Below are 228,772 nucleotides of genomic sequence, written 5' to 3' on the forward strand. Positions count from 1 at the left end.
TGTGCTGCTCGGGGCCCCCTCGGAGGCCTCCGCCACCGAGCAGCGCACCCCGATCGGCTGGGGCGCCGGCACCACCGGCGGGGCGGGCGGCACCACCTGGACCGTGCACACCCGCGCCGGGTTGAAGGAGGCCCTCGCGGCCACCGGTCCGAAGGTGATCCGGGTCGTCGGCACCGTCAACGGCCATGAGACGGACGACGGTTCGCTGCTCGGCGAGCAGGACTACGCCCCCGGCTACGACCTGACCAAGTACATGTCCTGCTTCGGCGAGGACGGCACCACCTGGTCCGACACCCGTTACGACTACTGCAAGCAGCAACGGCAGTTGCGGCAGACCGGCTCCAACAAGGAGAAGGCGCAGATCCAGCTGACCGTCCCGAGCGACACCACGCTCGTCGGCGTCGGCGACAACGCCCGGCTTCTCGGCGTGTTCCTGACCGTCAACACCGGCACGAACATCATCGTGCGGAACCTCCGGCTGGAGGCCCCGGTCGACCACTTCACCAGCTGGTCGCCGGACGACGGCACCCAGGGCAACTGGAACGCCCGCTTCGACGCGATGACCGTCATCACCGGCAAGAACATCTGGGTCGACCACTGCACCTTCACCGACGGCCGCTTCCCGGACCGCGAGGCCCCGGTCGGCTTCCACGGCGAACACGTCCAACGGCACGACGGACTGCTCGACATCGAGGACGGCTCCGACCACATCACCGTCTCCGACAGCCGCTTCGAGGACCACGACAAGGCGCTCCTCATCGGCTCCGGCGACGGCCGCGGCGACCGCGACCGCGGACACCTCAAGGTCACCTTCGCCCGGAACCTGTTCACCGACATCGTGCAACGCGGACCACGCGTCCGCTTCGGGCAGGTCCACGTCCTCAACAACGTGTACGTGTCCCGCAGTCGCACCCCTCTCTACGCCCTCGGCGTGGGCGTGGAGTCCGCGATCTACTCCGAGCGCAACGTCTTCCGGTACGACGCGACCCTCGCCGCCTACGGAGGCGCGCACTTCCACGACAGCGGCTCCTGGACCGACGGACGCCCGGCCGGACTCGACAAGGTCGCCGCGGGCCTCGGGCTGACCGACGACGTCGGCTGGAACCCGGCGGACGCGTACGACTACCGGCCGCTCAGGTCGGCTGCCGCCGTGGAGCGCCACGTCCTCACGCACGCCGGCGCCGGGAGGTTCCATGGCCACCCCTGACACTCTCTACGAGACGCTGAAGAAGGAGCTCGACTTCCCTCTGGCATGGGGGACTTCATCGATCCGCGACTTCCGGGAGTGGCGGCGGACGGCCCGCGCGATGGTCGAGGAGCACCTCGTCGTGGAGCGGCAGGACGAGACGCCGTACGCACCCGAGTACAGCGACCGTGCCCGGACCGACGCCTACACCCAGGAGCTGGTCACCCTCTCCCTCACCCGCCACGAACGGGTCCGCGGCGCCCTGCTCACCCCGCACGGCCCCGGCCCCTTCCCGGCGGTGCTCCTCCTCCACGACCACGGGGCCAGGTTCGACATCGGCAAGGAGAAGCTCGTCCGGCCCTGGTACGACGACACCCGGCTCGTCGCCGCGCGGACCTGGGCCGACACGTACTTCAGCGGACGCTTCGTGGGCGACGAACTGGCCCGGCGCGGCTACACGGTGCTCTGCCTCGACGCGCCGGGCTGGGGCGACCGTGGTCCGATCGCCTACGAGGACCAGCAGGCCCTCGCCGCCAACTTCTACAACCTCGGTTCCTCCCTCGCCGGACTCATGGCCCGCGAGGACGCCCGTGCCGCCGGCTTTCTGGCGGGCCTGAACCGAGGGCGCGGGGTCGCGGCCCTCGGTTTCTCCATGGGCGCCTTCCGCGCCTGGCAGACCGCCGCGCTCAGCGACGCCGTCTCCGCGACGGCCGCCGTCTGCTGGATGACCGGCCTGAAGGAAATGATGGTGCCCGGCAACAACACGCTGCGCGGGCAGTCGTCGTACTACATGCTCCACCCCGGGCTCGCCCGGCACCTGGACATCCCCGACGTGGCGAGCATCGGCGCCCCCAAGCCGATGTACTTCCTCGACGGCGAGCAGGATCCGCTGTTCCCCGCCGAGGGCGTCCGGACCGCCTACGCCAAGCTGCGCGCCGTCTGGACCTCGCGTCATGCCGGGGAGCGGCTCCGTACCGAGGTCTGGCCGGGGCTCGGCCATGTCTTCACGGAGCCGATGCAGGACGAGGTCTTCCACTGGCTCGACTCCGTCCTGTGACCCACCCCCCTTCCCCCACCGCACGACGAAAGGACCCGCACTCCATGTCTCGTCGTACCGCTCTCATCGCGACGGCCGCCCTCGCCCTCGGCTCCGGCATCGCCGTCCTCCCCACCCAGGCACAGGCCGCGACGGTGGTCGTCAGCAACTCCACCGACCTGTCCAACGCCCTCAAGAACGCCACCGCCGGCACCGTCATCCAGGTCCGCGGCGGCACCTACTACCCGACGGCGACCCTCCAGTCCACCGCCAACGGCAGCTCCTCCGCGCCGATCACGCTCACCGCGTACGGCTCGGAGACCGTGAAGATCGACGGGTCCTCGCTGCCCGCCGGCGACTGGATCTTCAAGCTGACCGCCGACTACTGGAACGTCTCCAACATCACCTTCCAGAACTCCCCGGACAGCGCGGTCGTCTGCCAGTCCTGCACGGGGACGGTCTGGAACAACATCAAGACCATCAACGGCAAGGACTCCGGCTTCACGCTCACCGGCGACGGCACGGTCAACAACACCGTGAAGAACATCGACAGTTACGGCAACTACGACGCCGCGAACCACGGCGAGAACGCCGACGGCATCGCCGTGAAGTTCGGCTCCGGCACCGGCAACCTCATCACCGGCGCCCGCCTCTACAACAACTCGGACGACGGGATCGACTTCTGGTCCTTCTCCTCGCCCGTCACCGTCGAGCACACCTGGTCCATGGGCAACGGCGTCAACCGCTGGTCGGACTCCGCGTTCGCGGGCGACGGCAACGGCTACAAGCTGGGCGGCGACGGCGAGGTCGTCGCGCACGTCATCAACAACTCCGCGGCCTGGGGCAACGCCGGAACCGGCTTCACCGAGAACTCCAACACCGGCGCGATCGTCATCAACCGCACCACCGCCTACGCCAACAGCAAGGTGGGCTACTACTTCGCCACCAGCTCCGCGAAGCTCGGCAAGAACCTCGCCGTGAGCAACGGCGGCGGCTCGGTCAGCAAGGGCTCCAAGGTCACCTCGGCCGGCAACAACTGGGACTCCGGCATCTCCACCCCGTCCTTCGTCTCCACGGACGCGTCGAGCACGTACAACGCCCGCAGTTCGAGCGGCACCCTGCCCGCGACGACGTTCCTCACCACGGGCTCGACGACCATCGGCGCCACGATGAACTGACCACTTGTCGACACACCGGGGCGCTTGACCCGTTTTTTGCCTGTGAAGGAGGTATCGATCAGGCAACGGGTCTCGCGCCCTCCGGGGTGACGCGCGTAGAACTCTGTCATGCATAAGCCACTGCGTATCGCGGCCATCGCCGCCGCGTGTGCCGTCGCCGGCGCCGGCCTCTACGGTGCCGGCGCGGCCACCGCCGGCCAGTCCACGGCGAACAGCACCCACGAGCCCTACAACATCGGGCTCCTGGTCAAGGACATCGACACCTACTACGGCACCACGCTCGACGCCAATGGTGTCTACCAGGCGTCCTCGGACAGCCAGTACGCCAAGGACCTCGCGGCCCTCGACAAGTCCGCCCGGAAGTACATCGACCAGGCGGCCCGCAAGGCCCACCACAAGGGCGAGAAGCCCGCGGTCGTCTTCGACATCGACGACACGCTGCTGCTCAGCCTCGACTACGAGAGGCGTTACAACTACACGTACAACTCGACCACCTGGGCCGACTACGTGAACAAGGCCGACCGGCCGGGTGTCTTCGGCAGCGCCGAGCTGGTCCAGTACGCCGAGTCCAAGGGCGTCGAGGTCTTCTACAACTCCGGTCTCTCCGAGGCGCAGCGCACCGCCGCCGTCGAGAACCTGAAGAAGATCGGCGCCGATGTGAACCTCGACGCCGGCCACATGTTCCTCAAGGACAAGGCGAACCCGCCGGCCTACCTGAGCGCCTGCGCCACGCCGGGCACCTGGACCTGCACGACCGTGCAGTACAAGGGCGGCACGCGCCAGCACATCGAGGACGACCTCGGGTACGAGATCATCGCCAACTTCGGCGACCAGTACTCGGACCTGGACGGCGGCTACGCCGACCGCACCTACAAGCTGCCGAACCCGACGTACTTCGTCAGCTAGCAGCCGGTTGAGCGCCGCGGTGATGAACTGGTGAGCGAAAGTTTCGCTTGTTTTCGCCGCGGCGCGGCAACCTCCTAGGGTCACGGTGACGACTGCTGTGCGTACGAACCCCCTAGGAAAGGAACGCTCCGTGCGTCAGAGCACCGGACGCCACCGCAGGACCCGCACCCTCTCGATCGCCGCGGCCGTCGCCGTCGCCGCGGGGGCGGGCGGTGTGTACCTCGGGCTGTCGAACGGGGGCGCCGAGGCCGCCTCGACGACGGTCACCGTCTCCAGTACCGCACAGCTGGAGTCGGCGGTGAAGAGCGCGACCGCGGGGACCGTCATCCAGGTCCGCGCCGGTACGTACTACCCGACGGCCACCCTGAAGTCGACGGCGAACGGCACCAGTTCGGCGCGGATCACGCTCCAGGCGTACGGCAGCGAGAAGGTGAAGATCGACGGCTCCAAGCTGCCCGCCGGGTCCTGGCTGGCCGGGATCTACGGCGACTACTGGACCGTTTCCAACCTCACCTTCCAGAAATCCCCGGCCCAGGGCTTCGTCGCCACCTCGTCCGTGGGCGGCGTCTTCAAGAACCTCGTCACCGCGAACAACGGCGACTCCGGGTTCACCCTGCGCGGCGACGGCACGACGAACAACCTCGTGCAGAACCTGGACAGTTACGGCAACTACGACCCGGCGGGCCACGGCCAGAACGCGGACGGCATCGCGATCAAGTTCGGCTCGGGGACGGGCAACAAGGTCACGGGCGCCCGTCTCTACAACAACTCCGATGACGGCCTCGACCTCTGGCAGTTCTCCTCGCCGGTCACCATCGAGCACTCGTGGGCCTTCGGCAACGGCAAGAACCGCTGGAACGACTCGGCCTTCGAGGGCAACGGCAACGGGTACAAGCTGGGCGGCGGGGGCGTCACGGTCGCGCATGTCGTCAACAACAACGCGGCCTGGGACAACACGCTGAACGGGTTCACCGAGAACTCCAACCCCGGCGCGATCGTCCTGAACCGCAACACCGCGTACGCCAATGCCGAGGCGGGCTTCTACTTCGCCACCGGCAAGGCGCGCCTGGCACGGAACCTCGCGGTGAGCAACAAGAGCGGGCTGTCGAAGCTGAGCGGTTCCACCGTGTCCGCCGCCAACAACTGGGACAGCGGCGTCTCCACGCCGTCCTTCAGGACGACGGACGCCACGACCGCGTACGGAGCCCGTAAGTCGGACGGCTCGCTTCCGGCCTCCACCTTCCTCACCACCGGCTCCACCACCATCGGTTCGACGATGAACTGACCGCGGAGAGAAGAGAATCGCCCCGCCTGTCGTCACAGGCGGGGCGTTTCCCTGCCGGCCGAGGGGGGCTCTGCCGGCGCTGCTGACCGAGGGGGGCTCAGGTCAGCAGGTCTATGCAGTCGAACGACGTACCGGCGCTGAGAAACGCCGTGCCGCCCGACCCGCTCACTATGGTGAGCTTCAGGACGTTGTACTGATTCGGGTCCGTCTTCCACGCACTGGATGGGACGTTGAAAGCGAACGAATGGTTGTTCCCCCGGTACGAACCCGTGGTGAGTGAGCGCGTCGAGGGCTGAGCGGGAGCCGTGGGGACGGCCGAGACCCAGTCGTTCACGGTCACCCGCGGGCGCCCGTTGGAGAAGGCGTCCGTCACCCCCACGCGCAGCGTGTGCGCGGCCGCCGCCTGGGCCTTGGTCAACTTGAAGTAGACCAGGACGCCGTCATTGACGTCCTTCCACATGTACGCCGGGAAGGACGCCGCCTCGCCGCCCGCGCCGATCGTGACGTTGCCGGTCCACTTCGCCGCGCGGGCGTCGGAGGGATGCGCGTACGTCATCAGCTTGGCGTTCTTGAACTCGCCGGGTGTGCCGTCCCAGTCGCCGAGCCGCCAGACGGTCTTCGCGGTGGACGGGTCACCGCTGATGGTCAGGCTGTTCAGGGACGTCGTACCGCCCGCCGTGACCTTCACCGTGGCGGTGTGCACGCCGAGTTCGCCCTTGTAGACGGTCAGCGTGTACGTCCCCGGCAGCATCCCCCCGCACGAGAACGCGCCCGTGCCGGCCGCCGCCTTCGCCCAGTACTGGGCGTCGGCGTTGGCGAAGCCCACGGTGTACGGGTACGTGGCGTCCATGTTCTTCAGGCCGACGCCCGCCACCTTGCCGCGGCCGGACGCGCCGACCCAGCCCATGATGCCGAGGCCGTCCACCCAGGAGGTGTCCAGCTTCCCGGCGGACAGGGCGGGCGAGGGCGTACCGCCGTCCGTGAAGGACAGCACGAACGGGCCCTGGAGGCCGAAGCGTTCGGGCTCCGTCTGCGCCTGGTTGTAGTGCAGGATCTCGTAGAGCCCGGCGCCCTTGTCGTTGGAGTGGCGCAGCAGCGAGCGGTAGAAGGGGCCGCCCGAGGCCTTCTCGTGGTTCGAGCGCACCAGCCACAGACCGACCGAGCCGGTGGTGAATCCGACGTGGTCGTAGTCGATGACCCGCTTGCCCGAGTAGTGCTTGGAGTGGGTCGTGCCGTCCGCGCGCTTCCAGACGTCACCGGCCTCGATCACCTTGTCGGAGGCCTCGATCCAGCTGTCCGAGCCCTCGTTGGGGAACATGCCCGGCTTGAGGCGGACGATGAACCGGGTCGCCGTGAAGGAGGCGTCCTTCTTGTCCGTCCACAGATAGACGTTGTTCCGGCCGCTGCGGGCCGCGTACCACTGGGTGATCGCGCCGTGCACGACCTTCACCAGGATCGTCGACCCCGACTGCTTGACCGTCACCGTCGAGGCGCCGAGTCCGGACTCGACATGCGAGTGCTTGCCGCCGTACCCCTCGTACTCCTTGTCCCGGTAGACGAGGGACGTGAGGTCGCCCGTCGACTTGGACACCTTGAAGACCAGCGAGGCGCCGGTGTCGACGACGTAGTTCGTGCCGTCGTCCTGGTAGCCGAAGGTCGCGGCGGACGCGGACGACAGGAGTCCGGTGCCGCCCGCGACGGCGGCGCCGGTGGCGGCGACGCCGATCGCGGAGGCTCCGAGCACCCGGCGGCGCGTGAGGTGTTTCCTGTGGGTGCTCAAGGGGTCGGCTCCGTCATGCTTGAAGGTTCACTCACTCGTACGAAATGTCAGAGGAGGTGAACTTGCAGTTGGTTCCGTCCGGACCCGAACCGATCTCGGTCGGCTCCGCGCCCGTGTTGTTGCCCTTGAAGCGGGTGCACGTCTTGATCTTCTTGCCGCTGTCGCCGTGGATCCGGATCTTGCGCAGCGCGGCCGTGTCGCCGTAGTTCGCGTTGATGCCGACGATCGACTTGCCGGGCGCCGTGACGTCCACGTCGTTGATGATGATCGTGCGCTTGTACTGGGTCTTGCAGTTGCCGCAGGAGCGCACCAGCTTGCCGAAGTTCTCCACCTGGAACTTGGAGACGACCAGCTTCCCGGCGCCGTTGAACTGGAGGACCTTGTCGGAGGCGTTCTTCGCGCCGCCGCCGTAGACCGTGTACACGGACGAGGAGGACTTGCCCTTGAAGCTCGCCGCGTCCTCGCCGACGTCCAGCCACCACACGTTCTGAAGGGTGCAGCTGCCCAGGCAGTGCACGCCGTCCGCGGCCGGGGTGCCGATGATGACGTTCTTCAGGGTGGCGCCGTCCGCCAGCTCGAAGATCGGGCCCTGGTCCTCGTCCTGGCTGTCGCTGCCCAGGGCGCCGGAGCCGTAGTACTTCACGTACTTGCCGTCCAGGGTCCCGGACACCTTGACCGTGGAGGACACGGCCTTGCTGCCGGTGGCCGTCGGCCAGGAGGAGGCGGCGCCGGCGGTGGACAGCATCGTCGTCGTGACGATCGCCGCACCGGTGAGGGCGAGGGCGGACGCCCCGGCGATCACCGCCCGCCGCTTGGTGATCCGGCGACGGTGGCGGACGCGCTGTTCAGCTCGTGCAGTCATGCCCGTTCCTTGCGTGGGAGAGGATCCTTGCGTCTCCTGGTCGCCACGGGTGGAGAAAGGGTTGCCGCCGCTTCTCGGATTCTTTACGAGTCGCCCTCGTTGGACGCGTCGTCGCCGCTGTGGGACGCGAAGCCGCCCTTCACGGCGAGCTGTTCGCCGTCCGCCGTACCGGTCGCGGTGTAGCTGTCGTCGGCCGCGTCCCGGCCGCCGCGCTCATGGTCGTACTGCCCCGCGAACACCCACTCGCCCTTGGCGACCTTGCGGCCCTCCTTGAGCGTCCAGGTGTAGACGAGGAAACCGTCCTTCTTCTCGGTGGTGAGGGTGAAGTCGTCCTCCGGCAGCGAGCGCCAGGCGCCCGCCGAGGTCACCCCGCCGGTCTGCGCGATCTTCAACTGCACGGTGAGCGCGGTCAGTTCCTCGGAGGTCTTCAGGGTGATGTTGCTCTGTGCCCAGAAGTCGTTGCTGTGCGGGTCCACCGAACCGTCCGACCACAGCGGACCGTCCTCCTCGCCGGCGGCGGTGACCGGCGGCTGCGCGGTGGCGGTCGCGGAGGGCGCCTTCGAGGTGGGGGTGGCGCGCGGCTTCTCGGTCTTCGGCGTCTCGCCCGGCTCCGGGGCCGACGGATGGATCGGCGCCCGGCTGGTCGCGTCCGGCGACGGCTCGGGCGTCGCCGTGGTGGCGACGGTCTGCTGCGGGGAGTCGTCCTTCACGGCCGACGCGACCGCGTAACCGCCGATGCCGAGCACACACGCGACCGCCGCCGTGGCGGACACCACCCGCACCCAGCCGAACACCGGCGGCCGGGTGGCCCGGTGGTCGGGGCGGTCCTGCTCGGCCATGCCGCGCTCGATCCGCGCCAGGATGCGCGCGCGGTCGGGCTCGTGCTGCCCGGCCGCCTCGTGCAGCCGGGCGCGCAGCTCGTCGTGCACGTCCTGCTGCCTCATCGGTTCCGTCCTACGGTCTCGCCGCCGCGCGCCATCGCCACGTGCACCTTCTGGGGAACGCCCTGGGAGCCGAGCAAACGCTGGAGCTCGGCCATCCCCTTGGACGTCTGGGACTTAACCGTACCCACGGACACACCGAGGGCGAGAGCGGTGTCCTTTTCCGACAGGTCGAACGCGTGCCGAAGCACCACACACGCCCGTTTGCGGAACGGCAGCCGGCGCAGCGCGCCCTGGACGTCCACGACCCCCGCTATGTCCGGGTTCTCCGTCTTCTCCTCGCGTTGCGACCAGAACAGCGCGATCCGCCGACGCTCCCGCACCGCGCTGCGGATGCGCGTCCGGGCCAGATTGGCGACAACACCACGGGCGTACGCGACCGGATGGTCGGCGGCCCGCACCCGGTCCCAGCGGTGCCACAGCGCGAGCAGCGCGTCCGCCGCCAGGTCGTCGGCGGCGTCCGACTCACCTGTCAACAGGTGTGCGAGGCGCGACAGTTCGGCGTAGTGGCGCTCGAAGAAGGCATGGAACTCCACGGAGGCGGCGTCGTCGACGACAGTGCCCACGGACGTCCTCTCTGTGCGTGTCATGTGAATGACATGTGATCATCCGGCGGCGGCCCGGATGAGATCGGGAAGCGTAGCAGTGATCGAACGCTTAGCTCGTACGGGGCTTCGAACGCAGTCTGACGGGTCGACGCCGATTCCGTAACACGTTGAAAACCTGAAACGAGTTCAACACAGGAACAATCCAGCCAGCATCCGCGCACAGATCATTCAGGCAACAAGGAGCACAGCCATGTCCGAGACGAAGACGCCGGCCGACCGGCCAACCGCCCCACCACAGGCGGCTAACAGCCTGGACCGGTACTTCAGGATCTCCGAGCGAGGGTCCACCTTCGGCCGGGAGATACGCGGCGGATTCGCCACGTTCTTCACGATGGCCTACATCCTTGTCCTGAACCCCATCATCCTGGGCAGTGCGAAGGACAAGTTCGGCCACCACCTGGACGCCGTCCAACTCACCACCGCCACCGCCCTGGTGGCCGCAGTGATGACGATCATCATGGGCGTCGGCGGCAATCTGCCCCTCGCGCTCGCCGCCGGCCTCGGTCTCAACGCGGTCGTCGCCTTCCAGATCGCCCCGCTGATGAGCTGGGACGACGCGATGGGCCTGGTCGTCCTGGAGGGCCTGCTCATCTGCGCGTTGGTGGTGACCGGACTGCGTGAGGCGGTGATGCACGCGATCCCGCAGCCGCTGAAGCAGGCGATCAGCGTCGGCATCGGTCTCTTCATCGCGTTCATCGGCTTCGTCGACGCCGGTTTCGTCAGCCGTATCCCGGACGCCGCGAACACCACGGTTCCGGTGCAGTTGGGCGGAACCGGCTCCCTCGCCGGGTGGCCGATTCTCGTCTTCTGTCTCGGCGTCCTGCTGACCATCGGACTCCTCGCCCGCAAGGTGAAGGGCGCGATCCTCATCAGCATCGTGACGATGACGATCCTCGCGATGATCATCAACTCGGTCGCAGACGTGAAGAGTTGGGGGCTGACCACGCCGGCCTGGCCCGACAAGCTGGTCGACACTCCCGACTTCGGCCTGATCGGCCACTTCAGCCTGTTCGGCGCGTTCGACGCGGCGGGCGTCGGCATCATCACCGTCGTCCTGCTGATCTTCACCCTCGTGCTGTCCGACTTCTTCGACACCATGGGCACGGTCGTCGGCATCAGCGCGGAGGCGGGACTGCTGGACGAGGAGGGCAAGGTGCCCAACCTCGGCCGTGTGCTGCTCATCGACGGTGCGGCGGCGGTCGCGGGCGGCGCGGCGTCCTCGTCGTCCGCGACGTCCTACATCGAATCGGCGGCGGGTGTCGGCGAAGGCTCGCGCACCGGCTTCTCGAACCTCATCACCGGTGGGCTGTTCGGGCTCGCGCTGTTCCTGACGCCGCTGCTGACGATCGTGCCGCTCCAGGCCGCCGCGCCGGCGCTGGTGGCGGTCGGGTTCCTGATGATGACGCAGGTCAAGAACATCGACTGGGAGAAGTACGACATCGCGATCCCGGCGTTCCTGACGATCGCGGTGATGCCGTTCACGTACTCGATCACCAACGGGATCGGGGCCGGGTTCCTGGCGTACGTGGTGATCAAGGTGGTGCTCGGGAAGGCGAAGGAGATCCACTGGTTGCTGTGGGGGGTTTCGGCGCTGTTCCTGGTGTACTTCGCGATCGACCCTATTGAGCAGGTCCTCGGGGCCAAGTGACGGGCGCTGCGCGACCAGTGCGGGTGGATCGTGGCTGGTCGCGCCCACGCGGCGGAGCCGCACATTGATACAGCCCCGCGCCCCTAAAGGCCCTTTACTGGACCGCTGCTTTCATCATTGCCCTGGCCACGGGGGCCGCCAGGCCGTTGCCGCTCACCTCCGAGCGAGCCGCGTTCGACTGCTCCACCAGTACCGCCACCGCGACCTCCTTGTCGCCTGCCTTGGCGTAGGACGTGAACCAGGCGTACGGCGTCTCGCTGTTGTTCTCGCCGTGCTGGGCCGTGCCGGTCTTGCCGCCCACCGTCACGCCGTCGATCTGCGCGTTCGTACCCGTGCCGTCCTCGACGACCGTCTGCATCGCCGACTGGAGCTGCTCGGCGGTGTCGGAGCTCATGATCTGGTCGCTCGACGCGTCGTCGTCGTAGTCCTTGAGCACGTCACCGCCGCTGTTGGTGATCTGCGAGACCATGTGCGGCGAGACCAGCTTGCCGTCGTTGGCGATGGCCGCGGAGACCATGGCCATCTGGAGCGGGGTGGCGGTGACGTCGAACTGGCCGATGCCGGTGAGGGCCGTGGACGAGTCGTTCATGTCGGACGGATAGACGCTGGTGTAGGCCCGTACCGGCACGTCCTGCGATGTGTCGTTGAAGCCGAACTTCTCGGCCGTCGCCCGCAGCTTGTCCTCGCCGAGGTTGTACGCCATCTTCGCGAAGACGTTGTTGCAGGAGTACCGCAGCGCGGTCCGGATCGACGCGTCCTCACAGGGGGCGGACTTGTTCTCGTTCTCCAGCGGGGTGACCGTGCCCGGCAGGGTGTACGGGTCCGGGCTGTCGGTCTTCTCGTCCACCGACGAGTACAGACCGTCCTCCAGCGCCGCCGCCGCGACGACCAGCTTGAACGTCGAACCCGGCGCCACCGGCTGTCGCAGCGCGCGGTTGGTCAGCGGCTTGTCGGCGTCCTTGGTCAGCTTCTTCCAGGCCGACCCGGCGGTGTTGGCGTCGGTCAGCGAGGACGGGTCGTACGACGGGGTGGACACGACCGCGAGGATCTTGCCGGTCTTCGGGTCGATCGCGACGGCCGCGCCCTTCTTGTCGCCGAGCGCGTCATAGGCGGCCTTCTGCACATCCGGGTCGATCGTGGTGACCACGTTGCCCGGCTCGGCCCGCTGGTTGGTGACCGTGTCCATGACGCCCTTCAGCCGGCTGTCCGAGCCGTTGAGGAGGTCCTGGTAGATGCCCTCCAGCTGGGTCGGCGCGTACGCCTGCGAGGCATAGCCGGTCACCGCCGCGTACAGCTCGCCGTCCTTGTACGTGCGCTTGTACTTGAGGTCGCTCCCTGTCGTCTTCGCGGAACCGGTGATCGACTCACCGGCCACGATGATGTTCCCCAGCGGAGACGAGTACGTCTCGATCGCGTTCCGCCGGTTGTCGCTGTCGTCCGCCAGCGCCTGGCCCTCGTAGAACTGCACCCAGGTCGCCCGCACCAGCAGAGCGAACACCAGCAGCAGCGCGAAGACCGACGCGCGCCTGATCGTCTTGTTCATCCCGCACTGGTAGACGAGCGAGGACGATCGAATCGTTCCATGCGTCCGCTTTTCTCATCGGACGTTCATGTACGACGATGCGGTGACGACGGTGTCAGGCGTCCAGCCTCAGCACGATCTCGTCGATCTCCTCGCCGCGGGCGTGGGCGTACCCCCGGTCATGGGCCGACACCCGGAACCCGCACTTCTCCAGCACCCGCCGCGAACCGGCGTTGTCCGCCGCCGCGCGGGCGTAGAGCGGGCGCTCGGTGATCTCGGCGAGCAGCGCTCCGAGGGCCGCCGTGGCGATCCCGCGCCCCCAGTAGGCGCGGTCGACCCAGTAGGTGACCTCGCGCTCACCGGGCTCCCCGTACACCGCCGCGCTGCCCACCACGTCGCCGTCGACCAGGATCGTCCGGTTGTCGGCGTCGGAGGCGAGCACCCGTTTCCAGTGCTCGTCGAACGCGTCACGGTCGGCCGGGTCCTTGGGGACGAAAGCGGCCATGTGCAGGGACTCGGGATCGTTCATCTGCCGGAAGAAGACCGGCAGATCACTGTCGTGAACCTCTCGGAGCGCGATCTGCATGCCTCAGAGCCTACGGGTGGCCAGTGTCAGCCGGTCCCGCGCGTCGAACAGCGCGTCCTTCACCATCTGCTCGTGGGCGGGCGTCAGCCGCGCCACCGGCACCGAGCAGCTGATCGCGTCCCGGGCCGGGGTGCGGTAGGGGATCGCCACGCCGAAGCAGCGCAAGCCCAGGGTGTTCTCCTCACGGTCCACGGCGAAGCCCTGCTCACGGACCTGGTGGAGCTCCTCGATGAGCTTCTCCCGGTCGGTGATCGTGTTCTCGGTCAGCGCCGGGAGCGTCTCCGGGAGCATCTTGCGGACCTGTTCGTCCGAGTACGTGCTCAGCAACGCCTTCCCGAGGGACGTGGAGTGCGCGGGAAGCCGGCGGCCGACCCGGGTGAACGGACGCAGATAGTGCTGGGACTGGCGGGTGGCGAGATAGACGACGTTGGTGCCGTCGAGCCGCGCCAGGTGAATGGTCTCCGTGGTGTCGTCCGACAGCCGGTCCAGCGTGGGCCGCGCCGCGGCCACCACCTCGTCGCCGTCGATGTAGGAGGTGCCGACGAGCAGCGCCCGCACCCCGATGCCGTACCGCGTGCCCGTCGCGTCGGTCTCCACCCAGCCGAGCTCGACCAGGGTGCGCAGCAACATGTAGAGGCTGGACTTCGGATATCCGACGGCCTCCTGGACCGCCGCGAGGGAGTGCATACCGGGGCGTCCGGCGAAGTATTCGAGCAGTTCAACCGTCCGTACGGCGGACTTGACCTGCGCGCCGCCCCCCGTCTCGCCAGCCGACATCGCCCTTGACCCCTTCGTTCGACGGGAAATAGTCTCCAACAGCATATTCACCATCAGGGACAGCGTTCAGCATATCGAACGACCCTGGTGGGTGACCCAGTACTGCGGCATTACATGTGTGGAGGGACCCGCGGTGGCAGCAGCACCAGTCTGGAGTGTCGACCCCCGAACCGGGAAGCAGCGTGAACAGGTTGCGGTGGAGGCCACAGCCCAGGAGGTCGACGCCGCCGTCCGCGCCGCGCACGACGCCCGTGCCTCCCTCGCCGACCGCACGGTCCGCGCGGCCTTCCTGAGGACCGCCGCCGACAAGCTGGAGGCGGCCAAGGACCAGCTCGTCGAGGCCGCCGACGCGGAGACCGCGCTCGGCCCGGTCCGCCTCACCGGCGAACTCGCCCGCACCTGCTACCAGCTGCGGACCTTCGCGGGCATCGTCGACGAGGGCGCCTTCCTCGACGTCGTGATCAACCACCCCGACGACACGGCCACCCCGCCGATCCCGGACCTGCGCCGCTACAAGGTGCCGCTGGGCGTCGTCGCCGTCTACTCGGCCTCCAACTTCCCCTTCGCCTTCTCGGTCGCCGGTGGCGACACCGCGAGCGCGCTGGGCGCCGGCTGCCCCGTCGTCGTCAAGGCCCACCCCGACCACCCCGGCCTGTCCGAGCTGGTCGCGGCCGTGCTGCGCGCCGCCGCCGCCGAGCACGACATTCCGGCGGGCGTCGTCGGCCTCGTCCACGGCTTCGAGGCGGGCGTCGAGCTGGTCAAGCACCCGCTGGTCGCGGCGGCCGGCTTCACCGGCTCCATCCGCGGTGGCCGCGCGCTGTTCGACGCGGCGGCGGCTCGCCCGGTCCCGATCCCCTTCCACGGCGAGCTGGGCTCCCTGAACCCCGTCGTCATCACCGAGGCCGCCGCCGCCGAGCGCGCGGAGGCCATCGGCACCGGCCTCGCCGGCTCGATGACCCTGGGCGTCGGCCAGTTCTGCGTCAAGCCGGGCCTCGTCCTGGTGCCGGCCGGCGCCGCGGGCGACGGCCTGGTCAAGTCCCTCACGGACGCCGTCAGCGACACCGCCTCCGGTGTCCTGCTCGACCACCGCATGCGGGACAACTTCATCGCGGGCGTCGCCGAGCGCGTCGAGCTGCCCGACGTCGAGTCCCCGGTGACACCGGGCGCGGGCGGCGAGCACACCGTCAGCGCGGGCTTCCTCACGGTCGCCGCGGAGAAGCTGGCCGAGGAGGGCGCGTACGACCTGCTCCTCGAGGAGTGCTTCGGTCCGGTGACCGTCGTCGCCCGTTACGAGGACGACGCGCAGGCCCATGCGGTGCTGTCGCGGCTGCCGGGCAACCTCACGGCGACGGTTCACCTGTCGGCCGAGGAGGCCGCCGGTGAGGGGCGCGGCGCGGAGATCCTCGCCGAGCTGACGCCGCTGGCCGGGCGGGTGCTGGTCAATGGCTGGCCGACGGGGGTCGCCGTGGCGGCGGCCCAGCATCACGGCGGTCCTTACCCGGCTACGACGTCCACGTCTACTTCCGTGGGCGGTACGGCTATTGAGCGGTGGATGCGGCCGGTCGCGTACCAGGGGGCGCCGGAGGCGTTGCTGCCGAAGGAACTTCGGGACGACAATCCGCTGGGGCTTCCTCGTCGGTTCAACGGGCGTCTGGAGCGGTAGTTCGCCGTAGGGGTGCGGGGCGCGTTGCGGGCTGCGGGTAGTTCGTGGCTGGTCGCGCCCGCGCGGCGGGAGCCGCAGATCAATACAGCCCCGCGCCCCTAGGTAGCTTCCCTCGCCCTGAGAGAATTTGGTCATGGACATCGAACTTCCCGAACTGCCCTTCTCCCTCCGTACTTACGGGCCTGATGGGCACTGGTCGTACGAAGATGGGGTCCTGACCGGGTGGGCCGGGCCCCGGCAGGATCGGTTCGTGCCGCCCACCGCCGAAGGGCTCGACCCCGCCTCCGACGCTCCCCGGTTGCTCGGGGCGCCGGAAGGGGACTTCCAGCTGATAGCCCGGGTCACCGTCGGCTTCGCCGGGGCCTTCGACGCGGGGGTGTTGTACGTCCATGTCGGCGACCGGGCCTGGGCCAAGCTCTGCCTGGAGTACTCCCCGGACGTGCCCACCGTCTGCACGGTGGTCACCCGGGGGCACTCGGACGACGCCAACTCCTTCACCGTGGAGGGCAGTTCGGTCTGGCTCAGAGTGAGCCGCACCGGGCGGGCGTTCGCCTTCCACGCGTCCCGCGACGGCAAGCGGTGGACCTTCGTCCGGCTCTTCACCCTGGGTGAGGAGAAGGAGACCGGTGCCGCCCTCGTCGGCTTCATGACGCAGTCGCCGATGGGGGAGGGGTGCGTGGTGACCTACGACCACCTGGAGTTCCGCCCTAACTGGATGCAGGACCTGCGAGACGGAAGCTGAACAGCCAGGTCACCGCGAACAGGGCCGCGCTGATGGCCAGGCTCAGCCGCATCCCGGCCACGAAGCCGCCGGCCACCAGCGCCCCGAACACCGCGATGCCCAGCCCTCCGGCGACCTGCCGGGCCGCGTTGAGGACGCCCGCCGCGAGACCGGCCCGCTCGGCCGGCACCGCTTCCATCATCACGGTGGTGAGCGGCGGGACCGTCAGTGCGCAGCCGAGGGCGAGCGGCACGAGCAGCGCCGCCACCAGGGCCGGGGGCGTGGTCTCGTCGACGTACAGGAGCAGCAGCAGCCCCGCGAGCGCGAGGCCCTGGCCGACCAGCATGGGCAGCCGTGCCCCGTACCGGCCGGCCAGCTTGCCCGACAGCAGGTTCGTCGCGCCGATCAGCGCAGACATCGGCAGGAACATCAGCCCGGCGTAGAGCGCGGAACGCCCCTGGACCTGCTGGAAGAAGAGCGAGAAGACGAAGACGGCCCCGTAGAACGCCACGCTGCACGCGGCCCCCACCGCGACCGCCACGCAGACGGTGAGATCGCGGAACAGGCCGAACGGGACGACGGGATGGGGATGCCGCCGCTCGATCCGGGCGAAGGCCACAGCGGCCGTGAGCGCGACTCCCCAGGCCACCAGCCCCGTTGACCCGCCCTCGATCACGGCGAACGTCAGCGAGGTCAGCGTCACCACCGCCGCCACCTGGCCCGGCAGATCCAGCGGCGCGGGACGACGCGGTGAGCGCGGGGCGCGCAACAGCAGCGCCAACGCCACCGCCCCCAGAGGCAGGTTGACGAAGAAGATGCCTCGCCAGTCCCAGGCGGCCGTCAACGCGCCGCCCGCGACCGGGCCCAGGGCCACCGCGACGGACCCGCCCGCGGCCCAGACGGCCACCGCACGGGCACGCCGGGCGGGATCGTCGTACGCCTGCCGCACGAGAGCCAGTGACGCGGGCAGGACGACGGCCGCGGCCACCCCCTGGACCACACGCGCGCCGATCAGCGCGGGGAGGGTGGGGGCGAGACCGCAGGCCGCCGAGGCGAGGGTGAAGACGGTGATGCCGATGCCGTACGCCCGGCTGGCCCCGGCCCGGTCGGCGAACGCGCCGGTGGACAGCATCAGCGCGGCGAACGCGAGGGTGTAGGCGTCCACCACCCACTGCAAACCGGACAGGCCGCCACCGAGCGCCGAGCCGATCGAGGGGAGGGCCACGTTCACCACGGACGCGTCGAGGGTGATCAGCGCGAAGCCGAGGAGGGCGGCGGTGAGGGTGAGGGCGGGAGAAGGGGTCAACTTGGCTGAATCGGGGGTCAGTTGCTGATCCATGAGGGTCTCGTCCGTTGGCATGTTCTCATGCTGCGGATCTTCGGGGACGTACAGTAGTGGCCTGAATGTCATGCACCCGGAGGTTCTGGCCATGCCGCAGCAGCGGGGACCGCACCGCATCGCCGTCATCGCGCCGTCGCCGGTCTCGATGTTCAACCTTGCCATTCCGGAGCTGCTGTTCGCGAAGGTGGAGGTCGACGGGGCACCCGGCTACGAGGTGACCGTCTGCACCCCGGACCCCGGCCCGGTGGCCACCACGGGCGGACTGGAGCTGCATGTGAGCCGGGGCCTCGATGCCGTCCGCGCCGCCGACACGGTGCTGCTCGCCGGAACGGGGGAGCGCTACGCGCCGGACCCCCGCACCGTCGCCGCCGTCCGTGAGGCGGCCGGTGCCGGCCGGCGGGTCACCTCCATCTGTAGCGGCGCCTTCGTGCTGGCCGAGGCGGGGCTGCTGGACGGCCGCAGCGCGACGACGTACTGGCAGCTGGCGGACGAGCTGCGGGACCGCTATCCGGCGCTCGACCTCAAGGGCGACGTCCTGTACGTCGAGGACGGCCAGATCCTCACCTCCTCCGGCTACGCGGCCGGTATCGACATGTGCCTGCACATGATCCGCACGGACTACGGGGCGGCCACCGCCAACGAGGTCGCCCGCCTGGCCCTGGTGGCCCCGGTCAGGCCGGGCGGCCAGACCCAGTTCACCCACACGCCCCTGCCGCCCGAACGGGGCACGGCCTGCGCCGACACCCGGGGCTGGGCCATGCGCAACCTCGACAAGCCCCTCACCCTCACCGACCTCGCCCGCCACGCCGGCGTCAGCGTCCGTACCCTCACCCGCCGCTTCCACGCGGAGAGCGGCGTCAGCCCGCTCCAGTGGCTGCTCCACCAGCGCGTGGAACGGGCCAAGGAACTCCTGGAGACCACCGCCCTCCCCATGGACCAGGTGGCCAGATCCTCCGGCCTGGGCACGGCGGACTCCCTCCGCACCCACCTGGTCCGCCGCACAGGCCTGACCCCGACGGCGTACCGGACACAGTTCAGCCGCGTCGGGACGAGGACCGCCGCCTGACAGGGTGCCGCGCACCGGTCGGCCGCCCTCCCGCCGGGGAATGAACCCAGCTGCTTGAACGTTCACTCACCGTCCCCGCCGACCTGGAGAGAGAGCCGAGAACATGCGCGTCGAGATCTGGAGCGACATCGCCTGCCCGTGGTGCTACGTGGGCAAGGCCCGCTTCGAGAAGGCGCTGGAGGCCTTCCCGCACCGCGACGGCGTCGAGGTGGTGCACCGCTCCTTCGAGCTGGACCCCGGCCGCGCCAAGGGCGACGTCCAGCCCGTGATCAAGATGCTCACCAAGAAGTACGGCATGAGCGAGGCCCAGGCCCAGGCCGGCGAGGAGAACCTCGGCGCCCAGGCCGCCGCCGAAGGCCTCGCGTACCGCACCCGTGACCGCGACCACGGCAACACCTTCGACATGCACCGCCTGCTCCACCTCGCCAAGGAACAGGGCAGGCAGAACGAGCTGATCCAGGCCTTCTACCAGGCGAACTTCGCCGAGGAGCGCTCCGTCTTCAGCGAGGGCGACGAGCGCCTCGTGGAACTGGCCGTCGCCGCCGGCCTCGACGCCGACGACGTCCGCAAGGTCCTCGCCGACCCCACCGCCTACGCCGACGACGTCCGCGCCGACGAGCGCGAGGCCGCCGAGCTCGGCGCGAACGGCGTGCCCTTCTTCGTCCTGGACCGCAAGTACGGCGTCTCCGGCGCCCAGCCCGCCGAGGTCTTCGCACAGGCCCTGACCCAGGCCTGGGGCGAGCGCTCCCCGCTCCAGCTGATCGACCAGAGCGGTCAGGGCGACGCGGAGGCCTGCGGCCCCGACGGCTGCGCGGTGCCGCAGCGGTAAGGAACCCTGGAGCCCCAGCTCAGGGCGCATCTATAAGCATCGCTTAGCGAAACCACGTAAAAATCGGCAATGGACGGGGAGTTCTCCGAAGCCCACAGTGGATCCATGGACACCTTCGAGAGCCTCGTCCGTGCCGAGTTCGCCGCGAAGAACACCTACCTCAACACCGCGAGCACCGGCCTGCTCCCGGTGCGCGCCGTGACCGCGATGCGCACCGCCGTGGAGTCGGCCGCCGCCGGCGACCCGACCGACATGTTCGGGGACGTCGAGGCGAGCCGCGCCGCCTTCGCCCGCCTCGTCGGCGTGCCCGCCGGCCGGGTCGCGGCCGGCGCCTCGGTCGCCGTCTACAGCGGCCTGATCGCCGCGTCCCTCCCCGCGGGCGCCGAAGTCCTCACCGCCGAGGGCGACTTCAGCTCGCTGGTGAACCCCTTCCACGTCCGCGCCGACCTCAAGGTCCGCAGCGTCCCGCTGGAGCGGATCGCCGAGTCCGTCCACCCCGGCACCGCCCTGGTCGCGGTGAGCGCCGCCCAGTCCGCCGACGGAAGGATCGCGGACCTCCCGGCGATCCGTGAGGCCGCGCGGATGCACGGCGCGCGCACCTACGTCGACGCCTCCCAGGCCGCCGGTTGGCTGGCCCTGGACGCGGACGCCTACGACTACACCGCCTGCGTCGGTTTCAAGTGGCTCGTCTGCCCGCGGGGCGTGGCGTTCCTCGTCGTCCCGGAGGACCTCGGGGGGCTGCCCGCGCTGTTCGCCGGCTGGGTGGCGGGGGAGCGCCCCTGGGACGCGTGTTACGGCCCCATCGACGAACTTGCCCACTCCGCACGGCGGTTCGACGAGAGCCCGGCCCTCTTCTCCTACGCGGCGGCCCGCCACTCCCTCGAACTCCTTGCGGAACTCGGCGTGGACGCCATCAGGGCCCATGACCTCGCCCTCGCCGACCGCTTCCGCGCCGGCCTGGCCGCGCTCGGCCACACCCCCGTCCCGTCCCCGGGCGCGCCGATCGTCTCGGTGCCCGGACTCGGCCACCGACAGGGCGAGTTGAGCGCGGCGGGGATCGAGGTCTCCGACCGCGCGGGAAACCTGCGGGCCGCCTTCCACCTCTACAACACGGCCGACGACGTCGATCGCCTGCTGGCCGCGCTGTCCTCCTGAACCACCGGCCACGGCACGCCCGCCGGCGTCGGTCGAGGACGAGCCCGTACGGGCCGAACTCGCCCTGGATCCGGTCGACTTCTGCCTTCTCGTGGGCGGCCGGTACACCCCGGACGAGGTGTCATCCCTCGGTGCCCTCGATGTCCTCGGTGTCCTTCGTGCAGAGGTTGTTCTCGACCTTCACCAGCAGGTCGAGGAGCTGATCGCGCTCGGCCGGTGTGAGGCCGGTGAGGGTGTTCTCCTCCAGGGCGCCCCAGGCCTTCTCGACCTCGGTGAGCAGATGGGCGCCGGCGTCGGTGGCCTCGACGAGGACCGCGCGGCGGTCCGCCGGGTCGGGCAGGCGACGGATGTGGCCCGCCTGCTCCAGGCGCTGGAGCATCTTCGTGACCGTGGACGGGTCGAGGCCGAGGAGTCTGATCAGCTCCGACTGGCGGGCCGGGCCGCGCTCCCACAGGTGCATCATCACCAGCTCCTGACCGGCGTGCAGCCCCAGCCCGCGCAGTAGTCTCCCCGCGGCCTTGCGGTGCAGCCGGGCGGCGCGGGAGATCGCGTGGCTGACCGGCCCGCCGCGGGCCGCCGAGGGCAGCCCGGTACAGGCGGGGCGGGTCTCCGCCTCCTTGGTGGCCTCCATGGGGCTCCCCGTTCTCGCCGTTCTCGCAGGTTTCCTGCCTGGAAGGATACGCGCCCGCGAAAATTACTTGGCCGACCAAGGAATGGGCCGGAGTGACTCCCGGTTGAATTGCTTGGCCGACCACATGAACCGGCCACGCGAACCTTCCCGTATCGCGTCCGTCGCCCGAGGAGCCCCCATGACCACCGCGTTCGACCCCGTCGACCTCGCCGGCACCCCGCTCGCCAACCGCATCGCGATGGCGCCGATGACCCGCAGCCGGGCCGGCGTCGGCGGCCTGCCGACCGAACTCACCGCCGAGTACTACGCCCAGCGCGCCTCCGCCGGGCTGATCGTCACCGAGGGCATCCAGCCCTCCCTCGTCGGCCAGGGCTACCCCGACACCCCGGGGCTGCACAGCGCCGAGCAGGTCGCCGCCTGGCGCACGGTGACCGACGCCGTGCACGCCGCCGGCGGCCGGATCTTCGCCCAGCTCATGCACACCGGCCGGATCGGCCACCCCGTCCTGCTGCCCGACGGGCTGACCCCGGTCGGCGCCTCTCCGGTGGCCGCCGGCGGGCAGGTCTTCACCCACGAGGGCCCGAAGGAGTACGTCGTCCCGCGCGAACTGACCGGGGACGAGATCCGCGCCACCGTCGACGACTTCGTCACCGCCGCCCGCAACGCGATCGAGGCCGGCTTCGACGGCGTGGAACTGCACGGCGCCAACGGCTATCTGATCCACCAGTTCCTGGCCCCGGGCTCCAACCACCGCACCGACGAATGGGGCGGCTCCGTCGAGAACCGCATCCGCCTCGCCGTCGAGATCGCCCGGGCCGTCACCGCCGCGATCGGCGCCGACCGCACCGGCCTGCGGCTGTCGCCCGGCAACCCCCTCAACGACATCCACGAGCCCGACCCGGAGCCGACGTACACCGCGCTGGTCGCCGCCCTTGAGCCGCTGGACCTGGCGTATCTGCACATCATGGAGGTCGGTGAGATCCGCGACCTGACCCTCGCCCTGCGCAAGAGGTTCGGCGGCGTCCTCGTCCTCAGCCCGGCCTCCGAGGGCCCGACGGGGCCGGACGCCCTCACCCTCGTCGAGGAGGGCGTCGCCGACCTGGTCGCCTACGGCCAGCTGTTCCTCGCCAACCCGGACCTGCCGTCCCGCCTGCGCATGGGCGGACCCTTCAACGCCCCCGACCGTACGACGTTCTACGGCGGGGGCGCGAAGGGCTACACGGACTACCCGGTGCTCAGCGGACGGGGGTGAAGTCCCGCGCCCCGATGAACTCGGGGCGCCTGACGGGCGCCGCGAACGGCTCCACGGCCGCGTTGTCCACGCTGTTGAACACGATGAAGACGTTGCTGCGCGGGAACGGCGTGATGTTGTCGCCGGACCCGTGCATGCAGTTGCAGTCGAACCAGGTCGCCGAACCGGCCTTGCCGGTGAACAGCTTGATGCCGTAGTCACCGGCCATCGCCGTCAGCGCCTCGTCCGACGGCGTGCCCGCGTCCTGCATCTGGAGCGACTTCTTGTAGTTGTCCGTCGGCGTGGCCCCCGCGCACCCGAGGAAGGTCCGGTGCGAGCCGGGCATGATCATGAGCCCGCCATTGGTGTCATAGTTCTCGGTCAGCGCGATCGAGACGGACACCGTCCGCATGTTCGGCAGCCCGTCCTCGGCGTGCCAGGTCTCGAAGTCCGAATGCCAGTAGAAGCCGCTGGCCCCGAAGCCCGGCTTGACGTTGATCCGGGACTGGTGGACGTAGACGTCCGAGCCGAGGATCTGCCGGGCCCGCCCGACGACCCGCTCGTCCCGCACCAGCGCCGCGAACACCTCGCTGATCCGGTGCACCTCGAAGACCGAGCGGATCTCCTTGGTCTTCGGCTCGACGATCGAGCGTTCGTCGGCGCGGATCGCCGGGTCGGTGACGAGCCGCTCCAACTCCCGGTGATAGACGGCCACTTCGTCCTCGGAGATCAGCTCGTCGAGGGCGAGGAAGCCGTCCCGCTCGTACGACTGGAGGTCGAGGGACGAGATCGGGCCGGGGGTGTCGGGGGAGCCCCAGACGACGGGGTCCTGGCGCGGCACGGTGACCTCGGCGGCGCCCCGGCTCGGGTACAGATCGGTGATGGTGGTCATCGGGCTCAGACCTCCTCGGTCAGCAACGGATAGACACCGTTCTCGTCGTGGTCCTCCCGTCCGGTCACGGGCGGGTTGAACACACAGATGCAGCGGAAGTCCTCCTTGATCCGCATCGTGTGCCGCTCGTGCCCGTCGAGGAGGTACATGGTCCCGGGCGTGATCGTGTACTTCCGCCCGGTCTCGTCGTCGGTCAGCTCTGCCTCACCCTCGACGCAGACGACCGCCTCGATGTGGTTCGCGTACCACATCGACGTCTCCGTACCCGCGTACAGGATCGTCTCGTGCAGCGAGAAGCCGACCCTCTCCTTGGCGAGGACGATGCGTTTGCTCTCCCAGGTCCCCGACGCGGACCTCACGTGCCGGTCGGTGCCTTCGATGTCCTTGAACGAACGGACGATCACGGTGTTGCGATGCCTCCTAGATCGGCATTTCTTCCTGTTCGGACGGTCTCTCGGATCAGACGGTCTCTCGTACGGAGCGGGCGAGGACGCTGAGGCCCTCGTCCAGCTCGTCGGGGGTGATCGTGAGCGCGGGAAGCAGCTTCACGACCTCGCTCTCGGGGCCCGACGTCTCGATGAGCAGCCCGAGTTCGAAGGCCCGCGCGGCGACCCGTCCGGCCCGCGCCTTGTCGTGGAACTCCAGGCCCCACACCAGACCCCGGCCGCGGTACTCCTTCACATCGGCGAGGTTCTCCTCCGTGATCGCGATGAGCCCCTGCTCGATCTGCTCGCCGCGCGCACGGGTCTGCTTCTCCATCGCCGAGCCGTCGGCCCAGTACATCTCCAGGGCCGCGGTCGCGGTCACGAAGGCCGGGTTGTTGCCGCGGAAGGTGCCGTTGTGCTCGCCCGGCTCCCAGACGTCCAGCTCGGGCTTGAACAGGCACAGCGACATCGGCAGGCCGTAGCCGCTGATGGACTTGGAGACGGTGACGATGTCGGGTGTGATGCCGGCCTCCTCGAAGGAGAAGAAGGCACCGGTGCGCCCGCACCCCATCTGGATGTCGTCGACGATGAGCAGCATGTCCTGCCGCTCGCACAACTCCTTGAGCGCGCGCAGCCATTCGGGCCGGGCGACGTTGATGCCGCCCTCGCCCTGCACGGTCTCCACGATCACGGCGGCGGGCTTGTTGAGCCCGGATCCCTGGTCCTCCAGGAGCCGCTCGAACCACAGGAAGTCGGGGACGGTCCCCTCGAAGTAGTTGTCGAACGGCATGGGCGTGCCGTGCACCAGCGGTATCCCGGCCCCAGCCCGCTTGAAGGCGTTGCCGGTGACGGCGAGGGAGCCGAGCGACATGCCGTGGAAGGCGTTGGTGAACGACACGATCGCCTCGCGCCCCTTCACCTTCCGGGCCAGCTTGAGCGCGGCCTCGACGGCGTTGGTGCCGGTCGGGCCCGGGAACATGACCTTGTACGGCAGATCGCGCGGCCGCAGCACCAGGTCCTGGAAGGTTTGCAGGAACGCGCGCTTGGCGGTGGTCGACATGTCGAGCCCGTGCGTGACGCCGTCCCGCTCCAGGTAGTCGATCAACGCCCGTTTCAGGACCGGGTTGTTGTGCCCGTAGTTCAGCGAACCGGCCCCGGCGAAGAAGTCCAGGTACTCGTGGCCGTCCTCGTCGTACATACGGCTGCCGTGCGCGCGGTCGAAGACGGTGGGCCAGCCGCGGCAGTAGCTGCGCACCTCGGACTCGAGGGTCTCGAAGACGCTGAGGTCGGGCTGGGTGATGGTCACGACGAATCGCTCCTCGTTAGGCGTGGGGGGAGTACGGGGGGGCGTCAGCGGTGCGGTCAGGGGGAGAGGGGACCGATGCGGTACAGGACTTCGGGGTCGTGCGGACCGTCGGGGAACAGGCGCGTCGGGAAGAGCACCTCGCGCTCCAGGGAGGCGTCGTGCCGCTCGGCGAAGGAACCGAACAGCCGCTCCGAGGCGGTGTTGCCGGGGGTGATGGTGGTCTCGACGCTCGTCACGCCGTACTCGCCACCGACCCGCTCGACGAGCCCGTCCAGCAGCGCGGCGGCGATGCCGCGCCCGCGGTAGGCGTCGTCCACGGCCACCTGCCAGACGAGGAGGGTGCGCGGACGGTCGGGTCGCACATAGCCGGTGACGAACCCGACCGCTTCCCCGCGCCCGTCCCGGGCGACGGCCGAGGTGGCGGCGAAGTCGCGGCACCACAGCAGATAACTGTAGGACGAGTTCAGGTCGAGGGCCTTCGAGTCCCTCGCTATCCGCCACAATGCGGCACCGTCCGTCACGGACGGGCGGTCGATTTCCAGGTCGTTCTGCGGGTGGGCTTGCAGGTCTGCTGGTGAGGCAGTCATGCGGATTGAATTTACCGAGGGAAATTAAAAAATGCATGGCCGGATGGGGTTACATGACGGACCTTGCTGTGTTATCGCGCGGGCGCGTACGGATGCGCGAGAAGTGCGAGGTATGGCCCATTATGTCACGTGCAAAAGGTGCAAAAGGGCTGCGATGTGTAACGCGTCACACCCATGTAACCCCCACGAGATCTGCCCGAATCACCCCGCTCGGCGTTCGCCAAATCTTTGCGTTTAGGCCGGAGAAAAGCGGGCAGAAGAAAACGGGAAGCTGTGCTGATAAAGAATTCCAGAATTACCGGAGAATTAGGCGCCGGTTACCCCGTCGATTCCCTCCCGCAAGAGGTCCGCATGTCCGTTGTGTCGAGCGTATTCCTCGATCATGTGGATCAGCACCCACCGCAGACTGACTTCGGTCCCGGTGAGGGGGGCGTCCACCATCCGCCCGGTGTCGTCGAGGGACCACCCGGCGTACAGCTCCCGCCCCCGCTCGACCTCGTGACGCCAGATCGCGAGCGCGTCCTCGAGCGTGCGCGCGGGATCGAGGACGTACCCGCTCGGGTCACCGTCGAACACGGGCGGCAGGTCCAGCCCTCCGATCACCCGCTGGAACCAGTTCCGCTCGACCTCGGCGAGGTGCTGCACCAGCCCGAGCAGGGTGAGGGCGGAGGGCTCGACGGCGGCGACCCGCGCCTGCGCGTCGTCGAGCCCCGCGCACTTGAGCGCGAGCGTGGCCCGATGGAACTCCAACCAGCTTTCCAGCATGGGAAGTTCGGGACCGGTCAGGAGCGGGACCGGACGACCGTCGGGAAGGGTGTGGGGCGTGTCGGTGGTCATGCGCGCAGCATTGCACGCCGGTCCGCGTCACCTGGGCGGGACGGGTAGGGGCGGCGGGGGCGAGAAAGGCCCTACCGCCACTCACCCTCCACCGCCCGCAACGCCCCCTCCACATCCACATCCAGCCCACGCTCCGCCAGCGCGGCGCCCAGCGCCGCCAGACTCGCCCGAACCGCCCCCGGCGTGGCGTCCGCCCCGTAGTGGTTGACCCGGATCATCTCCTTGGCCAGCGCACCCCCACCCGCGACCAGCGGCAGCGCCGGATCGGAGGCCAGCGCCCGAGCCACCAGCTCCGACGCCACCACCCCCGACGGCGCCCGCAGCGTCGTCGCGACCGGCGCCGCGTCCCGGGCCTCGTACACGTACGGCTCAAGCCCCCCGCCGAGCGCCACGGCGCCCGCCCGAGTCGCCGCGGCGGCCGAAGCGTGCTGAGCCATCACCGCGGCCGGCCCGACCTCCTCGATCCGCTCGACGCATGCCTCAAGGGCCAGCATCTCCAGCTGCGCCGGCGCGTGGAGCAGCGCACGCCGGCCACCGTCGACCCACCGCTCCTTCCAGTCCAGCAGCGAGAGGTACGACCGGCGCGGCGCCCGCGGGTTCGCCGCCATCCGCGCCCATGCCCGCTCGCTCACCGACACCGCCGACACGCCGGCCGGCCCGCCCATCGCCTTCTGCGCCCCGATCACGCACAGGTCGACCCCCCACGCGTCCGGCAGCACCGGCTCCGCGCCGATCGACGCCACCGCGTCCAGGTAGAACAGCGCCCCGTGCGCCCGCACGACCTCGCCGATCTCCGCGACCGGGTTGGTGTTTCCGGTCGCCGCCTCCGCGTGCACCAGAGACACGAAGTCGATCGACGGGTGCTCCGCGAAGGCCTCCCGGATCTGCTCCGCCGTGACGGCGCTGTGGAAGGGCACGGCGAGGTCGATGACCTTCGCCCCGCAGTCCCGCAGCCAGTCACCGAAGGTCTGCCCGTAGGGGCCGGTGATGACGTTCAGTGCGACGGTCCCCGGTCCCGCCGTCCCCCTGATGGCCCCCTCCAGCGGCAGCAGTGCCTCGCCCTGCATGATCACGACGTCCTGCGAGGTGCTCAGCAGCCGTGCCACACGGTCCTCGATCGACGCGAAGTGCGCGGCGCTCAGCGGGGCCAGGTCAAGGAACGGGTGCGTCACGGCGGTGCTCTCTTCGCTCACTGGGGTAGACGTGATCGAGGGTAACCGCCCCACGACAACCGCCGCCGACCGGTGCTTCGCAGGCTGACGACCGGTGCTTCGCAGGCCGCCGACCGGTGCTTCGCAGGCCGACGGCCGGTGCTTCTCAGGCTGAACGGCCTCGCGACCATCGCTTTGGTTTGAGAGGCTCAAACGTTTCCTTATAATCGGAACCCACAGTTCCCCCACAGGAGGCTCCCCCGTGAAGACGATCCTCGGGCGCCGGACCCGCATCCTGGCCGCCACCACCGCGACGGCCGGGCTCCTGCTCGTGGCCGGCTGCTCCTCGGACGACGGCGGCAGCGGCAGCAAGACCGCCGCCGGTGGCGTCGAGCTCGTCAAGGCGGGCCAGCTCACCACCTGCACCCATCTGCCCTACCCGCCCTTCCAGTCGGAGATCGACGGCAAGGTGCAGGGCTTCGACGTGTCGCTGATCGACCTGGTCGCCAAGAACCTCGGCGTGAAGCAGGAGATCCTCGACACCCCGTTCGAGAACTTCAAGACGGGCGCCTTCCTCAACTCCGGCGAGTGCGACGTCGCCGCGGCCGGCATGACCATCACCGAGGAGCGCAAGAAGAACGTCGACTTCTCCGACCCGTACTTCGACGCCACCCAGGCCCTCCTCGTCGACAAGGACAGCGGGATCACCTCCCTCGCCGACGCCAAGGCCAAGAAGGTCAAGCTCGGCGCCCAGGCCCAGACCACCGGCGAGGACTACGCCAAGAGCCAGGGCTTCGACCCGGTCTCCTTCGAGTCCTCCGACGCCGTCCTCAACGGTCTGCGCTCCGGCCAGGTCAAGGCCGTCGTCATCGACTACCCGGTGGTCCAGGGCTGGCTGAAGGACAAGGCCAACTCCGACGCCTTCTCGGTCGCCGAGCAGATCAACACCGGTGAGCAGTACGGCTTCACGGTGAAGAAGGGCAACACCAAGCTCCTCGCCGCCATCAACAAGGCCCTCGCCGACGCCAAGGCCGACGGCACCTACAAGAAGCTGTACGAGAAGTGGATCGGCCCGTACGACGCGTCCGCGGCCTCCGCCTCTCCGTCCGCGTCGGCTTCCTGACCCCATGGCCGATACCGACGTACAACTCCAGCCCAAGAAGAAGGGCCTGACCCGGCGTCAGAAGCGCGGCCTGTCGCGCGGCGCGCAGTACGTCCTGTTCGTCGGCGCCGTGATCGCCTTCGCGGTGTCGGCGGACTGGGGCCGGCTCAAGAACCAGTTCGCCCAGTGGGACATCGCGAAGGAGATGTTCCCGGACGTCATCACGCTGGCGCTCAAGAACACCGTGCTCTACACGCTGTCCGGCTTCGCCTTCGGACTCGTGCTCGGCATGGTCATCGCGCTGATGCGGCTGTCGTCGGTGGGTCCGTACCGCTGGTTCGCCGGCGTCTACATCGAGATCTTCCGCGGGCTGCCCGCCCTGCTGATCTTCATCTTCATCGGGGTGGCCGTGCCGCTGGCCTTCCCGGGGACCGAGATCCCCGGCGGCACCTACGGCAAGGTCGCGCTCGCGCTCGGCCTGGTCGCGGCGGCGTACATGGCCGAGACGATCCGCGCGGGCATCCAGGCGGTGCCCAAGGGGCAGATGGAGGCGGCCCGTTCGCTGGGCTTCTCACCGGCTCGCGCGATGGTCTCGATCGTCATCCCGCAGGCGTTCCGCATCATCCTGCCGCCGCTCACCAACGAACTCGTCCTGCTCTTCAAGGACTCCTCGCTGGTGCTGTTCCTCGGCGTCACCCTGGAGGAGCGCGAACTGTCCAAGTACGGCCGCGATCTGGCCAGCCAGACCGCCAACTCCACCCCGATCCTCGTCGCGGGCCTGTGCTATCTGCTGGTGACGATCCCGCTCGGCTTCGTCGTCCGCCGTATGGAGGCCAAGGCCCAGGAGGCGGTCAAGTGACCACCACTACAGAGATCCAGGTCCAGGGCCTGCACAAGTCGTTCGGCGACAACGAGGTCCTCAAGGGCATCGACCTGGAGATCCGGCGCGGCGAGGTCGTCTGTGTCATCGGTCCCTCCGGCTCCGGCAAGTCGACACTGCTGCGCTGCGTGAACCTCCTCGAAGAGCCCACCCGGGGCCGGGTCTTCGTCGGCGGCACCGAACTCACCGACCCGAACGTCGACATCGACGCCGTACGCCGCCGTATCGGCATGGTCTTCCAGCAGTTCAACCTCTTCCCACACCTCACCGTGACCGAGAACCTCACGCTCCCGCAGCGCCGGGTCCTCAGGCGGGGCAAGGCGGAGGCGGCGAAGGTGGCCGCCGAGAACCTGGAACGGGTCGGCCTGTCGGAGAAGGCGGACGCCTACCCCGCCTCCCTCTCCGGCGGCCAGCAGCAGCGCGTCGCCATCGCCCGCTCGCTGTCCATGGGCCCCGAGGTGATGCTCTTCGACGAGCCGACCTCCGCGCTCGACCCCGAACTCGTCGGGGACGTCCTCGCGGTGATGCGCATGCTCGCCAACGAGGGGATGACGATGATGGTCGTCACCCACGAGATGACCTTCGCCCGTGAGGTCGCCGACCGGGTCGTCTTCATGGACGGCGGAGTGATCGTCGAGGACGGCACCCCCGCCCAGGTCATCGGCAACCCCGGCCACGAACGCACCCGCCACTTCCTCTCCCGCCTCCTCGACCCGGCGATGGCCGACGTGGAGGAGGAGACGTCCGACCAGGTGGGCGGCGAGAGCGAGTAGGAGAGGACATCCGTTCCTCTGGGAACGCTGTCCGGCCGTGGCGGCCCATCCGGACGACATCGAGTACGGGCCCGCCCTGCGCCGGGAGATCGTCCGGTCGATCCGCCGCCACCGTCCGGAGATCCTGGTGACCGGCGCGTACACGGCCCGCATGGTCGCGGGCGTGGTCAACCAGCCCGACCACCGCGTGGTGGACGTCACCGGGCGAGCCCCCTGGAACGCGGCATCGCCTCCCTCGCCGAGTACACCAAGGGCCTCGGTGCCGGTGCCTTCGAGGGCCCGCCGCCCTGGGAGCAGTGACGCGCGAAGGCTCCTACTAAGGTGCGAGGCATGAGCGATCGCGCGGTGCTGCACGTCAAGGGACGGATCCTGGTCGGACCCGAGGAGGTCCGCGACGACCTGTGGATCGTCGACGGCCGGATCTCCTACGACCGTCCCGCCGGCGCCCGTGACATCCGTACCGTCGTCGGCTGGGCCCTGCCGGGCCTGGTCGACGCGCACTGCCATGTCGGCCTCGGTCCGCACGGGCCGGTCACGGAGGACGTCGCCGAGAAGCAGGCGCTCGCCGACCGCGAGGCCGGCACCCTCCTCATCCGCGACGCCGGTTCCCCCTCCGACACCCGATGGATCGACGACCGCGAAGACCTGCCGAAGATCATCCGGGCCGGCCGGCACATCGCCCGCCCCCGCCGCTACATCCGCGGCTACGCCCACGAGATCGAGCCGGCCGACCTCGCCGCGTACGTCGCCCAGGAGGCCCGGCGTGGCGACGGCTGGGTCAAACTGGTCGGCGACTGGATCGACCGCGAGGTCGGTGACCTGGCGCCGCTGTGGCCGCGGGACGCGCTGGAGGCGGCCATCGCCGAGGCCCACCGCCTCGGCGCCCGGGTCACCGCCCACTGCTTCTCCGCGGACTCCCTCCCGGACCTGGTCGGCGCGGGCATCGACTGCGTCGAGCACGCCACCGGGCTGACCGAGGAGCTGATCCCGCTCTTCGCCGAGCGCGGCGTGGCGATCGTCCCGACGCTGGTCAACATCGCGACCTTCCCGCAGCTCGCGGCGGGCGGCGAGGGCAAGTTCCCGCGATGGTCGGCCCACATCAGGCGGCTGCACGAGCGGCGCTACGACACCGTCCGGTCCGCGTACGACGCCGGCCTCCCGGTGTACGTCGGCACCGACGCCGGCGGCACCCTGCCGCACGGCATGGTCGCGGCCGAGGTCGCGGAACTGGTCACCGCGGGCATCCCGCCGGTCGAGGCCCTCGCGGCGACGACCTGGAAGGCCCGGACCTGGCTCGGCCGCCCCGGCCTGGAGGAGGGCGCCGTCGCCGACCTCGTGGTGTACGCGTCCGATCCGCGCGCCGACGTACGGGTGCTGGCGGACCCGCAGCGTGTCGTCCTCAACGGACGGGTCGCCGCCTAGGCCACGTTGACGGAGCGTGACCAGTAGTCGGCCTGGCTCGTTCTGCACTTCCGCTCACGCGCCGCCCCGTCAACGGGCGCGCTCGCACAGAAGGGGGTACGGGGGTGACTTCGAGGAACACCCGTGCCGTCCGATTCGAAAAGGTTCACGGAAGCACCACGTTGGGGTGAAGTCCCGTCGGACTGCTGACTGTTCACTCTCAGTGCGTAATTCTTGCCGGGTCCCGAGCAAGTCTCCTCTGAGGGGTCCCCACCTTGAACGGCAAGAACTTCCGTATGCCCGCACGTCGTCTCGCGACCGTCGCGACGGCCACCGCCCTGGCCGCAGGTCCCGCGGCCCTGGCCGGCGCGGGCTCCGCACACGCCACCGGCGACGAGGGCCGCGCGAGCGCCGTCGTCCTGCGCACCGGGCTCGACGTGTCCCTGCTCAACAAAACCGTGAACGTCCCGCTCGCGGTCTCCCTGAACGAAGTGCAGGCGCCGCAGAGCGCCGAGAAGACCGCGCTGACCGCCGAGTTGAACGGCGTGAACAACGGCCAGGCCTTCAGTGTGCTCAACGCCGAGGTCGCGTCGGCGAAGGCGAACGTGACCGGCACCAAGGCCGAGGCCTCGACCGACCTCGCCCACGCCAAGCTCCATGTCCCCGGCCTGCCGCTGCTCTCCGTCATCGAACTCGGCGCGGTCAAGTCCGAGGCGAGCTGCGAGGCCGGGAAGACGCCGGTCGCCAAGTCCAATGTGCTCGGTGATGTCACCGTCCTCGGCAAGAAGGTCACGCTGACCGCCGGGGGCCCGACCGAGGTGAAGGTCCCGGGCGTCGGCGAGGTCCGCCTCGACCTGTCCAAGCGCGAGACCACCTCCCGCACGGCCGCCGCCACCGCCCTCGAACTCACCGTCTCCGTCAATCCGTTGAAGCTCAACGTGGCCGAGGTGGAGGGCACCCTGACCCTGGCGAAGGCCACCTGCGAGTCCCCGGCGGCACCGGCCTCCGCCGCTCCCTCCGAGACCCCGGCCGGTGACGTGAAGCCCCAAGGCGCCCCCGCCGAGGCCGGGTTGGCGGAGACCGGCGGCAACTCCCTGACCCCGTACCTCGCGGGCGGCGCGATCGCCCTGCTCCTCGCGGGCGGCGGAGCGGTCGCGGTGGCCCGGCGCGGCCGGAGCTGACCCGCACGCCGACCCGTCCGGCCGGTCCGAAGCCCACACCACCTCCCTCAGGGCAGCCCCCGCACAAGGGGCGGGCCCTCAGGGGGCGACAGAATGGCCGAGGAGTTCGCGCACGGCTACGCGGCCGACGCGGCACGGGCCGCCGGTGGGACAGGAGACGCGGGGGATGGGCAACGACATGGCAGGCAAGGGGCGGGTCACCATCCGCGAGGTCGCCGAGCGGGCGGGCGTGTCCACGGCGACCGCGTCCCGGGCACTGAGCGGCAACCATCCCGTGCCGCCCGCCACCCGGGCCCGCGTCCTGCGCGCCGCCCGCGACCTCGACTACGTCGCCAACGCCCACGCGCGCGCCCTGGTGGGCGGCGGCCGCAAGATGGCCGCGGTCGTCGTCCGCCAGGTCACCAGCCCCTTCTACGCCCAGGTCGCCGAGGGAGTCGAGGCCGAGGCCGCCGACCGGGGCTGGCTGTGCGTCGTCGGCGCGACCGGCGGAGACCCGCAGCGCGAGATGGAGTTCGTGCAGCTCATGCGGGAGGAGGGGGCCCGGCTGGTGATCCTGGTCGGCGGGGTCGTCGAGGACGACGCGTACCGCTCGCGCGTGGCGCACTACGCGCAGGCCCTGGACTCGATCGGCGCGCGGCTCGTCCTGTGCGGGCGGCCGGCTCCCGATCCCGGGATCCCGGCGCTGGTGGTCGAGTTCGACAACGAGGCCGGGGCCCGCGCGATCACCGGGCATCTGCTGTCGGCGGGGCACCGGCGGATCGTCTTCCTGGGGGGTCTGCCGGGGAACACGGCCCTGGACGCCCGGGTCGCCGGGTACCGGGCCGCGCTCGCGGAGCACCGGGTCCCGGCCGCCGACGCCCGGGTCGTCGACTGCGGCCTCGGACGAGCGGCCGGACTCCGGGCCATGACCCAACTGCTGAAGGAGACACGGACGTTCACGGCCGTGGTCGCCGGGGACGACATGGTCGCCGCGGGCGCCCTGCGCGCCATCGCCGACGCGGGGCTACGGGTGCCCGAGGACATCTCCGTCGTCGGCTACAACGACATCCCGCTGGCCGAGGACTTCAACCCGCCCCTGACGACCGTGCGTACGCCCGCGGAGGAGCTGGGGCGGGCGGCGGTACGGATCGCGCTGCGGGACCCTGACGAGGCCGCCGGCAGCCACCATCTGCTGGGCACGCACATCGTCGTGCGCCGCAGCGTGAGTCATCCGCCGTCGTGAGCCCGCCGCGCCGTCGTGGCCGCTCGCGCAGTTCCCCGCGCCCCCTGAGGGCGTTGCCGCTTCCCTCGACGCGCGGGGCACCGCCGGTCAGTGCTGCGACAGGACCATCGCCTGGTCCAGCGCCTGGAGGAACGAGTTGACCGTCGTCCGGTCCCGCACCGCGAGCCGCAGCCACTCCTCGTCCAGGCCCGGGAACGTGTCCCCGCGCCGCACCGCGAAACCGAGGTCGCGCAGATGCCGGCGCACCGCGGCGGCCCGGGGCAGCCGGACGAGGACGAAGGGGCCCTCGGCCGGCTCGGCGACCATCAGTCCGTCCGGGGCGAACTCCCGCAGCCCGGCCACGAGATGGGCCCGGTCGGCGGCGATGCGATGGGCCGCGTGCGCCGCCTCGGCCAACGCCTGCGGCGCCACGCAGGCCCGCGCCGCCGCGAGCGCCGGGGTGGACACCGGCCACAGCGGCTGGGCCCGCTCCAGCTCCTCGACGGTCTCCGGGGCGGCGAGGACGTAACCGATGCGCAGCCCGGCCAGACCCCAGGTCTTGGTCAGACTGCGCAGGACGACCAGCCCGGGGACGTCCGTCCGGCCCGCCAGCGCCTCCCGCTCGCCCGGCACCGCGTCCATGAACGCCTCGTCCACGACCAACGTCCGCCCGGGGCGGGCGAGTCGGGCGATCGTGTCTGCCGGGTGCAGAACCGAGGTCGGGTTCGTCGGGTTGCCGATCACCACCAGGTCCGCGTCCTCGGGAACGGCGTCCGGGTCGAGCCGGAAGCCGTCCTCCTCGCGCAGCAGCAGCCGGTCGACCGTGTGCCCCGCGTCCCGCAGCGCCGCCTCCGGCTCCGTGAACTGCGGGTGCACGACCAGGGGGTGGCGGGTCTCCAGGGCGCGGGCGAGCAGCACGAACGCCTCCGCCGCCCCCGCGGTCAGCAGCACCCGTTCCGCCGGCAGCCCGTGCCGGGCCGCGACCGCCGCCCGTGCCTCGCGGCCGTCCGGGTAGGCGGCCAGCTCGGTCAGCGACTCCGCGATCCGCTCCCGCAGCCACCTCGGGGGCGTGTCCGCGCGGACGTTCACGGCGAGGTCGGTGAGCCGCGCGCCGTCGTCCCGCACCTCGGCGTCACCGTGGTGCCGCAGGTCGTGGCCCTCGGTGCCCTGTCTGTCAGTGCGCATGGGAGGGGGAGCCGTGGTGGTGGTGTCCGTGCCCGTGGTGGTGATGGCCGTCGTCATCGGGGTGGAAGTGCGGCTGCTGCGGCAGCCCCACCTTGTCCTCGAAGCCGGGCAGCGCGATGCGGTACACGCACGAGTCGCAGTTCATCCGCAGATCACCCTTGATCGCCTCCTCGTACCGCTCCATCACCAGGTCGAGCAGCTCCGGCTCCGGCCCGATGACGTCGGCGGAGCGCACCTCGATCTCCGGGTGCGCGGCCGCCCAGCCCTCGGTCTGCTGCCGGACGCGGTCCGGGAGGATACCGGTGAACAGGAAATAGGGCAGCACCACGATCCGCCGCGCGCCCAGCTTCACGCACCGGTCGAGGCCGCTCGGCACGTCCGGCGCCGCCAGCGACACGAACGCCGTCTCGACGCCCGCGTATCCGCGCCCCTCCCACAGCAGCCGCGCCGCCTTGTGGACCTCGGCGTTGGCGTCCGGGTCGGTGGAGCCGCGCCCGACGAGCAGCACGGTGACGTCGGCGAGGTCGCCGGGTGCGCGCCCCTCGGTGCCGAGCGCCTCCTCCAGCCGCCGCTCCAGGACGTTCAGCAGCGACGGATGCGGGCCCAGCGGACGGCCGTAGGTGTACGAGATCCCCGGGTGCCGCTCCTTCTCGCGGGCCAGCGCCGCCGGGATGTCGCCCTTGGCATGACCGGCGGAGACCAGCATCAGCGGCACGGCGGCGAACCGTCGTACGCCCTTCTCCACCAGCTCGGTGACGGCCTCGCCCAGCGGCGGCGGGGACAGCTCGATGAAGCCGCCCGCGACGGGCAGTTCGGGGTGACGGCGCCCCAACTCCCGGACGAAGTCCCGGAACGCCTCGGCCCCGGCCTCGTCCCGGGTGCCGTGGCCGGCGATGAGCAGAGCGGGCTGGGGGGTGGTCACGATTTCTCCTCGGTGGAAACGGGGTGGTACAGCAGGGCGTTGAGTGCGGCCGAGGCGACGGCCGACCCGCCCTTCTCGGACACGTTGCTCACGGCGGGCAGCCCGCTCTCGCGCAACGCGGCCTTGGACTCGACCGCGCCGACGAAGCCGACGGGCAGACCGATGACGAGCGCCGGGGCGGCGTCCAGGGTGAGCAGCTCCTCCAGCGCGGTCGGCGCGTTGCCGATCACCCAGAGGGCGCCGGGGCCGACCTGCTCGTAGGCGAGCCGGATCGCGTGCGCCGACCGGGTCAGCCCCGGCCCGGCCACGGCGTCACGGAGCCGGCAGACGGTCTCACGCCGGGTGATGCCGGCCGCGACCATCTCCACGTCCACGACGACAGGCGCCCCGCCGTGCAGCGCGGCATGCGCCTTCTCCAGTTCGCCCTCGTCCATGACCAGGTCGTCGGCGTAGCCGAGATCGGCGGCCGAGTGGATGACCCGCTCGGCCACCGCCCGGGTCAGCGGCGGGAAGTGCGAGGTGTCCAGGCGGGCCCGCAGCCGCCGGTAGGACTCCTCCTCGATGGGGTGGATCACGCGATTCACTTGGCGTCCTCCAGAGAGCTGCCCTGCCAGCGGTAGCCGCGCGGTGTCACCATGCGGCCCGCGATGTCACGGGTCGCCGTGTTGCCGACGGTCACCACCGTCATCATGTCGACCGTCGCCGGGTCCAGGGACCCCAGTGACGTGAGCCGACTGGACTCGTCCGGCCGCGACGCGTTCCGTACGACACCGACCGGCGTCGTCGGCTCCCGGTGCTCGGCGAGGATCGCCAGAGCCTTCGGGAGCTGCCAGTCACGGCCCCGGGAACGCGGGTTGTAGAAGGTGACGACGATGTCCGCCTCGGCCGCCGCCCGCACCCGCCGCTCGATGACCTCCCACGGAGTGTGCAGGTCGGAGAGGCTGATGGACACATGGTCGTGGCCCAGCGGGGCGCCCAGGATCGCGGCGGCGGCCAGCGCGGCGGTCACCCCGGGCACACCGACGACCTCGATGTCGTCGGAGGCCTCGGCGAGCGCGGGGGAGGCCATGGCGTACACGCCCGCGTCCCCGCTGCCGATCAGCGCGACGGCCTGCCCCTTGCGGGCCTCCGCCACGGCCGTCCGGGCCCGCTCCTCCTCGGCCCCGAGCCCCGACTCCAGGATCACGGTGCCGGGCCGCAGCAGATCGCGGATCTGGTCGACGTACTGGTCGAGACCGACCAGCACGGCGGCGCCCCGCAACTCCGCCTTCGCACGTGGGGTCAGCAGGTCCCGGGCGCCGGGCCCGAGCCCGACCACCGCGAGCCGGCCGCGCCCGGGACGCCGTACGACGGCACAGGTCGCCATCGAGGCGTGACCGTCCGCCCGCGAGGACTTCCGCTTGGGGACGAGGAGTTCACCGCCGCCGACGAGCGCGGCGGCCTCGGCGACCGACGGCGTGCCCACGGCGGCCAGGGGCGCGTCGGAGGGGTTGGGCACCTCGACGGCCGCAAGGTCCGCGGCGGCGTGGGTGACCAGGGGGACGCCCAGTGCGCGGGCGGCCTCGACGATGCCCGGCTCCTCCGCCTTGGCGTCCACGGTGGCGAGTTCGGCGAGGGACGCCTCAGACAGCCCGGCGTCCCGCAGCGCCTCCCGCACCAGCCCGAGCACCTCCTCGACCGGCACGCCCTTCGAGGCGCCGACGCCGACGACGAGGGACGGCGGTCGCAGGACCACCTCGCGCTCGGCGGCGTCCACGAGCCGGTCGGTGACACGGACGGCGTACGCGCCGTCGCCGGTGACCTTCAGGGCGGGCAGCGGCCACGCCAACTCCGCCTTCAGAGCGACCGGTTCACCGTCCAGCAGCGCCCGCGACACGGCGGCGACATCGCCCTCGACGGGGAAGCCGAGCGTGTCGAGGCCCGGCAGACCGACCGCGTCCGTCGCCGTCGTGACCACGGGCTCCGCGCCCAGCGACTCCCCGACCTCGCGGGCGAGTTCATTGGCCCCGCCACCGTGCCCGCCGAGCAGCGACACGGCGAACCGGCCGCCCTCGTCGACGCACACCACACCCGGGTCGGACGTCTTGTCGCCGAGCAGCGGCGCGACCAGCCGCACCACGGCACCCGTGGCGAGGAAGCACACCAGCTGCTCGCACTCAGCGAACGCCGCCCGTACGGCGTCCCCGACGGGACCCTCGTACACGCGCGTCCGCTCCGGCCACGCCGCGGCCAGCCGGTCGCGCGCAGCCGCGCCCGCCGAGGTGGCGGAAATGAGGCCGATCACAGGGCAACTCCCTCATGAGAAACGGGGGTTCGGAACCCCCACAACAGAAAAACAGGGTTGGTGGCCGCGAGCCGGGTCACGTCCCCCGGCAGCGGTGCCAGCCGCGACGACTGCAACAGCACCCCGTCGCAGGAGAGCCCGGCGCCGGTGAGCGCCTCGCGCACGGCCGGCACCCGGTCGAGCGCCGCCATCGCCACGACGACCGTCCGCCGGGCGCGCCGCGCGCACGCGGTGACGATCGCGGGCAGCTCACGCCCGCCGCCGCCGATGAACACGGCGTCGGGATCGTCGAGATCGGACAGCACCGTCGGCGCGGCCCCGTGCACGGCCCGTACGTCGACCCCGTGGGCCGCCGCGTTGGCGCGGACCCGCTCGACGCCGTCCCGGGTCTTCTCGACGGCGGTGACGGCCGCGCCGAACCGCGCGCACTCCACGGCGACCGAACCGGAGCCCGCCCCGATGTCCCAGACATGGTCACCGAGCCGGGGACCCAGCCGGGCCAGCGCGAGCGCCCGTACCTCGAACTTGGTGATCATCGAGTCGCGGTGGGCGAACTCGCCCTCGTCCAGCGCCCATCGAGCGGGCCCGGCACCCGGCCCGGCGACCGTCCGGGCGGTGGCGCCCAGCACCCGCGCCTCGTCCAGGCACAGCACCACGCTCACCGACGTCCCCCAGTCACGGGCGGCGGCCTCGGCCGGTGTCACCCGCTCGACGCGTTCCTCGGCGGAGCCCAGCGCGGAGGCGACGACCAGGACCCGGGCGTCGGCGCGCAGCGCGGCTCCCAGCTCGGCGGGTCCGGCCCCCGGCCCGGTCAGCACGGCGACCTTGGGCCGCGCCCGGCACACGTGGACGGCCGTCCGCAGCTCCCGCCCGTGCGCACTGACGACGACCGCGTCGTCCCACGTCAGCCCGAGCCGCGCGAACGCGGCGGCGACGGAGGAGACTCCCGGCCGTACCTCCAACTGCTCGGACCCGAACCGCTCGGCCAGCGCCCGCACGATCCCGAAGAACCCAGGATCACCGGAGGCGAGCACGACGACCGGGCTCTCCAGCTTCAGATGCCGCTCGATGGTGTCGAGGGCGGGCGCGAGCGGACCGAGGACGACCTGCTCGGCGTCGGCGGGCACCGGCGCGGACGCCAGATGACGCCGCCCGCCCACCACCAGCCGGGCCCCGGCCAGCACGTCGGCGGGAACCGGCGCCCCCGTCCCCGTACCGAAGACCGTGATCACGTACTCGCACCCCGCGCGCGCAGAGCCCGGCGGGCCTCCGGGTCGGCCTTGCGGTACCCGTGGAAGTGACCGGGGTGGTACAGGTGCGAGCGGGTGCCCTCGGCGTCGAGCGCGGGCCCGACCAGGAAGAGGGTGTGCTTCCAGAGCTTGTGCTCCTTGACCGTCTCCTCCAGCGTCTCGATCGTGCACCGCACGACCAGCTCCTCGGGCCAGGTCGCCTGGTAGGCGACGACGACCGGAGTGGAGGTCGGATAACCGCCCTCCAGCAGCTCCCGCACCAGCTGACCGCTCCGCGCGGCCGACAGGAAGATCGCCATGGTGGTGCCGTGCTTGGCGAACTCCCGCACCTCCTCGCCCGGCGGCATCGGCGTCTTGCCCCCGCCGAGGCGGGTGAGCACCACGGACTGCGCGACCTCGGGGATGGTCAGCTCGCGCCGGGCGAGCGCGGCGACGGCGGAGAAGGCGGAGACGCCGGGGACGACCTCGGTCTCGATCCCGATCTCGGCACACCGGTCGAGCTGCTCCTGCGTACCGCCCCACAGCGCGGGGTCACCGGAGTGGATCCGCGCGACGCGAAGGCCTTCGGCGACGGCCCGCTCATAGACGGCGACGACGTCCTCCAGCGACATCGTCGCCGAGTCGAGGATCTCCGCGCCCTCACGGGCATGCTCCAGGACCTCGGCCTGGACCAGGCTGGCCGCCCAGATCACGACGTCAGCCTCGGCGATGGCGCGCGCGGCACGGAACGTCAGCAGGTCGGCGGCGCCGGGGCCGGCACCGACGAAGGTCACCTTGCCGGTGGGGGCGTCGGCCATGGGTTCGGGTCCTCTCGTACGAAGAATCACTGGGGGAGCTGGGAGATCTGGGGGAGTCGGTAAGGCCGGGAGGGCCGGGGAAGTTCGAACAGGGGGTGCTGGATGTGCGCGAACGGGCCTTCATCGGATACGAAGGGCCCATGGCGGTGTTCGTCGCGCTCGGCGCGTTCCTGATGACACTGGCCGGCGGCTGGACGGCACAGCGGGTGACCGACCGCCGTCACCTGGTCCTTGGCCTGGCCGGCGGCCTGATGCTGGGCGTGGTCGGCCTGGATCTGCTGCCGGAGGCGCTGGAGGCGGCGGGCACCGAGGTCTTCGGCGTACCCGCCGCGCTGCTCCTGTTCGTGGCCGGCTTCCTGGTGGCCCATCTGGTGGAACGTCTCCTCGCCGTCCGCCAGGCCGCGCACGGCGGCGAGGAGAACGACGGCCGGGTCCCCGAGGTGGGCCTGACGGCCGCCGCGGCGATGGTCGGCCACAGCGCCATGGACGGCGTGGCGATCGGCGCGGCCTTCCAGGTGGGCGGCGGCATGGGCACGGCGGTGGCCCTCGCGGTGATCGCCCATGACTTCGCGGACGGCTTCAACACGTACACGATCACGAGCCTGTACGGGAACGCCCGCCGCCGGGCGCTGGCGATGCTGGTGGCGGACGCGGCGGCACCGGTCGTGGGCGCGGCCTCCACCCTCTTCTTCACCATCCCGGAGAAGCTGCTCGGCGCGTATCTCGGCTTCTTCGGCGGCGCGCTCCTGTATCTGGCGGCCGCCGAGATCCTCCCCGAGGCCCACCACGAACACCCCGCCCGCTCGACCCTGCTGTGCACGGTCGCGGGGGTGGCGTTCATCTGGCTGGTGGTGGGCATCGCCGACTGACGCCCCCAGGGGCGAGGTCACAGCTTGCCGCCTCGCCCGCCGTCACGCCGGGCGGGCGCGATGAGCGTGGAGAGGTAGGGAAGCGGGCCGCCGTCCAGGTCGGCGGCGGGCCGCACGGACTCCTCCGGCAGCCCGAGCGCCGACCCCCACACGGCGTCGTCGATCCGCCCGGTCTCCCGCAGCGCCTCGGCGACCTCCTGGGCCTGCCGCCCGAACTTGTACGCCACGACCGTCCCCGGCCCGGCCAGGGCGTCCTTCAGCGCCTGGGCGCCGGCGGTGACGGGCACGAGCGTGAGCGGCTCGGTGCCCTCGGTCAGCACGGCCCCGGAGCGGGCGGCGAGATCCTGCATGGCGGTGATGCCGGGCACGGTCTCCACGACGGTTCCCGGCACGGTCTCGGCGATGGTCTGCGCGAGATAGGTGAAGGTGGAGTAGACGTTCGGATCGCCGATGGTGGCGAAGGCGACGGCCGAGTGCGCGGCGAGCAGCGCGGCGACCCGCTCCCCGGCGGCGTCCCAGGCGGCCTCCCGCCGACCCCGGTCGGTCCGCTCGTTCAGCGCGAACACCACCCGGACGACCTTCTCCTCGGGCACGTAGTGCAGCACGGTGGCCTCGGCCCGCCCCCGCTCCCCGCTGTCCATCACCGGCACCACGACCACATCGGCGGCACGCAGCGCGTTGACGCCCTTGACGGTCACCAGCTCCGGATCACCGGGACCCACCCCGACTCCGATCAACCTGCTGCTGCTCATGACGTCCGGCACCTCTCCACGAACCGACGGGCCACACCGGGCTGCGACGCCCAGTGCGTGTGCAGATAACTCGCGTGCACACCTTGTTGTACGAAACCTTCGACGCGCCGCGCAGGGGCGCGCACCCCCCATGCGGGAGCCGCCCCCGCGCCGGGCTCCACGACGGTCCGGTGAAACTCGTGCCCCCGCATCCGCGTCCCGGCGACGGCGAGGGAACTGTCGTTGACGGCCACGGCGTCCCGGTACCCCAGCGTGAGCCGCTCGCTCATCCGCGCGGACGCGTCGAGCACCCCGCACATGGGAAGCCCGTCGAGTTCACGGCACAGGTAGAGCAGCCCGGCACATTCGGCGGCGACAGGAGCGCCGCTGAGGGCGAGCTCACCGACGGCCTTGCGCAGGGGTTCGTTGGCGGACAACTCGGCGGCGTACACCTCGGGGAACCCACCACCGATGACCAACCCGCGGGTGCCGGGGGGCAGTTCCTCATCACGAAGGGGGTCGAAGGTGACGACGTCGGCACCGGCGGCGGCGAGCAGCTCGATGTGCTCGGCATAGGAGAAGGTGAACGCGGGCCCACCGGCGACGGCAACTACGGGGTTGCCCGTATCGCCAGGGGCGGCGACGTCCGTGCCTCGCTTTTCGACCGACCGAGTCGGGTGGTGGGCGGGCGACACGGGGGTCCAGGGGGCGGAGCCCCCTGGTACGGGACCAGCAGCGCGGGCAAGTGCTTCCAACGCGCCCAGATCGCACCCTGCCGCAACCTGCGCCGCCATCGCCGCAACCGCCTCAACCGCAGCCCCCCGCCGCTCGGCGACCGGCACCAACCCCAGATGCCGCGAAGGCGTATCCACCTGAGCCACCCGCCGCAGCACCCCGAGCACCGGCACCCCGGCCGACTCCAACGCCTCCCGCAGCAGCTCCTCATGCCGATCGGACGCGACCTTGTTGAGGATCACACCCCCGACCCGCACCTCCGGATCCCACGAAGCGAACCCGTGCACGAGCGCCGCCACCGACCGAGACTGCGACGACGCGTCGACGACCAGCACCACCGGCGCCCGCAACAGCTTCGCGACATGAGCGGTGGACGCCAGTTCACCTTCCCCCGCGGCCCCGTCGTACAGCCCCATCACACCCTCGACGACGGCGATGTCACACCCCCGCGCCCCGTGCGCGAACAACGGCCCGATCAACTCGGGACCGCACAGGTACGCGTCGAGATTCCGCCCCACCCGCCCGGTGGCGAGCGAGTGATACCCGGGGTCGATGTAGTCCGGCCCGACCTTGTGCGCAGACACGGCAAGCCCCCGCGCGGCGAACGCGGCCATCAACCCCGTGGCGACGGTGGTCTTCCCGCTCCCGGACGAGGGCGCGGCGATGACCAGCCGAGGGACGGAGACGGAGGAGGACATCACCACTCGATACCCCGCTGCCCCTTCTGCCCGGCGTCCATCGGATGCTTCACCTTGGACATGTCGGTCACGAGATCGGCGAAGTCGACCAATTTCTCGGGAGCGTTCCGCCCGGTGATGACGACATGCTGGGTCCCCGGCCGATCCCGCAGCACAGCGATGACCTCATCGGTGTCGACCCACCCCCAGTGCATGGGGTAGGCGAACTCGTCGAGGACATACAGCTGGTACGTCTCGGCGGCGAGGTCCCGCTTGACCTGCTCCCAGCCTTCCCGGGCCTTCTCCTCGTTGTCCATCTGGGCGTCCCGCTGAACCCAGGACCAGCCCTCGCCCATCTTGTGCCAGTCGACGGACCCGCCCTCACCGGACTCCCCGAGCACCCGCAGCGCGTTCTCCTCGCCGACCTTCCACTTCGCCGACTTGACGAACTGGAACACCCCGATGGGCCACCCCTGGTTCCAGGCCCGCAGAGCGAGCCCGAACGCGGCGGTGGACTTCCCCTTCCCGATCCCGGTGTGCACCACCACCAAAGGACGATTACGTCGCTGACGCGTGGTCAGCCCATCGTCCGGCACCACACTCGGCTGTCCCTGAGGCATTACGCGACCCTCCTCTGTACGTCCTTGACCAGGCCGGCGATGGAGTCCGCCCGCAACTCGTCGAGCGTCACCGCCGTACCCCCCAACTCACCCGCGAGCTGCCCGGCGAGCCCCAGCCGCACGGGCCCGGACTCGCAGTCGACGACGACGGAGGCGACCCCGTCGGCGGCGAACAACCGTGCCGCCCGCTGAGACAGCGCGACCGGCTCGGGCCCACCCGTGGCCCGCCCGTCGGTCACCACGACGACCAGCGCCCGACGCGCGGGATCCCGCAGCCGCTCGACCCGCAGCACCTCGTGCGCCTTGAGCAGCCCGGCGGCGAGCGGCGTACGCCCGCCCGTCGGCAACGTCTCCAACCGGGCCGCGGCGGCGTCCACGGACGACGTCGGCGGCAACGCCACCTCACCCGCCGTCCCCCGGAACGTCACCAGCCCCACCTTGTCCCGCCGTTGATACGCATCCAGCAGCAGCGACAGCACGGCGCCCTTCACGGCACCCATCCGCTGCCGAGCGGCCATGGACCCCGAGGCATCGACCACGAACAGCACGAGGTTCCCCTCGCGCCCCTCCCGAGTCGCCTGCCGCAGATCGTCCCGCCGCAGCACAAGCCCGGGACCGGACCGCCCCCGCGCCCGCTGATGCGGCGCGGCGGCCTGCACGGTCGCGGCGAGATGCAGCTTGGTCAGCGCACCCCGAGGGCGGCGCGCCCCCGTGGTCCGCCCGTGCTCGGTCCGCGCCCGCGAACGCCGCCCGGCGGCACCGTCCCCGAGCCCCGGCACGCTGAGCACCTTGGTACGGAACGGCTCGGACGCCCGTACGGCGGACTGCTCGCCGCCACCGGCACCGCCGGCCTGCGGTTCCCCGTCCTCCCCGGCCTCGGGCCGCGCCCCGCCCCCGGAGTCACCCTGCGACCCGTCGTCCGGCGTCGGCTGCCCGCCGCCTCCGCCGGGCCCGTCCGGGTCGGGATCCTCGTCGCCGTCGCCTTCGCCTTCTCCGCTGAACTCCTCCAGCGTCTGGTCGAGCTTGTCCTCGTCAAGTCCCGGCGCGTCAAAGGGATTACGCCGACGCCGATGCGGCAGCGCGAGCAGCGCGGCCTGCCGCACATCCTCCGCGAGCACCTCGGTCCGCCCGGCCCACGCGGCCAGCGCGGTGGCCGTCCGCGCCATCACGATGTCGGCCCGCATGCCGTCCACCTCGAACGCGGCACAGGTCGCCGCGATCTGCCGCAGCGCCCCGTCCCCGAGCCGCACCGACGGCAACAACTCCCGTGCCGCGACGACCCGTTGACGTACGGCGGACTCCTCGTCGGCCCAACGGGCCGCGAAACCCGCCGGATCGTCGTCGTACGCCAGCCGCCGCCGGACCACCTCCACCCGCTGGTCGGGTTCGCGCGAGGCGGCCACCTCGACGGTCAGCCCGAACCGGTCGAGCAACTGCGGTCGCAGCTCGCCCTCTTCGGGGTTCATGGTCCCGACGAGCAGGAACTTCGAGGCATGCCGTACGGAAACACCCTCGCGCTCGACGTACGAGGCGCCCATGGCGGCCGCGTCGAGCAGCAGGTCGACCAAGTGGTCGTGCAGCAGGTTCACTTCGTCGACGTAGAGGATCCCGCGATGCGCGTCGGCGAGCAGCCCCGGCTCGAAGGCCTTCACGCCCTCGGCGAGCGCCCGCTCGATGTCGAGGGCGCCGACCAGCCGGTCCTCGGAGGCGCCGACGGGGAGTTCGACCATACGGGAGGGCCGCGCGACACCGTTCCCGATCTCGTGCGGGCCGTCCGGGCACGCGGGATCGGGGGAGGCCGGATCACACGAGAACCGGCACCCGGCGACGACCGGCACCGCCGGCAGCAACGCCGAAAGCGCGCGCACCGCCGTGGACTTGGCCGTGCCTTTCTCGCCGCGCACCAGCACACCGCCGACCGCCGGTGACACGGCGTTCAGCAGCAGCGCGAGCCGCAGATCGTCCTGGCCGACGACGGCCGTGAAGGGGAAGGGGGTGGTCACTGGTCGTCGCCCTCCAGGTCGCCTTCGAGCTCAAGGTAGGTGGCGCGCAGCCGCTCCAGCGTCTCCGCGTCCGGCTCCGCCCAGAGGCCACGGTCCGCCGCCTCCAGAAGCCGTTCGGTGATGCCGCGCAGCGCCCATGGGTTGGACTTCTTCATGAAGTCCCGGTTCTCCGGGTCGAAGACGTACTCCGCGCTGAGCTTCTCGTACATCCAGTCGTCGACCACGCCCGCCGTGGCGTCGTAGCCGAAGAGGTAGTCGACGGTCGCCGCCATCTCGAAGGCGCCCTTGTAGCCGTGCCGGCGCATGGCCGCCATCCAGCGGGGGTTCACGACACGCGCCCGGAAGACGCGGTGCGTCTCCTCACCCAGCGTGCGGGTCTTCACCTGGTCCGGGGTGGCCGAATCGCCCACGTACGCCTCGGGGTTGGCGCCCGTCAGGTGGCGGACCATGGCGACCATGCCGCCGTGGTACTGGAAGTAGTCGTCGGCGTCGACCAGGTCGTGCTCCCGGGTGTCGACGTTCTTCGCGGCCACGTTGATCCGCTTGAACGCCATCTCCATGTCCCCGCGCGCCGCCCGCCCGTCCAGCCCGCGCCCGTAGGCGTACCCGCCCCACACCGCGTACACCTCGGCGAGGTCCGCGTCGGAGCGCCAGTTGCGGGCGTCGATCAGCGGCAGCAGACCGGCACCGTACGCGCCCGGCTTGGAGCCGAAGACACGGGCCGTCGCGCGCCGCCGGTCACCGTGCTCGGCGGTGTCCTCGTCGGCGTGGGCCTTCACGAAGTTGCGCTCGGCGGGCTCGTCGAGGTCGGCCACCTTGCGCACCGCGTCGTCGATCAGGCTGACGACGTGCGGGAACGCGTCCCGGAAGAACCCGGAGATGCGGACGGTGACGTCGATGCGCGGGCGCCCCAGCTCCTCCAAGCCGATGATCTCGAAGCCGGTCACCCGGCGCGAGGCCTCGTCCCACACCGGGCGGCAGCCCAGCAGTGCCAGGATCTCGGCGATGTCGTCGCCCTGGGTGCGCATCGCGGACGTACCCCACACCGTCAGGCCGACGGACTTCGGATACTCGCCCGTGTCGGCCAGATACCGCTGGACCAGCGAGTCGGCGAGCGACTGCCCGACCTCCCAACTCAGCCTGGACGGAATCGCCTTGGGGTCGACCGAGTAGAAGTTCCGGCCGGTCGGCAGGACGTTGACCAGCCCGCGCGTCGGCGAACCGGACGGGCCGGCCGGGACATAACCACCGTCGAGCGCCTTGAGGATGTGGTCGATCTCGTCGGTGGTACGGGCGAGCCGCGGTACCACCTCATTGCAGGCGAACTCCAGCACGGCGACCCCGTCGGGGAGCTCGACGCCGAGCACACCCCGCAGCACGGCCGGGACGACCGTGACGTCCCAGTCGCGTGCCTCCATGCCCTCCGCGACCCGCCGGCACAGCTGCTCCAGCAGGTCGATCGCGTCGGCGGCGCTCCGGGACGGGCCCTCGACCAGCTCCGTCAGCTCGACCGGCACCTTCACCGGCGCGCCCGGCTCGGCAAGCAACTCCTTCTCCACCAGCCCGAAATGGGCCGCGAAAGCGGCCCTGAGGCCCGGCAGCGCGTTGGCCTGTCCGCCCCACACCTGAGAGGCGCGCAGTACGGCGAGCACGAGGTTGACCCGCGCCTCATCGACCGGCCCGCCGCCGAGGATGTGCAGCCCGTCGCGGATCTGCACGTCCTTGATCTCGCACAGATAGCCGTCGATGTGCATGACGAACTCGTCGAAGTCGTCGTCGTCCGGCTGGTCCTCGACATGCAGGTCGTGGTGGAGTTCGGCCGCCTTGACCAGCGTCCAGATCTGCGCCCGCACGGCCGGCGCCTTCGTCGGGTCCAGGTCGGAGACGAGCGCGTACTCGTCGAGGAGCTGCTCCAGCTTGGCGAGGTCGCCGTAGGTGTCGGCACGCGCCATCGGCGGCACCAGGTGGTCGACGACGGTGGCGTGGCCGCGCCGCTTGGCCTGGGTGCCCTCGCCGGGGTCGTTGACGATGAACGGGTAGATGAGCGGCAGCTCCCCGAGGACGGCGTCCGGGGCACACCCCCCGCTGAGCCCCAGCCCCTTGCCCGGCAGCCACTCCATCGTGCCGTGCTTGCCCATGTGGACGACGGCGTCGGCGCCGAACGAGTTCTCCAGCCACCTGTACGCGGCCATGTAGTGGTGCGACGGCGGCATGTCCGGGTCGTGGTAGATCGCGATCGGGTTCTCCCCGAAGCCGCGCGGCGGCTGGATCATCACGACGACGTTCCCGAACTGGAGGGAGGCCAGCACGATGTCGTCCCCGTCGACGTAGAGGCTGCCCGGCGGCTCGCCCCACGCCTCCAGCATGCCGTCCCGCAGCTGCGGGTCCAGCTTGTCGAACCAGGCCCGGTAATCGGCCAGCGGCACCCGCGCGGGCGCGGCGGCCAGCTGCTCCTCGGTGAGCCACTCGACGTCGTGGCCACCGGCGTTGATGAGCCGGTGGATCAACTCGTCGCCGCCGGACGGGTATTCGGTGAGCGAGTACCCCGCCTGCTTGAGGGCGTCCAGCACTCGCACCGCCGAGGCGGGCGTGTCGAGGCCGACCGCGTTGCCGACCCGCGAGTGCTTGGTCGGGTACGCGGTGAAGACGAGCGCCAGCTTCTTCTCGGCGTTCGGCTTGTGCCCCAACAGGGCGTGCCGTACGGCGATTCCGGCGACGCGCGCGGCCCGCTCGGGGTCGGCGACATAGACGGGGACGTCGTCCGGGCCCTGCTCCTTGAAGGAGAACGGAACGGTGATGAGCCGCCCGTCGAACTCGGGGATCGCGACCTGCATCGCCGCGTCCATGGGGGAGAGCGCGGCGTCGGACGCGTCCCACGCCGCCCTGGACGACGTAAGGCAAAGCCCTTGCAGCACCGGCACATTGAGGTCGGCGAGGGCTCCGATGTCCCAGGCCTCCTCGGCGCCGCCCGCCGACGCCTGTGAGGCGTGCGCGCCACCGGCGGCGAGGACGGTGGCGACGAGAGCGTCCGTCCTGCCGAGGAGCTCGTACAGCCCGGCGTCGGCACCGCGCAGCGAACCGCAGTACACGGGAAGGGCGTTGGCGCCGCGCGCCTCGATGGCGTCGCACAGGGTGTCGACGAAGCCGGTGTTGCCGCTTAGCTCATGGGCCCGGTAGAAGAGCACGCCGACGGTCGGCCGGCCGTCCGTGCGGGCACGGTCGCCATGGATGCCGTACTCCGGCATCTTCTGCGGTTCCAGGAACCCCTCACCGGTCAGCAGCACGGTGTCGGACAGGAACCGGGCCAGCTCGGTGAGGTTGGCGGGGCCGCCCTCGACGAGGTACTTCAGCGCCTCCGCGACCACACCGGCGGGCACGGACGACTCGGCCATCAGCTCGGCGTCCGGCACGGTCTCACCGCCCAGCAGCACGGTCGGGATCCCGGCGGCCTTCAGCGCGGCCAGCCCGTCCTCCCAGGCGCGCTTGCCACCGAGCAGCCGTACGACGGCGATGTCGGAGCCCTGGATCAGCTCCGGCAGCTCCGCGGCCACGTCCACGCGGGTCGGGTTGCCGATCCGGTAGTCGGCCCCGGAGGCGGCCCGGGCCGCCAACAGGTCCGTGTCGGCGGTCGACAACAACAACACAGTGCTCATGCGGGCGCTCCCGGTGGAATGAAAGGCAGTCCTTGCGGCGCGCCCGACTCGATGAGCCGCCAGAGCGCGTCGGTGTCCGCGTGCTGTTCGATCAGGTCGCCGAGCCGGTCGAGCTGCTCCTCGCGCAGCGCGGCGAACGAGGTGTCGGGGGCCGGCACGAACCGGCGGCCCGCGGCGGCCGCCACCTCGCGCAGGAACGCCCGCCGGAAGCCGTCCGACTCCAGCGAGCCGTGCCAGTGGGTGCCCCAGGTCTGACCGACGCGGCAGCCGTCGAGGAAGGGTTCTCCTGAGGTCACGGCGGCGACCCCGTGATGGATCTCGTACCCCTCGACCCGCTCCCCGAGGGCCTCGCCCACGGGCCGGGTGAGGGTCTTCTCGCGGGCGAACCGCACCCGCACGGGCAGCACGCCGAGCCCCTCGACCTCCCCCCGCCGGCTCTCGACCTCGTCCTCGATGTGCTCGCCGAGAACCTGGAAGCCGCCGCAGATGCCGAGGATCGGACGCCCTTCGGCGGCCCTTGTGACCAGGGCGGCGGCCAGCCCGCGCTCGTGCAGCCACTCCAGCGCCCGGACCGTCCCGCGCGTCCCCGGAACGATGACGAGATCGGCGTCGGCGAGTTCCTCCGGCCGGTCCACGAACCGCACGACGACACCCGGTTCGGCGGCGAGGGCGTCGACGTCCGTGAAGTTGGACATCAGCGGGACGGCGCAGACGGCGACCCGCAGCACGTCCTCCCCGAGGGGCGGGGCGGTGTTCGACTCCCGGACGGTTCCCCGCATCGAGACCCGCAGCCCGTCCTCCTCGTCGATCCCGAGCCCGTGCCGGAACGGCAGCACGCCGTAGGTCCGCCGCCCGGTGAGCCCCTGGAGCATGTCGAGCCCGGGTTCGAGGAGGGAGACATCCCCCCGGAACTTGTTCACGAGGAACCCGGCGACCAGCTTCTGGTCCTCTTCCGAGAGCAGTGCGACGGTCCCGAAGAAGGAGGCGAAGACGCCACCCCGGTCGATGTCCCCGACCACCAGCACCGGAAGCCCGGCATTCCTGGCGATGCCCATGTTGACGATGTCGGTCCGCCGCAGATTGATCTCGGCCGGACTGCCGGCCCCCTCACAGATCACCGCGTCATACGTGCCCCGCAGTTCGGCGAGACAGTCGAGCACGGTCCCGAGCAGCTTCTGCTGCCGTCCCCCGTGATACCCGCGCGCACTCATCTCGCCGACGGGCTTGCCCATCAGCACGACCTGGCTGCTCTGCTCGCCACCGGGCTTGAGCAGCACGGGATTCATCAGCGCGGTCGGCTCGACCCGACAGGCCTGTGCCTGCATGGCCTGAGCCCGGCCGATCTCGGCGCCTTCCTTGGTGACGAACGAATTGAGGGACATGTTCTGCGCCTTGAAGGGCGCGACCTTGACCCCCTGCCGCACCAGCCACCGGCAGATCCCGGCGGTGACGACACTCTTGCCGGCGTCGGAGGTGGTCCCGGCGACGAGCAGCCCCCCGCTCATGAGGTACGTCCCTTCTTCGTGACCAGGGCCCGTGCGGCGACACCGACGCCGAGCGCGAGCAGCCCGACGCGCCGCGACAGCCGTACGGCGCGCTCGATGTCGTGCGCGGCGACGGCCCGCCCGGCCTGATGGAGCACGGGCCGGTGCTCCACCCGCCCTCCGTACGACAGGCTCCCGCCGAGCCGCACCCCGAGGGCCCCCGCGAACGAGGCCTCGACGGGCCCGGCGTTGGGGCTCGGATGCTTGGCGGCGTCGGCACGCCAAGCTCGTACGGCCCCCCGGGGATCACTCCCGGCAACCGCGGCGAGTACGGCGGTGAGCCGCGCCCCCGGCCATCCGGCGAGGTCGTCGAGGCGGGCGGAGGCCCAGCCGTAGCGCCGGTACCGCTCGGACCTGTGCCCGACCATGGCGTCGAGGGTGTTGACGGCCCGGAACCCGAGCAGCCCGGGCACTCCGGCGAGCGCCCCCCACACCAGGGCGCCGACCACGGCATCGGAGGTGTTCTCGGCGACGGACTCGACGACGGCCCGGGCTACCCCGTCGGCGTCGAGTGCCTGCGGATCCCGCCCGCACAGGTGCGGCAGCCGGGCGCGAGCGCCCTCGACGTCCCCCGCCTCCAGAGCCCGGCCGATGACCCGGGCCTCGTGTGCGAGCGACGTCCCGCCCACGACGGCCCAGGTGGCGGCGGCGGTCAGCGCGACGGACGCGGTACGGGAGGGTCGTACGGCTCTCTGGGCCACGGCACCGAGCGCCACGGCGCCCCCGGCACACACGGTGGTGTGCAGCGCGCCCCACCCGCGGTGGTCCCGCCACAGAGCCTTTTCCACGGCACCGGCGGCCCGCCCGAACACGGCGACCGGATGCCCCCGGCGTGGATCACCGAGCAGCAGGTCTGCGACGAGTCCGGCGGCGGCGCCGTACGCGAAGACGCGATCGGCACGCATCGGCTCAGCCGGCCGTGGGGTCGGGCAGCGACCTGGTGCTGTACCTCAAACGGCAGGCGAGCATGGCGATATGTCCTCACTCAGGGTGTCCACGCCCTGGTTCGACGAGACCGACGGCGAGAGTTCCTGGCTCCCGGGGCTACCTACCCCGGTGACAGTGGCGGGACCGCGCCGGACTTCCACCGGCTTCCTCTTCTGCCGTCGTACATGGCTCCGGAAGTCCACCACGGGCCCGGAAGGGCCGTCAACTCGCTGTTGACCTGCGAGAGCGGAGTGTGCAGAACCCCACATCGGCGGGCCCGCGGACATGGATCGTGAGGCCCGGAACGCGACAGCGCCCTGCCCGGAATCCCCCTTTCGAGGGGACCGGAACAGGGCGCCGAATCGTCGTGGTGGGTGTCAGGCGACGATCAGATAGATCCCGTACCCCACCGCCGCCGCACACGCGGCGAAGCAGGCGTACGCGCCGGACACGGCGAGGGCTGCCGAGCCGCCCTGGGCCGCGGCCCGCTCCTGGCGGGAGAGGCCCATGATGCCGAGGGTGAAGAGGGCCACGAGGGCCACGGTGACGACGAGGCTGACGCCGAAGACGGAGCCCAGTGCTTGCCAGTCGATCTTCATGTTGCTTGGTTTCCTTCGTCGCTCAGACCGCGGCGGCCGGCGGGGCCGCCGGTTCCGTGGAGGCCGTGGCCGCTGCCGGTGCGGGGATCGTGGCGGTCAGGCCGTCCGCCACGGTGCCCGCCGGAGGCGGGGTGACCGCGGCGATCGCCGTCGTGACCACGCCGGCCGGTTCGCCGTCGGTGTCGTTGACGTTCGACGCGTCCACGACCTCACGGCGCGAGATCTTCCAGATGGCCGCGCTGGAGGCGATCAGGAAGACCGCGACGAGCGCCGTACCCCAGTCGCCGAGGTCGCACACGGACTCGGCCAGCGCGCCCACCAGGGCGGCCGCCGGGAGCGTGAGGCCCCACGCCACGAACATCCGCGTCGCCGTCGACCAGCGGACCACGCCGCCCTTTCGGCCGAGGCCCGCGCCCATCACCGAACCGGAGACGGAGTGCGTGGTGGAGAGGGAGAAACCGAGGTGCGAGGAGGCCAGGATGACCGTCGCCGCGCTGGTCTGGGCGGCGAAGCCCTGCTGCGGCTGGAGGTCGGTCAGACCCTTGCCCATCGTGCGGATGATGCGCCAGCCGCCGAGGTAGGTGCCGAGCGCGATGGCCAGACCCGCGGAGAGGATGACCCAGGTGGGCGGGTCGGAGTCGGGAGCGACGACGCCGCCGGCGACGAGGGCGAGGGTGATGATGCCCATCGTCTTCTGCGCGTCGTTCGTGCCGTGGGCGAGGGAGACCAGGCCGGCCGAGGCGATCTGGCCGGCGCGGAAGCCCTTGGCGGCGGCCTTGCCGTCCGCCTTCTTGCCGAGGGAGTAGGAGAGGCGGGTTGCCAGCATGGCGGCGAGGCCCGCGACGATGGGCGCCGCGATCGCCGGGATCAGGACCTTGGTGACCAGGACGTCACCGTGGACCGCGCCCATGCCCGCCGAAGCGATGGTGGCGCCGATCAGACCGCCCATGAGGGCGTGCGAGGAGCTGGAGGGGAGTCCGACCAGCCAGGTCAGCAGGTTCCAGAGGATCGCGCCCACCAGGGCCGCGAAGATGACCTCAGGACGTATGCCGCTCTCGTCGACGAGGCCCTTGGAGATCGTGTTGGCGACCTCCACGGAGAGAAAGGCGCCCACAAGGTTGAGCACGGCGGACATGGCCACCGCGACCTTGGGCTTGAGCGCACCGGTCGAGATGGTCGTGGCCATCGCGTTGGCGGTGTCGTGAAAACCGTTCGTGAAATCGAACGCAAGTGCGGTTACTACCACAATCGCGAGGATCAGCGAGAAGTTTTCCATTTACCCAGGCAATCGTTCGAGCGTCATTGGCACGTTGAACGTAGGTAACCAGGGTGAACGGAAGATGAACTGAGGCAGGCTGCACGGTGACCGGAACCGAGGGTTTTCCCTCCGATGTCGACGACACCCACCGCGCGGCCCGTGCGCCGCACGGTCACGAGCCCCGGGCGAACTTCCTCAGCTGAGCCGCCGAGCCGTTGAAGAGATTCTGATCACCCGGCAGGCTGCCGCTGTTGTCGTACTGCCAGATCGTCCAGTACGACCAGCCGTTCGGCAGCGAACCGGCGTCCGCCGCGTCGTAACGGGCCACCCACAGCGCGTGGTTCCCGGCGAAGGCGCCGCTGCCGCCGGTGCACACGTTCCACCAGTGAGCGGTCGTGTAGATCACCGGACGCCGGCCGGTGAGCCGCTTGACCTCGTTGCTGAAGGACTTGATCCAGCTGACCATCGCGGCCTTCTTCAGGCCGTAGCACCGGTGCTTGCCGTCGTACGGGTTGTATTCGATGTCGAGCGCCGGCGGCAGCGTCCAGCCGTCCGCGCTCCAGCCGCCGCCGTTGTTCACGAAGTGCCGCGCCTGCGCCTTGCCCGACGACTGGTCCGGCAGCGCGAAGTGGTAGGCCCCACGGATCAGCCCCGCGTCGCGCGAGCCGGTGTACTGCTGCTCGAAGTACGGGTTGCGGTACGTCCCGCCCTCGGTCGCCTTGACGTAGACGAACCGGGCGCCCTTGTCCTTCGCGCCCGGCCAGTCGACGTTCTTCTGATGGGACGAGACGTCGTGCCCCTTGGGCCTGCCCGCCGCCGCGGCCGGTAACTCGGCCAGCGCGGTCCCCGACAGGGCGAGCGCGGCCACGGCGGCCGCCAGCGCGCGGCCACGGTGACGGGACGGTTTGTGATCACGAGCCATGTTTCCCCCCGGAATGGCGACGTGCACGACAAATCAGGCAGCAAGGTTACTGGAAGATCCCGCAACGTTCGGTGATGTCTGGCCAAGCTGCGCAAGAGGGTGATGTATCCGTATATGCGCACTTCCGGACGCCGTGGCTCCGCCCTAAAGTGCCCCGGCCCGGCGGTGCGCCGATGCCGCGACTGGCAGGATCGCCGCATGGCTGAGCAGCGGCAGGAGCAGCGGGACGGGCGGGACGCCGGGGAGGACGCGCGGACGGTGGGCGCACCGCGGGGGCGCGGTGCGCGCGAGGAGGAGGCCCGCGCCTGGGAGCGCCTCGTCGACGCCGCCCGCCGCACCGTCGCCGACGGACTCGTCGTCGGCACCTCCGGCAACGTCTCCGTCCGCGTCGGCGACACGGTGCTGGTCACGCCGTCGGGAGTGCCGTACGACCGGCTGACCCCGGACGACATCACCGGCGTCGGCCTCGACGGCCGGCAGGTCCTCGGCAGCCTGGTCCCGACCAGCGAACTGCCCATGCATCTCGCCGTCTACCGCTCCACCGACGCCCGCGCCGTCGTCCACACCCACGCCGTCCACGCGACGGCCGTCTCCATGCTCGTGCCGGAGCTTCCCGCGGTCCACTACATGTCCGGCGCCCTCGGCGGCGCCGTCCGGGTTGCCCCGTATGCGATGTACGGCACCGAGGAGTTGGCCGAGAACATGCTCCACGCCCTCGCCGACCGCACCGCCTGCCTCCTGCGGAACCACGGCACGATCACCTACGGCGACACCCTCGACCAGGCCTACGACCGCACCGCCCAGCTGGAGTGGATGTGCCGCCTGTGGCTGACCGCGTCCTCGGTGCCGGGCCTCACTCCGAGCCTCCTGTCGGCGGCACAGGTGGCCGAGGCGGGGGAGAAGCTGAGGGGGTACGGGCAGCGCGGTTGACGCGGGCGCCGACTGCCTCCCCGGAGGCCCGGTGTCACCCGCATCTGCCCTCCCACTGGCCTCAACCCCCGTCCACCCGGACACTGGACGGGTGCGCACTGTCAAAGCGACGGCCGCCGCCGTCACCGTGGCCCTGGCCGCCGGAGCCGCGAGCGTCGCCGCCGGGCGCCTCGCCAGCGACGCCGCCCTGAAGGCACCCCCGGGCCGGCCCCTGGCCGGCGAACCCCGGCTCACCGTGCATGCCACGGCCGCCGGACAGATCGCCCTGACCCGGGACCTGGCCGCCCTGCGGCCCGGCACCTACGGCCTCGCCGGCGACGGCAGCCACGCGGTCGTCGGCCCCGTCCTGGGCACCGCGGCCCACTCCGCCGACACCGTCGTACGCCGCCTCGAACGCGTCACGCACGGCACCCTGGAACCCGGCGACAAGGTCTGGCTCACCCCCAACGTCCACGTCGGCGACCCACGCTCCGCCCTGGGTCTCGACCACACCGACGTCCACATCCCCGGCGAACTCGGCACCCTGCCCGCGTGGTTCCTGCCAGGCGTCCGGGACACCTGGGTCATCACCGTCCACGGCCTCGGCGCCACCCGCGAACTCTCCATGAACGTCATGGAGTTCCTCGCCGACCGACGCTTCCCGGTGCTCGCCCTCGGCTACCGCGGCGACCTCGGCGCACCCCGACAGCCCGACGGCCTCAACCACCTCGGCGAGACCGAGTGGCGCGACCTCGACGCCGCGATCCGCCACGCCGTCCGCCACGGCGCCCGCAACGTCGTCCTGCACGGCTGGTCCACCGGCGCCACCATGGCCCTGCGCGCCGCCGGCCACTCGGGCGTCCGTGAGCGGATCAGGGGCCTGATCCTGGACTCCCCGGTGCTCAGCTGGGAGACCACCCTGCGCGCCCTCGCCTCGGCCCGCCGCACCCCCGGCGCCCTGCTGCCCCTCGCCGTCCGCGCCGCCCAGGGCCGCACCGGTCTGCACGGCGACCGGCTCGCCGAAGCCGTCGACCCCGAGCTGCTCAAGGTGCCGACGCTGATCGTGCACGGCCCGGACGACACCGTCGCCCCCTGGGCCCTCTCCCGCCGCCTCGCCGCCGCCCGCCCCGATCTCGTCGCCCTCCACACCGTCCCGCACGCTCCCCACGGAGCCATGTGGAACGCCGACCCCGCGGGCTACGAAGAGGCGCTCCGCCGCTTTCTGACCCCCCTGATGTAACGGCGCCGGCCGACGGTGGCGAAGGTTCCGTTTAAGGCCGTACCACTGGCCTGATCCAGGCGCCCGACCCCCTGCCTCGACCCGTGCGTTGGCCATCCCCGTAGCCCGCCGTTACATTCCGTTTGGGTTTTCGGACCGTCAACCGGAAGACTGCACCCGTGACGTCCCGTATCCCGCGCGACTCCAGGCTTCGACTCGTCCGCACGCGACCCCTGGCCGCCGCCCCCCGAGCGATGAACCAGCGGCGCTCGCGCCGCCCCGCACCCCGCCCCCCGGAGGGCACCCCGGCACAGGCCGAGTTGGCCAGAATGGCTCGCTCCGGCCTCGCCGGCGCGGCCCGCGTCGCCCACTGGGCCGACGCCGCCCTCGGCCCCGGCAGTGACGGCAGAGCCGACGGCAAAGCCACCCTCTCCGAAGCCACCGCCGAACGGGCCGCCGCCGACCTGGGCCTGACCGCCGCTCAGGTCCGCGCCGACTGGGACACCGCCCGCCTCGCCGGCCTCGTCGAGGTGCACGGCGACAACGCCCGCCCCGGCTGGCGGCTGCGCGCCTGGGACCGCGACGACAGCGCCGTGCTCCGCGGCTGGGTCGCCCTCTTCGACGCCTGGTCGCTGGCCCACCCCGAACCCGCGGACCACGAACCCGCCGCCGTCGCCGAGGTCGTCTCGGCCATGCCGCAGGTGCTCTCCTTCCTCCAGCTCTCCGCCGGCCCCGTGCCCGTGGAACAGCTCCTGGACCTCCTGGAGCAGCGCGTCACCGAACTGCGCACCGAACGCTGCGAGATCCCCTACGGCCCCCAGCCCGACCCGGCCACCCAGGCGCGGACCGAGGACGCCCCCCTCGAACCGCTCCTCGACTGGGCTCTGTACGCCCTCGCCTCCGTCGGCGCCCTCACCTACGGCGACGGCCAGGCCACGCTGACCCCGCTCGGCAGCTGGGCGGTGTGGGTCAAGCTGGAGCAGATCTGCGTCGCCGCGCAGAGCCCCGCCGGCAATATCGAGGTCGCCGCCGAGGAGATGCTCCGCGGCTGCTCCCAGCTGCGCCCCAACGCCGCCCGCGCCGAATACCGGGCCTGGCTCGCCGCCCGCCCCGTCGGCAGCGCCGTCACCGAACTCATCGGCGCCGCCCGCGGCGAGGACGCCCTGCTGCGCGGCCTCGCCTTCGAGGCGCTGCGGGTCGTCGGCGCCCCCGCCGAGCCCGACGTCCGCGCCGTGGCCGACGAGCCGACCTTGCGGCCGTACGCCCTGCTCTGGCTCGCCGAGCACGACGGCCACGACCCGGAGGACGCCCACGAGGTCCTCACCCGGGAGGAGGCCACCTGGCTGTGGGTCGACACCGCGGCCGCCGTCGCCGACCACGGCGAGGCCCCGCTGCTGGTGCGGCACCTGGAGTCCGCGGTCCAGCCGACCGTCCCCATGCTCCTCGACGAGGTGCGTGCCGTCGGTCACCCCCGCACCGTGCAGGTCCTGGTCGCCCTCGCCGCCGCGCATCCCGACCCCGCCCTGGCCAAGGCGGTCCGCAGGGCGGCCTTCCAGGTGCACACCGGCCGGAGCTAGGAAGGCGCTAGCCGCCTATCTCCGGCGTATAGGTCCCGAAGCTCCAGATGTTGCCCTCGACGTCCCGGGCCATGTAGTCCCGCGCTCCGTAGTCCTGGTCCGTCGGGGGCATCAGGATCTCCGCGCCCTGCTCCACGGCGTGCCGGTGGTGTGCGTCGACGTCGTCCACGGCGACGTACACCCCGGTGGTGCCCGCGTTCTTCATCGCCGCGTCGAAGACGCCGCCACGGCCCTTGGAGCCGACCATCACCGCGCCGTTGCCCTGCACCAGCTCCGCGTGCAGCACCGAGCCGTCCTCACCCTCGTACACCGACAGCTCGCTGAAACCGAACGCCTCCGTCAGCTGCCGGATCGCCGCCTTGGCGTCCGTGTACAGCAGCGTCGGGTAGATGCTGGGCCGCCCACCGCTCGTGCCTGCCATGCCGATCACTCCCTCGTGATCCGGAACCACCCGGAAATCGATGAACTCGACGTGCGGCCCAGTCTTGCAGCGACCACTGACAATCACCCCTGACCAGCGAAAACCCCCGCACATCGGTCAGCTGAAGGTGTTGCACTTCGCCATGTCGCCGCTCTCGTACCCCGTCCGGAACCACTGCCGGCGCTGCCGCGCCGACCCGTGCGTCCACGACTCCGGCGTCACCCGTCCCTGGAACCGCTCCTGGATCCGGTCGTCGCCCACGGCCGCCGCCGCGTCCAGCCCGTCGGTGATGTCGGCCGGGGTGAGGCTCGTGACGAGCGGGCGCCCGGTCGACTCGTCGTTCGTCGTGGTCGCGTGGTGCGCCCACACCCCGGCGTAGCAGTCCGCCTGGAGCTCGACCCTGACCGCGTTGCTGTTCGCGCCCGTGCGTCCGTCCTGGGACCGGCTCAGCGTGCCCATCAGGTCCTGCACATGGTGCCCGTACTCGTGCGCGACGACATAGGCCTGTGCGAAGGCGCCGCCGCTCGCGCCGAACTGCGACCGCAGCTCGTCGAAGAAGCCGAGGTCCAGATAGACCTTGCGGTCGCCGGGACAGTAGAACGGCCCGACCGCGGAGGTCGCCGCCCCGCACGCCGTGCCGACCCGCTGGCTGAAGAAGACCGTGGGGGAGCGGGTGTACGAGCCGCTGCGCCGCGCGAACTCCTGGTCCCAGTAGTCCTGCACGCTGTTGACCACCGCCACCGTCCGGCAGTCGTCCCGGGTGTTCGCGTCCTGCCCGGTGCGGCAGCTCTGCTGCACCTGCGCGAGACCGGAGGCCGTGGCGGCCGGCTGGTCGGTGCCGCTGTCGGAGAGCCCCAGCTGGTCGGGGCCGACGCCGAGGAAGAGCCCCAGCAGCAGGGCGACCAGTCCGGCGATGCCGCCGCCGACGGTCGCCCTGCCCCCGGGGACGCGGCTGCCGCGCACGTCCTGGACCTCGGAGGTGTCCAGCTGGGCGTCGTCGTCGAACTGCATGCCGTCATCGTGATCCACGGTCCCCGCACCCGCACCCGGGACCAACCGTGGATCCCGAACACCCGCACCCAGAAAAAATGCTTGCACGCCCCCGTTAGACTTGGCCCATGGCCATTCTCCTCGCGCATTAGACGGCGGGAACGTCCTCAGCCGCCCACAACCGTCAAACACACGCCCTGGAGTCTGTCCGTGATCTCCGCCACCGGTATCGAGCTGCGCGCCGGCGCCCGAGTCCTCATCGAGTCCGCCACCTTCCGCGTCGCCAAGGGCGACCGCATCGGCCTGGTGGGCCGCAACGGCGCCGGGAAGACCACCCTCACCAAGTGCCTGGCCGGCGAGGGCATCCCCGCCGCCGGCCAGATCACCCGCTCCGGCGAGGTCGGCTACCTCCCGCAGGACCCCCGCACCGGCGACCTCGACGTCCTCGCCCGCGACCGCATCCTCTCCGCGCGCGGCCTGGACGTACTGATCCGCAAGATGCGCGAGAACGAACAGCGGATCGCCAACGGCAGCGGCGCCACCCGTGAGAAGGCGCTGCGCCAGTACGAGCGCCAGGAGACCGAGTTCCTCACCAAGGGCGGGTACGCCGCCGAGGCCGAGGCCGCCACCATCGCCGCCGCGCTGAACCTGCCCGACCGGGTGCTCGGCCAGCCGCTGCACACCCTCTCCGGTGGTCAGCGCCGCCGTATCGAGCTGGCCCGGATCCTCTTCTCCGACGCCGACACCCTGCTCCTCGACGAGCCGACCAACCACCTCGACGCCGACTCGATCATCTGGCTGCGCGACTACCTCAAGACCTACCGCGGCGGCTTCATCGTGATCTCCCACGACGCCGACCTGGTCGAGACGGTCGTCAACAAGGTGTTCTACCTGGACGCCAACCGCGCCCAGATCGACGTCTACAACATGGGCTGGAAGCTCTACCAGCAGCAGCGCGAGGCCGACGAGAAGCGCCGCAAGCGCGAGCGGCAGAACGCCGAGAAGAAGGCCGCCGCCCTGCACTCGCAGGCCGACAAGATGCGCGCCAAGGCCACCAAGACGGTCGCCGCGCAGAACATGGCCAAGCGCGCCGACAAGCTCCTCGCGGGCCTTGAGGCGGTGCGCCAGCAGGACAAGGTCGCCAAGCTGCGCTTCCCCGAGCCCGCGCCCTGCGGCAAGACCCCGCTGATGGCGGAGGGCCTGTCGAAGTCGTACGGCTCGCTGGAGATCTTCACCGACGTCGACCTGGCCATCGACAAGGGCTCACGCGTGGTCATCCTGGGCCTCAACGGCGCGGGCAAGACCACCCTGCTGCGCCTGCTGGCCGGCACCGAGCAGCCGGACACCGGCGCCGTCGTGCCCGGCCACGGCCTCAAGCTCGGCTACTACGCCCAGGAGCACGAGACCCTCGACCCCGAGCGCACGGTCCTGGAGAACATGCGCTCGGCCGCCCCCGACCTCGACCTTGTCGAGGTGCGCAAGACCCTCGGCTCGTTCCTGTTCTCCGGCGACGACGTCGACAAGCCGGCCGGAGTCCTCTCCGGCGGCGAGAAGACCCGGCTCGCGCTCGCCACCCTGGTCGTCTCCTCGGCGAACGTCCTGCTCCTCGACGAGCCCACCAACAACCTCGACCTGGCCAGCCGCGCGGAGATCCTCGGCGCACTGAGCACCTACAAGGGCGCGGTGATCCTGGTGACCCACGACGAGGGCGCGGTCGAGGCCCTTCAGCCGGAGCGGATCATCCTGCTGCCGGACGGCATCGAGGACCTGTGGGGCGCCGACTACGCGGATCTGGTCTCCTTGGCTTGATCGAAAGCGTGATCCACGGCGTATGGATCATTCGGCTTACCGGTGATCCATCATCTGTGTGAGATCTCCTCGTACCGAGGTGTGTCCTACATCCACTTCGCGGCCGATCCCTTTGTCGACAAGGGGTCGGCCGTCGTACGTCTCTGACCTGCCCATTCACAAATGAACCCGTTCGGCGGTACGAACGGGACGGCGTGGAATCACAGATTCCGTATGTGGGGACGTGCTCCTGTCGTCACAACCTTGTCTTACGGACCTTGCCGAATGGGTGGCCAGGAAGCCCCGGAGGGGTGATCATGAGGGGACCAGAGCGCACTTCCCATGAGGAGGCACGGGTGGCCGAGACTCTGAAGAAGGGCAGCCGGGTAACCGGCGCCGCGCGCGACAAGCTCGCGGCAGACCTGAAGAAGAAGTACGACTCCGGTGCGAGCATCCGGGCGCTGGCCGAGGAGACCGGCCGCTCGTATGGCTTCGTACACCGGATGCTCAGCGAGTCCGGCGTCACGCTCCGTGGGCGTGGCGGCGCGACCCGGGGCAAGAAGGCCGCGTCGTCCTGATTCCGGGCGGCCCCTCGGCTTTCGATGGTGGCCACCCGGTCGGTTGTCCGACCGTCCGGGTGGTTACTGTGCAGTCACTTAGCCGTGCCATGTGGCACGGCGGATGACCGCACTCATCGGAGGCGCCCCATGGGCCAGGAACTCGTTCCCCTGCTCGACAAGGACGGCGTACGGCTCACCGTCGAGGACACCCTCGCCACGGTGACGCTGACCAACCCGGCCAAGCGCAACGCGCAGAGCCCCGCTCTGTGGCGGACGCTTGCCGAGGCGGGTCGGCTGGTGCCGGGCTCCGTCCGGGTCGTGGTGCTGCGCGGTGAGGGCAAGTCCTTCTCCGCGGGGCTCGACCGGCAGATGTTCACGCCCGAGGGGATCGAGGGCGAGCCGTCGTTCATCGACCTCGCCCGCAGTGGTGACGGCGAACTCGACGCTGCCATCGCGGAGTTCCAGGAGGGCTTCACCTGGTGGCGGCGGAGTGACCTCGTGTCCATCGCCGCCGTCCAGGGGCATGCCATCGGGGCGGGCTTCCAGCTCGCGCTCGCCTGCGACCTTCGCGTCGTCGCCGACGACGTGCAGTTCGCCATGCGCGAGACCAGCCTCGGTCTCGTCCCCGACCTGACGGGCACGCATCCGCTCGTCTCGCTGGTCGGCTACGCCCGGGCGCTGGAGATCTGCGCCACCGGGCGCTTCGTGCTGGCCGAGGAAGCCGTCAACACCGGCCTCGCCAACATCGCCGTCCCCGGGGACCAGCTCGACGACGCCGTACGCGACCTCGCCGGCGCCCTGCTGGCCGCGCCGCGGGACGCCGTCATCGAGACCAAGGCGCTGCTGCGCGGTGCCCAGGACCGCACCTACGACGACCAGCGCGCCGCCGAGCGCGCCGCCCAGGCCCGCCGACTGCGTGACCTGGCCGGCATCGGCGAGTAACCCTCACTCAAACCCTCGCCCAACCGAGTGACCGGCACTGGCACCGTCACCCATCTGGAGTGACCGGCACCGTCGGCGTCACTCGGCCGAGGTGACCAGCACGAACACCAGCACGGCCACCGTCACCCGACCGACGTGACCAGTACCGCCACCGTCGGATGATCGGGGAGTGCCTTCCCCACCCGTTCGCGGACCGCCCGGGCCACATCCAGTGCCCGGTGGTCCGCGCCGACCGCCACCTCCACCCGGACGTGGCGTCGCGGCAGGGCCGAGTGGTCCTCGCGCTGCCGCTCCTCGATCTGCACCGCCCGCCCCAGCGCGGCGGTCAGGCCCACCACACCGGGCACCGAGAGGGCCGCGACCGCCGCGGGATCGTCGGCCGGCGCGGCCGACGGCGGCTCGGGCCGTCGTACCGGGGCGGCCTCCGGCTCCTCGTCCAGCAGCGCTGTCACCTTCAGATCCACCTCCGCCACCGTCAGGCCCAGCAGCTCCGTGGCCGCGGTCGCGAGGCCCGACCGCAGCCGGGCCGCCGTCATCGGCAGCGGCTCCTCCGCGGTCGCCGCGAACCGCGCCGAGACCCGCAGGGGACCCGGCGGCAGACCGCTCGGCGGCGGCGGTACGACGGGCTCCTGCCCGGACTCCGGATCGGCGAGCGCGATCCTCAGCGCCTCCAGCCGTGCGCCGCGCAGCCCCCGTACCGCGCGCCGCAGCACCGCCTCGGCCGCCTCCTCCGCGATCCACGCGCCGTCGCGCGCACCCCCCAGCGGCAGCAGTCTGCCGAGGCCCAGCTGATGCCGTACTGACTGTGTCAAGCGGTCGGTCATTACTCCAGCCTGCCGCATCTCAGGCGCGCGCGGACGCAACCCCACTTACGGTGGTTGAAGGACGACGACCGAAAGGGATGTACGGCGATGACAGAGCAGACGCAGACTCCCGACGTGGAAAACGCCCCGCAACCGCGCAAGTCCGTCAAGCGTGGCGGCGGAGACCCGGCGACCCGGGGGCGGACCACCATCGCCGACGGAGTCGTGGAGAAGATCGCCGGGCTGGCCGCCCGGGACGTCCTCGGTGTGCACGCCATGGGCAGCGGGCTCTCCCGCACCTTCGGCGCCGTGCGCGACCGGGTGCCCGGCGGCTCGAAGTCCGTGACACGAGGCGTCAAGGCCGAGGTCGGCGAGGTGCAGACCGCGCTCGATCTGGAGATCGTCGTCGACTACGGCGTCTCGATCTCCGATGTGGCGCACGCCGTGCGGGAGAACGTCATCGCGGCGGTGGAACGCATGACCGGCCTCGAGGTCGTCGAGGTCAACATCGCTGTGAGCGACGTGAAACTTCCGGAAGAAGAGGACGAGGAGCCGGAGCCCCGGATCCAGTGAAGGGTCTCCGGGCGGCTGAGGGGAGTGCGGCATGAGCATGGCCATGGTCGGCATGATCGCCGGCATGGCGCTGGGCTTCGCCGGGTATTTCGGCGGCTTCGGTGCCTTCCTGCTGGTGGCGGCCCTGGGTGCGATCGGGTTCGTCGTCGGCCGTTTCTTGGAGGGGGACCTGGAGATCGGCGACTTCTTCCGCACCCGCAACGACCGCCGCGACCGGCGGTGACCTAGGTGACCACCGAGGCCGCCGAGGCCGGTGAGCTCCGCGGACCCCTGACCGTCGTACCGCCCGCCGAACGCGGTGCGACCCGGATCGCCGACCGCGTCGTGGCGAAGATCGCCTCGCAGGCGGCCCGCGAGGCCATCGGGGAGGTCCCGGACGAGGCCGCGCCCCCGCACGCCGGCGTCGTGGTCCACCACGACGTCGTCCGCGTCCGGGTCCATCTCGAACTCGGCTACCCCACCGACGTCGGCGCCCGCTGCGCGCGTGTGCGTCGGCATGTGGTCGAGCGGGTACGCGCGTTGGTGGGAATGGAGGTGTCGGAGGTCGCGGTCCAGGTCGAGCGGCTGCATGTGACCCCGGCGCACGGCGCGGCACAGGGGAGGACGCGATGAGCGAGCTCCAGGGCTCCGAGGGCACGACCCAGCGACTGCCGGTTCTGGAGAAGCCGACCGAACCGGACCACGCACCACCACCGGTCCTCGAAGGCGAGGGCGGCAACCACCGCTTCTGGTCGCCCCGGCGCATCCCCGCAGCCGTCGTCGCGGTGCTGCTCCTCGCTGGCGCTGGGTTCTTCCTCTACGACATCGCAGCCGTCCGCGCCGAACAGCCGGCCATGCGCTGGCGCCGCGAACTGGCCACGCAGCTCACCGAGCGCCCCCTCGACGACATCTGGGTCCTCCTGGGCGCCGGTGTCGCGGCGGCCCTCGGCCTCTGGCTGATCGTCCTCGCCGCCACCCCCGGTCTGCGTGGCGTCCTGCCCATGCGGCGTGTCCACGCCGACGTACGGGCGGGGCTGCACCGTGAGGCCGCCGCCCTGGTCCTGCGCGACCGCGCCGTCGAGGTCGCGGGGGTGCAGTCGGTCCGGGTCCGGCTGTCCCGCGCCAAGGCCGACGTCAGCGCGGTCTCGCACTTCCGCGAACTGGACGAGGTACGCGCCGACCTGGACGCCGTGCTCGGCGACGCGATCGGGGGACTGGGCCTGGCCCGGCCGCCCGCGCTGTCGGTGCGTGTGCGGCGGCCCGGGAAGAAGGGGTGAGGCCGATGCTCCGGATCGTCAATCGAGTCCTGCTCGCCGTGGTGGGCCTGGTCCTGCTGGTCGTGGGCGGCTCGGTGCTGGCCGTCGGCCTGGGGGTCAACCCGCCCTCATGGTGGATCCACGACAGCCGTCACGACGTACTTCTCGACGACGCCGAGCGCACCCGTTGGGAGGACCACGGCTGGTGGTGGCCGACCGTCCTCGCCGTACTGGCCGTCCTCGTCCTGCTCACCCTCTGGTGGCTGACCGCCAACCTGCGCCGCCACCGCCTCACCGAGGTCCTGGTGGACACCGGAGACGGCGAGGGCGCACTGCTGCGCGGCCGGGCCCTGGAAAACGTACTGGCCAACGAGGCGACGCAGTTGGACGGCGTCTCCCACGCCCACGTCCAGCTCACGGGCAAACGCACCGCCCCGGAGACCCGCGTACGCCTCCTGCTGGAACCGCACGTGGACCCCGGGGCGGCACTGAGCCACCTGACGGCTGGGGCCCTGACGCACGCGCGCACCTCGGCAGGGCTCGAGTCTCTGCCGACGGAGGTCCGTATGAGGGCGGTCAAGCACAAGGCAGAAAGGGTCAGTTGAGGGTTCAGGGGCGCGGGGAACTGCGCGAGCGACCCACCACAACCGGCACTCAAAAGCCGTGCCGCATGCCCCCATCAACAGGAACCATGATCCCGGTCAAGTAGGAAGCGGCGGGGGACAACAGGAAGGCCGCCGTACGCCCGAACTCCTCCGGCGTCCCGTACCGCCGCAAGGGAATCCGCGCCTCGTTGGCGGCTCGAGTGGCCTCCGGGTCGGCGGACAACCCGTCCAGCTCGCGCACGCGATCCGTGTCGATCCGCGACGGCAGCAGGCCCACGACGCGGATCCCGCGCGGTCCCAGCTCGTCCGCGATCGACTTCGCGAACCCGGCGAGCCCCGGCCGCAGCCCGTTGGAGACGGTCAGCCCGGGAATCGGCTCGTGCACCGAGCCCGACAGCACGAAGCCGATGACACCCCCGGCCTCCAGCTCTGCCGCCGCCGCACGCGCGAGCCGTACCGCGCCCAGGAACACCGACTCGAACGCGCTGGTCCACTGCTCGTCCGTGTTGTCGGCGACGAACCCCGGTGCGGGACCGCCCACGCTGATCAGGATGCCGTCGAAGCCGCCGAAGTGCTCCCGCGCGGCCGCGATCAGCCGGGCCGGAGCCTCCGGGTCGGCGTTGTCGACGGCCACCCCGACGGCGTCCGGCCCCAGCTCGGCCGCCGCGTCGGCGACCCGCTTCTCGTCCCGCCCGGTCAGTACCACCTTCGCCCCGTCGGCGACCAGCTCACGCGCGGACGCGTTGCCGAGGCCACGCGTGGCCCCTGTGACGACGTACACCCGGTCCTTCAGTCCAAGATCCATGTTCCCTATCCTGCCTCCTCGTCCCCGAACAGGGCGAGGGCGGTGTTCACCAGTCCGATGTGGCTGAACGCCTGCGGGAAGTTGCCGAGGTGGCACTCGTGCACCGGGTCGTACTCCTCGGACAGCAGCCCCACGTCGTTCGCCAGTCCCACCAGACGCTCGAACAGCTCACGGGCCTCCTTCGTACGGCCCGTCATGTGCAGGGCGTCCGCGAGCCAGAACGAGCACACCAGGAACGTGCCCTCGTCGCCCGGCAGCCCGTCGACCGTCGTGCCGTCGGTGCTGTAGCGGCGCAGGAAACCGCCGTGACCCAGCTCCTCGCGGATCGCGTCGACGGTGCCGATCACGCGCGGGTCGTCCGGCGGCAGGAAGCCGACGCGGGGGATGAGGAGCAGGGAGGCGTCGAGCTCGCGGGAACCGTAGGACTGGGTGAAGGTGTTGCGTTCGGTGTCGAAGCCCTTCTCGCACACCTCCCGATGCACCTCGTCGCGCATCGCGCGCCAGCTCTCCAGGTCGCCGTCGAGCTCGGGGTTGTCCTCCACGGCACGCACGGCACGGTCGACGGCCACCCACACCATCACCTTGGAGTGCACGAACTGCCGACGCCCGCCGCGCACCTCCCACAAGCCCTCGTCGGGCTGCCGCCACGCCTCGCGCAGGAACTCCACCAGCGCGCACTGGATGGACCAGATGTGCGGCTTGGGGGACAGCCCCGAACGCCGGGCCAGCGACAGGGAGTCCATGACCTCGCCGTACACGTCCAACTGGAGCTGCTTGACGGCCTCGTTGCCGATCCGCACCGGCCGGGAGTCGTGAAAGCCGGCGAGCCACGGCAGCTCGAACTCGGGCAGCCGTCGCTCGCCCGCGAGGCCGTACATGATCTGGAGGTCCGCCGGATCGCCCGCGACCGCCCGCAGCAGCCAGTCGCGCCAGGCCTCGGCCTCCTCCAGGTAGCCCGCCGAGAGCAGCGCGCCGAGGGTGAGCGTGGAGTCGCGCAGCCAGCAGTACCGGTAGTCCCAGTTGCGTACGCCGCCCAGTTCCTCCGGCAGCGAGGTGGTGGCCGCGGCGACGATGCCGCCGGTGGGGACGTAGGTGAGGGCCTTGAGCGTGATCAGGGAGCGCAGGACGACGTCCTTGTACGGGCCGTCATAGCGGCAGCGCTCCGACCATGCCTGCCAGTCCTCGACGCTGGCGGCGAGGGCGTCGAGCGGGTCGGTCTGCGGTGGGCGCGGCTGGTGCGAGGGGTGCCAGGTGAGCACGAACGCGACCTTCTCGCCCTCCTTGACGGTGAACTCCGAGTGCGTGCCGAAGTCCTCACCCCAGGTGTGCACTTCCGGCTCGCTGCGCAACCACGCCGAGTCGGGGCCGGCGACGGCCACCCGATGCCCGTCCGTCCTGCGCACCCACGGCATGATCGAGCCGTAGTCGAAGCGCAGCCGGAGCGTGCTGCGCACGGTGACCTCGCCGCTCAGGCCCTCGACGACGCGTACGAGGTCGGGGGCGCGGTCGCGCTGGGGCATCAGGTCGGTGACGCGCACCGAGCCGGTGTCGGTCTCCCAGTCGGTGTCCAGGACGAGGGTGCCGGGCCGGTAGGCGCGGCGGGTGCAGTCGCCTGGGGCGTCGCGGGGCGCGATGCGCCAGTGGCCGTTGTCCTCGTCGCCGAGCAGTCTGGCGAAGCAGGCTGCCGAGTCGAAGCGGGGCAGGCACAGCCAGTCGACGCTGCCGTCCTTGCCGACCAGTGCCGCTGTCTGTTCGTCGCCGATGAGGGCGTAGTCCTCGATACGGGGGTGCACGGGATGCGGGTTCCCGGAGGTGGGGTGGGGCAATCCGGGGTGGAGCCGCCCGAGTGATTCAGATGGCCGGCCTCAGACCGCGGCCGGTTCCGTCTCCGCCTCGGCGCCCGACTCGTTCTCCGCCTTCTCCCGGCGGTCCCGCGTCTCACGCCGGACCAGCACGACCCAGCCGATCGGCACGCCCGCGGCGAACAGCCACCACTGGAAGGCGTACGCGTAGTTCAGCGCGGCGTTCTCCATGCCGGGCTTGCTGCCCATCAGCTCCGGGGTGTCGCCCTTGGGCTCGGGCGCGGTCTGGGCGAGGTAGCCGCCGAGGACCTCGGCGCCGAGCCGCTTCGCCTCCTGCGCGCTGTTGATCAGCATGATCTGGCGGTCGGGCAGGCCCTTGAGGTCCTTGATGCCGCTCGCCTCGGTCGTCTCGTCGGGCATCAGCCGGCCGGTGACGGTGGTCTCGCCCTGCGCGGGAGCGGGGATCTTCGGGAAGGCGGTCTGGCTCGGGCCGTCCGCGGGGATCCAGCCCCGGTTGACCAGGAGTACCTTGCCGTCGTTGAGGACGAACGGGGTCAGGACGTGGTAGCCGACCTCGTCGTCGGAGTTGGTGCGGCGGCGGACGACCACCTCGTGGGCGGTGTCGAAGTGACCCTTGGCGGTCGCCGAGTGGTACCGCTCCTTGCTGGTCACGGTGTGTCCCGGGGACGTCAGCGTCTCCACGGGCACCGGCTTGGCGTCCAGCGCGTCGGAGACCAGCTGGTTGCGGGCGGTGCGCTCGTCGTAGCGGTGCATCTGCCAGATGCCCAGCCTGATCATCGTGGGGATGAGGACGAGGGCGACCAGCGTGAGGATCACCCACTGCCGGGACAACAGGAAGCGGTACACCCCACGACGGTACAACTCGGGTCGTGGGGTGTACGCACAGGGGTGTGCCGGAACCGGCGCCTGTCCTGGTCGTCCGGGTGGTCAGACCCGGTCGACGATGCCCACCTTCCCCTCCGCTCGGGCGCAGTGCGCACCGCAGAACCAGTGGCCCTCGACCTCTACGCCCTGGCCGATGATCTGGACGCGGCAGTGTTCGCAGATCGGGGCCATGCGGTGGATCGCGCAGGAGAAGCAGTCGAAGACGTGGACCGCGCCCTGGGCGTGCACCTCGAAGGTCATGCCGTAGTTGTTGCCGCAAACTTCACAAGTCGCCATGCGCCACAGGGTGAGCCGTCCACCCGGCGCGGGCGAGCGGGCGGCGGGCGAGTCGCGGCGCAATCACCCGTCCGTACGGTCGCCTTCGACGCCGGTGCCACAGGGCGTGTGCCGATGTCTCCGCGCCCTCACGGTCACCCCTCCGCCGCCGGCGCCACGTTTCCCAGGAGCTGTCCGAACGCCGCCTCGTCCACGACCGGCGTGCCGTACTGCCGGGCCTTGACCACCTTCGACGTGCCCGAGTCGGGGTCGTTGGTGACGAGGAGGCTGGTCAGTCGGGAGATGCTCGTGGCGATGTGGAGCCCGGCCTCGATCGCGCGGTCCTCCAGCAGGTCGCGCTCGGTCGAGGTGTCCCCGGAGAACGCGATCCGCATGCCCTGCTTGAGTGGTTTGCCCTCTTCATAGCGCCCTGGGTTGGGATAGGGGCATGCGGGCCTTTTGCGTGCCGGGCGCCAACTGGTCGGCCGATAGCTGCTGTAGCCGCCGTAACCACCGCCACCGCCGGCGCTGCCCTGCTGCCGGGGTACCGCGCGGTCCGTCCACTCGGTCAGCGGCCGGCACTCGTGCAGCGGCAGCCGGATGCTCTGCGAGGCCGCTGCCCTGAGGCTTGGCCGAAACGCCTCCGCGAGCACGCGCGCGTCGTCCAGCGCGTGGTGCGCCCGCTGCTGGACGACGCCGAAGTGGGCGGCCAGCGACTCCAGCTTGTGGTTGGGCAGCGGCAGGGCCAGCTCCTTGGACAGCGCGATGGTGCACAGCCGCTGCCGCACCGGCGCCTCGCGCTCCGCGCGCGCGTACTCCCGGGCGATCATCTGCCAGTCGAAGACCGCGTTGTGCGCGACGAGGACCCGGCCCTCAAGCCTCGTCGAGAACTCCTCGGCGATGTCCTGGAACAGGGGCGCTCCCTCGAGCACGTCACTCGTCAGACCGTGGATCCACACCGGGCCGGGGTCGCGCTCCGGGTTGACCAGGGTGTACCAGTGGTCCTCGACCTCGCCGCGCTCGTCCAGCCGGTAGACGGCGGCGGAGATTATCCGGTCGTCGCGGGCCAGTCCGGTGGTCTCCACGTCAACGACCGCGTATCCCTTCGGATACGCGGCCGGCCACTGGGTGGGGGAGGACGCTTCGGCGGTACGGTCTTCGAGCATGGTCCCTGAGGATACGGGCCCCCACTGACAGCCCCGCGCGCACCCGCCCGCAACCCTGCTCCGGTGCGGGGCACTTCACCGTCACGCTCTCGGGTGTGCGGCGGCTCAGCCGAGCGCCGCCACCAGATCCCCCGCCGCCAGGGCTTCCAGGCCGCAGCCGTCGACCGGGCCGGGCAGCAGACGGTACGCCGACCCGGTGGCGCCCGCCGGTGCCACGCCCCCGTGGAGGAGGGCGAGGAAGACGTGCCGGTGTGACGCGACTTCACCCGCGAGGGCGTCGGCCGCCTCGGAGGGTTGCCGCTTCCAGGGGGGTGTCTCCAGGGCGCGCACCCGCGCGGCGAAGGCGGTGTCGGGCTCCCCTTCCTGCCGCCGGTAGTGCCACAGCTCGTCCACGGCGCGCGGATGTGGTGCGCGCCGTATCACCACCACCTCGTCGCCCCGCGCGGTGGCCCGCCACACCGCCAGGTCCCACAGGGTCGTACGGCCCGAGGCGAAGTACTGGTGCAGGTCCTGGGTGACCCGGCCGAGGTCGGCGCCGTGCCGGTGGAGGCTGTGGAAGCCCTCGGCGGCGGGGAGGTGCAGGTCGGTCCAGAGGAACGTACGGCGGTCGAGGTCGACCAGCATCGGGACGTGGATGCGCGAGTCGCCCACCAGGTCGTACCGCTGACGCACCGTCCGCGGGTCGTACGCCGCGTTCCGGTCCTCCTCGGCGGCGGACGGCAGCGCCATGAACCCGGCGAAGGCGTCCAGGAGCTCCTCGAACGCGACGTCGTTGAAGCTGAAGACGACCGGCAGGGCGAAGCGCACCCCGCGCTCCGCGAGCGCCGCCAGATCGAGGTCCACGTACTCGGTCGCCCCGTCCGGCGCGGGCGCCGACACCAGGTCGCCGGAGTGCACGGCCGAACGGCCCTCGTGGACGAGGTTCGTGTAGTCGCACAGGCCCGTGAAGTTCCACTCCGCGTCGTACAGGGCCACCGACAGGTCGAGGTCCACGCGCTTCTTCGCGGGCTGCGTCCAGTGCAGGAACAGCCGCAGCACCTCGCCCTCGGGCAGCGGCTGGGTGCTGCCGCGCGGGACCGTGACGAGGGCCTTGCTCGCGGCGGTCTCGGCGGCGGGCACCGCGAGTCCGGTGAGCGCCGAGTCGAGCACGGACAGGTCGAGGCGAGGCTCGTCGTGCCGGGTGAGGCGGCGCAGCGCCTCCGCCTCCAGCAGGGCGCACACCGCGTCCGTCACCTTCGGCGACAGCGGCACGCGCGTGTCGTCCGTCGTGTACGAGTGGGTCACCTGGCCGCGCGGGAAGAACACCCGGCGCCCGCCCGGGAGATGGCGGATCCGCATCCGCCCCAGCGCGGCGAGCAACGGCCCGGGGCCGGCCTTGGGCAGGACCCGGCGCAAGGTGTCCCCGAACCCGTCCGGCGGTACGTCGAGTTCACGCAGCCGCAGCAGATGGTCGAGGCGGCGCAGCAGCTCGCCGGGGCGTTCGGCGAGCAGGTCCAGAGCGGCCGCGAAGTCCCTTTCCCGCAGCGCCTGTTCGACGCGTGCCGTCCAGGTGGCCGGCTTGACGCGGGCCCCGTCGACCCGTACCGCGTCCGGGTGCTCCGCGGCCGTCCGCAGGAGCGCCTCGCCGAGTGCGCCCTCGGTCCCGGAGAGGTCCGTCGCGCGCAGGACGGCGAAGGCGAGCGCGGCCTTGGGGTGGCGCGCGTGCTGTTCGTAGGGGTGCAGGACCTCGGCGGCGCGCTTCCAGGCGTCCGGGTGCCGCAGCACGTCCTCGACCAGCAACGGCATCGCCAGCCCGTCGAGCACCCCGAGCAGTCGGCGGCGGAGCGCGCGCGGGAGGGAGCGCGTGCGTCGGGGCTCCAGCAGGTCGGCGGTGCCGCCGGACCACACGCACAGCAGCCGCAGCACGTCCGTCGCGGTCGTCAGGTGTCGGTCGAGCAGCTCGGTCGCCGCCCCGCGCGTGTGCCGGTCGAGCAGCAGGGTGCCGAGGGCCAGCGCCTTGGTCTGGCGCACCGGGATGTCCTCGGGGAACCAGCCCAGGTCGGCCGGCGCGTGCGCCAGCAGGATCTTCACGTCGTCCCGGTCCTGCGGGGGCAGCGGGGTCCGCCGGGCCAGCAGCCGCAGCAGGGCCCGCACGGCGTCCGCCTTCGCGTCCTTGCCGAGCGCGAGCAACTTCAGGGGTCCTACGGCGATCTCGCGGGCGTGGTGCGGCTGTTCGGGCCTCAGGAAGGGGTCGGCGCGGTCGATCCGGCGGTGGCAGATCGGGCAGCCCGCGTAGTCCGCGCCGTCCCAGCACTCCCGGCACACCAGATGCGCGCACGGCGACACGGGGTGCACGCTGCCGACCGTGCCGCACAGCACGCACGGTTGCCGCGGCCACTGGAGCAGCAGGGTGAAGACCCGGTCGACGAACAGCTGGAAGGTGTCGTCGGGCACCGAGGCCGGGAAGCTGCGGAACATCGGCATATGGGTGCGGTCGGCGCCGAGTTCGGCGTCGAGGTGCCGGACGAGCTGATTGCCCGCGTCCGCCAGCCCGGCCGGTCCCAGCCAGGCGAGCGCCGCGTGCAGCTGCGCCGTCGGCGCGCATCCCCGGTCCAGCAGCTCGGCTTCGAGCGCGACGAGCCCTGGCGCCGTCGAAGGGTCGCCCGGACGCGGCCCTGCCTGGTCGACGTAGACGGTACGAAGGCGGCGGAGCAGCACGGACGACAGTACGGACAAGCGGAGGCCCCCTGGGGGAAAGCGGAGAGAAGTCTCAGAGGCGGGGACGGAGAGTGGGCGCGCTGTCGTTGTCGTAGAAAAGAGAGAAGGAAGCACGCGGCGGAGCCGTCCCCGCGATCACGACTGTAGGAGGGCGGTGTTCGAGGACGCCACCCATTTATTTTGGAGCGGCTTCCTTGTCTTCGAGCAGCGACCGCACGAGCGCCCGCACGGACGTCACGAACAGCTTCTCCTCGTCGACGGGGCGGGCGAAGGCGCGGGCGAGCGCCGGGTCGTCGTAGGGGTCCGCTGTGGGCTGCTGCGCGGGCGCCCGTTCGCGATTGCGTTCCACCAGGACGAAGCCGACGACCTGGAACTGCACGGCCCGCACCGCCTCCGCCGCGCGGGCGCCCCGCAGCCCGGCCGCGTGCACCTCGCGGACCAGCGCCTGCTGGGCGGGCAGGAACATCCGCTCGGTCAGGCCGCGTTCGTGGACCATCGCGACGAGGTGCGGATGCGCGCGCAGCCGTCGGCGCAGGATGCGGGCTACGGAGACGACCCGCTCGGCCGGGGTGCGCCCCACGGGCCTGATCCCGCCGAGCTCGGTCACGGTCCGCCGCACGAGGGCGTCCAGCAGGGACTCCCGGTTGCCGACGTGCCAGTAGATGGAGGTGACGGCGGTGCCCAGTTCGGCGGCGAGCTTGCGCATCGTCAGTGCCTCGGGGCCGTGCTGCTTCACCAGGCCGGCGGCGGTGTCCAGGACTTCCTCACGGGTGAGCGACGCTCTCGCCATTGCTGCTCCCAAGTCCGCTTCGTGCACGCGTATTTACCCCGCGCGGGGTCTGCTGTAACAGTGTTACAGGTGACTGACGGCCCATCAGAAGAAGGGCGGTACGGCATGGCACGCGTACGGTACGGCGCGCGGACCGAGGCGGAGATCGCCGCCGCGCGCACCGCGGGCGCGCGGCTTCCCGACATCTGGTCCACCGGGGTGGTGGCCGTCTGGGAGACCGACCCGGACGCGGTCGCGGCGGTCCTGCCACCGCCCCTGAAGCCCACGGACCGGCCGCTGGCCCGGGTCAACATCAGCAAGGTCGACCTGCCCGGATACCCGCTCGGCGCGGGCTCGTTCGCGGTCGCCGCGGCCCATGACGGCGTCGACGGCTGGTACCCCCTGGTCATGCCGATGACCCATGAACGGGCCCTGATCGGCGGCCGCGAGGTGTTCGGCGAGCCGAAGAAGCTCGGCGAGGTCGTCGTCGACCGCGAGGGCCAGAACGTGCGTGCTTCCTTGGCCCGGCACGGCATCGCCTTCGTGGAGGTACGCGGCACGGTCGCAGGCGAGCTGCCGCCGCCGCAGCCTGCCCAGAAGACCGACTTCTACTTCAAGTTCCTTCCCGCGGTGGACGGTTCCGGCTTCGACGGCGACCCGGTCCTCGTGCACTGTCTGCGCAACGAGAAGGTGCGCCGCCTCGAGCGGATCGCCGGCGAGGTAGTGCTGCGCGAGTCGAGGTACGACCCGGTGGCCGACCTGCCGGTGCGCCGGCTGGTGGAGATCACCCTCGGCGAGAAGACCAGCGACCAGCGCGGCAAGGTCGTCGAACGGGTGGACGCGCGGGCGCTGCTGCCGTACGTCCATCAGCGCTACGACGATCCGGCGCAGGTGCTGGACGGGCCGCCCGAGGGGAGTGCCTGATGGAGCTGCTTCCCGGACAAGTGGCCGTCGTCACCGGCGCCGCGAGCGGCATAGGCCTCGCGATGGCCCGCCGGTTCGCCATCGAGGGCCTCAAGGTCGTCCTCGCCGACGTCGAACGACCGGCGCTGGACGCGGCCGTCGCGGCGCTCCGCGCGGACGGCGCCGACGCGCACGCGCGCGTGGTCGACGTCGGCGAGCGCGAACAGGTCCTGGAGCTGGCGGACTTCGTCTACGAGACGTACGGCGCCGTCCATGTCCTGTGCAACAACGCCGGGGTCGGCTCCGGCGCCGAGGGCCGTATGTGGGAGCACGAGCCGAACGACTGGAAGTGGGCGTTCTCCGTCAATGTGTGGGGCGTCTTCCATGGCGTCCAGGCATTCGTCCCCCACATGATCAAGTCGGGTCAACCCGGTCATGTGGTCAACACATCCTCCGGTGACGGCGGTATCGCCCCGCTCCCCACCGCCTCCGTCTACGCCGTCACCAAGGCGGCCGTCGTGACGATGACCGAGTCCCTGTACGCCCATCTGAAGGCCGAGCACGCGCGTGTGGGCGCCTCCGTCCTCTTCCCGGGCCCCCACATGCTCCGCACCGGCCTGTGGGAGTCCCATCGCAACCGCCCCGAGCGCTACGCCAAGGAGCGGCCCCGCAGGACGCCGTACCGCAGCCTCGACCAGTGGGAGACCGCGATGAGGGAAGCGGGCAGGGAGGTGCGCTTCACGCCCGTCGAGGAGGTGGCCGAGACCGTCGTGGACGGCATCCGCGCGGACCGCTTCTGGATGCTGCCTGCGAGCGAGCGCAGCGACGCGCAGATACGCGCGCGTGCCCAGTCGATGCTGGACCGCGCGAACCCGTCGTACCTGGAGAACTTCATCCTGGACTGACCGAGGGGGTCGACGTGACCGACCAGGAGCCCTATCTGATCATCTCCTCCGACTGCCACGCCGGGCTGCCCACCGAGGAGTACCGGCCCTATCTGGACGCCCGTTTCCACCGGGACTTCGACGACTTCCTCGCCGGGCGCGAGCGGCGCCGGGCGGAGATGACCCGGCTCGGCATCCGCAACGAGGCCTTCGCGACCAAGTGGTTCCAGGACAACGAGGAGGGCCTGCGCGGAGGCTGGGACACCGCGCAGCGGCTCAAGGAGCTGGACGGCGACGGGGTGGCCGCCGAGGTCGTCTTCCCGGACGCCGACGCCGTGGACAGCCAGACGGCCGCGCCCTTCGGGGTGGGCCTCGGGCTCTCCGGCGACCACGACCCCGAGCTGGGCATGGCGGGCGCGCAGGCGCACAACCGCTGGCTGGCGGAGTTCGTGGGGCAGAACCCCGAACGGCACTGCGGGGTGGCCCTGTTGCCGATCACGGCCGACGTGCCGAAGGTGGTCGCCGAGGTGCACCGGGCCAAGGAGTCCGGGCTCGGCGCGCTGATGATCCCCGCCCTGTGGGGTGACAAGGAGCCCTACCACGACCGCCGTTACGACCCCGTGTGGGCGGCGGCGGCCGAGTGCGGAATGCCCGTGACCACGCACTCCGGATCGGCGCCGCGGCACGAGTACGGCGACCATCTGGGCATCTTCGTCAGCGAGGTGACCTGGTGGCCCGCCCGGCCCCTGTGGTTCCTGCTCTGGTCCGGCGTCTTCGAACGCCACCCCGGGCTCAGGTTCGGGGTCGCGGAGTCGGGCTGCTGGTGGCTGCCGAACCTGCTGTGGTTCATGGACCGCCTCTACCTCGGCGCGCACGGCGGCAAGAAGCTCTCCCCGTTCCAGGAGCTGAAGCGCCCGCCGCACGAGTACCTCGACCGCCAGATCTTCGTCTGCGCCACCAACACCAAGCGCCGCGAACTCGCCCAGCGCTACGAGATCGGCGTCGACAACATCCTCTGGGGCAGCGACTTCCCGCACCCCGAGGGCACCTGGCCCGACACGCGCGCGTGGCTGAAGCGCACCTTCCACGACATCCCGGTCGCCGAGACCCGCCGCATGCTGGGCCTCGCCGCGGCCGACGTCTTCGGCTTCGACGTCGAGAAACTGACCCCGCTCGCCCGCCGTATCGGCCCCACCCCCGCCGACCTCGGCCAGAGCGCCGACCAGACGGCCGTGGAAGCGTCCTGGGCGCGCTCGCGCGAGGTGGGCCGGCACTGGCTGACCGACCACGACTTCCCTGTGCTGGGGGCATCCTCATGACCGACCGCTACACGGTGATCTCGGCCGACTGCCACGCGGGCGCCGACCTGCTCGACTACCGGCCCTACCTGGAGAAGCGGTACCACGACGAGTTCGACGTCTGGGCGGCGACGTACGTCAACCCGTACGAGGACCTGGTCGCCGACACCGCCGACAAGAACTGGAACTCCGAGCGGCGGCTCGCGGAGCTGGAGGCGGACGGGATCGTCGCCGAGGTGCTGTTCCCGAACACCATCCCGCCGTTCTTCCCGTCGAGCTCCCTCATGGCGCCCGCGCCCACCGCGGAGGACTTCGAGCGGCGCTGGGCCGGACTGCGCGCCCACAACCGCTGGATGGCCGACTTCTGCGCCGCCGCGCCGGGCCGGCGCGCGGGCGTCTTCCAGATCCTCCTCAACGACGTCGAGGAGGCCGTCAAGGAGGCCCGGTGGGCCGCCGAGGCGGGCCTCAAGGGCGGCCTGCTGCTGCCCGGCACCCCACCGGGCTCGGGCCTGCCCGAGCTGTACTCGGCGGCGTACGACCCGCTCTGGGCGGTCTGCGCGGAGCTCGGCGTCCCCGTCAACCACCACGCGGGATCGGCGTCCCCGCCGCTCGGCGACGAACCGGCCGCCCGCGCGGTCTTCATGGTCGAGACGACCTGGTTCTCGCACCGGGCGCTGTGGCACCTGGTCTTCGGCGGCGCCTTCCGCCGCCACCCGGAGCTGAAGCTGGTCCTCACGGAACAGGGGTCGGGCTGGATCCCGGGCGTGCTGGAGATGCTGGACTACTACCACGGGCGCCTGATCGCGGCGGCGACGAAGGCCACCACCGCCGAGTCCAAGTTCGGCGCGGGACTCGCCGCCCGCATGGGCGACGCGCCGTCGAAGGTCTGGCGCGACAACTGCTTCGTCGGCGCCAGCTTCATGCGCCCGCACGAGGTGCCGCTGCGGGACCGGATCGGCGTCGACCGGATCATGTGGGGCAGCGACTACCCGCACGACGAGGGGACGTACCCGTACACGCGCGAGGGCCTGCGGTACGCCTTCGCGCGCGTGCCGCGCGACGAGGTCGCGGCGATGGTCGGCGGCAACGCCGCGCGCGTGTACGGCTTCGACCTCGACCTCCTCGACCCGATCGCGGCGAAGGTGGGGCCGACGGTGGAGGAGATCGCCGAGCCGCTGGCCGAACCACCGGCGGACGCGACGAGCCCGTTGTTCGCCAAGGGGGCGTCGGTACGCGTGTGGTGACACTGACGGTGCCATCCTCGCGTCTGTGACCGAACCCACGCATGACGAGACCCACGGCGGCGCCCTCGGAGCGCGGCTGAACTGGCTGCGGGCCGCCGTCCTGGGCGCCAACGACGGCATCGTGTCCACCGCGGGCCTCGTCGTCGGCGTCGCCGGGGCCACCGACGACCGCTCGGCCCTGCTGACGGCGGGCCTGGCCGGACTGCTCGCCGGGTCGATGTCCATGGCGGCGGGGGAGTACGTGTCCGTCTCCACCCAGCGGGACTCGGAGAGGGCGGCCCTGGCGGTCGAGAAGCGGGAACTGCGGGAGCGGCCGGAGGCCGAGCTGGCGGAGCTCACCGGGTTGCTGGAGGAACGCGGACTGTCCCGGGACGTGGCCCGGGAGGCCGCCGAGCAGCTCACCGCGCGGGACGCGCTGCGCGCCCACGCGCGCGTGGAGCTCGGTATCGACCCCGACCAGCTGACCAACCCCTGGCACGCCGCGTGGGCGAGCTTCCTGGCGTTCACCGCGGGCGCCCTGCTCCCGCTGCTGGCCATGGTCCTGCCGCCGGCCGGCTGGCGCCTCGCGGTCACCGTGGTCTCCGTCCTCGCCGCCCTCGTCCTCACCGGCTGGAGCAGCGCCCGCCTCGGCGCGGCCGACCCGGGCCGGGCGATGCTGCGGAACGTGGCGGGCGGCGCGCTGGCCATGGGGGTCACCTACGCGGCGGGGACGCTGCTCGGGGCGGCCGGAGTCTGAAGACGCCTGTGCAGCCTTTGGCGGAGATCACCAACAAGTAAGCGCGTACCCTCGGTAATACTTGTGAGTAACAACGTCTAGCGGCGGCCGACCAGCGGTTCTACGGTGCCCCCATGCCGAACCTGCCCGATGTCGTGCTGTGGTCGATACCCGCCTTCGTGCTGCTCACCGTGGTCGAGATGATCAGCGTCCGCGTCCACCCCGACGACGACGCCGCCGGATACGAGACGAAGGACGCCGCGACCAGCGTCGGCATGGGGCTGGGGAGCCTCGTCCTCGACTTCCTGTGGAAGATCCCCATCGTCGCGATCTACACGGCGGTCTACGAACTCACCCCCCTGCGCGTCCCCGTGCTGTGGTGGACGGTCCCGCTGATGCTGCTCGCGCAGGACTTCTTCTACTACTGGTCGCACCGCGGTCACCACGTCATCCGCATCCTGTGGGCCTGCCACGTCGTCCACCACTCCAGCGAGAAGTTCAACCTCACCACGGCCCTGCGCCAGCCCTGGACCTCACTGACCGTCTGGCCGTTCTACCTGCCGCTGATCGCCGCCGGTGTGCACCCGGCCGCGCTCGCGTTCTGCTCCTCGGCGAACCTCGTCTACCAGTTCTGGATCCACACCGAGCGCATCGACAAGCTGCCCCGGTGGTTCGAGTTCGTCCTCAACACGCCCTCCCACCACCGCGTCCACCACGCCTCCCAGGGCGGCTACCTGGACCGCAACTTCGGCGGCATCCTCATCGTCTGGGACCGGCTCTTCGGCTCGTTCGTCGCCGAGACCGACCGGCCCGTCTACGGGTTGACCAAGAACATCAAGACGTTCAACCCGATCAAGGTCGCCACCCACGAGTACATGTCGATCGCCAGGGACATCAAGGCGGCCCGAGGATGGCGCAACCGCGTGGGGCATGTCTTCCGGGGGCCGGGATGGCGGCCGGCGCCCGCGGCGGAACCGGCCGAGGAGACCGTGGCCGCGTGAGACGCCCGCTCATCGGGGCCCTCGCCCTCACGACCGCCGTGGACCTCGGCTCCCTGGCGGCCGGCTGGGACGCCGGGCACCTCGTCGCCAAGCCCCTGCTGATGCCGCTCCTGGCCGCGTACGCGGCGGTGCGCGGCGCCCCTCGCCTCCTGATCGCCGCCCTCCTCTGCGGCTGGGGCGGCGACACCCTGCTCCTCCTGGACGCCGAACCGGCCTTCCTCGCGGGGATGGCCTCCTTCGCGGCCGGGCACGTCTGCTACGTCGTCCTGTTCCAGAAGTACGGCGCGGACCGGGCGACGGTCCGCGCGAGGGGCGGCTTCCTCGCCGTCGTCTACACCGTGTTCCTGGCCGGCACCGTCCAGTCCCTGTGGCCCGACCTGCCGGCCGACCTGCGGATCCCCGTCGCCGGCTACAGCGTCCTGCTCACCGTCATGGCCTACCTGGCCGCCGCCCGCATGGGCCGTCTCGCCGGGATCGGCGGTGTGCTGTTCGTGCTCTCCGACACGCTCATCGCGAGCGGTGTCGCCGAGTGGGACCAGTTGCCGCGCCCCGACCTCTGGATCATGGCCACCTATGTCGCCGCGCAGTACCTGCTGGTCACCGGCACACTCGGCGAGCGACGGCTGCCGGGGGCGGCGTACGGTGAAGTGCGCTCGACCACCCCCTGAGCGCGGGTACCACCAGAGACGAGAAGGATCCTCGCCATGCGCGCCACCACCATCCACGCCCCCTTCGACATGCGCGTCGAGGACGTGCCCGACCCGGTCGTGCAGCTGCCGACCGACGCCGTGGTCCGCGTCCTGCGCGCCTGCATCTGCGGCAGCGACCTGTGGGCGTACCGCGGGCAGGCGACCCGGCAGCCGGGGCAGCGGATCGGGCACGAGTTCCTCGGCATCGTCGAGGAGACGGGCTCCGAGGTGGCCACCGTACGGCGCGGAGACCTGGTCGTCGCGCCCTTCATGTGGTCCGACGGGGTCTGCGACTACTGCCGCGAGGGCCTGAACACCTCCTGCGAGCACGGCGGCTTCTGGGGCTCCGTCGGCTACGACGGCGGCCAGGGCGAGGCCGTGCGCGTCCCCTTCGCCGACGGCACCCTCGTCCAGCTGCCCAAGGAGGCGGCCTCCGACGACCACCTGCTGTCCGCCCTGCTGACCCTCTCCGACGTCATGGGCACCGGCCACCACGCCGCTCTCGGCGCCGGCGCCCGCGCGGGTGCCACGGTCGCCGTCGTCGGTGACGGAGCCGTGGGCCTGTGTGCGGTCCTGGCCGCCAAGCGACTGGGCGCCGAGCGGATCATCGCGCTGGGCCGCCACGAGGTCCGCACCGACATCGCGCGCCGCTTCGGCGCCACCGACGTCGTCGCCGAGCGGGGCGACGCGGCCGTCGAGGCCGTCCGTGAACTCACCGGAGGCCAGGGCGCCCACGCCGTCGTCGAGGCCGTCGGCACCGAGCAGTCCATGCGTACGGCGGTCGGCATCGCGCGCGACGGCGGCACCGTCGGCTGGGTCGGCGTCCCGCACGGCAGCGGCACCGGGCTCGACCTCGGCGTCATGTTCGACCGGAACATCGGGCTGCGCGGCGGCGTCGCGCCGGTCCGCGCGTACATCCCCGAGCTGCTGCCCGACATCCTGGACGGCAGCATCGACCCGTCGCCCGTCTTCGACCTGACCGTCGACATGGAGGGCGTACCCGCCGGCTACAAGGCGATGGACGAGCGCACGGCGCTGAAGGTCCTGGTCACAGGCTGAGTTTCACACTTCACGCTTCACGCTTCACCAGCGGATCGGCAACGGCAGCGCCGTCAGCAGCGCCGACACCACGATCACCACGCCCAGTACGGCGATCTCCGCACGCGCGGGGGAGCAGGCGGTCAGCGGGTCGGGCGCCCGGCGCAGCCGGAGCCGCGCCCACAGGGCGAGCCCGGCGACCGCGGCCACCAGCAGCACCTTGGCGAGCAGCACGCGCCCGTACGCGGTCGTCGTCAGCTGGTCGAGGACCGTCTCCGGCGGCATCCGGCGCAGCGTGCTCCACACCCCGGTCGCGGTGATCGCGGCCAGCAGCACGGCGGCCACGCGCGCGTAAAGGCCCAGCAGGGCCGAGCCGGCCTCAGACGCGCCCCACCCCCGGAGTGTCCGCAGCGCGTACAGCAGCCCGCCCGCCCACAGCGCGGCGCAGGTCAGATGGATGAGCGTCAGTCCCGACCCGACCAGCGGACTGTGCTCGGTCGGGGGGTGGGCCCGCAGCGCCTCCGCGACCACGATCGCGGCCAGCGGCCAGACCTGGGAAGCCGGGCGGGCCGAGCGGGCGCACAGACCGGCCACGAGGAACGCGTTGACCTCGACGAGCGCGAGCTTGCCGTCCCGGGAGTCGTACAGGCCGCCGACATCGATCTGCGCCAGGCTGTGCGGCACGAGGTTCCCGGTCGCCACGACCGAGGCCAGCCCCAGCGCGGCGACGAACCCGGCGCCCGCGGCGTACGCGGCCCAACTGCGCGGCATGACCGGGGGAGGGCCGGGCACCGCGCGGGCCAGCCGGTTCACGAACAGCTCGCCCACCGGCACGCACAGCGCAGCCACCAGCACCGCCCGCAGCAACGCGATGCCACCGTCACCGGGGGCCGCGGCCTCCCCGGTGCCGTGCAGCGCGGCGGACGGGCCGAGCAGCGGTATCAGGGCGCCGAGCGCCACCAGGACGAGGACGGCGACGGCACGGCCGGTGCCGAGCCGACGCGGCAGTGGCGCGTCGGCGTCGGTCGCCCGGGTGCCGGGTCTTATCAAGGTCACCTCAAGATCTTCACCAGCTGTCGCAGAACGGGGCAAGTCAAGGAAAACGACCGGCGTTACGCCATTCCGCCCACGGGTACGTTTTCCGGCCGACCGCCGCTCACTCCCACCGCGCGGAGTCGACGCCCCAGGGGCCGGGCGGCCGAGCCCAGTCGACCGGCCCGTCCACGAAGGACACCGGCGACCGGGCGTACCGCAGCCGCCCGATACCGCTGTCGGTCTCGGCGAGCCAGGCCTCGGGGCCGGCGTACGCGCTCTCCCCGACCGCCCCGACCTCCCCAACCTCCCCGACCTCCCCAACCTCCCCGACCGGGATCTCCTCCATCAGCCACCGCGCCGTCCGGGCCAGCGCCAGCCGTACGGACCGGCCGCCGCCGTCGTACGACTGCTCGCGCACCGCCCGCAGCACCTCCGCCGCCAGCAGATACCCCGTTCCGTGGTCCAGCGCCTGCGCAGGCAGCGCGCCGGGTTGCTCCACCGATCCCTCGACCGCCGCGATCCCGGTCGCCACCTGCACCAGGCTGTCGAAGCCCCGCCGCTCGCTCCAGGGCCCGTACGCGCCCCACGCAGACAACTGCGCCACGACCACCCCCGGCCGCCGCTCCGCCAGCGCCTGAGCCGACAGCCCGAACCGGTCGAGGGCGCCCGGCCGGTACCCGGTGACGACCACGTCGGCCCTAGCCAGCAGCTCCTCGAAGGTGCCCCGGTCGGTCGCCAGGTCCAGCGTCGCGGACCGCTTCCCGAAGCCGGTGTCGGCGTGCTGGTCCGGCAGTTCGGGGACGTGAGGCGGATCGATCCGCAGTACGTCGGCGCCCAGCAGGGCGAGCGTGCGGGTCGCGACCGGGCCCGCGATGACCCGGGTCAGATCCAGGACCCGCAGCCCGGCGGCGGGCAGCAGGGGAGTGCCGTCGATCGGCGCGAGCACACGCGCGGGGGCGGAGTCGAGCCGCTCACGCTCCACCAGGGGCCGCTTGGCCAGCTCCGCCGCCTGCTCGTGCGCCGCCCACTCCTCGGGCGTCCGCAACGCGACGGCGAGGCCGCCGGCCGCGTACACGGCCTCCTCGACCTCCAGGGCGGACCGCTCGGCGAACGCCGTCTCCAGGGAGTCGGCCGGGCCCATCACCTTGAGCAGTCGCTCCCGGTGGTGCGGGTAGTTGGCATGTGTGCGCACCCACCCGTCGGCGGTCCGCCAGAACCTGGACAGGGGCGCGAAGTTGACCGGAGCCCGACCATTGATCAACAGATGCCGTTCACTCGTGAACGCGGTGGCGACGGCCCCGTCGTCCACTCGCACATCCGGCACCTCGTCACGCCCGGCCCGCAGCGCCCCCAGCTCAGCGGCGGCCCGCGCACACGCACCCACACAAGCGCGCGCCAACTCCCGTACGGGAAGCCGCGCCTGTAGAACCCCCTCGCGCACCACGTCAGTCATGACTTCACTATGCAGTATTGATTCAATCAACCTGAGATCAACTCATGACGCGGCGGACCACCAGAGACGCACCTCCTTGCGCACGTCCGTGGGCCGCAGCTCCCAGCCCTGGGCGAGGGCGACCTGGGCGACGTACCGGCCGCCGACGCCGCGGTAGTGGCGCATCGGTATCTCGCACTCCACCACCTGCCGGAACTTCTTGGGATCGCGCGGGTTCGCGGCCTTGGCGGTCCACGCGCCGACCACCCTCTCGACCCGGGCCCTGTAGTACGCGGTGTCGCCCTCGTGCCGCAGCTCGGGCCAGGTCACACCCCAGGAGGGCAGCCGCATACGGGCGATGGCCCGGTCCAGCATCTTGAACAGGCCGTTCTCGTACGAGGTGCTCAGCACGACGATCACCTCCGTCACCAGACCCACGGCGATCGTGACGAGAACGACCACCAGCCAGAACACCCAGAGCACCGGCAGGAACAGAACGGTCGCGATGAAGCGCGCGGTCAACAGCCCTTTGGGACGCACCGGTTCGGCCGTCCACGTAGCGGGATCCTCGTACACATCCATGGCCGTAGATCATCCCCCACACGCGAAGGGGCCGGGGACCCGGTCCCCGACCCCTTCACACATGTGCCGTTACTTGGTGACCGCGTCCAGGGCGTCGGCCGTACCCCACCCGTAGAAGCCGTTGTGGTTCTTCGAGCCCTCGCACACCGCGTCGACCTTGCCGTCGCCGTCGATGTCGTACGGGTCGGTGCACGGCGTGGCGTCGGCCTCCGCGTACAGCAGGGCCTTCACCAGGGCCGGGGAGGCCTTGGGGTGCGTCGACTTGATGAGCGCGGCCACGCCCGCGACATGCGGGGAGGCCATCGACGTACCGGCCATGTAGCCCCAGCCGCCGCCCGGCAGCGTGCCCAGGATCAGGCCGCTGGTGGCCGGCGGGGCCGGGGTCTGGAAGCGGGTCGAGTCGCCACCGGGAGCGGCGATGTCGATGACGCCCAGACCGTGGTTGGAGAAGGACGACTTGATGCCCTTCGCACCGGTCGCCGCGACCGTCACGACACCCGGCAGCTGGGTCGGGATGTCGTAGCACTCGGAGGGGTCGATGACCCGGTCCGAGGGGGTCGCGTCATTGGGGGAGACCGGGTCGGTGATCTCGTCGGCCGCGAGGTCGTAGTTCTCGTTGCCGGCCGCCGCGACGTTGACCGTGCCCTTCTTCTCCGCATAGCGCGAGGCCCGGGAGACGGCGTCGACGAGCGCCTTCTGGTCCGGGTCGTTCTTGCAGTTGAAGTACCACGGGTCGGTGTAATAGCTGTTGTTCGTGACGTCGACGCCGTGCTCGGCCGCCCACACGAAGCCGCAGACCACGGCCTCCGTGTAGAAGTAGCCGGCGGTCGTGGACACCTTGATGCCGGACACCTTCACGCCGGGCGCGACGCCCGTCATGCCGACGCCGTTCTTGGCGGCCGCTATCTCACCGGCGACATGCGTGCCGTGCGGGCTCTCGCCCGTGGTCGGCCGCCACGCCCCGTCGGTCGTGTCGGGCTTGCCCGTCACGCAGTTGACCGACGCGGCCCGGTCGAAGTTCGGCGCGATGTCCGGGTGGGTGTCGTCGACGCCGGTGTCGATCACGGCGACGGTCACCTTGCTGCTGCCGAGCGACTTCTCGTGCGCCTTGTCCGCCTTGATGGCGGGCAGGTCCCACTGCAACGGCTCCAGCGGGTCCTGCCCCTCGGCGGCCTCCACGTTCGCGAGGTCGTCGGCGTCGAGCACCTTGGGGGTGCCCACGTCGGTCGTCGACTGGGCGGGCAGCGGCGCGTTGCGCGTGTTGCCGGCCGACTGCACCCCGCGCACGGTGCGCAGGATCTTCGCGAAGTCGGGGTTGGCCGAGTGGACGACGACCACGCCTATCTGGTCGTACGACGTCACGACGGTGCCGCCGGCCTCGGCTATCGCCTTCTTCACGTGCTTCGAAAGCCCGTGCCCCGGGCTGACGTTGACGACATAGCTGAGCGAGGTGGCCTCGGCGGCCGGGGCTTCCTCCGCCGCCGACGCCGAGACGTTCGGCAGGAACGCAAGGGCCGTCGCCATGGCCATCCCGACGGGGACGGCCATCGCGCGGCGGAAGCGCGGGTGAGGCGCTGTCATTCTGGATCTCCAGTTCGTTCGCGGTACGAGTGGTACGAGCGGTACGAGCCGACCGTGCGGGTCTGAGACGAGGACGAGAGCTACTTGACCGCGCGCAGCGCGTTCACGATGCCGAAGCCGTAGAACCCGTTGACCCGCTTGCCGCCCACGCAGGTCGCGTCCTGCGTGCCGTCGCCGTCCTGGTCGTAGGAGGCCGGGCAGCCCGGGTTGTCGGCCTGCGCCTTCATCAGCGCCTGGAGCTGCGCCGGAGTCGCCCACGGATGCGTCGACTTCAGCAGCGCGGCGACGCCCGCGGCGTGCGGGGACGCCATCGAGGTGCCCTGGAGGAAGCCGTACGAATTGTTCGGCATCGTCGACAGGATGCGACCGTTCTTCGACGGGGTGTCCGGGATCTGGTAGAGCCGGTCGCCGCCCGGCGCCGCGATGTCGATGACGCCGTCACCGTACGAGGAGTAGTACGACTTGAGGTTGTTCACGCCCGTCGCGCTGACCGTGACGACACCCGGAAGCATGGTCGGCACGTCGAAGCACTCGTGCGGGTCGACGGTGCGGGTGACCGGGGTGGAGTCGTCGGGGCTGCTGTCGTCGACGAGGGCGTCCGAGTCGAGGTCATCGTTGGAGTTGCCCGCCGAGGCCAGGTTGAGCGTGCCCTTGTGCTGCGCGTACAGGGACGCCCTGTTGACCGAATCAACAATGGCCCGCTGATCGGGGTCGTCCACACAGTTGTACAGCCATGGATCAACGTAGTAGCTGTTGTTCGTGATCTCCACGCCGTGGTCGGCGGCGAACACGAACGCGCAGACGACGCTCTCCGGGTAGAAGAGGCCGTTGCTCGGGTCGGTCACGTTGATGGCCGCGACCTTCACACCCGGCGCGACACCGGCGACACCGATGCCGTTGCGGGCGGCGGCGATCTCACCGGCCACATGGGTGCCGTGGTAGTCGTCCGCGGTGTACGGCCGCCAGGCGCCCTCGGTGGTGTTCGGGACACCACCGTCGCAGTTGGCGGACTGGGAGGCGGAGAAGTTCGGCGCGATGTCCGGGTGGGTGTCGTCCACACCGGTGTCGATGACGGCGACCGTCACCTTCCTGCTGCCCGGGTTGATCTGCGCGGCCTTGTCGGCGCCGATGGCGCGCAGGTCCCACTGGTCGGCCTCGAGGGGCTCGCTCGCCGCTTCGGCGGCCGAGGCCTGCTCGACCTTCTCGGCCTGCTCCTTCGTGAGCAGCTGCGCCGCGCCCTCGTCCGTCGTCCCGGCCGGGGCCAGCGGCGAGGTACGGGTCGCGCCCGCGGACTGCACGCCGCGCACCTTCCGTATCTGGGCGCCGAAGTCGGGGTTGGCCGAGTGGACGACGATCACACCGATCTTGTCGTACGTGATGACGACGGTGCCGCCGGCCGCGGCGATGGCCTTCTTGACGGACGCGATCGTGTGATGGTCCACCTTGGTGTTGACGACGTACGACAGATTCGGTGCGTCCGCGGTTTGCGCGGTGGACTCCGCGTAGGGGGCGGCCGACGCGGCCGCCGGCAGGAAGCCGAGCGAGGCGGTCAGCGAGAGCACGACGGGTACGGCAAGGGCGAGCCGACGTCTGGAACGCAGACGGGACATGGGGTCTCCACATCATCCGGAAACGAAACCGCCCGAGACACAGGTGGTGCTCGGGCAGGTACATGACGGGTGGTGCAGGCCCGAAGCTATCTCCCGCAGTCGCTGGCCAGCAATGACCTTCCCCGGATGACTTCAAGAAGAAGCAAACCCAGTTGAACCGGTCCTCGCGTGCCGCCGTGACCTTGGGCAGGGAGCGCGAGCACGATCGAGCCCCCTGACGAACCGCGAGGAACAGAGCCGTCCATGTCCGTCGTACCGAACCCGTCCCCCACCCCAGACCAGCCCCCGTCCGCAGTGGCAACAGCGCCCGCAACGCGAGGAGACTCCGTGGCTACCGACGCACCGCCCCCCTCGACAGAGCACCGACTCCCCAGCACCGAGGAGTTCACCGAGGTGCAGCAGAGCGCGGAGTTCGGTGAACTGCGCCGCTCCTACCGCAACTTCGCCTTCCCCCTGACCGTCGCCTTCATCGCCTGGTACCTGCTGTACGTCCTGCTGTCGAACTACGCCGGCGACTTCATGGGCACCAAGCTCTTCGGCAACATCAACGTCGCCTTCGTGTTCGGCATCGCCCAGTTCCTCACCACGTTCCTCATCGCCTGGTGGTACTCGCGGCACGCCGCCGCGAAGCTCGACCCCAAGGCCGAAGCGATCAAGTCCCGGATGGAGGGCGGCGCATGAGCCCCGCGATCACCCTGGCGGCCGGCGAGGCCAGCGAGCACCGGCCGCTGATCATCAGCCTGTTCGCCGTCTTCGTCCTCGCGACCCTGGTCATCACCATCTGGGCCGGCCGCCAGACCAAGGACGCCGCCGACTTCTACGCCGGCGGACGCCAGTTCAGCGCCTTCCAGAACGGACTCGCGGTCTCCGGCGACTACATGTCGGCCGCGTCCTTCCTCGGCATCGCCGGCGCCATCGCCCTGTTCGGCTACGACGGCTTCCTGTACTCCATCGGCTTCCTGGTCGCCTGGCTGGTCGCCCTGCTCCTGGTCGCCGAGCCGCTGCGCAACTCCGGCCGCTACACCATGGGCGACGTCCTCGCGTACCGCATGCGTCAGCGCCCGGTCCGTACCGCGGCCGGCACCTCCACGATCGTCGTCTCGATCTTCTACCTGCTGGCGCAGATGGCCGGCGCGGGCGTCCTCGTCTCGCTGCTGCTCGGCATCACCTCCGACGCGGGCAAGATCGGCATCGTCGCCATGGTCGGCGTCCTGATGATCGTGTACGTCTCCATCGGCGGCATGAAGGGCACCACCTGGGTCCAGATGGTCAAGGCCGTGCTGCTCATCAGCGGCACCATCCTGATCACCTTCCTGGTGCTGCTGAAGTTCAACTTCAACATCTCCGACCTGCTGGGCACGGCCGCAGAGAACAGCGGCAAGGGCTCGGCCTTCCTGGAGCCGGGCCTCCAGTACGGCGCCACCGGCACCTCCAAGCTGGACTTCATCTCGCTCGGCATCGCCCTGGTCCTCGGCACCGCGGGCCTGCCGCACATCCTGATCCGCTTCTACACGGTGCCCAACGCCAAGGCCGCCCGTAAGTCCGTGAACTGGGCCATCGGCATCATCGGCGGCTTCTACCTGATGACGATCGCGCTCGGCTTCGGCGCCGCCGCCCTGATCGACCAGAAGGAGATCATCGAGTCCAACCCGTCCGGCAACACGGCGGCCCCGCTGCTCGCCCTGCACCTGGGCGGCGTCGACTCGGCGTGGGGCGCGATCCTGCTGGCCACGATCTCGGCGGTCGCCTTCGCGACGATCCTCGCGGTGGTCGCCGGTCTGACCCTGGCCTCGTCGTCCTCCTTCGCGCACGACATCTACGCCAACGTCATCCGCAAGGGACAGGCGTCCGGCAAGGAGGAGATCCGCGCGGCCCGCTGGGCGACCGTCTTCATCGGCGCCGTCGCGATCTGCCTGGGCGCCCTCGCCCGCGACCTCAACGTGGCCGGCCTGGTCGCGCTGGCCTTCGCGGTCGCCGCGTCCGCGAACCTGCCCACCATCCTCTACAGCCTCTTCTGGAAGCGGTTCACCACCCAGGGAGCCCTCTGGTCGATCTACGGCGGCCTGATCGTCGCCGTGGGCCTGGTGCTGTTCTCCCCGGTGGTCTCCGGCGACCCGAAGGCGATGTTCCCCGACGTCGACTTCGCCTACTTCCCGCTGAAGAACCCGGGCATCATCTCCATCCCGTTCGGTTTCCTCATGGGCTGGCTCGGCACGCTGGTCTCCAAGGAGGAGCCCGACGCCGGCAAGTACGCGGAGCTGGAGGTCCGGTCACTGACCGGCACCGGCGCCCACTAGGACGATGAAACGAGCGGCCGCGTCGTAGACATCTACGACGCGGCCGCTTCGTACCTCGTGGGATCGGGCACTGTCGATGTCAGCGCGGTCACGTAGGCTCGCAAGTGACGGAAAACAGATGATCCGCGATGATCCACAGAGTTCCGCAGTGTTCCGCGACGAGGGAGGGGGCCCACGTGCTCATCGACACCTACGGCCGGCAGGCCACCGACCTGAGGGTCTCGCTGACCGACCGCTGCAATCTGCGCTGCACCTACTGCATGCCCGAGGAGGGCTTGCAGTGGCTGGCCAAGCCCGACCTCCTCACCGACGACGAGATCGTCCGGCTGATCGACATCGCGGTCACCTCCCTCGGTATCGAGGAGGTCCGCTTCACCGGCGGCGAGCCCCTGCTGCGCCCCGGCCTGGTCGGCATCGTGGAGCGCGTCGCGGCCCTGGAGCCCCGCCCCCAGATGTCGCTGACCACCAACGGCATCGGCCTCAAGCGCACCGCGACGGCCCTCAAGGCCGCGGGCCTGGACCGGGTCAACGTCTCCCTCGACACCCTGCGCCCGGACGTCTTCAAGACCCTGACCCGCCGGGACCGCCACAAGGACGTCATCGAGGGCCTGTACGCCGCCCGGGAGGCGGGCCTGACCCCGGTGAAGGTCAACTCGGTCCTGATGCCGGGACTCAACGAGGACGAGGCCCCCGACCTGCTGGCCTGGGCCGTCGAGCACGACTACGAACTGCGTTTCATCGAGCAGATGCCCCTGGACGCCCAGCACGGCTGGAAGCGCGACGGCATGATCACCGCGGGCGACATCCTCACCTCGCTGCGCACCCGCTTCGAGCTGACGGAAGAGGGCTCGGACAAGCGCGGCTCGGCCCCGGCGGAGCGCTGGATCGTCGACGGCGGCCCGCATGTGGTCGGTGTCATCGCCTCGGTCACCCGCCCGTTCTGCGCGGCCTGCGACCGCACCCGCCTGACCGCCGACGGCCAGGTCCGCACCTGCCTGTTCGCCCAGGAAGAGACCGACCTCCGCGCGGCCCTGCGTTCAGGCGCCCCGGACGAGGAGATAGCCCGCATCTGGCGCGAGGCGATGTGGGGCAAGAAGGCGGGCGCGGGCCTGGACGACCCTACGTTCGTGCAGCCGGACCGGCCCATGTCGGCGATCGGTGGCTAGGCGCCTTCGGGGGCTTCCCATTCCTTGAGGAGGACCACGTCCTTGAGGAATCCCCGCACTCCCAGGAACTGGGACAGATGCTCCCGATGCTCCTCGCACGCCAGCCAGGTCTTCCTGCGCTCCGGCGTGTGGAGCTTCGGGTTGTTCCACGCGAGCACCCACACCGCGTCGACCCGGCAGCCCTTCGCCGAACAGATCGGCGCGGTCTCTTCACTCACTGGTCCGTCTCACAAAGTGCGCTGAACAAGGCGACGCCGAGCAGCCACGGGGGGAGCTGCCCGGCGTCGGTCTGTCGCTCCGACGGGGGATGCGGAGCGCGTAGGAAGTATGTCATGGGTAACCCGTCGCCCGGCACTGGAACAACATGATTGATCTGAGCTTTTCTTGAGCTTGGTCCGGAGGTGACGTCCGGTTGCGAGCCCTCCGCCGAGCGTCACATCCGCTCGTGAGGCTCGCTCCGCGCACCCTGTGCCGGACCGTCCGCGGCGTCTTCCGGGAAGGATTCCGCGAAGGGCTCCTGAGCCCGCGGCGGAGAGATCATCGGCCGGACCGGAGTGGCCACGAACGTCGACGGAAGCCCCGGCGCGTTCTCCCGGCCGGCGTTCGCGATCACCACCGCGACGTAGGGGAGCAGTATTCCCAGCACCAGCGCGACGATCGCGACGTGCCGTTCGACGTTCCAGAGGGTGGCCGCGAGGATCACCGACAGTGTGCGCACCGACATGGAGATCACATACCGGCGCTGCCGGCCGCGTACGTCCTCCTGAAGTCCCGTACGGGCGCCGGTGATCCGGAACACCTGGGCGCCGCCGCCTGCATGCTGCTTCCGCATCAGATTCCACCATCCGCCCGCATCGGACTCACCCCGGCCCGTTCCCACTCCGCGCCCGGCACGAGAACCGGAGCCGGACACGTCTTACGTTACGCCGGGCCTGCGCCGCCTACGAGACCGGGGCACCTCCCGACGAGGCGACCGCACTGCGCCTTCGCACGTATGGCCGACTCGACATGCGTCGTACAGCACATGGGCCGACACTGGCCGTAATGCTCACGTAGAGCCGTACGAGGAGGCAGCCATGGGCTGGTTGTGGGCGATCATCGTGGGATTCGTGCTGGGCCTGATCGCGAAGGCGATCATTCCGGGCAAGCAGCACAGTCCGCTCTGGCTGACCACCATCTTCGGCATGCTGGGCGCCATCGTCGGCAACGCGATCGCACGGTGGGCCGGCGTCGACGCCACCTCCGGCATCGACTGGACCCGCCACGCGTTCCAGCTGATCGCCGCGATCATCATCGTGGGCGTCGGCGACATGCTGTACATGGCGACGCTGGGCAAGAGGAAACAACGAGCCTGAGCCTGAACGCCCAAAGGGGCGCGGGGAACTGCGCGACAAGCCACAACGAAGCGGCAGTCGCCAGTCCACCCGCGCCCCTACGGCGTTCTACGCGCCAATGACCTCAACGGCGGCAAGGTTCTTCTTCCCACGCCGCAGCACCAGCCACCGCCCGTGCAGCAGGTCTTCCTTGGCCGGGACGGAGTCCTCCGCCGCGACCTTGACGTTGTTCACGTAGGCCCCGCCCTCCTTCACGGTCCGCCGCGCGGCCGACTTGCTGGCCACGAGACCGACCTCGGCGAACAGATCGACGACCGGACCGAGCTCGGCGACCTGGACATGCGGCACCTCGGACAGGGCCGCCGCCAGCGTCCTCTCGTCGAGGTCCGCCAGCTCGCCCTGGCCGAAGAGGGCCTTGGACGCGGCGATCACGGCCGCCGTCTGATCGGCGCCGTGCACCAGCGTCGTCAGCTCCTCGGCCAGCGCACGCTGGGCGGCACGGGCCTGGGGCCGCTCCTCGGTCTGCTTCTCCAGCTCCTCGAGCTCCTCACGGGTCCTGAAGGACAGGATGCGCAGGTACGTCGAGATGTCCCGGTCGTCCACGTTCAGCCAGAACTGGTAAAAGGCGTACGGCGTCGTCATCTCGGGGTCGAGCCAGATGGCGCCGCCCTCGGTCTTGCCGAACTTGGTGCCGTCCGCTTTCACCATCAGCGGCGTCGCCAGACAGTGCGCCTCCGCGTCGGGCTCCAGCCGGTGGATCAGGTCAAGACCCGCCGTGAGATTGCCCCACTGGTCGCTGCCGCCCTGCTGGAGCGTGCAGCCGTAGCGCCGGTACAGCTCCAGGAAGTCCATGCCCTGGAGCAGCTGGTAGCTGAACTCCGTGTAGCTGATGCCTTCCTGGGACTCCAGTCGGCGGGCGACGGAGTCCTTGGTGAGCATCTTGTTGACGCGGAAGTGCTTGCCGATGTCACGCAGGAACTCGATGGCCGACATCCCGGCCGTCCAGTCCAGGTTGTTGACCATCACCGCGGCGTTCTCGCCCTCGAAGGCCAGGAACGGCTCGATCTGCGAGCGCAGCCGGGTCACCCAGTTCGCGACCGTCTCCGGGTCGTTCAGCGTCCGCTCCGCGGTGGGGCGCGGGTCGCCGATCTGACCGGTGGCGCCGCCGACCAGGGCCAGCGGGCGCAGGCCCGCCTGCTGGAGCCGACGCATGGTGAGGACCTGCACCAGGTGACCGACATGGAGACTGGCCGCGGTCGGGTCGAAGCCGCAATAGAACGTGACCGGACCGTCCGCGAGCGCCTTGCGCAAAGCGTCCTCGTCAGTGGACAGGGCCCACAGCCCACGCCACTTCAGCTCGTCGACGATGTCCGTCACGGTTCTCGCGTCTCCTTGATGATCTTCGGGCAGCCGAGTGACTACCGGCTACGAGGTTATACGCCCCGACTGACAGAGCTCATATTGAAGTCCGGCACCCGCAGGGCCGGCATCGCAGCCCTAGTGAACCAGTCGCTCCATTCCCTCGGCAGCGTCTTTTCGGTGCGCCCGGCCTCAGTGGCCCGGCCCAGCAGATCCACCGGCGACTCGTTGAACCGGAAGTTGTTGACCTCGCCGGTCACCTCGCCGTTCTCGACGAGATAGACGCCGTCCCGGGTCAGACCGGTCAGCAGCAGGGTCGCCGGGTCGACCTCGCGGATGTACCAGAGGCAGGTCAGCAGCAGCCCGCGCGTGGTGTTCGCGACCATCTCCTCCAGGGACCGGTCCGCACCGCCGTCGAGGATCAGGTTGTCGATGCCCGGTGCCACCGGCAGCCCGGTCAGTCCGGCGCTGTGCCGGCTGGTGAGCAGGCTGCTCAGCTCGCCCTCGCGCATCCACTCGGTGGAGGTCAGCGGCAGCCCGTTGTCGAACACCGAGGAGTCGCCGCCGGAGGAGTGCGCGAGTACGAACGGCGCGGACTCAAGGCCCGGCTCGTTCGGGTCGCTGCGCAGCGTCAGCGGCAGCTCGGTGAGCCGGTCGCCGAGACGGGTGCCGCCGCCGGGCTTGGAGAACACGGTCCGGCCCTCCGCCGCGTCCCGGCCCGACGCCGACCACATCTGGTAAATCAGCAGGTCCGCCACGGCGGTCGGCGGCAGCAGCGTCTCGTACCGTCCGGCGGGCAGGTCGTGCTTGCGCTCGGCCCAGCCCAGGCGTACGGCGAGTTCGGCGTCCAGCGCGGCCGGGTCGACGTCCTTGAAGTCCCGGGTGGAGCGGCCCGCCCACGCCGAGCGCGCACGGTCCGGGGACTTGGCGTTCAGCTCAAGGGTCCCGTTGGGCTGGTCGTGCCGCAGCCGCAGACCGGTGGACGTACCGAGATAGCTGGAGACCAGCTCATGGTTGGCGAAGCCGTACAGCTCGCGGCCGCCCGCACGCGCGCGTGCGAAGGACTCGCCGAGCGCCGGAGCGAAGTCCGCGAAGACGGCGGAGGACGTCTCGACGGGCGCGTCCGTGAAGTCGGGGGACGCGGGGACGTCCCTGACCAGCGGCTGCGCGTCCTCGGCGGGCGCGGCCCCGCGCGCGGCGGCCTCGGCGGCCCGGACCAGGGGCTCCAGCTCGTCCACGGTGACGGCGGCCCGGGAGACCACGCCGGAGGCGGTGCCCTCCTTGCCGTCGACGGTCGCGATGACGGTGAGCGTGCGCCCGCGCGTGACGCCGTTGGTGGTGAGCGCGTTGCCGGCCCAGCGCAGGTTCGCCGTGGACTGCTCGTCGGCGATGACGACACAGCCGTCGGCCCGCGACAGCTCCAGGGCGCGCTCGACGATCTCGTGCGGCTTGTTGCTGCGGGCGCTCATCGACCGGCCTCCTGCGTGGTGTTGAGAATGTTGACGCCCTTGAAGAGGGCCGACGGGCAGCCGTGCGACACCGCGGCCACCTGGCCCGGCTGGGCCTTGCCGCAGTTGAAGGCGCCCCCGAGGACGTAGGTCTGCGGACCGCCGACGGCAGCCATCGAGCCCCAGAAGTCGGTGGTGGTCGCCTGGTAGGCGACGTCCCGCAGCTGGCCGGTGATCCGGCCGTTCTCGATCTTGAAGAAGCGCTGGCCGGTGAACTGGAAGTTGTAGCGCTGCATGTCGATGGACCAGGAGCGGTCGCCGACGACGTAGATGCCGCGGTCGACCCCGCCGATCAGGTCCTCGGTCGACATCCCGGCCGGATCGGGCCGCAGGGACACGTTGGCCATGCGCTGCACCGGCACATGGCCGGGGGAGTCGGCGAACGCGCACCCGTTGGAGCGCTCGAAGCCGGTCAGCCTCGCGATCCGCCGGTCCAGCTGGTAGCCGACGAGCGTGCCGTCCTTCACCAGGTCCCAGGACTGGCCCGCGACGCCCTCGTCGTCGTAGCCGATGGTCGCCAGGCCGTGCTCGGCGGTGCGGTCACCGGTGACGTTCATCAGGTCGGAGCCGTAGCGCAACTTGCCGAGCTGGTCGAAGGTGGCGAAGGAGGTGCCGGCGTAGGCGGCCTCGTAGCCGAGGGCGCGGTCCAGCTCGGTGGCGTGGCCGATGGACTCGTGGATGGTCAGCCACAGGTTGGACGGGTCGACGACCAGGTCGTACACCCCGGACTCGACACTCGGCGCCCGCATCTTCTCGGCGAGCAGCTCAGGAATCTGGTCGAGCTCCGCCTCCCAGTCCCAGCCGGTGCCCGTCAGGTACTCCCAGCCGCGCCCGACCGGCGGCGCGATGGTCCGCATGGAGTCGAATTCGCCGCTCGACTCGTCGACCGACACGGCGGTCAGCTGCGGATGCAGCCGCACCCGCTGCTGGGTGGTCACGGTCCCGGCGGTGTCGGCGTAGAACTTGTTCTCGTGGACGGTGAGCAGCGAGGCGTCGACATGGTTGACCCCGTTCGCCCCCAGCAGCCGCGCGCTCCACTCCGCGAGCAGCCCGGCCTTGTCCTCGTCGGGCACGGTGAACGGATCGATCTCGTACGACGAGATCCACGTCTTCTCGGCGTGCACCGGCTCGTCGGCCAGCTCCACCCGCTCCTCGGCACCGGCCGCCTTGATCACCTGGGCGGACAGCTTCGCCATGGCCACGGCCTGCGAGGCCACCCGCGCCGCCGCGTCCATGCTCAGATCCACGCCGGACGCGAATCCCCAGGTCCCACCGTGCACGACCCGCACCGCGTACCCGAGGTCGGTGGTGTCCGACGACCCGGCGGGCTTGGCGTCCCGCAGCCGCCAGGACGCGCTGCGCACCCGCTCGAACCGGAAGTCCGCGTGCTCGGCACCGAGCGCACGCGCGCGTGCCAGCGCGGCGTCGGCGAGGGCGCGTAGCGGAAGCGCTGTGAAGGCTTCGTCGAGGGTATGAGGCACCGAGATATCTCCCTGCTGTCGTGACCTGTGGACCCCGATCATGTCGCGTGGGCGGGTCCAGGGACCATACGTTTCCGTCCGGACCGCGCGTCCTTCTGTAGAGACCCGACAGCGAGTCCCCTTCGCCACTGTCGGTGCCCGATTGTCCGCGGGACGTCGGGGACCGATAGGTTTTCGAGGAAGCCGCCTGTCATCCAGGTGTTCGGGCGGGCATTGAGACCGCTATCGAAAGGGTGATCCGTTGAGCCGCTCGGTTCTCGTCACCGGAGGCAACCGGGGCATCGGCCTCGCCATCGCCCGCGCTTTCGCCGACGCCGGCGACAAGGTCGCGATCACGTACCGCTCGGGTGAGCCACCGGCCGGCTTCCTGGCCGTCAAGTGCGACATCACCGACACCGAGCAGGTGGAGCAGGCCTACAAGGAGATCGAGGCCGAGCACGGTCCCGTCGAGGTCCTGGTCGCCAACGCCGGCATCACCAAGGACACGCTCCTGATGCGGATGTCCGAGGAGGACTTCACGTCCGTCCTCGACACCAACCTCACCGGCACCTTCCGCGTCGTCAAGCGCGCCAACCGCGGCATGCTGCGCGCCAAGAAGGGCCGCGTCGTCCTGATCTCGTCGGTCGTCGGGCTGTACGGCGGTCCCGGGCAGGCGAACTACGCCGCCTCCAAGGCCGCGCTGGTCGGCTTCGCGCGCTCGCTCGCCCGTGAGCTGGGCTCGCGCAACATCACGTTCAACGTCGTCGCCCCCGGTTTCGTCGACACCGACATGACCAAGGTGCTCACCGACGAGCAGCGCGCGAGCATCGTGCAGCAGGTGCCGCTCGGCCGTTACGCGCAGCCGGAGGAAGTCGCCGCGACGGTGCGGTTCCTCGCCTCCGACGACGCCTCGTACATCACTGGAGCCGTCATCCCGGTTGACGGCGGACTGGGAATGGGTCACTGAACACCATGGCTGGAATCCTCGAGGGCAAGAAGATCCTCATCACCGGTGTGCTGATGGAGTCCTCCATCGCCTTCCACACCGCCAAGCTGGCCCAGGAGCAGGGCGCGGAGATCATCCTCACCGCGTGGCCGCGGCCGACCCTCACCGAGCGCATCGCGAAGAAGCTCCCCCGGCCGGAGAAGGTCAAGGTCCTGGAGCTCGACGTCTCCAACGACGAGCACCTGGCCCGCCTGGAGGGCCTGGTCCGTGAGCACCTGGGCGACAAGCTCGACGGTGTCGTGCACTCCATCGGCTTCGCCCCGCAGGACGCGCTCGGCGGCAACTTCCTGAACACGCCGTTCGAGTCCGTGGCCACCGCCATGCATGTCTCCGCCTTCTCCCTGAAGTCGCTGACCATGGCGCTGCTGCCGCTGATGACCGAGGGCGGCTCCGTCGTCGGCCTCACCTTCGACGCGCAGTTCGCCTGGCCGCAGTACGACTGGATGGGCCCGGCCAAGGCCGCCCTGGAGGCCACCAACCGCTACATGGCCCGTGACCTGGGCAAGCACGACATCCGCTGCAACCTGATCTCGGCGGGTCCGATCGGCTCCATGGCCGCGAAGTCCATCCCGGGCTTCGCCGAGCTGGCGGCGGTGTGGGACAGCCGCTCCCCGCTGGAGTGGAAGCTGGAGGACCCGGAGCCGGCCGGCAAGGGCGTCGTCGCCCTGCTGAGCGACTGGTTCCCGAAGACCACCGGCGAGATCGTCCACGTCGACGGCGGTCTACACGCCATCGGCGCCTGACACTCGCACGGTGAGGGCCCGCGTTCCCCGGAACGCGGGCCCTCACCCGTTCGGCCCATCCGGCCGGGCGGGGGAGCGGTACAACTGGGCACTCTGGATTACGCGTTCACCGCTTCCCTCCCCAGCACGGCCGAGGAGGTCCCCTTGTGCGCCTGTCCCGCAGCCTGGCCCCGATAGCCGTCGCAGCCGTTCTGCTGCTGTCCCTGCCGCACGAAGCGTCGCCCCATGTGCGCGAGGACACGGCACCGGACCTGTTCGGCGCCGCGTGCTACAGCAAGGTCATCGGTTCCCGGGTGACCGCCTACTGCCACAACCCCTACCCCGACGTCGACCACGTCCGGCTGCACATCGAGTGCGACCGCTGGTGGGACGTGGACAGCGACGGCGCCCCCGTGGAGGCCGGGCCCGCGCAGACCGTACGGCTCGACGGCCGCTGCTGGAAGGAAGTCCGCACGGTGTGGGTCAGCCACCAGAAGCGGTGACGGTCAGTCCTCGGCGGCGCTGAACAGCCCCGGCCGGCACTGGAACGGATAGCTCGCCGCCTGCGCCGCGGCCGTCTCCGCGTCGCCCGCGCGGATCGCGTCCACCAGCCCCGAGTGGTCCAGATGCGTCTCCGGGGTCATCTCCTCGCCGACGTCGTCGCGCAGCCAGTCCCGCAGCACCTCGCCGAGGTCGGCGTACATCGCCGTCATCACGTCGTTGTGGGACGCGGACACCACCGCGAGGTGGAAGGTCGCGTCCGCCGTGACGAAGGCCTCCTTGTCGCGTGCCTCCCAGGCCTCCTCACGGCGCACCAGGAGCGCGTCGAGCTGCTTGAGGTCCCGCTCGGTACGCCGCTCGGCCGCCAGCTTCGCCGCGGCCGACTCCAGCGTGGAGCGCAGCTCGGCGATGTGCCGGGGATCGGCGTCGGCGAATCTGCGGTGCATCACACCGGCCAGCTCGCTGGTCGCCACGACGTAGGTGCCGGAGCCCTGGCGGATGTCCAGCAGGCCGTTGTGCGCGAGCGCGCGGACGGCCTCGCGGACCGTGTTGCGGGCCACCCCGAGCTGTTCGACCAGTTCCGGCTCCGTCGGGATGCGCGCCCCGACCGGCCACTCACCGGAGGTGATCTGCTGCCGCAGCGCGGCGATGACCTGCTCGGACAGCGCCGAGCGACGGGGGTGGCTCAGAGGCATGGCACACCTTCGCACGGGACGGGCGCCCGGAGGCGGCCGGGGGATGGACAACCAATCATCCCATGATTCTATGATGGGTGTCATGGCAAGCGAGGAAACCCGTACGACCACGTCCCAGCACATACGGAGCACGGGGGCGAGCTCGGTGCCGAGCTCCATGGCGAGCTCCGTGCCGAGCGAGTCCCCGGAACCGGCCACGCGCGCGTGGACGACCCGGCTGCTCGTGCTCGGCATCGTGCTGGCCGCCGTCAACCTCCGCCCCGCCATCACCAGCCTCGGCGCCCTCCTGGAGGAGGTCCGCGACGGACTGGGCATGAGCGGCAGCGTCGCCGGCCTCCTCACCTCCGTGCCCCCGCTCTGCTTCGCCGTCTTCGGCGTCATGGCCCCGCGCCTCGCCCGCCGCTTCGGCTCGGGCGCGGTGGTGTGCGCCGGCATGGCCGCCGTCACCGCCGGACTGCTCATCCGGCCCTACGTGGGCGGCACCGCCGGGTTCCTGGCCGCCAGCGCCCTCGCGCTCATGGGCATCGCCGTCAGCAACGTCCTGATGCCGGTCATCGTCAAGCGCTGGTTCCCCGACCGGGTCGGCTCCATGACCGGCCTGTACTCGATGGCCCTCGCCCTCGGCACCTCGGTGGCCGCCGCGGCGACCGTGCCGGTCACCGACCTGCTGGGCGGCAGCTGGCAGACCGGGCTCGCGGTGTGGGCAGGGCTGGCCGCCGTCGCCGTGGTGCCGTGGCTCGCGTTCGTACGACAGCGGGACGGCGTACGGCAGGATGACGACGTACGACAGGAGCGCGGCGTACGGCGCGAGGGCGCGGCCTCCGCCGGGCAGGCGTCCGCGCGTGGGGAGCGGCCCGCGCTGCGGATCACCCGGAGCCGCACCGCCTGGGCGCTCGCCGTCTTCTTCGGGCTCCAGGCCACCGCCGCCTACATCACGATGGGCTGGATGCCGCAGATTTTCCGGGACGCGGGCGTGCCCGCGAGCACCGCGGGACTGCTACTGGCCGTCACGATGGTGATGGGCGTCCCGCTCGCCTTCGTCATCCCGCGCGTGGCCACCCGGCTGCCGCACCAGGGCCCGATCGTGCTCGTGCTCGGCCTCTGCGGCCTCGTCGGCTACGCGGGCCTCTATCTCGCGCCGGCCGCCGGGGCGTGGGTGTGGGCGCTGCTCCTTGGCGTCTCCAACTGCGCCTTCCCGCTCGCCCTCACCATGGTCGGGATGCGCGCCAGGACCGGCGCGGGCGTGGCTCAGCTGTCCGCCTTCGCGCAGAGCACCGGCTACCTCATCTCCATCCCCGGGCCGCTCCTCGTGGGCGTGCTCTACCAGCACAGCGGCGGCTGGGGGCTGCCGATCGCCCTCATGACCGGCCTGATGGTCCCGCAGATGGTCGTGGGCGTTCTCGCCGGACGCAACCGCACGGTGGAGGACGAGGCGGCCCGCTGACCCCGCCCCCACGGGGCCGGTGACGGGCGGGGGTGCGAGACTTGCCGCATGCCAGTGCTCGACCCGAACCCGCAGAACGGCCAGAAGAAGATGCTGCTCGTCTTCGGCTCGTTCCTCGCCATCTTCGTGATCATCGCCGTCGTCGCAACGATCGCCTCGCCGTGAGCCGGTGAGTGCTTCGCTCCGCGCCGTGAGCCGGTGAGTGCTTCGCCCCAGGGACGATGGTGGGGTTATCCCCCCGTCCCCTAGGGGGCGGGTCTCAGGGTCAACTGGGTGGATCACCGGATGGGTTGGGGACCGCCGAATCCGTACCTTCGAGATGTGGCCGCGACCGAGCGGACCACCGGTCCACTCGGAGAGACGCGGAGGCACCCATGTCGGCCCCAACGCACACCCCGCCCCACCCGGCGACCCGGGGTCGCGCCGACATCCGGCTGCCCTGGTGGGCCCTCGCCCTGCCGACACTCGCCTTCATCACCCTGCTCGCGCTGATACTCAACCCCTCCGACGCGCAGGCCGCCGCGGGCGATCCGGCGATCGCTCATCTTTTCGAGCGCATCCAGCAGCTGGCGGGCCACTGAGCAGCCCGGCGGCACTGATTCCCGGGCCCGGCCGGACCGGTCCGCGGTGATCCGTTCGCAGCCCTGAAGCCGCATGTCAACTCCCTGCGCCCCATGGCCTGTTTCGTGCGAAGCTGGGTCTCATGAGCGTCGCAGAACCCCGAAGGATTGTCCTTTTCCGGCATGCGAAAGCCGACTGGCCACAGGTGTCCGACCATGAGCGACCGCTCGCTGAGCGGGGCCGCATGGACGCGGCCGTGGCAGGGCGGAAGCTGGCCGACACCGGCATCACCCTCGATCTGGCCCTGTGCTCCACCGCGATCCGGACCCGCGAGACATGGAAGCTCGCCGTGCACGAACTCGCGCACCGGCCGAAAACCGTCTATGAGGAGCGGGTCTACGAAGCCTCTCCCGGCGAGCTCATCGCCGTGCTCAACGAGACCCCGGACGACGCGCAGACCGTCGTCCTGATCGGCCACAACCCCGGTGTGCAGGGTCTCGCCGAGATCCTGGCGGGCTCGGCCGAGGGCGACGCCCGCGAGCGGATGAGCCGCCGCGGCTTCCCGGCCGCCTCCTTCGCGGTCCTGTCCTTCACCGGCTCCTGGAAGAGCCTGGAGCCGGGCGCGGCCACCCTCCTCGACTACTGGGCACCCTCCGAATGACCCGCACCGAGGCCTGACGGCAACGGCCCGGCGCCATCATGGTGCCGGGCCGTTGCCCGGATCCTCCGGAGTGCTCTTCCGGATCCTCCGCAGGGCCGTTCCGGATTCTCGGGAGGGCTCAGAGCAGATCTTCGTGGGTGTCCGCCGCCTCGACCTCTTCGCGGGTCACTCCCAGCAGATAGAGGACGGTGTCCAGGAAGGGCACGTTCACCGCGGTGTGCGCGGCCTGCCGCACCACCGGCTTGGCGTTGAAGGCGACCCCGAGACCGGCCGCGTTCAGCATGTCCAGGTCGTTGGCGCCGTCGCCGATCGCCACGGTCTGCGACAGCGGCACCCCCGCCTCGGCGGCGAACCGCCGCAGCAGCCGCGCCTTGCCGGCCCGGTCCACGATCTCGCCGGTGACCCGCCCGGTCAGCTTGCCGTCGACGATCTCCAGGGTGTTGGCCTGGGCGAAGTCCAGCCCCAGCCGCTCCTTCAGATCGTCGGTGACCTGGGTGAACCCGCCGGAGACGACGCCCACTTGGTAGCCGAGACGCTTGAGGGTGCGGATCAGCGTGCGCGCGCCGGGCGTCAGACGCACCTCGCTGCGCACCTTCTCGACCACGGACGCGTCCAGCCCCTCCAGCAGGGCCACACGCGCGTGCAGCGACTGCTCGAAGTCCAGTTCCCCGCGCATCGCGGCCGCCGTCACCTCGGCGACCTTGTCCTCGCAGCCGGCGTGCGCCGCGAAGAGCTCGATGACCTCGTCCTGGATGAGCGTGGAGTCCACGTCCATGACGACGAGACGCTGAGCACGCCGGTGCAGCCCGGCCGCGACGACGGCGACGTCGATGCCGAGCGCCGCGGCATCGGTCACCAGGGCGGTGCGCAGCGGCTCGGTCTCGACACCGGACACCGCGAACTCCACGGCCGTCACCGGGTACTTGGCGAGCCGGAAGATACGGTCGATGTTGCCGCCGGCCTTGGTGATCCGGGCAGCGATCGCGGAGGTCGCCTCCGCGGTGAGCGGATGTCCGAGCACGGTGACCAGGGAACGGCCGAGGCCGCGCGGCCGGTTGTCACCGAGGCCGGAGATGATCTCCGCCTGCATCTTCACCGACTCCGCCCAGCTGTGGACGGTCGACCGCAGTTCACCCTCGAGCCCGCGCGGCGGCTCGGTCACGAGCGCGCACAGCACCATCCGGCCACGGGTGACGACCTGCTCGATGTCGACGACGTCGACGGAGTAGGCGGCGAGGGTGTCGAAGAGACCGGCCGTGATGCCCGGCGTGTCCTTGCCGAAGATCTTGACGAGAAGAGTGGGTACGTCGGAGGTCTGCGAAGCGCTCATGGTGTACCCACCGTATCCGGCACGCAGTGCCTTGCGCCCCTGAGGTCCGCCTGGCGGACAGGGAACACTCCGTGTCCGGCAGATGGAGTGGATCTTAAGCGCGGCGTACGGCCTCCGCTCACCTCCGTCCCTTGGGCCTGCCGGGCGGGGGAGGAGGCGGGGGCGGCGGAGGTGGGGGCGGCGGCCCCCCGTCCGATCCGGACGTCTTCCGGCCACCGGGGCGCCCCCCACGTGACCCGCGAGGCGGCGGCTCGACGGGGCGGACCATGGTGGGCGCGCCGTACACGTCGTCGCCGGTCGGGGGCGGCTCGTCGGGGGGCTCACCAGGCAGTTCATCGGGCGGCTCACCGTCACGGCCGCCCGGCCCGCCGTGCCCCGCGCCGGGCCACCAGGCCCCCTCGGTCGGCTGAGCCTCCTGGCCCGGCCGCCAGGACTCCTCCGCGGAGGACGGTGACTGCCCCCGCGAGGCCTCTTCGGGCGATCGGCCGCGGCCCCACCCGGCCGATGAGCCGTACGCCGGCCGCACGTCTCCAGGAGGAGCGTCCGAGACCCCGGCCCCCGGCCCGTCATCCGGCCGCGCGTCCTCCGGCTCGCGCAACTCCTCCGGCACACGCAGGTACGGATTGGTCGCAGGATTCGGCGGCCGATACGGCGCCCCCGGCACATACGGCCCGGCCTCCCCGGAACCCCCACCCGGCCCAGCACCGGAGGCTCCGTCCCGCCCCGCACCAGAGGCCGACGACCCGCCACGTCCCGCTCCGGAGGCCGAGGCTCCACCCTGGGCGGCACCAGGAGCGGAGGCCCCGCCATGTCCGGCCCCGGAAGCCGAAGGCCCATCCTGCCCGGCCCGCGAAGACCCACCCTGACCCGCATAGGGCGAAGCACCGGAGCCACCGGCATAGGGCCCAGCACCGGCGCCACCGGCATGGCGCCCAGCCCCGCCGTCCCCGGCATACGGATCGCCGACGGCGCCACCGGCGTACGGGTCAGCCCCGTGCCCGCCCGCATACCGGCCGGCCCCGCCCCCATCGGGCCATGACGTGCCGTCGCCGTCGCCGCGGTCTCCGGCACCCGCACTCGAAGCCCCCGCCCCGCTCACCCCCGACCCCGAACCCGACCCCGCCCCCGTGCCGCCACCCGCGTAGGACCCCGCCCCACCCGCATAGGGCCCTGCCCCCGCCCCACCCGGATAGGGCGCAGCCCCGGACCGCCCCGGATACTGCCCGGCTCCAGGCTGCCCCGAATAGGGCGCAGCAGCCCCGGACATCCCCGCGTAAGGCCCTGGTCCACCACCCGGAACCCTCGAACCTCCCACCCCTCCACCCACCCCAGGCCCCCCACCCGGGCCCGCGTCACCCAGTGCCAGCGCCGCCGCCCGCTGCCCCGCCGCCCCCGTCGCCTGGGCCAGCAACGCACCGGTGGCGCCCGCCCCGGCGCCCCACAGGGCGCCGAGGAGGAGGGCCATGCCGAGGTGGCCGTGGAGTTCGATGCCGGCGCCGAACGCGTCGAAGCCCAGCACCGACAGCGAGGCGTTCACGGACACCTCTGTCGACCAGGCGAGCAGCGGCAGCGTCAACGCCGTGGCCAGCCCCAGCCGCAGCGCACAGCGCCCGGCGAAGCCGAGGATGCCTGGATCCCGTACGGATGAGGCACTCGCACCCGCCGCCCCACCGGGCCCTGCTCCTCGTACGAAACCGACACCCCCGGCACCTGCACCCGCACCGGCGTCCGGCCACCGCGACGTCTCCAGGGCTCCCGCACTCGACGCCGTCGCAGCAGCACCCGCCCCCTTGGTCACCGCACCCACCGGCGTCCGCACCGCCGTCAGTACCCCGGCCAGCAGCATCATCGAGGCCGCCGCTACCGCCAACAGCCATACCCGGCCGTCGAGTTCGGCGAGGCGGGAGAGGGAGACGGACTCGTCGCGTTCGGAGCTGAGGAGGTCGTCCAGGGGAGCGGGAAGGAACGTGGCCAGGGGGCCCGTGGCGCGGCCGTCCCACGGGACGAACAGGCCGATCGGGATGCCGAGCCAGGTGCCGTTGGGGGCGCCCAGGAGCGCCGCGCCGGCGATCCGCTTCGGGTGGTCGTCGCCGATCGCCGCGTACGCCCCCGCCGCGAGCCCCGCCGCGACCGCGACCAGCAGCACGGTGACGAGGGCCGACACCGCCGGGCGGACCACCCGGTGCACGGCCTCCAGGCCGCGGGGGAGGGGCGTACGGCGGGATGCCAGCAGGGCGATGAGAAGGATGCCCGTGGACCAGCCCAGGCCGCCCAGCAGCGTCGGCACCGTGTCCACCGTGAAGCCGACCGCCGCCTTCGCGTCGACCAGGTCGCCGATCTGGTCCGGCAGCAGTCCGCCGATGTCCCCGACGTCACCGAGCCCGGGGATCTCCAGGCCGCCGCCCCCGCCGCCGGGCAGTTTGTCGAGCCCCAGCGAGCCGCCGTCGATCGTGATGACATCGTGCCCCGCCCAGGCCAGCCCGCCCAGCGTGGCGACGAAGAGGGCGACCACCGTGCCCGCGCGTGCGAGGAGTTCGGCCGACGCGATCACAACTCCCGCCGCCCGCAGGGATCGTAGGAAGAAGCAGGACAAAAGGAGCGCGCCGACGAGGCTCACGCCCAGTGGCGTGATCTCTATGGCCGTCGCCGCCTCCGCGCCGGTGAGCCCGAACGCCGACACGTCTCCGGACGGGGTCACCGAACCACCCGCCCCAAGGGCCACCACCGCCGCGGTCATCGGTCCCAACGAGGCCGTCGCGTCCGCGCCCAGCAGATGCAGGCCGAGCGCCGCGACGCCCGCCATGCCGATCAACGCCCAGCTCACGGCGACGATCGCGGTCAGCAGGATGTCTCCCCACGGCAGCTTCGCGCCGTACTTCGTGGTCTCGGCGTTCGTGGACACACTCATGGCAGACCCCCCGATCCGCGGCGCGGCGATCGCCGCGCTTGTCCCCCTCGCGTGGATTACCACTCTCCGGGTCGGTTTCAACCCCGTCAACGGAACCGGTCGATGCGTACGCGCGTGGTCTTCACAAGGCCCGACTTTCGGTCAGGGGGCCGAGCCTGAAATAGTTCCCGACGATGTTCGACATCCCTAGACTCCCTGTGTTGGGGGTAACTCGGGGGACTACTCAGTGGGGCATGGAGTGCCGGAACTCGTACTGGAATTGAATGGACGTACCTGGACGCTAGACCCGTCCAGGCCCTACACCCTCGGACGCGATCCGCAGGGTGACATCGTGCTCGACGACGCCAGGGTGTCCTGGCGGCACGCCACGATCAGCTGGAGCGGCCGCAGTTGGGTCATCGAGGACCACGGCTCGACCAACGGCACCTTCGTACAGGGCCAGCGGATCCACCAGCTGGAGATCGGCCCGGGCACGGCGGTGAACCTGGGCAACGCGACCGACGGACCGCGCGTGAGCGTCTCCGGCGCCGCGGCGCCGGTCGCCCCGCAGCCCCAGCAGCAGCCGCAGGCGCAGCCGTACGCCGCACAGGGCGCCAACCCCGGCTGGGCGCAGGCCCCCCAGCAGCAGGCGCCGCACCAGCAGGCGCCCGCTCAGCAGGCACCTCACCAGCAGGCGCCGCACCAGCAGGCACCGGCGCAGCAGGCACCGCAGGCCGGCTGGCAGCAGCCGCAGCAGCCCGCCGCGCACATTCCGCCGCAGCAGGGCGGCCCCGGCGTCGGCGCGGGGGCGCCGCCGGTCTACGGCGACCGCAGCCCGACCACGTTCCACCAGTTCTCGATCGGCCGCGTGATGCGCATCGGTCGTGCCCTGGAGAACGAGCTGGTCGTCTCCGACCTCCAGGTCTCCCGTCTGCACGCCGAGTTCCGCTCGACGCCCGACGGCCGCATGGAGATCCGCGACCTCGGCTCGCACAACGGCACCTACGTCAACGGTCAGCCGATCACCAAGGGCGGCTCGCAGCTGCTGGGCCCGGCCGACATCGTGGGTGTCGGTCACTCGACGTTCCGGATCGTCGGCGACCGCCTCGAGGAGTTCGTCGACACCGGTGAGGTCTCCTTCTCGGCCCGCCATCTGACCGTCACGGTCGACGGCGGCAAGCAGATCCTCAAGGACGTCTCCTTCGGCGTCCCGGAGAAGTCGCTGATCGCGGTCATCGGACCGTCGGGTTCCGGCAAGTCGACGCTGCTCAAGGCGCTGACGGGCTACCGCCCCGCCAACCAGGGCGACGTCCTCTACGACAACCGGAACCTGTACAAGCAGTTCGCCGAGCTGCGTCAGCGCATCGGTCTGGTCCCGCAGGACGACATCCTGCACAAGGAGCTGACCGTCAAGAAGGCCCTCAAGTACGCGGCCAAGCTCCGCTTCCCCGCCGACACCACCGGCGCCGAGCGCGAGGCCCGGATCGACGAGGTGCTGCGCGAGCTGAAGCTGGACATCCACAAGGAGAAGAAGGTCACCTCCCTCTCCGGTGGCCAGCGCAAGCGTGTCTCGGTGGCCCTGGAGCTCCTGACCAAGCCGTCGCTGATCTTCCTGGACGAGCCCACCTCGGGCCTCGACCCGGGCATGGACCGCGACGTCATGCAGCTGCTGCGCGGCCTCGCCGACGACGGCCGCACGGTCCTCGTCGTCACCCACTCGGTGGCCGAGCTGGCGATCTGCGACAAGCTCCTGGTGATGGCCCCCGGCGGTTCGGTCGCCTACTTCGGCCCGCCCGAGGAAGCGCTGAACTTCTTCGGCTACGACACCTGGGCCGACGTCTTCTCCGCCTTCGAGAACTACCGCGACTACGACTGGGCGGGACGCTGGAAGGGCTCCCAGCACTACCAGATGTACGCCGCGGACATCGACGCCGTCGCGCCGCAGTCCGTACAGATGCCGCCGATGCAGGCGATGAAGCCGCCGAAGCCACAGGGCTGGATGTCGCAGTTCGGCACCCTGGTACGCCGCTATGTCTCGGTGATCGCCTCCGACAAGGGCTTCCTGGCCCTGTCGATCATCCTGCCGCTGGTCCTCGGCTCGGTGAGCCTGCTCATCGACTCCGGTAAGGACCTGCTGGTCAACACGGAGATCAACCCGAACACCGGAAAGCCCGTCGCCAACGGCACGGCCCTCACGGTGCTGCTGATCCTCGCGGTGGGCGCCTGCTTCGCCGGTGCCGCCAACTCCGTCCGTGAGCTGATCAAGGAACGGGTCATCTACGAGCGGGAGCGCGCCACCGGCCTGTCCCGCTCGGCGTACCTGATGTCCAAGGTCTTCGTGCTCGGCCTGGTCACCATGCTCCAGGGCCTGCTGGTCGGCATCATCGGCTTCTCCAGCCGCACCATCCCGGACGAGGGCCTGATCTTCGGCAGCCAGATCATGCTGGAGCTGTGCATCCCGATCATGGCGCTGGGCTTCACCGCGATGATGTTCGGCCTGATCATCTCGGCCCTGGTGAAGACCGCCGAGAAGACCATGCCGCTGCTGGTCATGTTCGCGATCGTCCAGGTCGTCTTCACCGGCTGTCTGTTCCCGCTGGCCAACTCGGTCGGCGTCAACCAGCTGTCGTATCTGATGCCGTCGCGCTGGGCGGTCGCCGCCGCGGGCGCCACGCTCGACTTCAACAAGATCAGCCCGCCCGCCAAGGGCGACAGCGACGACCCGCTGTGGGCCCACACCGTCGGCGCCTGGGGCATGGACATGGCCGCCCTGATCGTCCTCGGCGTGATCTGCGGTTTCCTCGTGGCCCGCTTCCTGCGCCGCCACGAGCCCGAGGTCATGCGCAAGTAGTCACGGCGGTAGAGGCCCTACGACGCCGAAGGGCGGCACCCCGTCAGTTGGGTGCCGCCCTTCGGCGTGCTCGAACGATGCGGTGACGCAGCGGTGTACGAGAGGTCCGCGCGGCCTCAGTACGCGCTGTTCACGTTGTCGATCGAGCCGTACTTGTCGGCCGCGTAGTTCGCGGAGGCGACGATGTTGGCGACCGGGTCGTACTGGCTGAAGGCCGTGCCGGAGACGTGGTAGGCGTCGAACGTCGGCTTGATGATCTGTAGCAGACCGATCGACGGGGTGCCGTTGATCGCGTTGACGTCCCAGTTGTTGATCGCGTTCGGGTTGCCCGAGGACTCCCGCATGATGTTGCGGTACAGACCGTTGTACGTACCGGGGATGCCCTTGTTGTCCATGATGTCGAGGGCGTGCTTGATCCAGCCGTCGAGGTTGTTGGCGTAGCTCTTGGCGGCGGCCTTGACCGCGACGCGCTTGGCGGACCGGCTCGCGGCCTCCTTCGCCTTGCGCTCCTGCGCGGCCTTCTGGGCGGCCTTCTGCTCGGCCTTCTTCTTGGCCGCGGCTTCGGCGGCCGCCTTCTTCTTCGCGGCGGCCTCGACGGCGGCCTTCTTCGCGGCGGCGGCCTCGGCGGCCTGCGCCTGGAGGCTCGTGGCGGCGAGCTGCTCGCTGACGCCGGACTGGAGGCCCTTCAGCTGCTCGGAGCTGTAGGCGACCTTGGCCGAGGAGGCGGCCTCGCTCGTGGTCGTGTCCGCGTTGCTGGGGACCGCGGAGAACGCGAGGGCGGCGGCGCCGAGCGTGGCGACACCGGCGATCGCGATCTTGTGGCGCTTCGTCAGCGCGCGGCTATGGCCACGGGTGGAGTTCTGCGACATGCGGATGGACCTCTTCGAATAGCGCGGAGTCGCTCTGCGTCCTTGCGGCACAAACGCCGCGGGCGGAACCCGCGGCGCTGAGCGACGGCAGCCATTCTTAGCGGCCGCAAAAATATGTGGCAAAGGTGTGACGTACGATCCCGGGTAGTGGATCAGGGAAGGGCAAATCGGGACAGACAGGAACGTCTTTCCCGCTCACCAGGGACCCACTTGTCTCCTATCGCCCTTCGTACGTGATGTGCGCCCTATGCGCGGGCTCACATCGGACGCGTAACAGCCTCACCGGCAGTTGCTGAAGCAATGCTCTGTGTGAGGAGCCCTCTCCTGGGCCTTCGCCTGGGCCTCCGCCAGGACCTCAGCCGGGTCTCCGCCGGGGAGGAGGAGATGAACGTCCCCGAACTCGTGCCACAGGTAGAGCCCGCCCAGCGCCTCCTCGTAACCGCGGTCGACGGCGGCCCCTCCTGCCACAGCCCGCAGCATCAGCAGATGCGAGGCCTCCGGCTCGTGCAGCCCGGTCAGCAGCCCGTCCACGACCCGCACCCCGCGCTCAGGGGTCACCACCAGACCCGTCCACCCTTCACGCGCGCGTACGACCCCGTCGGCGCCGACCGCCGACTCCACGGCCCGCACCGCGGTGGTCCCGACGGCGACAACCCGCCCGTGCGCCGCCCTCACCGCGTTGATCAGCCGCGCCGACGCCTCCGGCACCGCGAACCGCTCCGGATACGGCGGCTCGTGCACCTCCGCCGACGCCACCCCCGTGTGCAACGTGATCGGCGCGAACTGCACACCCCGGCTCACCAGCTCCGCCACCAGCCGCGCGGTGAAGGGCCGCGCCGCACTCGGCATCTCCGCACTGCCGACCCCACCGGGCTGCGGCAACGCGAACACCGTCTGATACGCGGACAGCGGCTGGTCGCGCTCCGTATAGGCGTAACGGATCGGCCGCCCGTACTCCCGCAGCAGCCCGGGCACCCTCGCCCCGGCCACCCGGGCCCACCACAACCGGTCGCTTCGCCCGCTCAGCGGCTCCTCCAGCGTCAGCCGCACCCCCTCGGGCAACCGCACCTCCGTGCCCGCGGGCCCACCCGCACGCGCGTGTGTCGTGCCCCGGCCGTCGGGCTCCCGCAGCTCGACCGCCCACCGGCCGTCGTCCCCGCGCGTGGAGAAGTGCACCACCACGCGCGCGTGCCCGATCCAGCCGTCCACGGCCGCCGCCAGCGTCGGGGACGTGTTCACGATCAGAAGATCCCCGGCCCGCAGCAGACACGGCAGCTCCGTGAACGCGTGATGCGACACCTCCGTACCGCGCGACACCAGCAGCCGTACGGCGTCCCGGTCCAGGCCGGGGCCACGCTGCTCGGCCGGCACCTTGGCCGACAGCTCCTCCGGGACGCGCAGTGTCAGCGTCACCGTGCCTCCAGCAACGCGGCGGCCGTGTACCGACCGCTCGCCGGACGCCGGTCGAGCAGGCGCACGAACGCGGGGGCGATGTCCTCGGGCGTGGGCGTCCCCGACAGATCCTCGTCGGGCTCGGCGGCGGCCAGCATCTCGGTGCGCATGCCACCCGGATCGACCCACCAGACCCGCAGCCCCGGCTCCTCGACGGCCAGCACCGCCGACAGCTGGTCCAGGGCCGCCTTCGTCGCCCCGTACGCTCCCCAGGTCCGGTACGCCTCCGCCCCCGCGTCCGAGCTCACGTTCACCACCGCCCCCGAGGGCGCCGCCCGCAGCTCGGGCAGCGCCTCCTGGAGCAGCCCCAACGGCGCCACCACATTGATCTCCAGGGCCGCACGGAAGCCGTCCAGCGAGTGATCGCCGAGCGGCACCAGGGGTTCGGCGCCCAACACCCCGGCGTTGTTCACGAGCAGATCGAGACCGCCGAACTCACGCGCCGCGGCCACCAGACCCGCCCGATGCCCGGCATCAGTGACGTCCCCGGGCAAGGCCGTCACGCGCGTGCCGTGCGCCGCGACTCCCGCCGCCGTCTTGTGCAGGGTCTCGGCGTTCCTGGCGTCGAGCACCAGATCCCAGCCGCGCGCGGCCAGCGCCTCGGCGAGCGCCCGCCCCAGCCCCCTGGAAGCCCCCGTGATGATCGCTACCGGCATGACACGTCCCCTCGTCGCCACTTCAAGTGCCTTCCACGCCCTCAACCTAGGAACGGGAAGGCCCCGCCCGCGTCGGACGCGGGTCGCGAACAGGCGGGGTCCTTCGCCCTAAGCCCCCGGTCCGGGCCCTTGGCCCTAGGTCCAGCGCCCTAGGCGGCCGCCGCCACAGGGCGGATACGGACTGTCACACCCCGCCGGTACCGTGAGGGCATGAGTCAAGGCCCCAGGTCCGGTCTGGCCGCGGTGAGCGCCGCGTTGCTGGCCATGAGCAGGCATCTGGAGGTGCGCGACGTCCTCAAGACGATCGTCGCCTCGGCCCGCGAGCTGCTCGACGCGCAGTACGCCGCCCTCGGCGTCCCCGACGACCACGGAGGCTTCGCCCAGTTCGTCGTCGACGGCGTCAGCGACCAGCAGTGGAAGGCCATCGGCCCGCTCCCCAGGCAGCACGGAATCCTCGCCGCGATGCTCCAGGAGGCCAAGGTCGAGCGCCTCGCCGACGTGCGCAAGGACCCCCGCTTCGAGGGCTGGCCCTCCGCCCACCCCGACATGTCCGACTTCCTGGGACTGCCGATCCGCGACGGCGACGACGTCATCGGCGCACTCTTCCTAGCCAATAAGAACTGCCCCAAGCCGGACGGCAGCTGCGGCTTCACCGCCGAGGACGAAGAACTGCTCTCCATCCTCGCCCAGCACGCCGCGATCGCCCTCACCAACGCCCGCCTGTACGAACGCAGCCGCGAACTGACCATCGCCGAGGAACGCTCCCGGCTGGCCCACGAACTGCACGACGCGGTCGCCCAGAAGCTGTTCTCCCTGCGCCTGACCGCCCAGGCCGCCGCTGCACTCGTCGACCGCGACCCCTCCCGCGCCAAGGGCGAGCTGCAACAAGTGGCCGTACTCGCCGCCGAGGCCGCCGACGAGCTGCGCGCCGCCGTCGTCGAACTGCGCCCCGCCGCCCTCGACGAGGACGGCCTCGTCGCCACCCTCCGCACCCAGATCCAGGTCCTCGACCGCGCCCACACCGCGCGCGTGACCTTCGACAGCTGCGGAGTGCGCGCCCTGCCCGCCTCCCAGGAGGAGGCCCTCCTGCGCGTCGCCCAGGAGGCCCTGCACAACGCCCTGCGGCACTCCGGAGCCGACCACGTCGACGTGACCCTGGCCCGCCGCGGCAGCGGAGCAGTCCTGAGCGTCACCGACGACGGCGGCGGCTTCGACCCGAAGACGACCCGCCGCGCGGGACGCCACCTCGGCCTCGTCTCCATGCGGGACCGGGCGAGCGGGGTCGGCGGCGCACTGACCGTGGAATCGGCGCCCGGCAAGGGCACCACGATCGAGATGGAGGTCCCTGGTGGCTGACGCAATCAAGGTGCTGCTCGTCGACGACCACCAGGTGGTCCGCCGCGGACTGCGCACCTTCCTCGAAGTACAGGACGACATAGAGGTCGTCGGCGAGGCCGCGGACGGCGCCGAGGGCGTCGCCCGCGCCGAGGAACTCAAGCCCGACGTCGTCCTCATGGACGTCAAGATGCCGGGCATGGACGGCGTCGAGGCGCTGCGCAGGCTCCGCGAACTGAACAACCCCGCGCGCGTGCTCATCGTCACCAGCTTCACCGAGCAGCGCACAGTGATCCCGGCCCTGCGCGCCGGAGCCGCCGGATACGTCTACAAGGACGTCGATCCCGACGCCCTCGCCGGCGCCATCCGCTCCGTCCACGCCGGCCACATCCTGCTCCAGCCCGAGGTCGCGGGCGCCCTGCTCTCCCAGGAGGAGGCCAACTCCGGACAGGGCAGAGCGGGCTCGCTCACGGAACGGGAGCGCGAGGTGCTCGGCCTGATCGCCGACGGCCGCTCCAACCGCGAGATCGCCCGCGCCCTCGTCCTCTCCGAGAAGACGGTCAAGACCCATGTCTCGAACATCCTGATGAAACTCGACCTGGCGGACCGCACTCAGGCCGCGCTCTGGGCGGTACGTCATGGAGTGGCCGGTTGATCCCCTGGCGGGCGGCAATACGGAGGGTTCCGCTCCGGAGTGAGATTCATACCGTCGTGGGAATGTCACCCGGACGGCGCATCCTTCGTCGATCTCCACCGTTCTCCAGTGCGTGCTGCGGCGACTGCCGCGGCGATCACCAGGAGGGCTCAGAAGTGAAGAACCTGAAGAAGGCAGCGGCCGTGACGATGGTGGCCGGCGGACTGATCGCCGCCGGTGCCGGGATGGCCTCCGCCACCGACGCGCACGCCGACGGCAAGGCCGTGGGTTCGCCGGGCGTCGCCTCGGGCAACCTCGTCCAGGCCCCGATCCACATCCCGGTCAACGCGGTCGGCAACAGCGTGAACGTCGTGGGCATCCTCAACCCCGCGTTCGGCAACCTCGGCGTGAACCACTGACCTCCTCCTAGGGGGGACAGTGACCTCCGGCCTCCCGGGCGCTCCCGGGAGGCCGGTCCGTTTGTAGGGCCAATGATCCGAACGGGCCGTTGCCGTCGGGCTCCCGTACCGTTCGCGTTCGCCTCCGCGTTGACCAGGCACGACCCGCGGCCGGGTCGGACACGCAAACGCAGGAGGAACGCTTCTCATGAACATCGCCAAGAAGGCTGCCGTGGCCCTCACCGTCGCCGGTATCGCCACGGGTGCCGCCGCCGGTGCCGCTGTCGCCGACGCGGGTGCCGACGGCGCGGCCGTGAAGTCGCCGGGCGTCGGCTCGGGCAACCTGGTCCAGGTCCCCGTCCACGTCCCCGTCAACGTCGTCGGCAACACGGTCAACGGCATCGCCGGCCTGAACCCGGCCTTCGGCAACTCCGGCGCGAACGACTGACATCGGGTCTGAGCCGGTGGGGCCTCTCAAGTCCAGGGCGACTTGAGGGGCCCTTGGTCTGTGTGGAGGAGGGGGGTGGGTTGTGGGTCGTTCGGCTGCCGGCCGGTGGGGGCTGGTCGCGCAGTTCCCCGCGCCCCTCAGGTGGGTCCGGCCGGCGTCAGCCACCATGTCGCCGTACCTGGCTGCGGGCAGTGGCGCCCTGCCAACGCGGGCAAGTGAGATCCCCGCTCAGCGCACCCCCCGCTCCCGCTCCTCCACATACGCGTTGTACGCCGCGACCTGCGCCCGGCGAGCGGTCCGCTCCACCGGACGAAGCGCCTCCGCCCGCGCCCCCATCTCCCCGGCCGTCACCGCACCCCCATGCCCGTTCGCATACGCCACGGAGATCAACAACCCCACCCGCTGCGCCAGCTCCAGCACCCGCACCGCCCGCGGCGGATACCCCGGCGCCAACACCTCCCGCCCCCGCTCGGCCCGCGCCCGGTACGCGTCGATCGCCGCCTCCGCCACCGGCCCCGACCCGGCCACATCCAGCCGCGTCAACACCTCGGTCGCCTCCCGCAGGGCCTCCGCCAGCTCCCGCTCGGCCTCGCCGAGAGAGGGCACATCGGCGGGCGGTGCCTCCCGCACGGGCAGCACATGCCACACCACCTCGACATGCACATCACCCTCGGGCCCGGCCTCGTACACCTCCGGCACCAGACCGAGCGCGGCCCCGTGACAGATCACCGCCTCCTCCGCCTCCAACGCCCGCGCGTTGAACTCCGGCGGCCCGCTCAGCCCCAGCGGATGCCCCGGCGCCGGCAGCGCCACCCGCAGTCCGGTCACCCCGAGCACCCGCAACCGCCCCAGCGCGAGCGTCAGCCCGACCGGACCCGACTCACCCGGCAAGCCCTCCACCCGATGGACCGCGTCGTCCCCGACAGCGGCGAGCACGGCGTCGTCAGGCGACACAAGTCCGGCCAAAAGGGCGTTTCCCCAAGCGGCGAGGCGTCCAGCGCGTGATTCCGAAAGCATGCCTCCACCCTAAGGACCGGACCGATGGAATGGACCGCCCGACCGGTGGCGTAGATTTCCTTGAAGGCTGCGCCCGAAAATGCGCGCACGCGACAGCCGAGACGCCGAGACCGGTCACACTGCAAGGGGAGACAACGCGCTCATGAGCGATGTTCTGGAGCTTCAGGACGTATCCGTGGTCCGTGAGGGCCGGGCTCTGGTGGACCAGGTCTCCTGGTCGGTCAAGGAGGGCGAGCGCTGGGTCATCCTCGGCCCCAACGGCGCCGGCAAGACCACCCTCCTGAACGTCGCGTCCAGCTACCTCTACCCCAGCCAGGGCACCGCCACCATCCTCGGCGAGACCCTCGGCAAGCCCGGCACCGACGTCTTCGAACTGCGCCCCCGCATCGGCGTGGCCGGCATCGCCATGGCCGACAAGCTCCCCAAGCGCCAGACCGTCCTGCAAACCGTGCTGACCGCCGCGTACGGCATGACGGCCGGCTGGCAGGAGGAGTACGACGAGATCGACGAGCAGCGCGCCCGCGCCTTCCTCGACCGCCTCGGCATGAGCGACTACCTGGACCGCAAGTTCGGCACCCTCTCCGAGGGCGAGCGCAAGCGCACCCTCATCGCCCGCGCCCTGATGACCGACCCCGAGCTCCTCCTCCTCGACGAGCCCGCCGCCGGCCTCGACCTCGGCGGCCGCGAGGACCTCGTACGCCGACTCGGCCGGCTCGCCCGCGACCCGATCGCCCCCTCGATGCTGATGGTCACCCACCACGTCGAGGAGATCGCCCCCGGCTTCACCCACGTCCTGATGATCCGTCAGGGCAAGGTCCTGGCCGCGGGTCCGCTGGAGCTCGAACTCACCTCCCGCAACCTCTCGCTCTGCTTCGGCCTTCCGCTCGTCGTCGAGCAGGTCGGCGAGCGCTGGACGGCGCAGGGCCTGCCGATGGCCTGACGCGCCTCGCGCCCTGTCCGCGCAGGACCCGCGGTCCTACCATGACCATGTGAACGACATCGACGCATGGGTGTGGTGGCTCATCGGCGCGGCCGCACTCGGAATCCCCCTCGTGGTGACGGCGATGCCGGAGTTCGGCATGCTCGCGGTGGGCGCCGTCGCCGGCGCGATCCTCGCGGGCCTCGGCTTCGGCGTCGTCGTGCAGGTACTCGCCTTCGTCATCGTCTCGGTCGCCCTCATCGGCGTCGTACGGCCCATCGCCGCCCGGCACAGCGCACAACGGCCCCAACTGGTCTCCGGGGTCGAGGCGTTGAAGGGGAAACAAGCCGTCGTACTGGAACGCGTCGACGGCTCCGGCGGCCGGATCAAGCTCGCCGGAGAGGTCTGGTCGGCCCGCGCTCTCGACGCGGGCAGCGCCTACGAAGTAGGACAAGAAGTGGACGTCGTGGAGATCGAGGGAGCGACCGCGATCGTCATCTGACCTCGTACGACTCAACTGAACCGAACAGCCCCCGAGTTGCTCGACGGTCTGACAGACTCGACCAGCAAGATCTTCAACAACCATAAGATCTTCCGAAAGCACCGAGGCGGAGAAGGGTACGGGGAAGCGACGATGGAACCGGTCATCATCGTTTTGATCATCCTGGTGGTGTTGGTCTTCATCGCCCTGATCAAGACCATCCAAGTCATCCCACAGGCCAGCGCCGCCATCGTCGAGCGCTTCGGCCGTTACACGCGGACACTCAACGCGGGCCTCAACATCGTCGTCCCGTTCATCGACACCATCCGCAACCGCATCGACCTGCGGGAACAGGTCGTCCCGTTCCCGCCCCAGCCCGTGATCACCCAGGACAACCTGGTCGTGAACATCGACACGGTCATCTACTACCAGGTGACGGACGCGCGGGCCGCCACCTACGAAGTCGCCAGCTACATCCAGGCAATTGAACAGCTGACGGTCACCACCCTCCGCAACATCATCGGTGGCATGGACCTGGAGCGGACCCTGACCTCCCGCGAGGAGATCAACGCGGCCCTGCGCGGCGTCCTCGACGAGGCGACGGGCAAGTGGGGCATCCGCGTAAACCGCGTCGAGCTCAAGGCAATTGAGCCGCCCACCTCCATCCAGGACTCGATGGAGAAGCAGATGCGCGCCGACCGTGACAAGCGCGCCGCGATCCTCACGGCGGAAGGCACGCGCCAGGCGGCCATCCTCACCGCCGAGGGCGAGAAGCAGTCCCAGATCCTGCGCGCCGAGGGTGAGGCCAAGGCCGCGGCCCTGCGCGCGGAAGGCGAGGCCCAGGCCGTCCGTACGGTCTTCGAGGCGATCCACGCGGGCGACCCCGACCAGAAGCTGCTGAGCTACCAGTACCTCCAGATGCTCCCCAAGATCGCCGAAGGCGACGCCAACAAGCTCTGGATCGTCCCCAGCGAGATCGGCGACGCCCTCAAGGGCCTGTCCGGCGCCATGGGCAACTTCGGCTCCCTGGGCGGAGGTTCGGGAGGCGGCGGCTCAACGGGCAACGGCGGAGCGGAACGCAGGGAAAAGCCGCCGATCGACTGAGACCGGTGAAACGACGACGGGGCTCGCCTTCCTGAGGAAGGCGAGCCCCAAGTCTTTGTGGGCAACGGCGTTACGCGGCGTCCAGAGCCAACCACTCAGGCAGCGCCTGGAAGTCGTCGGCCCCCAGCGACAGCAGCATCGCATCGGCCGGCGTCGGCTCGAACGGCTGCCTGAGCAACGGCATCCCCGCCTGCTCCGGAGTCCGGGCGGCCTTACGGTGATTGTCCTCCGCGCACGAGGCCACCGTGTTCAGCCACGAGTCCTGGCCACCCTGCGCCCGCGGCACCACGTGGTCCACCGTCGTCGCCCTGCGCCCGCAGTACGCGCACCGGTGCCGGTCCCTGATCAGCACACCCCGCCTCGACCAGGGAGCTTGTCTTCGGAACGGCACCCTCACGTACCTGCACAGCCGGATCACCCGGGGCGCCGGTATGTCGACCGCGGCTCCGCGCATCCGCAGCTCGGGATGGGACTGCTCGACCACGGCCTTGTCCTGTAGCACCAGAACGACGGCTCGGTTCAATGTCACGGTCGACAGCGGCTCGAAGCTCGCGTTCAGTACCAGCGTGTCCCGCATCCAGCCCACCTCCTCAGTGCACCGGCCCACCGCCGTGGCGGGCTGGGATCAACTCTGGCCGGGCACGCCGAGATGGACAACGAAATAAAAGTGCCCGCCCCTGATCACTTCCAAGACCAGGGACGGGCAAACGTTCCATGAACGCTCGGATCGTTCAGCTCTGTTCGGGGTTCTCGTACTCACCGATCAGCTGAGCGCGGGCGATCGCGTGGAACCGCAGATTGAAGCCCACGACGGCGGGAGAGGCGTCGGCATCCGGGCCGAGCTTCTCCTGGTCCACCGCGTACACCGTGAAGACGTAGCGGTGCGGCCCGTCGCCGGGCGGCGGCGCGGCCCCACCGAACTCCTTGCCGCCGTAGTCGTTGCGCGCCTGTACGGCACCCTCCGGCAGCCCCTCGAACTTCCCGCTGCCCGCGCCCACCGGCAGCTCGGTCACCGAGACGGGGATGTCGAACACGACCCAGTGCCAGAACCCGCTGCCCGTAGGGGCGTCGGGGTCGTAACAGGTCACGGCGAAGCTCTTGGTCCCGTCCGGGAAGCCCTCCCACCGCAGCTGCGGTGAGGTGTTGCCGGCCGCGTAGACCTGAGCGTCCTTGAGCGTCGCCCCTTCCTCGATGTCCTCGCTCGTCACCGTGAACGACGGGACGGGCGGGTGGAAGTCATGGGGGAGAGGCCGCCGCTTGAGCTCGGTCACCTCGGTACCTCCTGATCGATTGCCGGAATCAGCAGTTCCGAGCCTAGAACCAGTTGCGCTTGCTGCCGACCTCGGACAGCCACTGGTTGAGGTACGCCGCCCAGTCGGTGCCCTGGTAGTCGTTGAGCCCCATCTGGAAGGAACGGAAGGTGTCGCTGCCCTCGCTGAACAGCCCCGGCTTCTTGTCCATCTCCAGGACGACGTCCATGGCGCTCTGATCGGCCACGAAGCTCAGCTCGACCTGGTTCAGCCCCCGGTACTGCTGCGGCGGGAAGAACTCGATCTCCTGGTAGAACGGCAGCTTCTGCCGCGTACCGCGGATGTGACCGCGCTCCATGTCCGCGTTCTTGAAGCGGAAGCCCAGCTGGATGAAGGCGTCCAGGAGAGCCTTCTGCGCCGGCAGCGGGTGCACGTTGATCGGGTCCAGGTCACCGGAGTCCACGGCACGCGCGATCGCCAGCTCGGTCGTCACACCGATGTTCATTCCACGCAGCGCCTGACCGTCGATCATCGTGATCGGCGTCTCCCACGGGATCTCGAGCCCGAACGGCACCGCGTGCACCGCACCGGCCTGCAGCTCGAAGGCACCACCGAGCCGCACCTTGGTGAACTCGATGTTCTGCTTGTACTCCTCGTCGCCGCTCTCGACCTCGACCTTGGCCTGAAGACCGACCGACAGCCCCTCGATCTCCTGGTTGACGGACCCGCCCTGGATCCGCACCTCACCCTGGACGACACCACCCGGCACGACGTTGACCTCGGTCAGCACCGTCTCGACCGAAGCACCGCCGGCACCCAGGCTCGCGAGCAGCTTCTTGAACGCCATGACTCTCCCTCTTACGTCGTCCTGCTGTATGTGCGGGTAACGCGTGGACCCTTGATCCATACAAACGCCATCCGGCCGTGGCCGGTTCCGCGCCCTCACCCTTGCAAGGCGAACGCCCCCTGACCACCCCGTCGCGACCACCCGTCTGCACTACCCTCGGACGGCATGATCGCGACCCCCGACCGTACGCCCCTCCCACGCGAGTTCTTCGACCGCCCCGTACTGGAGGTCGCCCCCGACCTCCTGGGCCGCATCCTCGTACGCACCACCCCGGACGGTCCGATCGCCCTCCGCCTCACGGAGGTCGAGGCGTACGACGGCCAGAGCGACCCGGGCTCCCACGCCTATCGCGGCCGCACGGCCCGCAACGGCGTGATGTTCGGTCCGCCCGGGCATGTGTACGTCTACTTCACTTACGGCATGTGGTTCTGCATGAACCTGGTGTGCGGCCCGGACGGCCGGGCGAGCGCGGTCCTGCTCCGCGCCGGCGAGGTCATTGAAGGGGCGGAGCTCGCGCGTAAACGTCGACTCTCGGCCCGAAATGACAAGGAACTGGCCAAAGGGCCCGCCCGTCTGGCCACGGCCCTCGGCGTGGACCGGTCCCTCGACGGCACGGACGCGTGCACCTCCGCCGAGACACCCCTGAGGGTCCTGACCGGCACCCCGGTCCCCTCCCACCAGGTACGCAACGGTCCCCGCACGGGAGTCTCGGGTGAGGGGGGCGTCCACCCCTGGCGCTTCTGGATCGCCAACGACCCCACGGTGAGCCCTTATCGGGCGCATACGCCGAGGCGTCGTTCAAGTTGACGCGCCGTTGTGCGGTGCGTAATGTAGCCCGAGCCGCTTGAACCGGGTACGGCGATCGCCAGCAGCCGGAAGTGGCCAAACCACTACCTACGACATCCTCCGAGCGAGGGTGAATTCGGCGTGCGCGCATGCTCGAATTCGAACTCGTGGAACTTGATTATGAGTTAGCGAGAGGATCGGCTAACGTAGTGAATGTCGAAAGGCCGACAGGCGAAAGCCAGAAGCCTTCGGCAAATCCCGCCGACAGGGAATCGGACGCCGAAAGGGTCTGATAGAGTCGGAAACGCAAGACCGAAGGGAAAAAGCCCGGAGGAAAGCCTGAGAGAGTCTCTCGGGTGAGTACAAAGGAAGCGTCCGTTCCTTGAGAACTCAACAGCGTGCCAAAAATCAACGCCAGATTTAGTTGATACCCCGTCTCCGACCGGTTTCGGTTGGGGCGAGGTTCCTTTGAAGAAACATACAGCGAGGACGCTGTGAACCATCGGATTATTCCTCCGGTGGTTCCGCTCTCGTGTATGCGCACCGGCTGTATTGATTTACTGGCCGAGTAAACATTCACGGAGAGTTTGATCCTGGCTCAGGACGAACGCTGGCGGCGTGCTTAACACATGCAAGTCGAACGATGAACCACTTCGGTGGGGATTAGTGGCGAACGGGTGAGTAACACGTGGGCAATCTGCCCTTCACTCTGGGACAAGCCCTGGAAACGGGGTCTAATACCGGATACCACTACCGCAGGCATCTGTGGTGGTTGAAAGCTCCGGCGGTGAAGGATGAGCCCGCGGCCTATCAGCTTGTTGGTGAGGTAATGGCTCACCAAGGCGACGACGGGTAGCCGGCCTGAGAGGGCGACCGGCCACACTGGGACTGAGACACGGCCCAGACTCCTACGGGAGGCAGCAGTGGGGAATATTGCACAATGGGCGAAAGCCTGATGCAGCGACGCCGCGTGAGGGATGACGGCCTTCGGGTTGTAAACCTCTTTCAGCAGGGAAGAAGCGAAAGTGACGGTACCTGCAGAAGAAGCGCCGGCTAACTACGTGCCAGCAGCCGCGGTAATACGTAGGGCGCAAGCGTTGTCCGGAATTATTGGGCGTAAAGAGCTCGTAGGCGGCTTGTCACGTCGGGTGTGAAAGCCCGGGGCTTAACCCCGGGTCTGCATTCGATACGGGCTAGCTAGAGTGTGGTAGGGGAGATCGGAATTCCTGGTGTAGCGGTGAAATGCGCAGATATCAGGAGGAACACCGGTGGCGAAGGCGGATCTCTGGGCCATTACTGACGCTGAGGAGCGAAAGCGTGGGGAGCGAACAGGATTAGATACCCTGGTAGTCCACGCCGTAAACGGTGGGAACTAGGTGTTGGCGACATTCCACGTCGTCGGTGCCGCAGCTAACGCATTAAGTTCCCCGCCTGGGGAGTACGGCCGCAAGGCTAAAACTCAAAGGAATTGACGGGGGCCCGCACAAGCAGCGGAGCATGTGGCTTAATTCGACGCAACGCGAAGAACCTTACCAAGGCTTGACATACACCGGAAAGCATTAGAGATAGTGCCCCCCTTGTGGTCGGTGTACAGGTGGTGCATGGCTGTCGTCAGCTCGTGTCGTGAGATGTTGGGTTAAGTCCCGCAACGAGCGCAACCCTTGTCCTGTGTTGCCAGCATGCCCTTCGGGGTGATGGGGACTCACAGGAGACCGCCGGGGTCAACTCGGAGGAAGGTGGGGACGACGTCAAGTCATCATGCCCCTTATGTCTTGGGCTGCACACGTGCTACAATGGCAGGTACAATGAGCTGCGAAACCGTGAGGTGGAGCGAATCTCAAAAAGCCTGTCTCAGTTCGGATTGGGGTCTGCAACTCGACCCCATGAAGTCGGAGTTGCTAGTAATCGCAGATCAGCATTGCTGCGGTGAATACGTTCCCGGGCCTTGTACACACCGCCCGTCACGTCACGAAAGTCGGTAACACCCGAAGCCGGTGGCCCAACCCCTTGTGGGAGGGAGCTGTCGAAGGTGGGACCAGCGATTGGGACGAAGTCGTAACAAGGTAGCCGTACCGGAAGGTGCGGCTGGATCACCTCCTTTCTAAGGAGCACTTCTTACCGGGCTTGCCCGGTCAGAGGCCAGTACATCGGCGAATGTCCGATGCTGGTTGCTCATGGGTGGAACGTTGATTATTCGGCACTTTCAGTCATCTCGGGCTGCCAGTACTGCTCTTCGGAGCGTGGAAAGCTGATCATGAGTGGCGAGGGTGTCGGGCACGCTGTTGGGTGTCTGAGGGAATGAACCCCCTCGATGCCGGCCCCAGTGAACTCCAGCTTTGGTTGGGGGTGATGGGTGGCTGGTCGTTGTTTGAGAACTGCACAGTGGACGCGAGCATCTGTGGCCAAGTTTTTAAGGGCGCACGGTGGATGCCTTGGCACCAGGAACCGATGAAGGACGTGGGAGGCCACGATAGTCCCCGGGGAGTCGTCAACCAGGCTTTGATCCGGGGGTTTCCGAATGGGGAAACCCGGCAGTCGTCATGGGCTGTCACCCATACCTGAACACATAGGGTATGTGGAGGGAACGCGGGGAAGTGAAACATCTCAGTACCCGCAGGAAGAGAAAACAACCGTGATTCCGGGAGTAGTGGCGAGCGAAACCGGATGAGGCCAAACCGTATGCGTGTGAGACCCGGCAGGGGTTGCGTATACGGGGTTGTGGGATCTCTCTTTCACAGTCTGCCGGCTGTGAGACGAGTCAGAAACCGTTGATGTAGGCGAAGGACATGCGAAAGGTCCGGCGTAGAGGGTAAGACCCCCGTAGTCGAAACATCAGCGGCTCGTTTGAGAGACACCCAAGTAGCACGGGGCCCGAGAAATCCCGTGTGAATCTGGCGGGACCACCCGCTAAGCCTAAATATTCCCTGGTGACCGATAGCGGATAGTACCGTGAGGGAATGGTGAAAAGTACCGCGGGAGCGGAGTGAAATAGTACCTGAAACCGTGTGCCTACAAGCCGTGGGAGCGTCGGATATGTGCTTGCACATATCTCGTGACTGCGTGCCTTTTGAAGAATGAGCCTGCGAGTTTGCGGTGTGTTGCGAGGTTAACCCGTGTGGGGAAGCCGTAGCGAAAGCGAGTCCGAATAGGGCGGTATAGTAGCGCGCTCAAGACCCGAAGCGGAGTGATCTAGCCATGGGCAGGTTGAAGCGGAGGTAAGACTTCGTGGAGGACCGAACCCACCAGGGTTGAAAACCTGGGGGATGACCTGTGGTTAGGGGTGAAAGGCCAATCAAACTCCGTGATAGCTGGTTCTCCCCGAAATGCATTTAGGTGCAGCGTCGTGTGTTTCTTGCCGGAGGTAGAGCACTGGATAGGCGATGGGCCCTACCGGGTTACTGACCTTAGCCAAACTCCGAATGCCGGTAAGTGAGAGCGCGGCAGTGAGACTGTGGGGGATAAGCTCCATGGTCGAGAGGGAAACAGCCCAGAGCATCGACTAAGGCCCCTAAGCGTACGCTAAGTGGGAAAGGATGTGGAGTCGCACAGACAACCAGGAGGTTGGCTTAGAAGCAGCCACCCTTGAAAGAGTGCGTAATAGCTCACTGGTCTAGTGATTCCGCGCCGACAATGTAGCGGGGCTCAAGCGTACCGCCGAAGTCGTGTCATTCATACAATAGGGCCAACGCCTGTATGGATGGGTAGGGGAGCGTCGTGTGCCGGGTGAAGCCGCAGCGGAAGCTAGTGGTGGACGGTTCACGAGTGAGAATGCAGGCATGAGTAGCGATACACACGTGAGAAACGTGTGCGCCGATTGACTAAGGGTTCCTGGGTCAAGCTGATCTGCCCAGGGTAAGTCGGGACCTAAGGCGAGGCCGACAGGCGTAGTCGATGGATAACCGGTTGATATTCCGGTACCCGCTGTGAAGCGTCAAACATCGAACCCATTAATGCTAAGGCCGTGAAGCCGTTCCGGACCCTTCGGGGAAAGGAAAGTGGTGGAGCCGCCGAACCAAGGTGGTAGTAGGTGAGTGATGGGGTGACGCAGGAAGGTAGTCCATCCCGGGCGGTGGTTGTCCCGGGGTAAGGGTGTAGGCCGAGTGGTAGGCAAATCCGCCGCTCATTAAGGCTGAGACCTGATGCCGAGCCGATTGTGGTGAAGTGGATGATCCTATGCTGTCGAGAAAAGCCTCTAGCGAGTTTCATGGCGGCCCGTACCCTAAACCGACTCAGGTGGTCAGGTAGAGAATACCGAGGCGTTCGGGTGAACTATGGTTAAGGAACTCGGCAAAATGCCCCCGTAACTTCGGGAGAAGGGGGCCATCACTGGTGAGGAGACTTGCTCTCCGAGCTGGGGGTGGCCGCAGAGACCAGCGAGAAGCGACTGTTTACTAAAAACACAGGTCCGTGCGAAGCCGTAAGGCGATGTATACGGACTGACGCCTGCCCGGTGCTGGAACGTTAAGGGGACCGGTTAGTGCGCTTTCGGGCGTGCGAAGCTGAGAACTTAAGCGCCAGTAAACGGCGGTGGTAACTATAACCATCCTAAGGTAGCGAAATTCCTTGTCGGGTAAGTTCCGACCTGCACGAATGGCGTAACGACTTCTCGACTGTCTCAACCATAGGCCCGGTGAAATTGCACTACGAGTAAAGATGCTCGTTTCGCGCAGCAGGACGGAAAGACCCCGGGACCTTTACTACAGTTTGATATTGGTGTTCGGTTCGGCTTGTGTAGGATAGCTGGGAGACTTTGAAGCGGCCACGCCAGTGGTTGTGGAGTCGTCGTTGAAATACCAGTCTGGTCGTGCTGGATGTCTAACCTGGGTCCGTGATCCGGATCAGGGACAGTGTCTGATGGGTAGTTTAACTGGGGCGGTTGCCTCCTAAAGAGTAACGGAGGCGCCCAAAGGTTCCCTCAGCCTGGTTGGCAATCAGGTGTTGAGTGTAAGTGCACAAGGGAGCTTGACTGTGAGACCGACGGGTCGAGCAGGGACGAAAGTCGGGACTAGTGATCCGGCGGTGGCTTGTGGAAGCGCCGTCGCTCAACGGATAAAAGGTACCCCGGGGATAACAGGCTGATCTTCCCCAAGAGTCCATATCGACGGGATGGTTTGGCACCTCGATGTCGGCTCGTCGCATCCTGGGGCTGGAGTCGGTCCCAAGGGTTGGGCTGTTCGCCCATTAAAGCGGTACGCGAGCTGGGTTTAGAACGTCGTGAGACAGTTCGGTCCCTATCCGCTGCGCGCGCAGGAATATTGAGAAGGGCTGTCCCTAGTACGAGAGGACCGGGACGGACGAACCTCTGGTGTGCCAGTTGTTCTGCCAAGGGCATGGCTGGTTGGCTACGTTCGGGAGGGATAACCGCTGAAAGCATCTAAGCGGGAAGCCTGCTTCGAGATGAGTATTCCCACCCACTTGATGGGGTAAGGCTCCCAGTAGACGACTGGGTTGATAGGCCGGATCTGGAAGCCCAGTAATGGGTGGAGGTGACCGGTACTAATAGGCCGAGGGCTTGTCCTCAGTTGCTCGCGTCCACTGTGTTAGTTCTGAGGCAACGACCGTTGCCGGTTTTTTGAGCAGAACGCATCACTTATAACTACAGAGTGTGCTTGTTCGCTCGAAACCATTAGGGTTTCGGTGGTCATAGCGTGAGGGAAACGCCCGGTTACATTTCGAACCCGGAAGCTAAGCCTTACAGCGCCGATGGTACTGCAGGGGGGACCCTGTGGGAGAGTAGGACGCCGCCGAACAATCTTTGGAAGGACCCCTGGTCCCAGCGTTCAGCTGGGACCAGGGGTCCTTTTGTTTTTACAATGCTTGCAGTACCGAGACAGGAGTCACCCATGTCCACCAACTCTCCCGACGACCGACCGGAGCGCGACCAGCGGCGACGGGACAGTGGTGACCGCGGCGATCGCGGGGACCGTGGCGGATACCGCAGCGGTGACCGTGGCGACCGCGGTGGCTTCCGTCGCGACGACAACCGCGGCAATGACCGCAGCAACGACCGCAGCAACGACCGCGGCGGCGACCGTGGCGGCTACGGTCGCCGCGATGACAACCGCGGCGGTGGCTACGGCCGGCGCGACGACCGTCGAGGCGATGACCGCGGGGACCGCGGTGGCTTCCGGCGTGACGACAGCCGGAGTGACAACCGGGGCGACAACCGGGGCGGCGGTGGCTACGGCCGGCGCGACGACCGTCGTGATGACCGGCGTGGAGACGACCGCGGGCCGCGTCCGGCGTTCCGGCGTGACGACCGTCCCAGCGGCCCGCGTCGGGACGACCGTGACCGCGGCTTCCGCCGGGACGGCGACCGTGACCGCCCCGCCTTCCGCCGGGACGACCGCGACCGTGGCGAGCGCCGTGACGACGACCGGGGACCCCGTCCGGCGTTCCGGCGTGACGAAAGCCGGGGCGACAGCCGGACTGACAACAGGGGCGGTGGCTACGGCCGCCGCGACGACCGGGGCGGCGACCGTGGCGGCTTCCGCCGCGATGACAACCGCAGTGACCGGGGCGACCGGAGTGACAGCCGTGGCGGCTCCTACGTGCGGCGCGACGACAACCGTGGCGGTGGCTACGAGCGGCGCGACGACCGGGGCGGCGACCGGGGCGGCTTCCGCCGTGACGACCGGGACCGTGACCGCGGATTCCGCGGCGGTGACCGTGGCGACCGTGGTGGCTTCCGTCGTGACGACAACCGGGGCAACGACCGCGGCAACGACCGCGGCGGTTTCCGACGCGACGACCGTCGGGACGACCGACGCGATGACCGGCGTACTGACGACCGCGGGGACCGTGGTGGCTTCCGTGGCCGGGATGACAACCGCAGCGACCGGGGCGACCGGGGCGACAGCCGTGGCGGCTCCTACGTGCGGCGCGACGACAACCGTGGCGGCTCCTATGAGCGTCGTGACGACCGTCGCGACGACCGGGGTGGCGAGCGCGGGGCCGAGCGCGGTGGCTTCCGTGGCCGGGATGACCGTGGTGGCCCCCGTGGGCCCCGCCGCGACGACCGTGGTGGACGCCCCGGTGGGTTCCGTGGGCGGGACGACCGGGGTGACAGCCGTGGCGGCTACGGCCGTGACGACCGGCGTGGTGGCTATGGCCGTGACGACCGGGACCGCGACAGGGACCGTGAGCCGATCAAGCGGCTGCCGATCCCGGAGGATGTCACGGGCGACGAGATCGACGGCGACGTACGTCAGGAGCTGCTGAGCCTGCCGAAGACGCTCGCGGAAGACGTCGCCAAGAACCTGGTGATGGTCGCGCGGCTCATCGACGAGGACCCCGAGCGCGCGTACGCGTACTCCAAGATCGCTCTGCGGCTTGCGTCGCGCGTCGCCGCCGTACGTGAGGCGGCCGGATTCGCGGCGTACGCCAACCAGAAGTACTCCGAGGCGTTGGCCGAGTTCCGGGCCGCGCGGCGGATGACCGGCAGCGCGGAGCTGTGGCCCGTCATGGCCGACTGTGAGCGTGGGCTCGGGCGGCCGGAGAAGGCGCTGGACATGGCCGGGGCGCCCGAGGTGAACAAGCTGGACAAGGCCGGGCAGGTCGAGATGCGGCTCGTCGCGGCCGGGGCCCGGCGTGACATGGGGCAGCTGGACGCGGCCATCGTGACGTTGCAGAGCCCCGAACTGGCCGCAAGCTCGGTGCAGCCGTGGACCGCGCGCCTGCGGTACGCCTACGCCGACGCGCTGCTCGCCGCTGGGCGTGAGGGCGAGGCGCGGGAGTGGTTCGCCAAGGCCGTGGAGTCCGACAAGGACGGCAGCACGGACGCATCGGACCGGCTCGCCGAGTTGGACGGTGTCGAGTTCGTCGACGCCATCGACGAGAACGAGCACGAGCACGAGAGCGAGAACGAGGGCGGCAGCGAGGTCCGCAGTGGCGGTGACGTCGAGGTCGTCGAGGTCGTCGAGGTTGAGGACGACGAAGACGTCCCCTCGGAGGACGACGACAAGGACTGACGTCCATGAGTGAAAGGGCGGGACCCGGCACCGGGGTCCCGCCCTTTCGCGTGTTCAGAGCTCCAGCGCGCGCAGGACCAGGCCCGACGCCGGCTTCGGGCCGAAGGACGTCGACTTGCGGGGCATCGTGACGCCCTGGCGGGCCAGGTCACGGACGACCTCCTCGCGGACCGGGTGCATGAGGACGGCCGTACCGCCGTCGCGTTCCGCCTTGCGGACCGTGGCGGCCGTGTCGTGGATGTAGGCGATGCGGGTGGGGTCGTCCTCGGGGACGCGCCAGATGTGGGCGAGAAGCGTGGCGTGCAGGACCGTCGCGTCCAGGGTGCGCCAGGCCGCCGGGCGGTCGGTGGGGATCGTGCGGGCGAGGAGGCGCGGGTCCGGGCGGTCCATGAGGTGGAAGGCGCCGTCGCCGGCGAGGAGGAAGGCGTTGCCCGCGCAGGCGGCGTCGGCCAGCACATCGAGGGCCTCGGAGAGAGGGACGTCCAGGCGTCGTACGCGGAACAGGCCGTCGAGCGAGGCCAGGGCGTCCGCCACCGGCAGGCCGTGCAGGAGGCGGTGGATGGCGCGGACGCGCAGCGGATAGCGGGCCGTGTCGACCAGGAGGACGAGGCCGTAGTCCCAGGGGCTGGGGGACGGGTGCTCGGCGCGGAGGCGGCGGTACGTCGCCCAGCGGTGGTGGCCGTCGGCGATGAGGGCCTGGTGGTGGGCGAGGTCGGACTGGATGCGGGCCAGGTCCGCGGGGTCGGTGACGGACCACAGGCGGTGGCTGTAGCCGTCCTCGGTGGTGGTGGAGAGGAGCGGTTCCTGCTCGGCCGTACGTTCGACCACGGCGGTGGTGTCGGCGGCGGTGCCGTTGCCGCGGTAGGTCAGGAGCAGGGGCTCCAGGTTCGCGGAGGTGGCGCGCATCAGGGCGGCGCGGTCGGCGACGACGTGCGGCATGACGTCCTCGTGGGGCAGCACCACCTGGTCCGCGGGGTCCGAGACGCGCAGGGCGCCGATGATGCCGCGTTGCAGCAGGCCGGCGCCGTCGCGCTGCTCGTACACGTACAGGCCCGGCACCGGGTCGGCGGTGAGGACGCCGTCGGCGAGCCAGCGGCGCAGGGTCGCGGCGGCCTGTTCGTTGCGGGCGGCGGGGGTGGTCGCCTGGGGGAGGATCAGGCGGACGATGTTGTGCGGGTCGTTGGACTGCAAGTGGAAGAGGCCGTCGGGGCGTACGACGACGTCGTACGGCGGTGACGTCACGGCGGCCAGGCTGCCGACCCGGTCGGGGTCGTAACGAAGGCCTCGGAACGGGGTGAGTTCCAGGCCCCGGCGCGCCATTGCTTCCGAGTGACCTGCGGAGTTCATCCCGGCATCGTACGTGTGTCAGTGGCGTGCGAGATGATCGGGGGAAAGCCGTCGAGCGAGGAGCGATGTGGAATGAGCCAGAGCGTCAGGACGAGGCCCGAGGGCAGTGGCCAGGCCCTGAGCGAGGCGTACGACACCGCGCTGCTCGATCTCGATGGTGTGGTGTACGCGGGTGGGAACGCGATCGTGCACGCGGTCGAGTCGCTGGCCACCGCTCGGGCCGGTGGGATGCATCTCGCCTACGTCACCAACAACGCGCTGCGGACGCCCGACACGGTGGCGGAGCATCTGACCGAGCTGGGGATACCGACCGGGGCCGATGACGTCATCACGTCCGCCCAGGCCGTCGCGCGGCTGATCAGTGAGCAGGTGCCGGCCGGTTCGAGGGTCCTCGTGATCGGCGGTGAGGGGCTGCGGGTCGCTCTGCGGGAGCGGGGGCTCGTGCCGGTGGAGTCGGCGGACGACGATCCGGCGGCGGTGGTGCAGGGGTTCGGTGGGCCGGATCTGCCGTGGTCGAGGTTCGGGGAGGCTTCGTACGCCGTCGCGCGCGGGGTGCCCTGGTTCGCGTCCAACACCGATCTGACGATCCCGAGCGGTCGGGGTATCGCGCCGGGCAACGGGGCGGCGGTGGAGGTCGTGCGGATCGCGACCGGGGCGGAGCCGCAGGTGGCGGGGAAGCCGCTGCCGCCGATGCACCGGGAGACGATCCTGCGGACCGGTGCCGCACGCCCGCTGGTGGTGGGGGACCGGCTGGACACGGACATCGAGGGGGCGTTCAACGGAGAGGTCGACTCGCTGCTCGTGCTCACCGGTGTGACGGACGGGGCGCAGCTGCTGGCCGCGCCGCCGCAGCACCGGCCGACGTATGTCGACGCCGATCTGCGGGGGCTGCTGACCGGGCAGCCGGAGGTCGTCGAGGCGGACGGTGGCTTCCGGTGCGGCGGGTGGACCGCCACGGCCGGTGGCGAGCGGCTGGAACTGGCCGGTGACGGGGAGGCGCTGGACGGGCTGCGGGCGCTGTGCGCGGCGGCCTGGACGGCGGCCGGGGACGGGACGTGCGAGCTGGACGGGGGGAAGGCGCTGGCGCGGCTGGGGCTGTGAGGCCCCGCGGCGGGTGGGCTTCCTGTGAACCCGGGCAGCGGGATCGTGGCTGGATCGGAGGGTAGGCTAACCTAACTGCGTGTTGGTCGACAGTCCTCCCGAACAGCGCGCGGAAACCGCCCCCGCGCCCCCAACCCGCCGGGCGATACGTGTCCTTGGGTTGCTCGTGTCCGTCGCGATCCTGGTGCTCGTCGCGCTGGCGAGCATCGCGATCGGGGCGAAAGAGCTGTCGCTGGGGCAGGTGTGGCACGGCCTGTTCGAGGACTCGGGGACCTACGGCGACGTCGTGGTGACCGAGCGGCTGTGGCGCACCCTGCTGGGGCTGCTGGCCGGGGCCGCGCTCGGGCTCGCCGGGGCCGTCCTCCAGGCGCTCACCCGTAATCCGCTGGCCGACCCGGGACTGCTCGGGATCAACGCGGGCGCCTCCGCGGCGGTCGTCACCGCCATGACGTACTTCGGGGTCACCAGCCTGAGCGGGTACGTGTGGTTCGCGTTCTTCGGCGCGGCCGCGGTCGGGGCGCTGGTCTGGTTCCTCGGTGGCAGTCGGGGGGCGACGCCGGTTCGGCTGGCGCTCGCCGGTACGGCGATCAGCGCCGCGCTCTACGGCTACCTCCAGGCCGTGATGATCACGGACGAGGCGGCGCTGGGCAAGATGCGCTTCTGGACCGTGGGCTCGCTGACCTCGGCGAGCGAGTCGACGATCCTTCAGGTGCTGCCGTTCCTCGCGGGCGGCACGCTCCTCGCCCTGGCGCTCGCCCGGCCGCTGAACGCCATGGAGATGGGCGACGACACGGCACGGGCCCTCGGCGCCAACCTCAACCGGACGCGAGCGCTGTCGATGCTCGCCGCCGTCGTGCTGTGCGGGGCGGCGACCGCGGCCTGCGGGCCGATCGTCTTCGTCGGGCTGATGGTGCCGCATGTCGTGCGCTCCTTCACCGGACCCGACCTGCGCTGGATCCTGCCGTACGCGGCCATCCTGTCGCCCGTGCTGCTGCTCGGCGCCGATGTCATCGGCCGGGTGGTCGCCCGGCCCTCGGAGCTTCAGGTCGGCATCGTCACCGCGATCATCGGCGGCCCGGTCTTCATCTTTCTCGTACGACGGCGGAGGACGGCACAGCTGTGAAGACCAACCGTGCCGAGCGCTCCCCTCGCGCCAACCGTGCTGTCAGGACGCCGGGCGGGCTGTCGTTCCGGCTCGACGTCCGGGCCTTTGTCGTCGTACTCCTCCTGCTGGCCGCCGCACTCGCCGCGAGCGTCGTGCTGATCGGTACCGGCGACTTCCCGATCTCGGCCGGGGACGTGCTCAAGACGCTGATGGGCGACGGGAACGCGGGGCAGGAGTTCATCGTCAACGAGCTGCGGCTGCCGCGTGTCCTCGTCGGGCTGCTGGTCGGGGCCTCACTGGGGCTCGGCGGGGCGCTGTTCCAGGCCGTGTCGCGCAACCCGCTGGGCAGTCCGGACATCCTCGGGCTCGGGCAGGGGGCGACGGCCGGGGCGCTCACCGTGATCGTGCTGTTCTCCGGAAGCGCGGGCGAGGTCACCGTCGGAGCACTGGTGGGCGGCCTTGGTGCCGGACTCGCCATCTATCTGCTCGCCTGGAAACAGGGGGTGCACGGATACCGGCTCGTCCTGGTCGGCATCGGCGTGTCCGCGATCCTCACGGCCGTCAACGGCTATCTGCTGACCAAGTCCACCATCACCGAGGCCGCCCAGGCCGTCGTCTGGATGACCGGCTCGCTCAGCGGGCGCGACTGGGAGCAGGTCTGGCCGCTGCTGTGGCTGTGCGCCGTGCTGGTCCCGCTGGTCCTCGGCAACGCGCGGGCGCTCAGGATGATGGAGATGGGCGACGACGTGTCCTACGCCCTCGGCGTGCGCGTCGAGCGGGTGCGGGCGCTGCTGATGGTGGCCGCCGTGCTGCTCACCGCGACCGCGACCGCCGCCGCGGGCCCCGTCAGCTTCGTGGCGCTCACCGCGCCGCAGCTCGCCCGGCGGCTGACCCGCTCACCCGGCCCGAACCTGCTGCCGTCGCTCTGCATGGGCGCGGCCCTGCTGGTCACGGCCGACTGGCTCTCGCAGAAGGTCTTCGGCGCCGACCAGATGCCGGTGGGTGTGGTCACCGGTGTGCTCGGCGGCGTGTATCTGCTGTGGCTGCTGGTCACCGAGCGGAAGGCGGGCCGGATATGAGCGCCGCCGACCGCATCGACCGCACCCTGAACAATCGAAGGAGCACCGTGAACCGCCTCTCCGCCGAGGACGTCACCCTCGCCTACGACCAGCGCGTCATCGCCGAGCAGCTGTCGGTGGAGATCCCCGACCACTCCTTCACGGTGATCGTCGGCCCGAACGCGTGCGGCAAGTCCACGCTGCTGCGGGCGCTGTCGCGGATGCTGAAGCCGAGTCAGGGCCGGGTGCTGCTCGACGGGCAGGTCATCCAGTCGATGCCCGCCAAGAAGGTCGCGCGGACCCTGGGGCTGCTGCCGCAGTCGTCGATCGCGCCGGACGGGATCACCGTCGGCGACCTGGTCGGCCGCGGCCGGTACCCGCACCAGGGGCTGCTGCGCCAGTGGTCGACCGAGGACGAGAGGGTCGTCCAGGAGTCGATGGCACAGACCGGCGTCGCCGAACTCGCCGACCGGTACGTGGACGAGCTCTCCGGAGGCCAGCGGCAGCGTGTGTGGATCGCGATGGCGCTCGCCCAGCAGACGCCGCTGCTGCTCCTCGACGAGCCGACGACCTATCTGGACATCCAGCACCAGATCGACGTCCTGGACCTGTGTGCCGAGCTGCACGAGGAGCAGGGGCGCACGCTGGTGGCCGTGCTGCACGACCTCAACCACGCCGCGCGCTACGCCACCCACCTGATCGCCCTCAAGGACGGCAGCGTCATCGCCGAGGGCGCGCCGAACGACATCGTCACGGCCGAGCTGGTCGAGGAGGTCTTCGGGCTGCGCTGCCAGGTGATCGACGATCCGGAGACGGGGACGCCGCTGGTGGTGCCGGCGGCGCGGAAGGCACGTGCGCGGGACGAGGCGCGCGTGGGGGCTAAAGAAGCTTCCTGAGCTGGAACAGGTCGCGGAGGCCGGCCTCCAGCTTCACCCGGCCCGAGCCCCAGGCCTTCGCGAAGTTCAGCTCGCCGTCGACCAGGGCGATCAGGTCGTCGCCGGTCATGGTCAGCCTGATCTGGGCCTTCTCCTTCGGCGGGCCTTGGAGCGTGTCGTGCACGACGATCCGGCCGCCGGTCATTCTGCCGACGAACGTGACGTCCAGGTCGGTGATCCGGCAGCTCACCGAGCGGTCCAGGGCCGCCGCTGCCGCGGCGTCCCCTTCGGCGCGCTGCATCGTGTCCGAGAGCTTTTCGAGTGCGGCGCGGCACTCCTCGATCGTGGCCATCGCGATCGACGGTACCCCAGGGCTTCGAGGTAGCGTCTGGGCATGAGCGACTCTGTGCCCGAGGCCACGGAGGCGGCGGAATCCGTTGAAGTCGAACCTGAGTACGACCCTGCCGCCCCCGCCCCCCTGAACATCCCCCGCACCCCCACCGGCAACGCCGAGGTCGACGCCCAGCTGGAGCGGCTGGCCGATGCCGACCACCTCGCCACCGACGGGCACGTCGAGGTGTACGAGGATGTACACCGGGGGCTGCGTGACGCGCTGACCGCGCTCGACGCCCGCCCGGGACCTCCGGCGCCCTCACCGTCGTATGAACACAGGAGCTGAACCGAACGTGGCAGGAGTCGCACGGCGCCGTCTGGACGCGGAGCTGGTCCGCCGGAAGCTTGCGCGGTCGCGTGAGCACGCCAGCCAGCTGATCGCGGCCGGGCGGGTCACCGTCGGCAAGACCGTGGCGACCAAGCCCGCGACGCAGGTGGAGACAGCTGCGGCGATCGTGGTGCAGAGCGACGACAACGACCCCGAGTACGTGTCCCGGGGCGGGCACAAGCTCGCGGGCGCGCTGGCGGCGTTCGTGCCGCGGGGGCTCGTCGTCGAGGGGCGGCGGGCGCTGGACGCGGGCGCGTCCACCGGCGGGTTCACCGATGTGCTGCTGCGGTCGGGGGCCGCGCACGTCGTCGCCGTGGACGTCGGTTACGGACAACTCGCGTGGAGTCTTCAGAGCGATGAACGCGTCACCGTCAAGGACCGTACGAACGTACGCGAGTTGACGCTTGAAGCGATCGATGGGGAACCTGTGGATCTTGTCGTGGGGGATCTGTCCTTCATCCCGCTCGGGCTGGTGCTGCCGGCCCTGGCGCGGTGCGTGAAGCCGGACGCCGACCTGGTGATGATGGTCAAGCCGCAGTTCGAGGTGGGGAAGGAACGGCTGGGCAGTGGGGGAGTCGTACGGAGCACGCAGCTGCGGGCGGAGGCCGTGCGGGGAGTGGCCGAGAAGGCGTGGGAACTCGGGCTCGGGGTGAACGGGGTCACGGCCAGTCCGTTGCCCGGGCCCTCGGGCAATGTCGAATACTTTCTGTGGCTGCGTGCCGGGGCGCCCGCCCTGGATCCGGCCGACGTTGACCGTGCAGTGGCGGAGGGGCCTCGTTGACACAGAACCGAGCTCGTACTGTTTTCCTGCTCGCCCACACCGGTCGGCCTGCGGCGATCCGCAGTGCCGAGCTGGTGGTGAAGGGGCTGCTGCGCGAGGGCATCGGTGTGCGGGTGCTGGAGTACGAGGCCGCGGACCTGCCGCTTCCGGAGGAAGTGGAGCTGGTCAAGGAGGCGACTCCGCAGTGCCTCGACGGGTGCGAGCTGCTGATCGTGCTGGGCGGGGACGGGACGCTGCTGCGCGGCGCCGAGTTCGCCCGGGCGTCCGGGGTGCCGATGCTGGGCGTCAATCTCGGGCGGGTGGGCTTCCTCGCCGAGGCCGAGCGGGACGACCTCGACAAGGTCGTCGACCGGGTGGTCACGAAGGCGTACGAGGTCGAGGAGCGGATGACCGTCGATGTCGTCGTGCACAGCAACGGGGACATCGTGCACACCGACTGGGCGCTGAACGAGGCGGCGGTGCAGAAGGCCGGCGCCGAGAAGCTGCTGGAAGTGGTGCTGGAGATCGACGGGCGGCCGGTCACCGGGTTCGGGTGCGACGGGATCGTGCTGTCGACGCCGACCGGGTCCACCGCTTACGCGTTCTCCGCCGGTGGGCCTGTGGTGTGGCCCGAGGTCGAGGCGTTGCTGATGGTGCCGATCAGTGCGCACGCGCTGTTCGCGAAGCCGCTCGTGACATCGCCGGATTCTGTGCTGGCTGTGGAGGTTCTGCCCCACATTCCGCCGGGCGTGCTGTGGTGTGACGGGCGGCGGACCGTGGAGCTGCCGGCCGGGGCGAGGGTCGAGGTGCGGCGGGGGGCCGTGCCGGTGCGGCTGGCCCGGCTGCACCATGCGTCCTTTACCGACCGGCTGGTGGCGAAGTTCGCGTTGCCTGTTTCCGGGTGGCGGGGGGCTCCGCACTAGAGCTCGGGTGTTCGAGGTGCGTCGGCGGGTGCGGGTGGATCGTGGTTGCTCGCGCCCGCGCGGCGGAGCCGCACATCGATACAGCCCCGCGCCCCTTCGGGGGCGCTTCCCTCGCCCGGGTGACAGGGCGCCTCGCACTCTCGCGCCCTTACCTCGTAAGGTCTTCACCGTGCTGGAAGAGATGCGGATACGGTCGCTCGGAGTCATCGACGATGCCGTCGTCGAGCTGTCGCCCGGGTTCACCGCTGTCACCGGTGAGACGGGTGCGGGCAAGACCATGGTGGTCACCAGCCTGGGGCTGCTGCTCGGTGGGCGGGCGGACCCGGCGCTCGTGCGGATCGGGGCCGAGAAGGCGGTCGTGGAGGGGCGCATCGCGCTGCCCACGGGCTCCTCGGCCGTGCTGCGGGCCGAGGAGGCCGGGGCCGAGCTCGACGACGGGGCGCTGCTGGTCAGCCGTACCGTTTCCGCCGAGGGGCGGTCCCGGGCGCACCTGGGCGGGCGGAGCGTGCCCGTGGGTGTGCTCGCGGAGCTCGCGGACGAGCTGGTCGCCGTGCACGGACAGACCGATCAACAGGGGCTGCTGAAGCTGTCGCGGCAGCGGCAGGCGCTGGACCGGTACGCCGGGGACGCCGTCGCCGTGCCGCTCGCCAAGTACGGCGAGGCCTACCGGCGGCTGCGGGCCGTCGTGGTCGAGCTCGACGAGATCACCACACGCGCGCGTGAGCGGGCCCAGGAAGCCGACATGCTGCGCTACGGGCTCGACGAGATCGCCGGTGTCGAGCCGCGCGCCGGTGAGGACGTCGAGCTGGCCGAGGAGGCCGAGCGGCTCGGGCACGCCGAGGCGCTGTCGTCCGCGGCCACGGTCGCGCATGCGGCCCTCGCCGGGAACCCCGAGGACCCCGAGGGCATCGACGCCACGACGCTGGTGGCGGGGGCCCAGCGGGCGCTGGACGCCGTACGGTCCTACGACCCCGCTCTCGCCGCGCTCGCCGACCGGATCGGGGAGATCGGCATCCTGCTGGGCGACGTGGCGGGGGAGTTGGCGGGGTACGCCGACGATCTCGACGCCGATCCCCTGCGGCTGGCGGCCGTCGAGGAGCGGCGGGCCGCGCTCACGGCGCTGACCCGGAAGTACGGCGAGGATGTCGCCGCCGTTCTGACGTGGGCCGAGCAGAGTGCCGCGCGGCTGACCGAGCTGGACGGGGACGACGAGCGGATCGGGGAGCTCACCGACGAACGGGACGCGTTGCGGGCCGAACTGGGTGGGCTGGCGCAGGCGTTGACCGACGCACGGGCGGAGGCGGCATCGCGGTTCGCCGCTGCCGTGACCGCCGAGTTGGCCTCGCTGGCCATGCCGCACGCGCGTGTCTCCTTCGACATCCGGCAGACCGAGGACGCGGAGGGCGTCGAGGTCGGCGGCCGTGCTGTCGCGTACGGCCCTTCCGGTGCCGACGAGGTCGAGCTGCTGCTCGCCCCGCACCCCGGCGCTCCGCCGCGGCCCATCGCCAAGGGGGCCTCCGGTGGTGAGCTCTCCCGCGTGATGCTCGCCGTGGAGGTCGTGTTCGCGGGGACCGATCCGGTGCCGACCTATCTCTTCGACGAGGTCGACGCCGGTGTCGGCGGCAAGGCGGCGGTCGAGATCGGGCGGCGGCTCGCCAAGCTGGCCAAGTCCGCGCAGGTCGTGGTCGTCACCCATCTGCCGCAGGTCGCCGCTTTCGCCGACCGGCAGCTGCTGGTCGAGAAGACCAACGACGGGTCCGTCACGCGGTCCGGGGTGAAGGTGCTCGAAGGGGAGGAGCGGGTACGGGAGTTGTCCCGGATGCTGGCGGGACAGGAGGACTCGGAGACGGCTCGGGCTCATGCGGAGGAGTTGTTGGCGGCGGCGAGGTCGGACGCGTAGGGCTCCGCGGCGGGGGCATTCGGGTGAGGGCCTGACTCCCCGCCCCATCTCACTCACCCATGTGAGTGACCCACCCCACCTCCACCCCGAACCCGCACACCCCGGGCGTTCCCGGAACACCCGTGCGTGCTGGCATCCTTGGGCCAGCACGCAGTACGCGTAGGAAGCGCGCGGTACACCCCTCCGCTCGACAGCTTCTGTACGTTTCCTCGTGACCGCCCGACCCGAACCAGGAGCCCCGGCCACGTGAGCAGCCACTCACCGCACGGTCAGTCACCGCTGCGCACCGTGCAGGTGCTCGGCGGCGGCAACGCCGGCAGCAGCGCGCATGTGCGGTCGCTGACGTCCGGGCTCGTCGCGAGAGGCGTGAAGGTCACCGTGTGCGCCCCCGTCGAGGCGGATCGCCTCTACGACTTCACCGGCGCCGGTGCCGAACATGTGCACGTGCCGAGAAGCAGCGACCCCGGCTCCGTGTCGGCGCTGCGGGCGGCCTGCACCGACGCCGATCTCGTCCACGCGCACGGTCTGCACGCCTCGTTCCGGGCCGTCCTCGCGCTGAGCGGGCGGACCACTCCGCTCGTCGTGACCTGGCACGACCGGGCGCACGCGGAGGGCGCGCGGGCCCATCTCGTGCGGCTGCTGGAGCGGCGGGTCGTGAAGGCCGCGTCCGTGGTGCTGGGCGCGACCTCGGCCCTCGTCGACCGGGCCCGCACCACCGGTGCCCGGGACGCGCGGCTGGCCGCCGTCGCCCTGCCCGGTGCCCGCGGGGCCGTGCGGCTGGAGGACCCCGACCGGCTGCGCCCCAAGGTGCGGGCCGAACTCGGAGCCACCGGACGGCCGTTGCTGATGGCCGTCGGCTCGCTCGACCGGCAACGCGGCTACGACACCCTGCTGGACGCCTCGCTCGCGTGGCGGGCGCTCGATCCGGTGCCGCTCGTCGTGATCGCCGGGGAGGGGGCGCTGCGGGGCGAGTTGCAGCGCCGGATCGAGGACGAGGAGCTGCCCGTCCGGCTGATCGGCCGGCGCGACGACGTCGCCGAGCTGCTCGCCGCCGCCGATCTCGCCCTGGTGTGCAGCAGCTGGGAGTCGCGTTCCCTTCTCGCCCAGGAAGCCCTCCACGCGCGCGTGCCGCTCGTCGCGACCGGCGTCGGCGGCATGCCCGAACTCGTGGGCGACGCCGCCGAACTCGTGCCGTACGGGGATGTCCAGGCGCTTGCGGACACCGTGATGCGGCTGCTCGGCGATCCCGCGCGGTGCGAGGAGCTGCGCGAGAAGGGCGTGGGGCAGGCTGCGACTTGGCCGACGGAGGACGAGACCGTCGCTCAAGTGCTCAGCGTCTACGACGAGTTGACCCAGCCGTGCCCGCTGGTCTAGGTCTGGATCCAGGTCCAGGTGTCTAGGGCACGTGCCTGCGGGCGCGCAGGGCCAGGCTCAACGCCAGCACCGTCTGCGGGTCGTCGAGGTCGGTGCCCAGCAACTCGCCGATGCGGGCGAGGCGGTTGTACAGCGTCTGGCGGTTGAGGTGGAGCTCGCGTGCCGTCTCCGCCTTGCGGCCCGCGTGGGCCAGGTAGGTCTCCAGCGTCGGCAGCAGCGGCGGCTTGGAGCGGGCGTCGTGGTCCCGTACCGGGCCGATCGCACGGTCGACGAAGGCCGCCAGGTCGGGATGGTCGCGCAGCCGCCACAGCAGCAGGTCGATGTCGAGGCGGCGGGCGTCGTACCAGGGGCGGTCCGACAGGCCCTGGGCCGCCGTCGCCGTCTCCGCCGCGTGCCGCAGCCCCGCCGAGGCCGCCGCCCAGCCGCCTGCCACGCCGACCACGACGACCGGTGGCTGGGTTCCGGGCCGCTCCATCCCGGCCCGCTCCACCCCGGCCCGCAATGCCGCCGCGACCCGGTCCGCGACCGCAGACCGCTCCGACTCCGAACGCAGGCCCAGCAGCACGAGGACACGGCCTTCCACCGGTCGTACGCCGAGCAGCACCGGAACGCCCACCGAGGCCAGCTCCTCCGACACCGCCCGGGCCAGCACCGCCCACCCGCCGCCGGGGGAGAGGGTGTCGCCGAGCCGCATCACCACCGGCAGCAGCGGGCTGGCGCCCGGCTTGAAGCCCAGCACGCGAGCCTGCGCGGGCGCGTCCTCCGCCGTGATGCGGCCCTCGGCGAGGTCGGTGAGGAAGTCGCCGCGGCCCCGCGCGGCCAGCTCCTCCTCCTGGCGGGCCTGCATCAGGACGACGGCGAGGATGCCCGCGGCCCGCTCGGCCGCCATCCGATGCACGGGCACGAGCGGGGCCCGTACGGGGAGCAGGACCAGGCGCGCCCGTACCGAACCCGTCCCCGGCCCGCCGCCGGGCACGTCCACCAGTACGGACCCGGCCGGCGGAGCGTCCTTGTGCTGGCCGCGCAGCCCCTCCCACACCTGGAGCGGGTCCGCGCCCTCCGGCCCTGCCCCGGCCGCGTACAGGAGCTGGCCGTCGGTCGTCTCCAGGAAGACGGGGTTGTCGCTGAAGTCGGCCAGGATGCCGAGCACCTGGGGCACCCCGCCGCCGCCGAGCAGGGCCTCGGTGCAGCGACGGTGGACCTCCTCGGCGCGCTGGAGGAGCGCGTAGTGGCCGTTGACGATCTCGGTGTGGATCTCCTCCGTGACCGTCACGAACGGCACCTCGCGGTGGAGTTGGACGAGGGGGAGGCCGGTCGCGCGGGCCGTGTCGACGAGGGCGGCGGGCAGGCGGGTGAAGCGGGGGCCGAGTTCGATGACGAGGGCCGCGATGCCGCGCTCGGCGAGCGTGCGGACGAACGCGCGCTGCTCGGCCGGGCGGGTGCCGAGGCCGTAGCCGGTGGTCAGCAGGAGTTCGCCGCCCTTGAGGAGGGACGCGATGTTGGGCACCTCGCCCGCGTGCACCCAGCGCACGGACCGCCCGAGCCGGTCGGCGCCCGCGAGGATCTCGGGCAGGCCGCTGCGCAGGCCGGGCAGCTCCAGAGCCCGCTGAACGGTGATGCCGGCGGTGCCCTGGCTGTCGAATCTGCTGTCCATGAGCCGGACGCTACCCGCGCGCCTGCCTCGGCGACATCTCCGGACGGTTCCGCCGACGATCACCGCGCCAAGACGCCGAAGCCGATCACGGCGGGCATGCCGATCACGTAGGTCTGATGTTGTGGTTGAAGCGGAAGACGTTGTCCGGGTCGTACCGGCGTTTCAGGGCCGCGAGTCGGTGGGCGTTCTCCGCGCCCACCCCGGCCACCACCCGCTCGTCGCCCTCGTCGCCGATGAAGTTGAGGTAGACGTCGCCGGTGCTCCACGGGCGGACGTCGGCGCGGACGTCGCGGACCCAGCGCATGCAGCGCTCGTCGTCCGCCGGGTCCTCCCACATGCCGTACGGGTGGACCGCCCACGGGGCGCTGCGGAACGGCACCGGATACTCGGCCGGGCCGGCGGCGATCGCCCCGCCCTGCGGCCACACCACGTGCTGGGTGCCCGTGCCCTCGGGCAGGGTGTCGGCGCGGGCACAGAAGACGTCCACGAAGTCGTCCGGCACACCGGTCAGATACTCGGCCGACCAGTAGTTCCGCAGCCCGGGCGGATCGTCGATCATGCACTGCACGTCCGCGTACGGCATCGTCCCGACGATCTCCGACTCGTGCGGCAGCGCCAGCAGCGGCTGGGCGACCTTGCGCAGGTCCTCCTCGCCGCCCACGTACGTCAGCAACGCGCCGCACACCAGCGTGCCGACCAGGTGCGGCGGGACGAACTCCTCGGGCGGAGCCATGAAGAACAGCACGCCGCCGGCCGCCTCGTCGGGGCCGGACTCGATGACGTCACGGTAGGTGCGCACCACCTCCCCGCCGTGCTCGGGCCGGTACAGCAGCAGCGCGATGGAGAACTCCGGCAGTTCGTGCAGCCGGAGCGTGAGCGCGGTCGCGATACCGAAGTTCCCGCCTCCGCCGTGCAGGGCCCAGAACAGCTCCGGGTGGTCGTCCGCGCTCGCGTGCACCTGACGGCCGTCGGCGGTGACCAGGTCGACGCCGAGGAGGTTGTCGACGGCGAGTCCGCACCAGCGGTCCAGCCAGCCGGTGCCGCCCCCGAGGACGAACCCGCCGACGCCGGTGGTGGAGGCCCGGCCGCCGGTGGTGGCGAGGCCGTGGGGCTGGCAGGCCCGGTCCAGGTCGCTCATCGTGGCCCCGCCAGCGATCCGTGCCGCCCGTACCGCGGGAGCGACGGTGACCGCCCGCATATGGCGCAGGTCGACGACCAGACCGCCGTCGTTCAGCGCCATCCCCGCCACACTGTGCCCGCCGCCGCGCACCGCGATCGGCAGGTCCAGGTCACGGCCGAAGCGCACGGCCCGTACGACGTCGGCCTCGTCCACGCACTGGGCGATCACCGCCGGACGCCGGTCGATCATCGCGTTGAAGACGGTACGGGCCTCGTCGTAGCCCGAGTCCCCCGGGGCGAACACATCGCCGACCAGTTGCTCGCGGAGCGCGGTGAGCGCCGCGCCCGCCTTCGATGGGGAGGCCATGAGGCGCCCCCTTCCGTGCAGGGGCAGATGGTTCCAGCGTAGGTGGGGCGGGGGCGCTGGTCCTGCCGGGGCGCGGGACGTCCCTGAATGGTCAGAAACGTTCAGGAACAGAAGCCGGTGTTTCCGCCGGACCTCGTCCGGTGCGGGCGACCGTGGCGTGCCGCGAGGCCCTGCGAGAGGCCGCGGCACGCCCGTGACGGGAATCAGCCCCCGTACGCCCCCGACGCCGTCAGCCGCAGGGCCGTGTCGATCAGCGGGACGTGGCTGAAGGCCTGCGGGAAGTTGCCGACCTGGCGCTGGTTCACCGGGTCCCACTCCTCCGCGAGCAGTCCGAGGTCGTTGCGCAGGGCGAGGAGCTTCTCGAACAGCTTGCGGGCCTCGTCGACGCGGCCGATCATCGCGAGGTCGTCCGCCATCCAGAACGAGCAGGCCAGGAAGGCGCCCTCGTCACCGGGCAGCCCGTCGACACCCTCGCTGTCGCCCTCGGTCGGGTAGCGCAGGATGAAGCCGTCCGGCGTGGACAGCTCGCGCTGGATCGCCTCGATGGTGCCGATGACCCGCTTGTCGTCCGGCGGCAGGAAGCCCATCTGCGGGATCAGCAGCAGCGAGGCGTCCAGCTCCTGGGACCCGTACGACTGGGTGAAGGTGTTGCGCTCCTTGTCGTAACCCTTCTCACACACGTCCCGGTGGATGTCGTCGCGCAGCTCGCGCCAGCGCTCCAGCGGGCCGTCCGCGTCACCGGACTCGATGAGCTTGATCGTGCGGTCCACCGCCACCCAGGCCATGACCTTGGAGTGCACGAAGTGGCGGCGCGGGCCGCGCACCTCCCAGATGCCCTCGTCCGGCTCGTCCCAGTGGTCCTCCAGGTAGCGGATGAGCTTCAGCTGGAGCAGGGACGCGTAGTCGTTACGGGCCAGCCCGGTCATATGGGCGAGGTGCAGGGCCTCGGTGACCTCGCCGTACACGTCCAGCTGGAGCTGGTGGGCCGCGCCGTTGCCGACCCGGACCGGGGCGGAGTTCTCGTAGCCCGGCAGCCAGTCCAGCTCGGCCTCGCCCAGCTCCCGCTCACCCGCGATGCCGTACATGATCTGGAGGTTCTCGGGGTCGCCGGCGACCGCGCGCAGCAGCCACTCGCGCCAGGCGCGGGCCTCCTCGCGGTACCCGGTGCGCAGCAGCGAGGACAGGGTGATGGCCGCGTCACGGAGCCAGGTGTAGCGGTAGTCCCAGTTGCGGACGCCGCCGATGTCCTCGGGGAGGGAGGTCGTCGGGGCCGCGACGATGCCGCCGGTCGGGGCGTACGTCAGGGCCTTCAGCGTGATCAGGGAGCGGACGACGGCCTCGCGGTAGGGGCCGTGGTACGTACAGTGCTCGACCCACTCGCGCCAGAAGTCCTCGGTGAGTTCCAGGGACTGCTCCGGCTCGGGCAGCGGCGGCGCGTCCTTGTGCGAGGGCTGCCAGGAGATGGTGAAGGCGATCCGGTCACCCGGGGCGACCGTGAAGTCCGAGTACGTGGTCAGCGACTTGCCGTAGGTCTCGCAGTCGGTGTCGAACCACACAGAGTCCGGGCCCGCCACGGCGACCGTACGCCCCTCGTGCTTGTGCACCCACGGCACGACCCGCCCGTACGAGAAACGCATCCTGAGGGCCGAGCGCATCGGGACGCGGCCCGAGACACCCTCCACGATCCGGATCAGCTGCGGCGCGCCGTCACGCGGCGGCATGAAGTCGGTGATCCTGACCGTGCCGCGTGGGGTGTCCCACTCGGACTCCAGGATCAGCGAGTCGCCGCGGTAGGTGCGCCGGGCCGCGGTGGGCGGCTCGGCGTCGGCGGCATGCGCGGGCCCCAGGCGCCAGAAGCCGTGCTCCTCGGTGCCCAGCAGGCCGGCGAAGATGGCATGCGAGTCGAAGCGGGGCAGGCACAGCCAGTCCACTGTGCCGTCCCGGCAGACCAGGGCGGCGGTCTGCATGTCTCCGATGAGTGCGTAGTCTTCGATGCGCCCGGCCACGTGCAACTCCAGTCGAACGGCCACGTCACCCCCTGGGGAAAAGGGGGCTGTCGCTAGTGCGGTCAAGGGGTCGTTGTTATGCGTCGTTGAGCGATGAAGCAAAGCAGTCGCTGTGCCGCTGGGCAAAACGACGATCTCTTCTCAACGAACTGACGAGCTCACGTTGTTCCGGGGGCGCACGGGCGGGGGGTGGTGCCGTGTTCCCGGCCGGGCTCGGCAGCGAATGTCCGAGCAGGATACGACGCACGTAGATGATCTGTGTGCCGCTCCGGGCAACGCGGATGGGCCGAACGGGTGAGCAGCCGGTGAGAAACCCGTGACGGGTGTGGGTCTGTGTCGGTGCGTGCGCGGAGCGTGGCCGGAAGCCATCCCCCCGAGGCGCTGATACCCTGGTAGCCCGTGGACCGGTGGTGGACAAAACCCCCGACCGCAGCGACGGCGACGCCGGGAATCTCCGGTCACAGCGCCGCCCCGCACTCCAGATCGCGACCACGGGAGCCCCCTCTTGGCCATGCCGACGCCCTCTTTTCGTTCGAGCACAGCTACGACGACCAAGCACATCTTCGTCACCGGGGGTGTCGCCTCCTCTCTGGGCAAGGGCCTGACGGCCTCCAGCCTCGGGATGCTGCTCAAGGCCCGGGGCCTGCGCGTCGTCATGCAGAAGCTCGACCCGTACCTCAACGTCGACCCGGGCACGATGAACCCCTTCCAGCACGGAGAGGTCTTCGTCACCAACGACGGCGCCGAGACCGACCTGGACATCGGACACTACGAGCGTTTCCTCGACCGTGACTTGGACGGCAGTGCCAACGTCACTACAGGCCAGGTCTACTCGACGGTCATCGCCAAGGAGCGCCGCGGCGAGTACCTGGGTGACACCGTGCAGGTCATCCCGCACATCACCAACGAGATCAAGCACCGTATCCGGCGCATGGCGACCGACGAGGTCGACGTCGTCATCACCGAGGTCGGCGGCACCGTCGGCGACATCGAGTCGCTGCCGTTCCTGGAGACGGTCCGCCAGGTCCGTCACGAGGTCGGCCGTGACAACGTCTTCGTCGTCCACATTTCCCTCCTGCCGTACATCGGCCCGTCGGGAGAGCTGAAGACGAAGCCGACCCAGCACTCGGTTGCGGCGCTTCGGAACATCGGTATCCAGCCGGACGCCATCGTGCTGCGCTGCGACCGCGAGGTCCCGACCGCGATCAAGCGCAAGATCTCCCTGATGTGCGACGTCGACGAGGCCGCGGTCGTGGCCTGCCCCGACGCCCGCTCCATCTACGACATCCCGAAGACCGTGCACGGCGAGGGCCTGGACGCCTATGTCGTCCGCAAGCTGGACCTGCCGTTCCGCGATGTGGACTGGACGACCTGGGACGACCTGCTCGACCGCGTCCACAACCCCGACCACGAGATCACCCTCGCCCTGGTCGGCAAGTACATCGACCTGCCCGACGCCTACCTCTCGGTCACCGAGGCGCTGCGCGCGGGCGGCTTCGCCAACAAGGCCCGCGTGAAGATCAAGTGGGTCACGTCCGACGACTGCAAGACCCCGGCCGGTGCCGCGGCGCAGCTCGGTGACGTGGACGGCATCTGCATCCCGGGCGGCTTCGGCGACCGCGGTGTGCTCGGCAAGGTCGGCGCGATCAAGTACGCCCGCGAGAACAAGATCCCGCTGCTCGGCCTCTGCCTGGGCCTTCAGTGCATCGTGATCGAGGCCGCGCGCAACCTGGCCGACATCCCGGACGCCAACTCCACCGAGTTCGACTCGGCGACCTCGCACCCGGTCATCTCCACCATGGCCGAGCAGCTCGACATCGTCGCCGGCGAGGGCGACATGGGCGGCACCATGCGGCTCGGCATGTACCCGGCCAAGCTGGCCGAGGGCTCGATCGTGCGCGAGGTGTACGACGGCAAGGAGTACGTCGAGGAGCGCCACCGCCACCGCTACGAGGTGAACAACGCCTACCGCGCGGAGCTGGAGAAGCAGGCGGGCATCCTGTTCTCCGGCACCTCCCCGGACGGCAAGCTCGTCGAGTACGTCGAGTACCCGCGCGACGTCCACCCGTACCTGGTCGCCACGCAGGCGCACCCGGAGCTGCGCTCGCGCCCGACCCGCCCGCACCCGCTGTTCGCCGGCCTGGTGAAGGCGTCGGTCGAGCGGAAGACCTCGAAGTAACACAACAGTTGTACGGTGGCCGGGGCGTTCGCATTCAACAGGCGGGCGCCCCGGCTTCTCTTTGAGCACGTGCGGAAGGACTGGGCATGACGATCAAGGACACCCCCGAGGAGTGGGAGATCCGGGCGACGGAGACCCCCTTCGTGGGCAACAAGACCTCCGTCCGCACCGACGACGTGGTCATGCCCGACGGCAAGGTCGTCCGCCGTGACTACCAGGTCCACCCCGGCTCGGTCGGCGTCCTCGCCCTCGACGAGGAGGGCCGCGTGCTGCTGATCAGGCAGTACCGCCACCCGGTACGCCAGAAGCTGTGGGAGATCCCGGCCGGTCTGCTCGATGTGCCGGGTGAGAACCCGCTGCACGCGGCCCAGCGCGAGCTGTACGAGGAAGCCCACGTCAAGGCCGAGGACTGGCGGGTGCTGGCCGACGTCTACACCACGGCCGGCGGCTGCGACGAGGCGGTGCGGATCTTCCTGGCCCGCGATCTTTCGGAGGCCGAGGGCGAGCGCTTCGAGGTGGAGCACGAGGAGATCGACCTGGAGTACGCGCGCGTGCCCCTCGACGAGCTCGTCCGGGGGGTCCTCGCGGGCGAGTTGCACAACAACTGCCTGGTGGTGGGCGTGCTTTCGCTGGTCGCCGCGCAGAACGGCGACGGCCTCGACGCCCTGCGCCCGGCGGACGCGCCGTGGCCGGCGCGTCCCTTCGAGTCCTGAACGCTCCTGGTGTGACCATCGGTTGATCCGATCGGGCGACCTGCCCGCCGCGCTCCACCTGGAACGTTGCAGAGGGTGAACTACGCTCTGTAAATGCCCGTTCGGAGTCCCGGCGGGCTTGCGCGTGCGGTGGGACGGGAGTGTGGCCCGTGACGGACCAGGCGGTGGACACGAGCGGCGTTCAGCTGTCGGCCGAGGGTCAATTCCTGGGCCGGAACAGAGAGTTGAAGGAGCTCCGCGCCGACATCGAGCGGGCGGGCCTCGACACCCTCTCCGGCAAGAAGGCCCCCCGCGCGCGCGTGCTGCTCATCGCGGGCCGGCCGGGCTCGGGCCGCACCGCCCTCGCCGAGGAGCTCGTACGACAGGTCGCGGACCGTTACGACGACGGGGTGCTCCGGGCGCGTCTGAGCGAGCCCGACGGCACCCCGGTCCCGGTCGAGCACACCGCCCGTGAGCTGCTCGCCGCCCTGGACCTGCCGACCCCGGCAGGCGCCGCCGAGGACGACCTCACGGCGGCGCTCCGCGAGGCCCTCGCCGACCGCAGCGCGCTGCTCCTGCTCGACGACGCGGTCACCGCCGACCAGGTCGACGCCCTCCTCCCGGACACCCCGGACTGTCTGGTCGTCGCCGTGTCCGACGGCCCGCTCACCGGTATCTCCGACGTCCGCCCCTGCACCCTCGGCGGCCTCGACACCAAGTCCGCCCTGGAGCTGCTGACCCGGCACACCGGCTCGGTCCGCATCACCGTCGACCCCCGTGCCGCCGAGGGCCTCGTCGAGGTGTGCCAGGCCCAGCCCGCCGCCCTGACGATGGCCGGCGGCTGGCTCGCCGCCCGGCCGAAAGCCGCCGTCGCCGACCTCGCCAAGCATCTGCACGCCGAGGGCGACGAGGGGACGCCGCTGACCCGGGTCTTCCGCCTCGCCTACGGCTCCCTGCCCAGCCCCGCCGCCCGGGTACTGCGTCTGCTCTCCCTCGCCCCGGCCGGCCTGGTCGACCCGCACACCGCCTCCGCCCTCGCCGGCTGCTCGGTGGGCGGCGCCCGCACCACCCTGGACGACTTCGTCGCCCTCGGCCTGCTGCACTCCGTGGAGTCCCCGCTGCCGCAGTACGAGGTGCCGGCCTGTCTGCACCCCCTGCTGAAGTCCCTCGCCGAGACCCAGGACCGCCCCGCCGAGCTCCAGCTGGCCCGCGCCCGGATGCTGGAGCGCACGGTGCGGCTGCTCCAGTCCTGCCGTGCCATCACCGAGACGGACAACCCCGAGGCCCGCGAGAAGCTCCAGGGCATGCCCCGCTCCCTGCGCTTCCCCAGCCCCCGGGCTGCCGAGGAGTGGCTGCGCGTCCGCAGGCCCGCCCTGCTGGCCTCGGCGCGGCTCGCCGTCGCCGACGGGGAACTCGACACCCTCGCCAGACGGCTGATGTCCCAGCTGGTCAGGGCGATGGTCGCGCACTTCGGCACCCAGGCCGCGGCCCCCGACCTGTACGGCATCCACCGGCTCGTCCTCGATGTGGCCGAGCGCCGGGAGCTGCCCCGGGAGCAGGCGGCGGCGCTGCTGAACCTGGGCGATCTGGACGCCCAGACCGGGCGCACGGCCGACGCGCTCACCCGTTATCGGGCCGCGCTGGACGCCGGACGGGCGGCAAACGATCCGTATGCGACCGGCCGCGCGATGGAATCCGTAGGCGGCGCGCATCTGGAGCTCGGGGACTACGACCGGGCCGCCGACTGGTTCGGCCGCGCCCTCGCCCAGCGCCTGGCCCGCGACGAGCGCGCGGACGCCGCCCGGCTGTACGGGCGGATCGCCGCCGCCCACACCTACGCGGGCCGGTACGGCGAGGCGCTGCGGAGCTGGCGGGCCGCGGTCGCCGGGTACCGCAAGGAGGGCGATGTGGCCGCCCACGCACGGGCGTTGAGCGAGGTGGCGCGGGTCCAGGAGTACGCAGGACGGCCCGAGGAATCGCTGCGCACCTGCCAGGAGGCCGTCGAGTGGGCGCGGCGCGCGGAGGACGCCCGGTTGCAGGCCGCGTTGCATCTGAGGCTCGCCGACACCCTGGACCACCTGGGCGATCCGGCCGCCGCGACGCTGCACCGGGGGGCCGCCGGGCGGCTGCTGGGGGAGGAGCTTTCGGAGCCGGAAGTGGAACCGGAGCGGCCTGATCCTTCGAAACAAGACGCTGATGCCTGCGAAATCCGTAGTACACCCGCAGAAGATTGATGCAATGAAAGGCTGGACAGCGGGAACACCTTCATTAGACTGGCTCTGCCGCACCTTCTCCTGCGGTGTCTCCCGGTGTGCTCGTGCATGCCCGGGTATGTGTTCTATTGCCCCACATCCACTGAGCCAAGGACCGTGATCCACGTGAAGGTCGGCATCCCCCGCGAGGTCAAGAACAACGAGTTCCGGGTGGCCATCACCCCGTCCGGCGTGCACGAGCTGGTGCGCCACGGCCACCAGGTCGTCATCGAGCAGGGCGCCGGTGTCGGCTCGTCGATCCCGGACGAGGAGTACGTCGCCGCCGGCGCGCAGATCCTCGGCACCGCCGACGAGGTGTGGGCCACCGCCGACCTGCTGCTGAAGGTCAAGGAGCCCATCGCCGAGGAGTACCACCGGCTCCGCAAGGACCAGACGCTCTTCACCTACCTGCACCTGGCCGCCTCCAAGGAGTGCACCGACGCGCTCATCGAGTCCGGCACCACCGCCATCGCCTACGAGACGGTCGAGCTGCCCTCGCGCGCCCTTCCGCTGCTCGCCCCGATGTCCGAGGTCGCGGGCCGCCTCGCCCCGCAGGTCGGCGCCTACCACCTGATGCGCTCGGTCGGCGGCCGTGGTGTGCTCCCCGGCGGCGTCCCCGGCACCCAGCCCGCGCGTGCCGTCGTCATCGGCGGCGGCGTCTCCGGCTGGAACGCCACGCAGATCGCGGTCGGCATGGGCTTCCACGTCACGCTGCTCGACCGCGACATCAACAAGCTCCGCGAGGCCGACAAGGTCTTCGGCACCAAGGTCCGGGCGATCATGTCCAACTCCCTCGAGCTGGAGAAGGCCGTCCTCGACGCCGACCTCGTCATCGGCGCGGTGCTCATCCCGGGCGCCAAGGCCCCGAAGCTGGTCACCAACGAGCTCGTGGCCCGGATGAAGCCGGGAAGTGTCCTTGTCGACATCGCGATCGACCAGGGCGGCTGCTTCGAGGACTCCCACCCGACGACGCACGCCGAGCCGATCTTCCAGGTGCACAACTCGGTCTTCTACTGCGTCGCCAACATGCCGGGCGCGGTGCCCAACACCTCCACCTACGCGCTCACCAACGCGACGCTGCCCTACATCGTCGAACTCGCCAACCGCGGCTGGGTCGAGGCGCTGCGCCGTGATCCCGCGCTCGCCAAGGGCCTCAACACCCATGACGGCAAGGTCGTTTACCGCGAGGTCGCCGAGGCGCACGGCCTGGAGCACGTCGAGCTGGAGACGCTGCTCGGCTGAGCCCCTGACCTCGCCGAACGGCTAAGTCACCTTTTCGTAAAGGCGATACGTCAACATGGCGTGTCAACGACGCGCACCCGGCCGGACCTTGCCCGACAAGGTCCGGCCGGATGTGTGTATGGTCACTTTGCGACTCTCGGTCAACTCGCCTCGAACGTAACCCTTTGGTCGATTCGCACACCCGTGAAACCTGCCGTGCGACGGCCGTACGCCCTTGACAGAGGGATGTTTCATTGCCGACACATCGGGCCGGGTCCGGCGGATTGTGTTGCTGCGGACGCCCGACACGCCATAGAGTCGCCGACTGTCGGCATGGTGCCACGCTGACCTGTCTAGAAGTTTCCTGGTCACCAAGGAGGTAAGACGACTTGTGAATGAGTCGACATTTTCTCCCGGGGGTGGTCAACCAGGAGTGCCGGTACGGGACCAGGGTCCCGCGGGGTTCGAGGCTGTCGGCTCCGTCGCGGTGCGCACCTTCGCAGCCCACCGGAGTCACCAGCAGACCCGCGTGACTCTGTCAGCACACCAGAGCATGGATGGCCATCACGTGAACGCCATGGCCGGCGACGGAAGTGGCGCGCCCCACAGCCAGTTCGCCGACTACGACGAACTGCCCGAGGGGCACTTCTACGACCCCGACGCCGAGTACGAGCCCGACCCCGAGTACGCGGCCACGCTCGCTCCCGACGCTGCCCGTCAGCGCCGCGAGCGCATCGGCCCGACCGGTCGCCCGCTGCCGTACTTCCCGATCCCGGGTCCGCTGACGGACCACGGGCCCGCGAAGATCATCGCGATGTGCAACCAGAAGGGCGGCGTCGGCAAGACCACGTCGACCATCAACCTGGGTGCCGCCCTCGCGGAGTACGGACGCCGGGTGCTGCTCGTGGACTTCGACCCGCAGGGCGCGCTGTCGGTGGGACTCGGTGTCAACCCGATGGAGCTCGACCTCACCGTCTACAACCTGCTCATGGAGCGGGGCATGGCGGCCGACGAGGTCCTGCTGAAGACCGCGGTCCCCAACATGGACCTGCTGCCGAGCAATATCGACTTGTCGGCGGCGGAGGTCCAGCTGGTCTCCGAGGTCGCGCGCGAGTCGACGCTCCAGCGTGCCCTGAAGCCGCTCATGGCCGACTACGACTACATCGTGATCGACTGTCAGCCTTCACTGGGTCTGCTCACGGTCAACGCCCTGACGGCCGCGCACAAGGTGATAGTGCCTCTGGAGTGTGAGTTCTTCGCGCTGCGTGGTGTCGCCCTGCTGACGGAGACCATCGAGAAGGTCCAGGAGCGGCTCAACCCCGAGCTGGAGCTCGACGGCATCCTCGCCACGATGTACGACTCGCGCACGGTCCACAGTCGCGAGGTCCTGGCCCGGGTGGTCGAGGCGTTCGACGATCACGTCTACCACACGGTCATCGGACGCACGGTCCGCTTCCCGGAGACCACGGTCGCCGGCGAGCCGATCACCACGTACGCCTCCAACTCCGTCGGCGCCGCCGCCTACCGCCAGCTCGCCAGGGAGGTGCTCGCCCGGTGTCACGCCGAGTGAGTCTGCCGGGGGCCGACGAACTCTTCCGTACGACAGGGGGAATGGCGCTCCAGCCGTCCACTCCACGACGGGGGGCCAACGGCGAAGCCCGGGTGCCCGCTCCCGCCGGCGAGAGCGACGGAACGGCGGCGGAGGACGCACCGCACTCCGTGCCCGCCCAGGGCGGGGACGGCGACGGGGCGGAGCACGTGGCCACGGAGCCGGCCGAGACCGGTGAGTCCCGCAGCCGGGGCACCGCGACGGAGCGCTCCGCACGACGTCAGGACACGCAGGAAGGTTCTGCCGCCGCACCGCGCAAGCAGCGCGGTGGCGGCAGCAGGGCGCCCGCGCGCCGGCCCAGCGGCCGGGAGCGGCACGACGAGAAGATCACTGTGTACGTCTCTGCCGAGGAGCTCATGGACCTGGAGCACGCGCGTCTGGTGCTCCGCGGCGAGCACGGCCTGGCCGTCGACCGCGGGCGCATCGTCCGTGAGGCGGTCGCCGTGGTGCTGGCCGATCTGGAGTCCCGCGGGGACGCGAGCATCCTCGTACGACGGCTGCGCGGGCGGTAGCGGTAGCCTGCGGAGGCCATGACCTCGAACGACGCTCCCGTCCCCGCCTCCGGCGCCGCTGCCGGCCGCCGGCGTGTGCTGGGGCGGGGGCCGGGGGCGCCCGAGGCGCCTGAGCCCGTCGCGGTGGACGAACCGGTCGTGGTGGAAGAGCCGGTCGCGGAAGAACCCGACGACGGTGTCTTCAAGGTCCGGCTCGCCAACTTCGAAGGCCCCTTCGACCTGCTCCTCCAGCTGATCTCCAAGCACAAGCTGGACGTCACCGAGGTCGCGCTCTCCAAGGTCACCGACGAGTTCATGGCGCACATCCGGGCGATGGGCCCGGACTGGGACCTGGACCAGACGACCGAGTTCCTCGTGGTGGCCGCCACACTGCTCGATCTCAAGGCCGCCCGGCTACTGCCCGCCGCCGAGGTCGAGGACGAGGCCGACCTCGCGCTGCTGGAGGCCCGTGACCTGCTCTTCGCGCGGCTGCTCCAGTACCGCGCGTACAAACAGATCGCGGACATCTTCAACCGCCGCCTCGACGACGAGGCCCGCCGCTACCCCCGTACCGTCGGCCTGGAACCGCACCACGCGGAGCTGCTGCCCGAGGTCGTCATCAGCATCGGCCCGGAGGGATTCGCCAAGCTCGCCGTGAAGGCGATGCAGCCCAAGCCCAAGCCGCAGGTGTACGTCGACCACATCCACGCGCCGCTGGTCAGCGTGCAGGAGCAGGCCGGGATCGTCGTCGCCCGGCTGAAGGAGCTCGGCGAGGCCAGCTTCCGGGCGCTCGTCGAGGACACCGACGACACCCTCACCGTCGTCGCCCGCTTCCTGGCGCTCCTTGAGCTGTACCGGGAGAAGGCCGTCGCGCTCGACCAGGAGACGGCCCTCGGGGATCTCATCGTGCGCTGGACCGGTGGCGCGGGGGAGCAGGCGCCGATGGTCACCGACGAGTTCGACCGACCGCCCGAGCCGCCCAAGGAGGACAAGGCGTGAGCGAGGAGACCACCGACGTCCCGGCCGGGCAGCGCACCGTCGCCGACCTCGATCTCAAGCCCGCGCTCGAGGCCGTCCTCATGGTCGTGGACGAGCCGGCGACCGAGGAGCATCTCGCGAAGATCCTCCAGCGGCCCAAGCGGCAGATCGCGGACGCGCTGCGGGAGCTGGCCGACGAGTACACGGTCCAGGGACGCGGTTTCGAGCTGCGGCTGATCGCCGGCGGCTGGCGTTTCTACTCCCGGCCCGAGTTCGCGGCGGCCGTCGAGGGCTTCGTCCTGGACGGCCAGCAGGCCCGGCTCACCCAGGCGGCGCTGGAGACGCTGGCGGTCGTCGCGTACCGCCAGCCGGTCAGCCGCAGCAGGGTCTCGGCGGTGCGCGGAGTGAACTGTGACGGGGTCATGCGCACCCTCCTCCAGCGGGGTCTGGTTCAGGAGGCGGGCACGGAACCCGAAACAGGTGCGATCCTGTACACGACGACGAACTACTTCCTGGAGCGGATGGGCCTGCGTGGCCTGGACGAGCTCCCGGAGCTCGCGCCCTTCCTCCCCGAGGCGGAGGCGATCGAGGCCGAGACACTGGAAGGGGTCCCGTCGTTCGATCCGGACGCTCCTGACGCGCCGGACGGCCACGACGCAGACGACTAGACGGAAATGTGATGCGAAGCAGCAGCGGCAGGAACAGCAGCGGAAACAACGGCGGGAGCCGTGGTGGCAACAGCGGCGGCCGCGGCGGGAGCAGCGGGGGCCGCGGTAACCACCGCGGTGCCGGGAACAACCGCGACGACAGCCAGGGCGGCCGGCCGAAGAAGCCCCGTCCCGAGGAGCGTCGCTACGACGTGGGCCCCGGCGCCTCCCCGGAGGGGCCGAAGACGGGGCGCGGCGCCTCGGCGCGCGGTGGCGCCAAGGGCGGGCCCAAGCAGGGCCAGGGCACCGGGCGCGGCCGTTGGGTGCCGGCGACCTCCCGTGAGTACGAGGCGCGTGCCGAGGAGCGCAACCGCGAGCGGTACGCGAACAAGAAGGACGTGAAGCTCCCCAAGACCTTCCCGGGCGCCGAGCAGGAGGGCGAGCGGCTGCAAAAGGTCCTCGCGCGCGCGGGCTACGGCTCGCGGCGGGCCTGCGAGGAGCTCATCGAGCAGGCGCGGGTCGAGGTCAACGGCGAGATCGTCCTGGAGCAGGGCAAGCGCGTCGACACGGAGAAGGACGAGGTCAAGGTCGACGGTCTGACCGTGGCCACCCAGTCGTACCAGTTCTTCTCGCTGAACAAGCCCGCCGGCGTCGTCTCCACCATGGAGGACAACGAGGGCCGTCAGTGCCTCGGCGACTACGTCACCAACCGGGAGACCCGGCTCTTCCACGTCGGGCGGCTCGACACCGAGACCGAGGGTGTCATCCTGCTCACCAACCACGGTGAGCTGGCGCACCGGCTGACCCACCCCCGGTACGGCGTGAAGAAGGTCTACCTCGCGCACATCGTGGGTCCGATCCCGCGCGACCTGGGCAAGCGCCTCAAGGACGGCATCCAGCTGGACGACGGGTACGCGAAGGCGGACCACTTCCGGGTCGTCGAGCAGACCGGCAAGAACTACCTCGTCGAGGTCACCCTGCACGAGGGCCGCAAGCACATCGTGCGCCGGATGCTGGCCGAGGCCGGCTTCCCGGTCGACAAGCTGGTGCGCGTGGCCTTCGGCCCGATCACCCTGGGCGACCAGAAGTCGGGCTGGCTGCGGCGGCTGTCCAACACCGAGGTCGGCATGCTGATGCAGGAAGTCGACCTGTAGGTCATCTCGTACGACGGCCGGTTCCGGATATTTCTCCGGGACCGGCCGATGCGTTTCGGCGCTCCCGCCGGTCTGTACCCCACACGGACGAAGGGAGCAGACATGATGACCGCGACGGCGGACCAGGAGCACCGGGTACGGACGGCGGACGCGGCCGGCGCGACCGAGGATCCGCCCAGCATGCCTCTGACGGCCCTGGAGAGCCGTGGGCGGCCTCCGCTGCCCTCGGGGCCGGAGAGCCCGCCAGGGGCGCCTGGGAAGCCGCTGAGGGGCCTCACGGCGGACGCGCCGGGGCATGGGCGGCTGTCGGACGCGCCCTCCTTCGGTCCGCCCGAGGTGTTGTCGTGAACGCCGGGGAGCTGCTGGAGCGTTCGCTCGCCTACGCGCTCGGGAGTGTCGCCGGGGCCGAGAACGCGGGCCTCGGCCGGGTCACGCCGTGCGCCGAGTGGGACTTGGGGGAACTGCTCGGCCATCTCGACGACTCCCTGGAGGCGTTGTACGAGGGGCTCACCGGCGGACGGATCGGGCTGCTGCCGCACACCGACCGGGTCTGCGGGTTCCGCACCCGCGCGCGTGCCGTGCTCGGCGCCTGGGCGGCCGGACCGGGCGACGAGGTGCTGGTCGGTGAACGGCCGCTGGACGTGCGGGTGATGGGTGCGGTCGGCGCCGTCGAGATCGCCGTGCACGGCTGGGACGTCGCCCAGGCATGCGGCAGGCCGCGGCCCCTGCCGGCCGCCCTGGCCGCCGAGTTGCTGCCCGTGGCCCGGTGCGTGGTCGCGGCGGAGGACCGGGGAGTGAGGTTCGCCGAGCCGGTCGCGGTCGCGTCCTGCGTGCCGCCCGAGGTCCGGCTGCTGGCCTTCCTGGGGCGCCGCGATTCCCTCGCGGGGTGATCCGGGCCGGGCGGGTCTCCTTTCCGGGGTGATCCGGGCCGGGCGGGTCTCCCTTGCGGGGGAATCCGGGCCCGGGCGTCACCGCGTGCTGCGCGAGCCGGGCGACGCCGGAGGGGCGGGAGAGGCGGGAGGGGCGGGAGCGGCGGGGGCTGTGTCGGCGCCGGTCAGCAGACGCTGCATCGTCTCGGCGGCACGGACGGCCGCAGTGCCGCAGCAGTTGTTGAACAGCACGTGGAGTGCGTCGACCCGCCCGGACAGGGAACGCAACCGGGGCAGCCACTCGGCGAGTTCGGCCTCCTGGTACGCGTACCGGAACCGGTCCTCCTTGCTCCCGGTGCCCCATGAGGCGCTGCGTCCGTGGAAGCGGACGACGGACAGCCGCGGCGAGGTGACCGGAGCGACGGGCGGGATCGAGGAGGGGAGGCTCTGTGTCATGTCGACGGCCACGGCCGTCATGCCGTACCGGGCGAGCAGAGCGGCGGTCACGTCCGCCCACTCCCTGCGCCACCAGCCGGGATGCCGGAACTCCACGGAAATCGGCCACCCGGCGGTGCGTTCGGCGCACTCCCGCAGAAACGCCCCGGCCCACTGCCCGGGCCGGAACCATGGCGGGAACTGGAACAGCACACCGCCGAGCCGGCCGGCCGCCCGCAGTGGCTCGATCCCCTCGGTGAAGCGCGCCCACACCGCGTCGAGCACCGTCGGGTCCCGGGGGTCGGCGGGCAGCCCGTCCGGCATCACGGAACTCCGGGTCGGATGACCGGTGAGCAGCGAGAACGCCTTCACGTCGAAGACGAAGCCGGGCGGGGTGCGCTCGGCCCACAACGTGCTCGTGCGGGCGTCGGGCAGTGCGTAGTACGCCGAGTCGACCTCGACGACCGGGAACCGCCCGGCGTAGTGCCGCAGCCGTCCCTCGGCGTCCCGTCGCCCCGGCGGATACCAGCCGCTGCCGGTCAACGCCCGGTCCGTCCACGAACACGTGCCCACGAGGATCTCGCCCATGTGGTTGCGGTTACCCGGGTTGTGCGAACCCATCCCGCCTCTTTATAGTCGTACTGACTATTAATAGAGGGGGAGGGTGTGGCTGTGAGCGATTACGACAAGCACGCCTACGAACCCTTCGCCGTCACCGTCGATCTCGCCGTCCTCACCGTCCGCGAGGGCGCCCTGCACGTGCTGCTCGTCGAGCGCGGACAGGAGCCGTACGCCGGCCACTGGGCGCTGCCCGGCGGCTTCGTGCGGCCGGATGAGTCGGCCGAGACGGCCGCACGGCGTGAACTCGCCGAGGAGACCGGCCTGTTCGACGTCTCCGGGCTGCACCTGGAGCAACTGCGGACCTACAGCGAGCCCGACCGTGACCCTCGGATGCGGGTCGTCTCCGTCGCCTTCGCCGCGCTGCTGCCCCACGCGCCCGAACCGCACGGCGGCAGCGACGCGGCCGACGCCCGCTGGGTGCCGTACGGCCAGGCCAGGCCGCTCGCCTTCGACCACGACCGGATCCTGGCCGACGCCCATGAACGGGTCGGCGCCAAGCTCGAGTACAGCCGTCTCGCCACCGCCTTCTGCCCGGCCGAGTTCACCCTCGGCGAGCTCCAGCAGGTCTACGAGACGGTGTGGGGCACGACCCTCGACCGGCCCAACTTCCGCCGCAAGGTGCTCGCCACGCCCGGTTTCGTCGAACAGGTCCCCGGCGCCGCGAAGTTGACCGGCGGGCGCGGCAAACCGGCGGCGCTCTACCGCGCGGGACCTGCCACCGCCCTGCACCCGCCCCTCCTCCGACCGTCCCGGGAAGGACGCCCCGCATGACCGCCACCACCGTCAGGAAGCGCGCCGCGACCGGCACACTGATCGGGCTCGCCCTCGGGGACGCGCTCGGATTCCCGACCGAGTTCAACGACGTCCCGTCGATCCTCGCCAAGTGCGGGCCATGGCGGGAGATGCAGCTGCCGAAGCGGGCGTTCGTGTCCGACGACACGCAGATGACGCTGGCTCTCGGGCGCGGGCTGCGGAGCGCCATGGACCGGGGAGTGCTGGGTCCGGAGAGCATGGCGGCGGACGTGCGGCAGGAGTTCGTCGCATGGAACCGCTCCCCGGAGAACAACCGGGCGCCGGGCCGCACATGCATCACGGCATGCGATCTTCTGGAGCAGCCGGGGCTCTGGCAGGACGCCAGCCAGATCCACTCCAAGGGCTGCGGTGCCAACATGCGCGTCGCGCCCATCGGGCTCGCCCCGGGCCTCAGTGACGAACAGCGGTCCGGCGCCGCCCAGTTGCAGTCCGCGCTCACCCACGGGCACCCGACCGCCCTCGCCGCGTCCGACCTCACCGCGCACGCCGTACGGCTGCTCGCGCAAGGGGCCGAGCCGACCGGACTGGTCGGGCTGCTGCGGTCGTACGCCATCGAGAACCGCTCCCGCTACCACGAGCGCTGGCTCGGTGATCTGTGGACGCGGAGCCAGGACCCCTCGGCCGAGCACTTCATCGCGCGCGGCTGGGACGAGTGCCTGGCGATCCTGGACCGGCTGCGGGAAGCCGTCCGTACCGTCTCGCCGGAGACCGACCCGTGCCTCGCCACCGGCGAGGGGTGGATCGCCGAAGAGGCGCTGGCGACCGGGCTGTTGTGCTTCCTGCTCTTCGTCGACGAGCCGGTGACGGCCCTGCGCAGGGCCGCCTGCACGGCCGGGGACTCCGACTCGATCGCCTGTCTGACGGGCGCGTTCGCGGGGGCGTACCACGGGGTTGACGCCTGGCCCGCCGAGTGGGCGGACCGGATCGAGTACCAGAGTGAGCTGGTGACGCTCGGCGCCCTGTGGGACTAGGGGGCCGGAGGGACTAGGCGAGTTGGATCGAGTCGCCGTCGACCTTGATCTTCTTCTCGGCCAGGGGCTGGGTTGCCGGCGGGTGGGCCACCGAGCCGTCCTTGATGCTGAACTTGCTGCCGTGGCAGTTGCAGTTGATGGTGCCGTCCGAGACGCTCGCCACCGGGCACTGCTGATGGGTGCAGATATTGGTGAAGGCCTTGAACTCGCCCTTCTCCGGCTGGGTGACGACGACCTTCTCGTCCTTGAAGATCTTGCCGCCGCCGACCGGGATGTCGCTCGTCCTCGCCAACTCCGTACCGGCGGTCGCCTCGACCGTGTCGGAGCCGGAGTCGTTGTTGTCGCCGTACTCGCCGCACCCCACGGTGAACGCCGCCGCGCCCGTCGCGAGAAGCACCGAACGCCGCGTCGGGCCTTGCATCGTCATGTCGTCACTCCGAACGTTCGGAAGAACCAGAGGGCGGAGGTCAGCCAGATGACCGTCAGCGTGGCGAACACAAGCCCGCCGACGATCGGCAGCAGCCAGTTGGGAAGGCGCTCCGAGCGGAGCAGGAGCATCTTGGCACTGAAGGCCCCGAAGAAGAAGCAACCCAGGAGGGAGTGCCAGAAAACGCGCGTTTCATACGTCTGACAGCCCAGCGCGTAGAGGCAGTGGACCGCGACCGGCACCGCCACCAGGAAGGCCGCGCGGCCCGACCAGCGGTGCAGCGTCGAGGACCAGCTCGGGCCCGGCAGCCTGCCGTACATCATCAGCGCCGACGTGAACTGCACCAGCGCGAAGAAGACGGCGACCGTGGCCAGCCAGGACTTCACGGCACCCGTGCTGCTGAAGCCGGCGAGGTTGAAGGCGGTGCCCGCCGGGTCGTGGACCTTGCCGTACACACCGAGGGCGACCGCCACCGCGGCGGCCACCAGGGCCGGGATCAGATAGCGGGCCGGGCTCGGCCGGTGGTGGTCGGGCGGTGGACTCGGGAATCCCTGCGTGGCGGCGTTCGGGTCGACGGTCATGTCGGCTCCCAGAGCTGAAGACGAGCGGGGCTGAGGGCGATCGGGTGTGAAGGCGGGCGGGGCTGAGCGCGAGCGGGGCCGAGGGCGGCGGGGTCGAGGGCGGGGTCAGGGTGTGACGGGGCGGGCCGTGAGCTGCTGGCCCTCGATCGTCACCTCGCCCGTCGCCGGGTCGATCTCGGGGGCGGGGGAGGGCTTGCCGTTCTTGTCGAGGATGCCGACCTGGGTGCCGTCCTTCAGGACGATCCAGCCGCCGTCGAACTTCGCGTCGCGCACCGTGGCCGTCGCCCGGTACAGGCCGGACGGCTTGATCGCCTTGTCCGCGGTGAACGCGTAGTGCCCGCCGCCGATGTCGACGGTGCCGCTGATCCGCTTGCCCCGCTTGAGCGTGCCGTTCAGCTCGGCGCCGCCCTTGCCGGTGAGTTTCATGGTGCCGTCGTCCTTTACGTCGCCCTTGAGCCATGACTCCTTGTCCCGGCCGTCGCAGAAGTAAGCGATCGCCCGGCCGTCACGCACGGAGACGGCGACCGCGGAGGAGTCGTCGTCCGTACGGCCCGCGTAGTCGGCGTTCGGGATCGGCGACTTCGAGGGTGACGGAGACGGCGACGGGGACTTCGTCGTGGGCGGCGGTGACGCCTTGGTGCCCGGCGACGGGGACTCCTCCACCGACGCGGAGGTCTTCTTCTCGCCCGTCGTCGCGTTGAGCGACAGCATGAACAGGCCTAGCAGCAGACCCGCGAGAAGGGTGAGCAGCGGTCCGGAGCGCTTCATGAAAGGGCCTCCCCCGAGGCGAGCTTCCTGCCATGAGAGCGGAGACGGGGCCCCGAGTCCAGGGGCGCATCGATGTGTTTTCTCCCCGAGTAGCGGAGCTGTGACCTTCGGGTGACATTGTCAGGGTCCGTACTCCCGAAAGGCTTTTGATCATGGCGGGAAACGATCTCGGTGGCCTGCTGGGCAGCCTGCTCGGTTCGGGCAGCGGTTCCGGCGGGGGCAACATCCTGGGCGCGCTGCTCTCCGCCCTCGGCAAGCAGGGCGGCAACGGCGACAACCCGTTGGGCGGGCTGCTCGACACCCTCGCCAAGTCGGGTCTCGCCGAGCAGAAGGAGTCCTGGCTCGGCAGCGGCGAGAACCAGTCGGTGACCGGCGCGCAGATCCAGCAGGCGCTGCCCGGCGACACCCTTCAGCAGGTCGCCGAGGAGGCGGGCGTCTCCCCGGACCGGGCCGCCGACGCGCTCGCCCAGGAGCTGCCGCGGGCCATCGACAGGATGACCCCGAACGGCGAGGTGCCGGCGTCCCTGGAGGAACTCATCAAGCAGCAGTCGCCGTGAACGGCCCCGGGTGTCTCAGGGGGCGGGCGCCCCGTCCCCACCCCCCGCGGGCTGACTAGGCTGGATGTACCAGAGCCGTACATCAGCAAGGAGCATCGCCGTGGCGGTACGAGCGGTCCGGGGCGCCGTCCAGCTAGAGCGGGACGAGGCCGGTCACATGGACGAGCAGGTCGGAGCGCTGCTCACCGCCGTTCTGGAGCGGAACGACCTCACCGCGGACGACCTGATCAGCATCTGGTTCACGGCCACACCGGACCTGCACAGCGACTTCCCGGCCGCCGCGGCCCGCAAGCTCGGCAGCGGCTTCGCCGACGTACCGCTGATCTGCGCCCAGGAGCTCGACATCGAGGGCGCCATGCCGCGCGTCGTGCGGATCCTCGCGCACATCGAGTCCGACCGGCCCCGCGCCGAGATCAACCACGTCTACCTCGGTGCCGCCGCCGCTCTGCGCAAGGACATCGCCCAGTGAGAACCGCACTCGTCATCGGCACCGGCCTCATCGGCACCTCCGCCGCGCTGGCGCTCGTGAGCCGGGGCGTCACCGTCCACCTCGCCGACCACGATCCCGAGCAGGCCCGTACCGCCGCAGCTCTCGGTGCCGGCACCGACGAGGCGCCCGAGGGGCCCGTCGACCTCGCGATCGTCGCCGCCCCGCCCGCCCATGTGGCCGGCGTGCTCGCCGACGCCATGCGCCGGGAGGTGGCCCGTGGCTACATCGACGTGGCCAGCGTCAAGGGCGGCCCGCGCCGTGAGCTGGAGGCCCTCGGCCTCGACCTGTCGTCGTACATCGGCACGCACCCCATGTCGGGGCGTGAGAAGTCCGGCCCGCTGGCCGCCTCCGGTGACCTCTTCGAGGGCCGCCCGTGGGTGCTGACGCCGACCCGGGACACCGACACCGAGGTGCTGAACCTCGCCCTGGAGCTGGTCTCGCACTGCCGTGCGGTGCCGGTGGTCATGGACGCCGACGCCCACGACCGCGCGGTGGCGCTGGTCTCCCACATGCCGCACCTCGTCTCCAACATGGTCGCCGCGCGTCTGGAGAACGCCGAGGAGTCCGCCGTACGGCTGTGCGGGCAGGGCATCCGTGACGTGACCCGGATCGCCGCCTCCGAGCCCCTGATGTGGGTGGACATCCTGTCCGCGAACCCCGGGCCGGTCGCCGACCTGCTCTCCGACGTCGCCGCCGACCTGGAGGAGACGGTGCAGGCCCTGCGCGGGTTGCAGTCCTCGGACGAGGCCGAGCGCGGCAAGGGTGCCGTCGGCATCCAGGACATCCTGCGGCGTGGGAAGGCCGGCCAGGTGCGGGTACCCGGTAAGCACGGCTCGGCGCCACGGTCGTACGAGATCGTCGCCGTCCTCATCGACGACCAGCCCGGTCAGCTGGCCCGCATCTTCGCGGACGCGGGACGGGCCGGGGTCAACGTCGAGGATGTCCGCATCGAGCACGCGACCGGACAACAGGCCGGTCTGGTGCAGCTGATGGTGGAGCCGCAGGCGGCGCCCGTACTGACCGCGGCGCTGCGGGAGCGGGGCTGGTCCATTCGGCAGTGAGTGCTCCGGCCCTCCGCCCGTAAGGAGGCCGCCGACGAGCCAGTACCCTTGTGCGGGGCCCTCGCGCGCCCCGCACCCCACCACACCGCACCAGGAAGGTGTCCCCCCGTGGAAAACGGCGCCGCCCAGCCCGTGATCGTCGCCATCGACGGTCCCTCCGGCACCGGCAAGTCGAGCACGTCGAAGGCCGTTGCCGCGCAGCTCGGTCTGAGCTACCTGGACACCGGCGCCCAGTACCGGGCGATCACGTGGTGGATGGTGACCAATGGGATCGACATCGAGGACCCGACCGCGATCGCCGCCGTGGCGGGCAAGGCGGAGATCGTCTCCGGCGACGACCCGGCCGACCCGACGATCACCGTCGACGGCACCGACGTCGCCGCCGCGATCCGCACCCAGGAGGTCACCTCCAAGGTCAGCGCCGTGAGCGCGGTGCCCGAGGTGCGGGCCCGGATCACCGAGCTACAGCGCTCGATCGCCGCCGGCGCGGAGAAGGGCATCGTCGTCGAGGGCCGGGACATCGGTACGACCGTGCTGCCCGACGCCGACCTCAAGATCTTCCTCACCGCCTCGCCGGAGGCGCGTGCCGCCCGCCGCAGCGGTGAGCTCAAGGGCGCCGACGTCCACGCCACCCGCGAGGCCCTGATCAAGCGGGACGCGGCCGACTCCTCCCGCAAGACCTCGCCGCTCGCCAAGGCGGACGACGCGGTGGAGGTGGACACCACCGAGCTCACGCTCGCGCAGGTCATCGAGTGCGTCGTCACCCTCGTCGAGGAGAAGCGGGCCGGGAAGTGACCGCACCCTCCCTGCGGGGCGCCGAGGTCGGGCGGCGTATCGGCGTCGGCCTGATGTACGGGCTGTGGAAGCCGCGCGTGCTCGGCGCCTGGAAGGTGCCCGCGGCCGGGCCGGTGATCTTCGCCGTCAACCACTCCCACAACATCGACGGCCCGATGGTCATGGGCGTCGCGCCCCGGCCGACGCACTTCCTGATCAAGAAGGAAGCGTTCATCGGCCCGCTCGACCCGTTCCTGCTCGGCATCGGCCAGGTCAAGGTCGACCGCTCGGGCACCGACCGCACGGCCATCACCCAGGCGCTCGACGTCCTGTCGGCCGGCGGCGTCCTCGGTATCTTCCCGGAGGGCACCCGGGGCGAGGGCGACTTCGCCGCGCTGCGCGCCGGGCTCGCGTACTTCGCGGTCCGCAGCGGCGCCCCGATCGTCCCGATCGCCGTACTGGGAAGTTCCGAGCGGCGGGGACGGTTGATAAAGGCGCTGCCTCCGTTGCGCAGCCGCGTCGACGTGGTCTTCGGTGACCCGTTCGAGGCGGGCGACGGCTCCGGGCGGCGCACCCGCAAGGCGCTCGACGAAGCGACCGAGCGCATCCAGAAGCAGCTCACCGTGCACCTGGAAAACGCCAGGCGCCTGACCGGGCGCTAGGCGACACTAAGTAGTGGATCAATCCGGAGAAACCGGCCGGTCCACCGATCACCACGATGAACGACGAGGTACGGACTTCATGAACGACCACATCCACTCCGAGGGCTCTTTCGCAGAGCACGACCACGGAGCGCTTGGCGATGCCGAGTACGCGGAGTTCATGGAGCTCGCCGCGGAAGAGGGCTTCGACCTCGAGGACGTCGAGGGCGCGATCGAGGCGGCCGGTCACGGGCCGCTGCCCGTGCTCGCCGTCGTCGGCCGGCCGAACGTCGGCAAGTCGACGCTCGTCAACCGCATCATCGGGCGCCGCGAGGCCGTCGTCGAGGACAAGCCCGGCGTCACCCGCGACCGGGTCACCTACGAGGCCGAGTGGGCGGGCCGCCGCTTCAAGGTCGTCGACACCGGCGGCTGGGAGCAGGACGTCCTCGGCATCGACGCCTCCGTCGCCGCCCAGGCCGAGTACGCGATCGAGGCCGCCGACGCCGTCGTCTTCGTCGTCGACGCCAAGGTGGGTGCCACGGACACCGACGAGGCGGTCGTACGACTGCTGCGCAAGGCCGGCAAGCCGGTGGTGCTCGCCGCCAACAAGGTCGACGGCCAGAGCGGCGAGTCCGACGCGGCCTACCTGTGGGCCCTCGGCCTCGGCGAGCCGCACCCCATCTCCGCGCTGCACGGCCGCGGCACCGGCGACATGCTGGACGCCGTCCTGGAGGCCCTGCCCGAGGCCCCCGAGCAGACCTTCGGCACCGCCGTCGGCGGCCCGCGCCGCATCGCCCTCATCGGCCGCCCGAACGTCGGCAAGTCCTCGCTGCTGAACAAGGTGGCGAACGAGGAGCGCGTCGTCGTCAACGAACTCGCGGGCACCACCCGTGACCCGGTCGACGAGCTGATCGAACTCGGCGGCGTCACCTGGAAGTTCGTCGACACCGCCGGTATCCGCAAGCGCGTCCACCTCCAGCAGGGCGCCGACTATTACGCCTCGCTGCGCACCGCCGCCGCCGTCGAGAAGGCCGAGGTGGCGGTCATCCTGATCGACGCCTCCGAGAACATCTCCGTCCAGGACCAGCGCATCGTCACCATGGCGGTCGACGCGGGCCGCGCGATCGTCCTCGCCTACAACAAGTGGGACACCCTCGACGAGGAGCGCCGCTACTACCTGGAGCGGGAGATCGAGACCGAGCTCGGCCAGGTCGCCTGGGCGCCCCGGGTCAATGTGTCGGCGCGCACCGGCCGCCACATGGAGAAGCTGGTCCCGGCGATCGAGACGGCCCTGGCGGGCTGGGAGACGCGCGTCCCCACCGGCCGTCTGAACGCCTTCCTCGGTGAGCTGGTCGCCGCCCACCCGCACCCGATCCGCGGCGGCAAGCAGCCCCGCATCCTCTTCGGCACCCAGGCCGGCACCAAGCCCCCGCGGTTCGTGCTCTTCGCCTCCGGCTTCATCGAGGCGGGCTACCGCCGCTTCATCGAGCGCCGACTGCGCGAGGAGTTCAGCTTCGAGGGCACCCCGATCCACATCTCCGTGCGGGTGCGCGAGAAGCGCGGCAACAAGAAGAAGTAGGCGTACGGCATACGAAAGGGCGGCTCCCACAGTGGGGAGTCGCCCTTTCGTGTTTCCTCAGAGGCCCCGGCGCCGGCCCGGCGGCAGTGCCGGCACGTGCTGCACCATCGTGCCGTGCTGCCCGACCTGCCCGACGCGCTGCCACTGCGACTGCTGCTGGCCGACGCGGGCGCTGTTCGCGCCCGCGCTGTAGGCGCTGTACGAGCTGCTGAACGACCCCGGCCGGTGCCCGCCGTACGACTCCGAGCCCTGGGCGAGGTTCCCGAAGGCGATGAAGTCCAGCTCGTCCTCGCCGCTGCGGTCACCCGGCAGCGTCCGGAAGGACTTGACGTACTCGGCGTAGAGCGTGTCGTAGATCGGCGTGGCCGAGGGACCGCCGAGCGGGTCCGGAGTCGACCGCGCCGAGGGGATCGACTGGAAGGGCGGGCGGCGGGGAACTTCGTATGCGTGCACGTATGTCCAAACGACCGCAGTCTTCAGGGGATGCGGGCGCGTTCAGGGTGCACAGGGGCGTCGGGGTCACGTCCCCGCGAGCGGCAGTGCGGAGGCGACCAACTTGCCGTTGGCGGCTGCCTTGTCGATGGCGTCCCGCAGCAGGTCCTCCCGCGGCTGACGCCCGATCGACCCCACCGGCGCCGCGAACATCAGCACCTGCTGGTGCTTGTTGGCTGCGGCCCGCCAGCTCTCGGTGACCTGGAGCGGCTGATGCGCCTGCCACCAGGCCACCGGCTGACCGCCGTTGGCCGAGGGCTGGAGCACCGCGTGCAGCTGACCCATGGCCAGCAGCACCGACCAGCCGTGCAGCACCGGCGGCACCTCGGACAGTTCGGTGACCGGCATGAACCCCTGCTCGATGAGGAGCGGCAGGAAGTCGTCGCCGGCGCCGGTCGCGCCCGGGCGCACGATCGGCCCGGTCGGCTCGACCACGAGCGCCGGGTGCAACTCCCCGGCGATCAGTACGAGTCCGCTGGTGACGCCGAGCACCGCCTGCTCGGGGACGACCTTGTCGGGGTCCAGGTCGACGGAGTCGCCGGTGATGGACTTCACCGCTCCCTGGAGCTGCTCCTCGGTGACCTGGACGACCTGCGAGGGCAGACAGGTGGCGTGGGCGAAGGCGAGGACGGCGGTCTCGTCACCGATGAACAGGACGGTGCTGGTGCGCTCCGCTTCGGAGTCGCCGGGGGTGCGGCAGGACGTGCAGTCGTAACTGCCGGGGGCGTTGTCTCCGGCGAGCAGCCGGTCGGCCTCTTCGTCGCCGATCTCGGCGCGAACTTCGTCGCTGACGTCGAGCAAGCGCGGCACGGGTGACTCCCTCAGGAAGCGGTGCCCGGGTGGGTCCCGGGCTCATGAAGAAGACAACGGGCGATCTGTGGCGGGAGTCACGCTCCAGAGCGAACGGAATCGAACCATCTGGCGCAGCGGGCCACCACGGGTGCGGAATGGGGCAATCAGTGTCAAGTCGTCGTAAATCCAGGGATGTTGATTCGTCCATACCTGGGTAACGGCGATCCGGCCTCCGCCCGTGCGACGAGCACGTCCGGCCGGTCCGCCGACCGGGTGGGGCTCTCACCCGTGCCGGTCGCGTATCGACCGCGGCACCGGACGCCCTGCTTAGCGTGGGCCGATGTACCGCACGCCGCTCAAGTTGCTCCTCGCCGTCTGTCTGCTCGCCGGGGCGGCTCCCGCCCTCGCCCACGCGGCCCCGCCGCCCCCGGCCCCGGGCCCGCCCTCCTCGACGGTGCCGTACGACTGCGCCCGCGACGGCTGGCCCTGGAGCTGTGTCGCGGAGTGCGAGAGCGGCGGACGCTGGCACGTGAACACCGGCAACGGCTTCTACGGCGGACTCCAGTTCTGGCAGCCCACCTGGGAGGAGTTCGGCGGGCTGAAGTACGCCCCGCGCGCGGACCTCGCCACCCGGGCACAGCAGATCGCCGTCGCCCAGGAGGTGCTGGCCGTGCAGGGCTGGGAGGCCTGGCCGGTCTGTTCCCGGCGGTACGGGCTCCAGGGCCGGATGCATACGGTGAAGGCTGGCGACACCCTCGCGGGGCTCGCCCGCAAGTACGGCGTCCAGGGTGGGTGGCGGGCGCTGTACCGGGCCAACAAGGAGATGATCGGGCGCTATCCGGACCGGCTGAACGTGGGGACGCTGCTGGTCATTCCGAAGGGTTCGGGTGGGCCGAGTGGTTCGAAGGGTTCGAAGGGTTCGGAGGGTTCGAAGGGTTCGGAGGGTGGCCGGGCGGCTCTGGCCGTCTTCGGGGGGCCGCTCGATCCGGGGTCCACTCGGCCGCCTGTCCGCTGAACACGACCTCACCCCGGCGCAGTTCGTACACGAGGACGGGGGAGGCGGCCGGCGTCCGGTCGCGCAGGGCCGGTGGCAGGCGTTGTGCCGCCACGACCACGCAGGCGTCGAGCCCGGCCAGCAGGGCGTACGTGCGGGCGGCGACCGTGGGGGACATGCCCTGCGTGGGCTCGTCGACGAGCAGGACGCGCGCGGGGGTCAGCAGGGCGCGGGCGAGTGCGAGCATGCGCTGCTCGCCGCCGGAGAGGGTGCCGGCCCGGCGGGGGAGCAGGGCCTCCAGCTGGGGGTAGGCGTCGAAGGCCGGCGTGAGGGCGGGCGCGGCCAGTTCGAGGTTCTCGCGGACGGTGAGGGAGCCGAACACCGCCCGGCTCTCGGGGACCAGGTGGAGGCCGCGGCGGGCGCGTTCGTGGGCGGGGACGCGGGTGATGTCGGCGCCGTCCCAGACGACGGCGCCGCCCGAGAGCGGGACGGTTCCGGCGAGCGCGCGCAGGCTGCTCGTACGGCCGGAGCCGTTGCGGCCCAGCAGGACGGTGAGGCCGGGGGCCGGGGCGGCGAGGGTGACGCCGTGGAGGGCCTCCAAGGGGCCGTAACGAACGCGCGCGTGGCGCAGGGAGAGGGTGGTCATGCGGGGCTCTCCTGGGTGCCGAGGGCGCCGAGGGTGCCGAGGGTGTCGAGCACGTGCTCGGGCGGGCCGGACGCGATGACGCGGCCCGCGGCCATGACGTGGACGACGTCCGCGAGGTCGGCCACCAGGTCGAGGTCGTGCTCGACGACGAGCAGGGCGGTGCCGTCGGCGGCGAGGGCCTTCAGAACGCGGGCCAGCGCGGCCACTTCGGCGGTGTCGAGGCCGGCGGCGGGTTCGTCGAGGAGGAGGACGTGGGGGCTGCCGGCGAGGGCGCGGGCGAGTTCCACGCGGCGGAGGGTGCCGGTGGGGAGGTCGGCGGCGGGGAGGGCACGGAGGGGGCCGTCCAGGGCGAGGAGTCTGAGGGCGTGGTGGGTGGCGGTTTCCGGGTCGGGGACGTGGCTCTGTTCGGCGCCCACGCGGACGTTGTCGGCGATGGTGAGGGAGGGGAAGACGGCGAGCTGCTGGAAGGTGCGGGTGATGCCGAGGCGGGTGCGGGCGTGGGCGGGGAGGTGGGTGATGTCCTGGTCGGCGTAGCGGACCTGGCCGTGGGTGGGGTGGTGGGTGCCGGCGAGGCAGTTGAAGAGGGTGGTCTTGCCGGCGCCGTTGGGGCCGACGACGGCGGTGATGCGGCCGGGGTGGACGGTGAGGTCGATGCCGTCGAGGGCGGTGAAGGTGTCGTAGCGGGCTGTGAGGTGGTGGGTGGTGAGCGCGCGGCCTGCGGCCGCGATGTGTTTCCCACCAGCACCGCCCGTGCGGCTCTCGTGGTCGGGTGCGGGTGGCCCTTGCGGGGGTTGAGCGCCGTTGGCGGGTGCGGGTGCGGGTGCTGGTGCGTTGTGGTTGGCGGGCGTGTCGTGCGTGTTGGTGGCCGCGGTCGTCGTTCGCTGTTTCGGGGTTCTCAGGCGTCTCCGCACCTCCACGCCCATCGGCGTCAGCCCCACCGCCCCCCGCGCCCGCAGCCGCCCCACCCCCGCCAGCAGTGCCTCGTACGGTCCGCCGGGGAAGCGGCCCACCAGTACCGCCAGCACCCCGATCAGGGCCGCCGCCACCCCGCCCCTCGCCCCCGCGTCCAGGCCCACCAGCAGGGCCGCCGCGGTCAGGGCGCCCAGGGTGCTGTCGGCGCCCAGGACCATGACCGCGGCGAACCAGAGCAGGCCGCGGACGGGGTCGAAGGCGCCGGGGTCGAAGGCGCGTACGCCCATGCCGAGCATGCCGCCGCCCAGGGCCGCCAGCGCCGCGCCCGCGACGAACGCCAGGAGCTTCAGGGACGGGACCTGGACGCCCGCCGCCGAAGCGCCCGCCTCGTGGTCCCTCATCGCCGCCAGGGCCCGGCCCGTACGGCCCGTGCGGAGCAGGCGGGTCGCCCACAGGGCCGCCGCCAGCAGCGCCAACTCCAGGACGTAGTAGGCGCGGTCGCCCTCGAAGCCCGCCGGGCGGCCCAGGGACAGGCCCGCCGTGGCGTACGGCTGGGCGAAGACGAAGCGGCTCACCCCCACGCCCACCGCGAAGGTCGCCAGCGCCAGGGCCAGGCCACGGCGGGTGATCGCGGGCCAGCCGGTCAGGAGGCCCAGGGGGGCGACGAGGAGGACCGCCAGGGCGAGGGCGGGGAGTTCCGGCAGTCCGGGCATGCCCGGAAAGCGGCCCGCCGCCAGCAGGGCCGTGAAGAGGGCGCCCAGGCCCGCGTACGCCGCCTGGCCGAGCGAGATCTGGCCGCCCCTGCCCGTGACCACCACCAGCGACAGCAGCACCACCCCCAGCGCCGGCACCTGCACCGACGTATGCAGGTCCGAGCCCGCGAAACCCAGCGGGAGGAGGAACAGCACCACCGCCACGATCCACGCGCCCGGCGGCGTCGGCACGCGCGCGGTGGCCGTGCGGGGGAGGGCGTCCCGGGTGCCGACGCGGGGGAGGGCCAGGGCGGCGAGCAGCAGGGCCACCACGAAGAGGTTCGCGCCGACCGCCTGGAGCAGCGGTTCGGCCCAGCCGGGCGGGTGCAGACGGGTCAGCTGGCTCTGGCCCACCCCGATCGCCAGCGCGACCAGGACCGCCAGCGGCAGGCTGCGCATGCGGGCCGCCACCGCGACGGCCACCACTTCCATGACCAGCAGCGGGAGGCCGTACGGGTCCAGGCGCACGTACGGCGCCAGCAGCACGCCCGTCAGGCCCGCCGTGAACGACCCGAACGCCCAGCCCGCCGCCGCCACCCGGTCCGCGTCGATCCCGCCCAGCACGGCCAGCTGACGGTCGTCCACGACCGCGCGCAGCTCACGGCCGAAGCGCGTCCAGCGGATCACCGCGCCCACGCCCGCCGCGAGGACCAGCACGACCGCCAACTGGCCCCAGGGGTCCGAGGACACCAGCTCCGGCGCGTCGTCCCGCGCGCCCTGGCCCCACAGCAGCGCGGCCCCGCCCACCAGCAGCACGAAGACCCCGATGGAGGCGACAAGGGTCTGCGCCGGGTCGCCGCCGAGGACCGACAGGGGCCGGAAGACCCAGCGTTCCAGGGCCACTCCGAGGCCCGGGGCCAGCAGCAACAGGGTCACCGCCGCCCCCGCCCACAACGGCCAGCCCCACTCGACCACGCACTGCCGCAGCACATACGCGCACCCCATGGCGATCGCCCCGTGCGCGAAATTGAGGACGCCCGTCGCGCGGTACGTCACGATCAGGCCGATCCCGGTCAGCGCGGCGGCGCTGCCGACCGAGAGACCGGCGAGCGTGAGGTCGTAGGTGAGGGACGACATCGGCCGCGGGGCTTCAGTCGGTCTCTTCGGCGGGTTCGCAGATGGGGCAGGCACCCAGCTCGCCACTGGCCACCAGCTTCGCGTCCACCGGCACGGCCGCCACCTTCCCGGCCACCAGGGGACAGTCCGCGCGATGCCACAGAGTGCCGCCCGGCACCATCAGCAGGTCGCCGCTGATCGCGAGGGGAGCCGTGGCCGGCTCCGCGGGAGTCTCCGGCTCGGCGGCCACCAGGAGGTCGTACAGCTCCGCCACGCGCGCGGTGGCGAGCGTGTCCCGGCCGTGGGCCAGCAGGACCGCGCCGGCGACGATCAGCGCGGCGCCGGGGACCGTGCAGGAGGCCAGGTAGGGCAGCTGGCGTTCGGCGAAACGCTCGCCGGAGACGCCGTACCAGCCGAGGACGCACAGCACCGCGCCCGCGGCGAGCGCGGTCCAGCCGGCCCACTGGACGGGCTGCACGGTCCGCAGTCGGGCTGTCCGCATCTCTGGCTCCCACATGTCGCGTCCCTGGCTGTCTGTCCAAGTCGGCCAATCTTTTGCACTATGCCTTCTGGAAGCTGACCCTGAAAGCACCGGGCGCGCATGGCCCGGACCGACACCCGGTGGTGAGCCAGATGGTTCTCGGGAGCGACCGCACATGGGGGAACGGCAGCCGAGGGCTGGTGGCGATGGTGTTCGTCCTCGCCGCGTCCCTCACGGCGTGCAGCGACGACAGCGGCGGCGGCAGCGACAGCCCGCCGCCCAGCCCGGTCCCGGAGACGACGACGAGCGCGCCCGCCAGTCCGTCCGTGAGCGGGCCGGCCGACGAGGCGGCGGCCGAGAAGGAGGTCAAGGAGAACTGGCAGAAGTTCTTCGACCCCAAGACGTCCACCAAGGAGAAGCAGGCCGTTCTGGAGAACGGCGACAAGATGGGGCCCGTCCTGGCGGCGTTCAGCGGCGACGACCGCGGTGGACAGGTCGAGGCGCAGGTCACCAAGGTGGAGTTCACCTCGCCGTCCGAGGCGACCGTGACGTACACCCTGCTCCTGAACGGCGCGACCGCCCTGCCGGACGCCTCCGGGAAGGCCGTGGAGCAGGACGGCACCTGGAAGGTGTCCGTCACGACGCTGTGCGCCCTGGTCCAGCTGAGCGGGAATGCGACGGCGTCGGCCCTGCCGGGCTGCTGAGGCCGCGGCCGTGGTGCTGCTGCTCGCCCTGACGACGGCGTGCGGCAGCAGGCTCCCGGAGAGCGACTTCGAGCACGGCGAACGGACCACGCCGGCCCAGGACGCCGCCCCGATCCGCGTCGGCATCGTCACCAGCGCCACCAGCCCGGTCGGCGGCGACGCCTTCACCGGGCCCCGCGACGGCGCCAAGGCGTACTTCGCCCGTCTCAACGCGCGTGGGGGCATCGGCGGCCGCCCGGTCGAGGTGCGGGAGTGCGACGACGGCGGCAGCGGCGTCGGCAACAACACCTGTGTGCACCGGCTGATCGAGGAGGAGAACGTGGTGGCCCTCGTCGCCACCACGTCCCTCGACTACGCGGGCGCCTCCCGCGTCTCCCACGCGCGCGTGCCCGACATCGGCGGCCAGCCCATCGGCGACGCGTACGACACCTGGCCGCACCTCTACGGCATCTACGGCAGCCTCGCGCCCCGCGACGGCACCACCGGCTGGGACGGACGGCAGTACGGCGGCACCGAGGTCTACCGGTACTTCAAGCGCGAGCAAGGGGCCCGTACGGCCGCCGTCGTCTCGTACAACCAGGCCGCGTCCGCCGCCTACGCCCGGCTCGTCGTCCAGGGGCTGAAGGCCGAGGGGTACGACGTCGTGACCGAGCAGGTCGACTTCGCGCTGCCCAACTTCCGTGCCGTCGCGGCCGATCTGAAGGACCGGGGCGTCGACCTCCTGTTCGACGCCATCGACTCGCACGGCAACGCCCAGCTGTGCGAGGCCATGGACGACGTGGGCGCCCAGGTCACCGCCAAGGTCACCAACGTGCAGAACTGGACCTCCACCGTCCCCGACGACTACAAGGACTCCCCGCACTGCCGCAACGCCCTGTGGGCCACCGGGTCCAGCCGCAACTACGAGGACACCGGCGAGGCGGCGGTACGGGAGTTCCGGGACGCCACCGAGAGCCTCACCACGCACTCCCAGTGGCAGCTGGAGGGGTGGGCGGCCGCCATGTGGTTCACGGATGCCGCCACCGCGTGTGCCAAGGAGCGGAGCGGTGTCACGCGCGCGTGTGTCGACGGGTTCATGAACCGCAGCGAGGACTACACCGCCGACGGGCTGCTGCTCCCGGTCCGGTTCGAACGGCTGGCCGAGCCGCCGAAGACCCGCCGGACCTGTCTGTCCGTGGCCCGCTGGCAGGACGGGAAGGGGTGGGTCGCGCAGGGAGACATGAACGACACCTGTTTCGAGGTGCCGCAGCTTTCCTATCGCCAGTAAGGCAACCAAAGGGCAAAGTCACGGGTCTCATCAGGAAGCACAGCCGAGGAAGGATCCGTACCGCATGACAACGTTGGCCCGGCCGACGGCACCCCTGCGTGCCGACTGCATCGCCGACTCCGCGGGCGGGCTGACCTTCGACGTCTCCGGGGACGGGAGGGGCGGCGCCGCCCACCTCGTGCTGCGCCGGCGCGACGGGCACGAGGAGGTCTTCCTGCCGCTGACCCCGGCCGCCGACGGCAGGCTGCGCGCGGCCCTGCCGAGCAGCGTCGGCCTGCCGGAGGGCTGCTGGGACGCCTACGCACGCGTGGACGACGGCGAGCGGCGGCTGATGCCCGGCCTGATGGACCTGCGGGCCGCCGACGCCCGGGTCCCGTACGAGACCCGGCACGGCAACCTCAGCCTGCGCTGCGGGAGGTAGCGGCCCCTTGCGGACCGCGGCTGTCCGCGAGCGCTGGCAGACTCGGCCCCATGTTGGAGACCTCGGCACGACTTCTGCGCCTGCTCTCGCTCCTCCAGGCCCACCGCGAATGGTCCGGCGCCGATCTCGCCGGCCGCCTCGGCGTCACCCCGCGTACCGTGCGCCGGGACGTGGACCGGCTGCGTGAGCTGGGCTACCCCGTCAACGCCAGCCCCGGCACCGGCGGCGGCTACCAGCTGGGCGCCGGAGCCGAGCTGCCGCCGCTGCTGCTGGACGACGACGAGGCCGTCGCCGTGGCGGTCGGCCTGCGCACGGCCGCCGGGCAGGGCATCGAGGGCATCGGCGAGACGTCGGTGCGGGCCCTCGCCAAGCTGGAGCAGGTCCTGCCGAACCGGCTGCGCCGCCGCGTGGGCGCCCTGAACGCCTTCACCGTGCCGATGTTGCGCGGCCCGCAGCCCGGTGCCGTCGACCCGGCCGTGCTGACCGAGCTGGCCCACCTGTGCCGGGACGCGGAGCGGCTGCGCTTCGAGTACAGCGACCACGCAGGCACCCCGACCCGGCGTACCGTCGAGCCGCACCGCCTGGTGTGCACGGAACGCCGCTGGTACCTGGTCGCCTGGGACCTCGACCGCGACGACTGGCGGACCTTCCGCGTCGACCGCGTCACGCCCAGGCCGCCGCACGGCCCCCGCTTCACCCCGCGCACCCCGCCCGCCGAGGACCTCGCCGCGTATGTCTCCCGAGGCGTCTCCACGCGCGCGTACGCCGCCCATGCCGTCGTCCGGCTGCTGGTGCCCCTGGAGGAGGCCGCCGAGCGGATCTCACCGAGCGCCGGACAGCTGGAGGCCGACGGACCCGACGCCTGCCTCCTGCACACCGGGGCCGCGAGCCTCGACGTGATGGTCATTCACGTGATGATGACGGGCTTCGAGTTCGAGGTGCTGGAGCCCGCCGAGCTGACCGAGGCGATCAGGACGGCTCACGGTCGGCTTGCTCGCTCTCTGGCTCGGGCTGAGGAGCGAACGCCGCGTACCGCGGATGGTGCAGATCGAACGCCGGGGACTCGGAGCGGATCCGCGGCAGCGTCGTGAAGTTGTGCCGGGGCGGCGGGCAGGACGTCGCCCACTCCAGCGAACGGCCGTAGCCCCAGGGGTCGTCGGTCTCGACCTTCTCGCCGTACTTGGCGGTCTTCCAGACGTTGTAGAGGAACGGCAGCGTCGAGATGCCGAGCAGGAACGCGCCGATCGTCGAGACCGTGTTGAGGGCGGTGAACCCGTCGGCGGCGAGATAGTCGGCGTACCGGCGCGGCATGCCCTCCGCGCCCAGCCAGTGCTGCACCAGGAACGTGGTGTGGAACCCGACGAACAGCGTCCAGAACTGGATCTTCCCGAGCCGTTCGTCGAGCATCTTGCCGGTGAACTTGGGCCACCAGAAGTAAAAGCCGCCGAAGATCGCGAAGACGACCGTGCCGAACACGACGTAGTGGAAGTGCGCGACGACGAAGTACGAGTCGGAGACATGGAAGTCCAGCGGCGGGGACGCCAGGATCACCCCGGTCAGACCGCCGAACAGGAACGTCACCAGGAAGCCGCACGACCACAGCATCGGGGTCTCGAAGGACAGCGAGCCCTTCAGCATGGTGCCGATCCAGTTGAAGAACTTCACGCCCGTCGGCACGGCGATGAGGAACGTCATGAACGAGAAGAACGGCAGCAGCACCGCGCCCGTGACGAACATGTGGTGCGCCCACACCACGATCGACAGACCGGTGATGGCCATCGTCGCGCCGATCAGCGTCAGATAGCCGAACAGCGGCTTGCGGCTGAAGACCGGCAGGATCTCCGTGATGATCCCGAAGAACGGCAGCGCGATGATGTAGACCTCGGGATGCCCGAAGAACCAGAACAGGTGCTGCCACAGCAGCGCCCCGCCGTTGGCCGACGCGAACACCTGTGAGCCGAACCGGCGATCCGCCTCCAGCACCAGCAGCGCGGCCGCGAGCACCGGGAACGCCATCAGGATCAGGATCGACGTGAACAGCGTGTTCCAGGTGAAGATCGGCATCCGGAACATCGTCATCCCGGGCGCGCGCATCCCGATGATCGTGGTGATGAAGTTGACCGCGCCGAGGATGGTGCCGAAGCCGGCCAGCGCGAGCCCCATGATCCACAGGTCCGCGCCGACGCCGGGCGAGCGTTCCATGCTGTTGAGCGGCGCGTAGGCGAACCAGCCGAAGGCGGCGGGCCCGGACGGCACGAGCAGTGAGCCCAGCACGATGAGCCCGCCGAACAGGAAGAACCAGTACGACAGCATGTTCAGCCGGGGGAACGCCACGTCCGGCGCGCCGATCTGCAACGGCATCAGCTCGTTGGCGAAGCCCGCGAAGCTCGGCGTCGCGAACAGCAGCAGCATGATCGTGCCGTGCATGGTGAACAGCTGGTTGAACTGCTGGTTGTCCAGGAGTTGCAGGCCCGGCCGGGCGAGTTCGGCGCGCATCAGCAGCGCCATGACCCCGCCGATCAGGAAGAACACGAACGACGTGATCAGGTAGAGATGACCGATCTTCTTGTGGTCGGTGGTGGTCAGCCAGTCGACGACGACCTTGCCGTGGTTCCTGGTCCGCACGGGTCGCTCCGTCGTGTGCACGGTCTGGGTGCCCATCGCTCGTTCGCCCCTTCGCTCGTCGCGTCCCGGGTCAGCCGTCATGATGCTCGCGTCGCCGCGCACCGCGACAGGGGGCGTGCGGGGGTTCTGTGCGCGAAGCGTGTTTTTCTTATGCGGTGTCAGCTTCTGTGACGCTGTGTCGAATCGGAATGGAAAGGCCCCGGAGGCGCATGCCCCGGAACCTTTCCGCACCTTTCCGTCTCGTTATTCGAGGAGTGATCACGACACGCGGGAATTACGTTCGATTGCGCGCGGAAGGCGTAGGGAACCGCCCGTTCGTGTGACACGGGCCGAGGGAAACGACTGTCGGGATCCTGTGACAGAAGCGTGACCGGAGAGGGATCAGCTACCCACCGTGTCCTGCTCCTGTTCTCTGGCCCGGGCGCGCGCCGAGGGCCTAGCGTGGCCGTATGGCACCGATACCGAAACCGCCCGCCGAACCCCATGACAACCCGGACGCCTATGTGGGCCTGGAGCAGGCCAGGGCCGAACGGCTCGCGCGCGAGAAGGGCTGGTCCACGGTCCGTTCGCTGCCCCCCGGAGCGATCATCACGATGGAGTACCGGAGCGGTCGCCTGAACTTCGAGGTGAAGGACGGGCGGGTGGCGCGCTCCTGGAAGGGCTGACCCACGACGACGGCCCCCACTCGGTGAGGAGTGGGGGCCGTCGCTGCGGGGTGGGTGTGTGCGTACCGTCCCCGCTGTCCGCCGGTGGCCTATCCGCCTGTCAGGGGGCGGGCCGCCGAGGTCGTGCCGCGTGCGACGCGGTCGGGATGGGGTGGCCGGCGCGGGCCGACCGGGGTGACCGGGGTGCGCTCCGAGCGGGCCGTGTGCGGGCCCGGCGCCAGATAGGCGGGCGCCCGGGTCGAGCGGGCCGCGGGCTCGCTCTGCGGAGCGGTGCGCGGCTTGACCGGCAACGGGACCTCGACGGGCTTGACGGCCGTGGGCACGGCGCGGCGGGCCCGCCGGCGGTCGCGCAGGTCGAAGAGCGCGGTCTCGGTGCGGGTGATGAGGGGCTCGCACCAGGGCAGGGCCAGCAGGACCAGCAGGCCCGCGGTCCAGCCGAGCATGACATCGCTCAGCCAGTGCGTACCCAGGTAGACGGTGGCGAGGCCGACGCCGAGCGAGGTCACCGCGGAGACCGCGGACAGCCATCTGCGGGCTCTCGGGGTGGAGGCCAGATAGGCCAGGATGCCCCAGGTGACCACGGCGTTCGCGGTGTGGCCGCTGGGAAATATATCGCCGCCCAGACCCATCTCGTTCGCGCCGATGGTGGTCGCGTAGTGCGGTCCGAGACGGCCCATGCCGAGCTTGGCGGCGCCGACGGTGATGTTCAGCAGCAGCAGTGAGGCGCCCAGGGTGAGCATCGGGCGCAGCGTGTGCTGCCGCCAGGAACGCCAGCCCAGCCAGGCCGCGACCATCACCGCGGTCGGGCCGCGCTGGCCGAGCACCACGTAGTAGTCCACGAACCAGTGGATCTCCGACCACTGCTGGTACGGCCGGAAGAACATGACCTGCCAGTCCAGCCGGACCAGCCACGACGTGTCCACCACGAGCCACACGATCGCCAGATAGAACAGCAGGGTTCCGGCGAGCAGCGCGACCCGGTGCCGGGACATCTTCGGCACGTCGAGGTGAGCCGGTCGTTCCGGCTCACGGTCGAGTCTGGTGAACACCCGGTCCAGACGGGTGAGGTTTCGTTCGGTACGCACCCAATCGACGTTACAGCGAGTGAGCTCAGTTCCCGGTCGAATCCACGGCTTTGTGATGACGATGTGATGTGGGATTCCTCTCAGGGAGAGGTTTATTTCCGAGGAATCCACAATCGGGTCGCGCTCGTCCCTTCAATTCCTTTGATCATTCCGGGTCGCGGTTTATTGCCGCTTATGAATTCGTTCACCGAATCATGGGGTGGAATTCTCCCGGCGCTCATCGGGCGCCGCGAGACGATCATGGCGGGCCCGAGCCGTTCAGCCAGAACGCCCCGTACACCGCCGATACCAGGGCGACACCGGCCGTCACCAGGGCCGACCTGGACGTCCGCAGCCGCGCCAGGGCCAGGGCGAGAGGCAGCAGCAGGGGGAAGGCGGGCAGCAGAAGGCGTGGTTTCGAGCCGAAGTAGCTCGACGCGCACAGGGCGAGGGCGGTGACGGCACCGGCGTACACCAGGAGCGCCAGCGGCTGGCCCTGTCGTACACAGACGACGTAGAGCCACACCACGAGCCCGACGCCGACGATCAGACCGACGCCCGCGAGGGCCGAGGGGAACGACGTGAACTTGTCGGCGACGAAGCGGGCGAAGGCGTAGCCGCCGTCGAAGCCGTTGCGCCAGCCCGCCTGGACGTCGAGATAGCCGAGGGGGCCCTTGCCGGTGCGGTGGCCGACCCACAGGACGTAGCCGGCGGCGCCGAGAGGGGCGAGGAGCATGCCGAGGGCGCGGCGCCAGGCCGGTGCGCTCCCTCCTGTCCCGTCGGCGGTGGGGCTGGGGGCGCGTTCCGGGTCCCGGGCGCCCTGCGCGGCGGCCGCGCTTCGGTTCCGCCCGAACGAGGTAGCGGCGGCGCCCGTGGTGGCCCGGTCCCGTAGGAACGCGGCGATGCCCGCCGCCCACACCGCCGCGACCACCGCGAGCCCCACCGGGCGGGTCAGGCCCGCCAGGGCCGCCAGGGTGCCCGCGGTCAGCCAGCGGCCGGTCAGGACGGCGTACAGCGACCAGGCGGCGAGCGCGGTGAACAGTGACTCGCTGTACGCCATCGACTGCACGATCCCGACCGGCAGCAGCGCCCAGACCAGCACGGCACAGACCCCGGCCCGGCGCCCGTACACCTGGTCCGCCACCGCGAAGATCCCCCAGGCCGCGGCGAGCGAGGCGAGCAGGCTGACGGCGAAGCCGGCGTCGGCGTACGACAGGGGAGTCACCGCCGCGACGCCCCGCTCCAGCCACGGCAGGAGCGGGAAGAAGGCCAGGTTCGAGTGCACATCGCCGTTGGGGAGCCGGACCTCGTAGCCGTACCCCAGCTCGGCGACCCTCGTGTACCAGAGGGAGTCCCAGCGTGCCGTCAGCAGCGTGTACGCGCTCTTGTCGCGCGCCGCGCTCCACAGGGCCAGCGCGAGCAGGCCCAGGGCGCGGACGGCCGCGTACCCGAGGAGGGCCGGGGCCGCGCGGCGCAGGGCGTTGCCGGGCGGCGCCACGCGCGTCTCAAGATCGGTCACGGGCCTGATTATCGAACGCCCGGTGAACCGCGAGCGCCGCAGGGGCGTGTTCGCGGGGGAGGGGCAGTGGCGTACGCCACACGTGTTCTCCGCGGAGTGTGAGAGGTCCACCACTTGGCCGAGGCGCGAACTCGCGTACGCTGACGTGTCACTCGCCTTCGTTGCGCGGGCCGGAGAACACCGCTCCTCCGGCCGAGATCATGGGGAGTCCCCACCCCATGTGCCCGCCGAACGCGAGGGAACATCTGGGAGGTACGTACATGTCCGGGACGACCACGGCCGCCGCAGCGCTGCGCCGTCGGGCGGCCGGGGCCGGTGCCAACCGCTGGGTCGTCCTCGTCGTCCTCTGTGTGAGCCTGCTCCTGGTCGCGGTCGACGCGACCGTGCTGCATGTGGCGGTCCCCGCCGTCACCGAGGACCTCAAGCCCGGCGCGATAGAGCTGCTCTGGATCGTCGACGTCTACCCCCTCGTCTGCGCCTCGCTGCTGATCCTCTTCGGCACGCTCGGCGACAAGGTCGGCCGCAGACGCGTTCTCCTGCTCGGTTACGCCCTCTTCGGCGTCGCCTCCGGCCTGGCCGCCCTCGCCGACAACGCCCAGGTGCTGATCTTCGCGCGGGCGCTGCTCGGTGTCGGCGGCGCGATGATCATGCCCGCGACGCTGTCGATCCTCCGCCAGGTCTTCCCCGACCGGCGCGAGCGGGCGCTCGCGATCGGCATCTGGAGCGCGGTGGCCGCGGTCGGCGCGGCGGTCGGGCCCCTGCTCGGCGGTTTCCTCCTCGAACACTTCTGGTGGGGCTCGGTCTTCCTGGTCAACATCCCGCTGATGCTGGTCAGCCTGCCGGTCGGGCGGCTGCTGCTGCCCGAGTCGAAGGGCAGCGGCCGGGGACCCTGGGACGTGGTCGGCGCGCTGATGGCCGCGGCCGGTCTGTTCGGCGTCGTGCTGGGCGTGAAGCGGCTCGGTGGCGGCGAGCTCGACGAGATCACCGCGGTGCCGCTGGTGCTGGGCGCGGTGCTGCTGGTTCTTTTCGTACGACGACAAAGGCGCCGTACGCATCCGCTGGTGGACCTGCGGATGTTCGCGCGGCCCGCCTTCTCCACCTCCGTGTGCTGCATCGTGCTGGCGATGCTCGCGCTGGTGGGCCTTGAGCTGATCGCGGCGCAGTATCTCCAGCTGGTGCTGGGGCTCTCACCGCTGGAGACGGGGTTGCGGCTGCTGCCGCTGACCGTCGCGGCGATGGCGTCGGGCCTTGCCGGGGCGCGGATGCTGCGCCGGTTCGGGCCGCGGCGGATGGTGTGCTTCGGGTTCTGTCTGACGGCCGTCTCGGTGCTGACGCTGCTCGCGATGGGCGGCGAGGACAACGCGCCGCTGCTGCTGTTCGGGTTCGTGCTGCTCGGGTTCGGTCTTGAGACGACGCTGTTCGGGGCGTACGAGTCGATGCTGAGCGAGGCTCCGGTGGAGCAGGCCGGCGGGGCGGCGGCGATCGGGGAGACGTCGTACCAACTGGGCGCGGGCATCGGGATCGCGTTGCTCGGCAGTGTGATGAACGCGGCGTACACGCCTGGACTGTCGTCCGTGCAGGGGGTGCCGGAGTCGGCCTCCGTGGCGGCGGGGCATTCGCTGGGCGAGGCGTACGAGGTGGCCGGGCGGTTGGGTGGGTCCGCCGGGGAGGCCCTGCGTCAGACGGCTCGGGACTGCTTCGTGCACGGGCTGCATGTGACGTTGCTGGTGAGTGCGGGGTTGTTGCTGCTGGGGGCGGTGATGGCGTTGCGGTTGCCGCGGGTGATGCAGTGCGAGGCGATGCCGGTTGAGGTTCCGGCGCCCAGGGACGTCATGGAGTCCCGCGTCTCCGCGTAGCTCTCCCACTCGCGCACCGCCCGTTACTGCCAACTGGAGGGTGGGCGTTTCCTGTGGGGGTGCCTCGCCGTTGGCGGCTGCGGGTAGTAACGTCAGGGACCAGTCGTAACTAGCGGTGCTAGTTTTCTGTGTCGGAGGGTGTTGCCATGTCTGGGGCCTCGAAGCTGCCGCCGTTCGATCCCGCCGATCCGCTCGGTATCGATGATCTGCTCGAACCCGAGGATCTGGCCGTTCGCGACACCGTGCGGGCCTGGGCCGCGGACCGGGTGCTGCCCTATGTCGCGGAGTGGTACGAGAGCGGGGAACTGCCCGGGATCCGCGAGCTCGCCCGGGAGCTCGGCGGGATCGGCGCGCTCGGGATGTCGCTCGACGGGTACGGGTGTGCCGGGGCCAGCGCGGTGCAGTACGGGCTTGCTTGTCTGGAGCTGGAGGCCGCCGACTCCGGGATCCGGTCTCTTGTCTCCGTGCAGGGCTCCCTCGCCATGTACGCCATTCATCGGTTCGGGAGCGAGGAGCAGAAGCAGGCCTGGCTGCCGCGCATGGCCGCCGGTGAGGTCATCGGCTGCTTCGGGCTGACCGAGCCCGACCACGGGTCCGACCCCGCGTCCATGCGGACGCACGCGAAGCGGGACGGCTCGGACTGGGTGCTCAACGGGCGCAAGATGTGGATCACCAACGGGTCCGTCGCCGGGGTCGCCGTGGTGTGGGCGCAGACGGACGAGGGCGTTCGCGGGTTCGTCGTCCCCACCGACAGCCCTGGATTCTCCGCGCCCGAGATCAAGCACAAGTGGTCACTGCGGGCGTCGGTCACCAGCGAGCTCGTGCTCGATGACGTACGGCTGCCCGCGGATGCCGTGCTGCCGGAGGTCGTCGGGCTCAAGGGGCCGCTGAGCTGTCTGTCGCACGCCCGGTACGGGATCGTGTGGGGCGCGATGGGGGCCGCGCGGAGTTGTCTGGAGACCGCTGTCGCGTACGCGAAGACGCGGGAGCAGTTCGGGCGGCCCATCGGCGGGTTCCAGCTGACCCAGGCCAAGCTCGCCGACATGGCGGTCGAACTGCACAAGGGGATTCTGCTCGCCCATCATCTGGGGCGGCGCATGGACGCCGGCCGCCTGCGTCCCGAGCAGGTCAGCTTCGGCAAGCTCAACAACGTACGTGAGGCCATCGAGATCTGCCGGACCTCGCGGACCATCCTCGGTGCCAACGGGATCTCCCTCGAATACCCCGTCATGCGGCACGCGACGAATCTGGAGTCGGTGCTGACGTACGAGGGGACCGTCGAGATGCACCAACTGGTACTGGGCAAGGCGCTCACCGGGCTGGACGCCTTCCGGTGAACCCTGCGCGGGGCAGGGCCGGTGAGCGGCCCTGCCTCAGCTCTGGTTGAAGAAACCGTCCGTGCGGTGCGCGGCCGGGTCGCCGTTCACGATCTCCGTGTTGGCGGGGGTCAGCAGGAAGACGCGGGTCGAGACACGCTCGATCGAACCACGCAGTCCGAAGATCAGGCCGGCCGCGAAGTCGACGACACGCTTGGCGTCGGCCGCTTCCATCGCGGTCAGGTTCATGATGACGGGAACCCCGTCCCGGAAGAGCTCGCCGATGGCGCGCGCGTCCCGGAAGCTGTCCGGGGTGACCGTCCCGATGCGACGGCCCTTCTCCTCGGCCACGTCCGAGGCCACCTTGACCCGGGGGTCGGTGACCCAGGCATCCCCGGCCTCGGTCCCTTCGGAGTATCCGTCGTCGTCGTAGTAACGCTCGTCATCGTTGTCGTCAACGAGGCCCAGCCAGGCACTCGCCTTGCGCACCGATCCCATGGACGCCTCCTCTCACAGCGGTCTGTTTTGCTTTCCGCATCCCTATGGTCATCCATGATGCGGACGTCACGCCAAGTGGATAGACGCCGCGCGGGGGGTTTGTGACGGTACTGGTGCACAGCGAATCCGTACAGAGCCCGGGTGCCCCAAGGGTCGTTTCCCATACGGCTGCTGACTGTGAGTGAAATATGATTCTTCACGGCGTATGGGTGAGGTACGGGGCGTACGGGTGAACGGGGCAGTCGATACGATGCCGCCGCTGAACGTCGTACGCACCACGGGGGGATCGCCATGTTCGGAATTGTCAGGCCCTGCCGTCATCGGCTCGGCGAGAGTCTCAAGACCCAGTGGATGGCGCATTTGTGCGGGCTGTGTCTCGCGCTGCGCAAGGATCACGGACAGTTTGCGCGAATCGTCACCAACTATGACGGGCTGCTCATATCGGTTCTGACGGAGGCTCAGGCGCTGCCGGAGGCCGGTGGGGGGAGGCGTACGGCGGGGCCCTGTCCCTTGCGCGGAATGCGTACCGCCTCCGTCGCCAGCGGTGAGGGGGCACGGCTCTCCGCCGCCGTCTCGCTGGTGCTCGCCTCGGCCAAGGTCCGGGACCATGTCGCCGACGGGGACGGGCTGCTGGCCCGCAAGCCGGTCGCGCTCGCGGCGCGCCGGGTCGCGTCGAGCTGGGGTGCGGCGGGGGCTCGTAGTGGATCCGCCGTCGGGTTCGACACCGCCGTGCTCGTCGACGCGGTCGACCGGCAGCTCGGCATCGAGACGCTCGCCGGGCCCGGGACGCCGATCCTGACCGTGACCGAACCGACCGAGACCGCGACCGCTGCGGCCTTCGCGCACACGGCCGTTCTGGCCGGACGGCCGGGCAACGCCGCACCGCTCGCCGAGGCCGGAGGGCTCTTCGGGCGGCTCGCGCATCTGCTGGACGCCGTGGAGGACAGGGAAACTGACGCCGCGTCGGGTGCCTGGAACCCGCTGACGGCCACGGGGACCTCCCTGACGGAGGCGCGGCGGCTCGCCGATGACGCCGTGCACGGGATCCGGCTGGCGTTGCGGGAGGTGGCCTGGGGGTCTGGGGTCTCCCCAGAAAGGCACAGCGCCGACGCGAAACTGGCGCATGTGCTGCTCGTGCATGAGCTGCGGGGGTCCGTGGACCGGGCCTTCGGTTCGGCGTCGTGCGGGCACGGGGGCGGCACGGCGGTCATGTCCTCGCCGTACGCGCCGCCCGGGCCCGGTGGTCCGGGGGTCCCGCCGCCCCCGGAGCCGCCCCGCCGGGACCGGCGTGGGCTGCTCGCGGGGTGTGCGGTGTGGATGGGGCTCGCCTGCACCTGCCAGATGTGCTGCGGGACCTTCGAGGACCCGTGGAGCCGGCAGCGGCGGGAAGGGCTGTGCAGCGGGTCCGACTGCGGGGACTGCTGTGACTGTTGCAGCTGCTGTGAGGGCTGCGGCGACTGCTGTGACGGGTGCGACTGCGGCTGTGACTGCGGGTGCTGATGTGACGTCAGCCCTCAGTCCCCACCCCTCGGTCTCAGTCCTTCAGCTCGGGTGGTGAGATCTCCGACTTGGTGATCGCCGAGCCCGTCGTACCCCACTTCTTGAGGATCCTGGCGTACGTCCCGTCCTCGATCAGCTTGTTCACCGCCGCCTGGAACGCCGGCGTCAGCTTCGTGTCCTTCTTGAAGGCGAAGCCGACGTCCAGGCGGTGGTACTCGTTGAGGAACTTCACGCCGCTCTGGTGGGCCACGGCGTAGCGCAGACCGTTGATGGTGGACATCACCACATCGCTGCGGCCCTGCTGGAGCGAGGACCAGATGGCGCCCTGCTCGTTGTAGGTCTGCACCTGGTACGCCTTGTCGCCGGCGTCCGTGCACAGGTGCTTGTTCTCCTCCAGCGTCGCCTCGAAGGTGGTGCCCGCGCCGGTCGCGACGTTCAGACCGCACAGCTGCTTGAGGTCGGTCACCTTGGTGAGCTTGCTGTCCTCGCGGGTGGCGAAGCCCTGGCCGTCGTTGATGTAGGTGACGAAGTCGATCGTCCTGCGGCGCTCGTCGGTCACACCGAAGTTGCCGACGCCCAGGTCGTACTTGCCGCTGTCGAGGGCGGGGAGGATCGCCTCGAAGCTCGCCTGCTGGGTCTTGAGTTCGATGCCGAGCACCTTGGCGACGGCGTTCGCGAAGTCGACGTCCTGGCCCACAAGCGTCTTGCCGTCGTCCAGGATCGAGGTGCCCGGGGGCTGACCCGAGACGCTGACCGCGAGGGTGAGGCTCGTGGTGCCGGACGGCAGCAACTCGGCCGCCGCCGCGTCCTTCTTGATGGCGGAGACGACGTCCCTGGTGGGGATCTCGTCGGACTTCGCCGCGGCGTTCACGGCGTCGTCGTCGCTGCCGGAGCCGCACGCGGTGAGGAGCAACGTCGCCGCGGAGATCGCGACAAAGGGGGCTATCAGTCTGTTTCGGGCGCGCGAAGGCGTACGCATGGCGGGACTGTCTCCTGTGAGCGAGGAAAGCGCTGAGTGAGGGGAGGGCGCGTGTGAAGGCGAGGAAGGAGAAAGGGAGAAGGTGAAGCCGGTGAAGCCGGTGAACGCGCAAAAGGCGCCCCGGTCACCGGGGCGCGCAGGGGGTCAGCTCAACAGGAAGAGGACCACACGCGACCGAGGTCGATGTGGGAGCGCTTGACCAGCCACTGCTGTGGATGCATGGGCCAAGTGGAACAGGCATCCGGTGGTGCGTCAACTGACCTGAGACGTACGGCTCACAGTGTGGACAGCCTTGACAGCGAGGGGAAATGGCCCCGTAGTCTCGAAAGGCGGCCCTGCTGAGGGGCTCGGCCGTATGTGAAGGCGTCTGTCCACACGGAGCTTTCGCATGTCCTCCGACACCCTCGCCAAAGCCCCCGCCGCCCCGGACCTACCCGAGGACGCGGGTTCCCTGCGGATCGTCCCGCAGCGCCGACCCGGTCAGTGGGCCGCCGCCGTCGCCGTCCTGGTGCTGCTCGCTCTCGCCGTCAACTCGGTCCTGCGCAACGACGCGTTCCAATGGGACGTCGTCGCCGACTACTTCACCTCGCGGTCCGTGCTGCGCGGCCTGTGGCTCACCCTCTGGCTGACCGCCGTGGTCATGGTGCTCGGCTTCGCCCTCGGCACCCTGCTCGCCGCGGCCAGACTGTCCGCCAACCCCGTGCTGAGAAGCGTCAGTTGGGGGTACGTCTGGCTGTTCCGGTCGATCCCGATCCTGGTGCAGCTGCTGCTGTGGTTCAACATCGGGGCGCTGTACCCGCAGATCCTCGGCGTGAAGACCGTCGATCTGCTCGGCCCTGTCACCGTCGCCGTCATCGGGCTCACCCTGCACGAGGCCGCCTATGCCGCCGAGGTGGTGCGCGGCGGCATCCTCTCCGTCGACCGGGGGCAGATCGAGGCCGCGCAGGCGCTCGGGCTGGGCCGGGTGCGTCGCTGGTGGCGGATCGTGCTCCCGCAGGCGATGCGCTCCATCGTGCCGCCCGCCGGGAACATGCTGATCGGCACCCTGAAGGGCACCTCCATCGTCAGCGTCATCGCCGTACAGGACCTGCTCTACTCGGTGCAGCTCGTCTACCACCGCACCTACGAGGTCATCCCGCTGCTGATGGTGGCCACCGTCTGGTACACCGTCGTCACCTCGGTGCTCAGCGTCGGCCAGTACTACCTGGAGCGGTACTACGCGCGCGGCTCGGAGACGGCGCGATGAGCCGGGGCACGCTGGTGATCGTCGGGGCCGGGCCGCGGGGGACCGGTCTGATCGAGCGGATCGCCGCCAACGCGCCCGAGCTGTACGCCGGTTCGGGCCTGTCCGACGAAGGCTTCGACATTCATTTGGTGGACCCGCACCCGCCCGGCGCCGGCCGCATCTGGCGGGAGGCCCAGTCGCCGCTGCTGTGGATGAACTCGCACGCCGAGGACGTCACCATGTTCACCGACGAGACGGTGACCATGGAGGGCCCTGTGCGCCCCGGGCCCACCCTGCACGAGTGGGCCGGCATCGACGGCGCCACCTTCGCCGACCGGCAGCTCCAGGGCTCCTATCTGCGCTGGGTGCACGAGCGGGCGGTGGCGGACCTGCCGGACGGCATCCGCGTCCACCACCACCCACGGCGCGCCCTGCGGATCAGCGGTCCGCGCGAGGGACGTCAGCAGGTGTGGCTGGAGGGCCGCCCACGCCCGCTGCTCGCCGACCTGGTCGTGCTCGCCCTCGGCCATCTGGACGCCGAACTGGATGATGAACAGGGTGAGTTGGCGGCCTACGCCGATGCGCACGGGCTCGTCCACCTCCCGCCCGACTTCACCGCCGACAGCGACCTGTCCGCGCTGGCACCCGGCGAGCCGGTCCTCGTCCGGGGCTTCGGGCTGGCCTTCGTCGACCTGATGGTGCTGCTCACCGAGGGGCGCGGCGGACACTACGAGGGGGACACCTATGTGCCCTCGGGGCGGGAGCCGGTGCTGTACGTCGGGTCGCGGCGCGGAGTGCCGTACCACTCGAAGATCGGGTACGAGTGGACCGGCGAACGCCCGCCGCTGCCCCGGTTCTTCGGTCCTGCCGAGGTGGATCAACTGCTCGCGCTCCCTGGCGGGTTCGACTTCCGGCGGGACGTGTGGCCGCTGGTGGAGAAGGAACTGGGGTTCGCCCACTACCACCGGCTCTTCGATGTCCACCCCGAACGGACCTCTGTCGCCTGGGCGGACTTCGAGGAGAAGTACACGGCGGCCGAAGGCGAGGCGGAGATCCGGGCGCTGGTGGCGTCCGCCGTGCCCGATCCCGCCGACCGGCTGGACCTGGCGGCGCTCGACCGGCCCCTGGAGGGGATGCGGTACGGGTCGTACGAGGAGTTCCAGGTAGGGCTTCGGGGGTATGTGGAGCGGGATCTGAGCCGACGTCATGATCCGTCGTACAGTCCGGACTTGGCGGTCTTTCTCGGGCTGCTCTCCGTCTACGGGCAGCTGATCCGGCTCGGCGGTGTCCCGTCCTGGTGGCACGGCTTCTTCAGTTATCTGGCCTCCGGGCCGCCCGGGCCCCGGCTGCGGCAGCTGCTCGCCCTCTCGCGGGCCGGTGTCCTGAAGTTCGTGGGCGCCGACATGAGTGTCACCGCCGAGGACGGGGTGTTCCGGGCGGCGAGCGCGACCGTGCCGGGAGCCTTCGTCGAGGCGCGGGCGCTGGTCGAGGCGCGGCTGCCGGAGCCCACCGTCGGGCGGGCCCGGGACACGCTGCTGCGTGAGCTGTACGCCGACGGGGCCGCCGAGACGCCCGACGGGCTGCTCCGGGTCGACCCCGCCGACGGGCGGATCCTCGACCGGAACGGCCGGCCGCATCCCCGGCGCTTCGCCCTCGGCCCCTACACCGACGGCCGTACCCCCGGCGCCTTCACCCGGCCCCGCACCGGCGGACCCGCGTTCCGGCAGAACGACGCGACCGCGCGGGCGGCACTGCTGTTCCTGGGGGCGCAGGCCGGGCGGGCGGCGGCGTGACAGTGGCCGTTCGGCGGCTTGGAAGCGGCCGTTTTCGGCGGCCTGGCACCCCCCTCACCACTACTTCTGCGAGGAACCCCACCCATGACCGTCATGGTCGACATCAGGTCCGTCCACAAGAGCTTCGGCTCCCTGGAAGTGCTCAAGGGCATCGACCTCACCGTGCGCGCCGGCGAGGTCACCGTGATCCTCGGTCCGTCCGGCTCCGGCAAGTCGACGCTGCTGCGCACCATCAACCACCTGGAGAAGGTGGACGGCGGCGCGATCAGCGTGGACGGGGCGCTGATCGGCTACCGGCGCTCGGGCGACCGGCTGTACGAGCTGCCCGAGCGCGAGGTGCTCCGGCAGCGCACTCACATCGGCTTCGTCTTCCAGAACTTCAACCTCTTCCCGCACCTCACCGTGCTGGACAACGTCATCGAAGCGCCCGTCTCCGCGCTGAAGCGCCCCCGCAAGGAGGCCGTCGCGAGCGCGCGCAAGCTGCTCGACCGGGTCGGGCTCGCCGAGAAGGCCGACGCCTACCCCCGTCAGCTCTCCGGCGGACAGCAGCAGCGGGTCGCCATCGCGCGGGCGCTCGCGCTGGAGCCGAAGCTGCTGCTGTTCGACGAGCCGACGTCCGCGCTCGACCCGGAGCTGGTCGGTGAAGTCCTCGACGTCATCAAGGACCTGGCCCATCAGGGCACGACGATGATCGTCGTCACGCACGAGATCGGGTTCGCCCGGGAGGTCGCCGACACGGTGGTGTTCATGGACGACGGACGGATCGTCGAACAGGGCCCGCCGGGCGAGGTACTGGACAACCCGCGGCACGACCGCACGCGGGCCTTCCTCTCGAAGGTGCTGTGATGCTGCATCTCTCCGCCGCCGTCGACCAGCCGTCCGTGTACGACGCCGCCTCCTACGTCGACCTGGCCCGCCTCGCCGAGCACGGCGTCCTCGACTTCGTGACGCTGGACGACACCTTCGCCCGCCCCGGCCCCGACGCCCTGTCCGTGCTGTCGCGGGCCGCCCCCGCCACCAGCCGCGTCGGCCTCGTCCCGACCGTCACCACCACACACACCGAGCCCTTCCACGTCCAGGCCGCCGTCGCCACCCTCGACTGGGTCAGCCGGGGCCGGGCGGGCTGGCGGCTCGATGTCTCCACGACCGAGGGCGAGGCCCGGCTCTTCGGTCGCCGGCACGCCGCCCCCGCCGAGGAGCTGTGGCGGGAGGCCGGTGAAGTGGCCGACGTGGCCGCGCGGTTGTGGGACAGCTGGGAGGACGACGCCGAGATCCGGGACGTGCAGACCGGCCGCTTCATCGACCGGGACAAGCTGCACCACGTCGACTTCGAGGGCTCGGGCTTCTCGGTCAGGGGCCCCTCGATCGTGCCCCGGCCCCCGCAGGGTCACCCCGTCCGGGTCGTCGACGCCACCGAGGGGCACGCCCGGCGCACCGCCGCACGGTACGCCGACGTGGCGCTGGTGCGGGTGGCGAACGCCGCACAGGCCGGTGCCGTACGCGACCAACTCCGCAAGGACGCCGCCCGGTTCGGCCGGAACCCCGATGAGCTGCGGGTGCTTGTGAGCCTCCTCGCCGACCTCGGCGACGGGGAGCACGCGGCCGAGCCGGGCCACGGCGGAGGCGGCCCCCGGCAGACCGCGCAGGGCCCGCTGTACCGGGGCGGCCCCGTCGACCTCGCCGAGCTGATCGCCTCCTGGCACGCGGCCGGTGCCGTGGACGGTTTCCACCTCACGCCCGCCGCACCCCGCCGTGACCTGGAACGCCTGGTCAACGGCACGGTTCCGCTGCTCCAGCACCGGGGCCTGTTCCGCACCTTCTATCCGGGCAGCACGCTCCGGGAGCACCTGGGTCTCGCCCGGCCCGCCAACCAGTACGCGGGGGACGCCTCATGAAGAAGCAGATCCATCTGGCCGCCCACTTCCCGGGCGTCAACAACACCACCGTATGGGCCGATCCGCGGTCGAGGTCCCAGATCGAGTTCTCCTCCTTCGAGCATCTCGCCCGCACCGCCGAGCGCGGGCTGTTCGACTTCTTCTTCCTCGCGGAAGGGTTGCGGCTGCGCGAACACAAGGGCCGGGTCCATGACTTGGACGTGGTCGGGCGGCCGGAGTCCCTCACCGTGCTGAACGCGCTCGCCGCCGTCACCGAACGGCTGGGGCTCGCCGCGACGGTCAACGCGACCTTCAACGAGCCGTACGAACTGGCCCGCAGACTGGCCACCCTCGACCATCTCAGCGGGGGCCGGGCCGCCTGGAACGTGGTGACCTCCTCCGACGCCTTCACCGGCGAGAACTTCCGGCGCGGCGGCTTCCTCGACCCGGCCGAGCGGTATACGCGGGCCGCCGAATTCGTCGCCACGGCACGGGAGTTGTGGGACTCCTGGACGCCGGACGGCGTGTCCCGCCCGTTCGCGCACCGGGGGCGGCACTTCGACATCGCGGGCGAGTTCACCGTGCCGCGCTCGCCGCAGGGGCATCCGGTCGTCATCCAGGCCGGGGACTCCGACGAGGGGCGGGAGTTCGCGGCGGCCACCGCCGACGTGATCTTCACGCGGCAGAGTTCGCTGGAGGCGGGGAAGGCCTTCTACGCCGATGTGAAGAGGCGGCTCGCCAAGTACGGCCGCGCGCACGACGATCTGAAGATCCTGCCCGGCGTCTCCGTCGTCCTCGGCGACAGCGCCGCCGACGCGCGTGAGAAGGCCGCCGAGATCAGGCGGCAGCAGACCTCTCCGCAGAACGCGATCCTCACGCTGGAGCAGATCTGGGGCACCGACCTCTCCGCGTACGACCCGGACGGACCGCTGCCCGACATCGATCCGGTGCCGGAACCGACGCTCACCCAGGGGCGGACCCGGCGCGGTGACACCGTGGCGATCGCCGAGAAGTGGCGGGCGCTCGCGCAGGAGAAGGGGCTGTCGATCCGGGAGACCGTGATCGAGGCGGGCGGCCGGCAGGCCTTCGTCGGCACCCCGCAGGCCATCGCCGCCGAACTCGACGCGTTCGTGCAGGCCGACGCCGCCGACGGCTTCATCCTCGTACCGCATCTCACCCCCGGCGGACTCGACGAGTTCGTGGACCGGGTGGTGCCGCTGCTCCAGGAGCGCGGGGTCTTCCGCACGGAATACGAGGGCACCACCCTGCGCTCCCACCTCGGGCTCACGGAACCGTCGGGGAAAGGCTGATCAAGGGGGCATGTACTGGCCGGAGGACCATCCGGACGGCCGGCTCCCGGGCATCCCGGGGAACTGGCGGATCGACGGCGACGCGGTGCTGGTCACGGCCGACGGGACCGACGGGCTGACCCTGGACGGGCGGCCGGTGAGCAGTGAGACGCGGCTCGGCACGGACGGGGGCACCTCGTGTTCGGCGAGCGGCAGTTGGTGGTGCTGGTCCGCGAAGGGGCCTGGGGCGTACGGGACTTCGCCCCCGCCCCGAGGCGCGCCGCGCCTTCCGGGGCATCGAGGCCACGCCGTACGATCCGCGCTGGTCGGTGCCGGGGCGCTTCACCCCGTACGGCGAACACCGCACCGCACGCTCCTGGTGACGGTCGAGGCGGACGGCATTCTGTGGGCTGTTTTCGGCGATACGGCGAGTGGGACGAGCAGGTTCCGTTTCCGGTTTCTGCGGCCCGCCGCATCGGACGGCGAGGGGCGGACGGCGGTCGACTTCAGCCGGGTGCTGCTGCCGCCCCGTGCCTTCGCCGACCACTTCATCTGCCTCTTCCCGCCGCCCGGCAACACCCTGGACGCAGCCGTCGAGGCGGGGGAGTGGAACCTCGGCTGAGCGATGGCCAACTCTTGGCCAGGTCATGGGTGGTTCAAAGGTTGACGGCCGAAAGGCGCCCTTGCGTCTACCGGTCGTTCGGCCGAATACTCCCCCTCAGCGCTTGTCAGGGGCACGGCTTGTTCGGAATCCGGACATTCGGGGCCCCTGGCTGCGCCTCACGGGCCCCGACCCCACGCGGGCCCCCGACCTCCCTGGGAGGGAACGAAAAGTGAGGATCAAGCGCACCACCCCCCGCAGCGGCATCACGAGACGGACCCGGCTGATCGCCGTCTCCACCGGACTCGTGGCCGCCGCCGCGATCGCGATCCCCAACGCGAGCGCCTCGGACGTCTCCACGTTCAGCACCGCACAGCTCAAGAGCGCCAACAACTCGGTGCTCAAGGCCGATATCCCGGGCACCGCCTGGGCGGTCGACAGCAAGACCAACCGCGTCGTCGTCACCGTCGACAGCACGGTCTCCAAGGCGGAGATCGCCAAGATCAAGCGGCAGGCCGGCGCCAACGCCGGTGCGCTGACGATCAAGAAGACCGCGGGCACGTTCCAGAAGCTGATCTCCGGCGGCGACGCCATCTATGCGAGTAGCTGGCGCTGCTCGCTCGGCTTCAACGTCCAGGACAGCAGCGGCAACTACTACTTCCTGACCGCCGGTCACTGCACCGACGGCGCGGGCACCTGGTGGTCGAACTCGTCCCACTCGACCACGCTCGGCACCACCGCGGGCTCCAGCTTCCCGACCAACGACTACGGCATCGTGCGCTACACGAACACCTCGGTCACCAAGTCGGGTGCCGTGGGCAGCCAGGACATCGCCAGTGCCGCCACGCCTTCCGTCGGTACCACGGTGTACCGTCGCGGCTCCACCACGGGCACGCACAGCGGCCGGGTCACCGCCCTCAACGCGACCGTCAACTACGGCGGCGGCGACATCGTCTACGGCATGATCCAGACCACGGTCTGCGCCGAGCCCGGCGACTCCGGCGGCCCGCTGTACGGCGGCACCGTCGCCTACGGTCTGACCTCCGGAGGCAGTGGCAACTGCACCTCCGGCGGCACGACGTTCTTCCAGCCGGTCACCGAGGCGCTGAGCGCGTACGGAGTCCACGTCTACTAGACACCGGACCCCGGCCGGCAGTCACCCAGCGTTCACGAGCCCCCGTACGCGACTCGCGTGCGGGGGCTCCCCCTTGGCCGTACGACGGAGTTACCTTCGTAGTGCAGGCAGTACTCCCTGTGGACGCCCACGTCGGACCCTGGGGGCCGTGATGGTCGAGGAGCTGGTGGCGGCCGGAGTGACGCTGGCGTCCGCCGGGGTGGTGTACGCGATAGCCGCGGCGCGGGTCGTCAAGCAGTACGAACGGGGCGTGGTGTTCCGCCTCGGAAAGCTCCGGCCGGATGTGCGCGGGCCCGGGTTCACCATGATCGTCCCGGGGGTCGACAAGCTCCGTAAGGTCAACATGCAGATCGTGACCATGCCGGTGCCCGCGCAGGAGGGGATCACCCGGGACAACGTCACGGTGCGGGTCGACGCCGTCGTCTACTTCAAGGTGACCGCGCCGGCCGAGGCGATCGTGCGGGTCGAGGACTACCGGTTCGCCGTCTCGCAGATGGCGCAGACCTCGCTCAGGTCCATCATCGGCAAGAGCGAGCTGGACGATCTGCTCGCCGACCGCGAGAAGCTCAACCAGGGGCTGGAGCTGATGATCGACAGCCCGGCCGTGGAGTGGGGCGTGACGATCGACCGGGTCGAGATCAAGGACGTCTCCCTGCCCGAGACCATGAAGCGCTCCATGGCCCGGCAGGCCGAGGCCGACCGGGAGCGGCGGGCCCGGGTCATCAACGCCGACGCGGAGCTCCAGGCGTCGAAGAAGCTCGCCGAGGCCGCCAAGGAGATGTCCGAGCAGCCGGCGGCCCTCCAACTGCGGCTGCTCCAGACGGTGGTGGCGGTGGCGGCCGAGAAGAACTCCACGCTGGTGTTGCCGTTCCCGGTGGAGCTGCTGCGGTTCCTGGAGAAGGCGCAGCAGGGGGTGGCGGTGCCCCCGCCGCCACCGGTCGCGCAACCGGTGCAGGAGCAACTCCCGGCTCCCCAGCCTCGTTTGGATCCGGACCCGGAGGGGTCGAATTCCGGACAGGACTAGACCTCACGGGCTGGTGAGGAGTTACTCGCTCGTAGTGTTTGCAGTGTGAATTCCCCTGGTCTGACTGTTCGCGGTCAAGGCTAGGGGGGCGTGCAATCGCGTTCTACGCGCGTCCGGAAGTCAACCTTGTGCACTGCCTGTGGAGTTCGGAAGAGTAGGCGCTCGTCAACCAGCCTTCCGGCCCACGAGGTCCCCACAACCGACCGGGCCGACCCCCCACAGGAGGACGCGAGTTGAAGCACCGACGCATACCCAGGCGGCGGGCCGCCGCGGCAGGTGCGGGCATCGCCGCACTGGTCGCCGCGGGAGTCACCTTCCAGACTGCGAACGCCAGTGAGTCCGCGAACAGCCCCGAGCCGAAGGTCCTTTCGGTCCTCGCGGCCGGAAACCTCGCCTCGACGCTCGACAAGGAGCTCGGCGCCGACGCGGCGGGAACGTACTACGACGCGAAGAGCAAGGCGCTCGTCGTCAACGTCCTCGACGAGACAGCTGCCTCGGTCGTCGAGGAGGCAGGCGCGAAGGCCCGGGTCGTGGAGAACTCCCTCGCCGAGCTCAGAGGCGCCCGTACGACCCTCAAGGACGACGCGACCATCCCGGGCACGTCCTGGGCGACCGACCCGACCACCAACAAGGTCGTCGTCACCGCCGACCGCACGGTCTCCGACGCCGAGTGGGCCAAGCTCACGAAGGTCGTCGACGGGCTCGGGGCGACAGCGGAACTCCAGCGCACGAAGGGGGAGTTCAAGCCCTTCATCGCCGGTGGCGACGCCATCACCGGCGGCAGCGGGCGGTGCTCGCTCGGGTTCAACGTGACCAAGGGCGGCGAGCCGTACTTCCTCACCGCCGGGCACTGCACGGAGGCGATCTCGACCTGGGCGGACTCCAGCGGTACGCAGATCGGCACCAACGAGTCGTCCAGCTTCCCGGACAACGACTTCGGGCTGGTCAAGTACACCGCGGACGTCGACCACCCGAGCGAGGTGGACCTCTACAACGGGTCCGCGCAGGCGATCAGCGGGGCGGCCGAGGCGACGGTCGGGATGAAGGTCACCCGGAGCGGGTCGACCACGCAGGTTCATGACGGGACCGTCACCGGGCTGGACGCCACCGTGAACTACGGCAACGGGGACATCGTCAACGGGCTGATCCAGACCGATGTGTGCGCGGAGCCGGGGGACAGTGGCGGGTCGCTGTTCTCGGGGAGCAACGCGATCGGGCTGACGTCGGGGGGTAGCGGTGACTGCACCTCCGGTGGGGAGACGTTCTTCCAGCCGGTGACGGAGGCTCTGTCGGCCACCGGTACGTCTATCGGCTGACCGTGCGCTGTGGTGCGGGTGGTTTGTTCTCCCGCCCGCACCGCCCGTGCACCTTTCGTCGTCGAGTGCGGGTGGCCCCTGTGGGGGTCGCCCGCCGTCGGCGGCTGCGGGCCGGTCAAGGCCTGCTACGGCGCCTGGGTCGGCAGGGGTTCGTCTTCTCGCCGTGCACGGAACACCGACGCCCCCAGCGTGATCGCGATGCCGGCCGCCGCCCATGCCGACAGGACCAGCAGGGCGCCGGTCGTGTCGTTGCCCTTGAAGTACGCGATCGAGCGGGCCGCCCAGGTGCCCGCGCCCGGCGGCAGTGCCGGGCCGATCGCCTTCCAGAACGGCGGCAGCATCGGCAGCGGGAAGGCGCCGCCCGCGCTCGGGTTGCCGGCGATCACCACGAGCAGGATCGCCAGGCCGATGCCGACCACCCCGAACATGCCCTGGAGGGCCAGGGTCGCCGCCCCCACCGCGAAGGTGACCAGCGCGCCGAGCCCCCAGAAGGCCATGACGCTGCCGGGCAGCGCGTCCAGGATCGGTCCCACGATCACCGCGCCGCCGAGCCCGCCGACGATCGACACCAGTGCCATCACGACCAGCCGGATCACCGCGCGGCGCGGGTTGGCGGGCCGGGCGCCGGTGCTGATCGCCAGGATCGAGGCGGTCAGATAGCCGCCGACGCACCAGCCGACCACGACATAGAACGACGAGAGGCCGTCGAAGTCGGTGGCGGAGGCCGGGGCCACGTCCACCGTCCGGATGCTCCGCTGCTGGGAGGCCTCCAGGGCGGTGAGGTACTTCTCCAGGGTGGTGGCGAGGACGGTGCCGCCGCCGCTCGCGACCAGAAGCGTGTCCTTCGCCCCGGTGGCATTGATGATCAGCGCTCCGTCGATGTCCCGGTTCATGATCTGCTTCCGGGCCGTCGCCGCGTCGGTCACCGTGCGCGGGTCCAGGGGTGAGCCGGGCAGCTGATCCAGCCGGGTCACCGCCTGCTGGGCGGCGGCCCGCGGCGCCACCACCCCGAAGGGCACGTCCTTCGGCCTCGGATCGTGCAGGGCCCCCACATAGGAGGCGATGAACAGCAGCTGGAGGGCGAGCGCACCGAGGACGAGCAGTGTGGCCCGTGGCGTGACCGCGTCCTTCACCTCGGCGAGAAAACCGCCGTTCTGGGTGCTGTTCTGTGTCATGTCCCCACAGTCCGAGGTGGCGGGCGTTTCCGCAGGTGGGAGGCGGCCGAACGGTTGTCGTACACGGGTTCGATTTTTGGTCTATGGTGGGGGTGAGGCAGTTGGGAACTGATGTTCGAAAATGGAGGCGCGGGTGTCAGGGTTCACGCATCTGCACACCGTCTCCGGGTTCTCCCTGCGCTACGGCGCCTCCCACCCGGAGCGGCTCGCCGAGCGTGCCGCCGAGCGGGGTATGGACGCCCTCGCCCTCACCGACCGCGACACCCTCGCGGGCACGGTCCGCTTCGCCAAGGCCTGCGCCAAGGCGGGGGTGCGGCCGCTGTTCGGCGCCGAACTGGCCGTCGAGGAGTACGAGCCCGTACGACAGGAGCACCGTCGCGCCCCCGTCCGCGGCGGCGCCTTCATCGACGAGTCGACACCCCGCGTCACCTTCCTCGCCCGGGACGGTGCCCGCGGCTGGGCCGACCTGTGCCGCTTGGTGACCACCGTCCACACCGCCCCCGACACCCCCCTGCTGTCCTGGGCCGAGAACCACGGCGACGGCCTGACCGTCCTGCTCGGCCCCGACTCCGACGTCGGCCGCGCCCTCGCCGCCGGCCGCCCCGACCGGGCCGCCCGGCTCCTCGCCCCCTGGCGGGAGCGGTACGGCGACGCCCTGCGCCTGGAGACCGTCTGGCACGGCCGCAAGGGCACCGGGCCCGGCTCCCTGCGGCTGGCCGCCCGCACCGTCGGCTTCGCCGCCGAGCAGCGCGTACGTCCCGTGCTCGGCAACGCCGTCCGGTACGCCGACCCCGGGCAGGGCCCGGTCGCCGACGTCCTGGACGCCGCCCGCCGGCTCGTCCCCGTGGGCGCAGGCAAGGAGCTGGACTCCGGCGAGGCCTGGCTCAAGGACGCGCCCGCCATGCTGGCGGCGGCCGAGCGGATCGTGGAGGCCGCGGGGTTCAGGCGCGACACCGCGCACCGGCTCCTCGACCAGACCCGGGCGACGGCCGCCGAGTGCCTGGTCGACCCCGAGGACGACCTCGGCATCGGCACCGTCCACTTCCCCGAACCGCACCTCGTCGGCGCCGACCGCCGCACCGCCCAGCGCACCCTCGCCTCGCGGGCGGCGGCCGGGATGGTGCGGAAGGGCTACGCCGGCCGGTACGCCTACTGGGAGCGGATGCATCAGGAGCTGGACATCATCGCCCACCACGGCTTCGCCTCCTACTTCCTGACGGTCGCTCAAGTGGTGGACGACGTACGGGAGATGGGCATCCGGGTGGCCGCGCGCGGCTCCGGAGCGGGGTCCCTCGTCAACCACCTCCTCGGGATCGCCCACGCCGACCCGGTCGAGCACGGGCTGCTGATGGAGCGGTTCCTGTCCAAACGGCGGCTGGTGCTGCCCGACATCGACATCGACGTGGAGTCCGCGCGGCGCCTGGAGGTCTACCGCGCGATCATCGGCCGGTTCGGCACCGAGCGGGTCGCGACGGTCGCGATGCCCGAGACGTACCGGGTACGGCACGCGGTCCGGGACGTGGGCGCGGCCCTGTCCATGGACCCCGCCGACATCGACCGCATCGCCAAGTCCTTCCCGCACATCCGGGCCCGTGACGCCCGCGCGGCACTGGAGGAGCTGCCCGAACTCCGTTCTCTGGCAGGGGAGAAGGACAGATACGGGCGGCTGTGGGAGCTGGTCGAGGCCCTCGACGCCCTCCCGCGCGGCGTCGCCATGCACCCGTGCGGGGTGCTCCTCTCCGACGCCTCCCTGCTGAGCCGTACGCCGGTCATGCCGACCAGCGGCGAGGGCTTTCCCATGTCGCAGTTCGACAAGGACGACGTCGAGGACCTCGGGCTGCTCAAGCTCGATGTGCTCGGCGTGCGGATGCAGTCGGCGATGGCGCACGCGGTCGCGGAGGTGGCGCGGGCGACGGGGGAGAGGGTCGACATCGACGCGATCGCCCCCGGGGACCCGGCGACGTATCAACTCATCCGGTCCACCGAGACGTTGGGCTGCTTCCAGATCGAGTCGCCGGGTCAGCGGGACCTGGTGGGCAGGCTCCAGCCGGCCACCTTCCACGACCTCGTCGTCGACATCTCCCTCTTCCGGCCCGGTCCGGTCGCCGCCGACATGGTGCGGCCGTTCATCGAGGCACGGCACGGACGGGCGCCCGTCAGGTATCCGCACCCGGATCTGGCGGAGCCGCTGAAGGGGACGTACGGGGTCGTCGTCTTCCACGAGCAGATCATCGACATCGTCGACATCATGACCGGCTGCGGACGCGGCGAGGCGGACCGGGTACGGCGCGGGCTGTCCGACCCGGAGTCGCAGGGACGGATCCGGTTCTGGTTCGCGCAGCACGCGGCGGCCCGGGGCTATGACGCGGAAACGATTCAGCGGACCTGGGAGATCATCGAGGCCTTCGGCTCGTACGGCTTCTGCAAGGCGCACGCCGTCGCCTTCGCCGTCCCCACCTATCAGTCGGCGTGGCTGAAGGCGCATCACCCGGCCGCCTTCTATGCCGGGCTGCTCACGCACGACCCCGGGATGTATCCGAAGCGGCTGCTGCTGGCGGACGCGCGGCGGCGCGGGGTGCCGATCCTGCCGTTGGACGTGAACCGGTCGGCGGTCGCTCACCGGATCGAACTGGTGTCTGATTCGGGGTTGTGGGGGCTCCGGCTGGCGCTCTCCGACGTGCACGGCATCAGTGAGGCCGAGGCGGCACGGATCGCGGACGGGCAGCCGTACGCCTCGCTCCTCGACTTCTGGGAGCGGGCGCGCCCGAGCAGGCCGCTGGCCGGGCGGCTCGCGCAGGTCGGGGCGTTGGACGCCTTCGGCGCCAACCGGCGTGATCTGCAACTGCACCTGACCGAGCTGCACCGGGGCGCCCGGGGCGGCGGCGGGGGCCAACTCCCGCTGGCCGGCGGGCGGAAGACCGCGTCCGCCGGACTGCCCGACCTCTCCTCCGCCGAGAAGCTCAGCGCCGAGCTGGGCGTGCTGTCCATGGACGCCTCGCGCAACCTCATGGACGACCACCGGGAGTTCCTGGGCGAGCTGGGCGTGATCGACGCGCGCCGGCTGCGGGAGGCGCGGCACGGGGAGACGGTCCTCGTCGCCGGTGCCAAGGCGGCCACCCAGACGCCGCCGATCCGGTCCGGCAAGCGGGTCATCTTCTCCACCCTGGACGACGGCACCGGCCTGGTCGACCTCGCCTTCTTCGACGACTCCCACGACGCCTGCGCCCACACCGTCTTCCACTCCTGGCTGCTGCTGGTGCGCGGCACGGTGCAGCGACGCGGCCCGCGCAGCCTCAGCGTGGTGGGCACCGCCGCCTGGAACCTCGCCGAACTCGTCGAACTCCGCGCCGAGCGGGGCCTCGACGCGGTGGCGGCACGGCTGGCGGAGCCCGTGCCGGAAGCCACCGGGGATTCCACCGGCGGCCGGCGCATCCAGATGCCGACGGGATACGAACTGCATCCGTGGGCCGATCTGCGACCTGCGGGTCAAGAGCCTTCACAGGCAAGGAAGTTGTGGCACCAGAGCCCGGGGAGTGCGGGATGACCATCCTCTGCGTACGTTTCCAGCTGCCGCCGGCGCACGAGGCGGCCCTGCCGGGGCTGCTCGGCCTGCTCGAGGACTTCACGCCCGTCGTGGAGGCGCTGCCACCGGACGGGGCGCTGGCCGATCTGCGGGGCGCCGAACGGTACTTCGGGCGCGACGCCGTCGAGCTGGCCTCGGTGATCCGGGTCCGCGCCCTCGCCCACCACGGCGTCGACTGCGCGATCGGTGCCGGTCCCGGCCCGATGCTGGCCCGCATGGCGCTGCGGGACGCCCGGCCCGGGGTGACCCGCGCGGTGACCGAGGGGGAGGTGGCCGACTTCCTCGCCGGGAAGCCGGTGGCCGCGCTCCCCGGCGTGGGCACGGCCACCGCCCGCACCCTGTGCGAGTACGGCCTCGACACCCTCGGCCGGGTCGCCGCCGCCCCCCTGTCCACGCTCCAGCGCCTGGTCGGCGCGAAGGCGGGCCGCGAACTGCACGAGAAGGCGGGCGGTGTCGACCGCGGCCGGGTGGTCCCGAACGCCGTGTCGAGGTCCCTGGCCACCGAACGCCCCTTCGACCGCGACGAGTTGGACCCCGACCGGCACCGCCGCGCTCTGCTCGCCGCCGCCGGTGAACTGGGCGCCCGGCTCCGCGCCGTCGACAAGGTCTGCGGCACCCTGACCCTCACCGTGCGCTACGCCGACCGCTCCTCGACGACCCGCACCCGCACCCTGAAGGAGCCCACCGCCCACTCGGCCGCGCTGACCAGGACGGCCTACGAGATGTACGAGGCGCTCGGCCTCCAGCGCGCCCGGGTCCGCGCCATCGCCCTGCGCGCCGAGGCGCTCGGCCCCGCCGAACAGGCCTCCCATCAGCTCACCTTCGACCCCGTCGACGAGAAGCTGCGCCGTATCGAGGAGGTCGCGGACCGGGCGCGGGCCAAGTTCGGGCCGCACGCGGTGATGCCGGGGACGCTGGCGGCGTAACGCCCCTTTCTCCTGGGCTCAGTTGGCCCACGGCGGGGTGATGACCGTGCCGTCGGCCATCGTCGCCGACAGGCCGATGGACGTGGTGACCCAGGTGACAGCGGTCTCGTCGGTCGGGTTCTCGACGCTCAGCGTCGCGCCGGGGTTGACGATCACCGTGTCGCCCGGGGTGAGCCGGTGGGTGTCGCCGTCGAGGGTGATCAGGAGTGCGCCGGCGAGGAGGTGGAGGATCTCCTCACGGTTCACCGTGTGCGCGGGCGCCTTGGTCCCCGCCGGGATCTCACCGCGCCAGGCGCACAGCTCCTTGCTGCCGGTGAGGGGAGTGGCGTACGAGACGAACCGGGCGCCGTGGATCTCGTGGGTGACGGCTGCGGACGGGTGGATGACTGGCATGAGTACCCCCGGAGTGGACGATCGGAAGATGGTCAAGCAACTTGACTATGTGCTCCTATGGTCAAGCTGATTGACCAATTCGTCAAGGGTGTTTCAATGCGGGGGTGCAGAACTCCGAAGCCCTCGCCCTGACCGCCGTCCTGCTCGCCGCCGCGGGTGAGCTGACGCAGCGCATCAATGACGGTGTCGTCGCGCGCGGGTTCGACGCGCGGCCCGCCTACGGGTTCGCGTTCACCCGGCTCTCCGCGGGCGGCGCCACGGCCACCGAGCTCGCCGCGCACCTCGGGGTGACCAAGCAGGCCGCCAGTCAGCTCGTCGACGACCTGGTGCGCAAGGGGTATGCGGAGCGGCGGGCGCATCCCGGGGACGCGCGGGCCCGGCTCGTCGTGCTGACCGAGCGGGGCTGGGCGTGCACGCGGGCCGCCGAGGAGGCCGCCGCGGACGCCGTCCGGCCGTGGGTCGAACTGCTCGGTGAGGGTGAAGTGCGGGCGTTGCGTGATCAATTGGCGCGTATCGCGCCCTATGGTCCGATCAGGCCCGCCTGGTGACGGTTCCTCTGTAGTCCCGCTCGTCTCCGGCTAGCGCTGGAAGTTTTTACTGGCGCGTAACTTCACAACTGCACTACCCGTCCGTAACTTGACGAGTGAACAGCATCCTCGTGATCCGGATCACAGGGCGTAAGGCCATCGCAACTCCCTTGAGCCGCAAGGAGATCACCCGATGCTGCCCTGGAAACGACTGCTCAGACCCCTGACCGCGCTGCTGCTGACCGCCACGGTCGCCGTCGTCCCCGCCACCGCCGCCCACGCCGCCGACGCCCCCCACTCCGGCTGGAACGACTTCTCCTGCAAGCCCTCCACCACCCATCCCCGCCCCGTCGTCCTGGTGCACGGCACCCTCGGCAACTCCGTCGACAACTGGCTCGGCCTCGCGCCCTACCTGGAGAACCGCGACTACTGCGTCTACTCCCTCGACTACGGCCAACTCCCCGGCGTCCCCGTCTTCAACGGCCTCGGCCCCGTCGACAAGTCGGCCCAGCAGCTCTCCGCCTTCGTCGACAAGGTGCTCGCCGCGACCGGCGCCGCCGAGACCGATGTCGTCGGCCACTCGCAGGGCGGCATGATGCCCCGCTACTACCTCAAGTTCCTCGGCGGAGCCGCCAAGGTGAACGCCCTCGTCGGCATCGCGCCCAGCAACCACGGCACCACCCTCAACGGCCTCACCCACCTGCTGCCGTACTTCCCCGGCGCCGCCGACCTGCTCTCCACCAGCACCCCCGCCCTCGCCGACCAGGTCGCCGGCTCCCCCCTCCTCACCAAGCTCAACGAGGGCGGCGACACCGTCCCCGGCGTCACGTACACGGTCCTCGCCACGAAGTACGACGAGGTCGTGACGCCCTACCGGAGCCAGTTCCTCAGCGGCACCGGCGTCCGCAACGTCGTCCTCCAGGACCTGTGCCCGCTCGATCTCTCCGAGCACGTGGCGATCGGCCTGTTCAGCCTGATCGCCTTCCACGAGGTGGCCAACGCGCTCGACCCGGCGCACGCCACACCGACGACCTGCGCCTCGGTCCTCGGATAACGCACGGCCGGGGTCTGTCCGACCTGAGCCGCCGGACAGACCCCGCCCCCCGTAGTGGCCGCGACAGGCCCTAACGGCCGTGCCCGCCACCGCTCACCGCACGCCGCCGCACCGACCCGAAGAGGATCGCCGCGCCGGCCGCGAGGACGGCCGCGCCGCCCATCGCGACATACGCCGTGCCGCTGTCGCCGCCCGTCTCGGCGAGGTCCTCCGTGGCGCCGGCCGCCTTCACATCGGTGACCGGGCTCGACTCCGGAGCCGTGGCCGGCTCGGCCGAGGTGGACGCGTCCTGGTCGCCGTGCCCGCCGTGCTCGACGGTGGACCGGTCGGCGCCGTCCTCGATCTGCTCCTCGGAGGGGGCGGAGGCGCTGGGAGCGGGCGACGCGGTGCTGCCCGAACCGGAACCGCTGCCGCCGCCGTATGTCACGTCCGAGCAGGAGTAGAACGCCTCCGGGCTGTCCGAGCGCTGCCAGACCGCGTACAGCAACTGGGCGCCGGAGCGCTCCGGGAGGGTGCCGGAGAACGTGTAGTAGCCGTTCGCCGCGACCGGGTCGGTGGCCGTCGCCACCGGGTGGGCCAGGTCCAGGTCGTCCCAGGCGAGCGGCTGCGTCGGGTCGTACCCCTGCTTGGTGACGTACACCTTGAACGTGCCCTTGTGCGGGGCCGTCACGCGGTACTTGAAGGTGTACGACCCGCTGCTCACGCTCGTCGCCGGCCAGTCGGCGCGGGCCAGGTCGAGGCCCTTGAACTCGTCGGCGTTCGCGCTGCACAGCCTGCCGTCCGGGATGAGGGTCTGGTGCTGTCCGGCCGCGTCGCCGATGCGGACGCCGTTCCAGTCGTAGAGCGCCTGGGTGCCGCCCGCCGCGACCGCGGCCTCGCAGGCGTCCGACTTCGGGCTCTCGGGGCCCTCCGCGTAGCACTGGGCGACCCGGCTCACCGGATCGCCGAGCGTGCCGTGCGCCGACGCGGGCGCCGCGGCGAGCGCGGTGAGGGCGAGCGGGGTCAGGCCGAGCGCGGTGACAGTGGCGGCCGTGCGGCGTGCGGGCATGGCGGAACTCCTCGGAAGCGGTACTGACGGGTGCCGGATCCAAGAAACCGTGAAATCCCGTGCTCGGGGCGGTCGGGAACGATCTTTATGGCCCTCTTAAGGGACTGCTGAGACGGAGATCAGGTAGGTAGCGTGCGCGCATGACCAACGAGGACATACGGCTCGCCGGCCCGGCCGACGTGCCGCGCGTGAAGGCTGTCACCGACGCCGCCTACCACCACTACATCGAGCGCATCGGTGTGGTGCCCCAGCCCATGGAACGGGACCACGCGGCGGCCGTGGCGGCGGGGCAGGTGTTCGTCACGGGCGATCCCGTCACCGGTCTGGTGGTGGTCGAGGAGCGCGCGGACCATCTGTACCTGGACAACATCGCCGTCCACCCCGACGCCCAGGGAACGGGCGTGGGAGGACGGCTGTTGCGGTTCGTGGACGCACACGCGCGTGCGCTGGGCCTCACCGAGGTGAGGCTCCACACGAACGCGCTGATGTGGGAGAACCAGAAGATCTATCCGAAGTACGGCTACGAGGTCGTGGAACGGAGAGTGGACGGGCCCTATGACCGCGTCCACTACCGCAAGCGACTGGGCTGAGCCCGCGCCGTCACCCGTCCGGCCACCAGGTGCGTGCGATGTCCTTTCGCACCTCCGGGCGTCCTGCGGGGCGCTCCTCGGCCTCCTCGCGGATCCGACGGGCGTCCGTCCTCTTCAGGGGCTTCTGCACGGTTGTCCGGCGCATGACTGCCTCCTTCAAGGCCTACCGAGTTCCGCGTTCTCACGGAGGTAGACCCTTTCGGGGAGAGTTCCTCATCGACGGCGATCTGTCAGTGGCGGTCATCACGATTTCGACTGACTTTCGAGCCGGCTTCCAGCGCCGTCTGATTGTCAGTGGCGGATGCCAGTCTGGTGACCATGACCGATCACAGTGGATTCGAAGCCGACGCGGGCGCGGACGGCGTGGATTGGAATGCGGGGGCCGCCTCCTTCGACGAGGAGCCGGACCACGGCCTGCGCGACCCGCGGGTGCGGGCCGCCTGGGCCGCGCGGCTGCGCTCCTGGCTGCCCGGCCGGGCCTGTGACGTACTCGACCTCGGCTGCGGCACCGGCAGCCTGTCGCTCCTCGCGGCCGAACAGGGACATCGCGTCACCGGCGTCGACAGCGCCCCGGCGATGGTGGACCTCGCCCGCGCGAAACTCGCCGGACGTGACGCCGCGTTCCTCGTCGGTGACGCGGCGGCACCGCCGGTGGGGGAGCAGCGCTTCGACGTCGTCCTCGTACGGCACGTGCTGTGGGCGCTCCCCGACCCCGGCCGGGCCCTGCGCCACTGGCGTGAGCTGCTGCGCCCAGGAGGCCGACTGGTCCTCGTCGAGGGCGTCTGGGGGACGGTCAGCCCGGTCGGGATACCCGCCGCCCGCCTCACCGCCCTCGTCGAACCGCTCGCCGGGCAGGTGCGCGTGGAGCGGCTGTCCGACGATCCGGTGCTGTGGGGGAGAGCGGTGGAGGACGAGCGGTACGCCGTGGTGGCCACGGCGGCCTAGGAGAGGAGTGCGGTGAGGCCCTCTCGGGTGCGGGCCCGCTGCTCCAACTCGTCGAGGGCGGCCACGGCGGCCGTCGCCGCCTCGGGGTCCCGCTCCGCGAGACCGCTCTCGGCGAACTCGTCCTCGTCCAGGCGCAGTACGTCGGTGCCGTCGGCGGACCGCCACAGGTCGAGGTCGAGATCCTCCACGACCAGCTCGGCACCGTCGAGCACGGCCGGGCGGGTCACGTCGCAGTACCAGCCCTTGAGCGTGCCGTCGCCGGCGCGGACCTCCTTCACCGCGTACCAGCGGTCCCGCCAGTAGTGCTCCGTGAACACGTCCCCGGGTTCGAAGCGGACGAAGCCGAAGTCACGGACGCCGTCGCCCGCCCAGGCGGCACGGACGGTGAGGTGGTTGCCGTCGTCGGCGACGAGCTCGCTCCGGTAACGGATCTTCGTACGGCCCGCCTTGACCAGGACGACCTCCAACTCGCCGGCCCTCTCAGCCGAGTTCACGGACATACCGCACCTCCGTCGCGGCCACCTCGTAGCCGAACCACTTGTTGATCGCGATCATCGGGCCGTTGCCCGCGTCGTTGCCGGTGAACGCCTCCGTGAAACCGGCCGCGCGGGCGCGGTGCAGGGAGTCGTTCTTGGCGAGCTTGGCGAGACCCCGGCCGCGGAAGTCGCGGGCCGTGCCGGTCATCGCGGTGCCGTAGCGGATGCCGCCATCGGTGCGGGCCAGGCTGAACGCGGCCAGGCGGCCCTCGACGACGGCGACCGAGGTCAGCTCATGGCTGATCAGCGGGTGGTGCCAGGTCTCCCGCAGCCAGGCCTCGTAATCGGTGAACTCGTTGTCGACATCGCTCGGTTCGTCCGCCACCGTCGCCGCGTCCAGGGCGAACAGCGGGCGCGGGTCGTCGGCGAAGTCGGCGCCCGTGCGCAGTTCGACGCCGGGCGGCGGCGTTTCGAGCGGGGGCAGTGCGGCGCCCGCGAGGTCCAGGCGGAGGAAGTGCGCGGAGCGGCTCGCGCGGTAGCCGTGGGCTTCGGCGAAGGCGCGGTTGGCCGGTTCGTTCAGCACCCAGGCGTACAGCTTCGTCGCGCCGTGGGCCGCCAGGTACTCCTCGGCAGCGCGGATCAGCGCGGTGCCGGCACCGCGACGCGTCCGCTCCGGGTGCACGTACACGTTGACGTAGCCCTGACCGGGCTCAGGGCTGTCGTACACGAGGCCGACCTGTGCCGTGCCGATCACCTCGCCGTCCTCCTCCGCCACGAGGGGGCGGTAGTGGGCCTCGGTGTGCATATGGGCGATGTCGTAGGCCAGGGAGTCCGGGGTGTAGATCACGAAGGGGAGGGCGCGGTCGCGGACCTGGACGAAGTCCTTCAGGTCGGCTCGGGCTTCGGGGTGCAGGTTGCGCACGGTGATTGCCATATGGCCGGAGACTAGGACGGCGAGTCCTGCGGCTGCCTCCCATTTTCCGGCCGGTGCGGAAGAATCGGGGGCGTGACCTTGAAGATCGACATCGACGACAGTGCGCCGCCGTACGAGCAGGTGCGGACGCAGATCTCCGAACAGGCGCGGTCGGGGGTGCTGCCGGTCGGGTACCGGCTGCCCACGGTGCGGGGGCTGGCGGAGTCGCTGGGGCTCGCCGCGAACACCGTCGCCAAGGCGTACCGGGCGCTGGAGAGCGACGGGGTGATCGAGACGCGGGGGCGCAACGGCACGTTCGTGGCGGCGGCGGGTTCCGCGGCGGAACGGGAGCTGGCGTCGGCGGCACAGGCGTACGTCGAGCGGGCCCGGCGGCTGGGCGTGGAGCGGGACGCCGCGCTGGCCGCCGTAGGGGACGCCCTGCGGGCCGCCTACGGCGGCTGAGTCTCACCGCAGCAGGCTCTCGAAGGTTCTCGCGTTCTCCACCGCCGCCGCGTTCGGGTCGTTGTTGAAGTACGCGTAGACGTCGTCGTCGGCGGGCCAGGTGGCGTCGATCCGGGCCGCCCAGGTCTCCAGGGAGCGTCTGCCGTATCGCGGCCAGTCCTTCGCCCGGCCCTCGTGGAAGCGGACGTAGCCCCAGTTCGTCGTCCGCCACAGGGGCGTGACCGGGTGCGCGCGGACGTCGGCCCAGCACAGGGCGGCGGAGCGGGACTCCAGGACCTCGCGGACCTCCGGCGTCCACCAGGACTCGTGCCGCGGTTCGACGGCCACCCGCGTCCCCGGGGGGAAGCAGGCGAGGCAGGCGTCCAGGAGTTCCGCGTCGGCCCTCAGGGTCGGCGGGAGCTGGAGGAGGACCGGGCCCAGACGGGCGCCCAGGCCCTCGGCGTGGGTCATCAGCCGGTGGACCGGCTCCTCGGGGTCCTTCAGACGCTTGATGTGGGTGAGGTACCGGCTCGCCTTCACCGCGACCACGAAGTCCGCAGGCACCCGCTCCCGCCACGACTCGAAGTTCTCCCGGGACGGCAGCCGGTAGAAGGCGTTGTTGATCTCGACCGTCGGGAAGTGCGCGGCGTACTCCTCCAGCCAGCGCCGCATCGGGCAGCCGGCCGGGTAGAGGGCGCCGCGCCAGTCCTTGTACTGCCAGCCCGACGTACCCACGTACCGGGTCATACCTCCATGGAACCACTCACAGATAGAGCCCCGCGTCCGCCCCGTCCCGCGGCTCCGGCAGCGCGGTCGGGGAGGTGCCCCGGCGCAGCGCGTACAGCTCCGCGAGGGTGGAGCCCTCGCGGCCGACCCCCTCCTCCGTGCCCAGCCAGCCCACCGCCTCCCGGCGGGTCAGGCGGCCCACCTCGATACGGGCCAGACAGCGGCCGGGGCGGACCACCGCCGGATGGAGCCGCTCCAGATCCTCGTTGGTCGTGACACCCACCAGGACGTTGCGCCCCTGGCCCAGCAGGCCGTCGGTGAGGTTCAGCAGCCTCGACAGCGCCTGGCCCGCGGTGTGCTTGGCCTCGCCGCGGATCAGTTCGTCGCAGTCCTCCAGGAGCAGCAGCCGCCAGCGGCCCTTGCCCGACGAGTCGTCCTCGCCGATCGCGATGTCCATCAGATAGCCGACGTCGGAGAAGAGCCGCTCGGGGTCGAGCACGCAGTCCACCTGGCACCAGTCCCGCCAGGAGCGGGCCAGCGTGCGCAGCGCCGAGGTCTTGCCGGTGCCCGGCGGGCCGTGCAGGAGGAGCAGCCGGCCCGCGATGTCCTCCGGGGTCGTCTTCATCAGCTTGGTCATCGCGTCCGCGACCGGTGCCGTGTAGTTGGCCCGGACCTCGTCCCAGGTGCCCGCGGAGATCTGCCGGGTGGTGCGGTGCGGGCCGCGGCGCGGGGAGACGTACCAGAACCCCATCGTCACGTTCTCCGGCTGGGGTTCGGGCTCGTCGGCCGCGCCGTCCGTCGCCTCGCCCAGCACCTTCTCGGCCAGCTCGGCGCTGGTCGCCGTCACGGTGACGTCGGCGCCGCGGCTCCAGCGGGAGACCAGCAGGGTCCAGCCGTCGCCCTCCGCGAGCGTCGCGCTGCGGTCGTCGTCGCGGGCGATGCGCAACACCCGGGCGCCGTCCGGCAGCAGGGACGCGCCGGACCGGACGCGGTCGATGTTGGCCGCGTGCGAGTACGGCTGCTCGCCCGTCGCGAAGCGGCCGAGGAACAGCGCGTCGACGACGTCGGACGGTGAGTCGCTGTCGTCGACGTTGAGCCGGATCGGCAGAGCGTCGTGTGGGTTCGCAGACATGCCGCCATGATCCGGCACGAGCAGGCCGATCGCACCCGGTTTCCGTAGTGCGTCCGGAGTGTCGGATGGGACCTTTTGCGTCCGCTCCGTCCTGTTACAAGGCTGTGCATCGACAAGACCTGCCCCAGGCGTGCTTCCCGCGTCTACTGTTGCCCTCGATGGGACGTCATGGGTGGAATTCGGGGGCACTGCGGTGGCGGCTCACCGCACTGCTCGGTGTGGGCGCGGCGGCTCTGGCCCTGGTCGTGACCCTCCTCAACACGCTGCCCGGCGACGGGGCGCGCACCGACGGCACCACGAGCAACGGCAGCCGGGCGCACGGAACCCCGACCAGTACGCCCGACGCCGGGACCCCGGACGTCGGCTGGGGCTTCACCCACACCCAGTACAGCGCCGACGAGGGCAACTCCACCGCCGTCGAGCGGGTCGAGGGGCGGATCGCCGACGTCGGCGGGCTGCCGCAGAACCAGCACCTCATGGGCTGGGGCGCCGACAACCCCGAACCGGTCGAGGGGCGTTACGACTTCGAGGACATGGACCGGCGCGTCGACTTCGTCCGCGCCTCCGGCTCCACCCCGGTCGTCACCCTGTGCTGCGCCCCGGACTGGATGAAGGGCGGCGAGCCGGGCGTCGGCAACACCGACTGGAGCCAGTCCGCGCTGGAGACCGCCCCGGAGCCCGCCCACTTCAAGGACTTCGCCGCGCTCGCCGCGACCGTCGCCAAGCGCTATCCGGACGTCCGCCACTTCATCGTCTGGAACGAGTTCAAGGGCTTCTGGAACGACTCCGAGGCCCGCTGGGACTACGAGGGCTACACGAAGCTCTACAACCTCGTCTACCAGGCGCTGAAGAAGGTCAACCCGGACATCATGGTCGGCGGTCCGTATCTCGTGATGGACAGCGTCGATCCCCGCTCCGAGGACGCGTCCACGACCTTCAAGGGGCCCTGGGGCGCCATGGACCAGCGGATCCTCGACGCCTTCGACTACTGGAACAAGAACAAGGCCGGCGCCGACTTCGTGGTCGTGGACGGCTCCAGCTACACCAACGACGACGAGCTGCTGCCCAACGAGTTCGCCGCGACCGACAAGTTCACCGCCGTCAGCCGGTGGGTGCGCCAGCGGACCGGCGACCTGCCGCTGTGGTGGGCCGAGTACTACGTCGAGCCCGCCGACGCCGCCGACGAGCGCGAGGGCTGGTCCGAGGAACGCAGGGTCGCCGTCCAGGCCGCCGGCATGATCGCCCTCGCCAAGGGCGGCACCACGTCCGCGCTCTACTGGAACCCGGAGAACGCGAAGGGCACCGACTGCGCGGGCTGCCTGTGGACGCCGACCAGCGGGAAGGGCGGCGGGCAGAAGCTGCCCATGTTCGACCTGGTCAGCCGGTTCAGCAAGGCGTTCGGGCCCGGGACCGCCTACACCACGGTGCCCGTCGCCGCCGACGACGTGCCCAACGTGCGCGTCCTCGCCACCGACAGGACGGTCCTGGTGGTCAACACCCTGGACCGGCAGATCAGCGCGAAGGTCGACGGCAAGAGGTTCGACATGCAGGCGTACGAGGTCAAGTGGCTCACCCGGTGAGCCGGGTGAGCCACTTGACCTCGTAAAGCCCCGTAGGGCTACTTCATCGTCAGGAACCGCTGCACCAGCGAGGCGAACAGCACCGCCAGCAGCGGCAGCGAGAACCAGAAGCTGCTCTGTAGCCAGCGCAGTTGCCGCACCCCCGGCCGCACCGCGACCCGGACCACCTCACGCGCGGTCAGCAGCACGATCAGCGCCAGCGCCGCGAGGCCGCCCACCACCGACCACGGCGTCCAGGTCACCTGCGGCCCGATCGGGCCCGGGTCCGCCTTCGCGACCTTGCCCGCGGGCTCCTTGGCCAGCGCGTACATGGTGACGTCCGCGTTGACGAAGACCTTCTTCAGCTCCGCCCGCTTGTCCAGGTTCTCGATCAGCCGCGGCTGCCAGGACTTCGTGTAGCCGACGTCCATCTCCAGATAGGTGACCTGACTGCGGTTGATCATCAGATACGAGTTCGGGCCCGCGTCCTTCAACGCCTTGACCAGGCTGGACACCAGCACCGGGTCGGTCGGCGCCAGCGTCGGCACGTAGGAGACCTTCTCCATGTCCCGCGCGCCCCACGGCATCGCCGGAGTCACGTTGTCGACCGTGTCGTTGCTCAGCCACAGCAGCCTGACCGTCGGATCGTCGTGGGCGTACACGTACTCCATGGCGGCGACCTCGCCGGGCCGGATCCGCTCGAACGGCTCGTTGCCCCAACGGGCCACCAGGAAGCCGAACATGAGCAGCAGGCCCGCCAGCACCGCGGCCATCGGCGCCAGACTCACCCGGTCCTTGGCACGTTCCTTCGCGGTGAGCCCGGTCCGCGGGAACAGGGCGAGCCCCATGAGCAGGGCGGCCCCCGGCAGCGCGAACATGAAGACGCGCAGGGCCATCTCACCGCCGTACGACTGCATGCCGAAGCCGAGGAACGGCACGAAGGTGAGGACGAGCAGCGAGCGTTCCCGGTAGTGGTGGTCGCGGCGGCGCCACCAGCCCCAGCAGGCGAAGGCCATCACACCGCCGGCGAGCAGCACCCGTGTGTAGAGGACGAGCTTGTGCGTGGAACTGCCGCCCTCGATACGGCCCGACACCGACGAGGACACATTGCCGCCCACGCCGCCGACCCCGCCGAACAGGTCGTCGAAGTGGCCCGACCAGTACGGCTCGGCCATGAAGCCCACCCACGCCGCCACCAGCACGGCGAACAGGATGGGCAGGCCGCGCAGTTCGGACTTGCCGATCAGGACCAGGGCCGCCAGCACGCCCAGCATCACGAACGGGGTGAGCTGGTGGGCCGGGACGCTCGCCGCGAACAGTCCTATGAGCACCATGAGGAGGACGGCCCGTTGGCGGCGGTTCGTCGGCTCGACCTCCACCTCGCCGGGGCGCTTCTTCGTCCAGATCACGCGCGGGGCGCGGAAGTAGACGAGCAGGATCGCCGCGAAGACCAGGTAGAGGAGGTAGGTGAAGCCCTGCGGGGAGAAGTAGTCCTGGCCGACCCAGCCGGACAGCACGAACACCCACAGGCCGGTCCACTTGGCCTTCCAGCTCGCCCGCATCGAGCGCACCAGCAGGAACATCGGGGCCAGGTAGAGGAGTTGGACGGCCAGCGGCCACCACCGGATGAGCTCGGTGAAGTCCGTGACCCCGCAGGCCTGGGCGACGAACGCGGCCGCCGCGAAGAAGCCGGGCCAGCTCCAGCGCGCGTCCAGGTCGGGCACGGCCGACCCGGTCCGGTCGATGTAGTCGAGGAAGCCGAGGTGTTGCCAGGCGGTCGCGAACCGGGGTTCGGTCTCGATCACCGCGGGCAGCGCGTGCAGCGACACGACGGTCGCGAGCAGCGCGATCAGCAGCAGCGCCTTGTGCTCGCGGTCCAGCCACAGCAGCGAACCGAAGGACACCACGAGCAGGACGGCGCCGACCAGGGTGGGCAGCGGCAGCACCGAGATCAGCCCGAGCCCGCCCATCTGATCCAGGTCGGCCTCGCCGAGCCGCAGCGCGGGCACCCAGTACAGCAGGAGCGCGGCGGTCAGCAGACAGCCGAGGATCACCCCGACGCGGCTGGGGTGGAGCCGGTCACGCCAGGAGAGTGGCGGCTCCGGTTCCGGCTCGCCGGCGGCGGTGTCGGGCCGGACGAACTCCCCGGGCCGTGCGAACTCCCCGAGCCGTACGGTGCCTTCCTCCCGTGCCCTCGTCTCGTACGGCTCGAACGGCGCGTCCACCTCCGGCTCCGGCGTCTCCACCGGGCCGAGCGACGCCTCCGACCCCGGTTCCCGCGCCTCCACCGGCAGCCCCAGTTCGGGCAGTTGCTGCGCCCAGGTGGGCCGGTGCGGTTCCGGGTGGACGACGGGCATGCCGGTGGGCGGGGTGCCGGGACCCGGGCGGACGTCCGGGCGGCGTTCCAGATGGTCGAAGTCGACATGGATGCCGAGGGCGAGGGTGTCCTGGTCGAGCGCCCAGGCGGGCCCACGCCTGCGGGCACCCGGCGCGGTCGGGGCCTCGCGCGCCCCCAGGTCGGCGAGGTCGCCGTCGGGCGCCGCGTCCTCGGGGACGGCATCGCCCGGCGCGGCCCGCACCGTCTTGTACAGCTTCGGCGCGGCGATCGCCACGATCACCGCGAGCGAGGAGATCTCGGCGACGCCGGCACCGGTCAGCCCCATACGGGGGAGGAGAAGCAGGGTCAGGCCGAGCACCAGGGCGCACAACAGGCCCTGGAGCCAGGCGAGTCCGGCGGTGCGGCTCTGGGCGCGCAGCACCGCGAAGTACGTCTCCATGACGACCCGCAGCACCGCGCCGACCGCGAACCAGCGCAGCAGCGGGGTGGCCGCGTCGGCGTACCCCGAGCCGAAGACACCGAGGATCCAGGGCGCGCCGAAGAACAGCACCCCGGCCACCGGCAGCATGATCCGCGCCATCCGCCTGAGCGCCGCCCGGGTGTTGGACGCGAGCCGGGTCGGGTCGTGCGAGCCCTCGACGGTGAGCGAGGCGCCCATGTTGATGGCGAGCAGGTTGCAGGTGCCGCCGATGGTGGTGGTGATGTAGAAGTACGCGTTGTCCTCGGAGCTGACCTGCGAGGCCACGATCACCGGGACGAGATAGACGACGGCCAGCGAGAACAGGGAGCCGGTGTAGTCGCCCGCGAGGAATCTGCCGACCTCCTTGAGCGTCGGCGGCCGGGCCCGGTCCTCGGTGGCCTTCACATGCCGGGGCACCAGCCGCCGGAACACCAGCCAGCCCAGCGGCAGCACCGACACCGCGATCGCCGCGACCCAGGACACGAAGACACCGGCCGTCGGGATCGCCACCGCGAACGCGACCAGCAGCCCCAACTTGACCGCGGAGAACACGGTGTTGCCGAACGGCACCCAGATCGCGCTGCGCAGCCCGGTCAGCACCCCGTCCTGGAGGGTGAGCAGGTTCCAGGCGACGACGGCCGCGATGAAGCCGACCCCGTTCACCGTCCCGTGCAGGAACCGGTACGAGGGCCCCCACGCGTCCAGCGTCAGCAGGAAGACACCCGCGGCCAGCGCCACGATCACCGAACTGCCCGCGTAGGTACGGAAGATGAGCCGCCCGGTGGCGCGGCCGGAGACCGGTATGAAGCGGGCCAGGGCGCCGGTCAGGGTCACCGCGGTCAGGCCCGCGAGGAACTTCATCGCGGCGATCGCGGCGGAGCCCTGACCGACCGCGGACTCGGAGTAGTAGCGGGCGGCGGCCAGCCAGAAGCCGAGGCCGAGCACGGCGGAGATGCCCGTGTTCAGCATCAGGGCGTAGGCGTTGCGGAACAGCTGGCTGCCGCCGGACGAGCGCCCCATCCCGGGCAGGCGCAGCCGGCGCCCCGACTGCTCGGGCGCCTCGGTCGCGGGCTCGGTCGTCTCGGTGGTGGTCGTCGTGTCAGACACGGGAACGGATGGCCTTCCGGCGGACCTGTCGTGCTCTTCGGACCATGGCGTATCCCTTGGTGAACGCGCGGTCCCGGGCGAAGGTGCGGGCGATGGCCCGGCCTTCGATCAAGCGCTGGAACTCCTCGGCGTCCGTACCGCGGCGCACGGTGACCCGCAGCAGCGCGTACGGCCCCTGCCGGCGCCGCGCCAGTCCGTTGCCGACGGCGAGGGCCTGGGCGTACCCCGTCTCGCGGACCTGCTCGCGGACCCGGCGGCTGGAGTAGCCGTAGGGATAGGCGAAGGAGGCCGGGGCGGTGCCGAGTTCGTCGGTGACGATCTCCTTGCAGAGGATCAGTTCGTGGCGCAGCGTGTCGTCGTCGAGCTGGTCGAGCTGCGGGTGGGTGTGGCTGTGCCCGCCGATCTCCACGCCCTCGGCGGCGAGTTCACGCACCTGCGGCCAGTCCAGCATGGTGTCCAGCGCCTTGCCGTTGTCGTGCGGGCCGCGCAGCCACGCGGTCGACACGAACAGGGTGGCGGCGAAGCCGTGCTTGGCGAGCACGGGCAGCGCGTGCCGGTGGACGCCCTCGTAGCCGTCGTCGAAGGTGATCAGCACCGGACGCCCGGGCAGCGGACGGCCGTCGCGCCAGTGCGCCGCCAGCTGGGCCGTGGTGATCGGGGTGTGCCCCAAGTCGCCGATGAGAGCCATCTGTTGGGCGAAGGCTTCCGGTGTCACCGACAGCTCGCGGGTGGCGTCGTTCGGGTCGGCCGCGACGGCGTGGTACATCAGAATCGGCACGGTCATCCGGGTTCCCCCTCGATCGGCGCCACCTGGAACGTGGCGCCCCCCTTGCGCGCCCGTACGCTCCCCACCACGTACCCACCGGCCGCTGTCAGCACCCCCGCGACGATCGCGCCCGCACGCCCCGCGCCGCCCGGCCGGGCCAGCGCGGCGTCCCGCAGCCCGCGCGCCACCCCGGCGGGCAGCACCCGGGTGGCGTACCGGCGTTCGGACTCAAGTCCCTTGTCCGCACCGACACTTCGGGCCACCAGCGCCTTCGACAGACCCTCGGCGTAGGCGCGCGTGCGGAAGTACCCGAAGTGCTCACGCGCCTCGGGCACCCGGTGGTGGATCACCGCACGGTCGTCGATCAGCAGCACGGCGTCCGGTCTGGCCCGGGTGAGGCGGATGCACAGCTCCGTCTCCTCGCAGCCCAGCGGCCGTTTGTCGCCGTCGCGCCCGATACCGGTGGCGAATCCGCCCGCCGCGTCGAACGCCGTACGCCGGAACGAGGCGTTGCCGCCCAGGACGTTGCGCACCCGCACCAGGCCGCGCGGCAGGCCCTTGTAGGTGCAGCCCACCACCCAGTCGAACTCCTCCGGGAACCAGACGGGACGGCGGCCCGAGGCCCAGATCGGGATCGTGCGCCCGCCGACGGCCATCACCTTCGGGTCGGCGTACCCGGCGGCGAAGTGGCGCAGCCAGTCGCGCTCGGCGACGGCGTCGTCGTCGAGGAAGGCGATCACCTCGCCGTACGAGGCGGCGATGCCGGTGTTGCGGCCGGCCGACAGACCGCGGGGGCCCGCGTTGGCGAGCACGCGCACGTCCCCGGTTTCGGAAGAGTCCTTGTACTCCTTGGCCAGCCGGTCCAGGAGCGCCGGATTGTGGTCGACGACCAGCAGCGTCTCCCGCGCCGGACACGACTGCGCCCGCACCGAGGAGACCGCCGCGAGGATGTCCTCCCAGCGGTCCTCGGTGTAGACGCAGATCACGACGGAGATGTCGGGACCGCTCAAGACACCTCTCCCCGGACCGAGTCGAGCAGCGGGGAGTGATGGGCCTGGCGGCGCAGCTCACGCCGGTTGGAGCGCTCGCCGAGGATCACCTTGAGCACCCGGAACCCGTCGCGCACGGCACGCAGATTGCTCGCGCCGTGGATACGGAGGTACTCGTAGCTCGGTATCTCCTGCACCTTGAGCCCCGCCTTGACCACTCTGATGTTGATCAGGGTCTCGATCTCGAAGCCCGTGCAGTCGAGGTCGATCTTGTCGAGGCAGTGTCGCCAGAACGCGTTGTATCCGTAGCAGAGATCGGTGTAGCGGGCGCCGAACTTGCGGTTGACGATGGTGCACAGGGCCCAGTTGCCGAGCTTGCGGATGAAGGTCATGTCGTCCGTGCCGCCGCCGTTGGCGAAACGCGAACCCTTGGCGAAGTCCGCGCCCGAGAGCAGGGCGGAGACATAGCTGAGGATCTCGTGCCCGTCGGCCGAGCCGTCAGCGTCGACCATCACGATGATGTCGCCGGTGCATGCCTCGAACCCGGTGATCAGCGCGTCGCCCTTGCCCTTGCCGGACTGCCGGACGACCTTGACCTCCGGCCACAGCTCACGGGCCACTTCGACGGTGTCGTCGGTGGAGTTGCCGTCCACCAGGACCACTTCGTGGATCCAGTCGGGCAGCGTCTTGAAGACGTACGGAAGATTCTCCGCCTCGTTCATGGCGGGGATCACGACACTCACCGGCGGTGCGATGGCCAGGTGAGTGGAGACTGGCCGGTACTTGCCGGCCGTGGACGGATCCTGGCCCGTCGCCGCCGGGCGCAGAACAGAGCTCATGAGTCTGGTTCCCTCTCGTCCGGTCGGACCGCCCGCCCCTGGGCGGCCCGGCTTCGTGTCCGGTTCGAAAGGGGGGTTTGTCACCTACGGCATGACGAAATGGATCTCCGAGCATGCCCGGGTGAGCTGGCATAGCTGGCCGACAGCCGAAAACGGCAGTCGGTCGCGCGGCACGACCCGGTCACCCAAGCGGTCACCGGGCACGGCACCCCCCTACCGCGCCCCGCGCCGGTCTGTCGCGGTCCTTGAGCCCTCCCCTAGTACCGCTGACGACGGACCGATGCGGGTGAGATGTACGACGGTATTGACGATTGAACCCGTATGGCAAGACCTGGAACCAGGCCTCACGTTTTTGTTGGTTTGACCGTTACGGAACCTATTGGTTGTACGAACGGAGCCTTCCCATCTTCTTGAGCATCCGGTCCGCCGGCGCGAACAGCTCCGGCCGGGACTGGACGGTGTTGCGCAGCGCCCGGACCGGGGCGCGGCGCGCCCGGTGCCCGATCGCGACCGGGTGACGCCGGGTCACCCATCCCTCCGACACGGTGATCTCCCGTGTCTTCAGGGAGTCCTTGTACTCCTTCTGCCCGCGGCCGAGATCGAGGTACGCGATCCCGTCGGCGGCGGCCGCCTCGGCCATCCGCAGATGCAGGACGAGCCCGGGGGAGTACTTCGCGTACTCCGGGTCGTACGCCGGGAACCAGCACGCGAGGATCCGCTCGGTGCGCAGCCCGAAGTGCGCCGCGATCGGTCTCTCGCCCGCGTAGAGCACCGACAGGATGCCGGCGAACGGCTCGGACCGGGTGTGGAACAGCTGCTGCACCAGCCGGCTGATCCAGTCGTGGGCGAAGCGGTCGCTGCGCCCGGTCCTGCGGTACTGCGCGGACTTCCAGCCCATCAGGGTGCGCAGCATCGCCGGGTCGCGCTCGTCGTGGACGTAGCGCAGCTCTCCGGCGTCCCGGCCGAGCCTGCGCTCCTTGGCGAGCGTGGTCCGGGTGAACTTCGGTGCCTGGGAGCGCAGATGCCGCAGATAGACGGCGTACCCCTGGTCGACGTCCATGACCGGCGACGGAAAGCCGGCCCGGGCCCCCGCGGCGAACGGCTCCTGGCCCTCCACCAGGTGGTCGAACTCCCAGACGGCGAGCCCGCAGGCGCGCAGCAGGTCCTGGGCGTCCCAGCCGAAGCCGGGCCGGTGCACCAGCCCCTGGGCGTCGGAGACGCCGAGACCGACGGCCCGGCCGACCCCGGTGGCGCTGCGCTGGAACGCGAAGAACGCCGCAGGTTCCCCGTCCTCCCGTACGACCGCGATCCGCACGCCCCTGCGGCACCGGCCCACCGCGAGCGCGAACTCGGGGGACAGGAACGGGTTCGCCAGCTCGGGCGAGCCCTGAAGATGGGCCTTGGACTGCAACGACGTCCACGCCGCCCGGTCGGCCGCGCTCAGCTCGCCGGGGCGGTACACACCGATGTCCACGTCAGTGAGTCCGTCCCGTCCGGGTACGGCCGCGCCGCCGTACCCAGACCAGCAGCAGGAGCAGGGCGCTGATCGCGGTCACGGCCACGACACCGCCGCGGTAGGACCACCGGTGCACGGCGATCATGCCCTGGGCCACCAGCATGTTGACGACGACCGAGCCGGCCAGGGCGGTGAGCACCCGGGCGAGCGGCGCCAGGCCGTGCAGCGCGGCGGCGACGGCGACGGTCGGCGCCGCCAGCAGGAAGAACAGCGTGAACGGACCGCGCAGCGGCGAGTCCGAGCCGGTCAGCGCGAGGATCGCGCCGAACCCGCCGACGGCCGTCGCGGCCCCCGCGAGCAGCGGCGACAGGTCTCTCTCCGCGCCTCTCCCCGCCCCTGGTCGCGTGCCCTCGGCACGGTCCCTTGAAGATGTCCTGATACGTATGGTCTGCATTGGCGACTTTGCCCCCCGAAGCGCCGGATGCCGGGCTTCAATGTGACTCAGCCCTGTGGCGGCCGTCAAGAGCCGGAGGGCCCTGTGCGGGGGATGGTACGGACAAGCGGACAAGTGTTCCCCGGAGGCGGAAGTCGCCTCCGGGGAACGGCCGTTCAGGTGCGTGCTACGGGACGAGCTTCAGGAGCTTGTTGGGCGAGCCGGTGCCCGCGCTGGTGACCACGCCGGAGGTGGCGCCGTTCACCAGGGCCGAGGCGACCGTGGCGGGAGTGGCCGAGGTGTGGCCCGCGAGGTAGACCGCCGCGGCGCCCGCGACATGCGGGGTGGCCATCGAGGTGCCGGAGAGCGTGGCGGTGGCGGTGTCGCTGGTGTTGTAGCCCGCGATGATCGACGAGCCGGGCGCGAAGATGTCCAGCGTGGAGCCGTAGTTCGAGTAGCTGGCCCTGGCGTCCGTGCTGGTGGTGGCGCCGACCGTGATCGCGGTGGCGACGCGGGCCGGGGAGTACGAGGAGGCGTTGGCGGAGCTGTTGCCCGCCGCGACCGCGTAGGTCACGCCGCTCGCGATGGAGTTGGCGACCGCCGTGTCCAGCGAGGTGGAGGCGGAGCCGCCGAGCGACATGTTGGCGACGGCCGGGGTGGTGTGGTTGTTGGTCACCCAGTTGATGCCCGCGATCACACCGGCCGTGGTGCCCGAGCCGCTGTTGTCGAGCACCCGCACCGCCACGATGTTCGCCTTCTTGGCGACGCCGTAGGTGCTGCCCGCGATCGTGGTGGCCACATGGGTGCCGTGCCCGTTGCCGTCGGAGGCGGTGGTGTCGCCGTCGACCGCGTCGTAGCCGTAGGACGCACGGCCGCTGATCTGGGTGTGGGTGATGCGGACGCCGGTGTCGATGACGTAGACCGTCACGCCGCTGCCCGCGGTGTCCGGGTAGGTGTACGTGCCGGAAAGCGGAAGCGCGGCCTGGTCGATGCGGTCGAGGCCCCAGGGGGCGCTGGACTGCGTGGTGTCGGCGAGCTTGACGACCTGGTTCTGCTCGACGTGGGCCACGGCCGGGTCGGCCGCGAGTCTCTTCGCCTCGGTCGCGGAGAGGGTGGCCGAGTAGCCGTTGAGCACGGTGCCGAACGTCTTCTTGACCGTGCCGCCGTACTCCTTGACCAGGCTCTTGCCGGCGCTCGACGACGCCTTCAGGCCCGCGGAGCCGGACTTGAGCGTCACGATGTAACTGTCCTTGATCGCCGTGGGGGAGTCGGCGGCAAGGACCGTGCCCTCGGCCGGAGCGGCCTGCGCGGGAAGGGTGGTGAGCCCACCGACGAGGGCGGCGGTCGCCAGGCTGGTTATCGCGGCGAACCGGAGTTTCTTGCTACGCAGTTGTGCCATTACGAGGGAGTCCTCCTCATAGGCGACGCGCACCGGGGTCGGGCGCGCGTCAGTGGGGGGTGCGCGCGTGATCGCGCACACGACCCGGAACGTCGCGTTCCCGTCCTGGGCTGAGTAAAGAGTGGGTCATCTACGGGGGTTGCGGAAGGGAGTTGAAAGGGCGTCAACAAACCTGTCATGCGCACGTAATCAAACACACTGCGAACACACAGGGTCGCGGTGTGTAAGAACGGAAAAGTCTTGGCATGGACACTTCCCGTCAACACGCGTAGTTGCTACGACGGTTGTGGCAGAGATCCTGCTAAAGGGAGGTTCCATGAGACGTTCCCGACTTGCCGCATACGTCACCTCGCTCCTCCTCGCCACCGGCGCCGCGCTCTTCGGAGCGACCCCGGCCCAGGCGGCGACCGGCCCCTACGTGGCCCTCGGCGACTCCTATTCGTCCGGGGTCGGAGCCGGCAGCTACATCTCCTCCAGCGGCGACTGCAAACAGAGCACGAAGGCCTATCCCTACCTCTGGGCCGCCGCCAACTCACCCTCGTCGTTCAGCTTCAAGGCCTGCTCGGGCGCCCGAACGGGTGATGTTCTGGCGAACCAGCTCGGCACCCTGAGCACCAGCACCGCCCTCGTCACCATCAGCATCGGCGGCAACGACGCCGGCTTCTCCGACGTCATGACCACCTGCGTCCTCCAGTCCGACAGCGCCTGCCTGTCCCGCATCAACACCGCCAAGGCATACGTCGACTCGACGCTGCCCGGCCAGCTCGACACCGTCTACTCGGCGATCAGCGGCAAGGCCCCCAACGCCCATGTGGTCGTCCTCGGCTACCCGCGCTTCTACAAGCTCGGCACCACCTGCGTGGGCCTCTCCGAGACCAAGCGGTCGGCGATCAACGGCGCCGCGGACTACCTCGACGCCGCCGTCGCCAAGCGCGCCGCCAACCACGGCTTCAGCTGGGGCGACGTCCGCGGCACCTTCACCAACCACGAGATCTGCTCCGGCAGTTCGTGGCTGAACAGCCTGAACTGGCTCAACATCGGCGAGTCGTACCACCCCACCGCGGCCGGCCACTCCGGCGGCTATCTGCCCGTCCTGAACAGCGCGGCCTGAGTCCCTACTCGGTAGGAGAGGGGGAGGCCCCGTCCGTCGGGGTCTCCGTCTCGCAGGTCACCGAGAACGGCACCGAGTTCGACGTGGTCTTCGCCGGGTCGCGGACCTCGACGCTGATCTCGTTCTGATACGTCCCGCTGTCGTCGTACGTCGTGACGAACGCCGTGTCCTGCTTGGACTTCCCGCCCCCTTCCGGGAACGTCAGCGTCTTCCACCCCTGGTCCATGACCTTCCCGTCCTTGGACTTCCAGCGGTACGTCACCTGCGCCGGCAGCCGGCCCACCGTGATCGTCGCCGTGAAGGAGGGCGCCTCGGCGCGCGCCGGCGGGCAGCTCCCCGCGTACTCGGTGTTGGCGCCGGTCAGCACGGCCTGGACGGTCTGCGGCGGGGGCGCGCTGGTGGTGGGCGTGGTCGGACCGGACGAGGAGGGCGGCGGCGCCTCGGTGTTCTGGTCGGGCTCGCTCGGCGTGGTCTCGCTCCGGCTGGTGCTGCTGCCGGTGTTGGCGTCACCCCCGCCGTCGTCCCGGTTGAGCAGCGCGTACGTCAGCCCCGCGATGGCCAGCGCCAGGGCGGCGAGGCCGGCGATCAACACGACCGCGGCACGGCGGTTGCGGTCGGGAGGCTGGGGCTGCGGCGCTGTGGGACCGGTGGGACCGGTGGGGATCGGCGTGGTCGGCGGCTCCTCGCGGTACCCGGCGGTCGTCGGTGTATACGGAAAGGGAGCGGGCGGGAACTCATCCGTACGCAGGGTGCCGCCCGCCCCGACGATCCGCAGATCCTGCTCGGCACGGTCGGCGGACAGCCGCTCGGCCGGGTCCTTGCGCAACAGCCCCTCGATGACGGGGGCGAGGGGGCCGGCCCGGTGCGGCGGCGGCAACTCGTCGTCGACGATCGCGCGCAGGGTGTTCAGCGGGGTGCTCTGACGGAACGGCGAGTTGCCCTCGACCGCCGCGTACAGCAGCACGCCCAGCGACCACAGGTCCGACTCCGGACCGGGTGTACGCCCCAACGCCCGCTCCGGGGCCAGGAATTCGGGCGAGCCGATCACCTCGCCGGTCATCGTCAGCGCGGAGCTGCCCTCGACCATGGCGATGCCGAAGTCGGTGAGCACCACCCGGCCGTCGTTCGACAGCAGCACGTTGGCCGGCTTCACGTCCCGGTGCAGCACCCCCGCCTCGTGCGCGGCCCGCAGCGCGGCGAGCACCTCGGCACCGATGTGCGCCGCCCGCTGCGGCGAGACCGGGCCCTCCGCGTCCAGGACATCGGCGAGCGACACGCCCCGGACCAGTTCCATGACGATCCAGGGACGGCCGTCCTGCGTGGCCACGTCGTACACCGTCACCACGTTGCGGTTGGCGACCCGGGCCGCAGCCCACGCCTCCCGCTCAAGGCGGGCGTACATCCGCTCCACCTCGGACCCGGCCAGTCCGGCGGGCGCCCGCACCTCCTTGACGGCGACCTCGCGGTGCAGCACCTCGTCGCGGGCGCGCCACACGGTTCCCATGCCGCCCTCGCCGAGCGGGGACAGGAGGCGGTAGCGGCCGGCGATCAGACGTTCACTGCCCGGTTCTTCGGACACGGGCGCCCCCTCTTCGCAGCATGCGCGGCCCTCGCCGCGTTCGCGACTCCGCATGACTTCGCGTGATTTCTCCCCAAAAGTAGCTCAGCCCAGCGCGGATGCCGCCCCCTTGAGCACCAATCCAGCCCCGAGCGCCACGACGAGCAACGCCGACATCAGCGGTGCGTGCCGGCGCACGAGGGCCGTGATCGGATGCGTGGTCCAGCGGGGGCGCCGGTCCAGCAGCCGATTCATCCCGGTACCC

Annotated in this window: 205 protein-coding genes, 3 rRNA genes, 6 pseudogenes and 1 riboswitch (2 of these 215 running past the window's edge); of the genes and pseudogenes, 117 read left to right on the forward strand and 97 right to left on the reverse strand. The window is 70.7% G+C overall.

The genetic code is table 11. The annotated features are described in order from the left end of the window. The 5 genes from OG866_RS33600 to OG866_RS33620 all read left to right on the forward strand — a co-directional run. Nucleotides 1-1,207 carry the 3' portion of a pectate lyase family protein gene (locus OG866_RS33600; RefSeq protein ID WP_329340597.1) on the forward strand. The gene continues 38 nt to the left of window position 1, outside the view, so only the last 1,207 of its 1,245 coding nucleotides appear in the window; its start codon lies beyond the left edge, outside the window; its stop codon occupies nt 1,205-1,207. Further along, on the forward strand, nt 1,194-2,243 hold the full coding sequence (locus OG866_RS33605) for a dienelactone hydrolase family protein (protein ID WP_329340600.1): 1,050 nt from the start codon (nt 1,194-1,196) through the stop codon (nt 2,241-2,243). The genes OG866_RS33600 and OG866_RS33605 overlap by 14 nt, the downstream gene beginning before the upstream one ends. A 44-nt stretch (nt 2,244-2,287) precedes the next feature. Beyond that, nucleotides 2,288-3,400: a right-handed parallel beta-helix repeat-containing protein gene (locus OG866_RS33610; protein ID WP_329340601.1), complete on the forward strand. Its 1,113-nt coding sequence runs from the start codon at nt 2,288-2,290 to the stop codon at nt 3,398-3,400. A gap of 108 nt (nt 3,401-3,508) precedes the next feature. After that, nucleotides 3,509-4,306, forward strand: coding sequence for an HAD family acid phosphatase (locus OG866_RS33615; RefSeq protein WP_329340603.1), 798 nt, complete (start codon nt 3,509-3,511; stop codon nt 4,304-4,306). A gap of 130 nt (nt 4,307-4,436) precedes the next feature. Beyond that, on the forward strand, nt 4,437-5,591 hold the full coding sequence (locus OG866_RS33620; protein WP_329340604.1) for a right-handed parallel beta-helix repeat-containing protein: 1,155 nt from the start codon (nt 4,437-4,439) through the stop codon (nt 5,589-5,591). Nucleotides 5,592-5,688: 97 nt separating this feature from the next. Here the strand turns inward: OG866_RS33620 and OG866_RS33625 are convergent, their stop codons facing one another. The 4 genes from OG866_RS33625 to OG866_RS33640 all read right to left on the reverse strand — a co-directional run bounded on the left by OG866_RS33625 (nt 5,689) and on the right by OG866_RS33640 (nt 9,740). Further along, nucleotides 5,689-7,371 (reverse strand): rhamnogalacturonan lyase B N-terminal domain-containing protein, encoded by a 1,683-nt coding sequence (locus OG866_RS33625; protein ID WP_329340605.1) that lies wholly within the window; start codon nt 7,369-7,371, stop codon nt 5,689-5,691. Between the two features lie 31 nt (nt 7,372-7,402). After that, nucleotides 7,403-8,233, reverse strand: coding sequence for a pectate lyase (locus tag OG866_RS33630; protein ID WP_329340607.1), 831 nt, complete (start codon nt 8,231-8,233; stop codon nt 7,403-7,405). Between the two features lie 83 nt (nt 8,234-8,316). Then, complete coding sequence (locus OG866_RS33635; protein ID WP_329340609.1) at nt 8,317-9,177, reverse strand: hypothetical protein; 861 nt, start codon at nt 9,175-9,177, stop codon at nt 8,317-8,319. Continuing rightward, complete coding sequence (locus tag OG866_RS33640) at nt 9,174-9,740, reverse strand: SigE family RNA polymerase sigma factor (RefSeq protein ID WP_329344417.1); 567 nt, start codon at nt 9,738-9,740, stop codon at nt 9,174-9,176. The genes OG866_RS33635 and OG866_RS33640 overlap by 4 nt, the downstream gene beginning before the upstream one ends. Nucleotides 9,741-9,972: 232 nt before the next feature. Between OG866_RS33640 and OG866_RS33645 the strand changes: the two genes are divergently transcribed. Beyond that, entirely contained in the window at nt 9,973-11,430 is a 1,458-nt protein-coding gene (locus tag OG866_RS33645) for an NCS2 family permease (protein WP_329340610.1), read from the forward strand. A 94-nt stretch (nt 11,431-11,524) separates the two neighbouring features. Here the strand turns inward: OG866_RS33645 and OG866_RS33650 are convergent, their stop codons facing one another. The 3 genes from OG866_RS33650 to OG866_RS33660 all read right to left on the reverse strand — a co-directional run bounded on the left by OG866_RS33650 (nt 11,525) and on the right by OG866_RS33660 (nt 14,315). After that, nucleotides 11,525-12,973 (reverse strand): peptidoglycan D,D-transpeptidase FtsI family protein, encoded by a 1,449-nt coding sequence (locus OG866_RS33650; protein ID WP_329340611.1) that lies wholly within the window; start codon nt 12,971-12,973, stop codon nt 11,525-11,527. Between the two features lie 94 nt (nt 12,974-13,067). Beyond that, a complete protein-coding gene (locus tag OG866_RS33655) occupies nt 13,068-13,538 on the reverse strand; it encodes a GNAT family N-acetyltransferase (protein ID WP_329340613.1) in 471 nt (156 codons plus the stop codon). Between the two features lie 3 nt (nt 13,539-13,541). Further along, nucleotides 13,542-14,315, reverse strand: a complete 774-nt coding sequence (locus OG866_RS33660; RefSeq protein WP_030956770.1) for an IclR family transcriptional regulator — start codon at nt 14,313-14,315, stop codon at nt 13,542-13,544. Nucleotides 14,316-14,448: 133 nt separating this feature from the next. Between OG866_RS33660 and OG866_RS33665 the strand changes: the two genes are divergently transcribed. Together OG866_RS33665 and OG866_RS33670 are read left to right on the forward strand one after the other, a co-directional pair. Continuing rightward, entirely contained in the window at nt 14,449-15,978 is a 1,530-nt protein-coding gene (locus OG866_RS33665) for an aldehyde dehydrogenase (NADP(+)) (RefSeq protein ID WP_329340617.1), read from the forward strand. A 133-nt stretch (nt 15,979-16,111) separates the two neighbouring features. Further along, entirely contained in the window at nt 16,112-16,720 is a 609-nt protein-coding gene (locus tag OG866_RS33670) for a DUF1349 domain-containing protein (protein WP_329340618.1), read from the forward strand. Here the strand turns inward: OG866_RS33670 and OG866_RS33675 are convergent. Next, nucleotides 16,686-18,059, reverse strand: coding sequence for an MFS transporter (locus tag OG866_RS33675; RefSeq protein WP_329340620.1), 1,374 nt, complete (start codon nt 18,057-18,059; stop codon nt 16,686-16,688). The two genes, OG866_RS33670 and OG866_RS33675, sit on opposite strands and share 35 nt — an antisense overlap. Before the next feature lie 49 nt (nt 18,060-18,108). Here OG866_RS33675 and OG866_RS33680 point away from each other — a divergent pair, with 49 nt between their 5' ends. From OG866_RS33680 to OG866_RS33690, 3 genes are all read left to right on the forward strand, one after another. Beyond that, nucleotides 18,109-19,107 (forward strand): GlxA family transcriptional regulator, encoded by a 999-nt coding sequence (locus OG866_RS33680; RefSeq protein ID WP_329340622.1) that lies wholly within the window; start codon nt 18,109-18,111, stop codon nt 19,105-19,107. Between the two features lie 103 nt (nt 19,108-19,210). Beyond that, nucleotides 19,211-19,936: a DsbA family oxidoreductase gene (locus OG866_RS33685; protein ID WP_329340623.1), complete on the forward strand. Its 726-nt coding sequence runs from the start codon at nt 19,211-19,213 to the stop codon at nt 19,934-19,936. Between the two features lie 69 nt (nt 19,937-20,005). Beyond that, nucleotides 20,006-21,091, forward strand: coding sequence for an aminotransferase class V-fold PLP-dependent enzyme (locus OG866_RS33690; protein WP_443063594.1), 1,086 nt, complete (start codon nt 20,006-20,008; stop codon nt 21,089-21,091). A gap of 121 nt (nt 21,092-21,212) precedes the next feature. Here the strand turns inward: OG866_RS33690 and OG866_RS33695 are convergent, their stop codons facing one another. Continuing rightward, on the reverse strand, nt 21,213-21,722 hold the full coding sequence (locus OG866_RS33695) for a MarR family winged helix-turn-helix transcriptional regulator (protein WP_329340625.1): 510 nt from the start codon (nt 21,720-21,722) through the stop codon (nt 21,213-21,215). A gap of 178 nt (nt 21,723-21,900) precedes the next feature. Here OG866_RS33695 and OG866_RS33700 point away from each other — a divergent pair, with 178 nt between their 5' ends. Continuing rightward, complete coding sequence (locus tag OG866_RS33700) at nt 21,901-22,974, forward strand: alkene reductase (protein ID WP_329340626.1); 1,074 nt, start codon at nt 21,901-21,903, stop codon at nt 22,972-22,974. Here the strand turns inward: OG866_RS33700 and thpD are convergent. From thpD to OG866_RS33730, 6 genes are all read right to left on the reverse strand, one after another. Next, nucleotides 22,958-23,845, reverse strand: coding sequence for an ectoine hydroxylase (gene thpD, locus OG866_RS33705; protein WP_329340627.1), 888 nt, complete (start codon nt 23,843-23,845; stop codon nt 22,958-22,960). The genes OG866_RS33700 and thpD overlap by 17 nt on opposite strands. Before the next feature lie 5 nt (nt 23,846-23,850). Beyond that, nucleotides 23,851-24,249, reverse strand: coding sequence for an ectoine synthase (locus OG866_RS33710; RefSeq protein ID WP_329340629.1), 399 nt, complete (start codon nt 24,247-24,249; stop codon nt 23,851-23,853). A 55-nt stretch (nt 24,250-24,304) separates the two neighbouring features. Then, nucleotides 24,305-25,576, reverse strand: a complete 1,272-nt coding sequence (gene ectB / locus OG866_RS33715) for a diaminobutyrate--2-oxoglutarate transaminase (protein WP_329340630.1) — start codon at nt 25,574-25,576, stop codon at nt 24,305-24,307. Between the two features lie 56 nt (nt 25,577-25,632). Next, nucleotides 25,633-26,163 carry a diaminobutyrate acetyltransferase gene (gene ectA / locus OG866_RS33720; RefSeq protein WP_329340632.1) on the reverse strand — a complete coding sequence of 177 codons (531 nt, stop codon included), beginning with the start codon at nt 26,161-26,163 and terminating at the stop codon, nt 25,633-25,635. A 306-nt stretch (nt 26,164-26,469) separates the two neighbouring features. Then, a complete protein-coding gene (locus tag OG866_RS33725; protein WP_329340633.1) occupies nt 26,470-27,000 on the reverse strand; it encodes a DinB family protein in 531 nt (176 codons plus the stop codon). 71 nt (nt 27,001-27,071) lie between these two features. Further along, nucleotides 27,072-28,172, reverse strand: coding sequence for a pyridoxal-phosphate-dependent aminotransferase family protein (locus tag OG866_RS33730; RefSeq protein ID WP_329344418.1), 1,101 nt, complete (start codon nt 28,170-28,172; stop codon nt 27,072-27,074). Between the two features lie 241 nt (nt 28,173-28,413). On the opposite strand from OG866_RS33730, the gene OG866_RS33735 reads away from it, so the two are divergent. From OG866_RS33735 to OG866_RS33760, 6 genes are all read left to right on the forward strand, one after another. After that, a complete protein-coding gene (locus OG866_RS33735) occupies nt 28,414-29,274 on the forward strand; it encodes a transporter substrate-binding domain-containing protein (protein ID WP_329340634.1) in 861 nt (286 codons plus the stop codon). Between the two features lie 4 nt (nt 29,275-29,278). Further along, entirely contained in the window at nt 29,279-30,112 is an 834-nt protein-coding gene (locus tag OG866_RS33740) for an amino acid ABC transporter permease (protein WP_329340635.1), read from the forward strand. Next, entirely contained in the window at nt 30,109-30,906 is a 798-nt protein-coding gene (locus OG866_RS33745) for an amino acid ABC transporter ATP-binding protein (protein WP_329340637.1), read from the forward strand. Before OG866_RS33740 ends, OG866_RS33745 begins: the two co-directional genes overlap by 4 nt. 330 nt (nt 30,907-31,236) lie before the next feature. Next, nucleotides 31,237-32,328, forward strand: a complete 1,092-nt coding sequence (locus OG866_RS33750; RefSeq protein WP_329340639.1) for an amidohydrolase family protein — start codon at nt 31,237-31,239, stop codon at nt 32,326-32,328. Nucleotides 32,329-32,582: 254 nt separating this feature from the next. After that, on the forward strand, nt 32,583-33,488 hold the full coding sequence (locus OG866_RS33755) for an SCO1860 family LAETG-anchored protein (protein ID WP_329340641.1): 906 nt from the start codon (nt 32,583-32,585) through the stop codon (nt 33,486-33,488). Nucleotides 33,489-33,666: 178 nt separating this feature from the next. Beyond that, the gene (locus OG866_RS33760; protein ID WP_329344419.1) at nt 33,667-34,710 is read left to right on the forward strand and encodes a LacI family DNA-binding transcriptional regulator; all 1,044 of its coding nucleotides are present in this window, start codon (nt 33,667-33,669) and stop codon (nt 34,708-34,710) included. A gap of 87 nt (nt 34,711-34,797) precedes the next feature. Here OG866_RS33760 and cobC read toward each other — a convergent pair whose 3' ends face one another. Genes cobC through cobM form a run of 6 tightly spaced genes read right to left on the reverse strand, consistent with a single transcriptional unit; the run spans nt 34,798 to nt 41,127 of the window. Next, a complete protein-coding gene (gene cobC / locus OG866_RS33765) occupies nt 34,798-35,874 on the reverse strand; it encodes an Rv2231c family pyridoxal phosphate-dependent protein CobC (RefSeq protein WP_329340643.1) in 1,077 nt (358 codons plus the stop codon). Beyond that, the gene (locus OG866_RS33770) at nt 35,864-36,796 is read right to left on the reverse strand and encodes a sirohydrochlorin chelatase (protein WP_329340646.1); all 933 of its coding nucleotides are present in this window, start codon (nt 36,794-36,796) and stop codon (nt 35,864-35,866) included. Before OG866_RS33770 ends, cobC begins: the two co-directional genes overlap by 11 nt. After that, nucleotides 36,793-37,380 (reverse strand): precorrin-8X methylmutase, encoded by a 588-nt coding sequence (locus tag OG866_RS33775; RefSeq protein WP_329340648.1) that lies wholly within the window; start codon nt 37,378-37,380, stop codon nt 36,793-36,795. The genes OG866_RS33770 and OG866_RS33775 overlap by 4 nt, the downstream gene beginning before the upstream one ends. Beyond that, nucleotides 37,377-39,080 carry a precorrin-3B C(17)-methyltransferase gene (gene cobJ, locus OG866_RS33780; RefSeq protein WP_329340649.1) on the reverse strand — a complete coding sequence of 568 codons (1,704 nt, stop codon included), beginning with the start codon at nt 39,078-39,080 and terminating at the stop codon, nt 37,377-37,379. The genes OG866_RS33775 and cobJ overlap by 4 nt, the downstream gene beginning before the upstream one ends. Then, entirely contained in the window at nt 39,077-40,312 is a 1,236-nt protein-coding gene (gene cbiE / locus OG866_RS33785; RefSeq protein WP_329340651.1) for a precorrin-6y C5,15-methyltransferase (decarboxylating) subunit CbiE, read from the reverse strand. The genes cobJ and cbiE overlap by 4 nt, the downstream gene beginning before the upstream one ends. Next, complete coding sequence (gene cobM / locus OG866_RS33790) at nt 40,309-41,127, reverse strand: precorrin-4 C(11)-methyltransferase (protein ID WP_329340652.1); 819 nt, start codon at nt 41,125-41,127, stop codon at nt 40,309-40,311. Before cobM ends, cbiE begins: the two co-directional genes overlap by 4 nt. A gap of 140 nt (nt 41,128-41,267) precedes the next feature. On the opposite strand from cobM, the gene OG866_RS33795 reads away from it, so the two are divergent. Next, on the forward strand, nt 41,268-41,996 hold the full coding sequence (locus tag OG866_RS33795; protein ID WP_329340653.1) for a ZIP family metal transporter: 729 nt from the start codon (nt 41,268-41,270) through the stop codon (nt 41,994-41,996). A gap of 17 nt (nt 41,997-42,013) precedes the next feature. Here the strand turns inward: OG866_RS33795 and cobI are convergent, their stop codons facing one another. The 10 genes from cobI to OG866_RS33845 form a co-directional block, all read right to left on the reverse strand. Then, nucleotides 42,014-42,760, reverse strand: a complete 747-nt coding sequence (gene cobI / locus OG866_RS33800) for a precorrin-2 C(20)-methyltransferase (protein WP_329340654.1) — start codon at nt 42,758-42,760, stop codon at nt 42,014-42,016. Further along, a complete protein-coding gene (locus OG866_RS33805) occupies nt 42,745-44,160 on the reverse strand; it encodes a cobyrinate a,c-diamide synthase (protein WP_329340655.1) in 1,416 nt (471 codons plus the stop codon). Before OG866_RS33805 ends, cobI begins: the two co-directional genes overlap by 16 nt. Beyond that, nucleotides 44,160-44,759, reverse strand: a complete 600-nt coding sequence (cobO, locus tag OG866_RS33810; RefSeq protein WP_329340657.1) for a cob(I)yrinic acid a,c-diamide adenosyltransferase — start codon at nt 44,757-44,759, stop codon at nt 44,160-44,162. The genes OG866_RS33805 and cobO overlap by 1 nt, the downstream gene beginning before the upstream one ends. Further along, nucleotides 44,759-46,762, reverse strand: coding sequence for a putative cobaltochelatase (locus tag OG866_RS33815; protein WP_329340659.1), 2,004 nt, complete (start codon nt 46,760-46,762; stop codon nt 44,759-44,761). The genes cobO and OG866_RS33815 overlap by 1 nt, the downstream gene beginning before the upstream one ends. Continuing rightward, nucleotides 46,759-50,415: a cobaltochelatase subunit CobN gene (gene cobN / locus OG866_RS33820; RefSeq protein ID WP_329340661.1), complete on the reverse strand. Its 3,657-nt coding sequence runs from the start codon at nt 50,413-50,415 to the stop codon at nt 46,759-46,761. Before cobN ends, OG866_RS33815 begins: the two co-directional genes overlap by 4 nt. Continuing rightward, on the reverse strand, nt 50,412-51,920 hold the full coding sequence (locus OG866_RS33825) for a cobyric acid synthase (protein WP_329340663.1): 1,509 nt from the start codon (nt 51,918-51,920) through the stop codon (nt 50,412-50,414). Before OG866_RS33825 ends, cobN begins: the two co-directional genes overlap by 4 nt. Further along, entirely contained in the window at nt 51,917-52,864 is a 948-nt protein-coding gene (locus OG866_RS33830; protein WP_329340664.1) for a cobalamin biosynthesis protein, read from the reverse strand. The genes OG866_RS33825 and OG866_RS33830 overlap by 4 nt, the downstream gene beginning before the upstream one ends. 101 nt (nt 52,865-52,965) lie before the next feature. After that, a riboswitch (cobalamin riboswitch) is annotated at nt 52,966-53,105 on the reverse strand. Between the two features lie 158 nt (nt 53,106-53,263). Next, entirely contained in the window at nt 53,264-53,485 is a 222-nt protein-coding gene (locus OG866_RS33835; RefSeq protein WP_329340666.1) for a hypothetical protein, read from the reverse strand. A 22-nt stretch (nt 53,486-53,507) separates the two neighbouring features. Then, nucleotides 53,508-54,761 carry an inorganic phosphate transporter gene (locus OG866_RS33840; RefSeq protein WP_329340667.1) on the reverse strand — a complete coding sequence of 418 codons (1,254 nt, stop codon included), beginning with the start codon at nt 54,759-54,761 and terminating at the stop codon, nt 53,508-53,510. A 154-nt stretch (nt 54,762-54,915) separates the two neighbouring features. Then, nucleotides 54,916-55,665, reverse strand: coding sequence for a lysozyme (locus OG866_RS33845; RefSeq protein WP_329340668.1), 750 nt, complete (start codon nt 55,663-55,665; stop codon nt 54,916-54,918). Between the two features lie 198 nt (nt 55,666-55,863). On the opposite strand from OG866_RS33845, the gene OG866_RS33850 reads away from it, so the two are divergent. From OG866_RS33850 to OG866_RS33860, 3 genes are all read left to right on the forward strand, one after another. Further along, nucleotides 55,864-56,595 (forward strand): class II aldolase/adducin family protein, encoded by a 732-nt coding sequence (locus OG866_RS33850; RefSeq protein WP_329340669.1) that lies wholly within the window; start codon nt 55,864-55,866, stop codon nt 56,593-56,595. A gap of 91 nt (nt 56,596-56,686) precedes the next feature. Beyond that, on the forward strand, nt 56,687-57,814 hold the full coding sequence (locus OG866_RS33855) for an alpha/beta hydrolase (protein ID WP_329340670.1): 1,128 nt from the start codon (nt 56,687-56,689) through the stop codon (nt 57,812-57,814). Between the two features lie 158 nt (nt 57,815-57,972). Continuing rightward, nucleotides 57,973-59,370 carry a hypothetical protein gene (locus OG866_RS33860; protein ID WP_329340671.1) on the forward strand — a complete coding sequence of 466 codons (1,398 nt, stop codon included), beginning with the start codon at nt 57,973-57,975 and terminating at the stop codon, nt 59,368-59,370. Between the two features lie 7 nt (nt 59,371-59,377). Here OG866_RS33860 and OG866_RS33865 read toward each other — a convergent pair whose 3' ends face one another. Both OG866_RS33865 and ypfJ read right to left on the reverse strand, forming a co-directional pair. Beyond that, nucleotides 59,378-59,791, reverse strand: a complete 414-nt coding sequence (locus OG866_RS33865; protein ID WP_329340673.1) for a VOC family protein — start codon at nt 59,789-59,791, stop codon at nt 59,378-59,380. Nucleotides 59,792-59,908: 117 nt separating this feature from the next. After that, the gene (gene ypfJ, locus OG866_RS33870; RefSeq protein WP_329340675.1) at nt 59,909-60,802 is read right to left on the reverse strand and encodes a KPN_02809 family neutral zinc metallopeptidase; all 894 of its coding nucleotides are present in this window, start codon (nt 60,800-60,802) and stop codon (nt 59,909-59,911) included. Between the two features lie 189 nt (nt 60,803-60,991). Between ypfJ and OG866_RS33875 the strand changes: the two genes are divergently transcribed. The 3 genes from OG866_RS33875 to OG866_RS33885 all read left to right on the forward strand — a co-directional run bounded on the left by OG866_RS33875 (nt 60,992) and on the right by OG866_RS33885 (nt 64,071). Next, nucleotides 60,992-62,590 carry an ABC-F family ATP-binding cassette domain-containing protein gene (locus OG866_RS33875; RefSeq protein WP_329340676.1) on the forward strand — a complete coding sequence of 533 codons (1,599 nt, stop codon included), beginning with the start codon at nt 60,992-60,994 and terminating at the stop codon, nt 62,588-62,590. A gap of 335 nt (nt 62,591-62,925) precedes the next feature. Beyond that, on the forward strand, nt 62,926-63,147 hold the full coding sequence (locus tag OG866_RS33880) for a helix-turn-helix domain-containing protein (RefSeq protein WP_004002281.1): 222 nt from the start codon (nt 62,926-62,928) through the stop codon (nt 63,145-63,147). Nucleotides 63,148-63,276: 129 nt separating this feature from the next. Further along, a complete protein-coding gene (locus OG866_RS33885; protein ID WP_329340678.1) occupies nt 63,277-64,071 on the forward strand; it encodes an enoyl-CoA hydratase/isomerase family protein in 795 nt (264 codons plus the stop codon). Between the two features lie 122 nt (nt 64,072-64,193). Here OG866_RS33885 and OG866_RS33890 read toward each other — a convergent pair whose 3' ends face one another. Continuing rightward, nucleotides 64,194-64,895 (reverse strand): nucleopolyhedrovirus P10 family protein, encoded by a 702-nt coding sequence (locus OG866_RS33890; protein ID WP_329340680.1) that lies wholly within the window; start codon nt 64,893-64,895, stop codon nt 64,194-64,196. A gap of 87 nt (nt 64,896-64,982) precedes the next feature. Here OG866_RS33890 and OG866_RS33895 point away from each other — a divergent pair, with 87 nt between their 5' ends. Genes OG866_RS33895 through amaP form a run of 5 tightly spaced genes read left to right on the forward strand, consistent with a single transcriptional unit; the run spans nt 64,983 to nt 67,287 of the window. Beyond that, nucleotides 64,983-65,447 carry an Asp23/Gls24 family envelope stress response protein gene (locus OG866_RS33895; RefSeq protein WP_329340681.1) on the forward strand — a complete coding sequence of 155 codons (465 nt, stop codon included), beginning with the start codon at nt 64,983-64,985 and terminating at the stop codon, nt 65,445-65,447. A gap of 31 nt (nt 65,448-65,478) precedes the next feature. Beyond that, entirely contained in the window at nt 65,479-65,670 is a 192-nt protein-coding gene (locus tag OG866_RS33900) for a hypothetical protein (protein ID WP_329340682.1), read from the forward strand. Nucleotides 65,671-65,675: 5 nt separating this feature from the next. After that, nucleotides 65,676-66,059 carry a hypothetical protein gene (locus OG866_RS33905; RefSeq protein WP_329340683.1) on the forward strand — a complete coding sequence of 128 codons (384 nt, stop codon included), beginning with the start codon at nt 65,676-65,678 and terminating at the stop codon, nt 66,057-66,059. Then, nucleotides 66,056-66,703: a DUF6286 domain-containing protein gene (locus OG866_RS33910; RefSeq protein WP_329340684.1), complete on the forward strand. Its 648-nt coding sequence runs from the start codon at nt 66,056-66,058 to the stop codon at nt 66,701-66,703. The genes OG866_RS33905 and OG866_RS33910 overlap by 4 nt, the downstream gene beginning before the upstream one ends. Nucleotides 66,704-66,708: 5 nt before the next feature. Beyond that, on the forward strand, nt 66,709-67,287 hold the full coding sequence (gene amaP / locus OG866_RS33915; protein ID WP_329340685.1) for an alkaline shock response membrane anchor protein AmaP: 579 nt from the start codon (nt 66,709-66,711) through the stop codon (nt 67,285-67,287). Between the two features lie 49 nt (nt 67,288-67,336). On the opposite strand, the gene OG866_RS33920 is transcribed toward amaP, so the two are convergent. The 7 genes from OG866_RS33920 to OG866_RS33950 form a co-directional block, all read right to left on the reverse strand. Then, entirely contained in the window at nt 67,337-68,092 is a 756-nt protein-coding gene (locus OG866_RS33920) for an SDR family oxidoreductase (protein ID WP_329340686.1), read from the reverse strand. A gap of 5 nt (nt 68,093-68,097) precedes the next feature. Beyond that, nucleotides 68,098-69,885, reverse strand: a complete 1,788-nt coding sequence (locus OG866_RS33925) for a glycoside hydrolase family 15 protein (RefSeq protein ID WP_329340687.1) — start codon at nt 69,883-69,885, stop codon at nt 68,098-68,100. 72 nt (nt 69,886-69,957) lie between these two features. Then, nucleotides 69,958-70,761: an SURF1 family cytochrome oxidase biogenesis protein gene (locus OG866_RS33930; protein WP_329340688.1), complete on the reverse strand. Its 804-nt coding sequence runs from the start codon at nt 70,759-70,761 to the stop codon at nt 69,958-69,960. Between the two features lie 81 nt (nt 70,762-70,842). After that, the gene (locus OG866_RS33935; protein ID WP_079083468.1) at nt 70,843-71,076 is read right to left on the reverse strand and encodes a hypothetical protein; all 234 of its coding nucleotides are present in this window, start codon (nt 71,074-71,076) and stop codon (nt 70,843-70,845) included. A 134-nt stretch (nt 71,077-71,210) separates the two neighbouring features. Next, entirely contained in the window at nt 71,211-72,221 is a 1,011-nt protein-coding gene (locus tag OG866_RS33940; protein WP_329340692.1) for a DEDDh family exonuclease, read from the reverse strand. 105 nt (nt 72,222-72,326) lie between these two features. Continuing rightward, nucleotides 72,327-74,936 carry an MXAN_6230/SCO0854 family RING domain-containing protein gene (locus OG866_RS33945; protein ID WP_329340694.1) on the reverse strand — a complete coding sequence of 870 codons (2,610 nt, stop codon included), beginning with the start codon at nt 74,934-74,936 and terminating at the stop codon, nt 72,327-72,329. A gap of 157 nt (nt 74,937-75,093) precedes the next feature. After that, nucleotides 75,094-75,708, reverse strand: a complete 615-nt coding sequence (locus OG866_RS33950; protein ID WP_329340695.1) for a TetR/AcrR family transcriptional regulator — start codon at nt 75,706-75,708, stop codon at nt 75,094-75,096. Nucleotides 75,709-75,813: 105 nt separating this feature from the next. Between OG866_RS33950 and OG866_RS33955 the strand changes: the two genes are divergently transcribed. From OG866_RS33955 to OG866_RS33990, 8 genes are all read left to right on the forward strand, one after another. After that, nucleotides 75,814-76,611 carry an acetoacetate decarboxylase family protein gene (locus OG866_RS33955; RefSeq protein WP_329340697.1) on the forward strand — a complete coding sequence of 266 codons (798 nt, stop codon included), beginning with the start codon at nt 75,814-75,816 and terminating at the stop codon, nt 76,609-76,611. After that, the gene (locus OG866_RS33960) at nt 76,611-77,495 is read left to right on the forward strand and encodes an SDR family NAD(P)-dependent oxidoreductase (protein ID WP_329340699.1); all 885 of its coding nucleotides are present in this window, start codon (nt 76,611-76,613) and stop codon (nt 77,493-77,495) included. The genes OG866_RS33955 and OG866_RS33960 overlap by 1 nt, the downstream gene beginning before the upstream one ends. Nucleotides 77,496-77,509: 14 nt before the next feature. Beyond that, a complete protein-coding gene (locus OG866_RS33965) occupies nt 77,510-78,793 on the forward strand; it encodes an amidohydrolase family protein (protein ID WP_329340701.1) in 1,284 nt (427 codons plus the stop codon). After that, nucleotides 78,790-80,016: an amidohydrolase family protein gene (locus OG866_RS33970; protein ID WP_329340703.1), complete on the forward strand. Its 1,227-nt coding sequence runs from the start codon at nt 78,790-78,792 to the stop codon at nt 80,014-80,016. Before OG866_RS33965 ends, OG866_RS33970 begins: the two co-directional genes overlap by 4 nt. 25 nt (nt 80,017-80,041) lie before the next feature. Then, on the forward strand, nt 80,042-80,752 hold the full coding sequence (locus tag OG866_RS33975) for a VIT1/CCC1 transporter family protein (protein ID WP_329340706.1): 711 nt from the start codon (nt 80,042-80,044) through the stop codon (nt 80,750-80,752). Between the two features lie 113 nt (nt 80,753-80,865). Next, nucleotides 80,866-81,732 (forward strand): sterol desaturase family protein, encoded by an 867-nt coding sequence (locus OG866_RS33980; protein ID WP_329340707.1) that lies wholly within the window; start codon nt 80,866-80,868, stop codon nt 81,730-81,732. Continuing rightward, nucleotides 81,681-82,400, forward strand: coding sequence for a lysoplasmalogenase (locus OG866_RS33985; protein ID WP_443063595.1), 720 nt, complete (start codon nt 81,681-81,683; stop codon nt 82,398-82,400). Before OG866_RS33980 ends, OG866_RS33985 begins: the two co-directional genes overlap by 52 nt. Nucleotides 82,401-82,436: 36 nt before the next feature. Then, nucleotides 82,437-83,480, forward strand: coding sequence for a zinc-dependent alcohol dehydrogenase family protein (locus tag OG866_RS33990; protein ID WP_329340711.1), 1,044 nt, complete (start codon nt 82,437-82,439; stop codon nt 83,478-83,480). Between the two features lie 24 nt (nt 83,481-83,504). Here the strand turns inward: OG866_RS33990 and OG866_RS33995 are convergent, their stop codons facing one another. The 5 genes from OG866_RS33995 to OG866_RS34015 form a co-directional block, all read right to left on the reverse strand. Next, nucleotides 83,505-84,515, reverse strand: a complete 1,011-nt coding sequence (locus tag OG866_RS33995) for a CopD family protein (protein ID WP_443063596.1) — start codon at nt 84,513-84,515, stop codon at nt 83,505-83,507. A 100-nt stretch (nt 84,516-84,615) separates the two neighbouring features. Continuing rightward, nucleotides 84,616-85,947 (reverse strand): CoA transferase, encoded by a 1,332-nt coding sequence (locus OG866_RS34000; RefSeq protein ID WP_329340713.1) that lies wholly within the window; start codon nt 85,945-85,947, stop codon nt 84,616-84,618. A 42-nt stretch (nt 85,948-85,989) separates the two neighbouring features. Beyond that, a complete protein-coding gene (locus tag OG866_RS34005; protein ID WP_329340715.1) occupies nt 85,990-86,508 on the reverse strand; it encodes a hypothetical protein in 519 nt (172 codons plus the stop codon). 69 nt (nt 86,509-86,577) lie between these two features. After that, entirely contained in the window at nt 86,578-88,089 is a 1,512-nt protein-coding gene (locus tag OG866_RS34010) for a S8 family peptidase (protein WP_329340717.1), read from the reverse strand. A gap of 80 nt (nt 88,090-88,169) precedes the next feature. Continuing rightward, nucleotides 88,170-89,699 (reverse strand): S8 family peptidase, encoded by a 1,530-nt coding sequence (locus OG866_RS34015; RefSeq protein WP_329340719.1) that lies wholly within the window; start codon nt 89,697-89,699, stop codon nt 88,170-88,172. 327 nt (nt 89,700-90,026) lie between these two features. Between OG866_RS34015 and OG866_RS34020 the strand changes: the two genes are divergently transcribed. From OG866_RS34020 to moaA, 3 genes are all read left to right on the forward strand, one after another. Then, nucleotides 90,027-90,380 (forward strand): DUF485 domain-containing protein, encoded by a 354-nt coding sequence (locus tag OG866_RS34020; protein WP_329340720.1) that lies wholly within the window; start codon nt 90,027-90,029, stop codon nt 90,378-90,380. Continuing rightward, on the forward strand, nt 90,377-91,996 hold the full coding sequence (locus OG866_RS34025) for a solute symporter family protein (RefSeq protein WP_329340722.1): 1,620 nt from the start codon (nt 90,377-90,379) through the stop codon (nt 91,994-91,996). The genes OG866_RS34020 and OG866_RS34025 overlap by 4 nt, the downstream gene beginning before the upstream one ends. A 176-nt stretch (nt 91,997-92,172) precedes the next feature. Beyond that, nucleotides 92,173-93,162: a GTP 3',8-cyclase MoaA gene (moaA, locus tag OG866_RS34030; RefSeq protein WP_443063597.1), complete on the forward strand. Its 990-nt coding sequence runs from the start codon at nt 92,173-92,175 to the stop codon at nt 93,160-93,162. Here moaA and OG866_RS34035 read toward each other — a convergent pair. Next, nucleotides 93,159-93,380 carry a hypothetical protein gene (locus tag OG866_RS34035; protein ID WP_329340726.1) on the reverse strand — a complete coding sequence of 74 codons (222 nt, stop codon included), beginning with the start codon at nt 93,378-93,380 and terminating at the stop codon, nt 93,159-93,161. The genes moaA and OG866_RS34035 overlap by 4 nt on opposite strands. A 215-nt stretch (nt 93,381-93,595) precedes the next feature. After that, nucleotides 93,596-93,994 carry a DUF3099 domain-containing protein gene (locus OG866_RS34040; RefSeq protein ID WP_329340727.1) on the reverse strand — a complete coding sequence of 133 codons (399 nt, stop codon included), beginning with the start codon at nt 93,992-93,994 and terminating at the stop codon, nt 93,596-93,598. 244 nt (nt 93,995-94,238) lie between these two features. On the opposite strand from OG866_RS34040, the gene OG866_RS34045 reads away from it, so the two are divergent. Then, nucleotides 94,239-94,517 (forward strand): GlsB/YeaQ/YmgE family stress response membrane protein, encoded by a 279-nt coding sequence (locus OG866_RS34045; RefSeq protein WP_329340729.1) that lies wholly within the window; start codon nt 94,239-94,241, stop codon nt 94,515-94,517. Between the two features lie 87 nt (nt 94,518-94,604). Here the strand turns inward: OG866_RS34045 and tyrS are convergent, their stop codons facing one another. From tyrS to OG866_RS34060, 3 genes are read right to left on the reverse strand one after another with little or no spacing between them, the layout of a single operon-like run. Next, entirely contained in the window at nt 94,605-95,873 is a 1,269-nt protein-coding gene (gene tyrS, locus OG866_RS34050) for a tyrosine--tRNA ligase (RefSeq protein ID WP_329340731.1), read from the reverse strand. Between the two features lie 56 nt (nt 95,874-95,929). Next, on the reverse strand, nt 95,930-97,324 hold the full coding sequence (locus OG866_RS34055; protein ID WP_329340733.1) for a metallopeptidase TldD-related protein: 1,395 nt from the start codon (nt 97,322-97,324) through the stop codon (nt 95,930-95,932). Next, a complete protein-coding gene (locus tag OG866_RS34060; protein WP_329340735.1) occupies nt 97,321-98,844 on the reverse strand; it encodes a TldD/PmbA family protein in 1,524 nt (507 codons plus the stop codon). The genes OG866_RS34055 and OG866_RS34060 overlap by 4 nt, the downstream gene beginning before the upstream one ends. A gap of 241 nt (nt 98,845-99,085) precedes the next feature. On the opposite strand from OG866_RS34060, the gene fabG reads away from it, so the two are divergent. The 3 genes from fabG to OG866_RS34075 all read left to right on the forward strand — a co-directional run bounded on the left by fabG (nt 99,086) and on the right by OG866_RS34075 (nt 101,054). Further along, nucleotides 99,086-99,790 carry a 3-oxoacyl-[acyl-carrier-protein] reductase gene (gene fabG / locus OG866_RS34065; protein ID WP_329340737.1) on the forward strand — a complete coding sequence of 235 codons (705 nt, stop codon included), beginning with the start codon at nt 99,086-99,088 and terminating at the stop codon, nt 99,788-99,790. Nucleotides 99,791-99,795: 5 nt separating this feature from the next. Continuing rightward, nucleotides 99,796-100,572: an enoyl-ACP reductase FabI gene (fabI, locus tag OG866_RS34070; protein ID WP_329340738.1), complete on the forward strand. Its 777-nt coding sequence runs from the start codon at nt 99,796-99,798 to the stop codon at nt 100,570-100,572. A gap of 146 nt (nt 100,573-100,718) precedes the next feature. After that, nucleotides 100,719-101,054 (forward strand): hypothetical protein, encoded by a 336-nt coding sequence (locus OG866_RS34075; protein WP_329340740.1) that lies wholly within the window; start codon nt 100,719-100,721, stop codon nt 101,052-101,054. 3 nt (nt 101,055-101,057) lie between these two features. Here the strand turns inward: OG866_RS34075 and OG866_RS34080 are convergent, their stop codons facing one another. Then, on the reverse strand, nt 101,058-101,747 hold the full coding sequence (locus tag OG866_RS34080; protein ID WP_329340742.1) for a FadR/GntR family transcriptional regulator: 690 nt from the start codon (nt 101,745-101,747) through the stop codon (nt 101,058-101,060). Between the two features lie 70 nt (nt 101,748-101,817). Here OG866_RS34080 and OG866_RS34085 point away from each other — a divergent pair, with 70 nt between their 5' ends. The 4 genes from OG866_RS34085 (at nt 101,818) to OG866_RS34100 (ending at nt 104,413) form a co-directional block, all read left to right on the forward strand. Further along, a complete protein-coding gene (locus OG866_RS34085; protein WP_329340743.1) occupies nt 101,818-103,191 on the forward strand; it encodes a CynX/NimT family MFS transporter in 1,374 nt (457 codons plus the stop codon). A gap of 48 nt (nt 103,192-103,239) precedes the next feature. Further along, the gene (locus tag OG866_RS34090) at nt 103,240-103,356 is read left to right on the forward strand and encodes an SGM_5486 family transporter-associated protein (protein WP_329340745.1); all 117 of its coding nucleotides are present in this window, start codon (nt 103,240-103,242) and stop codon (nt 103,354-103,356) included. Between the two features lie 209 nt (nt 103,357-103,565). Further along, nucleotides 103,566-103,772: a hypothetical protein gene (locus OG866_RS34095; RefSeq protein WP_329340747.1), complete on the forward strand. Its 207-nt coding sequence runs from the start codon at nt 103,566-103,568 to the stop codon at nt 103,770-103,772. A 122-nt stretch (nt 103,773-103,894) separates the two neighbouring features. Further along, on the forward strand, nt 103,895-104,413 hold the full coding sequence (locus tag OG866_RS34100) for a SixA phosphatase family protein (RefSeq protein WP_329340749.1): 519 nt from the start codon (nt 103,895-103,897) through the stop codon (nt 104,411-104,413). Nucleotides 104,414-104,531: 118 nt separating this feature from the next. On the opposite strand, the gene serB is transcribed toward OG866_RS34100, so the two are convergent. Next, the gene (gene serB / locus OG866_RS34105; protein ID WP_329340751.1) at nt 104,532-105,743 is read right to left on the reverse strand and encodes a phosphoserine phosphatase SerB; all 1,212 of its coding nucleotides are present in this window, start codon (nt 105,741-105,743) and stop codon (nt 104,532-104,534) included. A gap of 1,327 nt (nt 105,744-107,070) precedes the next feature. Then, nucleotides 107,071-108,651 (reverse strand): annotated as a pseudogene (locus OG866_RS34110) (streptophobe family protein); the annotation flags it as partial. Nucleotides 108,652-108,889: 238 nt separating this feature from the next. Between OG866_RS34110 and OG866_RS34115 the strand changes: the two are divergent. Continuing rightward, nucleotides 108,890-111,481, forward strand: coding sequence for an ABC transporter ATP-binding protein/permease (locus tag OG866_RS34115; RefSeq protein ID WP_329340753.1), 2,592 nt, complete (start codon nt 108,890-108,892; stop codon nt 111,479-111,481). Nucleotides 111,482-111,597: 116 nt separating this feature from the next. Here OG866_RS34115 and OG866_RS34120 read toward each other — a convergent pair whose 3' ends face one another. The 3 genes from OG866_RS34120 to OG866_RS34130 all read right to left on the reverse strand — a co-directional run bounded on the left by OG866_RS34120 (nt 111,598) and on the right by OG866_RS34130 (nt 114,458). Continuing rightward, complete coding sequence (locus OG866_RS34120) at nt 111,598-112,350, reverse strand: transglycosylase SLT domain-containing protein (protein ID WP_329340755.1); 753 nt, start codon at nt 112,348-112,350, stop codon at nt 111,598-111,600. Between the two features lie 279 nt (nt 112,351-112,629). Beyond that, a complete protein-coding gene (locus OG866_RS34125; protein ID WP_329340757.1) occupies nt 112,630-113,763 on the reverse strand; it encodes an S-adenosylmethionine:tRNA ribosyltransferase-isomerase in 1,134 nt (377 codons plus the stop codon). Beyond that, nucleotides 113,760-114,458, reverse strand: a complete 699-nt coding sequence (locus OG866_RS34130; protein WP_329340759.1) for an SDR family NAD(P)-dependent oxidoreductase — start codon at nt 114,456-114,458, stop codon at nt 113,760-113,762. The genes OG866_RS34125 and OG866_RS34130 overlap by 4 nt, the downstream gene beginning before the upstream one ends. Nucleotides 114,459-114,668: 210 nt before the next feature. Between OG866_RS34130 and OG866_RS34135 the strand changes: the two genes are divergently transcribed. The 4 genes from OG866_RS34135 (at nt 114,669) to OG866_RS34150 (ending at nt 117,273) form a co-directional block, all read left to right on the forward strand. Continuing rightward, nucleotides 114,669-115,814: a GAF domain-containing sensor histidine kinase gene (locus tag OG866_RS34135; RefSeq protein ID WP_329340761.1), complete on the forward strand. Its 1,146-nt coding sequence runs from the start codon at nt 114,669-114,671 to the stop codon at nt 115,812-115,814. Next, nucleotides 115,807-116,448, forward strand: coding sequence for a response regulator transcription factor (locus tag OG866_RS34140; RefSeq protein WP_329340763.1), 642 nt, complete (start codon nt 115,807-115,809; stop codon nt 116,446-116,448). The genes OG866_RS34135 and OG866_RS34140 overlap by 8 nt, the downstream gene beginning before the upstream one ends. Nucleotides 116,449-116,603: 155 nt before the next feature. After that, nucleotides 116,604-116,846 (forward strand): chaplin ChpE, encoded by a 243-nt coding sequence (gene chpE, locus OG866_RS34145; RefSeq protein ID WP_059197195.1) that lies wholly within the window; start codon nt 116,604-116,606, stop codon nt 116,844-116,846. A gap of 187 nt (nt 116,847-117,033) precedes the next feature. Next, nucleotides 117,034-117,273 (forward strand): chaplin family protein, encoded by a 240-nt coding sequence (locus OG866_RS34150; protein ID WP_059197194.1) that lies wholly within the window; start codon nt 117,034-117,036, stop codon nt 117,271-117,273. A 228-nt stretch (nt 117,274-117,501) separates the two neighbouring features. Here the strand turns inward: OG866_RS34150 and OG866_RS34155 are convergent, their stop codons facing one another. After that, nucleotides 117,502-118,290 (reverse strand): hypothetical protein, encoded by a 789-nt coding sequence (locus OG866_RS34155; protein ID WP_329340768.1) that lies wholly within the window; start codon nt 118,288-118,290, stop codon nt 117,502-117,504. A 142-nt stretch (nt 118,291-118,432) separates the two neighbouring features. On the opposite strand from OG866_RS34155, the pseudogene OG866_RS34160 reads away from it, so the two are divergent. The 3 genes and pseudogenes from OG866_RS34160 to OG866_RS34170 all read left to right on the forward strand — a co-directional run. Beyond that, nucleotides 118,433-118,963: pseudogene (locus tag OG866_RS34160) on the forward strand (ABC transporter ATP-binding protein); the annotation flags it as partial. A gap of 316 nt (nt 118,964-119,279) precedes the next feature. Next, complete coding sequence (locus OG866_RS34165; protein WP_329340772.1) at nt 119,280-119,711, forward strand: NfeD family protein; 432 nt, start codon at nt 119,280-119,282, stop codon at nt 119,709-119,711. A 132-nt stretch (nt 119,712-119,843) separates the two neighbouring features. Next, nucleotides 119,844-120,794, forward strand: a complete 951-nt coding sequence (locus tag OG866_RS34170) for an SPFH domain-containing protein (RefSeq protein WP_329340773.1) — start codon at nt 119,844-119,846, stop codon at nt 120,792-120,794. Between the two features lie 70 nt (nt 120,795-120,864). Here OG866_RS34170 and OG866_RS34175 read toward each other — a convergent pair whose 3' ends face one another. The 3 genes from OG866_RS34175 to OG866_RS34185 form a co-directional block, all read right to left on the reverse strand. Continuing rightward, nucleotides 120,865-121,371: an HNH endonuclease gene (locus OG866_RS34175; protein ID WP_329340775.1), complete on the reverse strand. Its 507-nt coding sequence runs from the start codon at nt 121,369-121,371 to the stop codon at nt 120,865-120,867. A gap of 154 nt (nt 121,372-121,525) precedes the next feature. Beyond that, on the reverse strand, nt 121,526-122,065 hold the full coding sequence (locus tag OG866_RS34180) for a YbhB/YbcL family Raf kinase inhibitor-like protein (RefSeq protein WP_329340776.1): 540 nt from the start codon (nt 122,063-122,065) through the stop codon (nt 121,526-121,528). A 43-nt stretch (nt 122,066-122,108) separates the two neighbouring features. After that, nucleotides 122,109-122,891 (reverse strand): sporulation protein, encoded by a 783-nt coding sequence (locus OG866_RS34185; RefSeq protein ID WP_329340777.1) that lies wholly within the window; start codon nt 122,889-122,891, stop codon nt 122,109-122,111. Nucleotides 122,892-123,056: 165 nt separating this feature from the next. On the opposite strand from OG866_RS34185, the gene OG866_RS34190 reads away from it, so the two are divergent. The 5 genes from OG866_RS34190 (at nt 123,057) to OG866_RS34210 (ending at nt 131,647) form a co-directional block, all read left to right on the forward strand. Then, complete coding sequence (locus tag OG866_RS34190) at nt 123,057-123,698, forward strand: DNA-3-methyladenine glycosylase (protein WP_329340779.1); 642 nt, start codon at nt 123,057-123,059, stop codon at nt 123,696-123,698. Between the two features lie 554 nt (nt 123,699-124,252). Then, nucleotides 124,253-125,778 (forward strand): 16S ribosomal RNA (locus OG866_RS34195). 299 nt (nt 125,779-126,077) lie between these two features. Then, nucleotides 126,078-129,197: ribosomal RNA gene (locus OG866_RS34200) — 23S ribosomal RNA — on the forward strand. A 113-nt stretch (nt 129,198-129,310) separates the two neighbouring features. Beyond that, nucleotides 129,311-129,427: ribosomal RNA gene (gene rrf / locus OG866_RS34205) — 5S ribosomal RNA — on the forward strand. Together the 16S, 23S and 5S rRNA genes form the textbook arrangement of a ribosomal RNA operon. A gap of 1,407 nt (nt 129,428-130,834) precedes the next feature. Then, complete coding sequence (locus tag OG866_RS34210) at nt 130,835-131,647, forward strand: tetratricopeptide repeat protein (protein WP_329344422.1); 813 nt, start codon at nt 130,835-130,837, stop codon at nt 131,645-131,647. Between the two features lie 54 nt (nt 131,648-131,701). Here OG866_RS34210 and OG866_RS34215 read toward each other — a convergent pair whose 3' ends face one another. Beyond that, complete coding sequence (locus OG866_RS34215; RefSeq protein WP_329340780.1) at nt 131,702-132,994, reverse strand: DUF1015 domain-containing protein; 1,293 nt, start codon at nt 132,992-132,994, stop codon at nt 131,702-131,704. A gap of 72 nt (nt 132,995-133,066) precedes the next feature. On the opposite strand from OG866_RS34215, the gene OG866_RS34220 reads away from it, so the two are divergent. The 4 genes from OG866_RS34220 to OG866_RS34235 all read left to right on the forward strand — a co-directional run bounded on the left by OG866_RS34220 (nt 133,067) and on the right by OG866_RS34235 (nt 137,154). Continuing rightward, entirely contained in the window at nt 133,067-134,095 is a 1,029-nt protein-coding gene (locus tag OG866_RS34220) for an HAD hydrolase-like protein (RefSeq protein WP_329340782.1), read from the forward strand. 79 nt (nt 134,096-134,174) lie between these two features. Continuing rightward, a complete protein-coding gene (locus OG866_RS34225) occupies nt 134,175-135,218 on the forward strand; it encodes a FecCD family ABC transporter permease (protein ID WP_329340783.1) in 1,044 nt (347 codons plus the stop codon). Beyond that, nucleotides 135,215-136,279: a FecCD family ABC transporter permease gene (locus OG866_RS34230; protein ID WP_329340785.1), complete on the forward strand. Its 1,065-nt coding sequence runs from the start codon at nt 135,215-135,217 to the stop codon at nt 136,277-136,279. Before OG866_RS34225 ends, OG866_RS34230 begins: the two co-directional genes overlap by 4 nt. Continuing rightward, nucleotides 136,276-137,154, forward strand: a complete 879-nt coding sequence (locus OG866_RS34235; protein WP_329340786.1) for an ABC transporter ATP-binding protein — start codon at nt 136,276-136,278, stop codon at nt 137,152-137,154. Before OG866_RS34230 ends, OG866_RS34235 begins: the two co-directional genes overlap by 4 nt. Here the strand turns inward: OG866_RS34235 and OG866_RS34240 are convergent. Then, the gene (locus tag OG866_RS34240) at nt 137,138-137,485 is read right to left on the reverse strand and encodes an SCP2 sterol-binding domain-containing protein (protein WP_329340788.1); all 348 of its coding nucleotides are present in this window, start codon (nt 137,483-137,485) and stop codon (nt 137,138-137,140) included. The genes OG866_RS34235 and OG866_RS34240 overlap by 17 nt on opposite strands. A 42-nt stretch (nt 137,486-137,527) precedes the next feature. Here OG866_RS34240 and OG866_RS34245 point away from each other — a divergent pair, with 42 nt between their 5' ends. The 5 genes from OG866_RS34245 (at nt 137,528) to OG866_RS34265 (ending at nt 142,811) form a co-directional block, all read left to right on the forward strand. Further along, the gene (locus OG866_RS34245) at nt 137,528-137,812 is read left to right on the forward strand and encodes a hypothetical protein (protein ID WP_329340789.1); all 285 of its coding nucleotides are present in this window, start codon (nt 137,528-137,530) and stop codon (nt 137,810-137,812) included. Between the two features lie 7 nt (nt 137,813-137,819). Then, nucleotides 137,820-138,635, forward strand: a complete 816-nt coding sequence (locus tag OG866_RS34250; RefSeq protein WP_329340791.1) for a TlyA family RNA methyltransferase — start codon at nt 137,820-137,822, stop codon at nt 138,633-138,635. Continuing rightward, complete coding sequence (locus tag OG866_RS34255) at nt 138,632-139,537, forward strand: NAD kinase (protein WP_289918360.1); 906 nt, start codon at nt 138,632-138,634, stop codon at nt 139,535-139,537. Before OG866_RS34250 ends, OG866_RS34255 begins: the two co-directional genes overlap by 4 nt. A gap of 181 nt (nt 139,538-139,718) precedes the next feature. Next, nucleotides 139,719-141,437, forward strand: coding sequence for a DNA repair protein RecN (gene recN, locus OG866_RS34260; protein ID WP_329344423.1), 1,719 nt, complete (start codon nt 139,719-139,721; stop codon nt 141,435-141,437). A gap of 246 nt (nt 141,438-141,683) precedes the next feature. Beyond that, nucleotides 141,684-142,811: a glycosyltransferase family 4 protein gene (locus OG866_RS34265; protein ID WP_329340794.1), complete on the forward strand. Its 1,128-nt coding sequence runs from the start codon at nt 141,684-141,686 to the stop codon at nt 142,809-142,811. A 22-nt stretch (nt 142,812-142,833) separates the two neighbouring features. Here OG866_RS34265 and OG866_RS34270 read toward each other — a convergent pair whose 3' ends face one another. The 3 genes from OG866_RS34270 to OG866_RS34280 all read right to left on the reverse strand — a co-directional run bounded on the left by OG866_RS34270 (nt 142,834) and on the right by OG866_RS34280 (nt 147,957). Further along, complete coding sequence (locus OG866_RS34270) at nt 142,834-144,465, reverse strand: PucR family transcriptional regulator (RefSeq protein WP_329340796.1); 1,632 nt, start codon at nt 144,463-144,465, stop codon at nt 142,834-142,836. A gap of 103 nt (nt 144,466-144,568) precedes the next feature. Beyond that, on the reverse strand, nt 144,569-145,951 hold the full coding sequence (locus OG866_RS34275) for an FAD-binding oxidoreductase (RefSeq protein WP_329340798.1): 1,383 nt from the start codon (nt 145,949-145,951) through the stop codon (nt 144,569-144,571). Nucleotides 145,952-146,154: 203 nt separating this feature from the next. After that, nucleotides 146,155-147,957: a glycoside hydrolase family 15 protein gene (locus tag OG866_RS34280; RefSeq protein WP_329344424.1), complete on the reverse strand. Its 1,803-nt coding sequence runs from the start codon at nt 147,955-147,957 to the stop codon at nt 146,155-146,157. A 511-nt stretch (nt 147,958-148,468) separates the two neighbouring features. Between OG866_RS34280 and OG866_RS34285 the strand changes: the two genes are divergently transcribed. The 11 genes from OG866_RS34285 (at nt 148,469) to OG866_RS34335 (ending at nt 160,070) form a co-directional block, all read left to right on the forward strand. After that, nucleotides 148,469-150,136, forward strand: coding sequence for a CTP synthase (locus tag OG866_RS34285; RefSeq protein WP_329340800.1), 1,668 nt, complete (start codon nt 148,469-148,471; stop codon nt 150,134-150,136). A gap of 86 nt (nt 150,137-150,222) precedes the next feature. After that, nucleotides 150,223-150,849 (forward strand): NUDIX hydrolase, encoded by a 627-nt coding sequence (locus OG866_RS34290; RefSeq protein WP_329340802.1) that lies wholly within the window; start codon nt 150,223-150,225, stop codon nt 150,847-150,849. Nucleotides 150,850-150,998: 149 nt separating this feature from the next. Further along, the gene (locus tag OG866_RS34295; RefSeq protein WP_329340804.1) at nt 150,999-153,062 is read left to right on the forward strand and encodes a tetratricopeptide repeat protein; all 2,064 of its coding nucleotides are present in this window, start codon (nt 150,999-151,001) and stop codon (nt 153,060-153,062) included. A 144-nt stretch (nt 153,063-153,206) separates the two neighbouring features. Continuing rightward, on the forward strand, nt 153,207-154,322 hold the full coding sequence (gene ald, locus OG866_RS34300) for an alanine dehydrogenase (protein ID WP_329340806.1): 1,116 nt from the start codon (nt 153,207-153,209) through the stop codon (nt 154,320-154,322). Nucleotides 154,323-154,734: 412 nt separating this feature from the next. Continuing rightward, nucleotides 154,735-155,871, forward strand: a complete 1,137-nt coding sequence (locus OG866_RS34305; protein WP_329340808.1) for a ParA family protein — start codon at nt 154,735-154,737, stop codon at nt 155,869-155,871. Continuing rightward, entirely contained in the window at nt 155,856-156,422 is a 567-nt protein-coding gene (locus tag OG866_RS34310; protein ID WP_329340810.1) for a hypothetical protein, read from the forward strand. The genes OG866_RS34305 and OG866_RS34310 overlap by 16 nt, the downstream gene beginning before the upstream one ends. An 18-nt stretch (nt 156,423-156,440) precedes the next feature. After that, on the forward strand, nt 156,441-157,400 hold the full coding sequence (locus tag OG866_RS34315) for a segregation and condensation protein A (protein WP_329340811.1): 960 nt from the start codon (nt 156,441-156,443) through the stop codon (nt 157,398-157,400). Beyond that, nucleotides 157,397-158,047, forward strand: a complete 651-nt coding sequence (gene scpB / locus OG866_RS34320) for an SMC-Scp complex subunit ScpB (protein ID WP_329340813.1) — start codon at nt 157,397-157,399, stop codon at nt 158,045-158,047. The genes OG866_RS34315 and scpB overlap by 4 nt, the downstream gene beginning before the upstream one ends. A gap of 11 nt (nt 158,048-158,058) precedes the next feature. Continuing rightward, complete coding sequence (locus tag OG866_RS34325; protein WP_329340815.1) at nt 158,059-159,180, forward strand: pseudouridine synthase; 1,122 nt, start codon at nt 158,059-158,061, stop codon at nt 159,178-159,180. Nucleotides 159,181-159,282: 102 nt separating this feature from the next. Then, on the forward strand, nt 159,283-159,528 hold the full coding sequence (locus OG866_RS34330) for a hypothetical protein (RefSeq protein WP_329340817.1): 246 nt from the start codon (nt 159,283-159,285) through the stop codon (nt 159,526-159,528). Then, complete coding sequence (locus OG866_RS34335; RefSeq protein WP_329340819.1) at nt 159,525-160,070, forward strand: TIGR03086 family metal-binding protein; 546 nt, start codon at nt 159,525-159,527, stop codon at nt 160,068-160,070. Before OG866_RS34330 ends, OG866_RS34335 begins: the two co-directional genes overlap by 4 nt. A 78-nt stretch (nt 160,071-160,148) precedes the next feature. Here OG866_RS34335 and OG866_RS34340 read toward each other — a convergent pair whose 3' ends face one another. Beyond that, nucleotides 160,149-161,072, reverse strand: coding sequence for a DUF72 domain-containing protein (locus OG866_RS34340; protein WP_329344426.1), 924 nt, complete (start codon nt 161,070-161,072; stop codon nt 160,149-160,151). Between the two features lie 78 nt (nt 161,073-161,150). Here OG866_RS34340 and OG866_RS34345 point away from each other — a divergent pair, with 78 nt between their 5' ends. After that, the gene (locus OG866_RS34345) at nt 161,151-161,876 is read left to right on the forward strand and encodes an NUDIX hydrolase (RefSeq protein ID WP_329340820.1); all 726 of its coding nucleotides are present in this window, start codon (nt 161,151-161,153) and stop codon (nt 161,874-161,876) included. Then, entirely contained in the window at nt 161,873-162,889 is a 1,017-nt protein-coding gene (locus tag OG866_RS34350; protein ID WP_329340822.1) for an ADP-ribosylglycohydrolase family protein, read from the forward strand. Before OG866_RS34345 ends, OG866_RS34350 begins: the two co-directional genes overlap by 4 nt. A gap of 13 nt (nt 162,890-162,902) precedes the next feature. Here OG866_RS34350 and OG866_RS34355 read toward each other — a convergent pair whose 3' ends face one another. The 3 genes from OG866_RS34355 to OG866_RS34365 form a co-directional block, all read right to left on the reverse strand. Further along, nucleotides 162,903-163,316, reverse strand: coding sequence for a Rieske (2Fe-2S) protein (locus OG866_RS34355; RefSeq protein ID WP_329340824.1), 414 nt, complete (start codon nt 163,314-163,316; stop codon nt 162,903-162,905). Beyond that, nucleotides 163,313-163,897, reverse strand: coding sequence for a DUF6529 family protein (locus OG866_RS34360; protein WP_329340826.1), 585 nt, complete (start codon nt 163,895-163,897; stop codon nt 163,313-163,315). The genes OG866_RS34355 and OG866_RS34360 overlap by 4 nt, the downstream gene beginning before the upstream one ends. A gap of 105 nt (nt 163,898-164,002) precedes the next feature. Beyond that, nucleotides 164,003-164,665, reverse strand: a complete 663-nt coding sequence (locus tag OG866_RS34365) for a hypothetical protein (RefSeq protein ID WP_329340828.1) — start codon at nt 164,663-164,665, stop codon at nt 164,003-164,005. 152 nt (nt 164,666-164,817) lie between these two features. Between OG866_RS34365 and OG866_RS34370 the strand changes: the two genes are divergently transcribed. From OG866_RS34370 to der, 6 genes are all read left to right on the forward strand, one after another. Continuing rightward, on the forward strand, nt 164,818-165,222 hold the full coding sequence (locus OG866_RS34370; protein ID WP_329340829.1) for a YidB family protein: 405 nt from the start codon (nt 164,818-164,820) through the stop codon (nt 165,220-165,222). A 100-nt stretch (nt 165,223-165,322) separates the two neighbouring features. Continuing rightward, on the forward strand, nt 165,323-165,691 hold the full coding sequence (aroH, locus tag OG866_RS34375) for a chorismate mutase (protein WP_329340830.1): 369 nt from the start codon (nt 165,323-165,325) through the stop codon (nt 165,689-165,691). Next, nucleotides 165,688-166,773, forward strand: a complete 1,086-nt coding sequence (locus OG866_RS34380) for a prephenate dehydrogenase (protein WP_329340832.1) — start codon at nt 165,688-165,690, stop codon at nt 166,771-166,773. The genes aroH and OG866_RS34380 overlap by 4 nt, the downstream gene beginning before the upstream one ends. Nucleotides 166,774-166,881: 108 nt before the next feature. Continuing rightward, entirely contained in the window at nt 166,882-167,568 is a 687-nt protein-coding gene (cmk, locus tag OG866_RS34385) for a (d)CMP kinase (RefSeq protein ID WP_329340834.1), read from the forward strand. Continuing rightward, nucleotides 167,526-168,209, forward strand: a complete 684-nt coding sequence (locus tag OG866_RS34390; RefSeq protein ID WP_329340836.1) for a lysophospholipid acyltransferase family protein — start codon at nt 167,526-167,528, stop codon at nt 168,207-168,209. Before cmk ends, OG866_RS34390 begins: the two co-directional genes overlap by 43 nt. A gap of 79 nt (nt 168,210-168,288) precedes the next feature. Beyond that, entirely contained in the window at nt 168,289-169,767 is a 1,479-nt protein-coding gene (gene der, locus OG866_RS34395; protein WP_329340838.1) for a ribosome biogenesis GTPase Der, read from the forward strand. A 57-nt stretch (nt 169,768-169,824) separates the two neighbouring features. Here the strand turns inward: der and OG866_RS34400 are convergent, their stop codons facing one another. Further along, nucleotides 169,825-170,220 (reverse strand): hypothetical protein, encoded by a 396-nt coding sequence (locus OG866_RS34400; RefSeq protein WP_329340840.1) that lies wholly within the window; start codon nt 170,218-170,220, stop codon nt 169,825-169,827. A 66-nt stretch (nt 170,221-170,286) separates the two neighbouring features. Beyond that, nucleotides 170,287-171,069 carry a hypothetical protein gene (locus OG866_RS34405; RefSeq protein WP_329340841.1) on the reverse strand — a complete coding sequence of 261 codons (783 nt, stop codon included), beginning with the start codon at nt 171,067-171,069 and terminating at the stop codon, nt 170,287-170,289. A gap of 322 nt (nt 171,070-171,391) precedes the next feature. Here OG866_RS34405 and OG866_RS45300 point away from each other — a divergent pair. After that, nucleotides 171,392-171,691, forward strand: a pseudogene (locus tag OG866_RS45300) (transglycosylase family protein); the annotation flags it as partial. A 229-nt stretch (nt 171,692-171,920) separates the two neighbouring features. On the opposite strand, the gene OG866_RS34415 reads toward OG866_RS45300, so the two are convergent. From OG866_RS34415 to OG866_RS34425, 3 genes are read right to left on the reverse strand one after another with little or no spacing between them, the layout of a single operon-like run. After that, nucleotides 171,921-172,691, reverse strand: a complete 771-nt coding sequence (locus tag OG866_RS34415; protein WP_329340843.1) for an ATP-binding cassette domain-containing protein — start codon at nt 172,689-172,691, stop codon at nt 171,921-171,923. Next, nucleotides 172,688-175,432, reverse strand: coding sequence for an ABC transporter permease subunit (locus OG866_RS34420; RefSeq protein ID WP_329340845.1), 2,745 nt, complete (start codon nt 175,430-175,432; stop codon nt 172,688-172,690). The genes OG866_RS34415 and OG866_RS34420 overlap by 4 nt, the downstream gene beginning before the upstream one ends. Nucleotides 175,433-175,445: 13 nt before the next feature. After that, complete coding sequence (locus OG866_RS34425; RefSeq protein ID WP_329340848.1) at nt 175,446-175,913, reverse strand: hypothetical protein; 468 nt, start codon at nt 175,911-175,913, stop codon at nt 175,446-175,448. Nucleotides 175,914-176,044: 131 nt separating this feature from the next. Here OG866_RS34425 and OG866_RS34430 point away from each other — a divergent pair, with 131 nt between their 5' ends. The 4 genes and pseudogenes from OG866_RS34430 (at nt 176,045) to OG866_RS34445 (ending at nt 179,375) form a co-directional block, all read left to right on the forward strand. Continuing rightward, the gene (locus tag OG866_RS34430) at nt 176,045-176,596 is read left to right on the forward strand and encodes a hypothetical protein (protein ID WP_329340849.1); all 552 of its coding nucleotides are present in this window, start codon (nt 176,045-176,047) and stop codon (nt 176,594-176,596) included. Continuing rightward, nucleotides 176,565-177,863, forward strand: coding sequence for an ABC transporter substrate-binding protein (locus tag OG866_RS34435; protein ID WP_329340852.1), 1,299 nt, complete (start codon nt 176,565-176,567; stop codon nt 177,861-177,863). Before OG866_RS34430 ends, OG866_RS34435 begins: the two co-directional genes overlap by 32 nt. Nucleotides 177,864-177,927: 64 nt before the next feature. Then, nucleotides 177,928-178,272 (forward strand): annotated as a pseudogene (locus OG866_RS34440) (hypothetical protein); the annotation flags it as partial. Between the two features lie 62 nt (nt 178,273-178,334). Next, complete coding sequence (locus tag OG866_RS34445) at nt 178,335-179,375, forward strand: helix-turn-helix transcriptional regulator (RefSeq protein WP_329340853.1); 1,041 nt, start codon at nt 178,335-178,337, stop codon at nt 179,373-179,375. On the opposite strand, the pseudogene ctaD reads toward OG866_RS34445, so the two are convergent. Further along, nucleotides 179,374-180,990: pseudogene (ctaD, locus tag OG866_RS34450) on the reverse strand (aa3-type cytochrome oxidase subunit I); the annotation flags it as partial. The gene OG866_RS34445 and the pseudogene ctaD sit on opposite strands and share 2 nt — an antisense overlap. Nucleotides 180,991-181,358: 368 nt before the next feature. Between ctaD and OG866_RS34455 the strand changes: the two are divergent. Continuing rightward, entirely contained in the window at nt 181,359-181,574 is a 216-nt protein-coding gene (locus tag OG866_RS34455; RefSeq protein WP_307032708.1) for an I78 family peptidase inhibitor, read from the forward strand. 89 nt (nt 181,575-181,663) lie between these two features. Here OG866_RS34455 and OG866_RS34460 read toward each other — a convergent pair whose 3' ends face one another. Further along, nucleotides 181,664-182,659, reverse strand: a complete 996-nt coding sequence (locus OG866_RS34460) for a phosphatase PAP2 family protein (RefSeq protein ID WP_329340857.1) — start codon at nt 182,657-182,659, stop codon at nt 181,664-181,666. 238 nt (nt 182,660-182,897) lie between these two features. Next, complete coding sequence (locus OG866_RS34465; protein WP_329340859.1) at nt 182,898-184,157, reverse strand: mannosyltransferase family protein; 1,260 nt, start codon at nt 184,155-184,157, stop codon at nt 182,898-182,900. Nucleotides 184,158-184,417: 260 nt separating this feature from the next. Here OG866_RS34465 and OG866_RS34470 point away from each other — a divergent pair, with 260 nt between their 5' ends. Both OG866_RS34470 and OG866_RS34475 read left to right on the forward strand, forming a co-directional pair. Then, on the forward strand, nt 184,418-186,013 hold the full coding sequence (locus OG866_RS34470) for an MFS transporter (RefSeq protein ID WP_329340861.1): 1,596 nt from the start codon (nt 184,418-184,420) through the stop codon (nt 186,011-186,013). Nucleotides 186,014-186,159: 146 nt separating this feature from the next. Then, entirely contained in the window at nt 186,160-187,350 is a 1,191-nt protein-coding gene (locus OG866_RS34475; RefSeq protein ID WP_329340862.1) for an acyl-CoA dehydrogenase family protein, read from the forward strand. 36 nt (nt 187,351-187,386) lie between these two features. Here the strand turns inward: OG866_RS34475 and OG866_RS34480 are convergent, their stop codons facing one another. Then, the gene (locus OG866_RS34480) at nt 187,387-187,827 is read right to left on the reverse strand and encodes a cell division protein SepF (protein WP_059196663.1); all 441 of its coding nucleotides are present in this window, start codon (nt 187,825-187,827) and stop codon (nt 187,387-187,389) included. Nucleotides 187,828-188,118: 291 nt separating this feature from the next. On the opposite strand from OG866_RS34480, the gene OG866_RS34485 reads away from it, so the two are divergent. Next, nucleotides 188,119-189,327: a DUF5685 family protein gene (locus tag OG866_RS34485; protein ID WP_329340863.1), complete on the forward strand. Its 1,209-nt coding sequence runs from the start codon at nt 188,119-188,121 to the stop codon at nt 189,325-189,327. A 34-nt stretch (nt 189,328-189,361) separates the two neighbouring features. Here OG866_RS34485 and OG866_RS34490 read toward each other — a convergent pair whose 3' ends face one another. Beyond that, nucleotides 189,362-190,306: an ABC transporter substrate-binding protein gene (locus OG866_RS34490; RefSeq protein ID WP_329340865.1), complete on the reverse strand. Its 945-nt coding sequence runs from the start codon at nt 190,304-190,306 to the stop codon at nt 189,362-189,364. Between the two features lie 388 nt (nt 190,307-190,694). On the opposite strand from OG866_RS34490, the gene OG866_RS34495 reads away from it, so the two are divergent. From OG866_RS34495 to OG866_RS34535, 9 genes and pseudogenes are all read left to right on the forward strand, one after another. Then, the gene (locus OG866_RS34495) at nt 190,695-191,552 is read left to right on the forward strand and encodes an amino acid ABC transporter permease (RefSeq protein WP_329340866.1); all 858 of its coding nucleotides are present in this window, start codon (nt 190,695-190,697) and stop codon (nt 191,550-191,552) included. Continuing rightward, on the forward strand, nt 191,549-193,324 hold the full coding sequence (locus OG866_RS34500) for an FAD/NAD(P)-binding protein (protein ID WP_329340868.1): 1,776 nt from the start codon (nt 191,549-191,551) through the stop codon (nt 193,322-193,324). Before OG866_RS34495 ends, OG866_RS34500 begins: the two co-directional genes overlap by 4 nt. 84 nt (nt 193,325-193,408) lie before the next feature. Then, nucleotides 193,409-194,170 carry an amino acid ABC transporter ATP-binding protein gene (locus tag OG866_RS34505; RefSeq protein WP_329340869.1) on the forward strand — a complete coding sequence of 254 codons (762 nt, stop codon included), beginning with the start codon at nt 193,409-193,411 and terminating at the stop codon, nt 194,168-194,170. Next, nucleotides 194,170-195,219: an LLM class flavin-dependent oxidoreductase gene (locus OG866_RS34510; RefSeq protein ID WP_329340871.1), complete on the forward strand. Its 1,050-nt coding sequence runs from the start codon at nt 194,170-194,172 to the stop codon at nt 195,217-195,219. The genes OG866_RS34505 and OG866_RS34510 overlap by 1 nt, the downstream gene beginning before the upstream one ends. Then, on the forward strand, nt 195,216-196,508 hold the full coding sequence (locus OG866_RS34515; protein ID WP_329340873.1) for an NtaA/DmoA family FMN-dependent monooxygenase: 1,293 nt from the start codon (nt 195,216-195,218) through the stop codon (nt 196,506-196,508). Before OG866_RS34510 ends, OG866_RS34515 begins: the two co-directional genes overlap by 4 nt. A gap of 7 nt (nt 196,509-196,515) precedes the next feature. Further along, nucleotides 196,516-197,109 (forward strand): annotated as a pseudogene (locus OG866_RS34520) (DUF1684 domain-containing protein); the annotation flags it as partial. 211 nt (nt 197,110-197,320) lie between these two features. Beyond that, on the forward strand, nt 197,321-198,223 hold the full coding sequence (locus OG866_RS34525; RefSeq protein WP_329340875.1) for a S1 family peptidase: 903 nt from the start codon (nt 197,321-197,323) through the stop codon (nt 198,221-198,223). 151 nt (nt 198,224-198,374) lie between these two features. Continuing rightward, nucleotides 198,375-199,247, forward strand: a complete 873-nt coding sequence (locus OG866_RS34530) for a slipin family protein (protein ID WP_329344427.1) — start codon at nt 198,375-198,377, stop codon at nt 199,245-199,247. Between the two features lie 233 nt (nt 199,248-199,480). Further along, nucleotides 199,481-200,563, forward strand: a complete 1,083-nt coding sequence (locus OG866_RS34535) for a S1 family peptidase (protein ID WP_329340878.1) — start codon at nt 199,481-199,483, stop codon at nt 200,561-200,563. Between the two features lie 125 nt (nt 200,564-200,688). On the opposite strand, the gene OG866_RS34540 is transcribed toward OG866_RS34535, so the two are convergent. After that, nucleotides 200,689-201,738, reverse strand: a complete 1,050-nt coding sequence (locus OG866_RS34540; protein ID WP_329340880.1) for a DUF3533 domain-containing protein — start codon at nt 201,736-201,738, stop codon at nt 200,689-200,691. 133 nt (nt 201,739-201,871) lie between these two features. Here OG866_RS34540 and OG866_RS34545 point away from each other — a divergent pair, with 133 nt between their 5' ends. Together OG866_RS34545 and OG866_RS34550 are read left to right on the forward strand one after the other, a co-directional pair. After that, the gene (locus tag OG866_RS34545) at nt 201,872-205,282 is read left to right on the forward strand and encodes a DNA polymerase III subunit alpha (RefSeq protein ID WP_329340882.1); all 3,411 of its coding nucleotides are present in this window, start codon (nt 201,872-201,874) and stop codon (nt 205,280-205,282) included. Next, nucleotides 205,279-206,247, forward strand: coding sequence for a DNA polymerase Y family protein (locus tag OG866_RS34550; protein WP_329340883.1), 969 nt, complete (start codon nt 205,279-205,281; stop codon nt 206,245-206,247). The genes OG866_RS34545 and OG866_RS34550 overlap by 4 nt, the downstream gene beginning before the upstream one ends. A gap of 18 nt (nt 206,248-206,265) precedes the next feature. Here the strand turns inward: OG866_RS34550 and OG866_RS34555 are convergent, their stop codons facing one another. After that, nucleotides 206,266-206,640, reverse strand: coding sequence for a cupin domain-containing protein (locus tag OG866_RS34555; RefSeq protein ID WP_329340884.1), 375 nt, complete (start codon nt 206,638-206,640; stop codon nt 206,266-206,268). Between the two features lie 104 nt (nt 206,641-206,744). Between OG866_RS34555 and OG866_RS34560 the strand changes: the two genes are divergently transcribed. Continuing rightward, nucleotides 206,745-207,188, forward strand: coding sequence for a MarR family winged helix-turn-helix transcriptional regulator (locus tag OG866_RS34560; RefSeq protein WP_329340885.1), 444 nt, complete (start codon nt 206,745-206,747; stop codon nt 207,186-207,188). 172 nt (nt 207,189-207,360) lie between these two features. Next, nucleotides 207,361-208,221 (forward strand): esterase/lipase family protein, encoded by an 861-nt coding sequence (locus OG866_RS34565; RefSeq protein ID WP_329340887.1) that lies wholly within the window; start codon nt 207,361-207,363, stop codon nt 208,219-208,221. Between the two features lie 70 nt (nt 208,222-208,291). Here the strand turns inward: OG866_RS34565 and OG866_RS34570 are convergent, their stop codons facing one another. Next, nucleotides 208,292-209,269 (reverse strand): lytic polysaccharide monooxygenase auxiliary activity family 9 protein, encoded by a 978-nt coding sequence (locus OG866_RS34570; protein WP_329340888.1) that lies wholly within the window; start codon nt 209,267-209,269, stop codon nt 208,292-208,294. Between the two features lie 140 nt (nt 209,270-209,409). Here OG866_RS34570 and OG866_RS34575 point away from each other — a divergent pair, with 140 nt between their 5' ends. After that, on the forward strand, nt 209,410-209,859 hold the full coding sequence (locus OG866_RS34575; protein WP_329340889.1) for a GNAT family N-acetyltransferase: 450 nt from the start codon (nt 209,410-209,412) through the stop codon (nt 209,857-209,859). A gap of 10 nt (nt 209,860-209,869) precedes the next feature. Here the strand turns inward: OG866_RS34575 and OG866_RS34580 are convergent, their stop codons facing one another. Continuing rightward, nucleotides 209,870-210,004: a hypothetical protein gene (locus OG866_RS34580; RefSeq protein WP_020139373.1), complete on the reverse strand. Its 135-nt coding sequence runs from the start codon at nt 210,002-210,004 to the stop codon at nt 209,870-209,872. A 173-nt stretch (nt 210,005-210,177) separates the two neighbouring features. Here OG866_RS34580 and OG866_RS34585 point away from each other — a divergent pair, with 173 nt between their 5' ends. Next, nucleotides 210,178-210,804, forward strand: a complete 627-nt coding sequence (locus OG866_RS34585; RefSeq protein ID WP_329340894.1) for a class I SAM-dependent methyltransferase — start codon at nt 210,178-210,180, stop codon at nt 210,802-210,804. Here OG866_RS34585 and OG866_RS34590 read toward each other — a convergent pair. Together OG866_RS34590 and OG866_RS34595 are read right to left on the reverse strand one after the other, a co-directional pair. Further along, nucleotides 210,801-211,304: a DUF402 domain-containing protein gene (locus OG866_RS34590; protein WP_329340896.1), complete on the reverse strand. Its 504-nt coding sequence runs from the start codon at nt 211,302-211,304 to the stop codon at nt 210,801-210,803. The two genes, OG866_RS34585 and OG866_RS34590, sit on opposite strands and share 4 nt — an antisense overlap. Continuing rightward, nucleotides 211,285-212,214 (reverse strand): GNAT family N-acetyltransferase, encoded by a 930-nt coding sequence (locus tag OG866_RS34595; RefSeq protein WP_329340898.1) that lies wholly within the window; start codon nt 212,212-212,214, stop codon nt 211,285-211,287. The genes OG866_RS34590 and OG866_RS34595 overlap by 20 nt, the downstream gene beginning before the upstream one ends. A 72-nt stretch (nt 212,215-212,286) precedes the next feature. On the opposite strand from OG866_RS34595, the gene OG866_RS34600 reads away from it, so the two are divergent. After that, nucleotides 212,287-212,655, forward strand: coding sequence for a GntR family transcriptional regulator (locus tag OG866_RS34600; RefSeq protein ID WP_329340901.1), 369 nt, complete (start codon nt 212,287-212,289; stop codon nt 212,653-212,655). 3 nt (nt 212,656-212,658) lie between these two features. Here OG866_RS34600 and OG866_RS34605 read toward each other — a convergent pair whose 3' ends face one another. Further along, entirely contained in the window at nt 212,659-213,381 is a 723-nt protein-coding gene (locus OG866_RS34605) for a DUF72 domain-containing protein (RefSeq protein WP_329340903.1), read from the reverse strand. 16 nt (nt 213,382-213,397) lie between these two features. Next, nucleotides 213,398-214,492 carry a DUF5925 domain-containing protein gene (locus OG866_RS34610; RefSeq protein ID WP_329340904.1) on the reverse strand — a complete coding sequence of 365 codons (1,095 nt, stop codon included), beginning with the start codon at nt 214,490-214,492 and terminating at the stop codon, nt 213,398-213,400. A gap of 158 nt (nt 214,493-214,650) precedes the next feature. Between OG866_RS34610 and OG866_RS34615 the strand changes: the two genes are divergently transcribed. After that, nucleotides 214,651-216,072 (forward strand): GH39 family glycosyl hydrolase, encoded by a 1,422-nt coding sequence (locus OG866_RS34615; protein ID WP_329340906.1) that lies wholly within the window; start codon nt 214,651-214,653, stop codon nt 216,070-216,072. 38 nt (nt 216,073-216,110) lie between these two features. Here the strand turns inward: OG866_RS34615 and OG866_RS34620 are convergent, their stop codons facing one another. The 7 genes from OG866_RS34620 to OG866_RS34650 all read right to left on the reverse strand — a co-directional run bounded on the left by OG866_RS34620 (nt 216,111) and on the right by OG866_RS34650 (nt 225,838). Next, the gene (locus tag OG866_RS34620; RefSeq protein ID WP_329340908.1) at nt 216,111-219,956 is read right to left on the reverse strand and encodes a lipopolysaccharide biosynthesis protein; all 3,846 of its coding nucleotides are present in this window, start codon (nt 219,954-219,956) and stop codon (nt 216,111-216,113) included. Next, nucleotides 219,949-220,740, reverse strand: a complete 792-nt coding sequence (locus OG866_RS34625) for a polysaccharide deacetylase family protein (RefSeq protein ID WP_329340911.1) — start codon at nt 220,738-220,740, stop codon at nt 219,949-219,951. Before OG866_RS34625 ends, OG866_RS34620 begins: the two co-directional genes overlap by 8 nt. Further along, entirely contained in the window at nt 220,737-221,732 is a 996-nt protein-coding gene (locus OG866_RS34630; RefSeq protein ID WP_329340913.1) for a glycosyltransferase family 2 protein, read from the reverse strand. Before OG866_RS34630 ends, OG866_RS34625 begins: the two co-directional genes overlap by 4 nt. Then, nucleotides 221,729-222,550: a glycosyltransferase family 2 protein gene (locus OG866_RS34635; RefSeq protein ID WP_329340915.1), complete on the reverse strand. Its 822-nt coding sequence runs from the start codon at nt 222,548-222,550 to the stop codon at nt 221,729-221,731. Before OG866_RS34635 ends, OG866_RS34630 begins: the two co-directional genes overlap by 4 nt. Before the next feature lie 376 nt (nt 222,551-222,926). Next, nucleotides 222,927-224,024 carry a GNAT family N-acetyltransferase gene (locus OG866_RS34640; protein WP_329340916.1) on the reverse strand — a complete coding sequence of 366 codons (1,098 nt, stop codon included), beginning with the start codon at nt 224,022-224,024 and terminating at the stop codon, nt 222,927-222,929. 1 nt (nt 224,025) lies between these two features. Next, on the reverse strand, nt 224,026-224,460 hold the full coding sequence (locus OG866_RS34645; protein ID WP_329340918.1) for a hypothetical protein: 435 nt from the start codon (nt 224,458-224,460) through the stop codon (nt 224,026-224,028). A 166-nt stretch (nt 224,461-224,626) separates the two neighbouring features. Continuing rightward, nucleotides 224,627-225,838, reverse strand: a complete 1,212-nt coding sequence (locus OG866_RS34650; protein ID WP_329340920.1) for a S8 family peptidase — start codon at nt 225,836-225,838, stop codon at nt 224,627-224,629. Between the two features lie 316 nt (nt 225,839-226,154). Between OG866_RS34650 and OG866_RS34655 the strand changes: the two genes are divergently transcribed. Continuing rightward, the gene (locus OG866_RS34655) at nt 226,155-226,949 is read left to right on the forward strand and encodes an SGNH/GDSL hydrolase family protein (protein ID WP_329340923.1); all 795 of its coding nucleotides are present in this window, start codon (nt 226,155-226,157) and stop codon (nt 226,947-226,949) included. Between the two features lie 4 nt (nt 226,950-226,953). On the opposite strand, the gene OG866_RS34660 is transcribed toward OG866_RS34655, so the two are convergent. Continuing rightward, the gene (locus tag OG866_RS34660; RefSeq protein ID WP_329340924.1) at nt 226,954-228,528 is read right to left on the reverse strand and encodes a serine/threonine-protein kinase; all 1,575 of its coding nucleotides are present in this window, start codon (nt 228,526-228,528) and stop codon (nt 226,954-226,956) included. An 84-nt stretch (nt 228,529-228,612) separates the two neighbouring features. Beyond that, nucleotides 228,613-228,772, reverse strand: the final stretch of a protein-coding gene (locus OG866_RS34665) for a nickel/cobalt transporter (RefSeq protein ID WP_329340926.1). The gene runs 1,388 nt beyond the window's last position; the window shows 160 of its 1,548 coding nt (coding positions 1,389-1,548); the start codon falls outside the window, past its right edge; the stop codon is at nt 228,613-228,615.

The sequence above is a fragment of the Streptomyces sp. NBC_00663 genome (assembly GCF_036226885.1).
Classification (GTDB): Bacteria; Actinomycetota; Actinomycetes; order Streptomycetales; family Streptomycetaceae; genus Streptomyces.

What these genes read in the sequence shown, in the direction of transcription:
- OG866_RS33605 (WP_329340600.1), top strand. Translation starts at nt 1,194, where the DNA reads ATGGCCACCCCTGACACTCTCTACGAGACGCTGAAGAAGGAGCTCGAC.
- OG866_RS33610 (WP_329340601.1), top strand. Translation starts at nt 2,288, where the DNA reads ATGTCTCGTCGTACCGCTCTCATCGCGACGGCCGCCCTCGCCCTCGGC.
- OG866_RS33615 (WP_329340603.1), top strand. Translation starts at nt 3,509, where the DNA reads ATGCATAAGCCACTGCGTATCGCGGCCATCGCCGCCGCGTGTGCCGTC.
- OG866_RS33630 (WP_329340607.1), bottom strand. Translation starts at nt 8,233, where the DNA reads ATGACTGCACGAGCTGAACAGCGCGTCCGCCACCGTCGCCGGATCACC.
- OG866_RS33635 (WP_329340609.1), bottom strand. Translation starts at nt 9,177, where the DNA reads ATGAGGCAGCAGGACGTGCACGACGAGCTGCGCGCCCGGCTGCACGAG.
- OG866_RS33645 (WP_329340610.1), top strand. Translation starts at nt 9,973, where the DNA reads ATGTCCGAGACGAAGACGCCGGCCGACCGGCCAACCGCCCCACCACAG.
- OG866_RS33650 (WP_329340611.1), bottom strand. Translation starts at nt 12,973, where the DNA reads ATGAACAAGACGATCAGGCGCGCGTCGGTCTTCGCGCTGCTGCTGGTG.
- OG866_RS33655 (WP_329340613.1), bottom strand. Translation starts at nt 13,538, where the DNA reads ATGCAGATCGCGCTCCGAGAGGTTCACGACAGTGATCTGCCGGTCTTC.
- OG866_RS33660 (WP_030956770.1), bottom strand. Translation starts at nt 14,315, where the DNA reads ATGTCGGCTGGCGAGACGGGGGGCGGCGCGCAGGTCAAGTCCGCCGTA.
- OG866_RS33670 (WP_329340618.1), top strand. Translation starts at nt 16,112, where the DNA reads ATGGACATCGAACTTCCCGAACTGCCCTTCTCCCTCCGTACTTACGGG.
- OG866_RS33675 (WP_329340620.1), bottom strand. Translation starts at nt 18,059, where the DNA reads ATGCCAACGGACGAGACCCTCATGGATCAGCAACTGACCCCCGATTCA.
- OG866_RS33680 (WP_329340622.1), top strand. Translation starts at nt 18,109, where the DNA reads ATGCACCCGGAGGTTCTGGCCATGCCGCAGCAGCGGGGACCGCACCGC.
- OG866_RS33685 (WP_329340623.1), top strand. Translation starts at nt 19,211, where the DNA reads ATGCGCGTCGAGATCTGGAGCGACATCGCCTGCCCGTGGTGCTACGTG.
- OG866_RS33690 (WP_443063594.1), top strand. Translation starts at nt 20,006, where the DNA reads ATGGACGGGGAGTTCTCCGAAGCCCACAGTGGATCCATGGACACCTTC.
- OG866_RS33695 (WP_329340625.1), bottom strand. Translation starts at nt 21,722, where the DNA reads ATGGAGGCCACCAAGGAGGCGGAGACCCGCCCCGCCTGTACCGGGCTG.
- OG866_RS33700 (WP_329340626.1), top strand. Translation starts at nt 21,901, where the DNA reads ATGACCACCGCGTTCGACCCCGTCGACCTCGCCGGCACCCCGCTCGCC.
- thpD (WP_329340627.1), bottom strand. Translation starts at nt 23,845, where the DNA reads ATGACCACCATCACCGATCTGTACCCGAGCCGGGGCGCCGCCGAGGTC.
- ectA (WP_329340632.1), bottom strand. Translation starts at nt 26,163, where the DNA reads ATGACTGCCTCACCAGCAGACCTGCAAGCCCACCCGCAGAACGACCTG.
- OG866_RS33725 (WP_329340633.1), bottom strand. Translation starts at nt 27,000, where the DNA reads ATGACCACCGACACGCCCCACACCCTTCCCGACGGTCGTCCGGTCCCG.
- OG866_RS33740 (WP_329340635.1), top strand. Translation starts at nt 29,279, where the DNA reads ATGGCCGATACCGACGTACAACTCCAGCCCAAGAAGAAGGGCCTGACC.
- OG866_RS33750 (WP_329340639.1), top strand. Translation starts at nt 31,237, where the DNA reads ATGAGCGATCGCGCGGTGCTGCACGTCAAGGGACGGATCCTGGTCGGA.
- OG866_RS33760 (WP_329344419.1), top strand. Translation starts at nt 33,667, where the DNA reads ATGGCAGGCAAGGGGCGGGTCACCATCCGCGAGGTCGCCGAGCGGGCG.
- cobC (WP_329340643.1), bottom strand. Translation starts at nt 35,874, where the DNA reads ATGCGCACTGACAGACAGGGCACCGAGGGCCACGACCTGCGGCACCAC.
- cobM (WP_329340652.1), bottom strand. Translation starts at nt 41,127, where the DNA reads ATGGCCGACGCCCCCACCGGCAAGGTGACCTTCGTCGGTGCCGGCCCC.
- OG866_RS33795 (WP_329340653.1), top strand. Translation starts at nt 41,268, where the DNA reads ATGGCGGTGTTCGTCGCGCTCGGCGCGTTCCTGATGACACTGGCCGGC.
- OG866_RS33805 (WP_329340655.1), bottom strand. Translation starts at nt 44,160, where the DNA reads ATGTCCTCCTCCGTCTCCGTCCCTCGGCTGGTCATCGCCGCGCCCTCG.
- cobO (WP_329340657.1), bottom strand. Translation starts at nt 44,759, where the DNA reads ATGCCTCAGGGACAGCCGAGTGTGGTGCCGGACGATGGGCTGACCACG.
- cobN (WP_329340661.1), bottom strand. Translation starts at nt 50,415, where the DNA reads ATGAGCACTGTGTTGTTGTTGTCGACCGCCGACACGGACCTGTTGGCG.
- OG866_RS33825 (WP_329340663.1), bottom strand. Translation starts at nt 51,920, where the DNA reads ATGAGCGGGGGGCTGCTCGTCGCCGGGACCACCTCCGACGCCGGCAAG.
- OG866_RS33830 (WP_329340664.1), bottom strand. Translation starts at nt 52,864, where the DNA reads ATGCGTGCCGATCGCGTCTTCGCGTACGGCGCCGCCGCCGGACTCGTC.
- OG866_RS33835 (WP_329340666.1), bottom strand. Translation starts at nt 53,485, where the DNA reads ATGAAGATCGACTGGCAAGCACTGGGCTCCGTCTTCGGCGTCAGCCTC.
- OG866_RS33840 (WP_329340667.1), bottom strand. Translation starts at nt 54,761, where the DNA reads ATGGAAAACTTCTCGCTGATCCTCGCGATTGTGGTAGTAACCGCACTT.
- OG866_RS33845 (WP_329340668.1), bottom strand. Translation starts at nt 55,665, where the DNA reads ATGGCTCGTGATCACAAACCGTCCCGTCACCGTGGCCGCGCGCTGGCG.
- OG866_RS33850 (WP_329340669.1), top strand. Translation starts at nt 55,864, where the DNA reads ATGGCTGAGCAGCGGCAGGAGCAGCGGGACGGGCGGGACGCCGGGGAG.
- OG866_RS33865 (WP_329340673.1), bottom strand. Translation starts at nt 59,791, where the DNA reads ATGGCAGGCACGAGCGGTGGGCGGCCCAGCATCTACCCGACGCTGCTG.
- ypfJ (WP_329340675.1), bottom strand. Translation starts at nt 60,802, where the DNA reads ATGCAGTTCGACGACGACGCCCAGCTGGACACCTCCGAGGTCCAGGAC.
- OG866_RS33885 (WP_329340678.1), top strand. Translation starts at nt 63,277, where the DNA reads ATGGGCCAGGAACTCGTTCCCCTGCTCGACAAGGACGGCGTACGGCTC.
- OG866_RS33890 (WP_329340680.1), bottom strand. Translation starts at nt 64,895, where the DNA reads ATGACCGACCGCTTGACACAGTCAGTACGGCATCAGCTGGGCCTCGGC.
- OG866_RS33895 (WP_329340681.1), top strand. Translation starts at nt 64,983, where the DNA reads ATGACAGAGCAGACGCAGACTCCCGACGTGGAAAACGCCCCGCAACCG.
- OG866_RS33900 (WP_329340682.1), top strand. Translation starts at nt 65,479, where the DNA reads ATGAGCATGGCCATGGTCGGCATGATCGCCGGCATGGCGCTGGGCTTC.
- OG866_RS33910 (WP_329340684.1), top strand. Translation starts at nt 66,056, where the DNA reads ATGAGCGAGCTCCAGGGCTCCGAGGGCACGACCCAGCGACTGCCGGTT.
- amaP (WP_329340685.1), top strand. Translation starts at nt 66,709, where the DNA reads ATGCTCCGGATCGTCAATCGAGTCCTGCTCGCCGTGGTGGGCCTGGTC.
- OG866_RS33920 (WP_329340686.1), bottom strand. Translation starts at nt 68,092, where the DNA reads ATGGATCTTGGACTGAAGGACCGGGTGTACGTCGTCACAGGGGCCACG.
- OG866_RS33935 (WP_079083468.1), bottom strand. Translation starts at nt 71,076, where the DNA reads ATGGCGACTTGTGAAGTTTGCGGCAACAACTACGGCATGACCTTCGAG.
- OG866_RS33940 (WP_329340692.1), bottom strand. Translation starts at nt 72,221, where the DNA reads ATGCTCGAAGACCGTACCGCCGAAGCGTCCTCCCCCACCCAGTGGCCG.
- OG866_RS33950 (WP_329340695.1), bottom strand. Translation starts at nt 75,708, where the DNA reads ATGGCGAGAGCGTCGCTCACCCGTGAGGAAGTCCTGGACACCGCCGCC.
- OG866_RS33955 (WP_329340697.1), top strand. Translation starts at nt 75,814, where the DNA reads ATGGCACGCGTACGGTACGGCGCGCGGACCGAGGCGGAGATCGCCGCC.
- OG866_RS33960 (WP_329340699.1), top strand. Translation starts at nt 76,611, where the DNA reads ATGGAGCTGCTTCCCGGACAAGTGGCCGTCGTCACCGGCGCCGCGAGC.
- OG866_RS33970 (WP_329340703.1), top strand. Translation starts at nt 78,790, where the DNA reads ATGACCGACCGCTACACGGTGATCTCGGCCGACTGCCACGCGGGCGCC.
- OG866_RS33980 (WP_329340707.1), top strand. Translation starts at nt 80,866, where the DNA reads ATGCCGAACCTGCCCGATGTCGTGCTGTGGTCGATACCCGCCTTCGTG.
- OG866_RS33985 (WP_443063595.1), top strand. Translation starts at nt 81,681, where the DNA reads ATGGCGGCCGGCGCCCGCGGCGGAACCGGCCGAGGAGACCGTGGCCGC.
- OG866_RS33990 (WP_329340711.1), top strand. Translation starts at nt 82,437, where the DNA reads ATGCGCGCCACCACCATCCACGCCCCCTTCGACATGCGCGTCGAGGAC.
- OG866_RS34000 (WP_329340713.1), bottom strand. Translation starts at nt 85,947, where the DNA reads ATGACTGACGTGGTGCGCGAGGGGGTTCTACAGGCGCGGCTTCCCGTA.
- OG866_RS34005 (WP_329340715.1), bottom strand. Translation starts at nt 86,508, where the DNA reads ATGGATGTGTACGAGGATCCCGCTACGTGGACGGCCGAACCGGTGCGT.
- OG866_RS34010 (WP_329340717.1), bottom strand. Translation starts at nt 88,089, where the DNA reads ATGACAGCGCCTCACCCGCGCTTCCGCCGCGCGATGGCCGTCCCCGTC.
- OG866_RS34015 (WP_329340719.1), bottom strand. Translation starts at nt 89,699, where the DNA reads ATGTCCCGTCTGCGTTCCAGACGTCGGCTCGCCCTTGCCGTACCCGTC.
- OG866_RS34025 (WP_329340722.1), top strand. Translation starts at nt 90,377, where the DNA reads ATGAGCCCCGCGATCACCCTGGCGGCCGGCGAGGCCAGCGAGCACCGG.
- OG866_RS34040 (WP_329340727.1), bottom strand. Translation starts at nt 93,994, where the DNA reads ATGCGGAAGCAGCATGCAGGCGGCGGCGCCCAGGTGTTCCGGATCACC.
- OG866_RS34045 (WP_329340729.1), top strand. Translation starts at nt 94,239, where the DNA reads ATGGGCTGGTTGTGGGCGATCATCGTGGGATTCGTGCTGGGCCTGATC.
- OG866_RS34055 (WP_329340733.1), bottom strand. Translation starts at nt 97,324, where the DNA reads ATGAGCGCCCGCAGCAACAAGCCGCACGAGATCGTCGAGCGCGCCCTG.
- fabI (WP_329340738.1), top strand. Translation starts at nt 99,796, where the DNA reads ATGGCTGGAATCCTCGAGGGCAAGAAGATCCTCATCACCGGTGTGCTG.
- OG866_RS34080 (WP_329340742.1), bottom strand. Translation starts at nt 101,747, where the DNA reads ATGCCTCTGAGCCACCCCCGTCGCTCGGCGCTGTCCGAGCAGGTCATC.
- OG866_RS34085 (WP_329340743.1), top strand. Translation starts at nt 101,818, where the DNA reads ATGATGGGTGTCATGGCAAGCGAGGAAACCCGTACGACCACGTCCCAG.
- OG866_RS34090 (WP_329340745.1), top strand. Translation starts at nt 103,240, where the DNA reads ATGCCAGTGCTCGACCCGAACCCGCAGAACGGCCAGAAGAAGATGCTG.
- OG866_RS34095 (WP_329340747.1), top strand. Translation starts at nt 103,566, where the DNA reads ATGTCGGCCCCAACGCACACCCCGCCCCACCCGGCGACCCGGGGTCGC.
- OG866_RS34100 (WP_329340749.1), top strand. Translation starts at nt 103,895, where the DNA reads ATGAGCGTCGCAGAACCCCGAAGGATTGTCCTTTTCCGGCATGCGAAA.
- serB (WP_329340751.1), bottom strand. Translation starts at nt 105,743, where the DNA reads ATGAGCGCTTCGCAGACCTCCGACGTACCCACTCTTCTCGTCAAGATC.
- OG866_RS34120 (WP_329340755.1), bottom strand. Translation starts at nt 112,350, where the DNA reads ATGTCGCAGAACTCCACCCGTGGCCATAGCCGCGCGCTGACGAAGCGC.
- OG866_RS34130 (WP_329340759.1), bottom strand. Translation starts at nt 114,458, where the DNA reads ATGCCGGTAGCGATCATCACGGGGGCTTCCAGGGGGCTGGGGCGGGCG.
- OG866_RS34135 (WP_329340761.1), top strand. Translation starts at nt 114,669, where the DNA reads ATGAGTCAAGGCCCCAGGTCCGGTCTGGCCGCGGTGAGCGCCGCGTTG.
- OG866_RS34150 (WP_059197194.1), top strand. Translation starts at nt 117,034, where the DNA reads ATGAACATCGCCAAGAAGGCTGCCGTGGCCCTCACCGTCGCCGGTATC.
- OG866_RS34155 (WP_329340768.1), bottom strand. Translation starts at nt 118,290, where the DNA reads ATGCTTTCGGAATCACGCGCTGGACGCCTCGCCGCTTGGGGAAACGCC.
- OG866_RS34170 (WP_329340773.1), top strand. Translation starts at nt 119,844, where the DNA reads ATGGAACCGGTCATCATCGTTTTGATCATCCTGGTGGTGTTGGTCTTC.
- OG866_RS34175 (WP_329340775.1), bottom strand. Translation starts at nt 121,371, where the DNA reads ATGCGGGACACGCTGGTACTGAACGCGAGCTTCGAGCCGCTGTCGACC.
- OG866_RS34185 (WP_329340777.1), bottom strand. Translation starts at nt 122,891, where the DNA reads ATGGCGTTCAAGAAGCTGCTCGCGAGCCTGGGTGCCGGCGGTGCTTCG.
- OG866_RS34190 (WP_329340779.1), top strand. Translation starts at nt 123,057, where the DNA reads ATGATCGCGACCCCCGACCGTACGCCCCTCCCACGCGAGTTCTTCGAC.
- OG866_RS34215 (WP_329340780.1), bottom strand. Translation starts at nt 132,994, where the DNA reads ATGAACTCCGCAGGTCACTCGGAAGCAATGGCGCGCCGGGGCCTGGAA.
- OG866_RS34220 (WP_329340782.1), top strand. Translation starts at nt 133,067, where the DNA reads ATGAGCCAGAGCGTCAGGACGAGGCCCGAGGGCAGTGGCCAGGCCCTG.
- OG866_RS34235 (WP_329340786.1), top strand. Translation starts at nt 136,276, where the DNA reads ATGAGCGCCGCCGACCGCATCGACCGCACCCTGAACAATCGAAGGAGC.
- OG866_RS34240 (WP_329340788.1), bottom strand. Translation starts at nt 137,485, where the DNA reads ATGGCCACGATCGAGGAGTGCCGCGCCGCACTCGAAAAGCTCTCGGAC.
- OG866_RS34245 (WP_329340789.1), top strand. Translation starts at nt 137,528, where the DNA reads ATGAGCGACTCTGTGCCCGAGGCCACGGAGGCGGCGGAATCCGTTGAA.
- recN (WP_329344423.1), top strand. Translation starts at nt 139,719, where the DNA reads ATGCGGATACGGTCGCTCGGAGTCATCGACGATGCCGTCGTCGAGCTG.
- OG866_RS34270 (WP_329340796.1), bottom strand. Translation starts at nt 144,465, where the DNA reads ATGGACAGCAGATTCGACAGCCAGGGCACCGCCGGCATCACCGTTCAG.
- OG866_RS34275 (WP_329340798.1), bottom strand. Translation starts at nt 145,951, where the DNA reads ATGGCCTCCCCATCGAAGGCGGGCGCGGCGCTCACCGCGCTCCGCGAG.
- OG866_RS34285 (WP_329340800.1), top strand. Translation starts at nt 148,469, where the DNA reads ATGCCGACGCCCTCTTTTCGTTCGAGCACAGCTACGACGACCAAGCAC.
- OG866_RS34290 (WP_329340802.1), top strand. Translation starts at nt 150,223, where the DNA reads ATGACGATCAAGGACACCCCCGAGGAGTGGGAGATCCGGGCGACGGAG.
- OG866_RS34315 (WP_329340811.1), top strand. Translation starts at nt 156,441, where the DNA reads ATGACCTCGAACGACGCTCCCGTCCCCGCCTCCGGCGCCGCTGCCGGC.
- OG866_RS34325 (WP_329340815.1), top strand. Translation starts at nt 158,059, where the DNA reads ATGCGAAGCAGCAGCGGCAGGAACAGCAGCGGAAACAACGGCGGGAGC.
- OG866_RS34330 (WP_329340817.1), top strand. Translation starts at nt 159,283, where the DNA reads ATGATGACCGCGACGGCGGACCAGGAGCACCGGGTACGGACGGCGGAC.
- OG866_RS34340 (WP_329344426.1), bottom strand. Translation starts at nt 161,072, where the DNA reads ATGGGCGAGATCCTCGTGGGCACGTGTTCGTGGACGGACCGGGCGTTG.
- OG866_RS34350 (WP_329340822.1), top strand. Translation starts at nt 161,873, where the DNA reads ATGACCGCCACCACCGTCAGGAAGCGCGCCGCGACCGGCACACTGATC.
- OG866_RS34355 (WP_329340824.1), bottom strand. Translation starts at nt 163,316, where the DNA reads ATGACGATGCAAGGCCCGACGCGGCGTTCGGTGCTTCTCGCGACGGGC.
- OG866_RS34360 (WP_329340826.1), bottom strand. Translation starts at nt 163,897, where the DNA reads ATGACCGTCGACCCGAACGCCGCCACGCAGGGATTCCCGAGTCCACCG.
- OG866_RS34365 (WP_329340828.1), bottom strand. Translation starts at nt 164,665, where the DNA reads ATGAAGCGCTCCGGACCGCTGCTCACCCTTCTCGCGGGTCTGCTGCTA.
- OG866_RS34370 (WP_329340829.1), top strand. Translation starts at nt 164,818, where the DNA reads ATGGCGGGAAACGATCTCGGTGGCCTGCTGGGCAGCCTGCTCGGTTCG.
- der (WP_329340838.1), top strand. Translation starts at nt 168,289, where the DNA reads ATGAACGACCACATCCACTCCGAGGGCTCTTTCGCAGAGCACGACCAC.
- OG866_RS34415 (WP_329340843.1), bottom strand. Translation starts at nt 172,691, where the DNA reads ATGACCACCCTCTCCCTGCGCCACGCGCGCGTTCGTTACGGCCCCTTG.
- OG866_RS34420 (WP_329340845.1), bottom strand. Translation starts at nt 175,432, where the DNA reads ATGTCGTCCCTCACCTACGACCTCACGCTCGCCGGTCTCTCGGTCGGC.
- OG866_RS34425 (WP_329340848.1), bottom strand. Translation starts at nt 175,913, where the DNA reads ATGCGGACAGCCCGACTGCGGACCGTGCAGCCCGTCCAGTGGGCCGGC.
- OG866_RS34430 (WP_329340849.1), top strand. Translation starts at nt 176,045, where the DNA reads ATGGTTCTCGGGAGCGACCGCACATGGGGGAACGGCAGCCGAGGGCTG.
- OG866_RS34435 (WP_329340852.1), top strand. Translation starts at nt 176,565, where the DNA reads ATGCGACGGCGTCGGCCCTGCCGGGCTGCTGAGGCCGCGGCCGTGGTG.
- OG866_RS34445 (WP_329340853.1), top strand. Translation starts at nt 178,335, where the DNA reads ATGTTGGAGACCTCGGCACGACTTCTGCGCCTGCTCTCGCTCCTCCAG.
- OG866_RS34455 (WP_307032708.1), top strand. Translation starts at nt 181,359, where the DNA reads ATGGCACCGATACCGAAACCGCCCGCCGAACCCCATGACAACCCGGAC.
- OG866_RS34470 (WP_329340861.1), top strand. Translation starts at nt 184,418, where the DNA reads ATGTCCGGGACGACCACGGCCGCCGCAGCGCTGCGCCGTCGGGCGGCC.
- OG866_RS34475 (WP_329340862.1), top strand. Translation starts at nt 186,160, where the DNA reads ATGTCTGGGGCCTCGAAGCTGCCGCCGTTCGATCCCGCCGATCCGCTC.
- OG866_RS34480 (WP_059196663.1), bottom strand. Translation starts at nt 187,827, where the DNA reads ATGGGATCGGTGCGCAAGGCGAGTGCCTGGCTGGGCCTCGTTGACGAC.
- OG866_RS34485 (WP_329340863.1), top strand. Translation starts at nt 188,119, where the DNA reads ATGTTCGGAATTGTCAGGCCCTGCCGTCATCGGCTCGGCGAGAGTCTC.
- OG866_RS34490 (WP_329340865.1), bottom strand. Translation starts at nt 190,306, where the DNA reads ATGCGTACGCCTTCGCGCGCCCGAAACAGACTGATAGCCCCCTTTGTC.
- OG866_RS34495 (WP_329340866.1), top strand. Translation starts at nt 190,695, where the DNA reads ATGTCCTCCGACACCCTCGCCAAAGCCCCCGCCGCCCCGGACCTACCC.
- OG866_RS34500 (WP_329340868.1), top strand. Translation starts at nt 191,549, where the DNA reads ATGAGCCGGGGCACGCTGGTGATCGTCGGGGCCGGGCCGCGGGGGACC.
- OG866_RS34505 (WP_329340869.1), top strand. Translation starts at nt 193,409, where the DNA reads ATGACCGTCATGGTCGACATCAGGTCCGTCCACAAGAGCTTCGGCTCC.
- OG866_RS34510 (WP_329340871.1), top strand. Translation starts at nt 194,170, where the DNA reads ATGCTGCATCTCTCCGCCGCCGTCGACCAGCCGTCCGTGTACGACGCC.
- OG866_RS34515 (WP_329340873.1), top strand. Translation starts at nt 195,216, where the DNA reads ATGAAGAAGCAGATCCATCTGGCCGCCCACTTCCCGGGCGTCAACAAC.
- OG866_RS34530 (WP_329344427.1), top strand. Translation starts at nt 198,375, where the DNA reads ATGGTCGAGGAGCTGGTGGCGGCCGGAGTGACGCTGGCGTCCGCCGGG.
- OG866_RS34540 (WP_329340880.1), bottom strand. Translation starts at nt 201,738, where the DNA reads ATGACACAGAACAGCACCCAGAACGGCGGTTTTCTCGCCGAGGTGAAG.
- OG866_RS34550 (WP_329340883.1), top strand. Translation starts at nt 205,279, where the DNA reads ATGACCATCCTCTGCGTACGTTTCCAGCTGCCGCCGGCGCACGAGGCG.
- OG866_RS34555 (WP_329340884.1), bottom strand. Translation starts at nt 206,640, where the DNA reads ATGCCAGTCATCCACCCGTCCGCAGCCGTCACCCACGAGATCCACGGC.
- OG866_RS34565 (WP_329340887.1), top strand. Translation starts at nt 207,361, where the DNA reads ATGCTGCCCTGGAAACGACTGCTCAGACCCCTGACCGCGCTGCTGCTG.
- OG866_RS34570 (WP_329340888.1), bottom strand. Translation starts at nt 209,269, where the DNA reads ATGCCCGCACGCCGCACGGCCGCCACTGTCACCGCGCTCGGCCTGACC.
- OG866_RS34575 (WP_329340889.1), top strand. Translation starts at nt 209,410, where the DNA reads ATGACCAACGAGGACATACGGCTCGCCGGCCCGGCCGACGTGCCGCGC.
- OG866_RS34580 (WP_020139373.1), bottom strand. Translation starts at nt 210,004, where the DNA reads ATGCGCCGGACAACCGTGCAGAAGCCCCTGAAGAGGACGGACGCCCGT.
- OG866_RS34585 (WP_329340894.1), top strand. Translation starts at nt 210,178, where the DNA reads ATGACCGATCACAGTGGATTCGAAGCCGACGCGGGCGCGGACGGCGTG.
- OG866_RS34590 (WP_329340896.1), bottom strand. Translation starts at nt 211,304, where the DNA reads ATGTCCGTGAACTCGGCTGAGAGGGCCGGCGAGTTGGAGGTCGTCCTG.
- OG866_RS34595 (WP_329340898.1), bottom strand. Translation starts at nt 212,214, where the DNA reads ATGGCAATCACCGTGCGCAACCTGCACCCCGAAGCCCGAGCCGACCTG.
- OG866_RS34605 (WP_329340903.1), bottom strand. Translation starts at nt 213,381, where the DNA reads ATGACCCGGTACGTGGGTACGTCGGGCTGGCAGTACAAGGACTGGCGC.
- OG866_RS34610 (WP_329340904.1), bottom strand. Translation starts at nt 214,492, where the DNA reads ATGTCTGCGAACCCACACGACGCTCTGCCGATCCGGCTCAACGTCGAC.
- OG866_RS34615 (WP_329340906.1), top strand. Translation starts at nt 214,651, where the DNA reads ATGGGACGTCATGGGTGGAATTCGGGGGCACTGCGGTGGCGGCTCACC.
- OG866_RS34625 (WP_329340911.1), bottom strand. Translation starts at nt 220,740, where the DNA reads ATGACCGTGCCGATTCTGATGTACCACGCCGTCGCGGCCGACCCGAAC.
- OG866_RS34635 (WP_329340915.1), bottom strand. Translation starts at nt 222,550, where the DNA reads ATGAGCTCTGTTCTGCGCCCGGCGGCGACGGGCCAGGATCCGTCCACG.
- OG866_RS34645 (WP_329340918.1), bottom strand. Translation starts at nt 224,460, where the DNA reads ATGCAGACCATACGTATCAGGACATCTTCAAGGGACCGTGCCGAGGGC.
- OG866_RS34650 (WP_329340920.1), bottom strand. Translation starts at nt 225,838, where the DNA reads ATGGCACAACTGCGTAGCAAGAAACTCCGGTTCGCCGCGATAACCAGC.
- OG866_RS34655 (WP_329340923.1), top strand. Translation starts at nt 226,155, where the DNA reads ATGAGACGTTCCCGACTTGCCGCATACGTCACCTCGCTCCTCCTCGCC.